Genomic DNA, 224936 nt, shown 5'->3' on the forward strand with positions numbered 1-224936 from the left:
CCGGCACGGCCACCGGCTCCAACCTCGGCGCGACCACGACCGAGCTGAAGAAGCGGCTGGACGACGTGGACGTGCCGGGGGCGACGATCGCGGTGGGTGGCGCGAGCGCCCAGCAGGAGGACGCCTTCGGCGATCTGGGCCTGGCCGTGCTGGCGGCGATCGCGATCGTCTTCCTGATCATGGTGGCCACGTTCCGGAGCATCACCCAGGCGCTGATCCTGCTGATCTCCATCCCGTTCGCGGCGACCGGCGCGATCGGCCTGCTGCTGGTCACCGGGACCCCGCTGGGCGTGCCCGCGCTGATCGGCGTGCTCATGCTCGTCGGCATCGTGGTGACCAACGCGATCGTGCTGCTGGATCTGATCAACCAGTACCGGGCGCAGGGGATGGGCATCACCGAGGCGGTGGTCGAGGGCGGCCGGCGTCGGCTGCGGCCGATCCTGATGACGGCGGTGGCGACGATCTTCGCGCTGCTGCCGATGGCCTTCGGGCTGACCGGCGAGGGCGGCTTCATCTCCCAGCCGCTCGCGGTGGTGGTGATCGGTGGCCTGCTCAGCTCGACCCTGCTCACCCTGGTCCTGGTGCCGACCCTCTACACGATGGTGGAACGCACCAAGGAGTCGCTGCGCGAGCGGCGGGCCGGCCGGCGGGGACGGACCTCCGACGCGGACACCGCCACCGCGTCGCCCACCGAGCCGGACGCCGAGGTGCCCGCGACGGTGGGTGCCCCGGTGGCCGGGGCGTCGGACGAACCACCGGCCCGTCCGGCTCCGTCGGCCGCGCTGGTGGACGGCACCGACCAGTTCGAGGTGCTGCGGCTGCCCAAGAGCCGCCGGTCGCCGCTGCCGCCGAGCGAGTAGGCCCTCCCGGTCGCGTACGCAGCGGCCACCCCGACCCGCCGCGACCGGGTCGGGGCAGGGCCGCCGTCGCGCCACGACGCGCCCCCGGTCCGGGGTCACCGGGCCGGGGGCGCATCGCGTCGCACCCGGGACAGCGGGCCGACCACCGGGTACGGTCACCCCGTGGTCCTCTACCGTCGGTCATCGTCGACCGACCCTGGGTGATGGGCGTCGACCGGGCAGACCCGGCCGAACCGGGTGGCGGGCGGTGGGACCGGCGGCGGGTGCTCGGTGGTGGGGCACTGCTGGCCGGCGGCGTCGCGCTGGGGGCCGCCGGCATGTCCCAGGGGGCCTCGCTGGCCGACCGGCACCTGCCGTTGTCCGGCGGCCCGGCCAGCGCCACCGTCGGCAACCGGCGGCAGGACGTCGGCTCCGGCGGGCTCCAGGTGGTGTGGCACGCCCCGACCACGCGACCGCTGGTGGCGCTGACCTTCGACGACGGTCCGCTGCCGCGGTGGACGCCGAGCGTACTGGACACCCTGGACACCCACGCGGTGCCGGCGACCTTCTTCCTGGTCGGGGAGCGGGTGCGCCGGCACGCCGGGCTGCTCCGGGGGCGGCTGGCCCGGCACGAGGTGGGCAACCACAGTTGGCGGCACCGGGACCTGGCCCGGCTGGCCGCCGCCGACGTGCACGACGACCTGCGCCGGTCGCACGAGGCCATCGCCGAGGTCACCGGGACGCCGCCCCGGCTGCTCCGGCCCCCGTACGGGCACCTGGGCGGCGGGGTGCTGCACGCCGCCGTACGCCTCGACTACCGGGTCGTGCTCTGGTCGTTGCAGATGGTGGAGGGGGAGTACCCGGACGACCCGGCGGGGCACGCCCGGCGGATCGTGTCCGACGTCGTGCCGGGCACCATCCTGCTCGCCCACGACGCGGGCCCGGAGAACCGTCAGGTGGCGTTGCGCGGCCTGGACTCGATGATCACCGGCCTGCGGGCCCGGGGGTACACCTTCGTCACGGTCTCCGAGCTGCTGGCCCACCCGACCGGCTCCCGAACCGGGGGGTAGGGTCCGGGCACGTGTCCTCTCCGCTCTCCGTTCTCGCCCGCAACCGGGACTTCCGCAATCTCTTCCTCGCCGAGCTGGTGGTCTTCGGCGCCGACTGGTTCGTCATGGTGCCGCTGCTGGTGCTGCTGCCGGAGCTGACCGGCAGCGGGGTGTGGGGCGCCCTGGTGCTGGCGCTGGACACCGGGGTGCTGGCGCTGCTGCTGCCGTACACCGGGACCATCGCCGACCGGTTCGACCGCCGGAAGGTCATGATGGCCGCGAACGGCGTGACTCTGCTCGGGGTGCTGCTGCTGCTCGGCGTCCGCGACGCCGGTACGGCCTGGCTGGCCATGGTGGCGATCACGGCGGTGGCGGTCGGCAAGGCGTTCTACTCGCCGGCCGCGCAGGCCGCCCTGCCCAACGTGCTCGATCCGGCCGACCTGGCCGTCGGCAACGCCGTTGCCGGCTCCGCCTGGGGGACGATGACCGTGGTCGGGGCGTCCCTCGGTGGCGTGCTGACGGCGGCCGTCGGACCGTACGCCTGCTTCTGGGTGGGGGTGGTCGGCCTGGTGGCGGCGGCGGGCCTGGCGGCGCTGATCCGCCGGCCGTTGCAGGCGGCCCGGGAGGCCGACCGGTCGACGCCGCGCACCTGGACGGCGATCCGCGAGGCGCTGGGCCACATCCGGCACCGGCCCCGGGTGCTGGCGCTGGTGACGGTGAAGTCGGCGGTGGGGTTGGGCAACGGCGTGCTCACCGTCTTCCCCCTGTTGGCCGCCGTGTACGGGGCGGGGCCGGTCGGCACCGGCCTGCTGTTCGCCGCGCGCGGGGCGGGGGCGCTGGTGGGGCCGATCCTGATGAGCCGGGTGCTGACCAACCGGGCCTGGCTGCTGCCCGGCCTGGCCCTGTCGATGTCGCTGTACGGGCTGGCCTACCTGGGCGCGGCGGTGGCGAGCTGGTTCCCGCTGGTGCTGCTGCTGGTCTTCGTGGCGCACTTCGGCGGCGGCAGCAACTGGGTGCTGTCGAACTACGCCCTCCAGGGCGAGGTGCCCGACCGGCTGCGTGGCCGAGTGTTCGCCACCGACATGATGCTGGCGACCCTGGCCATCTCGGTCAGTCAGCTGGTGGTGGCCGGTGTGGTCGACCTGGTCGACGAGCGGGTGGTGCTGGCTGGCTGCGGCCTGGTCACCGTCGTGTACGCGGTGGGCTGGCGGATCGCCACCCGCCGGCTCTCGCTCACCGACCCGGCCACCGGGGGCGACCCGCTGGCCGCCCGCTGACGACGGCGGGCAGGGCGGTTCAGTCGGGGCGGTCGCCCTGCGGCGGAGCGGCCGGTGGGGGGCCGGCCTGCGGCGGGGCGGCCGGCGGGTGCTCGCTCCCGCCCCACGCGCCCCGCCCCGGGTGCTCGGCGGCCTGACCGGCGGCGTAGCCGGGTGGCGGGCCACCGGGGTATCCGGTCGGGGGGCCACCGGTCGGCGGCGTCCAGGTGCCCCACGGCTGACCCGGCACGGGGGACGCGGCGCGGCGGCCGACGAAGACGGCGGCGACGACGAGGCCCAGACCGACCGGGTAGCCGATCCAGCCGACGATGCTGACGGCGAGGTTCAACGTCTGGTACTGGCGTATCCCGCCGGAGCGGATCAGCTCCGGCAGGGCCGCCACCCAGGCGGTGGTGAGCAGCTCCAGCAGCAGCAGGACGACGGCCCCGACGAGCAGGAACGAGCGGGACCGGCCGGGCAGCCGGCGGCCGGCGGTGGCGCCGAGCACCAGGATGGTCAGCAGGGTCAGCAGGATGGGCAGGTGCCCCAGCACCTGGGTGAGCCGGTAACCGAGCATTGCCACGTCGCCTCCCGACCGGTCGATGGATCGGCGTCAGGCTAGCCGAGCTGATCCAGTTCCACCGTCCGGGCGAGGCGGTGCACCGTCGGTCCCGGGCCCTAGCATGATCCTGTGCCGACGACTTTCACCTCCGGGCCGGTGCGGGTGCGGGTGCCCGCCACCAGCGCCAACCTGGGCCCCGGATTCGACGCCCTCGGGCTCGCCCTCGCCCTGCACGACGACGTGGCCGCCGAGGTGACCCAGGGCGGCGTCCGGGTGACGGTGACCGGCGAGGGCGCCGGCGACCTGCCGCCGGACGACCGGCACCTGGTGGTCGTCGCGATGCGGGCCGCCTTCGACCTGCTCGGCGCGCAGCCGCCGGGGCTGGCCCTGGAGTGCGTGAACCGGATTCCGCAGGCCCGGGGGCTGGGTTCCTCCTCGGCGGCGATCGTGGCCGGGGTGCTGCTGGCCCGGGGGCTGGTCACCGACGGCGCGCAGCGGCTCGACGACGACGCGGTGCTGCGGCTGGCCGCCGAGATCGAGGGCCACCCCGACAACGTCGCGCCGTGCCTGCTCGGCGGGTTCACCGTCGCCTGGACGGAGCCGACCGGCGGTCGGGCGGTCTCGCTGCCGGTCGCGGCCGGGGTCTCGCCCACCGTCTTCGTGCCGGCCGAACGGGGACTGACGGCCACCGCGCGGGCGGCGTTGCCGGCGACGGTGCCGCACGGGGACGCGGCGTTGAACGCGGGCCGGTCGGCGTTGCTGGTGCACGCGTTGACCGCCGCCCCGCAGCTGCTGCTGCCGGCGACGGTCGACCGGCTGCACCAGGACTACCGCGCGGCGGGGATGCCGTCGACCGCCGCGCTGGTCAGCGAGTTGCGTGCGGCCGGTGTGGCGGCCGTGGTCAGTGGGGCGGGGCCGACGGTGCTGGCGTTCACCGCGCCGCCCGACGGGTTCGACCCGGGAACAGAATGGGAAGTCTGGCGGTTGCCGGTAGAGGCGCGCGGAGCGACGCTCGCACAGGGTAGACTTGGACACGCCGAGCGGGACCCTGTTGCCGCAGGTCGGAAGAGTTGATTACGCTCTAGACTCAGCACAGCCGCGAAGCACGCGATCTCTCTGCGGGTCGGCGCACCCCGAAGCTCTCGGCGGTCAGCCCGTCACCCCTGCCAAGGCCCACGCCGCACCGCAGTTTCCGCAGGTCGCCGCAGACGGCGAGACCTGCTCACCGACGTTGGTGAGTTGGGAAACCGCCCGGCTGCTGTGCCACAGACTCCCGCGACGCGTCATGCGAGGCGGGTGCACCGAGGCCGCCCGGCCACCTTGCTTGTCGATCCCGGGCAGTCCCGGCCTATCGAGGGAAGGAATCCATTGAGCGACACCACCGACGTGACGTCGGATGTTTCCAACGTCGCTGGCGATGCCACCACCGCCGCCCCCGCCCGCCGTCGGCGCAGCGGTACCGGTCTGTCGGCGATGCTGCTGCCGGAGCTGCAGAGCCTGGCCGCGTCGCTCGGCATCTCCGGGACCGCTCGCATGCGCAAGGGCGAGCTGATCAGCGCGATCTCCGAGCGGCAGCAGGGCGGCGCCGCGACCGGCACCCCTCGACCGCGGGCCGAGGTGGCGGCTGCGGCCGCTCCCGTCCGGGAGGAGGTTCACGCCGAGGTGACCCCGGAGCGTGCCGCCGAGTCGGCACCGACCACCCCTGCCGCCACCACCGAGCCCGAGACCCGGACCCGGACCCGGCGCAGCCGGGCCAGCACCGCCGAGGCGCGGCCGGCCGTCGAGGCACGGGCCGTCGAGCCCCGCACCGAGGAGCCGCCGGCCGAGGCCGTCGAGCGTCCCGAGCGGGCCGAGGGTCGTACCGGCCGGGACCGCGGCGAGCGGGCCGGCAACGAGCGGACCGGCGGTGACCGGGCCGAGCGGGCCGGTAACGACCGGGCCGAGCGGACGGACAACGACCGGGCCGGCCGCAACGACCGGGCCGAGCGGGCGGGCAACGACCGGACCGAGCGGGCCGACCGGGGCGGTAACGACCGGGCGGAGCGGGCCGACCGCAACGACCGGGGCGACCGCAACGACCGGGGCGAGCGGGCCGACCGCAACGACCGGGGTGGCGACCGCGGTCAGCGCGACAACCGCGACAACCGGGACGACTCCGACGATGACGAGGGCGGCGGCCGGCGGGGCCGGCGCAGCCGGTTCCGGGACCGTCGGCGGGGCCGGGGCGACCGGGCCGAGGGCGGCAACGACACCGGCGGTGGCCGGGAGCCGCAGGTCGGCGAGGACGAGGTGCTGGTCCCGGTGGCCGGCATCATCGACGTGCTCGACAACTACGCCTTCGTGCGGACCACCGGCTACCTGGCCGGCCCGAACGACGTCTACGTCTCCATGTCGCAGATCAAGAAGTACGGCCTGCGCCGGGGCGACGCGATCACCGGCGCGGTCCGGGCCGCCCGGGACAGTGGCGGTGGCGACCAGCGGCGGGACAAGTACAACCCGCTGGTGCGGCTGGACACCATCAACGGCATGGAGCCGGACGAGGCCCGTCGTCGTCCCGAGTTCTACAAGCTCACCCCGCTGTACCCGCAGGAGCGGTTGCGGCTGGAGACCGAGCCGCACATCCTGACCACCCGGGTGATCGACCTGGTGATGCCGTTGGGTAAGGGGCAGCGGGCACTGATCGTGTCGCCGCCCAAGGCCGGTAAGACCATGGTGCTCCAGGCGATCGCGAACGCGATCACGCACAACAACCCGGAGTGCCACCTGATGGTGGTGCTGGTCGACGAGCGGCCCGAAGAGGTCACCGACATGCAGCGGTCGGTCAAGGGCGAGGTCATCGCGGCCACGTTCGACCGTCCGCCGCAGGACCACACCACGGTCGCCGAGCTGGCGATCGAGCGGGCCAAGCGCCTGGTCGAGCTGGGGCACGACGTGGTCGTGCTGCTCGACTCGGTGACCCGGCTCGGCCGGTCGTACAACCTCGCGGCGCCGGCCTCCGGCCGGATCATGTCCGGTGGTATCGACTCGACGGCGCTCTACCCGCCGAAGCGGTTCCTGGGTGCGGCCCGCAACATCGAGAACGGTGGCTCGCTGACCATCCTCGCCACCGCGCTGGTGGAGACCGGCTCGATGGCGGACACGGTCATCTTCGAGGAGTTCAAGGGCACCGGCAACGCGGAGCTGAAGCTCGACCGGAAGATCGCCGACAAGCGCACCTTCCCGGCCGTGGACGTCAGCGCCTCGGGCACCCGCAAGGAGGAGATCCTGCTCGCGCCGGAGGAGCTGGCCATCATCCACAAGCTCCGCAAGGTGCTGCACTCGCTGGACTCGCAGGCGGCGCTGGACCTGCTGCTCGACCGGCTCAAGCAGTCCCGCACCAACATCGAGTTCCTGATGCAGATCGCCAAGTCGACACCGGGGGAGTGACCCGCTCCGGGTGAGACCGGCACGAAGGGCACGGCCGCAGCGGCCGTGCCCTTCGTCGTACCCGGGAATTGCGGTTGTGGACTTTTCTTTCGACGGGCCTGGCAGCTCTTGAAAATTCTGTGCGTGGCCGGGTTGACTGGAGGTGGGTGGTTCCCGGCCGAGCGGGCCGGGGTCCAGCCACCGACGGGCGGTGGAGGAAACCTGGGGAGGCGTCCGCCGTCCGCCGGCCCGGTCGGGTGGGCTTTTTGAACCTGGGGGAGGAGCCCACCCGGTCCGGCGGCCGGGCGAGGAATGCGGGGCCGCAGCGGCGGGAATGCGGGTGGCGGGCGGGGCGTTACCACTGCCGGACCGATCGTGCGGCCCGCCCGTCGGGTCGGCTCACGCCCATGGCACACTGGTCAATCGGCCACCGGTTCCGGTTCACGCCCGAGTCCGTCGCGCACCAGGCGGCGGGGGATCAGCGGCGACCCGGCGACCATCTGACGAAAGGACCGAGGCGACATGAAGCCCAACATCCACCCGGAGTACACGACGACCGAGGTCAAGTGCTCCTGCGGCAACTCCTTCACGACCCGCAGCACCGCCAAGGGCGGCTCGATCAGCGTCGAGACCTGCAGCGCCTGCCACCCGTTCTACACCGGCAAGCAGCGCGTCCTCGACACCGCGGGCCGGGTCGCCAAGTTCCAGCAGAAGTACGCCAAGGTCCAGGCGAAGAAGGCCAAGTAGCTCCACCGACGACGCCCGTGTCCGGCCCCGTGCCGGACGCGGGCGTCGTCCGTTGCGCCCCCCGGTGACCTCCGTGTCCCGTTCCACCGCCGCCGGACCCGTCGAAGGAGCATCCCCCGCATGAGCAGCGAGCGCCTGGCCGCCCTCCTCGACGAGTACGCCGAGCTGGAGAAGCGGCTGGCCGACCCGGCCATCCACGCCGACCAGAACACCGCCCGCCGGGTCGGTCGCCGCTACGCCGAACTGGTGCCGCTGCACAAGGCCGCCGGTGAGCTGGAGCAGGCCCGCGCCGATCTGGTCGCGGCCCGGGAACTGGCCGCCGAGGACCCGGCGTTCGGCGAGGAGGCCGACTCGATCGCGGCGACCCTGCCGGCGCTGGAGGAGCGGCTGGCCGAGCTGCTGATCCCCCGCGACCCGCACGACGCCAAGGACGTGATCATCGAGATCAAGGCCGGTGAGGGCGGCGAGGAGTCCGCGCTGTTCGCCGGGGACCTGCTGCGGATGTACACCAGGTACGCCGAGCGGCACGGTTGGCTGACCGAGGTGATCGACGCGCAGGACTCCGACCTCGGCGGGGTCAAGGACGTCTCGCTGGCCATCAAGACCAGGGGGGCCCCGGACGGCGGCAACGGCGTCTGGTCCCGGTTGAAGTGGGAGGGCGGGGTGCACCGGGTGCAGCGGGTCCCGGTCACCGAGTCGCAGGGCCGCATCCACACCAGCGCGGCCGGTGTCCTGGTGCTTCCCGAGGCCGAGGACGTCGACGTCACCATCGACCCGAACGAGCTGCGGATCGACGTGTTCCGCTCGTCGGGGCCGGGCGGCCAGTCGGTGAACACCACCGACTCGGCGGTGCGCATCACCCACCTGCCCACCGGTGTGGTGGTCTCCTGCCAGAACGAGAAGTCCCAGTTGCAGAACCGGGAGCAGGCGATGCGCATCCTGCGGGCCCGGCTGCTGGCGGTCGCCCAGGAGCAGGCCGACGCCGCCGCCTCGGACGCCCGCAAGGCGCAGGTGCGCACCGTGGACCGTTCGGAGCGCATCCGCACCTACAACTTCCCGCAGAACCGGATCACCGACCACCGGATCGGCTACACCGCGTACAACCTCGACCTGGCGCTCGCCGGGGAGCTGGACGGCGTCCTGGACGCCCTCGCCGAGGCGGACCGGGCCGCCCGGCTCGCCGGCGACACCGAGCTGACCCGCCGCTGACCCGGTCCCCGGGGTCGGGTCGGCGCACGGTGGCCCGCTGCGGCCCGCCACAGCGCGCCTGACGGCGTCGTGGTGGGCCGGTGGGAAACCCCAGGGGTACTGGTCAGGAGGCGCGGGAGCGGGCCTTGGCGCGCAGCATCTCCCGGTCGGCGATCTCGAACGCGATCCCGAGGGCGTCGCGCAGCGCGGTGCCGCTGCCGTTGCCGGCGACCTCGGCGAAACCGATGCTCACCCCCACCGGGGTGCCGGGCACCAGCGACTCCCAGTCCTCGGTGCGCACCGCCGCGTCGATCCGGCGGGCCACCTCGGCCGCCTCGGCCATGCCGGCGCCGGAGAGCACCACCACGAACTCGTCGCCGCCGTAGCGGGCCACGAAGTCGCCCCGCCGCATCACCCGGTTGATCACCCCGGCGATGCGTTGCAGCACCAGGTCGCCGGAGTGGTGGCCGTGGTGGGTGTTGACCGCCTTGAAACCGTCGAGGTCGCAGACCCCGATCACCACCCGCTCGCCCCGGGACACCACCGAGCCGATGTAGCGCTCCAGCCGCCGCCGGTTGGGTAGCCCGGTCAACGGGTCGGTGAGCGCCTCACCCTCGTAGCGGGCGGCCTCCCGGCGCATCTCCTCGTGGTCGATTCGGGCCGCGATGCCGTCGATGTAGACGTCGCGCAGCCGGTCGTTGCGCTGGGCGGCCAGCCGGAACGCCATCCGGTCGGCGCGGTGTGCGGCGGCGTGGTCGCCGGCCCGGGAGAACGCGATGCTGCGCAGCCGGGACAGTTCCGCCGCGCCGAGCGTCTCGGCCGACACCCGGGCCGAGTCCAGGCGGGTGATCGCCTCGATCGGACGGCCGTCGGCGACCGCCAGGCAGACGTGGCCGAGCTGGCGCATGTCCCGGGCGCGGGCGCTGTCCCCACCGTGGTCGAGCAGCCGGGCCGGCTCCGGGCCGACCGGGGTCGCGTCGCCGAGCGCCGCCCGGCGGACCGCCGCGTAGCCGTACGCGGCGAGGCTGCTCGGCCGCAGCCGGTCGGCCCGCCCGTCGTCGACGAACCGGGCCAGGTCGGCCGCGATGTCGCGGAGCACCCGCAGGCAGCCGTCGCTGTCGCCGTTGTGGTCCAGCGCGACGGCGTTGCGCAGCCGGATGCCGGGGGCGGCGAAGGTCTCCTCGGGGATGCCGGCGGCGGCGCCGTGCTGGCGGGCCCGCTCGATCGCGCCCAGCGCGTAGCCGTGGAAGCTGAGGTAGGAGTAGGCCATCGCCAGGTCGTGCCAGCCCCAGGCGGTGTCCCGGTCGCGGTCCTCCGCCGCGCCCAGCGCCCGCGCCGCCCGGACCAGGTGGGTGACGCAGCGGTCCAGCGCGCCCTGGTGGTGCGCGGCGAGCGCGGCCAGCGCGTTGAGGTGCCCGTGCAGGTAGGGCTCGGGCAGGTCGCGTACCGCCCCGGAGGCCTCCTCGATGGCCCGGGTGAACTCGGCCGTCCGGCCCAGGTTGATCAACGCGCAGAGCCGCTGCACCAGCGCGTCCGCCCGGGTGTACGGGTCGGCGGTGGTGCGCAGCACCCGGTCGAGGACGCCCACCGCCTCGGCCGAGCGGCTCGACTCCTGGAGGCTGCGGGCATGCGTCAGGGCGTCAACCTGGTCATCGACCCGGTCGAGCCACCCCACCTGGCGAACCTCCCGTCGGTGTGCGCCCGGCCGCACCCACTCGTGGCGGGACCGACGACGCCTCATGATTATGGCGTGACCTCACTGCCACGCCACCCGTCCGAAGGGACAGAACACGAGCGGACCTCGCCCGTGGTGGCCCGCGCCACCCGTACCCTCGCCGCCGCCGGGGTGGCCTCGGCCCGGTCCGAGGCGGAGCAGCTCGCCGCGTACGTGCTGGACGTGCCCCGGGGCCGGCTCGCCCTGACCGACGGCTTCACCCCCGCCCAGCGGGCCCGGTACGACGCGCTGGTGGCGAGGCGGGCCGACCGGGAGCCGTTGCAGCACCTGACCGGCCGGGCCGGCTTCCGGCACCTGGAGCTGGCGGTCGGGCCGGGGGTCTTCGTGCCCCGCCCGGAGACGGAGCTGCTGGCCGGCTGGGGCGTCGACCGGGCGCTGACCCGGCCGGACCCGGTGGTGGTCGACCTGTGCAGCGGTTCCGGGGCGATCGCGCTGGCGGTGGCGCAGGAGGTGCCGGCGGCCCGGGTGGTGGCGGTGGAACGGTCCCCGGCCGCGTTGACCTGGCTGCGCCGCAACGCCGCCGGGCGGGCCGCCGCCGGGGACCGGCCGGTCGAGGTGGTGGCCGCCGACGTCACCGACCCGGGGCTGCTGGCCGACCTGGTCGGCGCGGTGGACGTGCTGCTGTGCAACCCGCCGTACGTGCCACGGTCGGTGCCGGTCCCGCCGGAGGTGGCCGGGCACGACCCCGACGAGGCGGTGTTCGGCGGGGCGGACGGGCTGGCGGTGCTGCGGCCGGTGCTGCGCCGGGCGGCCGAGCTGCTGCGACCCGACGGCGAGCTGGGTGTCGAGCACGACGACACGCACGGCGCGGCGGTGCCGGCGCTGCTGGCCGCCGACGGCCGGTACACGGCGGTGCGGGCGCACCGGGACCTGGCCGGCCGGCCCCGGTTCGCCACCGCGTCCCGCCGGTCGGACGGCCCGCACGCCGTCCGGGCGTCGGCGTGGCAGACTGGCTCCTCGTGATGCTCTACGACTGTCGGTCACCCGCCGACCGGGACCGCGGCATCGCCGCGGCGATCGAGGCGGTCAAGAACGGCGAGCTGGTCGTTCTCCCCACCGACACGGTCTACGGGATCGGCGCGGACGCGTTCACCCCGTACGCGGTCAAGGCCCTCTCCGACGCCCGGGGCGGCAGCCAGGCGGCGCCGCCGGTGCTGATCGGTTCCCGGCACACCCTCGACGGCCTGGTCTTCTCGTTGCCCCGCGCGGCCCGTGACCTGGTCGAGGCGTTCTGGCCCGGTGCGTTGACCATCGTGGTGGAGCACTCGCCGAGCCTCGCCTGGGATCTGGGCGGCGACGCCGACGGCACGGTGGCGGTCCGGATGCCGCTGCACCCGGTGGCGCTGGAGGTGCTGCGGGAGACCGGCCCGATGGCGGTGGCCGCGGCCAACAAGGTGGGCCAGCCGCCGGCGTTGACCGCGGAGGAGGCCCGCGACCAGCTCAGCTACTCGGTGCGGGTCTACCTGGAGGCCGGGGCCTGCCCCGACCCGGTGCCGAGCACCATCGTCGACCTGACCGGGGAGACGCCCCGGCTGCTGCGGGCCGGCGCGATCACCCTCGACCAGCTCCGCGACGTCGCGCCGGACATCCTCGACGAGCGGGGAGCCTGAGTGCCGCCGTTCACCGTCCTGCACGTCTGCATGGGCAACATCTGCCGGTCCCCGATGGCCGAACGGCTGCTGGTGCTCGCCGTCCGCGAGCGACTGGAGCGGCTCGGCGTCGACCCGGCCGACGCGGACGCCCTGCTGCACAGCCACAGTGCCGGCACCGGCGGGTGGCACGCGGGGGAGGAGATGAACCCGCCGGCCGCCCGGCAGGTGCTGGGGCGCGGTGGTGACGTCGAGGGGTTCGCCGCCCGCAAGCTGCGCTCCGACCTGATCGACGCCGCCGACCTGGTCCTCACCGCCACCGCCGACCAGCAGGAGTACGTGGTGGCGCTGCGCCCGGACGCGGCGTCGCGCACCTTCGTGCTGGGCGAGTTCGGCAGGTTGCTCGGCGCGCTGGACACCGCCGCCCTGCCGCCGGCCGACGCCACCCCGGACGCCGTGTACGCCCGGGGGGTGGCCCTGGTGGCGGCGGTCGACGCGGCCCGGCAGGGGGCGACCGCGCTGCACTCCGACGACCTGGACGACCCGTGGGGCCGGGGCGACCAGTGCTTCAGCCGGGTGGCCGACGAGATCGAGGAGACGGTGCACCCGCTCACCTCGGCCCTGCTGCCGTGACCGCCGCCGGCCGGGCGGCGGCCCCGTCGGGGTGAGCGGAGACCCGTCCGGGTGACCGGGGCGGCGTGTCCCGTCCCGCGCGCCGTGTCCGTCCCGCGAAGTTCCTCCGGTTTCGGGGAAAGATGAGAGTTCAGGTGGTTTTGCGGGTCATGCTGAACGGGTCCTGACGACTCCTGCGGGGAGTACTGATGATCCGGGCCCTCCACAAGGCGTTCACCGTGCTGCTCGCCGGCGTCCTCGCCGGCCTGGTGCTGGCCGCGGCGGCCCTGCCGCTCGCCCTGGTGTTCGGCCTCGGCTTCGGCGGCATCGCCTCGTCCTACGCCGAGCTGCCCAACACCCTGCGCACCCCACCCACCGCCCAGCGGTCCACCCTGTACGCCGCCGACGGCGTCACCCTGGTCACGTCCTTCTACACCGAGGACCGGGTGGACGTGCCGCTGGACAAGGTGGCCCCGGTGATGCGCCAGGCCATCGTGGCCGCCGAGGACGCCCGGTTCTACCAGCACCGGGGCGTCGACCTGCGGGGCGTGGTGCGGGCGTTCACCGTCAACCAGCGCGACGGCCGGGCCCGGCAGGGCGCGTCCACGCTGACCATGCAGTACGTCCGCAACGTGCTCAGCAACGACCCCAGGCTGACCAGGGAACAGCGCAAGAAGGCCACCGAGATCAGCACCGCCCGCAAGCTCCAGGAGATGCGGTACGCCCTGGCCCTGGAGCGCGAGCTGACCAAGGACGAGATCCTCACCCGCTACCTGAACATCGCCTACTTCGGCGCCGGGGCGTACGGGATCGCCGCCGCGACCAAGCGCTACTTCTCCACCACCCCGGCCCGGCTGACCCTGGCGCAGGCGTCGCTGCTGGCCGGGCTGGTCCGCTCCCCGGACACCGACGACCCGATCAACGGCGACGCCGACGCGGCGCTGACCCGCCGTTCGTACGTGCTGGACCGGATGGTGGCGCTGGCCCAGATCGGCCCGGTCGACGCGGCGCAGGCCCGCGAGGAACCGCTCGATCTGCGGCCCAGCCGGACGCCCAACGACTGCACCGCCGTGCCCGAGCAGCGCAACGACTGGGGCTTCTTCTGCGACTGGTTCACCCAGTGGTGGAGCGACCAGCCCGCCTTCGGCGCGACCGCCGCCGAACGGCAGGACACCCTGCGCCGGGGCGGCTTCCGGATCGTCTCCTCGCTCGATCCGGCGGTGCAGCGGGCCGCCGTCCGCCAGGTGACCGGCATCTACGACGTGGACGACAGGCGGGCGGCACCGGTGGCGGTGGTCCAGCCCGGCACCGGGCGGGTGCTGGCCCTGGCGGTGAACCGGAACTACAGCGTCGCACCCAACCCGGCCGGGCAGCGGAACTACCCGAACACGGTCAACCAGCTCGTCGCCGGTGGCAACGGCATCGAGGGCTACCAGGCCGGCTCGACGTTCAAACTGTTCACCCTGCTGGCCGCCCTGGAGTCCGGGCTGCCGCTGGAGACCGCCTTCGTCGCGCCGAGCCGGATCGTGACCCGGTTCCCGACCGACGATCCCCGGTCGAGCTGCGGCGGCCGGTGGTGCCCGGTCAACGCCACCCCCGAGTGGATGGACGGCTACCGCACCATGTGGACCGCGTTCGGCCGCTCGGTGAACACCTACTTCGCCTGGCTCACCGAGAAGGTCGGCGCGGACCGGGTGGTCGAGATGGCCGAGCGGCTGGGCATCCGGTTCCGCGCCCCCGACGACGCCGAGCTGGCCCGGTCCGGGGCGCGCGACTGGGGGGCGTTCACCCTCGGGGTCTCCTCCACCACCCCGCTCGACCTGGCCAACGCGTACGCCACGGTGGCCGCCGAGGGGACCTGGTGCGCGCCGTCGCCGGTCGTGTCGATCACCGACAGCGCCGGTAACGAGGTGGCCGCCGGCCGGCCCGACTGCCGGCAGGTGATCGACACCGAGGTGGCCCGGGCCGCCGCCGACGCGGCCCGCTGCCCGGTCGGCGACCAGTCGATGTACCGCCGCTGCGACGGTGGCACGGCCGAGCAGCTCCGCCCGGGGCTGGGCCGCCCGGTGGCCGGCAAGACCGGCAGTTCGGAACGGAACGAGACCGAGTCGGTGGTGGCGTTCACCCCACAGCTCGCGGTCGCCCAGATCGCCGCCAACCCCGACGATCCACGGGACGCCGTCGGGGCCGCCGTCCAGTCCCGGATGGTCGAGGCGGTGGGTCGCATCCTCGCCGCCGCTCTGGCCGACAGCCCGGTCCGCGACTTCGTCCCACCCAACGAGTCGATCACCTACCGCCTCGCCCCCACCCCCCGCGACGGCAACTGACCCGCGCCGCGCCCCGCCCCCGCCCACCCGGGGCGGGGGAGATCAGGGGGTGGGGGCGTGGTTGGCGATGTTGCGGGCCATGCCGCCGAAGATGATCGTGTGGAACGGGGCGACCGAGAGCCAGTAGAGGTGGCCGGGTAGGCCGCGGGGCAGGAAGACGGCGCGTTGCACGTACCGGCTGCGGCCCTCGCCGGCCGGCTCGGCGCGCAGCTCCAGCCAGGCCCGGCCGGGCAGCCGCATCTCGGCGCGCAGCCGCAGCAACTCCCCGGGCACGATCTCCTCCACCCGCCAGAAGTCCAGCGCCTCGCCGACCTGGAGGCGGTGCGGATCGCGCCGGCCCCGGCGCAGCCCCACCCCGCCGACCAGCCGGTCCAGCCAGCCGCGCACCGACCAGGCGAGCGGGAACGAGTACCAGCCGTGCTCGCCGCCGACGCCCTCGATGACCCGCCAGAGCGCGGCCTGCGGCGCGGCCACCTCCTGCTCCCGGACGTCGGTGTAGGCGGTCCCGCCGGACCAGTCCGGGTCCGACGGCAGGGGCTCGGCCGGGGCGTCCGGGCCGCTCGCGTTCGACCACCGGGTCTCCACCTGGGCGTCGCGCACCTTGGTCAGGGCCAGCGCCACGGCGTCGTCGAAGCCGGTCAGCCCGCCCGGTGGGTCGGGCAGCCACCTGGCGATGTCGTGCTCGTGCGCGACCGCCTCGTGGATCAGGCTCTCCACCAGCGGCCGGGCGATGGCGTTCGGCACCGGGGTGATCAGCCCCACCCAGTGCGAGGACAGCGCCGGGGTCAGCGGGCGGACCGGCACGATGATCCGGCGGCGCAGCCCGGCGACCCGCGCGTAGCGCTGCATCATCTCCCGGAAGGTGAGCACGTCCGGGCCGCCGATGTCGAAGGCCCGGTCCACCTCGGGCGGCAGGGTGGCGCAGCCGACCAGGTAGCGCAGCACGTCCCGGACGGCGATCGGCTGGATCCGGTTGCGGACCCAGCGGGGGGTGACCATGGCCGGCAGCCGCTCGGTGAGGTAGCGCAGCATCTCGAACGAGGCCGACCCGGAACCGATGATCACGGCGGCCCGCAGCACCACCGTGGGCACCTCGCCGGCGAGCAGGATCCGGGCCACCTCGGCCCGGGACCGCAGGTGCGGCGAGGTCGAGCCGCCGGCCGCCGGCTCCGGCCCGCCCAGGTAGACGATCCGGCGTACGCCGGCCGCGGCGGCGGCCTCGGCGAAGTTGGTGGCGGCCTCCCGGTCGGCCGCCTCGAAGTCGGCCCGCCCGAGCGAGTGCACCAGGTAGTACGCGACGTCGACGTCGGCGAAGGCGGCCGGGAGCGTCTCCGGCCGACGCAGGTCCCCCTCGGCGATCTCGGCCTGCGCCGCCCAGGGCACGTCGCGCAGCCGACCGGCCTTGCGGGCCAGGCAGCGCACCTGGTGCCCCTCGGCCAGCAGGCGGGGCGCGAGCCGTCCGCCGATGTATCCGGTCGCGCCGGTGACGAGGCATCTCACGGACACCAGTGTGCGGCTCCGTACACTCTTTCGCTGTGGAGAACGTGAAGCGCACCTGGTGGGGGCCGGACCGGGGGCGGCCCGTCGTGGCCGCGCCGCACCGCGGCGGCCCGGACGACCCGCGTGGCTGAGCCCGGGGCGCGCGGGCCGGCGGTGGCCGACGACCAGGGGTGGCGGCTGCGCCACCTGCCGGTACTGCTGGCCGCCTCGGCGGTGCTGGGGGTGGTCGCCGCGCTGGTCGGTGCGGTGACCGGGGGTGGCGTGGCGGCTCTCGGCGCGGCGGCCGGGGTGGCGGTGACCGTGGTCAGCTACAGCCTGACCACGGTGGTGCTGGCCCGGGCCGACGCGGTCAACCCGCAGCTGGTGCTGCCGCTCGGGTTGGGCCTCTACATCGCCAAGTTCACCCTGCTGGGGGTGGTCATGGTGGCGGTGGCATCGACCGGCTGGGGTGGCCTGGTTCCACTCTGTGTCGGCATCGCCGCCGGAGTCGTGGTCTGGACCGGGGTGCACATCTGGTGGCTGACCAGGGTGTATTCCCGTCGACCCGGCTCCTGACTGTCCCACATGGTGGGCGGGCGGGCGACTGTCCGCATCCGGTCGTTCTCTCCCTTGCGGAAGGGGAGTAGCGTGCCCCCAGACGATGGAGCCCGCCCGATGCCCACACAACGACGGTTGTGCGGGGGGTGAGGCACAGCCTCGTCTCCCCGGCTGATATCGTTCGCCCCGTCATGGCTGGTGACCAGAACCCCCGACCCACCGGTGGCCCGGACGACGTTCCGACCGGCGCCGGTCAGGGTTGGACCGCGCTCTCGTACCTCATCGGGGGCATGCTCGTCTGGGGTTTCATCGGCTGGCTGGTCGACCAGTGGCTCGACTCCGGCGGCATCGCCACCGGGATCGGTGTCGTGCTCGGCATGGCCGGGGGGATCATCCTGGTCGTCCGCCGGCTCGGCACGCCTACTTAGGAAGGGACGCGGTGTTCGGACAGGCGAACGTCCTGGCAGCGGGCCAGGCGGCATTCCCACCCAGTGTGGAGGACTTCTACCTGCCCAGCATCCTGCCCTGGGGTGCGCACGACTCGTACTGGTTCACCAAGATCACGGCGATGGTGTGGGTGGCCGTCGGCATCCTGATCATCTTCTTCCTGGCGACCTACCGGAAGCCGCAGCTGGTCCCGACCAAGAAGCAGTGGCTCGCCGAGTCGATCTACGGCTTCGTGCGGAACAACATCGCGGTCGACATGATCGGGCACCGGGGGGTGCGGTTCGCGCCGTACTTCACCACGCTGTTCTGCTTCGTGTTGCTGACCAACTTCTTCGCGATCGTGCCGTTCTTCCAGATCTCGCCGAACTCGCACATCGCCTTCCCGGCGATCCTCGCCGTGATCAGCTACCTGATGTTCAACTACGTCGGCATCCGGCACCACGGCTTCGTGAAGTACTTCAAGAACTCCCTGATCCCGCCGGCGCCCTGGTACATCCTGCCGCTGCTGATCCCGATCGAGTTCTTCTCGACCTTCCTCGTGCGGCCGTTCTCGCTGGCCGTCCGTCTGTTCGCCAACATGTTCGCCGGGCACATGCTGCTGCTGGTCTTCACCCTCGGCGGCTTCGCGATGCTCAGCGCCAACGCCTGGCTCGCGCCGGTCTCGGTGCTGTCCTGGGTGATGACCATCGCGCTCACCTTCCTCGAATTCCTGGTCATCTGCCTGCAGGCCTACGTCTTCACCGTCCTCACCGCAAGCTACGTGCAGGGCGCGCTCGCCGACGAGCACTGATCCAACCGGGCGGGGGCTCGAAAGCGAGCACTGGTCCACGGGCGGGGGCTCGCGAGCGAGCACTGGTCCACCGCATCAACCCGTTGTCGTCCCGCGTGAGAGTCACGCGAGATACCCAGGAGGAACCACACCCATGGACGCTAGCGTTCTCGCCGAGGTCACCGGCAGCACCGCCGCCATCGGCTACGGCCTCGCCGCCATCGGCCCGGGCATCGGCGTCGGCCTGGTCTTCGCCGCCTACATCCAGTCGACCGCCCGCCAGCCGGAGTCGTCCCGGATGACCCTGCCGTACGTCTGGATCGGCTTCGCCGTCATCGAGGCGCTCGCGCTGCTGGGCATCGCCTTCGGCTTCATCTGGGCCGGCTGACCCAGTCCCCGCAGACCAGGAGGTCATCCATGTACTTCCTCGCCGCTGAGGGTGGTGAGTCGACCCACAACCCGATCATCCCGCTCTGGCAGGAGATCGTGGTCGGCAGCGTCGCCTTCGCCGTGCTCTGCTTCGTGCTGATGAAGTTCGTCTTCCCCCGCATGGAACAGACGTTCCAGGCCCGGGTCGACGCGATCGAGGGCGGGATCAAGCGCGCCGAGGCCGCCCAGGCCGAGGCCAACCAGCTCCTCGAGCAGTACCGCGCGCAGCTCGCCGAGGCGCGTACCGACGCCGCCAAGATCCGGGACGACGCCCGGGCCGACGCGGAGGGCATCCGGCAGGACATCCTCGGCAAGGCGCGGGAGGAGTCCGACCGGATCATCGCGGCCGGCAAGGAGCAGCTCGCCGCCGAGCGGGCCACCATCGTGCGTGAGCTGCGGGCCGAGGTCGGCACCATCGCGGTGGACCTGGCCAGCAAGATCGTCGGTGAGTCGTTGGCCGACGAGGCCCGCCGCAAGGGCACCGTCGACCGGTTCCTGAGCAACCTCGAGAGCACGGGGGCCCGCTGATGCAGGCCGCCAGCCGGGAGTCGTACGCGGTCGCGGCCGAGCGCCTCGACGCGTACGTCCGCGGGGCGGAGCCGTCGGCGGTGGCGACCACCGCCGACGACATCCTCTCCGTCGCCGCCCTGTTGCGGGGCGAGCCGCGGCTGCGCCGGGCGCTGTCCGACCCGGCCCGCAGCGGTGACGACCGTGCCGCGCTGCTCACCGGCATCCTGTCCGGCAAGATCGGCGCGGATGCGCTCGACCTGCTGTCCGGTCTGGTCGGCGGCCGCTGGTCGACGCCGTCGGAGCTGCTCGACGGCACCGAGCGGCTCGGGGTGGAGGCGCTGCTGGCCAGCGCCGACGCTGCGGGCGACCTCGGTGAGGTCGAGGACGAGCTGTTCCGCTTCGGTCAGGTGGTCGCCGGCCAGTCCGCGCTCTCCGCGGCGCTGGCCGACCCGATCGCCCCGGCCGGGCAGCGGGCCGCACTGGCCCGGGAACTGCTCGCCGGCAAGGCCCGGCCGGTCACCGTCCGCCTCGTCGAGGTGGCTCTCGGCGGGTTCGGGGGACGCTCCTTCACCGGGGCGCTCACCCGGCTGGTCGAGCTGGCCGCCGACCGGCGGGACCGTCAGGTCGCGTACGTGACCGTGGCGGCTCCGTTGAGTGAGTCCGACGAGCGACGGCTCGGTGCCCGTCTCTCCGCGATGTACGGTCGAGAGGTTTCCGTCAAGCAGACGGTCGACCCGGAGGTGCTCGGTGGGGTGAGCGTGCGGGTCGGTTCCGACCTGTACGACGGCACCGTCCTGCGCCGCCTCAACGAGACCCGCAACGCGCTCGTGCAGCGCTGACCAGCGGCCTCGCCGCCCTTTGATCGACGCCATTCGGACCGGTCGGTACTAGGTATCCCGGGCCCCTGATACTTAAGGAAGCAGAGGATGGCCGAGCTGACCATCTCGACGGAGGAGATCCGCGGCGCCCTGGAGCGCTACGTCTCCTCCTACTCGACCGACGTCTCCCGCGAGGAGGTCGGCACCGTCGCCGACACCGGTGACGGCATCGCCCACGTCGAGGGCCTGCCCTCGACCATGACCAACGAACTCCTGGAGTTCGAGGACGGCACGCTCGGCGTGGCGTTGAACCTCGACGTGCGGGAGATCGGTGTCGTCGTTCTCGGTGACTCCGCCAAGCTGGAGGAGGGGCAGCGCGTCAAGCGCACCGGCCGGGTGCTCTCCGTACCGGTCGGCGACGCCTTCCTCGGCCGCGTGGTCAACGCGCTCGGCCAGCCGATCGACGGCCTCGGCGACATCGCCGACGAGGGCTACCGCGAGCTGGAGCTCCAGGCCCCCAACGTGATGTCCCGGCAGTCGGTCGACGAGCCGCTGCAGACCGGTATCAAGGCGATCGACGCGATGACCCCGATCGGTCGGGGCCAGCGGCAGCTGATCATCGGCGACCGGAAGACCGGCAAGACCACCGTCGCGCTGGACACCATCCTCAACCAGCGGGACAACTGGCGCTCCGGCGACCCGAAGAAGCAGGTCCGCTGCATCTACGTCGCCATCGGCCAGAAGGCCTCCACGATCGCCTCGATCAAGGGCATCCTGGAGGACGCGGGCGCGCTGGAGTACACCACCATCGTGGCCTCCCCGGCGTCCGACCCGGCCGGCTTCAAGTACCTCGCCCCGTACACCGGCTCCTCCATCGGGCAGCACTGGATGTACGGCGGCAAGCACGTCCTGATCGTCTTCGACGACCTGAGCAAGCAGGCCGAGGCGTACCGGGCCGTGTCGCTGCTGCTGCGTCGCCCGCCGGGCCGTGAGGCGTACCCGGGTGACGTCTTCTACCTGCACTCCCGCCTGCTGGAGCGTTGCGCGAAGCTCTCCGACGAGCTGGGTGGCGGCTCGATGACCGGCCTGCCGATCATCGAGACGAAGGCCAACGACATCTCGGCCTTCATCCCGACCAACGTCATCTCCATCACCGACGGCCAGATCTTCCTGGAGTCCGACCTGTTCAACCAGGGCGTCCGGCCGGCCATCAACGTGGGCACCTCGGTCTCCCGGGTCGGTGGCGCCGCGCAGATGAAGCCGATGAAGAAGGTCTCCGGCTCGCTGCGGCTCAACCTGGCCCAGTTCCGTGAGCTGGAGGCCTTCGCCGCCTTCGCCTCCGACCTGGACAAGGCCTCGCAGGCCCAGCTGAACCGGGGTTCCCGGCTGGTCGAGCTGCTCAAGCAGCCGAACTACTCGCCGTACCCGGTGCAGGAGCAGGTCGTCTCGGTCTGGGCCGGCGTCGAGGGCAAGCTGGACGACGTCCCGGTCGGCGAGATCCGTCGCTTCGAGTCCGAGTTCCTCCAGTACCTGCGGCACAAGCACGAGGGTGTGCTGGCCTCGATCGCGGACGGCAAGTGGGGCGACGACATCGCCGCCTCGCTCGACTCGGCCATCGGCGAGTTCAAGCAGGTCTTCCTCGGCCAGGCCGACGAGCGCCGGGTCAACGACGCGCCGGCCAAGCCGCTGGAGGGCGAGTCCGACCGGGAGACGGTCACCCGCTACGCCGACGACGCCGAGAAGCAGTAGGGCTGACTCATGGCGGCCCAGGTACGCGTTCTTCGCCAGCGGATCCGTTCGGCGAAGGGGATGAAGAAGATCACCAAGGCGATGGAGCTCGTGGCGACGAGCCGCATCGCCAAGGCCCAGGCCCGGGTGACGGCGTCCCTGCCGTACGCCCAGGCGATCACCGGCGTGCTCACCGCGCTGGCCTCGAACGCCCGGATCGACCACCCGCTGCTCACCCCGCGCGAGCGGGTGCGGCGGGCGGGCGTCCTGCTGGTCACCTCCGACCGGGGTCTGGCCGGCGGGTACAGCTCCAACGCGATCAGGACCGCCGAGTCGCTGATCGCCCGGCTCACCGCCGACGGCAAGGAGCCGGTGCTCTACGTCATCGGACGCAAGGGCCTGACGTTCTACCGGTTCCGCAACCGGCAGATCGCGGCGAACTGGACCGGCTTCTCGGAGCAGCCCACCTTCGCCGACGCCCGTGAGGTCGGCGAGACGCTGATCGCGGCGTTCACCGCCGGTGCCGACGACACCGACGGCGACGCCGGGCCGGACGGCGTGCTCGGCATCGACGAGTTGCACATCGTCTACACCGAGTTCCACAGCCTGATGACCCAGAACCCGGTCACGAAGATCATCGGTCCGATGCAGGTCGAGGACCGGCCGCGCTCCGAGGGACTGCTGCCGGCGTACGAGTTCGAGCCGGAGGCGGAGTCGCTGCTCGACGCGCTGTTGCCGAAATACATCAACACGCGGATCTACGCGGCGTTGCTGGAGTCGGCGGCGAGCGAGTCGGCGGCCCGGCGGCGGGCGATGAAGAGCGCCACCGACAACGCCGAAGAGATGATCGAGAAGTACACGCGTGAGATGAACTCGGCCCGCCAGGCCGGGATCACCCAGGAGATCAGTGAGATCGTCGGCGGCGCGAACGCGCTGGCCGCGTCGGGAAGTGAAGTGTGATGACTGTATCCGCAGTTGCCGGGGGACCGGCAGAGACCAGTACGGCCACCGGTCGCGTGGTTCGGGTCATCGGCCCGGTCGTCGACGCCGAGTTCCCGCGCGACGCCATGCCGACCCTGTTCAACGCCCTGCACGTGGAGGTGAACCTCTCCGGCGGCGCGAAGACGCTCACCCTGGAGGTCGCCCAGCACCTGGGTGACAACCTGGTCCGGGCCATCTCGATGCAGCCGACCGACGGTCTGGTCCGCGGCGCCGAGGTGACCGACTCCGGCTCGCCGATCACCGTCCCGGTGGGCGACGCGGTCAAGGGCCACGTCTTCAACGCCATCGGCGAGTGCCTCAACCTCACCGAGGGCGAGACGCTCGACGCGGACGACCGGTGGGGCATCCACCGCAAGGCCCCGGCCTTCGCGGACCTGGAGCCGAAGACCGAGATGCTGGAGACCGGCATCAAGGTCATCGACCTGCTCGCCCCGTACGTCAAGGGCGGCAAGATCGGCCTGTTCGGCGGCGCGGGCGTGGGCAAGACGGTGCTCATCCAGGAGATGATCACCCGGGTGGCCCGGAACTTCGGTGGTACGTCGGTCTTCGCCGGCGTGGGTGAGCGCACCCGTGAGGGCAACGACCTCATCGCCGAGATGACCGAGTCCGGCGTCATCGACAAGACCGCGCTGGTCTACGGCCAGATGGACGAGCCGCCGGGCACCCGGCTGCGGGTGGCGCTGTCGGCGCTGACCATGGCCGAGTACTTCCGGGACGTCAAGAAGCAGGAGGTGCTGCTCTTCATCGACAACATCTTCCGCTTCACCCAGGCCGGTTCCGAGGTCTCCACCCTGCTCGGCCGGATGCCGAGCGCGGTGGGTTACCAGCCGACCCTGGCCGACGAGATGGGCGAACTCCAGGAGCGGATCACCTCCGTCCGGGGCCAGGCCATCACCTCGCTCCAGGCGATCTACGTGCCCGCCGACGACTACACCGACCCGGCGCCGGCGACCACCTTCGCCCACCTGGACGCGACCACCAACCTGGAGCGGTCGATCTCCGACAAGGGCATCTACCCGGCCGTGGACCCGCTGGCGTCCTCGTCCCGGATCCTCGCCCCGGAGTTCGTCGGCGAGGCGCACTTCGCGGTGGCGACCGAGGTCAAGCGCATCCTCCAGCGCTACAAGGACCTCCAGGACATCATCGCCATCCTCGGTATCGAGGAGCTCTCGGAGGAGGACAAGCTCACCGTCGGCCGGGCCCGCCGGATCGAGCGCTTCCTCTCCCAGAACACCTACGCCGCCGAGCAGTTCACCGGCGTGCCGGGCTCGACGGTCCCGATCGAGGAGACCATCGACGCGTTCCGGAAGATCAGCGAGGGGGAGTACGACCACTTCCCCGAGCAGGCCTTCTTCATGTGCGGCGGTCTGGAGGACCTGGAGCGCAAGGCGAAGGAGCTGATGTCGGAGGGCTGATCCTCCCGACAGCTGAGCCCCCGGACAGTCGTTCGGCGAAGGCCACCCCGGTCGACCGGGGTGGCCTTCGGCCTTTCCTGCCTGGTGGGGGCCGGTGTCCGGTTGCCGGGCGAGCGGTCGCCACGGGAGCGCGGTACCGTTTCGAGAACGACTCTCGGATCCGGGGGTCGGTGTGGTGCAACTTTTCGACCGGGTACGCCCGTCTCCTCTTCGTGGGCGTGACGAATCCTCGTGACGAGTCCCCGTGCGCGACGAATGGAGCTGCTGGTGGGCAAGGCCGGCAAGGGCGACAGGGACGGCGGGATCGGTAGGGCTGGTAAGACCGGCAAGGTCGGCAGGGCCGGGAAGCGGTCGATCTGGTCCGGCGTGCCCCGCTGGGCACGCGCGTGCACCATCTTCGGGGTCGTGCTGCTGATGCTCAGCGGCGCGGTCCTGGTGGGCTACGAGACGCTGCTGTCGCGCTACGAGGGTTCGGTGGGCAAGGCCGACCTGTTCGGCGACAAGGCGGCCGGGGCGCAGGAGCGCAAGAGCAACGTCAAGGGCCCGCTGAACATCCTGCTGGTGGGCATCGACCCGCGGGACGCGAAAACCCCGCCGCTGGCCGACTCGATCATGGTGCTGCACGTGCCCGAGTCGTTGGACCGGGCGTACATCTTCTCGATTCCGCGTGATCTCTACGTCGACATCCCCAAGTTCGACAAGGCCGGCTACCGGGGCGGCTCCGGCAAGATCAACGGTGCGATGTCGCACGGCAGCATCGTCGAGGGCAAGAACCCCAGCGCGGCGCAGGGCTTCGAACTGCTCGCCAAGACCGTGCAGAAGGCGACCGGGATCACCCGGTTCGACGCCGGGGCGATCATCAACTTCACCGGTTTCCAGAAGATCGTCGACGCGATGGGCGGCGTCGACATGTACATCGAGCGCGAGGTCCGCTCCGAGCACCGTGAGCCGAACGGCAAGCACCGCAAGGGCAACCCGTACGGCGAGGGGTACATCGGCCCGCAGGCGGTCTACAAGAAGGGCAACCAGCACCTCAGCGGCTGGCAGGCGCTGGACTACGTCCGGCAGCGCTACCCGAGGAACGGCGTCCCGGACGCCGACTACGGCCGGCAGCGGCACCAGCAGCAGTTCATCAAGGCGATGGTCAGCCAGGCGTTCAGCGCCGACGTGGTGACCAACCCGATCAAGCTGGACCGGGTGATCCGGGCCGCCGGCCAGTCGCTGACCTTCAACGGCCGGGGCAACAGCGTGGTCGACTTCGCCATCGCGCTCAAGGGCATCCGCTCGGAGAACGTCGAGCTGATCAAGCTGCCCGGGGAGGGGATCGGCACCGGCAACGGCTACCGCGGGGAACGGTTGCTGCCCGCCGCCGACGATTTCTTCGCCGCCCTCAAGAACGAGCAGTTGGACGCCTTCCTGCTGGAGCACCCGGAGTTCCGCAACAAGGTCAAGTGACCCCGCGGGGTGCCGACACCGCCGCCCGGCCAGCCGACACGCCGGACGGTGGTGCAGGTCTCGGCACCCGCGTTGGGTCGGCGACGGCGGTCCGACTAGACTTTCGACAATCCGTCGCCGCAGCAAGGAGACAGCGTGGCACAGCAGCTTCACGTCGACCTCGTAGCCGTCGAGGAGAAGGTCTGGTCCGGCGAGGCCGAGATGGTCGTCGCCCGTACGACCGAAGGTGAGCTGGGTGTGCTGCCGGGGCACGCGCCGCTGCTCGGCCAGCTCGCCGAGCCCAGCCAGGTCCGGATCAAGCAGGCCGGCGGCCAGCAGGTCGCCTACGACATCACCGGCGGGTTCCTGTCGGTCGGTGCCGAGAGCGTCACGGTGCTCGCCGAGAGCGCCACCCCGGCCACTCCGGCCCGCTGAGCCCACCCGCCGATGGAGATCGTCGAAGGGATCGGAATCGGCATCGCGGTGATCCTCGCCGCGCTCCTGATCCTCTTCGTCCGGCGGGCCCTGGTCACCCGTAGCGGCGGCATCATCCGGCTGAGCGTGCGGGTCACCACCGTGCTGGACGGCCGGGGCTGGTCACCGGGCTTCGCGCGGTTCGTCGGCGACCAGCTCCGCTGGTACCGGATGTTCAGCTTCGCCCTGCGGCCCAAGCGGGTGCTCTCCCGCAAGGAGCTGGTGGTGGAGCGGCGGCGGCTGCCCGAGGGCCAGGAACGGCTCTCCATGCCGTCCGACTGGGTGATCCTCCGCTGTACCAGTCAACACGCGCCGGTCGAGATCGCCATGGCCCGCTCCACGGTGACCGGTTTCTCCTCCTGGCTCGAGGCCGCCCCGCCCGGGGCGGCCTCGCCGCGTATGGCCTCCCAGGACTGGCCCGCCGCCTGACCCGGTGCCGGCCCGGTCGCGGTCACGGTGTCGCGACGGCGGCCACCAGCTCGACCTCGTAGCCCTGCCGGTCGGTGAGGTAGGCGGCGTAGCTGTCCGGGCCACCAGCGTGCGGGTGACGGTCGGCGAACAGCAGCTCCCAGCCATGGGCCCCGGCGGCGGCCACCAGCCGGTCCACCGCCTGCGGCGGACCGGCATGGAAGGCCAGGTGGTTGAGGCCCGGGGCGAGCCGGTCGTGGACCCGTCCGGTCAGGGCCGGGGACTGCTCGACGACCAGGTACGTCGGGCCGTGCCGCCAGGAGCAGCCGGCCGGCCAGTCCTGGTACGGCGTCCAGCCCAGTTCACCGAGCAGCCAGCCCCAGCTCCGCTTCGCGGCGGCCAGGTCGGGCACCCAGACCTCGACGTGGTGCAGCCCACCCGTGCTCAGCGCTTGCCGCCCGGCACCCATAGCACATCGCCGCCCGGATTGGCCGTTCTTGACAGGATGAACAGCAGGTCGGAGAGGCGGTTGAGATACTTTGCCGGAAGGGAGCTGGTGCGATCCGGATCGTGGGCGACCAGGGCCCAGGCCGCCCGTTCGGCGCGCCGGGCGATCGTCCGAGCCACGTGCAGCAGCGCCGCGCCAGCGGTGCCGCCGGGGAGGATGAAGGAGTCGAGCTTGCCCAGTCGCCCGTTGTACTCGTCGCACCACCCTTCGAGGCGTTCGACGTACTCCTCGGTGACCCGCAGCGGTGGGTACGCCGGGTCCGGCTCGACGGGGGTGGCCAGGTCGGCGCCGACGTCGAACATGTCGTTCTGGATCGACTCCAGCACGGCCCGCAGCTCGTCGTCGAGCTGCCCCAGGGCGAGCGCCACGCCGAGCGCGGCGTTGCACTCGTCGACATCCGCGTACGCGGCGATCCGGGGATCGGTCTTCGGCACCTGCTCGTTGTTGCTCAGCCTGGTCATGCCGGCGTCGCCGGCCTTGGTGTAGATGCGCGTGAGGTGGACGGCCATGACGCACAGCCTACGGATACCGGACCTGACGATTCCGGCACGGCCCGCTGCGGCCGGTTGGCCGGTGGAGGCGGGGCCGGGTGACCCTGCCGTCGACGAGGTCGACGTCATCCGGGTCGGCGGCGACGCCCGGCTGGCCGGCACGGTGCACGTCGTCGGGGCGAAGAACTCGGCGCTCAAGCTGATGGCGGCGGCGCTGCTGGCCCCGGGCCGTACGGTGATCACGAACGTGCCCCGGATCACCGACATCGCCATCATGGGCGAGGTGCTGCGCCGGCTCGGCTGCGGGGTGCACTTCGCGGCGGACGACCCGGTGGACCCGATGGTCGCCTACGGCGGGCAGGCCCGCTCCCGGTCGGTCGTCATCGACGTGCCCGAGCAACCCGGCGCGGACGCCGACTACGACCTGGTGCGTCGGCTGCGGGCGTCGATCTGCGTGTTGGGCCCGCTCCTGGCCCGCCGGGGGTACGTGCGGGTGGCCCACCCGGGCGGGGACGCGATCGGCTCCCGGGGCCTGGACATGCACATCGCCGGGCTGGCCCGGATGGGCGCGGAGGTCTCCGGTGAGCACGGCTTCGTCATCGCCGCCGCCCCGGACGGGCTGCGGGGGGCCGAGATCGTGCTGGACTTCCCCAGCGTGGGCGCCACCGAGAACCTGGTGATGGCGGCGGTGCTGGCCCGGGGCGTGACGACGATCGACAACGCGGCCCGGGAACCGGAGATCGTCGACCTCTGCACGATGCTCAACCGGATGGGTGCCCGGATCTCCGGCTGCGGCAGCTCCACCCTGCGGATCGCCGGGGTGCCCGCGCTGCGCCCGGTGCGGCACGCCACGGTGGGGGACCGGATCGTCGCCGGGACGTGGGCGTTCGGCGCGGCGATGACCCGGGGGGACGTGACGGTCACCGGGATCGATCCGGCCTACCTGGAGGTCGCGCTGGACAAGCTGGTGTCGGCCGGTGCGTTGGTGGAGACCCGGGGGGACGCCTTCCGGGTCCGCGCCGACGACCGGCCCGCCGCCGTGGACGTGGTGACGCTGCCGTACCCGGGGTTCGCCACCGACCTGCTGCCGATGGCGATCGGCCTGGCGGCGGTCAGCGAGGGGGCGTCACTGATCACCGAGAACATCTTCGACGGCCGGTTCATGTTCGCCAACGAGATGGTGCGTCTCGGCGCCGACATCAAGACCGACGGTCACCACGCCGTGGTCCGGGGCCGGGACCGGCTCTCCGGCGCCCCGGTCCGGGCCACCGACATCAGGGCCGGCGCCGGGCTGATCATCGCGGGGCTCTGCGCGGACGGCGTCACCGAGGTCTCCCACGTGCACCATGTGGACCGGGGCTACCCGGACTTCGTGGCCGACCTGCGGGCGCTCGGCGTGGAGGTGGAACGGGGCACCGCCGCCCAGACCCCCGAGCTGACCATCTGACCCGCCCGCCGCCTCCCGTCGCTGGTCCGACCGCCCGGGGCTTAGCGGTCGTTCAGGCTCGCCGACTAGGGTGCTGGCAGACACTCAAACGCAGGCGAGGGAGAAGCAGATGGCGGGTCGACTCGCGGTCGTCGGGGCCGGGCTGATGGGTTCCGGCATCGCCCAGGTGGCGGCGCAGGCGGGCTGGCAGGTGACGTTGCGCGACATCGACGACGCGGCCACGGGGCGCGGTGTGGACGGCATCCGGAAGTCGCTGACGAAGTTCGCCGAGAAGGGCAGGATCGAGGCGTCCGACGTCGAGGCCACCCTGGGTCGGATCACGCCGACCACCGAGCTGGAGGCCGCTGCCGACGCGGACATCGTGGTCGAGGCGGTCTTTGAGAAGATCGAGATCAAGCACGAGGTGTTCCGCGCGCTGGACAAGATCTGCAAGGCGGACGCGGTGCTGGCGACCAACACGTCGGCCATCCCGGTGACCCAGATCGCCACCGCCACGCAGCGCCCGGAGTCGGTCGTGGGCACCCACTTCTTCTCCCCGGTGCCGATGATGAAGCTGTGCGAGCTGGTGCGCGGCTACAAGACCAGCGACGCGACCCTGGCCACCGCGAAGGCGTTCGCCGAGGAGATCGGCAAGACCGTGGTGGTGGTCAACCGGGACATCGCCGGTTTCGTCACCACCCGGCTGATCTGCGCGCTGGCCATGGAAGCGGTCAAGCTGGTCGAGTCGGGGGTGATGTCGGCCGAGGACCTGGACACCGCCTGCAAGCTCGGCTTCGGCCACGCCATGGGCCCGCTGGCCACGGTCGACCTGACCGGCGTGGACGTCCTGCTGAACGCCACGAGGAACATCTACATCGACACGGCCGACGAGAAGTTCTTCCCGCCGGAGCTGCTCCAGCGGATGGCTACCGCCGGTGACCTGGGCCGCAAGACCGGCCAGGGCTTCTACTCCTACTGAGCCCGGTGCCGGCCAGGCCGGATCGCCAGCTCGCCGATATTGCGGTATCCCGCCAAGCGGACACCGCAATATCGGCGCAACTGAGTCGATCAAGGCCCGCCCCGGCCCGGCCGGGGGCTCAGGCGGGATGGCGGCGGGTGGCCGTGGGGGCGTGGCGGGTCAGCCGTCGCGCTTGGTGGTCCAGCGGAAGGTGGTCAGGCAGAGCGCCAGGCCGATCAGGCACCACAGGGCGAGGACCAGGGCGACCCGGCCCAGCTCGAAGGAGCCGCCGGGTTCCTGCGCGCCGAAACTCTCCGGCAGGAACACCGCGCGCAGGCCCTGGCACATCCACTTGAGCGGGAAGAACGCCGCCACCTGCTGCATCCAGGTGGGCAGGTCGGTGAAGACGAAGAACACCCCGGAGATGAACTGGAGCACCAGGGAGACCGGGGTGACCACGGCGGAGCCGCTGCGCGCGGTGCGGGCCAGTGACGAGATGGCGATCCCGCACAGGGTGCAGGCGGTCACCCCGAGCACGGCGACCCAGCCGAAGGTGAACCACTTCCCGGCGGTGGCCGGCAGGTCGAGGTCGAACAGCGCCACGGCGACCGCCAGCAGCAGCGCGGTCTCGGCGACACCGATCACCACCACCATGATCACCTTGCCGGCGAACCAGACCCACTTCGGCATCGGGGTGCCCCGGTAGCGCTTGAGCACGCCCCGGTCCCGCTCGATCGGGATCCAGATGCCGAGGTTCTGGAAGCTCACCGTCATCAGCCCGGTCGCGATCATGCCGGTGATGAAGTACTGGGTGAACTTCACCCCGCCGCCGATCGTCCCGTCGAAGATCGATGCGAAGATCAGGATCATGATGATCGGGAAGCCCATCGTGAACACGACGGATTCCCGGCTGCGCAGGAACTGGGTGATCTCCAGCCGGCCCTGACGCAGGGCGAGCGCGCCCGGCCCGACCCGTCGGCGGCCGGTGGTGGCGGACGGGGTCGCCGGCTTCGTGGTGGTGGTCATCAGTGTCCGATCATGCTCAGGTAGACGTCTTCCAGGGTCGGCCGGGTCACCGTGAGACCGGGCACCTCACCGCCGAAGCGCGCGGCCAACTCCGCCACCAGCGCCGTCGGCGTCGCGCTCTGCTCGGTGTGCGGCGTCCCGTCCGGGGTACGCCAGGAGACCGTCGCCAGGGCGTCCTGGCGGTTGCCGAGCAGGTCCGGCGGGGCCACCTCGATCACCCGGCCGGCGGCGATCACCCCGACCCGGTCGGCGAGCGACTCGGCCTCGTCCAGGTAGTGGGTGGTGAGCACGATGGTGGTGCCGGCGGCGGCGAGGTCGCGGATCAGCTCCCAGAACTCGCGCCGCGCCTCCGGGTCGAAACCGGTGGTGGGCTCGTCGAGGAAGAGCAGCTCGGGGCGGCCGATGATGCCCAGCGCCACGTCGAGCCGGCGCTTCTGCCCGCCGGAGAGGGTGTGCGTACGGGCGTTGGCCTTGGCGCCCAGCCCGACCCGCTCGACGACCCTGTCCGGGTCGTCCGCCTCGGGATAGAACCCGGAGAAGTGCCGGACCACCTCGGCGACGGTCAGCTCGTCGAACTCGCCGGTGCCCTGGAGCACGATGCCGACCCGGGACCGCCAGTCGGCCACCTGACCCCGGGAGGTGCGCGGTGCGCCCGTCCGTGGGCCGCGCGGGCGGGAGCCGAGGACGAGACCGGGGTCGGTGCCGAGCACGCTCACCTGGCCGGCGTCGCGCTGCCGGTAGCCCTCCAGGATCTCCACCGTGGTCGTCTTGCCCGCGCCGTTCGGTCCGAGCAGGGCGAACACCTCGCCCCGGCGGACGTCGAGGTCCACCCCCGCCACCGCGACGTTGTCGCCGTACGCCTTGCGCAGTCCCCGTACGGAGATCGCGAGCTCGTCATCCATGCCGTCCAGTGTGCGACCAGGCCGTGGGGCGCGGCGGTCCGGGGTGTGCCGGTGTCGGCCGGGCCGCGTCGAGGCGGCCTGCTCGTCCCCGACGGCGGCCTTGTGAGGTGCTGCACAGCCGGGGACGGCCGGGCTGCGCCGAGCCTGTCCGGCGTGTCCGTGCCTGTCCGGGCGTGTCCGGCGTGGCCAGGTAGATCCGGCGTGGCCGGCCGGTGCCCGGCGTGGCCGCGCATGTCCGACGGGGCCGGGGCGTCTCGGCCCCGGCCCCGTGGTGGTCGGTCGGTCAGCGGCTCTGGTAGGTCATGCAGTCGGCCAGGTCGTTGTCGGGGCCGACGGTGATCGCCGGGGCGCGGCACTCCAGTTCGGCGTTGTGCCGGCAGTCGGCCCGGCTGCACGCGCCGACCTGGGCGATGAGCCGGTCGAGGCCACCGCGTACCGGCAGTTCCACGAAGGTGTGGCAGTGCGCGTGGTCGGTGCTGCCGATGGTGATGGCGAAGGCGTGGCAGTCGTTGGTGTGGTTGTAGGCGCAGGACGAGGCCGCGCACTCCTGAACCCGGGGCATTTCCATCGCTGCGGTCATGACAACCTCACTTTCGGTAGATATGCCACAAATCATAGGTGTCGGTCGGGTGGGCGCGGGCCGTTCCGCCGCTGATCACCCCGTAGGAAGCCCGCCGTCACGGGTGACCGCGCCCGAACGCCCCCACCCCCACCCCCACCCCCACCCACCCCCACCCCCACCCACCCCCGCCCTCGGCCCCACCCCCACCCTTCCGCCTCGGTGATCAAGAGGTTTGCGGCATCGGAGAGCGCTCTCGACGACGCAAACCTCTTGATCAACGAGGCGGGCCGAGGTCGGCCGAGGCGGGCTGGGACGCACCGAGGCGGGCTGGGGCGCATCGAGGCGGGCTGGGGCGCATCGAGGCGGGCTGGGGCGGGGCGAGTGGGTCGGGGCGGCACCGGTGTCCGGGATGGGGTCGACCGGGCGGGGCGTCCCGTGACCGGCGGCACCCCGACGGCGGAATCCCGGCCGGCCCGCAGTCGTTACACCCTCTGAACGACCGCAGCAGCACCCCCGCCCGGCCAGCCCGGAGACGGGCGGCGCCCCGGAATGACGCGGGGCCCCCGGTCGTTACATCTGGTTCCGGCGCGAGCGGCAGGGCCCGCCGGAGACCGATCGACTTCCCCTCATGAGCGCCTCGTCGTGGTGCTTACGCCCCCACCGCCGGCTCCGCCGGTGGCCCCGGTCCCCCGACCGGTCGGGTGGCCGACCCCCTCGAAGGAGCATCCCCCATGAAGACCACCATTCTGCGTAAGAGTGTTCTCGGTATCGCCGGTCTGGCCGTCGCCGGTGGTCTGGCCGCCGGCCCGCTGAACCACGGCACCGCCGGGTCGACCCCCACCGACCACACCGTGGCCGTGGTGCAGGCCGACAAGCCCGCCGTGGACAAGGCCAAGCTGATCCCGCACGGTGTGCAGGGCGAGCAGTCCCGCATCGACCTCGACGACGAGCAGACCGGCAACGTCATGGCGATCATCGCCGCGACGAAGAAGGCCGGCATGGACGAACGGGCCGCGGTCGTGTCGATCGCCACCGCCCTACAGGAGTCGAAGCTGGAGAACCTCGGCCACCTCGGCGACCGCAACGACCACGACTCGCAGGGCCTGTTCCAGCAGCGTCCGTCGAGTGGCTGGGGCACGGTGGAGCAGATCACCGACCCCGAGTACGCCACCCTCGCCTTCCTCAAGGGCCTCAAGCAGGTCGACGGCTGGCAGGACATGCCCCTGACCAAGGCCGCCCAGACCGTCCAGGTATCGGCCTACCCCGACCACTACGCCCAGTGGGAACAGCAGGCCGCCGACCTCGTCGCCGAGCACTGGAACAGCTGACCCGCGTACGACACGATGGCCGGCACCCCGCCCGGGGTGCCGGCCATCGGCGTGTGCTGCGGCGGGTCAGACCCGGTAGCCGGCGGCGCGGGCCGCCTCGCGGTCCCGGCGGCGCTCCCGGCGTCGGCGCAGGAACCAGACCACGAACGCCACCATGCCTAGCAGGAACGCCAGCACCAGCACCGGCAGGATGATCGCCACCAGGGACATCAGCACGCTCGTCGCGTCCTCGGCGGTGCTGGCCACCGGTGCGCCGAAACCCGCGGTGGTCGCGTTGACCACCGGTCGGGCCGCCGCCTTGAACAGGTGCACCCCGAGCGCGATGGCGACACCGGCGGCCACCGGCACCCACTGGTGGGACGAGAAGAACCCGCCCGGGTCGCTCACCGTCACCGTCTCCGAGCCCGACCCGGCGCCGAACGCGAGGCCACCGGCGGTGGGACGGACCACCGTCTGCACGACGTCGTTGACGTGGTCGACCACGGGCACCTTGTCGGCGACGACCTCGACCGCGAGCAGCGCCGCGAGGATCGCCAGCACCCAGCCGTTGGCCAGCCACTGCCAGCCGCTGGGCAGGTCGATCAGGCTGGTGTAGCGGGCGAGCAGGCCCATGGTGAGCAGGGGGATGTAGGCGTTCAGGCCCGCCGAGGCGGCGAGCCCGGTACCGGTGAGGACTTCGAACACCATCTCAGCATCGCACCGGCGCGCCAGTGCCGCGCGACGGTGACCGGCCGGTCCTCCGCTACCCTCGTCGGGTGCGTCTGGTGATTGCGAAGTGCTCGGTGGACTACGTCGGACGGCTCTCGGCGCACCTGCCGCCGGCCACCCGCCTGCTCATGGTGAAGGCGGACGGGTCGGTGTCGATCCACGCCGACGACCGCGCGTACAAGCCGTTGAACTGGATGAGCCCGCCCTGTCGGCTGGAGGAGGCCCCGGGCGTGTGGCGGGTGGTCAACAAGGCCGGCGAGGAGCTGCGGATCACCCTGGAGGAGGTCTTCCAGGACACCTCGTACGAGCTGGGTGTCGACCCGGGGCTGCGCAAGGACGGCGTCGAGGCGCATCTGCAGGAGCTGCTCGCCGCCAACCCGGAGACGCTGGGGGAGGGCTTCACCCTGGTCCGGCGGGAGTACATGACCGCGATCGGCCCGGTCGACCTGCTCTGCCGGGACGCCAACGCCGGCGCGGTCGCCGTCGAGGTGAAACGGCGCGGCGAGATCGACGGCGTCGAGCAGCTCACCCGCTACCTCGAACTGATGAACCGGGACCCGTTGCTCGCCCCGGTGACCGGCGTCTTCGCCGCCCAGGAGATCAAGCCGCAGGCCCGGGTCCTCGCCACGGACCGGGGCATCCGCTGTGTGGTGGTCGACTACGACCGGCTGCGCGGCATCGTGCGCGACGAGCTGACCCTGTTCTGACCGCCGGTCGGCCGGCCGTCCAGCGGGCGGGGTCAGCGCCTGCCGTACAGGGCCTTGGCGACCTTGACGATCCGGGCCACGTCGGTCGGGGTCCGCTCGAAGGTCATCGCGGGCAGCAGTGACCGGGCCCGCCGCCGGGTGATCGACTTGGCCCGGCCGAACTCGCGCAGCCCGTCCTCGCCGTGGATGCGGCCGAAGCCTGAGTCGCCCACCCCGCCGAACGGCAGCGTGGACATCCCGGCGAAGGCGAGCGCCGAGTTGACCGACGCCATCCCCGAGCGCAGCCGGCGGGCGATCGCCACCGCGTCGCGCCGGCCGAACACCGAACCCCCCAGGCCGTACGGCAGGGCGTTGGCCCGGCGTACGGCCTCGTCGGCGTCGGCGACCCGGGTGATGGTCACGGTCGGGCCGAAGGTCTCCTCGCGGATCGCCGACGCCGAGTCGGGGACGTCCACCAGCACGGTCGGGTGCACGTACGGCGGCTGCACGGCGGCGGGACCGCCCAGCACCGCACGCCCACCGGCGGCGATGGCCTCGTCGATGTGCCGGCGGATCACGTCGAGCTGGCTCGGCATGGTGATCGGGCCGAGATCGGCCCCATCCGCGCCGACGGTCAGCCGTTCGGCGCGGGCGACCACCTTGCCGACGAACGCGTCGTGCACGGCCGCCACCGCGTAGACCCGTTCGATGCCGATGCAGGTCTGCCCGGCGTTGGTCAGCGCGCCCCAGACACACGCCTCGGCGGCGGCGTCCAGGTCGGCGTCGGCGTCCACGATCATCGCGTCCTTGCCGCCGGCCTCCAGCAGCACCGGGGTCAGCGACTCGGCGCAGGCGGCCATCACCCGACGGGCGGTCGCGGTGGAACCGGTGAAGGCCACCTTGTCGACGCCCGAACGGCACAGCGCCGCGCCGACGTCGCCCAGGCCGTGCACCGCCGTGAACACCGGCTGTTCCGGCACCACCTCGGCGAACGTGTCGACCAGCCACTGCCCGACGACCGGGGTGTACTCGCTGGGCTTGAGGACGACCGCGTTGCCGGCGGCCAGCGCGTAGGCGGCGGAACCGACCGGGGTGAAGACCGGGTAGTTCCACGGGCCGATCACCCCGACCACGCCGTGCGGCTGGTATTCGAGGTGACCTGCGAACTCGGCGAGGATCAGCCGGGAGCGGACCCGGCGCGGCCCCAGCACCCGGCGGGCGTTTCGGGCCGCCCAGTCGATGTGTTCGATGGCGGTGAGCACCTCGACGACGGCGTCCCCGACCGGCTTGCCGCCCTCGACGTGGATCAGCTCGGCCAACTCCTCGATCCGCTGGGCGAGCAGGGCCCGCCAGCGCAGCAGGCGGGTGCGGCGGCCGGTGAAGCCGAGCCCGGCCCACCACTGCCCGGCCGTGCGGGCGCGGGCGACCGCGCGGTCCACCTCCCCGGCGGTGGCGACCGGCACGCTGCCGGCCTCGTCACCGGTGGCCGGGCTCGTCGAGACCAGCCGACCGTCGGAGATGACCGGGGCACCCGGGACCTGCACAGCCGTCATGACGGAAGTCTAGACCCGGAAGCTACCCGCTGGTAGTTGTGAACACGGCTCAGCTATCGCTCCGTCGCCGCCTGTTCGGTGGACACCGGATGTCCGCCAGGGGTCGTGGAGATGACCGGGCGGGTGGTGAGCTGGTCACGCGGAGCTGGCAGGCTGACCGCGGGGCGACGCTGGGTGGGGAGCTGACTGTCCATGCAGGATCATCCGGAACTGATGCCACTGCTGACGGTGGCCGCTGGCCCGATGCGCGGGGCGAGCTTCCGCGTCCGTCCCCGGCCGCAGGTGATCGGCCGGGCGCCGACCGCCGACATCGCGGTCGCCGACGCGCACCTGAGCCGGCGGCACGCCGAGGTGCGGCTGACCGACGACGGGGTGGTCCTGGTCGACCTGGGGTCGACCAACGGGACCTGGCTCAACGACCGGCGGATCACCGACGCCGAACCGCTCACCGACGGCGACGTGATCCGGCTCGGCCGTACCGAACTGCGCTACTTCGACCCCGGACTGGCCACCACCGACCCGGTCGGCCTGCGTTTCGCCGGGGGATCCGTCAGCCGTCGGGACCACCGGCCCACGCTGCCGCTGCCGCCGCGCCCTTCCGGCCCCACCGACGCCCTGCCGGCCGCCCCGGTCCCCGCGCCCAGCGCCGTCGACGCCTGAGCCGGACGGGGACCGACCTCCCCCGCCCCCGTCCCGACGGATAGCCTTAGCGTTCGTTCAAGTAGGCAGCGGCGGAATCAACCAGGGAGGCCGGTCGTGGCGCGGGAGTTCACCAGGGTGGGCGTGGTGGGTCTGGGCACCATGGGTGCCGGCATCGTCGAGGTGTTCGCCCGCAACGGTGTCGACGTCGTCGCGGTGGAGATCTCCGCGGACGCCCTGGCCCGGGGCCGGGCCACCCTCACCCGGTCGACCGACCGGGCGGTGGCGCGGGGCAAGCTGGCCGGGGCCGACCGGGACGCCCTGCACGCCCGGGTCGACTTCCAGATCGGGCTGGACGCGCTGCACGCGGTGGACCTGGTGGTCGAGGCGGTCCCCGAGCGTCTCGACCTCAAGCGGCGGATCTTCGCCGAGCTGGACCGGATCTGCCGGCCCGACACCATCCTCGCCACCAACACCTCCTCGCTGGGCGTCACCGACATCGCCGTCGCCACCGGTCGCCCCCAGCAGGTCGTCGGCCTGCACTTCTTCAACCCCGCGCCGGTGATGAAACTGGTCGAGGTCGTCCGCACCGTGGTCACCGCCGCCGACGTGGTCGCCGACGTCGAGGCGCTCTGCGCCCGGCTCGGCAAGGTCGGCGTGACGATCGGTGACCGGGCCGGATTCATCGCCAACGCCCTGCTGTTCGGCTACCTCAACCAGGCGGTGAACCTGTTCGAGGCCCGCTACGTGACCCGCGAGGACCTCGACGCGGCGATGACGCTGGGCTGCGGCCTGCCGCTGGGCCCGCTCGCCCTGCTGGACCTGATCGGCCTCGACACGGCGTACGAGATCCTGAACACCATGTACCGGCACGGCGGGCGCAACCGCCGGCACGCCCCGGCACCGCTGATCCGGCAGATGGTCACGGCGGGGCTGCTCGGCCGCAAGACCGGGCGCGGCTTCTACACCTACGACAAGCCGGGCTCGGCGAAGGTCGTACCCGACGGGTCGACCCCGACCGCCGTCGACGACGCGCCGGGTACCACGGCCGTGACCAGGGTCGGTGTCGTCGGCTCGGGGGCGACGGCAGCCGATCTCGCCGCGGTGTTCGCCGCCGCCGGCTTCCCGGTGGTCGCCGTCGGCGCGGACGGGCCCGCCGGGACCGCCGAAGCGGTCCGGGCCGCGCTCGATGAGGGCCCCACCCGGGACGATCCCGACCCGGCCGGCCCCGACGCCGCGCTGGCCCGGATCACCTGGGCGGACGCGCCGGAGCAACTCGCCGACGTCGACCTGGTGGTCGAGGCGACAGCGGGGGAACTGGACGCCACGCAGGCGCTGTTCGCCCGCCTCGACGAGGTCTGCAAGCCGGGCGTGCTGCTCGCCACCACCACCGCCACGCTGCCGGTGATCGAGCTGGCGATGGCGACCCGCCGTCCCGCCGACGTGCTCGGCCTGCACTTCTGCACCCCGGTGCGGGAGCGCCCGCTGGTCGAGGTGGTGACCACCGTCCGGACCTCGACGGAGGCCACCGGCACCGCCCGCGCGGTCTGCGCCGCCCTCGGCCGGACCACGCTGGTCTGCGCCGACCGGGCCGGGTTCGTGGTCGACGCGCTGCTCTTCCCGTACCTCAACGACGCGGTGCAGATGCTGGAGGCCGGTTACGCCGGTGTCGACGACATCGACCACGCCATGACGCTCGGCTGCGGCTACCCGACGGGCCCGTTCGCGCTGCTCGACGCGATCGGCCCCGACGTGGCGCTGACCGTGCAGCGGGCGCTGTACCGCCAGTCGCGCGAACCGGGCCTGGCCCCCGCGCCGCTGCTGCACCACCTGGTCACCGCCGGCCGGGGGTTCCGCGACCACGACCGGGACTGACCAAACTGCGGCGACCGACCTCACCCCGCCGGAACGCGGACCTGACCGTAACCTTGGCGAGGTGAGCCCCCGTCGCAACCGTCCCCGCCGCGAGGACACCGGCCAGTTGGACGCCGAACGGGCCCGGCACGGCGTGGAGTCGGTGCAGCAGTGGCGCGACGGCGAGTGGCAGGTACGCGGGATCAGCGGCGGGGCGTCGGTCAAGACGTACCGCTGCCCCGGATGTGACCAGGAGATCCGACCCGGGGTGGCGCATCTGGTGGCCTGGCCGGCCGACGGCGCGGGTGACCTCACCGACCGGCGGCACTGGCACAACGGCTGCTGGCGGGCCCGGGACCGGCGGGGACCGAACCTGCTGCGCGGCCGGGGCGCCCCCCGCTACGGCTGACCCGGTTTCCGGCCGGGTGGGCGATCCGGATCACCCCGGTTGCGCCCCGGGCGAGCGACCGCGGCGGGTTCGGGTCAGACTGGGGTGGTGAGCACACCGATCCGCGCGTCATCGATCCTGCCCGGCCACCGGGAGGACATCGAGCTGCACACCGCCGACGGCCTGCGCCTCGTCGGCGAGCTGGCCCGCCCGGTCGACCGGACGCCCGCGGGCACCCTGGTCTGCCTGCACCCGCTGCCCACCCACGGCGGGATGATGGACAGCCACGTCTTCCGCAAGGCGGCCTGGCGGCTGCCCGCCCTGGCCGACCTGGCGGTGCTCCGGTTCAACACCCGGGGCACCGCCAGCGTGCGGGGCACCAGCGAGGGCGCGTTCGACAACGCGGTGGGCGAACGGTTCGACGTCGCCGCCGCCATCGAGTACGCCGAGTTCCACGAACTGCCGAACATCTGGCTGGTGGGCTGGTCGTTCGGCACCGACCTGACCCTGAAGTACGGCTGCGACCCGGCGGTGGCCGGGGCGATCCTGCTCTCCCCGCCGTTGCGTTTCTCGCAGCCCGACGACCTGGCCGTGTGGGCGGAGTCGGGCCGGCCGCTGACCGCCCTGGTGCCCGAGTTCGACGACTACCTGCGCCCCGACGAGGCCCGGCGGCGCTTCGCGGCGGTGCCGCAGGCCGAGGTGGTCGGCGTGCCCGGGGCCAAGCACCTCTGGGTGGGCGACGCCGAGCGGGTGCTCGACGAGATCGTCAGGCGGGTGAACCCGGCGGTGCCGCTGCCGCTGCCGACGAGCTGGGACGGCCCGATGGAGACCGGCGACGTCAGCGCGTACACCGACCGGACGGTGGCCGCCTTCGCCGACACCCCGGTACCCGGGCCCGCCGCCGGCTGACCGTCATCGAGGCGCGGAGGGTGAGGGGATCGTCGCGCACGGCACGTCGCCACTCACCCAGACGCACCAGCCCGGCGAGATCGGCAGATAGGTCTTCACCCTGCCGTGGTCCTTCGATCCTCCGTGGCAGGGCTGCGTGGTGCGCAGCCGACCGGACGTGACCTGCATCTTCACCCCGTAGACTCCGTGCGCCGTCTTGCCCGCGGCCAGCTCCAGCGTGAAGGTGTTGCCGACGGCGGCGGTGACCGACTCGGTGACCGACCGGTCCACCCCCGCCTGCACACCGGCCAGGACCACCGGGGAGACGACCCGCGCGTCGACCTTCAGTTCCGCACTCCACTCGATCGACACCTCACTCGACGAGGACGACACGAAGCTCACGGTCACCGGCCCGCTGGTGGTGTTCTCACTCTGTTGCCGGCCCACCACCCGCCAGGCTTCCCCCTCGTCGACCAGGTCGTCGTAGCTGGCGGTCTGCTCACAGCTGACCGGCGGATCGACATTCTCGGTTTCTCGGCAGGTGTCGTGACGGCGGCACAGGTAGGTGCTGTTGCGCACCGAGGAGTAACTGTAGTAGTCGCCTTTCGTGTTCGAGCACAAGTCCTTTTTCACATCGATCTCGCAGGCAACCGCGGTGTTCCCGCTGACGAAATAGAAGCAGCTGACATTGTTGTAGTGGGTGCAGGCCAGGCCGGTAGGTGTGGCGGACGGGCCGGTGCAGCCGCTGACCACAACCGCCACCAGTGCTGCCAGTACGGCGACAGTGAACATCTTCCGCCTGGGCGTGTCCACCCGGCCCCGCTGTGTCGTCAGTTCAGTTCGATGCACGAGTTCACCTTGATCTGGCTGGCCGTCGGTTTCACCTGGGTGAGGTAGTCCGGGTGGGCGCTGGCATAGTCGGGGAGGTTGTCTCGGAACATGGAGGCCCAGGGGCCGCCCGCACCGACGATCTTCACAAGTTCGTCGCGCGCTTTTTCGCAGCGCGCCTGGTCGTCCTTGCGGAAGGCGATCCCGTACATAATCTCCGGACCGATCACCAGGTCTGGCACGACGGTCAGTTCCGAGTTCTTCGGTGCGTATCCGTAGAGGATCGCCTGATCCGTCGAGAAGGCGTCGTATTTGCGGTCCTTGAGTTTTCGGAGGCACTCCGAATATGAGGTGAGGGCAGTGGCGTGGGCGCCTGACACATTTTTCTCGAAGAGCTTCTCGGACAGTGAGCCGCCACCGACGACGCATACGTTCTTGCCGGCCAGGTCCCGCAAGCTGGAGATGGATTTCTGATCCTTGCGCACCATCACGCCCTGCCGCGTGACGAGATAGGGGCCGGCCAGCTTGAAGCGGAGGCTGCGTTCGTGGTTCATCGTGTATGTCGCCGCGAAGAACGCTACCGCGCCCTGCTCCAACGTCGATTCACGGGTGTCCGAGGATACCGGCAGGAAGAACGGATCGTTGACCTGGAAGATCCGAGTTGCCAACTCCCTGGACATGTCGACGTCCAGGCCGCTGTAGCCGTAGGTGGCGACATCCAGATAGCCGGTGCCCTCCTGGTCGACCTTCACGCCGATGATCAACGGCCCGCCTCCCTGCTGGGCGGGTGTGCTGGTTGTCGCCCACGGCGTCGGCGCAGGATATTGCGAAGGCTGCGGATCGGGCCGGCCGGACTGCACGCACGAGGCGAGGGCGATTACGGTGCAGAACGACGCGCCCAGTCGAACGACTGTCGAGTATTTTCCCATGCAGATCTGTCTCTATTCAAGCGTGGCGGATTCGATGCTGATGTCTTCCGAGCATTTCCTGACCGACTCTGGTGTTGTGTACGACACGGAAAGCTGCATGTCCTTGGGTGACTTCAGCAGGTCGAAGGTGAACCGGTGGAGGAGCCCGTCCTTCTTGGGTGGCTCGTGCATGGTTCCTGCGTCGAGCGAGGCGACGAGCGCGATCTGGTTCTCGCAGAACTCACTCGTGCTCGCGCTCGGGTCGCGATCTTTCGCCCGGATCTTGACGGTCAGGCGGTCAGCGCCGGGCAGGCCATTGAGATTGAAAATAACGGTTTCGCCGGGAAGTACGCCCTCGTGCCGCGTGACGTCGAAGTACTGACGCGCCGAGGTCCGGTAGCCGGTCTGCGTCGCCGCCGACAGGAGTACCACGAGGACGATGACGAGCACGATCACCCGCCCCTGGATTCTGGCGAACCAGTCCCCTCTCAGCGACTCGGGAAGCACCGCAATTATTGCCACCGTCAGCAGGACGGCCGGCTGCCATGTACGCCAGAGATCCTCGGTGGAGTGGATCCGGGTGAAGAGCAGGTACAGGGAGGCGGCGACCGCAATGAGGAGAACGGCCGGAAAAAGAACGCCCCGCCAGATTCTTCCGAGCGGGTTTCCGTCGGTTTCCGGGCGTGCGGTCATTGCGCTTTTCCCTGTCTGGCAGGCCGACCATCCGATCGGCCGCATGCGTTGCGCTGGACAACGTCAGCCCCCAAATATGGCCGCACGGGACCTTGCCAACTGGATTATCCGATTTCCGGGTTGGGCTGTACACAACGGCGTTCGAATTGTCGCTTATCCGACATCGGCAATGATCGCCGCCTGTCGATATCATCCGTCGCCCGATTGGCCCAGATTCCTGTGATGGCTGTTGATTCGCCCAACGAAATTGCCCGCGACCTGGTGCGGTGTCCCGGTCGGTCGCTGTCTTCATGCGGCCGGATTGACTGTCGACCCCGTCGACCCGCACAGTTTTCCCCACCGGCGTCCGGACGTGAACCTGGCAGGTTCCCCGGACGAAGTGACGCCCTGTCGTCAGAGCGCGCAGGGCGGGGTCGCGCCAGCCGTCCGGTGTCGGCTCAGCGGCGGTCCTGGCGGGGGAGTACCACCTCGCGCAGGATGAGCTGGAAGGCGGCGACCACCGGGATGGCGATCAGCGCGCCGACCACCCCCATCAGCGCCACCCCGAGCAGGGCGGCGAGCAGCGCGGCCACCTCGTTGACCTCCACCGACCGCCGCATGATCTTCGGGTAGATGAGGTAGTTCTCCACCTGCTGGTAGAGCACGAAGAAGACCGCGCAGGCGATGCCGATCGGCAGCGCGGTGGCGAAGCCGACCAGACTGACGACCACCGCGCCGAGGGTGGCCCCGATCTGCGGGATCAGGTCGGTCACCGCCACCACCACGGCCAGCGCGAACGGGTAGGGCAGCCCGACGACCAGGGCGAAGACGAAGCTGGTCGCGCCGGCCAGCACCGCGATGCTCAACGCCCCCACCATGTACGCCCCGACCTTGGTGAGGATCTCGTCCCCGATCAGGCTCACCCGCTGCCGGCGCGACCTGGGCACCAACGCGTACCCGAGGTCACGCAGCCGGTCGAAGTAGGCCAGGAAGTAGATCGTCAGCACCAGCACGGTGAGCACCCGGAAGATGGTGCCGAAGATGATCTGGGCGCCGCCGAGGACCCCGCCGAGCGCCCGGCCGACGGTGTCCGCGTTCGCCAGCTCCTGCACCCGCCGCATCACGTCGTACCGGACCACCAGGTCGTTGACCGTGCGGTTGCGGCGCAGCTCCTCGACGTAACTGGGGAGCTGCTCGATGAACTGCCCGGTCTGCGTCACCACCGGCGGCACCAGCGCCACCAGGCCGGCGACGATCAGCAGCACCAGGGTCAGCGCCACCACCGTCACCGCCAGCCCGTGCGGCAACCCCCACCGGCGCAGCCGGACCACCGCCGGGTTGAGCCCCACCGCCAGGAAGAGCGCGATCACCACCAGGACCAGGATGCCGCCGGCGTTGCGGATGCCCAGGAACACGGTGTACGCCAGCAGCACGCCGAGCGCCCCGGTGAAACCGACCAGGAAACTGCTGCGGCGCAGTGGCCGCCCGGGTCGACCGAACCGCCCCGATCCGGAGGCGACCGACCCGGTGGCGTCGTCCCCGGGTGCGTCCCGCCCCGGCCCGCCCCGCGTCGCCGCATCCTGGGCTGGCACGTTCTGCTCCGAAGCGTCGGGTGCCGGTTCGTCCCGTGCCGTGGCGCGGGCGGTGGGGGCGTCGGTGTCCGTCGCTACGGCTTCAGGGGCGCTGTCCCGGGTCGCGTCGTCGCGTGCCGGGCCGTGCTGTGCCACCGGACCTCCCCAGTTCCGCCCCCGCGTGGCACACCGGGGCGGATCAGCCGACCCACCGGCGGCCACCTACCGTACGGGCTCCTGCCCGCAGGGTAGTGGTGCGGATGCCCGGTCTGCCACCCCGGGGTCGCCCCGCCGTGGTCACTCGGACTCGACGGTCACCGTGCTCGGCTTGGCGCTGCGCTCGTCCGTGGTCGGCTTGCTGGGCCGCTTGCCGTTCTCCCCGGTACTGGTGATCTTCGTCGGGGTGGCACCCCGGCCGGCGGTGCCCGGAACCGCGGCGACTGTCGGTTCACCGTCCACTCCGGCGCTTGCCGTTCCACCGTCCACCGTGGTCACCGGCTCGGCCTTCGGCTTCGCGGCACCGTCCGTACCGCCGGTCGGCTTCGCGCCGTTGGTGCCCGGACCGCCGGCCGGCCTGGTGACGGCCACGACCGAGTCCGCACCGGCGACGACCGGCTTCTTCCCGGCGTCGCCGTCGGCGGAGGGTTCTGCGCTGTCGACCGGGCCGGAGCCCACCGGCTGCGGTGCCGGGATGTCGGTGGTGCGCGTCGGCTTCGGTTTCCTGCCGTTGGCGAGCGGACCCGACGCCGGACGGTCGCCGTCCGGGGACGGCACCACCGCGTCGCTGCCCACCGGCGTCGCGGCGCGGGTCCGCAGGGCGGTGGTCTCCCTCAGCAGATCGTCGTGCTCCTGCCGCGCCTGCCAGGTCTCCTGACGCAGGTCGGCGAGCTGCTGCTGGGCCTGGGCGATCTCCAGCATCACCCGGGCGAGCTGCTGCCGGCCGGCCGCCGCCTCCTGCTGGGTCGCGGCGAGATGCTGCTGGGTGGTCGCCAGGTGCTGCTGGGTCGTGGCCGCGTACTCGTCGAACTGCCGGCGGGAGGCGGCGACGTGCTCGTCGGCCTGGCGACGCTTCTCGGCGGTCTCCCGCTCGACCCGGTCGAGCAGTTCGGTGGTCTCCTGCTCCACCCGCCGACGCAGTTCGGTGGTCTCCTGTTCGGCCGTGCGACGCAGTGTCGCCGCGTCCGCCTCGGCGGCCCGGCGGATCTCGGCCGCACCCTGCTCGATCTCGTCCCGCCGGGCGGCCCACTCCCGCTCCAGCTCGGCCTGCCGCGTGCCGTGCTGCTGTTCCAGCTCGTCGTGCCGGGCCCGGTGCTTGCGGTCCAGTTCGTCGCGGCGCTTGGCGAACTCCTGCTCGGCGGCGGCCCGGCGCTGGGCCAGCTCCCGGTCGGCGGCCTCCCGCCGGCCGTTGACCTCCTGCTCCACCCCCGCGCGCCAGGCACCCAGCTCCTGCTGCGTCTGGGCGCGGGACTGCTGCACGTACGCCTCGGTCTCGGTGCGCATCCGCTGCACGTACGCCTCGGACTCGGCCCGGCTGCGCTGGGCCGCCTCGGTCGCCTCGGTGGTCAGCCGCTGCGCCTCCTGCCGGGCCCGCTCCCGGGTCGCCTTGGCCGCGCCGTCGGCGTCGTCGGTGACCTGCTTGGCCTGCTGGAGCGCCTTGGCGTGGGTGGCGCGGCTGGTCTCCGTCGCCGTATCGACGAGCCGCCGGGCCTCCTGCTGCGCCTTGAGGTGCACCTCCTTGGCGGCCTCGCGCAGGTCGGTGGCCTCCTTCTGGGCCTTGGCCAGCGCCGCCTTCGCCGTCTCGCGGAGCTTGGTGGCCTCCTGCTGGGCCCGGGCGTGGATCTCCTTGGCGGTGTCGCGGAGCTTGGTGGCCTCCTGCTGGGCCCGGTTCAGGGCCTCCTGGGCGGCGGTCCGCAACCGGTTGGACTCGTCCTCGGCGGTGGCGCGCAGCAGGGTCGCCTCGTCCTTGGCGGTGCTGCGCAGCCGCGCGGCCTCCTGCTTGGCGGTACGCACGGCGGCGTCCGCCTCGGCCTTGCGGGCCGTGGTGTGCCGCTCCTCCTCGGCACGCCGGGCGGCGAGCGCGATCTCGAAGTCCTTCAGCGCCCGGGCGGCCTGCTCGCGGGCCTCGTCGATGATGTGCTCGGCGGCGGCCCGACGGGCCTCGATCTCCTCGTTGGCGGCGACCAGGATGGCGTCCGCCTGCTCCTCGGCGAGGGCGAGGATCTGCTCGACCCGGGGGCCGAGATGCTTGAAGGAGGCCCGGTCCACCACCCCGACCTGCTTGCGCACCTGGGCGAGATCCCGCTGCAGGTGCTCGACCTGACCGGCCAACTTGTGGATCTGGGTGTACGCCTGCTCCCGCTCACCCGTCAGCGTGGCGATCTCGTGCTCCGCACGAGCGACGTACCGGTCGACCTGTCGTTTGTCATATCCCCGCAGAGCGGACTCGAAGCTGGGCTCCGTCGTCACATCCCCGCCGAGTGCGAACAGTTCCTCGCCGTGCGACATGCCCCCATCCTCACACGCATCCGGCCCTCCGGGGGCGATACGGACGCCGCTGTGGGGAGCTGTTTCAGTGCTGTCCCGCGACAGGGTGTCACAGGGCGGGAACGGGCGCGGCGCGGGGGTGCACCGGTCATCCGGTGTCCCTCCGCGCCGCGACTCATGCCCCGTCGATGCGTTCGGTCAGCTGGCGGTCTCCGCGGTCGCCCGGGACTCGGCGTCGGCCTTGGCCGGCTCCGCCTTGGCCGGCGCGGCGGCCGGCTGCTGGGCCGGCACGCCCGGCACGATCCCGGCCAGGCCGGAGAGCATCTGGCCGAGCTGCGAGGTGACCGCGTCCTTCTGGCGGGTGAGGTCCTCGACCTCGCGGCGGGCCGCCTGGGTGGTCAGGTCGGCTTCGGTGCGCGCCTCGGTGAGCAGCCGCTTCGCCTCGGCCTTGGCCTCGTTGAGGGTCTTCTCGGCCAGCGCCTTGGCTTTGTCGACGGTGTCGTTGGCGGTGCGCTCGGACTCGACCCGGCGGGCCTCGGCGCGCTGCTCGATCTCCTTGGCCCGCTCCTGGGCGGCCCGCGCCCGCTGCTCGGCCTCGCCGACCAGCTTCTGGGTCTGCGCCACCTGGGCGGCGTGCCGCTCCGACTCCTCGCGCTCGGCCTTCTCCCGCCGCTCGGCGAGCTGGAGCTCCAGCGCCTGGAGGTCCTTGTCCCGCTTGTCGCGGGCGTCGGTGAGCAGCTTGGTCGCCTCGGCGCGCTTCTCCTCGGCCTCCCGCGCGGCCTTCGCCCGCTGCTGGGTGATCTCCCGCTCGGCGGTGGCGCGCAGGGTGGCGACCTCCCGTTCGACGGTGGACTTCAGCTCGGCCACCTCGTGCGCGGTGACCGTACGCAGCTGCTTGGTCTCCCGGTCGGCGTCGGCACGCAGCGTGTCGGCCTCTCTACGGGCCTGCACCCGGGCCTCGGCGGCCTCCCGCTCGGCAGCGGTGCGGACGGTGCCGGCCTCCCGCTCGGCGGTGGCCTTCATCGCGGCGGCCTCGGCGCGCGCCTTGTCGGTGATCTCCCGCGCCTCCAGCCGGGCTGCGGAGAGGATCCCTTCCGACTCGCGCTTGGCCTCGTTGCGGTGGTCGTTGGCCTGCTCCTCGGCCAGCCGCAGGATCTGCTCGACCCGGGTGCCGAGACCCGAGAGGGTCGGCCGGCTGTTCTCCTCGAGCTGCTTGTTGGTGTCGGTGAGCTTCTGCTCGAGCGCGGCCTGCCGCTGCTCGGCCTGACGGAGCCGACGCTGGGCGTCGTTCATCCGCTGCTCGGCCTCGGCGCGGGCCTGCTCCGACTGGGTCAGCGCGGCCGTCATCCGGCCGAGGAAGTCGTCGACCTGGTGGGTGTTGTATCCACGCAGGCCCACCGTGAAGTCGGGCTGCGAGTTCGCGTTATCGAAGAACGCGAGAGGGGAGGACTGCTGCTGGGGCATTGGGACATACTTGCAGACCCCCCGGGGTCGTTCGCAAGAGCGGTGCCGAGCTTTCGTGTCCTCTTTACATGGTCCACCGGGTCGTACCGGCGGCCGGCACCAAACGGCGATCTTGGCAGGTCCGGGCGGCCCCGACACCGCCACCGCCCGCTATCCCGGCAGTGCCCGACCGCTTTCCCCCGCCACCCCGGAATGGCATCCCCGCACAATGCCCGCCCCGCTCTGCCCCGCCCCGGTCTGCCCCGCCCCGCTCTGTCCCGCCCCGGTGATCAAGAGGTTTGCGTCAGGTCGGGAGATCGAGATGACGCAAACCTCTTGATCAACACGGAAGGGTGGGGTTGGGACGCGGAGAGGGGAGGGTGTCAGTGGGGGGTGTCGGCGGGTTGGACGAGCTCGATGAGGACCCCGCCGGCGGCCTTGGGGTGGACGAAGTTGACCCGCGAGTTGGCGGTGCCGCGCTTCGGGGTGTCGTAGAGCAGCCGTACGCCCCGGTCACGCAGGGTCGCGCAGGCCGCGTCGATGTCGGCGACCGTGTACGCCACCTGCTGCACCCCGGGGCCGTTGCGGTCGAGGAACTTGGCGATGGTCGACTCCGGTGACAACGGGGCGAGCAACTGCACGCAGCCGCCCTCGGCGGTCGGGCCGACGGCCATCATCGCCTCGCGTACGCCCTGTTCGGTGTTGGTCTCCTCGTGTATGCAGCGCATCCCGAAGGTGCGCTGATAGAAGTCGATCGCGGCGTCCAGGTCGGCGACCGCGACCCCGACATGATCGATACGGCGCAGCCCGATGTCTGTGACGTAGTCGGCAGCGGGCTCGACGGGGGAGTTCTCAGCCATGCCGCTAGTCTGGCCGAACAGCCGTTAAGGCGTACAGCTCGGTACCCCCCTCGGAGGCAGACAGTGGCATCGGTCATCGTCAGCGGCGCGCGGACCCCGATGGGCCGGCTGCTGGGCAACCTGAAGGACCTGCCGGCGACGAAGCTCGGCGGCATCGCGATCAAGGCGGCGCTGGAGCGCGCCGGGGTCGCCCCGGACCAGGTGCAGTACGTGATCATGGGCCAGGTGCTCCAGGCCGGCGCCGGGCAGATCCCGGCCCGGCAGGCGGCGGTGGAGGCCGGCGTCCCGATGTCGGTGCCGGCGCTGACCATCAACAAGGTGTGCCTCTCCGGCCTGGACGCGATCGCCCTGGCCGACCAGCTCATCCGGGCCGGCGAGTTCGACATCGTGGTGGCCGGTGGCATGGAGTCGATGACCAACGCCCCGCACCTGCTGCTCGGCCAGCGCGCCGGCTACAAGTACGGCGACGTGACGGTCAAGGACCACATGGCCCACGACGGGCTCAGCGACGCCTGGGACTGCTGCTCGATGGGCGAGTCCACCGAGCGGCTCGGCGTACGGCACGGCATCACCCGCGAGGAGCAGGACGCGTTCGCGGCGGCCAGCCACCAGCGGGCCGCCGCCGCCCAGAAGAACGGCCACTTCGCCGACGAGATCACCCCGGTGGTCATCCCGCAGCGCAAGGGCGACCCGCTGGTGATCAGCGAGGACGAGGGCATCCGGCCGGACACCACCGCCGAGTCGCTGGCCAAGCTGCGTCCCGCGTTCACCAGGGACGGCACGATCACCGCCGGCTCCTCGTCGCCGATCTCGGACGGCGCGGCGGCCGTGGTCGTGATGAGCAAGGCCAAGGCGAACGAGCTGGGCCTGGCCTGGCTGGCCGAGGTCGGCGCGCACGGCAACGTGGCGGGCCCGGACAACTCCCTGCACTCGCAGCCGTCCAACGCCATCCAGCACGCCCTGAAGAAGGGCGGCCTGAGCATCGACGACCTCGACCTCATCGAGATCAACGAGGCGTTCGCCCAGGTCGGCATCCAGTCCGCGCGGGACCTCGGGGTCAGCGCCGACAAGATCAACGTCAACGGCGGGGCCATCGCGCTCGGCCACCCGATCGGCATGTCCGGTGCCCGGCTGGTGCTCACCCTCGCGCTGGAGCTGAAGCGGCGCGGCGGCGGCACCGGCGCGGCGGCGCTCTGCGGCGGTGGCGGCCAGGGCGACGCCCTGATCATCCACGTACCGGCCGACGCCGGGAACTGACCGGCTGCCGGGCCGGGTGGCGCCCAGCGTGGACGCGGGCGCGGGTCGATGCGGCGAAGACGGCGGTCGGGGGCGGAACGTCCCAGCTCACGGTCGTCGGGCGAGGGCGGGCGTGTGAGTACGAGGAGTGAGTGGGGTTGGCGAGCACCGCAGTCGTGGGCGATGGTGACCCGGTGAGTGTCGAGAGCGTCCCCACCCCCGCCGCCGTCCCGGTTCGTCGCAGTCGGGACGTACCGATGCTGGTGCGCCGCGCGCGCGAGGGTGACCCCCGGGCGGTGGCCCGGCTGATCACGCTGGTGGAGTCCGGTGACGAGGTGCTGCCGCAGGTGGCGGCGGCGCTCGCGCCGTACGCCGGGCAGGCCCAGGTGGTCGGGCTGACCGGCTCCCCGGGGGTGGGCAAGTCGACCACCACCAACGAGCTGGTGCGGGCGCTGCGGGCGGGCGGGCACCGGGTCGGGGTGCTGGCCATCGACCCGTCCAGCCCGTTCACCGGTGGGGCGATCCTCGGCGACCGGGTGCGGATGCAGGACCACGCCACCGACCCGGGCGTCTACATCCGGTCGATGTCCAGCCGGGGTCACCTCGGCGGGCTCTCCGCGGCCACCCCGCAGGCGGTCCGGGTGCTGGAGGGCGCCGGCTGCGACGTGGTGCTGGTGGAGACCGTCGGGGTCGGCCAGGCCGAGGTGGAGGTGGCCTCGCTCGCCGACACCACGCTGGTGCTGCTCGCCCCGGGCATGGGCGACGCGATCCAGGCGGTCAAGGCCGGCATCCTGGAGATCGCCGACGTCTTCGTGGTCAACAAGGCCGACCGGGACGGCGCGGACAACACCGTCCGCGACATCCAGGGCATGATCGCGCTGGGCGAGCGCGGGCCGGGGCAGTGGCGGCCGCAGGTGGTCCGGTCGATCGCCGCGCGCGGCGAGGGGATCGACGACATCGCCGCCGCGATCGACAAGCACCGGGCCTGGCTGGAGCAGCACGACGAGCTGCGCCGCCGCCGGGAGAAGCGGGCCGCCGCCGAGATCGAGGCGATCGCGCTCGGCACCCTGCGGGCCCGGATCGGTTCCCTGCGCGACGGTACGGAGTTGCCGGCGCTCGCCGCGAAGGTGGCCGAGGGGGCACTGGACCCGTACGCGGCGGCGGACGAACTCCTCGCCCAGATCGGCACCTGAGCCGTCCAGTAGCCGCAGGGCGTTTACGGTGGTGGCTCGGTGTCGCTTGCCGGGTAGAGTCCTCTTCGGATCAGGCGGGATGCATCCATTGGTCCGTCTGTCGCGGTCTGGGAAGGAAGGCTGGACATGAGTGCAGGTCTCGATACTCGGCCGAAGGCTACGACTCTCGATCTGGAGGAGCTGACCCAGCTCGCCTGGACCGGACGTATTCGGGTACCGCATTTTCAGCGCCCGCTTCGTTGGCAAAGGTCCGACGTCATGCGGCTCTTCGAGAGCATCGTGCTCGGATATCCGGTAGGCTCTTTCCTGCTTTGGCGGCGGCCTGCTGCTGCGGAGACGCTTCAGTTGGGTGCGTTACGGATCGCAGCGCCGGAGACCGGTGATGCACTCTGGGTGGTAGACGGCCAGCAGCGCATCATCAGTTTGGCGAATGCACTGCATCCAGACGGAATGGCTGATCCCCGCTTTGCGCTCGCCTACGATCTTCGCAACGAGCAATTTGTGCCGTTGCCGCAGGTCGAGGAGCCCGCGATCGTGCCCCTGCCCGTGCTCTTCGACCTGACCCGGGTGCTTAGGTGGTTCACCAGCCACCCGGAGGCTGCCCAGTTCGTGGAGCAGGCCAACGAGGTTACTCGCACCCTGCGTCAGTTTAGAATTCCGGCTTACGAGGTGGTGCAGGACGATCCGCGAGTGCTGCAAGACATTTTCGACCGGATGAACAACTTCGGTAAGAGGTTGAGTCGTGCCGAGATCTTCTCCGGACTCTTTCCAGGAGAGGAGGCGGCCAAGGATACGACCTCCACGCTCGACCGGATCGCTCAGAACATCGACGACGAACTCGGCTTCGGGTTGATCGACAACGATACGGTGCTACAGGCGGTGCTGGCTCGTCGCGGTCCCGACGTCAAGCGTGAGATCCGCAACGAATTCGGGGCTGAGCAGAAGATCAGCCCATCGCATCGGGCACACCAGCCTAACCGGGCCACCATCGACTTCCCCGATGAGGACCGGGATACGGCCTACGCGCTCGGTGAGGAAGCCATGCGGCGGGCGGTGGCGTTCTTGCAGAACGAAGCCGGTGTCCCGCATTTCAGCATGCTTCCTTATAGCTATCTCATCGTTGTGCTGACGCGATTCTTCGCTCACCATCCGGACCCTGGTCAGCGTGTTTGTCTGCTGTTAAAGAGGTGGTTCTGGCGGGCTGCGCTCGTGGGACCGGGAGTTTTTCGGGGAAGCACGACCGGAGCTATACGATTCCTGAACTATGCGGTGCAGCCGGATAACTTGAATGCAACGATCGCGGAATTGCATCGCTGGGTCGAGCATCCCAACGCACCGCTTCCGAACCTCCAGCGGTTTCGCAGCAACGAAGCGGCCACGAAGATCATCCTGTGCTCTTGGTGGAGCCTCGCGCCGAGGTCTCTGAGCACGGCTGATCCATTCGTGCGTGAAGACCTCTCGCTCTGCCTCCAGGATCGGCCAACGGCGCTGGACGCCACGCGTTACGTGGTGTCTCGCTACTCAGTTCCACCGCCTTTCCGGCTATGGGCTGCCGACCGTGTCCTTCTGCCTACGGTGGAGGGTGAGGTGGGTGTGGTGGACACACTGCTCACCCGCCAGCCCGCTGGATTATCTGAGATTTTGTGGCGAGATGTCCTGGCCTCGCACTGTCTCGATGCTGAGATCATTAGTATGATCCGGCGAGGAGATGTGCAAGCATTTCTCCTAGCTCGTCAGGAGAAATTAGGCAAGCAGCTCGCCGACTTCCTGGCGCGTAGTTGTGAGTGGAGCTTCGAAAACACGCCACCGCTGGCGGATCTTGTCGTCGAAGACGAGGAGTTGACTGAGGAGAAGGAGTCGAATGCCCTCTTCTGACTCCTGGTTCGGCGTCTGGTTGGGCGATCAACGGGCTGGAACCCTGCGACAGGTTGGTGACAGGACCTGGTTCAGTCTTGATAGAAGTTATCGGGAAAACCCTGAGCGGCCAGTGCTCGGACTGGTTTTCGAGGATCGGCCGACTGCGGTCCATGCGGCGGCTGTGCGCCTCCCGCCCTGGTTCTCCAATCTTCTGCCAGAAGGCAGGCTGCGTGCCTGGATAGCTGACGAGCGTGGCGTCAACGGCCAACGAGAAATGGAACTGTTGACCCAGGTGGGGCACGATCTGCCAGGTGCGGTGCGGGTGCTTCCCGAGGGCGAAGAGCCTGACGATGCCGTGGTGTCCGTCGGCGACGAGGTCTACCCGCATGACGATGGTGGCAGCTTCTACGAGCCTGGCCTGAGATTCTCGTTGGCCGGCGTTGCCATGAAGTTCTCCATGCTGAGGGTTCAGGACAGGCTGACGCTACCGGCGAGTGGAATGGGTGGCGACTGGATTGTAAAGCTGCCGGATAGTCGGTTTCGGGATGTGCCGCGCAACGAATATGCCATGATGTCACTCGCACGGGCTGTCGGCATCGAGGTTCCGGAGATCGAACTGGTCCACCGTTCGGTGATTGACGAACGCCTTCCACTGTCGGTCTGGCCGGCAGGTGAAGAATATGCCTACGCGATCAAGCGTTTCGACCGGGGCGTCGATCGGAAGCTTGTGCACATAGAAGACCTGGCGCAGGTGCGAAATATTTATCCCGATCGTAAGTATCTTGGGAACTTCGAAACGGTCGCCAGTTTGGTATATCGCCGTCGGGACGTCGACTCGCTGAGGGAGTTTGTAAGGCGGCTGGCATTCTCCGTGTTGATATCGAACGGCGATGCTCATCTGAAGAACTGGACGTTGATCTATCTGGACCCCCGCGTCCCCACTCTTGCTCCGGCATACGACATGGTTTCCACTGGGCACTATGAACTGGATGACCGACCCGAGGACCTAGGGCTCAAGTTTGGCGGTTCCCGAGAATTTCACAAGGTGTCTCTCGGCACGTTCCTTCGCCTCGAACAGAGGCTGGGCGCAACCGGTGCGGGCCTTGTCGACTGCGTAGTGGAAACAGTCGAGAGGACACTCCGAGAGTGGCCAAATCGTGCTGATGTTCTCCAGGGAAACCAAGGCTTGCAGGATGCAGTCGACCGGAGCATCCGGGCTCGCAGTAAAACCTTGTTGAATGGCCCGGGTCGGGTTGGGGCTAACCGTAAATGAACGGAGTGTGACCGCAACCATGGACCACGAGGCGACGCAGGAGTTGTCGGTGACGCCGGACGCGGTGGCGGGCGGGACCACCCAGGTCTCCGACGAGGTGGTGGAGAAGATCGCGGTGGCCGCCGCGAAGTCCGTGCCCGGGGTGGCCGAACTGGGCGGTGACGTGGCCCGGTTCTTCAACGCAGTCCTCGACCGGGTCGGGCTGGACCGGGTGGGCGACGCGCGGCGGGGCTGCTCGGCGCACGTCACCAACGGCGCGGCCGTGGTCAACCTGGTGCTGGTGATCTCCAGCGGCCACCCGGTGCCCCAGGTCACCGCCGCGGTGCGGGCCGCCGTGACGGCGGCCGTCGAGTCGTACGGCCTGCGCGCCGACGAGATCAACATCCGGGTCGACGACGTCGCCATGGACACCCCCGACACCCCGGTCGCCTGACCCCACCCGTCCCGGTGCCCGCGCCTTTGCCGGGTGATCAGGTGGCGTGCGTCAATGTCTGGGCTGCTGGGTGACACAGCCTCCCGCCCGCTGCCCGGGGTGTGAAGGTGCGGTTAGGTCGGTGCCTGCTGGCGACGCAACTCTCAGGCCCGCTGCCGGGGGTTGTGGTGTGGTGAAGTCGGTATGCCTGTGCGGCATGGATATGACTGGTAGGCATGCCGGCTTGGGCGATAAGTGCTCCGGCATTCCGCTCGCCCGGCGATCCTGGATGGGCCCGCGCGGCCCCGGCGATCCTGAGCCTGCCGGGACCGGGGTTCCCGGCCGGCTCGGTTCGGCGGCTCAGTCGTGTTTCGGTCGGATCAGTTCGACCTCGTCGCCCGGTAGCAGTTCCACGTCGCCCTGCGGGCCGTAAATTTCGAGGATCGGTACGCCCTCGTCGAGCTGCATGCTGCGCCGCTCCGCACCACTCGGCATCCGCGCGATCACCCTCGCGCCTCCCGGCAACTCCACCCTCCTGCGCTGTGGTAGATCGCGAACCCGTGTTCCGAAGGGTCGGCTGGTGGTGACCAGTCCCTCCGATCGCAGCAGCGCGATGGCCATCCGGACGGCGTCACGGCCGATCCCGTGCTCCTGGCTCAACCGGGTCTCGCTGCCGACGCTCGACCCAGCCGGCAGGTCACCGGATTCGATCTGCCCCCGAAGTAGCTCGGCGAGCTGCACGTAGACCGGCGTGTGTGAGCGCGGATCGATGGTCATCCCGCAAGCCTTATGCCCCCGTTGCTGTCTTCGAACAAGGCTTCATTGCAATGATGGATTGTGGCCATGTTGAATCGTTGCTATTGTCTCCTATGGCAATGCGTCCTCGTGGGGTTACGAAGGGTGCTCACTCTTTCGGGTTCGCTGGCCGGTCGAGCTGCCCCGCCGCCGTACCGCCGATCAGGGCTGCGGTCGCGGGGTGGGGTGGGTCCGCCCGTGGGCGGCGGGCGGGTGGACCCACCCCTTCCAACCCCACCGACACCGAATCCCCGCGACAGAGAGGCAGGTCGTCATGCGTCTGACCCTCCGGTTACTCGGTCGACCCGGGTGGACCCGGCACCCCCGCCGGCCGCGCTGCTACCGCTCGGCTGCCTACCGCCCGCTGCGGCCGTGGCAGGTGCGGGAGCAGCGGTTCCGCTGGACCCGATTCGGTCGGCGTGGGCTCGACCCGGCGGAGGTGCAGGAGTTCCTCGACCGGGTCGCCGCCGACCTGGCCGACGCCTACCAGGCGCTCGGCGACAGCCGGCACGAGGCCGCCCGGGTCCGGGACGCGCTGCGCCGCTGGCAGTCCGCGCAGTTCCGGCAGCGGGTGAACGAGGGGTGGTACCGGTGACCGCCGGCCGGGAGCGGTTCGTCGTCCACCTGCCCGTGGTCGCCGTGGACCTGCCCGGTGCCGTCCGGCTGGCCCGGGTGCTGGCCCGCTGGGCGGGGGTGCTCGCCCAGGCCGACCCCGGCGAGACCACCGTGTCGGCCGAGGACGAGCAGGGCGTACGCCATCGGGTCTTCTGTGACCTGCGGCTGGACGCCGGCCGGCGCTGCCTGCTGCGCGCCGACCACGACGGCCCCTGCTCCCGCCGACCGGCTACCGTCCGGTACGACTTCCCTTAGCGATCGTTCAGGTTTTCGTTCTACACTCGGGGTTCGGTCGAGGACTCGAGGAGGAGCCCCGCGGATGAACGCCGACGAGATCGCCGCCGGACGGGCACGCTGGCAGGCCCGGTACGACGCCGCGCGCAAGCGGGACGCGGACTTCACCACCCTGTCCGGCGCCACCGTGCAACCCGTGTACGGCCCTCCCGAGGGCACCGCGTACCCGGGGTTCGAACGGATCGGCTGGCCGGGCGAGTTCCCGTACACCCGGGGGTTGCACCCCACCGGTTACCGGGGTCGGGCCTGGACGATCCGGCAGTTCGCCGGCTTCGGCAACGCCCAGCAGACCAACGAGCGGTACAAGATGATCCTCGGCGCGGGCGGCGGCGGGCTCTCCGTCGCGTTCGACATGCCGACGCTGATGGGGCGCGACTCCGACGACCCGCAGGCGCTGGGCGAGGTCGGGCACTGTGGGGTCGCGGTGGACTCCGCCGCCGACATGGAGGTGCTCTTCGACGGCATCGACCTGGCCGGCGTCACCACCTCGATGACCATCTCCGGCCCGGCGGTGCCGGTGTTCTGCATGTACCTGGTCGCCGCCGAGCGGCAGGGCGTCGACCTGTCCCGGCTCGACGGCACCTTGCAGACCGACATCTTCAAGGAGTACATCGCGCAGAAGGAGTGGCTGTTCGACCCCGAGCCGCACCTGCGCCTGATCGGCGACCTGATGGAGTACTGCGCCGCCGAGATCCCCCGCTACAAGCCGCTGTCGGTCTCCGGCTACCACATCCGCGAGGCCGGCTCCACCGCCGCGCAGGAGTTGGCGTACACCCTGGCCGACGGGTTCGGCTACGTCGAACTGGGGCTCTCACGCGGCCTGGACGTCAACGTCTTCGCCCCGGGGCTGAGCTTCTTCTTCGACGCGCACCTGGACTTCTTCGAGGAGATCGCCAAGTTCCGTGCCGCCCGCCGGATCTGGGCCCGCTGGCTGCGCGACGTCTACGGCGCGACCAGCGAGAAGGCCCTCTGGCTGCGGTTCCACACCCAGACCGCCGGGGTGTCGCTGACCGCGCAACAGCCGGTCAACAACGTGGTACGCACCGCAGTGGAGGCGCTCGCCGCCGTGCTCGGCGGCACCAACTCGCTGCACACCAACGCCCTGGACGAGACCCTCGCCCTGCCCACCGACGAATCCGCCGAGATCGCCCTGCGCACCCAGCAGGTGCTGATGGAGGAGATCGGGGTGACCAACGTGGCCGACCCGCTCGGCGGCTCCTGGTACGTCGAGGCGCTCACCGACGCCATCGAGGCTGAGGCGGAGGAGATCTTCGCCCGGATCCGGCAGCTCGGCGGCGACGGCCCGCACCGGATCGGCCCGATGACCTCCGGCATCCTGCGCGGCATCGAGGACGGCTGGTTCACCGGCCACATCGCCGAGTCGGCCTTCGCCTACCAGCAGGCCCTGGAAAAGGGCGACAAGAAGATCGTCGGGGTCAACTGCCACACCGGCACGGTCGCCAAGGAGTTGGAGATCCTGCGCATCTCGCACGAGGTGGAGCTGGAACAGCGCCGGGTGCTCGCCGAACGCAAGGCCGCCCGCGACGACGCGGCGGTGACGGCGGCGGTGCAGCGCATGATCGAGGTCAGCCGCACCGGCGGCAACATGATCCCGCCCATGCTCGACGCCGTCCGGGCCGAAGCCACCCTGGGCGAGATCTGCGACGCCCTACGCACGGAATGGGGCACCTACCGCGAACCCGCCCGCTTCTGATGATCCGCACCGGCCGACCGGGCAAAGAGTGGGAGGTGAGAGTGGCAACTGTGGGCGTTGTGGCTGAGCCGGGGACGGTGGGGATCGTGCGAGACTAGGTAACCATGAGCGACCCACGGATCACCTCGTCGATCTTCACCCGCGGCGCGGTCGACCTCAGCGCGCTGCGCGGCACCGCCCCGGCCAGTTCCCGTCCCGCCACACCGAGCCAGACCGGCGCACCGGGCGGTCCCGCCACAGGTGGCGGTGCCGCCGTGCTCGACGTGACCGAGGCGAACATCCAGTCCGGAGTGCTCGAACGGTCGATGACCACACCCGTGGTGGTCTTCTTCGGCGCGGCCGGCTATCCGGACAGCGACCAGTTCGCCCCGGTGCTGGAGCGGCTGGCGGCCGAGGGTGCCGGCCAGTGGGTCCTGGCCCGGGTCGACGTCCAGGAGAATCCGCGGATCGCGCAGATGTTCCAGATCCAGGCGATCCCCACCGTCTACGCGGTGGTCGGCGGGCGGCCGATCGACGCCTTCCCCGGGGTGATCCCCGAGCCGCAGTTGCGCCAGTGGCTCGCCGCCGTGCTCAAGGCCGGTGGCGTCACCGTCGCCGAACCGGAGGACCCGCGCCTCGACGAGGCCGACGACGCGTTGATGAGCGGCGACCTCGACGCCGCCGAGCAGGCGTACCGCAAGATCCTCGCCGAATCCCCGGCGGACGCCGCCGCCGAGGCCGGCCTGGCCCAGGTCGGGGTGGCCCGGCGGGTCGCCGGCGCCGACCCGCAGGCCGCCCTCGCCGCCGCGCAGGCCAACCCCGACGACGTCGAGGCCCAGCTCCTCGCCGCCGACATCGAGGTGCTCAGCGGAATGGCCGAGCAGGCGTACGAACGACTGGTCGGGCTGGTCCGGCGGACCGCCGGTGACGACCGGGACCGGGCCCGCCAACACCTCGTCTCGCTGTTCAGCATCGCAGGCCCGGACGACCCCGCCGTGGCCTCCGCCCGCCGCGCCCTGGCCAGCGCCCTGTTCTGATCCCCTGACACCCCGCGCGGGCCGGCCACCCGGCCGGCCCGCCGACCATCGAGGACGGGAGCCCGTGATGCGCCGAATCGCCGTCCTCGACGCGCCGACCAACCTGGGTCTGCGCCCACCCACCTCCACCTCCGTTCCCGGCTGCGGCAAGGCCCCCGGGGCACTGCGCGACCACGATCTGCTCGCCCGGCTCGGGGCGCGCGACGCCGGTTGCCTCACCGCCCCCCGCTACGACCCGGGCGACTGGCGGCCCGGTGACGGGGTCTGCCACGCCCGGGAGATCTCCGGCTACTCGACGGCGCTGGCCGACCGGATCGGCGCGATCATCGACCGGGGTGAGTTCCCGCTGGTCCTCGGCGGGGACTGCTCGGTGCTGCTCGGCTCGGCGCTGGCCATGCACCGGCTCGGCGAGGCGGTCGGCGGGCGGATCGGGCTGGTCTTCGTCGACGGCCACTCCGACTTCCGGCACCCCGGCAACGCCTCCTACGTCGGCGCGGCGGCCGGCGAGGACCTGGCCCTGGTGACCGGGCGCGGGCAGGCCGACCTGGCCGCCATCGAGGGGCGTCGACCGTACTTCCGGGACATCGACGTGGTGGTGCTCGGCATCCGGGCACAGGACGAATACCGGCTCGACCTCCAGGCCGCCGGGATCATCACCCGACCGGTGCCGGCCCTGCGCGCCGAGGGGGCCGCCCGCAGCGCGCAGTGGGCGCACGAGCAACTGGCCGACTGCGCCGGCTACTGGGTGCACATCGACGTGGACGTGCTCGACCCGGCGGTGATGCCGGCCGTGGACGCCCCCGACCCGGGCGGGATCGCCTTCGCCGAGCTGGAGATCCTGCTCGCCGGGCTGGTGGACACCCCGCACTGCCTCGGCGTCGAGCTGACCGTCTTCGACCCCGACTACGACCCGGACGGCGCGTACGCCGCCGAGATCGTCAACACGGTCGTCGCCGGGCTGGCCCCGGTGGTCGCCCCGGACGCCGTCGCGCCCCGACTGCTGCCACCCCAGCCGCAATCCACCGACTCCGGATCGTCCACGTCAGGGCGGTCCGTCCCCGGGCCGGCTGACGCACCCGGCCGCGCCGAAGAGCCGGTCTCCTGAGCACGATCCCCTCAACGGCGTCACATGATCAACTCAGTTGGGCCGATGTTGCGCTATCCGCTCGCCGGGATACCGCAACATCGGCCCAACTGAGCACCTGGACCGGGCGTGGGGCGGGGCGGCGTCAGCGGAGGGCGCGGAGGAAGCGTTCGGCGATCGGGACGGCGCTGGCCGTACTCGATCCGCCCTGCTCGACGAAGACGGCGAACGCGACGTCGCCCCGCCACCCGACGAACCAGGCGTGGGTGTGCGCCGGGTCGTCGTCGTACTCGGCGGTGCCGGTCTTGCCGTACACCGGTCCACCCGGCACGTCGGCCAGCGCCCTGGCGGTGCCGGCGGTGACCACCTCGCGCATCATCGTCCTCAGCGCCGCCACCGACTCGGCCCGCAGTGGCGGGCCGGCCGCGGCGGGCGCGGCGGGGGCCGGGTCGAGCACCAGTTTCGGCTGCTCGAAGCGGCCCCGGGCGACGGCGGCGGTCACCCCCGCCATGGCCAGCGGGCTGACCACGGTGGTGCCCTGACCGATCGCGGCGGCGGCCTGCTCGGTCGGCCCGCCGCCGGTGGAGACCTTGCCGGTGAAGACGTCCGCGCCGAGGTCCCACGAGCCCTCCAACCCGAGGGTACGACCGGTGGCGGCCAGCCCGTCCGGGCCGAGCTGCGGGGCCAGCGCCACGAACGCGGTGTTGCAGGACTTCGCGAAGTCGGTACGGAACGGCACCTTGCCCAGCACGAAGTCGTCGGAGTTCTTGAACGGGCGGCCGTCCACCACGCGGGTCTTCGGGCAGTCGACGGTGGTCTGCGGGGTCACCGCGCCCTTGTCCAGCAGGGCCAGGGCGCTGACCGTCTTGAACGTGGAGCCCGGCGGCACCTGGGCGGTGAAGGCCAGGTTCTCCCCGGCCGCTCCGGGGCCGTTGGCGGCGGCGAGCACCGCGCCGTCACTGACCCGTACCGCCACCAGGGCGGAGCGTCGCTTCTCACCCCGCAACGCGCCGTCGGCGGCGTTCTGGGTGGCCACGTCGAGGCCGGTGCGGACCGGCTGGCCGGGGCCAGGCTCCTGCCGGAACGCCTCGGTGACGACGGTGCTGCCGCCCTCGGGGGTGGGCCGGCGGATCTCCACGGTGGTGCCGGGGGCGCCGCGCAGCCGCTCGTCGTAACGGCCCTGGAGACCGCCGTGGCCGACCAGGTCGCCCTTGGCGTACCGGTCGGGGTGGGCGGCGAGGTCGTCGGCCTGCGCCGGGTCGACCGTGCCGAGCAGGGCACGGGCGAACTCCCGGGTCGGTGCCAGGTCGAGCTTCTCGGCCCGGAACTTCGTCCCCGGCAGGTCGTAGATCCGGGAACGGATCTGCCGGTACGCCTCGTCCCGCAACGTCACCACCTCGACGAACGCGTCCGGGTCGGCGTCGCGGAGCCGCTGCGGCAGGTCGGCGAGGTCGACCGGGGGGCTGATCGGCGGTCGGACCGCCCGGAACGCCGCGTCGAGCCGCCCCACCAGTGCCGCGACGTCCGGGATCTCGCCGGGTTGCAGTCCGATCCGGACCACCGGCCGGGGTGTCACGATCGGTTGTCCCGCGCCGTCGAGCAGCCCGGCCCGGGGCGCGGCGGTCCGCCGCAGCGTCAACCGGTCGCCCTTGGCCAGCTGCTCGTGCAGCACCTGCGGTTCCCAGATCACCTGCCACCTGTCGTCGCCGGAGTTCTGCCGCAACCGCAGCGGCCGCTGGTAGGCCCAGGCAGCCCCGCCCGGCAGCGTCCACCGGATGTCGACGGTGGTGGTGGCGAGGTTCTTGGTGACCTCGGCCTCCCCGACCCGCCGCAGGGCGGGCGGGGTGGCGGCGAGGTCGCCGGAGAGGGCCTTGATCTCCTCGACGACGGTGCCGGCGGGCACTCGCGCCCCGGTCGGCTCGACGAAGCCCACGGAGTCCAGATTGCCGGAGCGCCAGCCGGCGAGGAACGCGTCCACGCTGCCCGTCAGCCCGTCGTCGCCGGAGCAGCCGACGAGGGCGCCGGCCGCCAGCACGGTGGCGGCCAGGGCCGCGAGCCCTCGTCGCAGGGGCGTGCCGGGGCGGCGGTGGGGGTACGACAGGGGCATGGAGCTGCACCTTCCGGACGGCGGGCTGCCCTGCACGCTAGTACGCCGTCGCCGTCCGTACCGCCCCGCGCGGTCACCGGGGCCGTCCGGCCGGGCCGTACGCCGGCCCGCCCCGGGCCCCGGCGGGCCGGACGAAGTGGTGGACCCGAAGGTGTGATGAACATCCCGAGGCGGGGTACTCGGCACCCGGCCGATCGGGCATCTGCCACGGATGCCAGGCCAGAGTCCCGAACCGGGACGTCCCACCCCTGGTCCACCGACCGAGGCACGAAGCGGTAGGGCCTATGGTGGGGCGGCAGAGTGACCCACAACGCGGTGGGTCGTCGAGGGGAGTGGCACCGATGGACCGGCGTCCGGCGATCAAACCGGTACCCGACCTCCGGCAGAGCGACACCGGCCGGGACGACAGCTTCGATTCGGCGACCGACGGGGACAGCCCGCCGATCGACGGGGACGGCTACGGCCGACTCGACACCGGCGTGACCGGGATGACCGGTTCGAGCATCGACACCCTCTACGACCTGGGCCTTCCGGTGGAGGCGCTCGGCGAGGACGTGGAGGACGCCGAACTCGACGAGCCGGTGCCCAACGCGGAACGCCTGGTGGCGCAGGCGGTGGCGCTGGCCGGTGACGACCACGACGCGGCGACCCTGGTGGGCCGGTTCTGGCGGTTCGCGCCGGACGAGGAGCTGATCGGGTTCACCGCCGAGGAGATGCTCGACGCGGCGCGTGCCCACCGGGACCTGGCCCAGCAGCGGGTGCCGGGCGAGCTGAAGCTGCGCATCCTGCCCCCCGACGCCGACCAGCACCACACCGTCGTCGAGATCGTCACCGACGACATGCCGTTCCTGGTCGACTCGGTGACCGCCCTGCTCAACGCCCACCACCTCGACGTGCACCTGCTGGTGCACCCGCTGGTGGTGGTCCGGCGGGAGCCGCTGGGCCGGCTGACCGAGGTCTCCGCCGACGTGGAGCCGGACGACGCGATCGCCGGTGACCTGGTGGAGAGCTGGATGCGGATCGAGATCGATCCGGTCCGCGACGCCGACCAGCGGGACCAGTTGCGCCGCGAGTTGCAGCGGGTGCTCACCGACGTACGGGAGGCCGTCGAGGACTGGCCGAAGATGCGCCAGCGGGCGCTGGCGCTCGCCGACGAGCTGGCCTCGGCCCGGACGGCGGACGACCGCCCGCCGGTGCCGGAGAAGGACATCACCGACTCGGTGGAGCTGCTGCGCTGGCTCGCCCACGACCACTTCACCTTCCTCGGCTACCGGGAGTACCGGCTGGTCGACTCCGGTGGGCAGGGCGGCCCGGCGTTGGAGGCGGTGCTCGGCACCGGGCTGGGCATCCTGCGGTCGGACTCGCCGGAGGCGCGGGCGCTGTCGTCGATGACGCCCGAGGCGCACGAGAAGGTGATGGAGAAGCGGCTGCTGATCATCACCAAGGCCAACTCGCGGGCCACCGTGCACCGCTCGGCCTACCTGGACTACATCGGCTTCAAGATCTTCGACTCGGCCGGTGCGGTGGTCGGCGAACGGCGGTTCCTCGGCCTGTTCTCCACCGCGGCGTACCGGACCAGCGTGCGGGAGCTGCCGGTGGTGCGCCGCAAGGTGGCCGAGGTGCTGGACCGCTCCGGGCTGAGCCAGCGCAGCCACTCCGGCAAGGACCTGCTCCAGATCCTGGAGACCTACCCGCGCGACGAGCTGTTCCAGATCAAGACCGACGACCTGTACCACGCGGTGGTCGGCGTGCTGCGGATGGCCGGCCGCCGGCAGCTGCGGGTGTTCCTGCGCCGCGACGCGTACGGGCGGTTCATCTCCTGCCTGATCTACCTGCCCCGGGACCGGTTCACCACCCAGAACCGGCTGCGCATGCAGGACATCCTGCTGCGGGAGCTGAACGGGGTCGGGGTGGACTACACCACCCGGGTCACCGAGTCGATGCTGGCCCGGGTGCACTTCATCGTCCGCACCGACCCGAACAACCCGCCCGGTGACATCGACGCCGACCTGCTCGCCGAGGAGTTGGCCGACGCCACCCGGCTCTGGGACGACGACTACCGGCTGGTGCTCGAACGCAAGCTCGGCGACGAGCAGTCCAAGCGCCTGTTCACCAGGTACGCCGACGCGTTCCCGGAGGGCTACAAGGACACCCACACGCCGTACGAGGCGATGAAGGACCTCGCCAAGCTGGAACTGCTGGAGGAACCCGGCCAGCTGGAGATGCACCTGTTCCGCAAGCAGTGGGCGCCCCGGGCCGGGCAGCGGGCCGACGAGGCGATGGACGTGCGGTTCAAGGTCTACCGCTACGGCGAGCCGATGATGCTCTCCGCCGTGCTGCCGGTGCTGCACTCGCTGGGCGTCCGGGTGGTCGACGAGCACCCGTACGAGGTGGACCGGATCGACGGCCGGGTCTTCCTGTACGACTTCGGGCTGCGCCTGCCCGAGGGGCACCAGGAGCTGGCCGAGGTGCGTCCGCACGTGGAGAACGCCTTCGCCGCCGCCTGGCGGGGCGAGGCCGAGGTGGACGGCTTCAACGAGCTGGTCCTGCGGGGCGGCCTCACCTGGCGGCAGGTGGTGGTGCTGCGGGCGTACGCGAAGTACCTGCGGCAGACCGGGGCGGTCTTCTCCCAGGAGTACATGGAGCAGACCTTCATCGCGTACCCGCGGATCGCGGCGCTGCTGGTGGAACTGTTCGAGGTGCGGTTCGCGCCGGACGGGCGCGCGGCGGAGCAGCGCCGGGAACGCAGCGGCGAGCTGGTCGACGCGATCGGGGTCGCCCTGGACGACGTGGCCAGCCTCGACCAGGACCGCATCCTGCGCGCCTACCTGACGCTGATCCAGGCCACCCTGCGGACCAGCTTCTACCAGAAGCGCGCCGACGGGCGACCCAAGCCGTACGTGGCGTTCAAGCTGGACCCGCAGGCCATCCCGGACCTGCCGGCGCCCCGGCCCAGGTTCGAGATCTTCGTGTACTCGCCCCGGTTCGAGGGCGTGCACCTGCGCTACGGGCCGGTGGCCCGGGGCGGGCTGCGCTGGTCCGACCGGCGGGAGGACTTCCGGACCGAGGTGCTCGGCCTGGTCAAGGCGCAGATGGTGAAGAACGCGGTGATCGTGCCGGTCGGCGCCAAGGGCGGCTTCGTGCTCAAGCAGAAGCCGGGGGACCGGGACGAGGCCGTCGCCTGCTACCAGGAGTTCGTCGGCGCGATGCTCGACGTCACCGACAACATCGTCTCCGGTGAGATCGTGCCGCCGGTGGACGTGGTGCGGCACGACCCCGACGACCCGTATCTGGTGGTGGCGGCGGACAAGGGCACCGCGACGTTCTCCGACATCGCCAACCAGATCTCGGCGGCGCACGGCTTCTGGCTGGGCGACGCGTTCGCCTCCGGCGGTTCCGCCGGCTACGACCACAAGAAGATGGGCATCACCGCCCGGGGCGCCTGGGAGTCGGTCAAGCGGCACTTCCGCGAGTTGGGCCACGACACCCAGACCCAGGACTTCACGGTGGTCGGCGTCGGCGACATGTCCGGTGACGTGTTCGGCAACGGGATGCTGCTGTCGGAGCACATCCGGCTGGTGGCCGCGTTCGACCACCGGCACATCTTCCTCGACCCGGATCCGGACGCCGCCACCTCGTTCCGGGAACGTCAGCGGCTGTTCGAGCTGCCCCGGTCGTCCTGGGAGGACTACGACCCGGAGTTGATTTCCGAAGGCGGCGGGATCTTCCCGCGCGGGGCCAAGTCGATCCCGGTCACCCCGCAGGTGCGGGCGGCCATCGGCCTGGCCGACGACGTCACCCAGCTCAGCCCGGCCGAGCTGATGAAGGCGATCCTCACCGCGCCGGTGGACCTGTTCTGGAACGGCGGCATCGGCACCTACGTGAAGGCGTCCAGCCAGACCAACGCCGAGGTGGGCGACAAGTCCAACGACGCGATCCGGGTGGACGGCAAGAACCTGCGCTGCCGGGTCGTCGGCGAGGGCGGCAACCTGGGTTGCACCCAGCTCGGCCGGATCGAGTACGCGGCTACCGGCGGCCGGATCTACACCGACTTCATCGACAACGCGGCCGGGGTGGACTGCTCCGACCACGAGGTGAACATCAAGATCCTGCTCAACACCGCGGTCGCCGACGGCGCGCTGGACGTGCCCGCCCGCGACGAACTGCTCGCCCAGATGACCGACGAGGTCGCCGAACTGGTGCTGCGGGACAACTACGACCAGGCGCGGGCGATCAACAACTCGCAGGCCCAGGCCGCCTCGCTGCTGCCGGTGCACCGCCGGATGATCAGCGAGCTGGAGCGGGCCGGCCAGCTCGACCGGGCGCTGGAGGCGCTGCCCCCGGACGAGGAACTGGCGGTACGCACCGAGTCCGGGCTCACCGCGCCGGAGTTCGCGGTGCTCCTCGCGTACGTCAAGATCGTGCTGGAGCGGGAGATCCTGGCCGAGGGCCTCGCGGACGAGGAGTGGACGACCGACGTCCTGGTCAACTACTTCCCGACGCCGATGCGCGAGCGGTTCGCCGACCGGATGGCCCAGCACCGGCTGCGCCGGGACATCGTCACCACGGTCCTGGTCAACGAGGCGATCAACCGGGGCGGCATCTCGTTCGTCTTCCGGGTCGTCGAGGAGACCGCCGCGTCGGCGGCCGACGTGATCCGGGCGTACGTGGTGGTCCGGGAGGTCTTCGGGCTGCGCGAGCTGTGGGACGCGGTCGAGGCGCTGGACAACCAGGTCCCGCCGGATTTGCAGACCAGCGTCTACCTGGACACCCGCCGGCTGCTCGACCGGGCCGTGCGGTGGCTGGTGACCAACCGGCGGTCGCCGATCGACGTGCCGGCCGAGATCGAGCGGCTCCGCGACGGGGTGGCCCGGCTGCTGCCCGACCTTCAGGACCGGTTCCACGGCAGCGAGCGGGAGTCGTTGCAGGCGCACATCGACGCGATGACCGCCCGGGGGCTGCCGGCCGAGCTGGCCGGACGGGCGACCCGGCTGATGTACAGCTTCGGTCTGCTGGACGTGGTGGAGACGGCGCGGACCAGTGGCCGCGACGTCGGCGAGGTGGCCTCGGTCTACTTCGTGCTCTCCGACCGGTTCCGGGTGGACTCGCTGCTGTCGAAGATCTCCCTGCTGCCGCGCGAGGACCGCTGGCAGACGCTGGCCCGGATGGCGCTGCGCTACGACCTGTACGCCGCGCTGGCCGCGCTGACCGGGGAGGTGCTCGACTCCACCCCGGGTGACCTGCCGCCGCAGGAACGGGTGCTCCAGTGGGAGCAGTCGAACGCCACCTCGATCCACCGGGCGCACCGGGCGATGGGGGAGTTCGACGAGTCGCGGGCGGATCTCGCCTCGCTCTCGGTGCTGCTGCGGCAGATCCGCACCCTGGTGCGGACGTCCGCCGCCGCCTGACCGTACGCCGACCGCGCCCGGGGCGGGACTTCCGCCACGGGCGCGGTCGTGCGGTGACCGGGCCGGATCAGGACGTCAGCGTGGCGAAGACGACCACGTTGTCCTGGTAGCTGCCGGTGGCCTGGTCGAACTGACCGCCGCAGGTCACCACCCGTAGTCCGGGACGGTCGTTCGGGCCGTACACCAGGTCGGTGGGGAACTGCGCCTTCGGGTACGACCGCACCTCGTCGACGGTGAACGTGGCGGTGCTGCCGTCGGCCCGCGCCACCGCGACGGTGTCACCCGGCAGGAGCGCACCGAGCTGGAAGAAGACCGCCGGCCCGAGCTGCGCCGAGTCGACGTGCCCGACGATCACCGCGTTGCCGGTCTCGCCGGGGCTGACGCCCGGCTCGTACCAGCCGGCCCGCTGGGCCTGGTCCAGCGGGGGCACCTGGACCGTGCCGTCCGGGTTGGTGCCCAGCGGCATGATCTCCGCGTCGACCCCGATCCTGGGGATCGCGATCGTGGTGGGGGCGGAGCGGGGCAGCGGGGCGGGGCCCGGCGGCACGCTCGCGTCGGCGGGAACCTGCGCGTCCGGGTCGTCGACCGGCCCGGTGTCTACGGCCGGGGTGTCCGCGGGGACGGTGTGCGGCGCGGCCTGGGCCGCCGGCTGCGGCGGACGGGGCGGGGGAGTGGTCCGGATCGACGCGCCGATCATGCCGGAGCCGGCCATGGCGAGGAGGACGACGACGGCCGCGCCGGCGGCGCGCCACGGTCTCCCGTGACGGCCGCCGGCCCGTGTCGCCGTCGGGTCAGCCGAGCTCATCGGCCCGACGCCGGCGCATCAGCACGATGCCGCCGAGGGCGGCCGCGCCGATCATGCCGGCCCCGCCGGCGACCATGCCCCGGTCGGCGCCGGTGGTGGTCATCCCACCGTCACCGCCGTCGACGTGCCCCCTCGGCAGGACGATCAGGTCGCCCTCACCGCACGAGCCGTTCAGCTCGTACCGGCCCGGACGGGCGTCCCGGGAGACCTCGGCCTCGCCGTAGTAGACGAAGTCCTTCTGGTGCTCCCAGCCCCCCTCGTCCTTGCCGTAGCCGTACTCGTCGTCCTTGCCGTAGCCCTCGTGGCCCTGCCAGTCGCCCTCGTCGGACTCCTCGTCCCAGCCGGGCTTGCCGTGCTCGTCGGACTCCTCGTCCCAGCCGGGCTTGCCGTGCTCGTCGGACTCCTCGCCGGCCCCCGGCTTGCCGTGCTCGTCGCCCTTGCCTTCCTCGGGCTTGCCGTGGCCTTCGCCCTTGCCCTCTTCGGGCTTGCCGTGGCCTTCGCCCTTGCCTTCCTCGGGCTTGCCGTGGCCTTCGCCCTTGCCCTCTTCGGGCTTGCCGTGATCTTCGCCCTTGCCCTCTTCGGGCTTGCCGCCGTGGTCCGGGCCCTGGTCGGCGGCCATGAAGCCACCGCCCCGGCCGCCCGCCGGCGGCTGACCGCCGTCCGCCGGGGGCTGTCCACCCTCGGCCGGGGGCTGCGGCTTGGGGCCGTTGTCGTCGGGGGCCTGGCCGTCGGGACCCTTGCCGTGGTCCTCGCCCTTGCCCTCCTCGCCCTTGCCGTGCTCGTCGCCCCTGCCCTCGTCGTCCTTCCAGCCGCCGTGTTCCTCGCCGCGGCCCTCGGCGGGCTTGAGTTTGACCTTGCCGGTGACCTTGGACCAGACGAAGGCGTGTTCCTGCGCCTCCGGGCAGATCTCGATGAGCTTGACCTTGTCGCCGGGCTTGACGACATGCGGCTTGGCGATGACCTTGCCGTCCCGGCTCTCGCCGTCGTGGTGACCGTCCGCGAACGCGATCCCCGGCGTGAACACCAGAAGGGACGCGCCACCGAGAGCGGCACCCGCGACAACCTTCCCGAGCATCTTGTTAGCCATGACCTGCGTCACTCCATCCCCTGTTGTCCTGAGCCCGACGACAGTCGAGCTATGACCGACGTTAGACGGTTTCATGACTTATTCGGGGAAAGATTCGTGTTTTCGGCTTTACCGATGATGCGACCCTTAAGCCCCGTGAGCCGCTTGTGTAGGCGTTACCGCCCGGCTGCGCGGTCGGGGCGCTCCCGGCCGAGCTGGGCGGAGATAGGCTCGTAGTGGCCCGGATGCCGGACCGGGCGTTGCGGCCAGGTTGCCGCAAAGTATCGAGCCATTGCCATGGAAGCGCTCCCATGCAAGAATCGCTGCACGCGGTTCGGGGAGCCACACCGCGCACGGCAGAGGTCGAGGGCAACCGGTGCACCGGACGACATCGCCGCCGACCGGTCCGTGCGGGCCGGTGAAGCTCACCACCACCATGCCCGTCCTCAGGGTCGGGCACCCCCCGAGATGTCCCGTTGGCGCCGGGCTCGTCCGTACCCCAGGACGCTCACGCGCCACTTGCCGGTCCCCTCGTGGTGCCGGTCTCGCCCAAGGAGTGCAAAAGGCATGAATCTGTGGAGAAGTCTGTCCGCCCGACGCCGGGCGTTCGCCCTCACCGGGGCGAGCGTGCTGGTCGCGGGCGGGCTGGTGACCCTCCCGGTCACCGCGGCGCAGGCCGCCACCCAGTGCAGCATCGACTACACCACCAACGACTGGTCCGGTGGCTTCACCGCGAACGTCACCATCCGCAACGTGGGTGACCCGATCAGCAACTGGACCCTCGGCTTCACCTTCCCCAACAGCAGCCAGCGGGTGACCCAGGGCTGGTCGGCCAAGTGGTCGCAGAGCGGCCAGAACGTGACCGCCACCAACGAGTCCTACAACGGCTCGCTGGGTCGCGGCGGCAGCACCACCCTCGGCTTCAACGGCTCGTGGAGCGGCAGCAACCCCAAGCCGACCTCGTTCACGCTGAACGGGGTGGTCTGCAACGGCGGCACCACGCCCACCACCCCGCCGCCCACCACCACGCCTCCGCCCACCACGCCTCCGCCGACCACGCCTCCGCCGACCACCCCGCCGCCCACGACGCCCCCGCCCACCACGCCCCCGCCGGGGCAGAAGGTGGACAACCCCTACGCCGGAGTCAAGGGCTACGTGAACCCGGAGTGGAAGGCCAAGGCGGACGCCGAGGCCGGTGGCAGCCGGGTCTCCAACAACCCGACCGCCGTGTGGCTGGACCGGATCGCCGCGATCAACGGCACCACCGACAGCAGCTCCAACGGCGCGATGGGTGTCAAGGACCACCTGGACGCCGCCCTCGCCCAGGGTGCCGGCTACATCCAGTTCGTGATCTACAACCTGCCCGGCCGGGACTGCTCGGCGCTCGCCTCCAACGGTGAGCTGGCCGCCGACGAACTGCCGCGCTACAAGGCGGAGTACATCGACCCGATCGCCGCGATCCAGAGCCAGGCCAAGTACGCCAGCCTGCGGATCATCAACATCATCGAGATCGACTCGCTGCCGAACCTGATCACCAACACCTCCGGCAACGCCGGTGGCACGGTGCAGTGTGACGTGGTGAAGGCCAACGGCGCGTACGTCAACGGTGTCGGCTACGCCCTGTCCAAGCTGGGCTCGATCGGCAACGTCTACAACTACATCGACGCCGGTCACCACGGCTGGCTGGGCTGGGACACCAACTTCGGCCCGACCGCCGACATCCTGAAGACCGCGGCCACCGCGTCCGGCAGCAACGTGAACTACGTGCACGGCTTCATCACCAACACGGCGAACTACTCCGCCCTGAAGGAGCCGTACGTCAAGATCACTGACACGGTGAACGGCCAGACCGTCCGCCAGGCCAAGTGGATCGACTGGAACCAGTACGTCGACGAGCTGTCGTTCGCCCAGGCGTTCCGGCAGAAGCTGGTCTCGGTCGGCTTCAACAGCAACATCGGCATGCTGATCGACACCTCCCGTAACGGCTGGGGCGGCACCGCCCGGCCCACCGGCCCGGGCGCGACGACCAGCGTCGACACCTACGTCAACGGTGGTCGCATCGACCGTCGTCTGCACGCCGGCAACTGGTGCAACCAGGCCGGTGCGGGTCTCGGCGAGCGGCCGAAGGCCAACCCCGAGCCGGGCATCGACGCCTACGTCTGGGTGAAGCCCCCGGGTGAGTCCGACGGCTCCAGCTCCCTCATCCCGAACAACGAGGGCAAGGGCTTCGACCGGATGTGCGACCCGACCTACACCGGTAACGCCCGCAACGGCAACAGCATGAGCGGCGCGCTGCCCAACGCTCCGATCTCCGGCGCCTGGTTCTCCGCCCAGTTCCAGGAGCTCATGAAGAACGCCTACCCGGCGCTCTGACGAACCAGCCCGTCGCGGCTGGAGTGAGGCACTGACGCGGCGGGCGCACCCGGGCCCCCGGTCCGACCGAGAGGTCGGGCCGGGGGCCCACCCGTGTGCCGGGCCGCTGTCGCGCCGGCCTCAGGGGACGGTACGTTCCACCGCCGCCCGGCCCATCTCGGCCAGGTCGCGCCGGGCCCGTTCCAGGTTCGCCGGGGTCAGGTCCTGCCCACGCGCCATGACCAGGTCCTCCGGCTCCCAGGGCTGCTCCGCCCCGGTGCGGATGTTGTCCCCACCGGCCCCGGTGCCGGTACCGGTGGCCCCGGTGCCGGCGGCGTACGGGTCGCCGATCAGCTCATCGGTCGCACCACCGGGCTGGTCACCCGGCGCGACGAACGACGGATCGCCCGGACCGGCGCCGCCCTGGGCCAACTGCGGCACGGTGGAGTCGTCGTCCACCGCGGCGGCCACCTCCGGGCGCTCCTCCAACGGTCGGTTCGGGTCATGGTCGGTCATGGTGCCGCCCTCCTGTCCCAGACGCTTCCCGCGTCCCGGGTACCCCCTCCGGGCGACCCCATGCCGGGCGGATCAGACCTCCCGGGCCTCCTCGGTGGTGGGCGGCACCACCGGGCGCAGCCACTGCCAGGCCAGCATGAACAGCCCGAAGGCCAGCATCGCCAGCCCGGCCCAGAGGTTGATCCGGACGCCCTGCGCCTTGTCGATCTCGGCAGCCGAGTCGAAGAGGCCGACCAGGCCGACGATCACGCCGTACACCACGAAGAGGCCACCGATGACCCGGCGGATGTCGAACAGCCGGGCGGCGGCGGACCGCTTGCGTTCGTTCTCGGTCTCGGCGACCTGCGGGTCGTTCGCGCGTTCGCTGTGCTGGTCCACGCCTGCGCCTCCCTCTCGTGACGGACCGGGCTCAGAAGACCGGGATGACTCAGAAGACCGGGATGTAGAAGAGCACGGCCAGCACCAGCGCGATCGCGCCGAGCAGCACCGGCGACCGCCACCAGACCTGGTCACCGGCGAGCACGTCGCCCTTCAGGTCGATCCCACCCATCCCGTAGACCAGACCCTGCAACTCCTCGGCCCGCTTGGGGCGGGTCAGCGGGGTGACCACCGCCGCCACCACGGCGACCGTGACGAAGGCGATGCCCGCGCCCCAGAAGCTCTCCTCCAGGTCGGAGTTGAAGTGCACCACGCCGGCCTTGTAGAGCAGGTAGGTCGCCAACGCGGCCAGGGTGCCCGCCAGCAGCGACCAGAAACCGGCAAGCGCGCTCATCCGCCGCCAGAACATGCCGATGATGAAGGTGGCGAACAGCGGGGCGTTGAACAGGGAGAACAGCGCCTGGATGTAGTTCATGATGTTGCTGAACCCGGCGGCGATGAACGCGGTGCCGATGCCCACCACGACCCCGCCCACGGTGGCGATCCGCCCGATCCGGATGTAGTACTCGTCGGACCGTTCCTTGCGGACGTACGCCTGCCAGATGTCGTAGGTGAAGACGGTGTTGAAGCCGCTGACGTTGGCCGCCATGCCGGCCATGAACGAGGCGACCAGGCCGGTGACCGCGATCCCGAGCACCCCGTTGGGCAGCAGGTCGCGCATCAGCAACGGAATCGCGTTGTTGTAGACCAGGTCACCGGACTCGGCCCCCAGCCCCTTGACGGTGACCAGCGCGATCAGACCCGGGATCACGGTCACCACCGGGATGACCAGCTTCGGGTACGCGGCGATGATCGGCGTACGCCGGGCGGCGCTCATGTTCTTGGCCGACAGGGCCCGCTGCACCTCGGCGAAGTTGGTGGTCCAGTAGCCGAAGGAGAGCACGAAACCGAGCCCGAACACGATGCCCAGCCAGTGCGCGCCGAGCGGGTTCGCGGTGCTGCCGGTGCCCTCCCAGGCGTGCAGCCCGGCCTCACCCAGCTTCGAGTCGCGTACCGAGTCCATCAGGCCGGACCAGCCGCCCACCTTCACCAGGCCGATGACGGTGATCGGCACCAGCCCGGCGATGATGACGAAGAACTGGAGCACCTCGTTGTAGATCGCGCCGGAGAGCCCGCCGACGGTGATGTACGCCAGCACGATCACCGCGCCGACGATGATCGCCAGCCAGAGCGGCCAGCCGAGCAGCGCCTGCATGATCAGCGCCAGCGCGTACAGGTTGACCCCGGCGATCAGCACCTGGGCGACCGCGAAGCTGATCGCGTTCAGCAGGTGGGTCGGGCGGTTGAACCGCAGCCGCAGGTACTCCGGGACGCTGCGCACCCGGGAGCCGTAGTAGAACGGCATCATCACGATGCCCAGGAAGATCATCGCCGGTACGGCGCCGATCCAGTAGTAGTGGACGGTCATGATGCCGTACTGCGCGCCGTTGGCGGCCATTCCGATGATCTCCAGGGCGCCCAGGTTGGCCGACACGAAGGCCAGGCCGGTCACCCAGGCGGGCAGCGAGCGCCCGGAGAGGAAGAAGTCGACGCTGGTGCGGATCGCCCGGCGGGCGGCGAAACCGACCCCGAGCACGGTGACGAAGTAGAGCGCGAGGATTCCGTAATCCAGCACGTTCATGTTCAGTCTGAGCCCGGCACCGTCCATCGTCCGCCACCCTTCGATGCGCCGTCCACGCTCGCCGGGCGCGCTATTACCCCTCCTGCGGGCTTTCATGCCCGGCGTCCGGGTCGATTCGGCGGGCGGACCGGCGACGCCCCGGCCGGGAGTGTCCCGGTCGGGGCGTCGACGAGGTGGAGCACCGGCGGTGGGTCATCCGGTGCGGTGCCGGCGGGCCGCCCGCGCGCCGGTTCAGCGCCGGCTCGGCGGCGGTTCAGCGGCCCAGCACGCGGTCCAGGAAGTCGCGGTACCGCCGGACGGCCACCCGGAGCTGCTCGGTGTCGGCCTCGTCGGCGCCCTGCCAGCCGCCCAGCTTCTCCTTCTGCGCGGCGAGCGCCTCGGCGAGGGCCGCGATCGCCTCCTCGACGAGCGACTGCGCCTCGCCGGCCGCGCCCCGGGGGTCGTCGACGAACCGGAGCTGCACGTCGCGCCACCGGTCCCGGAAGCCCTGCGCGGCGTCCGCCTCGAACAGGGTCGCGGCGTCGCTGGGCACGTTCGCGCCCGTCGACCGGTCGGCGTCGGCACCGGCCGCCGCACCGGCGGCACCGGCCGCGACGACGCCGGCCGCCGTCGACCCGACGCCGCCGGGCGTCGCGTCCGGGTCGACCGTCGCCGGGGTGGCGCTGCCGTAGCCGGCGGCGTCGGTCACCGGGGCCGGCCGGTCGGTGTCCGGGTCCGGATCGGTGTCGTTGACGGCACCGGCGTCGATGTCGTCGGTGCCGGTGCGGTCGTCGGCGGTGCGGTCGGCCGACCAGCGGTCCCGGTCGTGGATCCGGTCCGCCCCGGTCGGGTCGGCCCGCTCGTCGTCGAACGGTCCGGTCCGCCCCGGCGTCCCGTCACCGGGCACGGCGAGGTCCTCGTCCCGGGCGTCCCGCTCGTCCTGCGGCCGTCCACCGGCCAGCGCCGACGCGGCCACCGCGTCGCCCACGCTGGTCGCCCCGAAGGCGGTGGGCAGCGGCGCGGGCTCGTGGAACTCCGGCCGCCGGTCCCCGTCCGGGCCGGTGCCGGCCGCCGTCTCCGGGTCGGTCGCCAGGTCGGCGTCGTCGCGGGGGTGCGGGTGGGTGAGGGGAGACCCGTCGTCGGCCCGCGGGCCGTGGTAGCCGTCGTGGTTGTCGAAGCCGTCCCGGTCGTCGATGCCGTCGCCGTCGTGGTCGAAGCCGTCCCGGTCGTCGACGCCGTCGCGGTCCCGGTGGTCGTGGGCCGTGGCGTGCCGGCCGACGGGCTCGGCGTCCACCGCGTCCGGCGGCGGCACCGCCACCGGGGTGGACCGGACGACCTCGGGGTGGTCGGTGGTCGACTGCTGCTCGTCCTGGCGCATGGTGGTGTTCTCCTCAGCGGGTGGTGGCGTCCTGCGGGCTGTCCGGGTGCTGCTGCTCCGGGAGGCGGTGCCCGACCGGCTCCTCGCCGAGCAGGTCGGCGACGAGGGTGCGGTAGTGGACGACGGCCTGCCGGAGATCCTCGGTGCCGGCCTCGCCACGCTCGTTGCGCAGCCGGATCTCGTGCGCCTCCCGGTAGTGGGTCAGGGTGCGGGCGTGCTCCACCGACAGGTGCGCGGCCTGCTCGGCGAACTCCCCGGTCGGGTAGCCCCGGTCGGCGATCAGGCGGCTGACCAGCTCGTCGGCGTCACCGACGGCCTCGGCCGGCGCGTCGACGAAGCGGACCTGGAGTTCCTCCCAGGCGGCGGCGTACCGGGCGCGGTCGGCCGGGCTGAGCGGGGTGAGCGTCAACTCCGCGTGGCGGCGCTCCCGCTCGCGCAGTTCCCGCTCGGCGGCGCTGCGGCTGTCCTGCTCCGCGACCACCCGGTCGTACTCGGGGCCGAACCGGGACCTCAGGGCGCGTCGGCGGCTGGCCACCACGGCCACGGCGACCAGCGCCGCCACCACCAGTACGGCGAGAACCAGTAGGACTATCTGCGTGGGCGACATGGCTCCTCCTTCGCCCTGCGGTATTCCCTCCCCGCACTGATCACCAATCCCGATCCGGCGAATTTCCTCCGCACATGCCGATCCCGACCGGGACGAAGCGGCCACGGCGTGCGTCCGGGCCCGATCGGGGAGAAATCCGATCACATTTTTCCATCGGTCCCGCCGGCCGGCGGGGAGTCGGCGCGGGCGCCAGCCGGCCGGAGCCGATGCCTGATCAACCCGGTTACGGCCTGGTCGGATGCCGGTCGGCCGGCGCGGCCCGGCGGGTGGCGGGGCGGCGACGCAGCGGTGACGCCGCAGGACGCACGGTAGTGCTGAGCGTCAGGATTACGTATCCTGCCCAAGGTGCCGCGCCGGTGCCCGGCATCGATGCCGGAACCGCCCGGTCGGTGCCGGCGCCACCGCCGACACTCCCGCCCGGGCGAGGAATCATGGACACCCGCGACTGGCCGATCCGCGCCAAGCTGACCGCCCTGGTCGTCACCCCGGTGGCCGCCCTCCTGGCGCTCTGGATCTTCGCCACGACGTTGACCTTCGGACCGGCGCTCGACCTGCTCGCCGCCCGCACCCTGCTCGCGGACTTCGGCCGTCCCGGCGAACGGGTGGTGGCCGAACTGCAACGGGAGCGGCGGGCCTCGGTGATCCAACTGGCCGGCACCGGCACCCTGCCCGCCCTCGCCGACCAGCGGCGACGCACCGACGAGGCGATCGTCGAGCTGCGCCGCAGGATGGACGGCGACGCGTTGCGGGACGCCGCCGGTGACCTGCTCGACGCCCGGCTCGACGCGCTCGGCGCCGCCCTGGAGGCGTTGCCTGCCGGGCGGGGGTTCATCGACCGCCGGCAGGTCGACCGGGCCGGCGCCATCGGCCTGTACAGCGGCATGATCTCCTCGGCCTTCCAGGCGTTCGCCGCGACGGCGGCGCTGCCCGACGCCGAGTTGAACCGGCAGGCGCTCGCCCTGACCGCGATCGGCCGCTCCCGCGAGCTGCTCGGCCAGACCGACGCGATGCTCGCCGGGGCTTTCGTCGCCGGCCGGTTCACCGAGGGCGAGCACCTGCGGCTGGTGCAGACCATCGCCAACGAACGGTTCCTCGCCGAGTCGGCGGTGGCCGACCTGCCGGCCGCCGACCGGGCCGCCTACCAGCGGCTGGTGGAGGGGGAGGTGTTCGTCCGGCTCCGCACCATGCAGGAGCAGCTGCTCAGCGCCGGACCGTCCGGCCTCCCGCCGATCGACCCGCGTACCTGGCAGGCCAGCCAGGAGGCCGTCCAGCAGGAGCTGCGCGACTTCGAACTCAGCCAGGCCGACGGGTTGGCCGAACGGTCCGTGCCGGTCGCCGTCACGATCCTGCTGCGCCTCGGCGTCGCCGGGGTGCTGGGCCTCGTCGCCATCGGGGTGTCGCTGCTGGTCGCCTTCCGGGTCGGCCGGACGCTGGCCCGCCGGTTGTCCGCCGTGCGCAACGCGGCGCTGGAACTGGCCGGGCACCGGTTGCCCGACGTGGTGGCCCGGCTGCGCCGGGGCGAGCAGGTCGACGTGGCCCGGGAGGCCCCGCCGCTGTCCTACGGTGCCGACGAGATCGGCGACGTCGGCCGGGCGTTCACCGAGGTCAGCCGGGTGGCGGTGCGGTCGGCGATCGACGAGGTGACGCTGCGTCGGGGGTTGAACGAGGTCTTCCTCAACCTCGCCCGGCGCAGCCAGGGCCTGGTGCACCGGCAGCTCGCGGTGCTCGACCGGATGGAGCGCCGCGCCGAGGACCCGGACGAGCTGGCCGAGCTGTTCCGCGTCGACCACCTGGCGACCCGGCTGCGTCGGCACGCCGAGGACCTGGTCATCCTGGCCGGGGCGGCGCCGGGCCGGGGTTGGCGGCAGCCGGTCGCCCTGCTGGACGTGCTGCGCGGCGCGATCTCCGAGGTCGAGGCGTACGACCGGGTGGACATCGGTCGGGTCGAGCCGGCCGGGTTGCTCGGCCGGGCCGTCGCCGACGTCATCCACCTGCTCGCCGAGCTGATCGAGAACGCGACCGCCTTCTCCCCGCCCGAGCGTCGGGTCGAGGTCACCGGAGCACCGGTCGTCGACGGCTACCTCGTCGAGATCACCGACCACGGGCTCGGGATGACGCCGCAGGCGGTCGAGGACGCCAACAGGCGGCTGGCCACCCCGCCCGAGTTCGACCCGGCTGACAGCGCCCGGCTCGGCCTGTTCGTGGTCTCCCGGCTGGCCGCCCGGCACGGCGTCCGGGTCACCCTGCGGGCCGGGACGCCGGTCGGGCTCACCGCGCTGGTGAGCATCCCGGCCGACCTGGTCACCGAGGAGCCACCGATCGCCCCGCCGACCCGGGACCGCCCGGCGGCGTCGGTGACCCGGCTGACCACCCTGCCCCGACCGCGGACCACCCGGACCAGCCGGGAGCGGCCGGACCAGACGGTGCTGCCGTTCGCGCCGGCCCGTACCTCGTCCGTGGAGGCCGCCGCCGACGGCGACGGTCTGCCCCGCCGGGTCCGTCGCCGGGGCCCGGTGGCCCGCCCCCCGCGCCCGCCGGCCGGCCCCGACCCGACCACCACCCGCTCTCCCGAGGAGGTGCGGCGGCAGATGTCGGCCCTGCAGGCCGGCACCGCCCGGGGGCGGCTGGACAGCAGCGGCGTGCACCCGGTCCCGCCGGCCGGGCCCGCTCCGACCGCGGGCGGCGACCCGGGGCGGTCCGACGCCGGGGCATCCCCGTCGTCGGCCGGGCCGGGGGCGACGCCCGATTCGACCGCGACTGAGAGGGACGCCTAGTGGTGCACACGACACGGCAGAACGCCGATCTCGGCTGGTTGCTCGACGAACTGGTGGAGCGGGTGCCGGCGGCCCAGCAGGCCGTGGTCCTCTCCGCCGACGGCCTGCTGCTCGGTGCCTCCGCCGGGCTGGAGCGGTCCGACGCCGAACACCTCTGCGCGCTGGCCTCGGGCTTCTCCAGCCTGGCCAAGGGGGCCAGCCGACAGTTGGCCGCCGGTGGCGTCCGGCAGACGGTGGTGGAGATGGAGGAGGCGTACCTCTTCGTCACCGCGGCCGGGCAGGGTGCCTGCCTGGCGGTGGCCTGCGCGGCGGACGCCGACATCGGCCTGGTGGCCTACGAGATGGCGATGCTGGTCGTCCGGGTCGGCGAGAACCTGACCGCGCCGGCCAGGGCGGCGGCGGGGATCGCCGATGCGGGCTGAGCAGCCGGGTCACCAGCACGAGTGGCTGGACGGCGCGGCCGGTCCGGTGGTGCGCCCGTACACCCTCACCGGTGGCCGGGTACGGCCCGCCGTCGGTGGCTTCGACCTGGTGGCGTACGTGCTGGCCGCCGCGGGCGTCGACCCGTACGGCCAGCCGGGGCTGCAACCCGAGCACCGTCGGCTGGTGGAGTACGCCCGGCAGCCGGTGGCGGTGGTGGATCTCGCCGCCGACCTGGATCTCGCCCTCGGGGTGGTCCAGGTGCTCCTCGGTGACCTGCTCGCCCGTGGGCTGGTCACCGTGCACGAACCGCCGGCCGCCGCCGGCCTTCCCGACGACGACATCCTCAAGGCGGTGGTCAGTGGACTACGTGCGCTCTGATCGCGACTCCTCAGCGGGCCGGCTGCCGCTGGCTCTCAAGATCCTCATTGCCGGTGGCTTCGGCGCCGGCAAGACGACGCTGGTGAGCGCGCTCAGCGAGGTCCGGCCGTTGCAGACCGAGGAGGTGCTGACCGACGCCGGTATCGGCACCGACGACCTGTCCGGGGTGGAGGGCAAGTCGACCACCACCGTGGCGATGGACTTCGGCCGGATCACCATCACCGACGATCTCCAGGTCTACCTGTTCGGCACCCCCGGGCAGGACCGGTTCTGGTTCCTCTGGGACGAGTTGGCCTTCGGCGCGCTCGGCGCGGTGGTGCTGGCCGACACCCGCCGGCTGGCCGACTGTTTCCCGTCGATCGACTACTTCGAGCAGCGCGGCATCCCGTTCGTGGTGGGGGTCAACTGTTTCGAGGACACCCGCCGGTTCGGCGTCGACGCGGTGCGGCAGGCGTTGGACATCGAACCGGAGGTGCCGGTGATGCTCTGCGACGCCCGGGACCGGCAGTCCGGCAAGCTGGTGTTGATCTCGCTGGTCGAGCACGTGGCCCGGCAGCGCGGCGAACCGGTCCCGGTGGGCTGACCGGCCCCGGGCCCCTGCCGGGGTGGAAACCCCGGAAACCGGGGTTGCCGGCGGGTGAACGGGGGAAGCCTGGGAGCGACGGCGGGATTCGGCGGAGGGGTGGTCCGGTGACGGGGACGATCGTCCACATCGGCGGTTACACGGCGGAGACGGGTGGGCGCGGGGAGGGCATCGTCGCCGCCCGGCGGGACCCGGAGTCGGGGAAGCTGACCCCGCTCGGCACGGTCGCGGTGACCCCGGCGCCGTCCTTCCTCGTCCGGCACCCGTCCCTGCCGGTGCTCTACGCGGTCAACGAGCTGCCCGAGGGGCAGGTGAGCGCGTTCGCGGTCGGTCCCGACGGCGGGCTGACCCCGCTGGGGGTCCGGTCCACCGGCGGTGCCGAGCCGGCGCACCTGGCGGTCGCCCCGGACGGCGGGCACCTCTTCGTCGCCAACTACGGCGGGGGCAGCGTCGCCGTCCTGCCGCTGGACGGGCAGGGGGTGCCCGGGGACCGCACCGACCTGGTGGTCCACCAGGGGCACGGTCCGGACCCGCAGCGGCAGGAGCAGGCGCACTGCCACATGGTGTCGCCCGATCCCGGTACCGGTCCGCTGCTCGTCGTCGACCTGGGCACCGACTCGGTCTACCGGTACGACCTGGACGCCGCCACCGGCCGGTTGACCCCGCGCGCGCCCCGGGTGCACACGGTCGCGGGCACCGGCCCCCGGCACCTGGCCCGGCATCCCGACGGGCGGCGCTGCTGGCTCTCCGGTGAGCTGGATGCGACGGTGACCGCCTACGAGCTGACCGTCGACGGTGCGCTGCACCAGCTCGGCCGGGTGGACGCCAGCGGCCGGTCCGGTCACGTCCAGCCGTCGGAGATCACGGTCGGTCCGGACGGCCGGTTCCTCTACCTGGGCAACCGGGGGGTCGGCACGGTGGCGGTCTTCGCCCTCGACGGGGAGCTGCCCCGGCTGGTCGACGAGGTCGACACCGGCGGGGAGTGGCCCCGGCACTTCGCGTTCTCCGGCCGGCACCTGTACGTCGCCGACGAGCGGGCGGACATGGTCCGGGTGTTTCGGGTCGACCCGGAGTCGGGCGTGCCGTCGCCGGTGGGCGAGCCGGTGCCCACCGGGAGTCCGACCTGCGTACTGCCCTGACGTCCGGCCGTCCGGGGTGGACCGGTGCCACGTCACGAGACGATATAGTTACTCACGGTGTCGAAATAGTGATCAACTGTTTCTCCTGCGTAACTTTCGTCCGAACGGTCATGGCAGAAAGCGAACGAGATACGCAAGATGGTCAGCGTGTCTGGCCGCCATCGCATGCGTTCAAGTATCCGTGGAGCGGGCGCCGCCGCGGCGGCGACCGCACTCGTCGTCGTGGTCGGCGGCTCATGGGTCGGTTACCAGCAGTTGGCCGGACCGTCCTGCTCGGGGGAGATCCAGCTCGCCGTGGCCGCCGCGCCCGAGGTCGCGCCGGCCGTCGAGGGGGCCGCGGCCCAGTGGACGACGGACGGGGCCGCGGTCGGTGGCACCTGCATCAAGGTGAACGTCACCGCCTCCGAACCGGTGGAGGTGGCCGCTGCGGTGGCCAGCAAGCACGGGGCCAGCCTCGCCGGGGTGGGGCAGGCCAGCGGCACCGCGGTCACCCCCGACGTGTGGATTCCGGACTCGTCGACGTGGCTGCTGCGCCTCAAGAGCGGCGGCGCCACCGCGTTCGCCCCCGGCAACGGCGCCTCGATCGCCCGCAGCCCCGTCGTGGTGGCCATGCCGCAGCCGGTGGCCAGCACCAAGTTCGGCTGGCCGGAGAAGAAGCTCACCTGGAACGACATGCTGCGGGCCGTACGCAGCGACAAGCCGCTGCGGGCCGGCATCGTCGAGCCGACCCAGGACGCCGCCGGGCTCTCCGGCCTGCTCTCCCTGACCGCCGCGGCCAGCGGCGGGGGCGGCGACGCCCAGCAGGCGACCACGGCCGCCCTGCGGGCGCTGGCCACCGGCCGCTCGGCGCTGCGGCAGGATCTGCTGGCCCGGTTCCCGCGCTCCAACGACCCGACCTCCATCGCCAGCGCGCTCGGTGCCGCCGCGCTGTCGGAGGAGGACGTCATCGCCTACAACAACACCAAGCCGCCGATCCCGCTGGCCGCGCTCTACCTGGAGCCGTCCCCGATGCCGCTGGACTACCCGTACGCGGTGCTGCCCGGGATCGACCAGGCCAAGGCGTCGGCGGCGAAGGTGCTCTTCGAACTGCTCACCACGCAGAGCTTCAAGAACCGGCTGGCCGTGCAGTCGCTGCGGGCCCCGGACGGCAACTGGGGCGAGGGCTTCCAGGCGCCGCAGGGCGCGCCGAGTCCGGCCGGCGGTGGTACGGCCGTGCCCCCGTCCGGCGGGACCGCCGCCGGTGGCCTGGACCCGGTGGCCATAGACCGTGCGGTCTCCGGCTGGTCGATCGCCACCCAGTCCGGGCGGATGCTCTGCGTCATCGACGTCTCCGGCTCGATGAAGGCCCCCGTCCCGTCGGCCAACAACGCCAGCCGGGAACAGGTGACGGTGGCGGCGGCCAGCCGGGGCCTGAACCTGTTCGACGACTCCTGGTCGATCGGGTTGTGGACCTTCTCCACCGAGTTGGTCGGTTCGCGGGACTGGCGGGAGATCGAGCCGATCAACCCGCTGTCCGGCAACCGGGGCAAGCTGGAGCAGGGGCTCGCCGGTATCCGTCCGTCCAGCGGCGACACCGGCCTGTACGACACGATGCTGGCGGCGTACAAGAACGTCCAGGACGGTTGGGAGCCCGGCCGGGTCAATTCGGTGGTGCTGTTCACCGACGGCAAGAACGAGGACAAGAACGGCATTTCGCAGAGCGCGCTGATCAGCCGGCTCAAGCAGCTCAACGACCCGGAGCGTCCGGTGCAGGTGGTCATCATCGGCATCGGTAGCGAGGTCTCCAAGGCCGAACTCCAGTCGATCACCAACGTCACCGGTGGCGGCGCCTTCGTCACCGAGGACCCGTCCAAGATCGGTGACATCTTCCTGAAGGCCATCGCGTTGCGCCCGAACGCACCGCGCTGATCGATCGCACAGTGCACATGGGTCACTGCATTCGGTGAGAATCGGTTGCGGTGGTGGGATTTCTCCGTCTCGGCGGCGAAAGAAAACTGACAGTAATGCGTCCGAAGCAATAGGTGAGCATCATTGTGGGGCAGGATGTCGGGAGCGCTCCGGCCGGACACCCCCTCCAGAGGTGAGCACCAGGCTCGGAGCCGACCAGTGTGATGTGGGGGAGGTTGGGTGACCTCGGCGACGCTGTCCACGCCCGTCCGTACCCCGCCGTCGGCGCCCGGTGGCCGATCGGCGGGTACTCGATCCCGGACCAACCAGCGGGGCTACGTCCGGACGCTCGTGGTGCTGGACACCGCCGTGCTGTCGCTGGCGGTCCTCGCCGGCTACGCCACCCGCTTCGGTGATGCGGTGCCGCGCGGCTCGGAGATTCCGTACGTGCTGGTCGCGCCGGCCCTGGTGCTGGTCTGGCTGGTCTCGCTCAAGGCGCTGCGCTGCTACGACGACCGGGTGCTCGGCTACGGGGCGGACGAGTACCGGCGGGTCAGCGGGGCGAGCCTGCGACTGGCCGGTGGGGTCGCGATCGCCGGCTACATCTTCGACGCCGGGGTCTCCCGGGGCTTCCTCGGCATCTCCTTCGCCGTGGGCACCGTCGGGCTGGTGGCCACCCGGTTCGCCGCCCGCAAGGCACTGCACCGGGCCCGCTGCCGGGGCGACGGCTGGTCCCGCCGGGTTCTCGTCGTCGGGGACACCGCACACGTGCTGGAACTGGTGCACACCCTGCGCCGGGAGCCGTACGCCGGCTACCACGTGGTCGGCGCGTGCATCCCCGACGCGCTGCTCGCCCCGGTGCCGCAGCGGCTCAGCGACGTGCCGGTGGTGGGTTCCCTGCGGGGCATCCCCGAGGCCGCCGCCGCGATCGGCGCGGACACCGTCGCGGTCACCGCGTCCGGCGAGCTGACCGCGACCCGGTTGCGCCGGTTGGGCTGGCAGCTGGAGGGCACCGGGATCGACCTGGTCGTCGCGCCCGCCCTCACCGACGTCGCCGGCCCGCGCATCCACACCCGCCCGGTGGCCGGCCTGCCGCTGATCCACGTCGAGGCACCGGAGTTCCGGGGAGCCCGCAAGCTGGTCAAGGAGTTCGTCGACCGGTCCGCCGCCGCGGTGGCGCTGGCGCTGCTGCTGCCCCTGGTGGCGCTGATCGCGCTGGCCGTCCGGCTGGACAGCCGGGGGCCGGTGCTGTTCCGGCAGACCCGGGTCGGGCAGGGCGGCCGGGAGTTCGGGGTGCTGAAGTTCCGCACCATGGTGGTCAACGCCGACGCGCTGCTGGCCGAGCTGGTCGCCCGCAACGAGACCAACGGGCTGATGTTCAAGATGCGCGACGACCCGCGGGTCACCCGGATCGGGCGGCTGCTGCGCAAGTGGTCGCTCGACGAACTACCCCAGCTGGTCAACGTGCTGCTCGGCCAGATGAGCCTGGTCGGCCCCCGCCCGCCGTTGCCGTCCGAGGTGGCCCGCTACGACGGTGACGTGGCCCGCCGGCTGCTGGTCAAGCCGGGCATGACCGGCCTCTGGCAGGTCAGCGGCCGGTCCGACCTGAGCTGGGAGGACGGCATCCGGCTGGACCTCTACTACGTGGAGAACTGGTCGCTCGCCGCCGACCTGACCATCCTGTGGAAGACCTTCGGCGCGGTGCTGCGCGGGCGCGGAGCGTACTGACCGGCGGGCCCGGTGCCGCACGCGCCGGGCCCGCCGGTCTCACTCCTGTGGGCCGGTCCAGTCCAGGCAGACCACCACCGCATCGTCGACCAGGTCACCGGCGACGAAGGCACGCAGGTCACCGATGAGCGAGCGGACCGCGTCCAGCGGCGTCATCGGTCCGGTCCGCCGCAGGAAGCGGTCCAGCGCCGTCTCGCCGTACCTGACGTGCTGCCCGGTGGCGTCGATCACACCGTCGCTGAGCACGAACAGCCGGTCGCCACGGCGCAGCTCGAAGCTCTGGTGCCGGTAGTCGGTGCCCTCGAACATGCCCAGCGGGAACTGCTTGTCGAGCACCTGCTCGCTGACCTCCCCGTCGCGCAGCAGCACCAGCCGGGGCGACCCGGCGTCCACCGCCGTCAGCACCCCGGAGGCCAGGTCCAGCTCCATCACCAGGGCGGACAGGTGCTGCTCGCCCCGGTGCAGGGCGTAGACCGCCTGGTCGGCGAGGGCGACCTGATCGGCGAGGGCCAGCCCGCCCCGGCGCGCGTTGCGCAGCGCGTGGGTGGCCAGCGCGGTGAGCATCGAGGCGGCCACCCCCTCACCGGTGCCGTTGATGGCCGACAGCCACAGCCGGCTGCCGTCGTCGGACCAGTCGAAACTGTCCCCGCGCACCGCGTACGCCGGTTCGAGCTGGCCGGCGAGGCGGAACGACGGCCGGTCCCGGCTGCGTCCCGGCAGCAGTTCCCACTGCATCTCGGCGGCGAGGGTGAGCCGGCGGGCCCGGCGGGAGGACCGGTAGACGTCGGTGCCGGCGGTGACCGCTGCCAACTCGTGCCCCAGGGCGGTGGCGATGCGGGTCAGCTCCCCGACCGCCGTCCGGTCGTCGGGCACCGGGGTCAACCGCAGCACCCCGCGCCGTTCACCCCGCATGCCGACAGGGAACCAGCCGACCCCGTCGGCGAGCACCGGCTGCTGGTGGTCGTAGCAGCGCCAGGCCGGGTGGCCGGGCCCGGTCAGCGGGTCGCCGTCACCCAGCGGCAGCAGCACCGACAGCCGGTAGTCGACCTGGAACAGCTCCACGTCGGTGATCCGGTAGGACCGCCCCAGCTCGTCGGCGAGCCGTGCCAGCAGCAGGTCCGCGGGTGACTCGGTCAGCACCCGCCGGGCCCGGCACTCGGGTCCGCTGGTCATGCACGCCTCCTGACAGGGCAGATCCCCTGGTACGGGGGGTAGTCTCGGCCCCACCATGGCCGAAGAAAGTGGTCCTGACGGACCAGACGTGAGTATGGCCGCCGAGCTGGACGCCGCGACAGGGGCCCTGCTCTCCGTGTGGGAGGCGGCCCGGGAGAGCACGACCAGCCGGCTGTCCAGCGCGCAGTTGCGTGCCGTCATGGTGGTCGAACGGCACGACGGGATCAACCTGCGCCGGCTCGCCACCCTGCTCAACATGCTGCTCTCCTCGGCGAGTCGGCTCTGCGACCGGCTGGTCGCCGCCGGCATGCTGGAGCGGGAGCCGGGCCGGTCGGACCGGCGGGAGATCGCCCTGCACCTGACCCCGGAGGCGACCCGCCTCCTGGCCGAGCTGCGCCGGGACCGCCGGCAGCGGCTCGCCGCCGTGCTGGCCGGGATGAGCGGCGAGGGCCGGGGGGCGTTGCTGCGGGGGCTGGTGGAGTTCGACCGGGTGGCACGGGCCCTGGAGGGGGAGGGCGGTCCGGTGGTCGAGTTACCGTCCGCGCCGCCCGCGCCGAGGGCCCGCCCAGGCGACGGCACCCCGGCGGCCCGTTCGGCCTGATCCGGCGGTCACGGGGTGGTGGTCAACAGGGTGCGGGCCCGACGCAGGTAGTCCCCGGCACGAGGGTGCTCGGTCAGCGCGGTGGCGCACACCCGGAGCATGCTGTCCAGCAGTGGGGAGCCGTCCCGGGCGTCGGGGACCTCCGTCTGCCAGCGGACGAACCCGACCAGCAGCCCCGGGTCACCGACCCGGATCGCCGCGGCCAACGCGTCGACAAACTGGCCGACCGCGCCGGCGACGTCTTCCACCCGGTCGGGCGTCGGAGCCACCTCGCGGAGCACGAGTTGCACGAGGTCGCGGCGGCGGCGCAGCACCGCGACGTACTCGTCGGTGCCGGCCGCCGGCCCGGAACCGGCGAGCGGTGCCGGGCACAGCGGGCCGGCCAGCAGCCGGGCGGCGTCCCGGGCGGTCGCCCCCCAGGCGGCGGCACCGACGGCAGCGGCCCAGCGGCCGTCCGGGCCGAAACCCGGGCCACCGGCCACCACCGGCACCCCGGCCGCCCGGCACGCCTCGATCATCCGCCCGGCCCGGATCAACCGGCTCGGCTGCACGCAGCTCAGCAGCACCGCGTCCGGGCCGGTCTGGTGCAGGTAGGAGACCAGGTGCCGGACCGGCACGCTGGCGCCGAGGAAGGTCACCCGCCAGCCGGCGGCGCGGACCACCTCGACGACGATCCGGGCGGCCAACGCGTGCCACTCGCCCTCGACGCAGGCCATCACCACGTGCCCCCGGTCGCCCGTGGAGCCGCTGCGGGCGGCGACCGCCTCGACCACCTGCTCGCTGACGTGGGTGGCGGCGTGCTCCCGGGCGACGCTCCACCGGCCGGTCAGCCAGCGCAGCCCCACCTCGCGCTGGGTCACGGCGACCAGGTCCACCAGGACGTCGGCCACCGACGAGCCGGCGTCCAGCAACCCGGTCGCGATCCGGGTGGCGGCTGGCAGGTCGGCCCGGTCCAGACAGTCGAGGTACGCCGCGACGATCTCCGGGCCCACCACGGCCGGCGGGCCCGGAGCCGCAGCGGCCGGCCCGTCCGGTCGGTTCACGCCGGGTCCGCCGCGCGGACGGCCAGCATCGCGATGTCGTCGTGGCTCTCCCCGTCCAGCCACTCGTCGACGAGTTGGAGCAGCCAGTCGATCACGGCGGCGGGCGGCAGGCCGGCCACCGCGGCGAGCGCCTGCCGCAGCCGCTGCTCACCGAACATCTCGACGGCCGCCGCGCCGCCGCGTGCCTCGGTCACCCCGTCGGTGTACGCCAGCAGCAGCTCACCCGGGGCGAGGTGCACCTCAACCTCGACGAAGGTCGCCGAGGCGAACGCACCGATCGGCATCCCGCCCACCCGGGCCTCGACGATGCTGCCGTCGGCGCGTACCACCAGTGGGGACGGGTGCCCGCCGCCGGCGATGCGGACCCGCAGGCCGCCGTCGGCCTCCGGTTCGGTGGTGCCCAGCAGCAGGGTGGTGAACTGGCTGCGCCGGGCGGCATCGGGGGAGTCGAACAGCGCCCGGTTGAGCAGGGTGACGAGTTCCCGGGGACGCTGCTCGACCAGCCGCAGGGTCTGCAACGACTGACGTACCCGGCCGGTGAGCACGGCCGCGCCGACCCCCTTGCCGCAGACGTCGCCGAGGGCGAACAGGGCCCCGGTGGCGGTGCGGAAGACCTCGTAGAAGTCGCCGCCGATGCGCAGGGTGTCCCCGGCGGAGCGGTAACCGCCGGCCAGGGTGACGCCGGGCACCTGGGGCAGTTCCGGGGGGAGCAGGCTGTGCTGGAGCACCCGGGCCAGGTGGGCCTGCTCGCCGTAGAGTTCGGCGGCGGCGACCGCGGAGCCGGCGCGGGCGGCGAACTCCCGGGCCAGCTCGATGTCGCGCTGGTCGAATCCGGGCCGGCCGATCCGGCGGACCAGGACCAGCGCGCCGGCCGGCCCGCCGGCGCTGGGCATCGGGCTGATCAGCACGGTGCCGGGGCGGCCGAAGTCCGGCGGCAGCACGGCGCCCAGGTCGGCCAGTTCGGCGTCGAGCCAGGGGCTGGGGTCGGTGGTCGCGCCGCTGAGCGCCTCGACGAGCCCGGGGACGGCGCCGGTCAGCTCCGGGTCGGCTACCCCGCCGACCGGGGCGGGGTCGCCGTCGGCGTACCGCAGCCAGTGCGGGACGTCCTCGCCGGGCTGCGGCGGCCGGTGCACGACCAGTGCCGCGTCGGCCAGGTAGGGCACGGGCAGGGTGACGGTGCTGCGCAGGGTCTGCTCGCGGTGCAACGAGAGCCCGAGCCGGCTGCCGGCCCGGGCCAGGAACGCGGTGCGGGACCGCTCGGCGAGCAACGCGTCGGTGCGGGCGTGTTCGTCGGTGACGTCGCGCACGTACCAGGCGCAGCCCCCGCCGGCCAGGGGGCGGCAGACCCCACGCAGCCGGCGTCCCCGGTGCTCGGCGTCGAACGTCGCGGCGTCCCCGGTGACCGCCCGGGCCAGCGCCGGCACGGTGCCCGAGGTCAGGTCGGTGCCGGGGGCCAGCTCGGGCAGGAGCTGCCCGGCCATCGCGTTGACCAGGGTGACCCGCCCGGCCCGGTCGGTGGTGACCACCGCCTCGGCGAGCCCGTCGAGCAGTTCCCGGGCGAGCTGCGGGTCGGCCGGCAGCGGGCCGTCCGGCGACGGGTGGGCCGGCGCGCGGGACACCTGTCCGCCTCCGCTCACCGGGCCGGCGTGCCCGTCCCGGTGGGTCTTCGTCACCGCCGGTCGCCGGGCGCGTCGGTCTGTCGACCTCTGCGCATGCTGGGAGTGCTCTCCTCGGTAGGGGATCGTTGCCTGAGGGAAAGCGTACCGAGGTGGGCCGACGATCGGCCAGCGAGGAAGCCGGGTCAGCCCGGGCGGGAGAGCCAGCCGGACGGTCGGGCGATGATCCGCCGGACCACCGCGCCGGCCCCGCCGACGGCGGCGGACTCGGCCCCGAGCGCCGCCGGGCGGACCGTCACCGGGGACCATCCGCTGGTGAGCACCCGGGCGTCGAGTTCGGCCAGCACCGGCGGGCACAGCCACTGCGCCAGGGTCGCGTATCCGCCGCCGAGCACGACGGTGTCCAGGTCGAGCAGGTTCACCACCCCGGAGACGGCCACCCCGAGCGCGGTGCCGGCGGCGTGCAGCGCGTCGAGCGCGGCCGGGTCGCCGGAGCCGGCCAGGTCGGCCAGCCGGCGGGCGGCGGTGTCGGCCGGCAGGTCCACCCCGGCCAGCCCCGCCGCGGCCAGCACGGCCTCCTGCCCGGCGTACGTCTCCAGGCAGCCGCGCGCCCCGCAGCGGCAGGTGGGGCCGCCCGGATCGACGGGCACGTGACCGAGTTCGCCGCTCCACCCCCGGGAGCCCCGGAACAGCGCCCCGTCGAGCACGATCCCCGCGCCGATGCCGATCTCGCCGGAGACGTGCAGGAAGCTCTGCGGGCCGCCGGGGCGGGCGTGCAGCTCGCCCAGCGCGGCGAGGTTCGCCTCGTTCTCCACCACCAGCGGCGGCACCCCGTCGACCGGGTCGGTGAGGGCGGGGTGGTCGGCGAGCAGGGCCGGCACGTCGACGTCCCGCCAGCCGAGGTTGGGGGCGAGCCGGACCAGGCCGCGCGCGTCGACCAGCCCCGGTACGGCCAGGGCGGCCCCGGCCAGGCCGAGCCCGGCGGCGTCGGCGGCGGTACGCGCCCGGCGGGCCAGGGCGACCAGGTCGGTGAGCGCGTCGGCGGGGGAGAGCGGGCGCAGGTCGACCCGGCGTACCTCGTGGTGCCGGACGGCGCCGGTGAGGTCGACCACGCAGGCGGCGAGGTAGTCGACGTTGACCTCCAGGCCGAGCCCCGCCGGCCCGGTGTCGCCGAGCAGCAGTCCCCGGGCGGGTCGGCCGGCGCCGGTGCGGGGCGCGGGGTCGGCCTCGGTGACCAGCCGGCCGGCGATCAGGTCGTCGACGACGGCCGACACGGTGGCCCGGGTCAGGCCGGTGTCGGCGGCGATCTCGGCCCGCGACGGCGGCCGGTCGGTCGTGGCGATCCGCCGCAGCACCACGGCGAGGTTGAGTTCGCGCAGGCTTCCCTGGCGGACCGCGCCGGCGGTCCGGGTGTCGGTCACCCCTTGACAGTGCCACAGCACGGCCATTTAATTCAACCACTGAACAAATTGCGGGTGACCCACCCACCGCCACCATCATCATCCCCACCGGAGGTCTGCCATGGCACCCCGTCCCACCCCCGCCGACAAGTTCTCCTTCGGGCTCTGGACGGTGGGCTGGCAGGCCCGTGACCCGTTCGGTGACGCCACCCGCCCCGAGCTGGACGCCGTCGAGGCCGTGCACCGGCTCGCCGAGCTGGGCGCGTACGGGATCACGTTCCACGACGACGACCTGATCCCGTTCGGTGCCGACAACGCCGCCCGGGAGGCCCAGCTCGCCCGGTTCCGCAAGGCCCTCGACGAGACCGGTCTGGTCGTGCCGATGGTGACCACCAACCTCTTCACCCACCCGGTGTTCAAGGACGGCGGCTTCACCAGCAACGACCGCGACGTGCGCCGCTACGCGCTGCGCAAGGTGCTGCGCAACGTCGACCTCGCCGCCGACCTGGGCGCCAAGACCTTCGTCATGTGGGGTGGCCGGGAGGGCTCCGAGTACGACGTCGCCAAGGACATCCGGGCGGCGCTGGACCGCTACCGTGAGGCCGTCGACGTGCTCTGCCAGTACGTCGTCGACCAGGGCTACGACCTGCGGTTCGCCATCGAGCCCAAGCCGAACGAGCCGCGCGGCGACATCCTGCTCCCCACCGTCGGGCACGCGCTGGCGTTCATCTCCCAGCTGGAGCGTCCCGAGATGGTCGGCCTCAACCCCGAGGTCGGGCACGAGCAGATGGCCGGCCTCAACTACGCCCACGGCATCGCCCAGGCGCTCTGGCAGGGCAAGCTGTTCCACCTCGACCTCAACGGCCAGCGCGGTATCAAGTACGACCAGGACCTGGTCTTCGGCCACGGCGACCTGATGAACGCGTTCGCCCTGGTCGACCTGCTGGAGAACGGCGGCCCCAACGGTGGCCCGGCGTACGACGGCCCGCGCCACTTCGACTACAAGCCCTCCCGCACCGAGGACATCGCCGGGGTGTGGGCGTCGGCCGAGGCCAACATGGCGACCTACCTGCTGCTCAAGGAGCGCGCGGCGGCGTTCCGGGCCGACCCGGAGGTGGTCGAGGCACTCGCCGCCAGCAAGGTCGGCGAGCTGGCCAGCCCGACGCTGGGCGACGGCGAGGGTTACGCCGGGCTGCTCGCCGACCGGTCCGCGTTCGAGGAGTTCGACGTGGACGCGACCGCCGCGAAGGGCTTCGCCTTCGTGCGGCTCAACCAGCTCGCCGTCGAGCACCTGCTCGGCGCGCGCTGAGGCGGCCCGGCATGCCGCTCGTCGCCGGGGTGGACTCGTCCACCCAGTCCTGCAAGGTGGTCGTCCGGGACGCGGAGACCGGCGCGCTGGTCCGTGAGGGCCGCGCGCCGCACCCGGACGGCACCGAGGTCGACCCACGGGCCTGGTGGGATGCCCTGCTGGCCGCCGTCGAGGCGGCCGGCGGGCTGGCCGACGTGGCGGCCGTGTCGGTCGCCGGTCAGCAGCACGGCATGGTCTGCCTCGACGAGGCGGGCGAGGTCGTCCGGCCGGCGCTGCTGTGGAACGACACCCGGTCCGCCGACGCGGCCCGGGACCTGATCGCCGAGGCCGGCGGCGGGGAGACCGGCCGCCGCTTCTGGGCCGACGCGGTGGGGCTGGTCCCGGTGGCCAGCTTCACCGCCACCAAGCTGCGCTGGCTGGCCCGGCACGAGCCGGAGCACGCCGCCCGGGTCGCCGCCGTCTGCCTGCCGCACGACTGGCTGACCTGGCGGTTGGCGGGCGCCCCCGGCCTGGCGGCGCTGCGCACCGACCGGGGTGACGCCAGCGGCACCGGCTACTGGTCGCCGGTGACCGGGCAGTACCGCCCCGACCTGCTGGAGAAGGCGTTCGGTCGGGTCGTCGAGGTGCCCACGGTGCTCGGCCCGGCCGCGCAGGCCGGCGTGCTCGACCCGGCCGTGCTCGGCGACGGCCGGGCGGTGCCGGGCGGGGACGTCCTGCTCGGCCCCGGCACCGGGGACAATGCCGCCGCCGCGCTGGGGGTCGGTGCCGGTCCGGGCGACGTGGTCGTCTCGATCGGCACCTCGGGCACGGTCTTCGCGGTGGCGGACACGCCGGCCGCCGATGCCGGTGGCGCGGTGGCCGGGTTCGCCGACGCGACCGGCCGGTTCCTGCCGCTGGTCTGCACGCTCAACGCGGCCCGGGTGCTCGACTCGGCGGCGACGCTGCTCGGTGTCGACCTCGACACCCTGTCCGAGCTGGCGTTGAGCGCCCCGCCGGGGGCCGACGGCCTGGTCATGGTGCCCTACCTGGAGGGGGAGCGGACCCCGGACCGCCCCACCGCCACGGGCTCGGTGCACGGCCTCACCCTGCGTACCGCCACCCCGGCGCACCTGGCCCGGGCGGCGGTGGAGGGGATGCTCTGCGCGCTGGCCGACGGCCTCGACGCGCTGGTCGCCCAGGGGGCGACGGTCGAGCGGGTGATCCTGGTCGGCGGCGGGGCCCGCTCGGCGGCGGTCCGCCGGATCGCGCCGCAGGTCTTCGGCCGTCCCGTGGTGGTGCCCCCGCCCGGGGAGTACGTCGCCGACGGCGCGGCCCGCCAGGCCGCCTGGGTAGCCCTGGGTGGCGCGACGCCACCGGACTGGGCACCGAAGGACACCGAGGAGTACGCGGCGGAGCCCGTCCCCGCCATCCGCCAGCGGTACGCCGAGGCCCGCGACCACACCCTCGACCGGGTGGCCGTGCCCGGGGAGTGACCCACCCGACCGACGACGTCGGCCGGTGACCGGCGCACGGGGGCCGGTCACCGGCCGACGACCGGTTCCGCCCCGGGTGGGCCGGTCCGGTGGGGGTGCCCGTCGGGCCGGGCGGCGTACCTGGTTGGCTGCCGGACATGACCGGCAGCAGGACCTCCCGGCGCGGGAACGCGGCGCACCGCCTCTACAGCGTCGTGGTGTTCGTGTTGCTCGCCTCCCTGGACAACGTGGCGATCGGCCTGGTGCCCCCGCTGTACGGGCCGATCTCCGGGGCGCTGGGTGTGCCGCAGCGGATGCTCGGCCTGGTCACGGCGGTGAGCTTCCTGGTCAGCGCGGTCGCGGCGGTGGCCTGGGCGTACGTCGGCGACCGGACCAACCGCAAGCCGCTGCTGATGGTCGGCACGCTGGTCTGGGCGGCCGGCACCGGTGGCAGCGCGTTCGCCACCGGCCTCCCGACGTTCCTCGCCGCGCAGCTGGTGGCCGCGGTCGGGTTGGGCGCGGTCGGCTCGGTCGGGTTCTCCGTGGTCACCGACCTGATCTCCCCGCGCCGCCGGGGGCTGGTGATGAGCTTCTGGGGGCTGTCCCAGGGGGTCGGCACCCTGGCCGGCACGCTCACCGGCGGCCTGCTCGGCGCGACCGACTGGCGACGCCCGTTCCTGCTGCTCACCGTGGTCGGCCTGGCCGCCACGGTGGCCTACCTGCTGACCTACGACATCCGGCGTGGGCAGAGCGAACCGGAGCTGGCTGCGGCGATCGAGGCCGGCGTCGAGTACGACTACCGGATCACCCGCTCCGACCTGCCGCGCATCCTGGGCCGGCGGACCAACCGGTGGCTGATCCTGCAGGGTCTCACCGCGCAGGCGGCGTTCGGGTCGCTGGTGTGGCTGCCGGTGCTGTTCGCCGAGCGGGCGCAGGAACAGGGCTACTCGACGGCGACGGCGGTCGTGGTGGGCAGCGTCTTCGCCACCCTGTTCCAGCTCGGTGGGGTGTTCTCCATCGTCGGCGGGCTGGCCGGGGACGCGCTGCAACGGCGTACCCCCCGGGGCAGGGCGCTGGTCGCGGCGGTCGGCGTGCTCGCGGCGCTGCCGTTCTACCTGGTGTTGTTCTTCGTGCCGATCCGGATCGACGTGCCCGACGGCGGCGGCACCGGCGCGGTGGTGGGTGCCGTGCTGGCCAGCGTGGTGACCGAGCCGACGGTCGGGCTGAGCCTGCTCACCGCCGTCGTCGCGCTGGCGTTGACCTCGGCCAACTCGCCGAACTGGTTCGCCCTGATCGCCGACGTCAACCCGCCGGAGCACCGGGGCACCGTCTACAGCCTGGGCAACCTGGTCAACGGGGTCGGCCGGGCCGCCGGCAACGGGTTGGTCGGCGCGGCCTTCCACGCACTGCGGGCGGCCTTTCCGCCGCCGCTCAACTACGCCGTCGGGCTGGCCGCGTTCCAGCTCTTCTTCATCCCCACCGGGCTGATGTACTGGCTGGCCTCCCGCACGTCGCCAGGCGACATCGCCGCCGTGGGTGACCTGCTGCACGACCGCGCCGACCGCCACTGACCTGCCCGCCGGGCGCGGACCGGGCGGCGGCGGGGCGACGCCCGGCCGTGCCCGGGGTCGCCGGGGTGCCCGGGTGGTCGGGGTGCCGGGGTCGCCGGGGTCGCCGGGGTGGCGGTGGCCCGGTGGCTCCCGCGTGGTCGTGCCCGGTCGTGCTGCTCGCGTGTGGGTCGTGCCGCCCCCGGCGTGGTCGGGGACGGGTCGCGCCGCTCCCACGCGGTCGGGAACGGGTCGCGCCACTCCCACGCGGTCGGGGACGGGTCGCGCCACTCCCGCGCGGTCGGGCCGGGCCAGGTACACCCCGTCGGGTCCTTTCGAGCTGATGACGTCAACGGATCACCAGCCAACCCGAACGCGTCGCCGTTCGGCCGTCCCGCTGTTTGCCGGCCCTGCGTCCCGGCTGGGACGGTGCCGGTGCGGGCGGGGGCGGGACGTTTCCGGCGGATCGGTGGGGGCGAGTCTTCCGGCCACTGAACCGCTGCCGTCACGTCGGTGGGGGGCGCATCCTGCGGGCCGGTGAGTCGCTGACGTCATCAGCTCGAAAGGACGCGACCGGGTGTACCGGGGGCCGGTCCCGTCCCTCACCACCGGGTGCCACCGGGAGCCGGAGCGCCGGCATCGTCGGGCGCTGCGCCAGCCGGGTGTAGGCACCGCCGGGCGCTGCACCCGGCGTGGGTGCAGCGCCCGACGTGGGTGTAGCGCCCGACGTGGGTGTAGCGCCCGACGTGGGTGTAGCGCCCGACGGTGCCGGGACGGGTCAGGAGTGCCGGACCCAGACCGTCACGTCGGTGGGGACGCGGCCGTCGGCGTCCAACGGCGCGCTGCTGTGCAGCAGATCCCCGTCCGGCGGTGGCACCGCGGCCGTGCCGAAGTTGGTCAGCACGGTCAGCCCGCCGTTGCGGAAGCTCAGCACCTCGTCGCCGGAGGAGAGCCACTCCAGCGTCCCCCGGCCCAGGGCGTGCTCGCGGCGCAGCCGCAACGCGGTCCGGTACGTCTCGTACGTCGAGCCGGGCACCCCCCGCTGCCGGTCCAGGGCGTACTCGGCCCACAGCGGCGGTTGCGGCAGCCAACTGGCGTCGGCCGGGCCGAAGCCGTACGACGGGGCGTCGGCCTCCCACGGGATCGGCACCCGGCAGCCGTCCCGACCGCGCTGGGTGTGGCCGCTGCGCTCCCAGGTCGGATCCTGCCGGGACTCGTCGGGCAGCGTGGTGTGCTCCGGCAGCCCCAACTCCTCGCCCTGGTAGAGGTAGGCCGAGCCGGGCAGGGCCAGCATCAGCAGGGTGGCCGCCCGGCCCCGGCGCAGGCCCAGCGCGGCGTCCGGCTGGGGGTCGCCGATGCCGATGCCGTTGGGCCGGCCACCCTTGGCGGACAGCCCCAGCCGGGAGGCGTGCCGGATGACGTCGTGGTTGGACAGCACCCAGGTGGTGGGGGCCCCGACCGCGTCGGTGGCCTCCAGCGAACGGGTGATCACCGCGTACTGGGCGGGAGCCGTCCAGGCGGCGAGCAGGTACTCGAAGTTGAACGCCTGGTGCATCTCGTCGGGGCGGACGTAGCGGGCGATCCGTTCGGCCGGCTCCACCCACGCCTCGGCGACGAGGATCCGGTCGCCGTCGTAGGAGTCCAGCACCCGCCGCCACTCGCGGTAGACCTCGTGGACGCCGTCCTGGTCCCACATCGGCGGACGCGGCTTGTCCGCCTCGTTGCCGGAGAGGATCTCCTGCGGCTCCTCCCAGTTGGCCAGGTCGGCCTGCTTGATCAGGCCGTGCGCCACGTCCACCCGGAAGCCGTCGACGCCCCGGTCCAGCCAGAACCGGAGCACGTCGAGGAACTCGGCGCGGATCTCCGGGTTGTCCCAGTTGAGGTCCGGCTGGGCGGTGTCGAACAGGTGCAGGTACCACTGGCCGGGCCGGCCGTCGGGCTCGACGAGCCGGGTCCAGGCGGGGCCGCCGAAGACGCTCTGCCAGTCGTTGGGCGGCTCGGCACCGTCCGGGCCGAGGCCGTCGCGGAAGATGTACCGGGCCCGTTCGGGGCTGCCGGGAGCGGCGGCGACGGCGGCCCGGAACCACCGGTGCGCCGACGAGGTGTGGTTGGGGACCAGGTCGACGATGACCTTGAGACCCTTCGCGCGGGCTTCGGCGATCAACCTGTCGGCGTCGGCCAGGCTGCCGAACAGCGGGTCGACGTCGCGGTAGTCGGCGACGTCGTAGCCCGCGTCGGCCTGCGGCGACGGGTAGAACGGCGACAGCCAGACGGCGTCGACCCCCAGCTCGGCCAGGTGCCCGAGCCGGGCGGTGATGCCGGGCAGGTCACCGATGCCGTCACCGTCGGAGTCGGCGAAGGAACGCGGATAGATCTGGTAGATGACAGCCTCGGTCCACCATCCGGGTGCCACGCCCACGGACTGTTCCTGCTGCCTCGCGTCGGTGTTCAGAGCCTTCTCCCTGTGTCGAGCCGGTCGGGCCGTGCGGTCGAATCCGTTCAGTTTGCCCGGGGCGGGCCGGTCGATTCCCGTACCACCAGGCGAGTGGGGAGGATCACCGGTGGGGCCGGCGCGGGGCCGTGCGCACCGGGCCCGCGTGGGGCCGGCACCCGGTCGGCCGCCGGCTCGACGGTGCCGGCGCCCAGCGGGTCGAGCAGCAGCCGGGCGGCGAGCCGGCCCTGCTCGGCGGCGGGTTGGGCGATGGTGCTCAACCCGAGCACGGCGGACAGGTCGTGGTCGTCCACGCCGATCACGCTGACGTCCTGCGGGACGCGCAGCCCGGCGTCGCGCAGCGCGGTCATCGCGCCCATCGCGATCTCGTCGCAGGCGGCGAAGATCGCCGTCGGTGGTTCGCCCCGGGCCAGCAGTTCGACGGTGGCCCGGTTGCCGCCGTCGATGGTGAACTGCGACTCCATGTCCAGGCGGGGGTCGGGGCGTAGCCCGGCGCGGCGCAGCGCCTCCCGGTAGCCCCGGCGACGGTCGGTGTGGGTGGTGAAGGCCAGCTCGTCGTCGGGGTCGCCGGAGATGTGGGCGATCCGCCGGTGGCCCAGGTCGAGCAGGTGCCGGGTGGCCGTCCGCGCCGCGGCCACGTCGTCGATCCGCACGCAGGGCCAGCCGGGGACGGTGCTGCCGGAGCTGATCGTGATGCCGGGCAGGTCCAGCTCGGCCAGGGCGGTCAGGTCGGCCGGGCGCAGCGGGGTGGCGACCAGCATGATCGCGTCCACCCGCTTGTGCAGGTTGGCGGTGCGCAGCACCCGCTGCCGTACCTGCTCGCGCCCGCCGAGGTTGTAGAGCAGCAGGTCGTAGCCGGACTGGTGGAGGAAGTCCTCGACCGCCTCGACGACGGTGCCGAAGAACCACCTGGTGATCCGGGGCACCACCACGGCGACCGTGCCGGTGCGGCCACCGGCCAGCCGGGAGGCGCTCGGCGAGACCGCGTACTGGAGCTGTTCGGCGGCGGCGAGCACCCGGCGGCGGGTCGCGGCCGACACCGTCGGCAGGCCGCGCAACGCCCGGGAGACCGTGGCCGTGGAGACCCCGGCCAGCCGGGCCACGTCGTCGATTCTCGTCACGCTGTCGTTCCCCCGCTCCGCGCCCGTCCCCGTCGCCGCCCGGCAGCACCGGGCGGCGACGGACGGCCGTCAACCCTTGACGCTCCCGGCGAGCAGGCCGCGCACGAAGAAGCGCTGCAACGACAGGAACACCACCAGCGGTACGACGATCGAGACGAACGCGCCGGCTGTGAGCCGCTGCCACTCGTTGCCCCGGGTGCCGGCCATCTCGGCCAGGCGCACGGTGAGCGGGGCGGTCTCGTTGCCGCCACCGGCGAAGATCAGCGCGACCAGCAGGTCGTTCCAGACCCAGAGGAACTGGAAGATGCCGAACGCCGCCAGCGCCGGGGTGATCAGCGGCAGCACGATGGTGCGGAAGATCTTGGGGTGGGTGGCCCCGTCGACCCGGGCCGCCTCCATCAGGTCCCGGGGGAGCTGGGAGATGAAGTTGTGCAGCAGGAACACCGCGAAGGGCAGGGCGAAGCAGGTGTGGGCGAACCACACCTGGGCGAACTTCTGCTCGTCCACCAGGTTCCAGGCCGGCATCAGCTGGACGCCGGCGAGGGTGACCCCGGTGGAGAAGAACTTCAGCAGCGGCACCAGGGCCATCTGCAACGGCACGATCTGCATCGCGAAGATCGCGATGTAGAGCCAGTCCCGTCCCCGGAAGTTGATCCAGGCCAACGCGTACGCGGCGAGTGAGGCGAACGCCAGCGGGAAGAGCACCGACGGGATGGTGATGGCCAGCGAGTTGATGAAGTAGCTGGCGAGTTGACCCGACGACGAGGAGGAGCCGAACAGGACGTCCTGGTAGTTCTCCAGGGTGAACTGCGGGTCGGTGAAGAAGGTCCACCACCCGGTGGACTTGATCTCGGCCTCGGGCCGGAACGAGGAGACGAACAGGCCGAACGTCGGGATCGTCCAGAGCAGCGCGATGACGATCGAGACCAGGGTGGCCGTACGGCTGTTGAGCCGGCTACGGACCCGGCCGGCGGCGCTTGTCGGCTTCCCGGTGGCCTGGGCCCCGGCTCCGACGGTGGGCGTGGCGGTGGTCATCTCAGCCCTCCCGCTGTTGACGCAGGTTGCGGATCTGGTAGATCACGATCGGGACCACCAGGATGAAGAGGAAGACCGCCAGGGCGGAGCCCTGCCCGTTCTCGCCGTACCGGAACGCCTGGTTGTACATCTCGTTGGCGATCACGCTGGTGTCGTAGTTGCCGTTGGTGGCGGTCCGGACGATGTCGAAGACCTTCAGCGTGGCGATCGACAGGGTCACCACGACCACGATCAGCGCGGGCCGGATGCTCGGCATGGTGATCTGCCAGAACATCTGCCACGGGCTGACCCCGTCGAGGCGGGCCGCCTCGACGATGTCCGCCGGGATCGCCTTGATCGCTGCGGAGAGCACGACCATGGCGAAACCGGCCTGGATCCACACCATGATCACGATGAGCAGGAAGGTGTTCAGCGGTGAGTCGAGCAGCCACTGCCGTGGTTCGCCGCCGAGGCTGACCACGATCTGGTTGAGCAGGCCGATCTGGTCCTGCTCCTCGCTGCGGTAGGCGTAGACGAACTTCCAGATGATGCTGGCCCCGACGAACGAGATCGCCATCGGCAGGAAGATCAGTGACTTGGCGATGGACTCGAACCGGGCCTTGTCCACCATCACGGCGTAGAGCAGGCCGAACGTGGTGGCGACCAGCGGCACCAGCAGCACCCAGATCAGGGTGTTGAGCAGTACCCGGACGATCGAGTCCTCGGAGAACATCCAACCGTAGTTGCGCAGCCCCACCCAGTTGTCGCTGCCGGCGTCCATGAAGGAGAGCAGCACGGTGCGCAGCGCCGGCACCACCAGCCCGACGGAGAGCAGCAGCAGCGTCGGCAGCAGGAAGAAGAGCGCGAACAGGCCCTCCCTCGGCTTGCGTCGGCGGGGCAGGGGACCACCACCGGTCGAGGCGGCGACCAGCTGCGCCTCCCGACGGCGGGCGAACCAGGCCGGCACCACGTCGAGGAGCAGGAGCAGACCGCCCACCACCGCGACGAAAGCGATCAGCCCGTACATCAGCATGAGGAACTTCGGCTGTTCCTCAGCGAAGTCGAACTCCATCGACCCTCCCTCTCAAGGGTTCGTATCCGACGGGTGGCCCGGTCCGCACCGTGCGGACCGGGCCACCCGTCTCAGATCACTTCCAGCTGGTCTCGATGCCGTTCAGCACCGTGGTGGTGTCCTTGCCGTTGATCCAGTCGACCATGCCCTTCCAGAAGGTGCCGTTGCCGACCGCGGCCGGCATCAGGTCGGAGCCGTCGAAGCGGAAGACGGTCTTCGGGTCCTGGAGGATGCCCACGGAGAGCTTGTCCACCGGGTTCGGGACGTTGGCCAGGTCGAGCTTCTTGTTCGCCGACACCCAGTCACCGATCTTGGCGCGGCTGTTGGCGTACTCGCCGGAGGCGAGGTAGGTCTGCACCGCCTGGACCTCGGGACGGTCGGTGAAGGCCGCGACGAACTCGCCGCCACCCAGCACCGGCTTGCCCTTGGCCGCGTCGATCGACGGGAAGTAGAACGCGAAGACGTCGCCGTCCTCGGCCACCTTGGTGCCCTCGGGCCACTGGTTGGCGTAGAAGGACGCCTGCCGGTGCAGGGCGCACTTGCCGGTGGTGATCGGCACGCCGGCCTCCTGGAAGGAGGTGGTGGCGATGCTCTTCACGCCGCCGAAGCCGCCGTTGACGTACTTGTCGTTCTTGAGGATGGTGCCGGCCCGGTTGAGGGCGTCGGCGACCTGCGGGCTGTTGAACGGGATGCCGTGGGTGGTCCACTGGTCGTAGACCTCGGGCCCGGCCGTACGCAGCAGCACGTCCTCGATCCAGTCGGTGGCCGGCCAGCCGGTGGCGTCACCGGACTCGATGCCGGCGCACCACGGCTTGGTGCCGCTGGCCGCGATCGTGTCGGAGAGCTTGATCAGCTCGTCCCAGGTGGTGGGGACCGCCCAGCCCTTCTCCTTGAAGGTCTTCGGCGAGTACCAGACGAACGACTTGACGTTCGAGCCCAGCGGGGCGCCGTAGAACTGGCCGTTGATGGTGGTGTACTTCAGCCAGTCGGGGGAGAAGTTCGCCTCGGCCTCGGTCTTGGTGGCGGCGGCGACGGGCTTGAGGTTGCCGCCGTCGACGAACCGCTTGACCAGACCCGGCTGCGGGATGAAGGCCAGGTCGGGCGCGTTGCCGCCCTGCACCCGGACGGGGAGCTGGGCCTCGAACTCGCCGGAGCCCTCGTGGTCGATCTCGATGCCGGTGCAGTCCTCGAACTGCTTCCAGGACTGGGCCAGCCGGTCGGCCTCGATGTCCCGGATCGACGAGTAGATCGTGACCTTCTTGCCGTCGTTGTCACCGTACTTCTCGTATGCGGCGCATTCGGCCGAACCCGCGTTGCTGCTCTTCTTGTCGTTGCCGGTGCCACAGGCGGTGGCGCCGAGCGCCAGCCCCAGCACGCCGGCGATCGCGAGAGCCTGGCGTGATCTGGCAAACGCCATGCCGTTCTCCTTCCTTGCCGGCGCGCCCACAGGTGGGGGAACCCGACGCCGGTCCGATGAGTCGTCCTCACATGTAAGCGCTTGCATCCCCATCGGTCCACCCCCTGGCGGACACGGCCCGGTAACAATCCCGAAATCCGCTACCGCAGGTGGATGCGCTCCCACCTGTGCTCACCGGGTAGGGGTCGACAGGGGTCGGCGCGGGTTGGCATCGATGGCGATATCTGCCACCCTCAACGCAGGACATTGAAGGATCTCGACATCGGAGGTGTGCGGTGCGCAGACGGTGGAGCCTGCTGGCGGCGGCCCTGCTGGTTACCGGGACCCTGGTCCCGGCCGGTCCGGCCTGGGCCGCGCCCACGTTCAAGGTGCCCTTCCCCTGCAACCAGTCCTGGTCCGGCCAGACCCGGTCGGACCACAGCCCGGCGAACGCGATCGACTTCAACCGCACCGACGACCTCGGCGACCCGGTGGTCGCCAGCGCCCCGGGGACCGTCGACCGGGTCACCGACCTCGGCGGCACGAGCTACGGCAAGTACGTCCGGATCGACCACGGCGGCGGCTACACGACCTACTACGCCCACCTCAACGGCTTCAACGTCTCGGTCGGCCAGCAGGTCGGCTACGGCAAGGTGATCGGCTGGGTCGGCAGCACCGGCGGCTCCACCGGCCCGCACCTGCACTACGAGCAGCGCCTCAACGGCGACGACATCAAGGTCAAGTTCAACGGCACGCTCGCCCTGTACTGGGGCACTAAGACGTACACCAGCGGGAACGGTTGCTCCAGCGGCACCGGGTCGGGCACGGTCGACACCGCCGGCTCGCCACTGACCGTGCGCTCCGGGCCGGGCACCGGCTACGCGTCGGTCGGCACGGTCGCCGACGGCACCAAGGTCACCATCGGCTGCCAGACCAGCGGCACCACGGTCACCGGCACCTACGGCACCAGCGCGATCTGGGACCGGATCGGCTCCGGCCGGTTCATCGCCGACGCCTACGTCTACACCGGCCACGACGGCTACATCCCCAACGTGCCCCGCTGCTGAGCCCGCCGGGCACCGGGCCGCCGGGCCCGGTGCCCGGTCAGCCGTTGAGCTGCCAGATCGCGAAGTTGAGCGCGGCGGCGAAGGTGACCCAGGCCCAGTAGGGCAGCAGCAGGGCCGCCGCCGGCCGGGAGACCCGCCGGAAGGCGGCCACCGTCACCGCGATCGCCAGCCACATCAGCACGATCTCGGCGAAGGCCAGGCCGTAGCGTCCCGCGCCGAAGAACAGCGGGGTCCAGATCGCGTTGAGCACCAGCTGGACCGTCCACGCCCACAGCGCCGGGCCGAAGCCGACCCGCCGCCAGACCAGCCAGCCGGCGACCGCGATCAGCGCGTACAATACGGTCCAGACCGGGCCGAACAGCCAACCCGGCGGGGCCCACGCCGGCTGCTGGAGCGAGGCGTACTCGTCGCGGGTGCCGGACACCCCCAACCCGCCGATCGCGGCGGCGGCCGCGACGGCCGCGCCGAAGCCGAGCAGCACCCACCAGGTCCGCGCCGTGCCGGTCCGCCGGTCGCTCCGGGTTATCTCCATGGTCGAGATATTTCCCGGGTACGCCCTCCCAAACCCCCGTTTGTGGCCCCCGGACAGCACGGCGCCGGGGTCGTCGGTGCCGGACGCTCCTGTCTGGGAGGACGGAGCTTCCGGGGGCGACGACCCCGGCGGGTCTTGTGCGGGTACCGGCGTCAATTGAAGATGCTGACACCACCCGGGCCGACCAACAGGCCGACGACGATGAGGACGATGCCCCACAGGATCTGCCGGCGGAACAGCGCGAGGATGCCGGCGACCACGAGTACGACTGCGAGAATCCAGAGAATCAGCTCCATGGCTGCTGAATACCCGGCGTCCCGATTCCGAAAACCTGGTTCTCAGTCGATCTGATCACCGCCCAGATGGAAGACGCTGTACGCCTGTTTGATCACCGGATGGGCGACGTTGCGTACGCGTACCCCGCCCGGGGTGACACCGCGCTCGCTGCCCGCGTGCGCGTGCCCGTGCAGGGCGAGCGCGGTCGGCGCCGAGTCGATCGCCTGACCGAGCTGGTACGACCCGAGGAACGGATAGATCTCCAGCGGCTCGCCGGCCAGGGTGTCCGGCACCGGGGCGTAGTGGGTCAGCGCGACGAGCAGGTCGCAGTCCAGCCCGCGCAGCGCCTCGCCCAACGCCGCCGCGCTCTCGTTGCTGGTCCGGACGAAGGACTTCATCTCCGGCTCGCCGAAGTCGCTGGCGCACCGCCCGGCGAACCCGCCGCCGAAGCCCTTGACGCCGGCCACCCCGAGCCGGCCGCCGGGGCACTCCAGCACCGTGCCGGTTCCCTCCAGCACGGTGATCCCGGCATCCTGGAGCACCTTGACCACCTGCGGCACCTGGTCGCACTGGTGGTCGTGGTTGCCCAGCACGGTGACCACCGGCACCCCGAGGCCGCCGAACTCCTCGGCGACGCAGCGTGCCTCGGCCTCGGTGCCGTGCCGGGTCAGGTCGCCGGCGAGCAGCAGCACGTCGGCGCAGTCGGGCAACTCCTCCAGGGCCGGGCGGAACCGACCCAGCACGTCGGCGTCCAGGTGCACGTCGCCGACCGCGGCGATCCGGATCATCGGGTCCTCCTCACGGCAACTCCTCGACCTGCACCGGCGCCTGGGTGCGGATCACCCCGATGTCGCTGGTGATCGCCTCGTCGGGGAACCGCTCGGCCACCCGGCGCAGGATCTCCGCCCGGCGCTGCGGGCTCTCCACCTCGCCGGTAAGGACCAGCCCTGTCTCCCGGTGGACCACGGTGATGCCCTGCTCGGCGACGTCCGGGTCCTCGGTCAGCAGCCGTTGGATCTCCGCCTCCACGTAGGCGTCCGGCGGGCCGGCGCTGTGCTCTGTCACGGGGTCTCCCTTCCCTCGGGGATGCGGGCGTACGGCACCGGCGTGCCCCCGTACGGGACGACGTCGAGCCGGTCCAGCAGCATCAGGAACGCCTCGGCGTACGGCGAGTGCTGGGTCTCCCTGCGTACCCGCTCCCAGTCGATCTGTTCGCGCAACGAACGGGCCAGTGGCAGCCCCCTCGCGAAGTCGCAGTAGTGCTGGGAGAAGCTGAGCAGCTTGTGCACCATCAGCCGGGTCGCCGAGAGCACCGGCATGCGGATGGCGTCCACCGGCCGGACCACCGTGTCGGCGAGGGTCTCGTGGGTCACCGGGGTCTCCACCGGTCGGTGGATCAGGTCCACCATCCGCCCGTCGTCGTAGACCTTGACCAGCCAGTCCTCCGGCGGGCGCTCGGCGGTGAAGCCCTCGTCGGTCAACGCCTGCAGGGCCCGTTCGACGTCCGCCTCCTGGAGCAGGAAGTCCACGTCGTGCTCGCTGGAGTGCCCGCCGTGGGCGTAGACGGCGAAGCTGCCGCCGAGGGCGAAGGGGATCTCGTTCTGCTTGAGCACGGCGGCGACCCGCTTGAGGGTGTGCAGGAGGCTGACGTCCCCGCGCTCGGCCATCTGGTCTCTCCCGTCGTGGATGGTCGGTGGGAAATGACGTTGCGTACCCGGCCGTCCGCCCGCCCACACCTGCCCGGTGTGCCCGTCCCGGTCGTCTCGTCCCGTCCGGGCATCGACCGGACAGGGGGATGCGCCGGTCGGATATCCTGTGCAGGGTGGCCAGATCGCGGCGCGCTACCGACGGTGGGACCCGACTGCGGCGCGTCGCACTGATCGGCATCGACGGTTCCGGCAAGACCACCCAGGCGCACCGGCTCGCCGCCGCGCTCACCTCGGCCGGGCGACCCGCCACCTACCACCGCAACGCGGGCGGCCGGCGCTGGCTGGGCCGGCTCGCCCACCGGTTCGGTCGCAGCGATGCACAACTGCTGGTGGGCCGGGACGGCGTGCTCGCGGTGGAGTCCGTGCTGCGCTGGCTGGCGATCGCCGCCGCGCTGCTCAGTTGCCTGGTGACCGGCCGTACCGCCGTGATGGACCGCTACTCCGCCTGCCAGTACGCCAGCATCCGGGCGCACGGTGGGCAGCGGTGGGAGCGGCTGGCCCGGGCCGGCTACCGGGTCTTCCCCGCACCCCAGGTCACCTTCCTGCTCGCCGTCGACCCGGCCGAGGCGTACCGGCGGATCGAGCGGCGGGGCGAGGACCACGAGACGATGGGTTGGCTGACCGCCGCCGACGCGGCCTACCGGTCGCTGCCCGAGTACCCGGGTTTCGTGGTGGTCGATGCCGGCGGCGGGCCCGACGAGGTGTCCCGGCGGATCCGCGCGCACCTGGCGCGCTGGTTGCCGCCGGAGGAGGCCGGGCCGGTCGTCGATGATCCGCCGGACGACACCGGGCCGTCCGCGCCGCAGGCGGTCGGCGGGCCCCGGGAGCCGGTCGCCGCGCAGACCCGCCCGTAGACCGAGCCGATTCCACCGGACCGGCCGAGGCGCGTCAGGCTGCGCAAATGGGAGTCTGGACCGGCACGCCCCCGGACCGGGGGACAGTTCCTGTCGGATACGCGCGGTCGTGGTTGACGCTCGCGGCTCATGAAAGTAAGTTTCATCCGTGGCGAAAAGTCCGAAGATTTCCGCGAGTCACGAGCCGGGTGGACTGATCGTCCACATCAGTGGCCTGCTCCCGTCGCTGTCCCCCGCCGAGCAGCGGGTCGCCCGACTGGTCGTCGCCGACCCGGCCGATGCCGCCCGACGGACCATCACCGACCTCGCCACCGCCGCCGAGACCTCCGAGGCCACCGTCATCCGGTTCTGCCGGTCCGTCGGCATGGACGGCTACCCGCAGTTGCGGATCCGGCTCGCCGCCGAGGCCGCGCGTCGGATCGAGCCGCCGGACGCCCGGGTGGTCGGCGGGGACATCCCGCCCGGCGCCGATCTGGCCCAGATCATCGCCACGATCTCCTTCAACGACGCGCGGGCCGTCGAGGAGACCGCCGAGCAGCTCGACCCGGCCGTCTGCGAGCAGGTCGTCGAGGCGATCGTCAGCGCCGGCCGGATCGAGGTCTACGGTGCGGGCGCGAGCGGGTTCGTCGCCTCGGACTTCCAGCAGAAGCTGCACCGCATCGGTCGGGTCGCGTTCTCCTTCCCCGACGTGCACACCGCGCTGACCTCCGCCGCCCTGCTCGGCCGGGGTGACGTGGCGATCGGCATCTCGCACAGCGGCACCACCTCCGACGTGATCGAGGTGCTCGAACAGGCCCGCTCCCGGGGGGCGGTCACCGTCGCGCTGACCAACTTCCCCCGCTCACCGATCACCGAACGGGCCGACTTCGTCCTCACCACCGCCGCCCGCGAGACGACCTACCGGTCCGGGGCGATGGCCAGCCGGCTCGCCCAGCTCACCGTGGTGGACTGCCTCTTCGTCGGGGTGGCCGCCCGGAACCGGACCCGGACCCGGCGGGCGCTGGAGGTCACCGCAGAGGCGGTGCGAACACGCCGGGTCGGCGGCGGTCGGAGGCGTTCGTGACCGCCGGTCGGGTCGGGCCGGACGACGTGGTGGGGCAGCGGGGCGGCGAGGGCGTGGTCGACCTGCGGCCGGTGGTCCGCGTCGGTGCCCCGACCGAACGGCGCAACCCGCACAGCACCGACCTCGACCTGATGTCGACCCGGGACGTGCTCACCGTGATCAACGACGCCGACCGGCGGGTGCCGGCGGCGGTGGCCGCCGTCCTGGACGAGATCGCGGTGACCGTCGACCTCGCGGTGACGGCGCTGCGCGGCGGGCACCGGGTGCACTACTTCGGGGCCGGCACCTCCGGCCGCCTCGGGGTGATCGACGCCGCCGAGCTGGCCCCCACCTTCAACTCCCCGCGCGGCTGGTTCTGCGCCCACCTGGCCGGCGGGCCGGACGCGATGTGGCAGGCCGTGGAGGACGCCGAGGACGACCTGGCCGGCGGGGCCGGCGAGGCCGCCGGGTGCGTCAGCGCCGGGGACCTGGTGGTGGGACTGGCGGCGAGCGGACGCACCCCGTACGTGCTGGGCGCACTCGACGCGGCCCGGCAGCGGGGGGCCGCGACCGTGCTGCTGTGCGCCAATCCCGAGGTCCGGGCGGCGGCCGGGGTCGACGTGGTCATCGGGGTCGACACCGGCCCCGAGGTGGTGACCGGTTCGACCCGGATGAAGGCGGGCACCGCGCAGAAGCTGGTGCTGAACACCTTCTCCACGGCGGTGATGGTGCGGCTGGGCCGGGTCTACTCCAACCTCATGATCGATATGGTGGCCACCAACGCCAAGCTGCGGGGCCGGATGATCTCCATCCTGATCGAGGCGACCGGCTGCTCCGAGGAGGTCTCCCGGCGGGCCCTGCACGAGGCCGACGGCGACCTGAAGACGGCCCTGGTCTCGCTGCTGTCCGGGGCCGGGATCGACGCGGCCCGCGCCGCGCTGGCCCGGACCGCGCACCAGGTCCGGGGTGCCATCGCCCTGCTCGCCTCCTGAGCGCCGCCGGCTGCCACTGCCGGGGTGCGCCGGGGTGTCACCCTGCGGGGGTGACACAGAACACCGTGTCGCCGGGACGTCGGCCACGCCACGGATTGTTGTTCCGGGCGTGGGGTAATCCAGGACCGCCGGGTGAACCGACCGGTCCACCGGCCCGTATCTGGCAGTGACTCCGGTCGCAGCCGGGCGGTGACGAGGGTCGCGGTTTACCGGGGCGCCGCAATGACGCGGGGCCCGGCGTACGGCCGCCGACACCCGTGCCGACCAGCGGCGATCGCGCAGCCGGCAGCCGGCCCCACGGGGCCGCTGACAGCAAACGTGGACCGGGCTTTCAGCTGGTACTCAGGCATTCGTGACACTTTCGACTCACGACATGGAATCCCCGACCCGTCTCGACTGTTGTGCAGGTGTCAGCACCGGCGGGCAGCAGGGGCGTTGCACGGGGGAGGGCTGATGGACGTGGGGATGGCAAGGAACCGGGCAACCGGCGCGAGCGAGGGGACCGTGGACACCGTGGACAAGAACATCGGCATGCGAACCGACGAGGTCGCCGAGGAGCGTGACCTGGTCGGCGTCTACCTTCACGAGATCTCCCGGACGCCACTGCTGGACGCCGCCAAGGAGGTCGACCTCTCCAAGGCGATCGAGGCCGGCCTCTACGCCGAGCACCTGCTCGGCGAGGACCGCGTCCCCGCCGGGGTCGACCGGGACGACCTGGAGCGGCTGGTCGTCGAGGGGGAGCGGGCGAAGGACCTCTTCATCCGGGCCAACCTGCGGCTGGTCGTGTCGATCGCCCGCCGGTACGTGCGCTCCGGGATGCCCATGCTGGACCTGATCCAGGAGGGCAACACCGGTCTGGTGCGTGCGGTCGAGAAGTTCGACTACGAGCGGGGCTACAAGTTCTCCACCTACGCCACCTGGTGGATCCGGCAGGCGATCAGCCGGGCCATCGCGCAGCAGGAACGCACCGTCCGGCTGCCCGTGCACCTGGTCGAGGACGTCAACCGGATGCGTAACGTGGCCCGGCAGCTCACCCGTGAGCTGGGTGGCGACCCGGAGCCGGAGCAGATCGCGGCCGCCCTCGGTGTCACCGTCGAGCGGGTCAACGAGCTGGTCCGCTGGTCGCAGGACACGGTGTCGCTGGACACCCCGGTCGGCGACGACGGCGACACCAACCTCGGTGACCTGGTCGCCGACAGCGACGCCCCGTCCCCGGAGGACATCGTCCTCACCGGGTTGGAGCGGCAGCGCATCGAGGGCCTGCTCAACCACCTCGACGACCGGTCCGCCGGCATCATGCGGGCCCGGTACGGCCTGGAGGACGGGCGGGAGCACTCGCTGACCGAGGTCGCGTCCCGGTTCTCGCTGTCCCGGGAGCGCATCCGCCAGCTGGAGATCCAGGCGCTCGGCCGGCTGCGTGAGCTGGCCCGCGCGGAGGGCCTCCAGGCGGCCTGAGCTGGTAGTAATGACGGCGAACGGCCGGCGTCCGATAGGGGGACGCCGGCCGTTCGCCGTTGCCGTGCCGGTCAGCGGACCCGGCCGTAGCCGGCGATGCTCATCATGTTCATCTTCCGCTTGAGCACGTTGCGCCCGGCACTCGGCGCGTCGATCACCTGACCGCTGCCGACGTAGAGCGCGACGTGCCCCAGCCCCGAGTAGAAGACCAGGTCACCGGGGCGCAGCTCGCTACGGCTGACCCGGGAGGTGGCGTTCCACTGCATCGCCGCGTTGTGCGGCAGCCGCTTGCCGGCGGCACGCCAGGCGGCGAGCGTCAGGCCGGAGCAGTCGTACCCGCCGGGCCCCTCGGCCCCCCAGACGTACGGCTTGCCGATCGCGCCGTAGGCGTACCGGACGGCAGCCCCGGCGCCGCCGGAGACGGCCGGCGTGTCGGAGGTGTCGGGTGGCGCGGCGCTCTTCGGCTTCTTCACCGGCGCCTCGGTCGCCCGACCGTACGCCGCCCGCCGCATCTCGTAGAGCTCCGCCAGATCCTGCTCGATCCGCTTCTTGGTCCTGGTGAGCGCCTTCGACTGGGCGGCCTGCCTGGCGAGCGTCGCGTCCAGCTTGGCCTTCTGGTCGAGCAGCGCCCGCTGGTCGGCGGTGTACCCGTCGATCTGCTGTTGCCGGTGCCGGGTGAGCTGGTCGAGGGTGCCGAGCCGGTCGACAAGCGAGCCGCCGGCCGGGTCGAGGATCGCCTCGGCCGTCCGCAACCCACCGGTCTTGTACGCGGTGGCCGCGATCTCGCCCACCGCCGCCCGGCTCTGGGCGGCCTGGACCTCCAGCGGGCCGATCCGCGCTTGCAGTCCGGCCGCGGTGGCCTGGTTCGTCTTTATCTCCTCGTTGAGCTTGTTGTACGACTCGACGATCCGTTCCAGCTCGGCCGAGGACCGCTCGATCCGGGCGGTGAGGTCGGCGACCGAGGGCTCGGCCCGGACCGGGGCCGACGGGGCGGTCAACGCGGCCGACAGGCCGGCGACCACCAGGGTGCGCAGCAGCATCCGTAAGGACGACAAGAGCGGAAGACTCCTCTCCCACCGGTCACCGGAGGATGCTGAGCCCCCGGCGACACCGGCCCGGGCCCGTCCGGGTGGACGGCCGTGTACCGAGCCGGCCCGATCAACCTAACCTGTGGCGGGAGTGACGCGCAGACAAAGCAGCGGCGAATGTTGGGCGAGCGCTCCGGCGGGTCGTTGTGGCAGGTGACACCGCTGATCCGGGGTGGACGGCCGGCGACCGGGTTCTGCGAGGTAGGCGAGGAAGGTCTGATTCGTCGTTCCAGACGGATACCGGCGTGGAACGCGCGCTAATAGTCGGATAAAACCGGAATGGTGGTCAGATGCCGGCGACGTAGGGACGTCGCGCTCGCCGGATGTGTCGGAAATCGGAGAGCGGCCGGGGTGGGCCGGCACCAGAATGGAGCCCCGGCCGGGAATCCCGCCGTACGCAGGTGGCGTGGTGGTGGGCGACCGGCTCCGTCGGCCCCCGGGAGGACGCCGTGCAGGCAGACCGCGCCAGCACCCGACCGCCACACTGGTCCCGACCGACCACCCTGCTCTACGCCCGGCCCGGCATCGTGGTGACCACCGTGCGGTTCACCGCCGGGCGCAGCAGCTACGCCGTCGCCGACCTCACCCACCTGCGGACCGGCCGCGGGCCGCACGACCGGCTCGCCGTCCGGGTCGTCACCTGCGCCGCCGTCGGGGCGGGCACCGTCGGCGTCCTGCTCGGCTTCACCGGCGGGCTGGAACGACTCACCGCCGGGGCGTACCTGGCGCTGGGCGTGGTGTGCCTACTGCCCGTGCTGCTGGTGCTGCTCGGCGACCGCTGGCGGCCCCCGGCGTACGAGCTGTACGGCCACTGCCACGGCACGGAGCTGCTGCTGTTCAGCAGCGACGACCGGGAGCAGTTCGAGCAGGTGGTCGACGCCCTGCACCGGGCCCGGGAGCAGCACCGCTACCCCGACGCGGACGACGCGTCACCCACCGCCACCTACTGGCGACCGGCCCGCTGAGGCCGCAGCCCGCGCCGCCCCCGGATGCGGCCGGGCCGGACACCCGGCCCCAGCGCGGCCCGGTCGGCGGCCGGTTCCGGCTCAGCGACCCACCGGCTCCGGCGTACGGGTCGGCGCGGTGGCGGCCAGTTCGCGGGTCACCTTGCGCTCCGCGACGAACGACACGAAGGGCACCGTACCGGCGAGCATCACCAGCAGCATCCGCTTGAGCGGCCAGTCCAGCCGCCGGCCCAGGTCGAAGGTGGCGGCCAGGTAGAGCAGGTAGAGCCAGCCGTGCGCGGTGCCGACGACGGCCACCACGATCGGCTCGTCGAACACGTACTTCAGTGGCATGCCGATCAGCACCAGCACGGCCAGCGCCACGCCCACGATCCAGGCGATCACGCGGTACCGGGTAAGGGCTCCGCCCACCGTCGTCCGTCCTTCCGACCGGCCTCAGCCGGGATAGTCGCCGGGCCTCGCGCCCGGGTTGTCGTTCAACCAGGTCAGGTAGCGGTTGTACGCGGCCAGGTCGGCGTCGTCCGCGCCGTCGACCTGGGTCGCCGGCACCCGGGCGACCCGCACCGGACGCCGTACCACCGGGGTGCCCGGATCGGGGGCGGCCGGCCCGGTCGGTGCCGCCCCGGCCGGCGGGGGAACGGCGTCGGGGGCGCGCAGCGCGTGCCGGACCTCCCGCCACCAGACGAAGACCACGAAACCGGCGAAGATCGGCCACTCCACCGCGTACGCCCAGCTCAGCGTGTTACCGGAAGCGGCCCGGCTGATCTGCCACCAACCCAGTGCCAGGAATCCCGTGACCAGGACGACCAGGGCCACGTGGCGGACGATCCACGCCGGTGTCCAGAGCCGCTTCATGCCGTCGAGGGTACCGGCAGGACCCGGCGTCTCCGACGCGACGTCGTAGTCGCCGCGCCGCCGGGGTCCGCCGCCGCCGCGCCGCTGGTTTGGTGCCAGCCCGACGGGGCAACCGTCTAGACAGCCAGACCAGTCGAACCCGAGGGGGCGACATGACCGAATCAGTACACCGCTCCGACGACTCCAGCACCGAACAGCGGCTGCCGCAATGGGATGGTGACCACGCCCACCGCGCCGCCACCGTGGTCACCGAGACCGACGGCGAGCTGCTCGGGGTGGACCCGGCGGACCTCGCCGACGACGACCTGATCCGCGAGTTGCGCAGCCTGCACCGCACCCGGCTCGACACGCTGCGGCACGCCGCCGACTCGGCGCTCGCCAACCACCTGCGCCGTACCGCGGAGCTGGAGACCGAGTACCTGGCCCGGCACCCCGGCCGCGAGGTGGATCCGCACCGCCTCCGGGACGCCTGATGGGCACCCGCGCCGAGCGCGGCATGTCCGCGCCGCCGGAGGTGGTGTTCAGCACCGCCACCGACCCCGAGCGGATCGACGCCTGGCTGCCCGGGGCGCTGCGGACCGACGGCCCGACCCCGAGCAGCCGCTCCGACGACGAACTGCGCGCCCGCTGGGACGGCCCGGACGGCGCGGCCGAGCTGCGGGTCGCCCCGGCCGACGCCGGTGGGGCCCGGGTCCGGCTGGACCTGCCCGCCGGCGCGGACGCCGGACTGGCCGACGAATCGCTGGCCAACCTGGAACGTGAGGTCGCCGAGAACCTGACCGCGGGTTGACCCCACCCGCCCACCCCGACGCGCCGTACCCGACGGTGCGGCCCACGAACGAGGAGACCCGGTGACCGACGGTGGTCTGAAGCAGAAGGTGGCGCGGTTGCGCCAGGCGTACGCGCCGCACGAGCACCGGCCGCTGGGCGGCTACCTGGCCGCGATGGGCACCTACGCCGGGGTGACGGCCTCCATCGCGGCGCTGGTGAAGGCCACCGGCCGGCCGGTGCCCGAACGCCCTGCCCCGGCCGACGTGGTGCTGCTCGCCGTCGCCACCCACAAGCTGAGCCGGCTGCTGTCCAAGGACGCGGTGACCAGCCCGCTGCGGGCCCCGTTCACCCGCTACGACCGGCCGATCGGCAGCGGCGAGGTGATGGAACAGGTCCGCGACCAGGGCAGCTCCACCCGGCACGCGATCGGTGAGCTGCTCAGCTGCCCGTTCTGCCTGGCCGTCTGGGTGGCCACCGGGCTCACCGGCGGCCTGGTGCTGGCCCCCCGGCTGACCCGGCTGGTGGCGACCGCGCTGACCGCCGTCGCCGCGTCCGACTTCCTCCAGATGGGGTACGCGGTGGCGCAGCAGGCCGCCGAGGGCGGGCGGCACGACGAGCGGTGACCACGCGGAAGGGGCCGGCGGATCGTGTCCGCCGGCCCCTTTCCGTCATCCGTCGCCGCCCGCTCAGGTGGGGGTGGTGCCGTGGTCCTCGCCGGCCCAGCCGCGCGACGCCTCCGGTTCCCGCTCGTCGGCGTCCGCGCCGGTGATCACGTCGCGGTCGACCGCGGTCCGGTCGTGCTCGTTGGCGAAGTCCGGTTCGGGCAGGGTGTCCCGCCCCTCGGGGGGTTGGCCGAGGGCGGGCATCCGCTCGTGGTGTTCGGTCTGGTCGGACATCTCGATCTCCTCTCGCCGGCGTCGCCGGTCAGCCCACCGACCCGCCCAGCAGGTCGGCCACCTCGTCCACCGCGTACTCCCCCTCGGGGAGGGCGGCGACCCGGGTGAGCAGCTCCGCCGGCAGGTCCGCGCTGACCGCCGAGCGGTAGATGTCGGCCTGGCTGAGCCGTTCCTGGCCGTGGTAGATCTCGTCCAGCAGCTCGTCGAGCTGCCGGAGGTCCGGCTGGGCGGTCCCGGGCAGGTCGTCGGGCACGGCGGCGTCGTCGGTCACCCCGCCCTGCTACCCGGGGTCGAAACGGTCAAACCCGTCAGGCCGGGGTGGGCAGGGTGGCCCGGCGGGCCCGCACCGCGACGGCGAGCCGCTCCAGCACCTCGGCCGTGGTGTCCCAGCCGATGCAGGCGTCGGTGACCGACCGGCCGTAGGTCAGCTCGCGGGTCGGGTCCAGGTCCTGGCGGCCCTCCAGCAGGAAACTCTCCAGCATGATGCCGACGATGCCGCGCTGCCCGGCGGCGAGTTGGGCGGCCACGTCGTCGGCCACCTTCGGCTGGTTGCGGTGGTCCTTGCCGCTGTTGGCGTGGCTGGCGTCGACGACCAGCCGCTCCGGCAGCCCGGCCGCCCGCAGCAGGTCCAACGCCCCGGCCACCGATTCGGCGTCGTAGTTGGGTCGGCCCCCGCCGCCGCGCAGCACCAGGTGCCCGTCGGCGTTGCCCCGGGTGTGCATGATCGCCGGGGTGCCCGAAACGTCGATGCCGGGGAAGACGTGCGGCACCCCGGCGGCCCGGATCGCGTCCACGGCGGTGCCGATGCTGCCGTCGGGGCGGTTCTTCATGCCGATCGGCATGGACAGGCCGGAGGCGAGCTGCCGGTGCACCTGGCTCTCCACCGTCCGGGCCCCGATCGCGCCCCAGGCCACCGTGTCGGCGATGTACTGCGGGGTGATCGGGTCGAGGAACTCGCAGCCCACCGGGAGCCCCAGCCGGACCACGTCGCGCAGCAGCGCCCGCGCGGTACGCAGGCCGGTGTTCACGTCACCGGAGCCGTCGAGCGCCGGATCGTTGATCAGGCCCTTCCAGCCGACCGTGGAGCGCGGCTTCTCGAAGTAGACCCGCATCACCACCAACAGGTCCTCGGCGTGCCGGTCGGCGGCCTCGCGCAGCAGGTGCGCGTACTCCAGCGCCGCCGCCGGGTCGTGCACCGAGCACGGGCCGACCACCACCAGCAGCCGGTCGTCGGCGCGGTCGAGCACCCGGCCGACGTCGCGCCGGCCGGCCAGCACGGCTGAGGCCAGCGGCGGGTCCAGGGGCAGCTCGTGCAGGAGCAGGGCGGGGGTGGTCAGCGGCACGACACGGTCGATCCGTTGGTCGATGACCGCGCCGTTGTCCGGGGTCGGCCCGTTGTCCGGGGTCGTCACGGTGGGATTCCTTCCGCCGACCGTGCCCGGGGCCGGTGCCCGGGTCGAGCCGGCTGCTCGTAAACAGAAGGGCAGGTAGCTCGAAGGCTCCTGCCCGGCCGGCTCGAAACGCGGTGACGTCAGCTCATGGTGAGGTCACCGGCTCCGCAGCCGGCTGCCTAAACCATGGATACGTACGCGTCACGCCGACAAGCGTACCCGAGGCGGAGGCAAGGACTCATCCACCCGTCGGCTGACCCTCGCCTGACGTTCACCTCCGTCACTGCCACCGTCGGTAACTTCGGCGGCACCGCTCGCATCCCCCGGAGGTTCCCCATGGACCGTCGTACCGTCCTGCGCGCCACCGTCGCCGGTGGGGCCGCCGCCTTCGCCGGCAGCCTCTGGTCCGGCGCGGCGTCGGCCGCACCGGCCCAGCCGGGCACCGGTCCCTACGGGCCGCCCGGCACCGCCGACGGCAACGGCATCCAGCTCCCCGCCGGCTTCACCAGCCGGGTGATCGCCCGCTCCCGGCAGGTGGTGCCGGGCACCTCGTACACCTGGCATCCCGCGCCCGACGGCGGGGCCTGCTTCGCCGCCGGCACCGGCTGGATCTACGTCTCCAACTCGGAGGTCACCCCCAGCGGCGGCGCGTCGGCGGTGCGGTTCGCCGCCGACGGCACGGTCATTTCGGCGTACCGCATCCTGTCCGGGACCAACCAGAACTGCGCCGGTGGCGCGACGCCGTGGGGCACCTGGTTGTCCTGCGAGGAGATCAGCCGGGGCTTCGTCTACGAGACCTATCCGCAGGGCGGCACCGCCGCGGTACAGCGCCCGGCGCTGGGCCGGTTCAAGCACGAGGCGGCGGCGGCCGACCCGGTCCGTCAGGTGGTCTACCTGACCGAGGACGAGAGCGACGGCTGCTTCTACCGCTTCCGCCCCACCGTCTGGGGCGACCTGTCGGCCGGCACCCTGGAGGTGCTGGTCGCCGGCACCGCCACCAGCGGCGCGGTGAGCTGGGCCCGGGTGCCCGACCCGGACGGCTCGCCGACGGCGACCCGCAACCAGGTCGCCGGGGCGAAGCGGTTCACCGGCGGCGAGGGTTGCTGGTACGCCGACGGCACCTGTTGGTTCACCACCAAGGGCGACAACCGGGTCTGGGCGTACGACGCGGTCGGCCAGCGCATCGACCTGGCGTACGACGACTCGCTGGTGACCGGCGGCACCGCCCCGCTGACCGGGGTGGACAACATCACCGGCACCCGCTCCGGTGACCTCTACGTCGCCGAGGACGGCGGCAACATGGAGATCAACCTGATCACCCCGACCGGGGTGGTGACGCCGTTCCTGCGGATCACCGGGCAGTCCTCGTCGGAGATCACCGGCCCGGCGTTCTCCCCGGACGGCAGCCGGCTCTACTTCTCCTCCCAGCGCGGCACGGCCGGGATCTCCGCCGGCGGGATCACCTACGAGGTGCGCGGCCCGTTCCGCTGACCGGCGGGTCGGCGTGGCGGGCGGGCCGACGGGGTAACAGGGTGCCCATGACCCACGAGCAGAGCGATCAGGACCGGGTGGAGTCCCGGGCCCACCTGCTGCCCGAGGAGGCAGCGGTCGGCAGCGACGACCCGCAGGCCCAGGCCGAGGCGATCCTCGCCGAGTCGGACCTCCGCGAGGCCGACCAGGGGGCCGCCCCCGACACGGTGCTGGAGCACCGGACCTCCGAAGAGACCGTCCCCCCGGTCGAACCCCCCGACTGACCCGTCCCGACCGCTGACCCGCAGGCCCCGGTGGCGACACGTCGCCACCGGGGCGTGGAGATCGGATAGCGTCGGGTCATGCCCGACAGCGGTTACCCCTGGCCCATCGAGACGACCCGACTGGACAACGGCCTGCGCGTGGTGGTGAGCGAGGACCGCACCGCCCCGGCGGTCGCGGTCAACCTCTGGTACGACGTGGGCTCCCGGCACGAGCCGACGGGACAGACCGGCTTCGCCCACCTCTTCGAGCACCTGATGTTCGAGGGCTCGGTCAACGTCGCCAAGACCGAACACATGAAACTGATCCAGGGTGCCGGTGGCTCGCTCAACGCCACCACCAACCCGGACCGGACCAACTACTTCGAGACCGTCCCGGCCGAACACCTGGAACTGGCCCTGTGGCTGGAGGCCGACCGGATGGGCGGGCTGGTCCCCGCGCTCACCCAGGAGACGCTGGACAACCAGCGGGACGTGGTCAAGAACGAGCGGCGGCAACGCTACGAGAACGTCCCGTACGGCGACGCCTGGCTGCGGCTGCTCCCGCTGCTCTACCCGCCGGGGCACCCGTACCACCACGCGACGATCGGGTCGATGGCCGACCTGAACGCCGCCGACCTGGCCACCTTCCAGGCGTTCCACCAGACCTACTACGCGCCCGACAACGCCGTGCTGACCGTGGTCGGCGACGCCACCGCCGCCGAGGTGTTCACGCTGGCGCAGCGGTACTTCGGGGCGATCCCGGCCCGCGGTGACATCCCCGCCGCACCGGACGGGCACACCGTCGCCGGCACCGGCCGACCCGTCGTCGAGACGGTCACCGCCGACGTGCCGGCCGCCCGGGTCTACGTCGCGCACCGCACCCACCCGTTCGGCAGTCCCGGCTACGACGTGGCCACGGTGGCCGCCACCGTGCTCGGCAGCGGCCGGGGCAGCCGGCTCTACCAGCGCCTCGCCGACGGCGAACGGCTCGCCCAGCCCGACCTGGTCGGGGCGTACGGGGTGGACCTGGCGCACGCCCCGGCGCCGGTGATCGCCACCGCCACCGCCCGCCCCGGGGTGAGCGCGCAACAGCTCGCCGCCGGGGTCGCCGAGGTGGTCGACGAACTCGCCACCGTGCCGGTCACCGCCGCCGAACTGGACCGGGCCAAGGCGCTGCTCAGCACCGCCTGGTGGCGGCAGATGTCCACCGTGGACGGCCGGGCCGACGCGCTCGGCCGGTACGCCACCCAGTTCGGCGACCCGGCGAGGACCGCCGACCGGCTGCCCGGCTGGCTGTCGGTGACCGCCGGGCAGATCGCCGAGTTGGCCGCCGACGTGCTCACCCCGGCCGACCGGGTGACCCTGACCTACCTGCCGGAGGAGACCCGATGACGCTGATCACCACCCGGCCGGGTCCGGGCACCGCCCGCCCGTACCGGTTCCCGACCGTGGTCCGGCGGGACGTCGCCGGTGGCCGGGTGGTCGCCGCGCACCTGCCCGGCCAGAACCTCGCCGTCGCGCTGCTGCTGCTCGACGCGGGCGCCGGCCGGGAACCGGTCGGCAAGGAGGGCCTCGGCGCGGTGCTGGCCAAGGCGCTGGAGGAGGGCACCGCGCAGCGGGACGCCACCGGGTACGCGCTCGCCGTCGAGGGCCTCGGCACCGAACTGGTCACCGGGCTGGACTGGGACAGCTTCCAGGTCAGCGTCCAGGTGCCGGTGGACCGGCTCGGCGCGGCGGTCGAGCTGCTCGCCGAGGCGGTGCGGACGCCCCGGCTCGACCCCGACGACGTGCGCCGGGTCCGCGACGACGAGGCGACCGCGCTGCGGATGGACTGGGCCAACCCCGGCCCCCGCGCCGACGCGGTGCTGCGCGCCGACCTGTTCGGCGCGGACAACCGGTGGGGCCGTCCGCTCTACGGCGACCCCGCCTCGGTGGCCGCGCTGGACGTGGAGGACGTCACGGTCTTCCACTCCGAGTGGTTCCTGCGCCCCGGCACCCTGATCGTCGCCGGTGACCTGGACCGCCTCGACCTCGACGCGCTGGGCGCGGCGGCGTTCGCCGGCACCGGCGGCGGCCCCGCCGAACAGGGCGGCCCGATCGAGGTGCCGCTGCCCGCCGGGCGGCGGATCATCCTGGTGGACCGGCCCGGGTCGGTGCAGTCCACGCTGCGGCTGGGCCACCCGGCGCCGCACCGCGCCCACCCCGACCACGTGCCTATGACGCTCGCCGGCACCGTGCTGGGCGGGGCGTTCACCTCCCGGCTCAACCACCTGATCCGCGAGGTACGCGGCTACACCTACGGGATCCGGGGCGACTTCGCCTCGTCCCGCCGGTTCGGCCGGTTCGCGGTCAGCTCCGGGGTGCAGACGGCGGTGACCGCGCCGGCCCTGGTCGAGGCGGTCGGCGAGATCAGCCGTACCCGGGCCGGCGGGGTGACCGAGGACGAGCTGGCGGTGGCCCGGTCCTGGCGGGCCGGGCAGCTCTCGGTCGAGTTGCAGAGCCCCCGGGCGATCGCCTCGGCGTTGACCACCCTGGTCGTGCACGACCTGCCCGACGACTACCACGCCCGGTTGCGGGAGGCGCTGCTGGCCGCCGACGTCGAGCAGGTCTCCGCGGCCGCCGCCACCCACCTGCATCCGGAGGCGTTGACCCTGGTCATCGAGGGCGACGCGGCGGCGATCCGGGACGAACTGGTCGCCTCCGGGCTCGGCGAGGTGACCGACCACGTCGGCTGACCGGCGTCGGCGCGACCGGGGCGGTGTGATTCCGGTCGCGCCGCCCCGTCAGCGCCGGGTCGGACCGGCGGCGCGGATGCTGCGGCCGGACGGCCCGGCCACGGCCGATCTTCCGGGGCGTCGGGGCGTACCGTCGGGTGGTTTCCGGTACGGCGACCGGCACGGGCGGTGACCGGACGGGCGGGCCGCGACCCGGGCGGTGGGAAAGGCTTCCCGGTCCGGGCCTGCGGCTGGGTAGCCTCGCGGGCATGAGGATCGGCATTGTGGGAGCCACCGGCCAGGTCGGTGGGGTCATGCGGCAGGTGCTGGCGGAACGCGGGTTCCCGGCGGAGCAGGTGCGGTTGTTCGCCTCGGCCCGGTCGGCCGGGCGTGCCCTGCCCTGGCGGGACGGCGAGGTCACCGTGGAGGACGCGGCCACGGCCGACTACTCCGGGCTGGACATCGTGCTGTTCTCCGCCGGCAAGGGCACCGCGAAGGAGCTGGCCCCCCGGGTCGCCGCGACCGGCGCGGTGGTGATCGACAACTCGTCCGCGTTCCGGACCGACCCGCAGGTGCCGCTGGTCGTCGCCGAGGTCAACCCGCACGCCCTGGCCGACCGGCCGAAGGGCATCGTCGCCAACCCGAACTGCACCACGATGGCCGCGATGCCGGTGCTGCGCCCGCTGCACGACGAGGCCGGCCTGGTCAGCCTGGTCGTCGCCACCTACCAGGCGGTCTCCGGGGCCGGCCTGGCCGGTGTCGCCGAGCTGGACGAGCAGGTCCGCAAGGTCGTCGAGGGGGCCACCGCGCTGACCCACGACGGGTCGGCCGTCGAGTTCCCCGCGCCGCGCTCGTTCGCCCGGCCGATCGCCTTCAACGTGCTCCCGCTGGCCGGTTCGATCGTCGACGACGGCTCGTTCGAGACCGACGAGGAGCAGAAGCTGCGCAACGAGAGCCGCAGGATCCTGGAGATCCCCGAGCTGAAGGTCTCCGGCACCTGCGTCCGGGTGCCCGTGTTCACCGGCCACTCGTTGCAGATCAATGCCCGGTTCGCCAGGCCGATCACCCCGCAGCGGGCCCGGGAACTGCTCGACGGCGCGCCGGGGGTGGCGCTGTCGGACGTCCCGACGCCGTTGCAGGCGGCCGGTCAGGACCCGACGTACGTGGGCCGGCTGCGCGCCGACGAGACCGTCGAGCACGGCCTCGCGCTGTTCTGCTCCAACGACAACCTGCGCAAGGGCGCGGCACTGAACGCGGTGCAGCTCGCCGAGCTGGTCGCCGCCGAACTGCGCTGAGCAGCGTGTTACCTGCTCGGGGCCGGCGGGTAGACCGCCGTGCCGACACCGAGAGGGGAGCACCATGACAACGGTCGGAGAGTTCATGACGACCCGGTTGGTGACGATGGACGGCAACGACACCCTCGCCGCCGCCGCGCAGGAGATGCGGGACAGCGCGATCGGCGACGTGGTGGTGACCAGCGGCGACGACGTCGTCGGAATCGTGACGGACCGGGACATCACCGTCCGGGGCGTCGCCGAGGACCTCGACCCGAACCGCACCCGGCTCCAGGAGATCACCAGCCGGGACGTGATCACGGTCAGCCAGTACGACGACGCGGTCGCCGCCGCCGACCTGATGCGCACCTACGCCGTACGCCGGCTGCCGGTGGTCGACGACGGTCGGCTGGTAGGCCTGGTGTCGATGGGTGACCTCGCGGTGGAGCGGGAACCCCAGTCGGTGCTCGCCGACATCAGCGCCGACGAACCCAACAACTGACGTCCGCCCCACCGACGCCGGCCCCCGGAACTCATCCGGGGGCCGGCGTCGTCGTGCGCGCCGGTCGGGCTCACCCGATCCGGGCGAGGTTGACGCCGGGCGGGGCGGGGACCCCGTGCGGGTACCGGCAGGTCGATGCCGGGCACCGGCAGGTCGAGGCGACGACGGGGGAGAGGGCCCGATGGTGGACGCGACCACGAGGTTCTTCGAGAGCCTGAACCGGCGGGATCACGAGCCGCTGCTGGACAAGGCGGCCGGGACACTGCGTTTCGATCTGCACGAGGGGGCGCAGACCACCCACTGGCTGCTGCGGGTGGACCGGGGGAAGCTCACGGTCAACCAGGAGGACCGGGAGGCCGACACGGTCATCGGCACCACGCCGGCGCTGTTCGAGGAGATGGCCGCGGGGCGGGAGAACGGCCTGGCGGCGTTGCTGCGCGGCGACATGACGGTCACCGGTGACGCCCGGTTGGTGGTGCAGATCGAACGGATCTTCCCGGGTTCCCCGGACGCACAGGGGCCGCGCCGGCTCCAGCATCGGGAGGTGCGGTGATGGGACAGACCAACACGATCCGGATCCTGGACGGCAACACGTTCGTCGTCTCCGAGGAGACCGGTGACATCGAGGCCACGCCGACCGAGCCGACCGGGCTGTTCTCCCTGGACATGCGGTTCCTGTCCCGCTGGGTGCTGACCGTCAACGGGGAACGGCTCAACGCGCTGTCCTACGACGACCTCCAGTACTTCGAGGCGCGGTTCTTCCTGGTGCCCGGGATGGCCACCCACTACGTCGACGCCAAGCTGTCGATCATCCGGGAGCGCGCGGTCGGCGGCAGCTTCCGCGAGAAACTGACCATCCTCAACCACGACGAGAAGGCGGTCGACCTGGAGATCCGGATGGACGCCGGGGCCGACTTCGCCGACCTCTTCCAGGTCAAGGACGAGATCCTCAACAAGAAGGGCGAGTTGTACGCCGAGGCCGGGTCCGACCGGCTGCGGCTGGGCTACCGGCGGGGCAACTTCGTACGGGAGACGGTCATCTCGTCGTCCCGACCGGCCCGCTACGACCGCAACGGGTTCGCCTACTCGGTGCACCTGGAGCCCAACGAGCAGTGGACCGCCGATATCGACGTGCAGACCTTCGCGATCGGCCCCGGCGGGCGTGACCTGCGGCTCGGGGTGACCGCGCACGGCCACGAACGGCTCGCCCTCCAGCAGGATCTGGAAGAGTGGATCGCCAAGGCCCCGAAGGTCAACAGCGAGCACGACCGGGTGGCCGCCACCTACCGGCGCAGCCTGATCGACCTGGCGGCGCTGCGGTTCGCGCCGCTGTCACTCGGCGGCCAGACCCTGCCCGCCGCCGGCCTGCCCTGGTTCATGACCATGTTCGGCCGGGACAGCATCCTGACCTGCCTGCAGGTGCTGCCGTTCGCCCCGGAACTGTCCAAGACCACGCTGCGCATCCTGGCGTCGCTACAGGGCAGCCGGTTCGACGACTTCCGCGACGAGGACCCGGGCCGCATCCTGCACGAGATGCGCTACGGCGAGACGGCCGCGTTCGAGGAGCAGCCGCACTCGCCGTACTACGGTTCGGTGGACGCCACCCCGCTGTTCGTCGTCCTGCTCGACGAGTACGAGCGGTGGAGTGGTGACGTCGCCCTGGTCAAGGAGCTGGAACGGGAGTGCCGGGCCGCGCTGAAGTGGATCGACGACTACGCCGACCTCGCCGGCAACGGCTACATCTGGTACGAGCGGCGTAACACCGAGACCGGCCTGGAGAACCAGTGCTGGAAGGACTCCTGGGACTCCATCTCGTACGCCGACGGCAGCCTGCCGCCGTTCCCCCGGGCCACCTGCGAGGTGCAGGGGTACGCGTACGACGCCAAGCTGCGGGCGGCCCGGATGGCGCGGGAGTTCTGGGGCGACCCGGCGTTCGCCGACCGGCTGGAACAGGAGGCCGCGGCGCTCAAGGAGCGCTTCAACCGGGACTGGTGGGTGGCCGACGGGGAGTTCTACGCCCTGGCCCTGGACCCGGACGGCCGGCAGTGCGACGTGCTCAGTTCCAACATCGGGCACCTGCTGTGGAGCGGGATCGTCGACCACGACCGGGCCGAGAAGATCGCCCGGCACATGGTCGGGCCCCGGCTGTTCACCGGCTGGGGCGTGCGCACCCTCGCCGAGGGTGAGGTGCGGTACAACCCGATCGGCTACCACAACGGCACGATCTGGCCGTTCGACAATTCGTTCATCGCCTGGGGGCTGCGCCGGTACGGCTTCGCCGAGGAGGCCGCCACGATCGCCAGCGGCATCCTCGACGCGGCGACGTACTTCGACGGGCGGCTGCCGGAGGCGTTCGGCGGCTATCCCCGGGAGCAGACCAAGTTCCCGGTCGAGTACCCGACGGCGTGCAGCCCGCAGGCCTGGTCGACGGGGGCGCCGCTGCTGCTGCTGCGCACCATGCTCGGCCTGGAGCCGCACGAGGGGCACCTGGCGGTGGAGCCGGTGCTGCCGGTCGGGATGGGACGCATCGAGGTGTTGGACATCCCGGGCCGCTGGGGACGGGTGGACGCCTTCGCCCGCGGCCGCCTCGATCTGCACCAACTGGCCGACTGACGGTGCGGGGTAAAGTACGCGGATGCCGGAACTCGTGTACCCGCCCGTGATCGCCACCGCCAAGACGCTGTTCCGGGTCCTCGACCTGCGCCTGACCGTCGACGGTGACCACCACGTCCCGCGTACCGGCGGGGCGGTGCTGGCCAGCAACCACGTCAGCTACCTCGATTTCATCTTCTGCGGGTACGGCGCGCACCCGTCCCGGCGGCTGGTGCGGTTCATGGCCAAGCACGACGTCTTCGCGCACAAGGTGTCCGGGCCGCTGATGCGCGGCATGAAGCACATCCCGGTGAACCGCGCGGCGGGGGTCGGCTCGTACAACACGGCGGTGGAGGCGCTGCGGCGCGGCGAGGTGGTGGGCGTCTTCCCCGAGGCGACGATCAGCCGATCGTTCACGGTGAAGGAGCTGAAGAGCGGGGCGGCCCGGATGGCGCAGGCGGCTGAGGTGCCGCTGGTGCCGGTGGCACTGTGGGGGACGCAGCGGCTCTGGACGAAGGGCCGGCCGAAGACGCTGACCCGGCGGCACACCCCGATCACCATCCTGCTGGGCGAGCCGATGGACCCGGCGGCGTACCCGGACGCCAACACGATGACGGCGGAGCTGAAGACCCGGCTGACCGCGCTGGTCGACCGGGCCCAGCAGGAGTACCCCGACAAGCCGGCCGGCCCGGACGACTCCTGGTGGCAGCCGGCGCACCTGGGCGGCACCGCGCCCACCCCGCAGGAGGCCGCCGAACTGGACCGCCGCCCCCGCCGCTCGACGGCGTCCTGACCGTCGGTCCCCTTCCCCGCCCGGCCGTCCCGCCTTTCCTGCCCGGCCGTCCCGCCTTTCCTGCCCGGCCGTCCCGCCTTTCCTGCCCGGCCGTCCCGCCTTTCCTGCCCGGCCGTCCCGCCTTTCCTGCCCGGCCGCCCTGGCGCCCGGCCGCCCTTCGAACTGTGGTCCTGGCTCCCTCGGCTGGGCGCTGACCGTCGTCCTGGCTGCCCTTCCGGCCGTCCGTCCGGTGGGCCTCGTGACCACCGTCTCCTGTCGCTGTCGCTGTCGCTGTCGCTGGCGCGGGGGCGGGGGCGGGGGCGGTGCGGACATTTCGGGTGGACGGAGGTCGGAGGGCCGGGGGAGAGGGTAGTGGGTTCGCGTCCTTTCGAGCTGATGACGTCAGCGAGTCAGACGCATCCGGTCCGATAGGCCGACCGATAGGCCGACCGATCGGCGTGGCCGGCTGGTCCCGACCCGGCCGGGTCGGAGGGCTCTCGGCCGGCTCTCAGGGCTCGGCCGGGTTGCCCGGGGGGCGACCATCGTCGGCGATTCGTGAACGTCATCAGGTCTAAAGGACGCTGAGAGGTATACCTACCGGCCGTCCCATCCCGGCCGGGCAGGTGGGCCGGACCAGGGCCCAGACCGGGCCGAGACCCAGACCGGGCCGAGACCCAGACCGGGCCGAGACCCAGACCGGGCCGAGACCCAGACCGGGCCCAGACCGGGCCACGCCTGAACAGACCATGCCGAGGCCAGGGCACACCGGGTCAGATCAGCCGGGGTCGGTCGGGGTGGGTCAGCTGCCGACCGCGTCCTGGCCGGCGGGCTCGGGAACCCGGTAGTAGTCGTCGCGGGAGAGGAACTCCACCGGCAGCGACCCCGGCAGGGTCACCCGCGCCTCACCGGTCAACGGCGGGGCGGTCGCCCGGCGGATGAGCACGTCCCGCTCCGGAGGTGCCAGCTCGACCAGTTCGGGGTGGGTGACCCGGAAGCAGGCCACCGTCCGGCGGATCAGCCGGGCCAGCTCGGTCACCGGGCCCACCGCGCCGCCCAGCGCCAGGGCCGGCTGCTGGATCGTCCGCAGCGCGTCGCAGACCACCAGCAGTTCCGCCTCGGCGGTGCCCTGTGCCGTGGGCCGGCCGGTGGTACGCAGCTCCAACCGGGACGGCCACTGCCAGCGGACCTGCCCGCTGACCAGGCGCGGCAGCCGGACGTTGCGCCGGTGCCGGACCCCCGTCGCGTCGATCTTCCCGGCGACCAGGGCCAGGTCACCGGCGAGGCAGACGTAGGCGAGTCGCCGGTCGGTGACGGTGATCGAGGCGGGGCCGGGCAGCACCCAGTGCCGCCGTGCCCCGGTCGGGCTGATCAGGCAACCGGCCACCGACGTCGGATACCGGCCGAGCACCCGTTCGCCGGGCTCCGGGACGAGTTCGTAACGCCTGTCGAGCACGGGAGCGGAATCGTTCTCCGGCGCATCGAACCGGTGCGGTGCGATGAAGAACGGGGACATGTTCTCGCGCATCGTCACGACCTCCCCCGCGCAGTGGTCTCGTGGCGTCCAGCCTCGCCGAGCCGTGACGGGCTGTCATGACACCCGTTAGGGGGTCGGCCGGTCGTACGACGCCTGCGACCGGTAGATGCCGATCTCCTCCGGCCGGATGAGACCGTCCTCGATCGCCCGGGCCAGTAACGCCGCCTTCGTGGCGGCCGGCCTACCCGCCCGGGTGTACTTGATCCGGGCCCGGTCCACATATTGTTTGACGGTGTGCTCGCTGATCTGCATCCGGCGGGCCACCGACGCCTTCGACATCGACTGGAACCACAGCAGCAGCGCTTCCCGCTCCTTGTCCGACAGGGCCGGACGGTCGGGGCGCGGATCGCCCACCATGGCCCCGGCCAGGGCCGGCGGCACGTACGGGCGGTCGCTGGCGGCGGCCAGCACCGTGGCCACGCAGTGTTCCCGCCCCTCGTGCTTGGCCAGGAACGCGGTCGCCCCCGCATCGAGCGCGGTGAGCATGGTCGCCGGGTCGGTGTGCTCGGAGTAGACCACCACCCGCCGGCCGTCGGCGCTCAGCTCGGCCAGCTTGTCCAGCACCATCCGCCCGCGCAGCCGCAGATCCAGCAGGATCACGTCGGCCTCCGGGGCGGCCCGCAGCACCAGATCCGGGTCGTCGCCGGTGGCGAGCACCCGCAGCCGGGGCTCGGTGGACAGCCAGGCCCGCACTCCGTCGATCACCACCGGATGGTCGTCGACGATCGACACACCGACCGGGCGCTCCCCACTCATGGCCTGCGCCATCGGGTCTGCGTCCACCTGATCTCCCCGTCCCGCTCATGTACGTGTTCCACCCGGTCGTCGTCGCCGGCCCGGTTGGTGGGCGGATCGGCCGCCTCCGGGCCCGGCCCGTCCGGGGTGACCAGACTTACCGCCACCTCGTCGGGGCCGGCCACCACCGTCAGCCGGGCCCAACCGGTGGCATCGGCCAGGGCGGCGGCCAGCGGGTCGGCCAGCCGTCGACGGACCTCCACGGGCAGGGGCGGCGGCGTACCGATGGCGACCAGCTCGATCGGCAGCCCGTTGCGTTCGGCCAGGTCGGCGGCGGCCCGCAACTCGTGCAACAACGGGTCCGGCACGTCGTCGGACTCGGCGATCAGGCGACGCAGCCGGGCCGCGGCGAGCACGCACCGCCGTTGCACGAACGGGTCGCCCGGGTCGGCGCGACCGTCGGCCAGTTCCGCCAACACCTGCTCGGCGGCACCGCCGACCAGCGCCAGCCGGGCCCGCCGGTCCGCCCAGGCCCGTTCGGCGGCGTCCCGTTCGGCGCGGACGGCGAGGGTCGCCGTGGCGGTGTCGGCGCGTTCCCGGGCGAGGGTGGCGATCACCGCCGCACCGGTGAAGACCGCCACCGGCAGCGACGAGGTGCCGTAGACGTACATCGCGTAGCGGGTCAGGTCGGCGGGGGCGGTGGCCCCGTGACCGACCAGCGCGGCGAGCGCGATCACCGCGTGCCCGGCCAACAGGACGATCATCCAACGGAGCCGGCGACCCCACAGCACCACCACGAAGAACCAGGCCAGCCCCGTCCACGCCCAGTTCGCGGCGGCGAAGAGCTGCTCCCGTCCGGCCGCCGCGAAGACCGCCGCGTCGACCCCCAGCAGGGCCGCCGCCAGTGGCAGCGCCGGTGGCGACGAACCGTGCAGCAGCCGGTGCGCGGCGTACCCGCCGAGGGCGCAGGCGGCCAGCCAGCCGGCCGCGACCACCGTGGGGGCGGCCAGCGTCGACCAGGCACCGAGCACCGCCGGCAGTCCGATCGCGAGGTGCCACACCAGGGCGATGGCCACCGCCGCGATCCGGGCCCCCCGGTCCGAGGCCCGGCCCACGTCCACCGCCGGGCCGTAGGCCACCGCCGGGTCCGCCGTCCGCTGCGCCGGCCGGGGTACGCGGACCGACGCGGTCGCGCCGGCACCGGTCGCGTCGAGGTCAGTCGACATGCGGCCACTCCAGCCTGATCCGGGTGCCCACGCCAGGGGCGGAAGTCACCACCGCCCGGCCACCGATCTCGGCCATCCGGCCCCGGATCGACTCGCGTACCCCGTACCGGTGCAGCGGGATCGTGGCCGGGTCGAAACCGGGGCCGTCGTCGACCACCTCGACCACGATGCCGCCGTGGTCGCGGCCGAGTCGCACGGTCACGGCGGCGTCCGGCGCGTGCCGGGCCACGTTGGCCAGCGCGGCGGCGGTGGCGTCGACCAGGGCGGCGGTCACCCCCGCCGGTGCCGCGCAGGGCGGCAGCGTGGCGGTCAGCCGCAACTGCGGGTGGGTGGCGAGCAGCGCGCGCAGGCCGGCGTCGACGTCGACCGGGCCGGTGTCGGCCGGCTCGCCCGCCGGGGCGGACCGGGCGTGCGCGAGGCGGACCAGGGTACGCAGGTCGGCGGCGGCCCGGTCCCGCAACGCCGCCGAGCCGGCCGGCAGGGCACCCAGCCCGACCATGGTGAGGGTGGCCAGGACGGTGTCGTGCAGGTCCCGGTTCTGCCGCCGTTCCACCTCGCGGGCCGTGCGGGCCAGCACCGCGTCCCGGCGCAGGCGCTGGAAGTCGGCGAAGGAGGTGTCGGCCCGGCCGATCCAGCGGCGCATCACCGCCGCCATCATCGCCGCGCAGGCCGTCTGCATGAGCAGGGTGGCCGCGTGCGCGCCGGCCTCGACGGTGTTGCCGGCGGCCGAGGTGCCGACCGCGTAGCCGGCGGTGACCAGCAGGCCCGCCGGCACCGACCAGCGGGCCGGCGCGGTGGCCTGTGCGTTGATCACGGTGGTGCTGGCCAGCACGGCGAGCCAACTACCCTCGCCGGGCAGCACCTCCGGGGCGACCAGCACCGGGGCCAGCAGGCTCGCCGCGACGGTGACCGTGACGTCCCCGGCGACGAGCCCCGGGCCGATGCCGACCCGCAGGGCGCGCGCCGTGTACCACAGCGACCAGCCGGTGAGTGCGGCCACGGCGGCCAGCAGCAGCGGCTCCCGCACCGGTGGGGTACGCACCGCGAGCGCGGTCACCGCACCGAACAGCCCGCAGGTCAGCCGCAGCAGCGCCGGCAGGGTGGTGAAGATGAGCTGGAGCGCGCCACCGGCCGGCCGCTCCAGTAACGACGGTGACGAGGTCGGAGCGGGTAGGGCCGACATCGGGGGGAGTGCGTCCTTCGGGCGGTGACCCGTCCGGGTCTGCTCGGCGGTGCATCGAAGCCGGAGAATAGCATGAGCTGCCCTAACTGTTCACCTTTGGTGTGCGGCGTGTCGCGTTGCGTTCGGTGAACGTGTAGGGCACGGTCCGGCGTCGGTCAGCGGCGGAGCCACTCCAGGGCGGCAGGTGCGCCGCCGAGCACCGAGATGTGCCCGTCGTCGGCGGTGATCCGCAGCTCGGCGGCCGGGCAGACCCCGGCCAGCCAACGGCTGTGGGAGGCAGGCACCACCCGGTCCCGCCCGCCGTGCAGCAGCAGCACCGGGACGGTCACCCGGGCCGGGTCGAAGCCCCACGGGGTGACGTAGGCGAGGTCGTCGTCGACCAGGCCGTCCGGGCCGCCCCGCACCGCCGGACCCACCACCTCGTCGAGCCAGGCCCACGGCCCGGCCAGGGTGGCCAGGTCGGCCGGGGTGAACTCCGGGTCGTAGTCGGTGTCGGACGCGGCGTGCCGCTCCTTGGCCGCCCGGCCCTGCGTGGCGGCCCGCAGCGACGCCTGCCCGGACGGCGTCATCCCGGCGAACCAGTCGAGGCCCGCCGCGCCGTAGGGGGCGAGCCCGGCGACGGCGAGGACGGCTACCACCCGGTCGGGGTGCAACGCGCCGCTGGCCAGCGCGTGCGGCGCGCCGCCGGAGTGGCCCACCGTGGCGTACCGGTCCAGGCCCAGCGCGTCGGCGACCCGGGCGACGTCACCGGCGGCCGAGGCCACGTCCCGCCCGGGGCGTCGGGTCGAACCGCCGTACCCGGGCCGGTCGTAGGACACCCAGCGCAGGCCGAGCCGGTCGGCCGTGGCGAACAGCGGGGCCGGCGGGGCACCGATGTTGGGGGTGCCGTGGTGCCAGACCACCGGCAACCGGCCGGTGCCGTCGTCGCCGGTGTCGTAGACGTGCAGGGTGCCGCCGTCCGGCAGCGGCACGTCGCGCTCGCTCGGTACGGCCGGGCGGCTCACTGGCCGACCCAGCCCGCCGGGTTGCTGAACGACTCGCGGGAGATGCCGGAGCCGGTGCGGGGCCAGTCGCCGAACCGCTTGTCGTGCAGGTGGGCGAAGAAGTAGCAGATGCCCTGGAGGTGGGCGTCGGGCACCGCCCGGGTCGGGTCGGCCCGGACCGCGGCGTAGAACTCCCGACCCAGCGCCACCACGTGACCCCGGGCGTAGAGGAAACCGTCGTCGGAGCCGTCGACCACCGCGTGCACGTCGGCGCGGTCGATGTCGTACAGCTTGCGTTCGACGACCCGGTCGAGGGCGGTCAGTTCGGGGCTGGACAGGTCGGCGCAGAGCTGGCCCAACTGGTCGAGGAAAGCGTCCCGCCAGCCGTCGAACGCGAACGCGTCGTCGTCGGAGGCGGACCGGTCGCGGGTGAGCAGCGCCCGGCGCAGCGCGGCCGGCTCGGGGCCGAGCCGCTCCCAGGCGGCCTCCACCAGGGCCCAGAACCGGGCCTCCTCCTCGGCTGTGGGCAGGCGGTTCGCGGTTTCGGTGTCGCTCATGGCAGCACCGTAGCGGGACGCCCCGACGTTCTCCGAGCGACGCCGTGCCGCCGACGTGGGACATCGGGGCCGCCCACCCGGGCGGGCGGCCCCGACGGGGTTCAACGGGGCCGGCGGGGTACCGCGCGGACGAAGGTGGACCAGGCGGCCGGGGCGAACCGTAACGCCGGGCCGGACTGGTCCTTGCTGTCCCGTACGCCGATCAGGCCGGGCAGGTTGTCGGCCACCTCGACGCAGTCGCCGCCGCTCCCGCCGCTGCGGGTGCTCTTGCGCCAGACGGCCCCGGCCAGGTCAGTCATGCCCACTCCTCGATGATCGCAGTGATCAGCTTCTCGGTTGCCGCCTCGTCCGCCGCGAGCGTCTCCAGGTCGGCCCAGACGCGGTCGTAGGCGGCGACCTCCGCCGGCTTGTCCAGATAGAGCGCGCCGGTGATGTTCTCCAGGTAGACGGTAGTCGGCTCCGTCGATGCCCGCCCGAACGCCTGGGGGAAGTCCAACAGGACGAAGGTGCCCGTCTCGCTGGCCAGCGGCGGGCCGGCGGTGAACGGCAGGACGCGCAGGCTCACGTTGGGCAGGGTGGCCAGGTCGAGCAGGTGCCGCAGCTGCCCGGCCATCGCCCGCCGGTCGGGCAGGGTGCGCCGCAGCACCGCCTCGCTCAGCACCACCCTGAGGGTGGGCGCGCTGGGCAGCCGGCGGGTCAGGACGTGCTGGCGCTGCATGCGGACCTCGACGAGCTTTTCGCGCTCCGCCGGGCTCATGGTGGGATTCTTGCGGAGAAACAATTCCGCCGCGTACTCGCGGGTCTGGAGCAGGCCCGGGATCAGTTCCGAATCGTATCGGCGCATGAGAGTGGCCGACGATTCCAGGCCGACGTAGAGCGAGAACCAGGACGGGACCACGTCGCCGTAGGAATGCCACCAGCCCTTGGCGCGGGTCTCCCGGGCGAGCCCGGTGACGATGGACGTCATCTCCTCGGGCACCCGGTACATCGCGCACATGGCGCGGGCGTCCACCACCCGCACCGGCACCAGGCCCTTCTCGATGCGCCACACCTTCTGCCGGGAGCAGTCCAGCCCCTCGGCCGCGCGGTCCAGCGAGACGGAGGCGTCCTCGCGGAGCTGGGTGAGCAGCCGGCCGAGCTGCCGCCGGGGGACGGTGGAACCGCTTGTTTCCTCCGTCATGCAACATCACCGCACCCCTGGTGCAACGACAATTGTTTCCCCTGCGCCATTTCTGTCCTCCGTCCCTCGTGCGTCAATTCGACCCGAGATTAGGGGGGAGGGGAGTTGTTGCGCAAGGTGTCGGTCGTGTCGCAGGGTGTGAATCGCCGGACGGTGATCCGGGGCGTCAGAAATGGCGTCGACAATAGCCCGCTGTCCCGCTCGTAGCGAATAGCGCGCGGGCGGGGCGGCGCTATTTCCGGAAAGGACATCCGATGTGGGTCAGCGACGAGCGCCACGCCCGGCCCGGGGTGGCGTCGTGACCGCCCGCCGCGAGGTGCCGCTGCTGGTCCGGCTGGCCTGGGACTGCCTGGACCGGCACCGGCGCGGGCGGTGCCCGAGGTGCGCCGAGGCCGGGTTCTGCCCGGTGGTGGAGGCCGCCCGGCACCGGATCAGGCAGTGGCGCAGGTTCCGGCACGTCTGGGGGTGGCGGTGAGCGCGTCGCCGCCGAAGGCGGGCGACCTGGTGGAGGTGGGTCGGGCGGCCAGCGTGCAGTTCGTCAGGCCGATCCGGTGCCGGGTGATCCGGGTGCTCGACTGGATCACCTACGACGGGTGGTGCTGGCTCGACGTCTACCAGCTCGACGCGAGGGGAGACGCGGTGGCCCGGCGCTCGATCTTCGTACGGCCGGCGGGGTTGGTGACGGTGCGGCCCGCGCCGGTGCCGCGTGCACCGGGCCGGGCGGGGGTGACGCCGAACATGCGGCGGGTGCCCCGGCCGGTCGGGGTGCCGCCGGCGGTCGGTGGGCGGGGTGCGGCCGGTGCGTCGCCCGCCCGCCGACCGGCTGGCGGTGAGCGGGGTGCGTCGCCGGAGCGCCGGCCGGCGGACGGACGGGGTGTGGCGGGTGGAGGGTGACGGGAGTCAGGGGGTCGTCGTGGCGGCGAAGTAGGGCTCGGCCGCCTCCAGCCGGGGGACCGGGATGCCCCGACTGCGGGCCTCGGCCAGGGTGTCGCGGCAGACCGCGCGCAGCTCCTCGGGGTTGGCGTGCGCCCGCATCACCCGTCGCATCGGCGGGAAGCGGTTGAGCAGCAGGGACATCGCCGGTGCCGCCAGCCAGACGGGTGCGGTGAAGGGCAGCAGCTCGGCGCGGTGCCGCCGCAGGTCGACCCCCCGTGCCTCGACCAGCGGCAGCAGCTCGCGGGTGGCGAGGATCGCCTCGCGGACGTCGCGGGTGGTCATGGCGGACAGTGCGCCCCGTCGCAGGCTCTGGGTGTGCAGGCCGGCGTTCTGGGCGAAGTGGACCGACAGCCAGCCACGGAAGTCGGCGTTCTCCCGGACCCGGAACCCGGCCGCCCGGAACACCTGGCGCACGGTCCGCTCGCGCCCGGTCGGCGGCCGGTCGAGCGTGCCGAGGAAGACCACGGGCAGCAGGGACGCGCGCAGCACGCCGTCGTCGCCGAAACCGCCGCCGGCCCCGGGGAAGCCCCAGGCCACCTGGTCGGCGGGCAGGTGCGCGGTCGCGGTCAGCGGCTCCACCCACAGGTTGTTGAAGACGAGCACCGTGGCCGCGCCCACCCGGGGCCCGAGGAAGGCCGCCGCCTCGGCGAAGTTGTAGTGCTGCACGCTCAGCACGATCAGGTCGAAGTCGTGGTCGGGCTCCAGCGATTCGCGGTAGCGCACCGGCCACGTCCCGGCGACCCGCCGGCCCCACGGCCGCCGCCGGGCGTCGAGCAGGTCGAGGTCGATCGCCTCCCCGTACGCCGCCGCCCGCCCCGGGCGGACGTAGAACTCCACCTGGTGCCCGGCCCGTTCCAGGGCCCACCCGTACGTCGCGCTGATCACGCCACGGCCGAACATCAGGATCTTCACGCGCACCCCGGGAGCTACAATTGGAGGCCATCTCCACTTCCAAAATATGGAGACAGTCTCCACTTGTCAACGCGAGGCCCCCACATGACCGACCCCAAGCCGCTGCGCGCCGACGCCCGCCGCAACCGCGACGCCCTGCTCGCCAAGGCCCGCGAACTGTTCGCCGAGGGTCGCTACGACCTGCGCTTCGACGACTTCGCCACGCTGGCCGGCGTCGGCACCGGCACGCTCTACCGGCACTTCCCCACCCGGGAAGCCCTGGCCGAGGCGGTCTACCGGGAAGAACTCGCCGCGATGTGCGACCGGGCCCGCGCGGCGCAGGCCACCCTGCCCGCCGACGAGGCGTTGGAGTCCTTCCTGCGGGGATTCGTGGCCCACCTGCACGACCACGAGGGGCTCGCCCGGACCCTGTCCACGCTGATGGCCGCCCGCTCCGGCGCGCTGGCGGAAGGTGCCGAGGCCCTCGGCCGGGCCGTCACCGACCTGCTGGCCGCCGCCGTTCGGGCCGGGAAGATCCGCGACGACGTGGGAGCCGGCGCGGTCATGATGGCCCTCCAGGGCATCTGCGCGGCGTACGGCCACCCGGCCTACCGGCCCGACGCCGACGGGGTGATCACCCTCGTCCTCGCCGGCCTGCGCCGACCGGCACGATGAGCGCGACCCGCGCCCCCACCGCAGGTGGCGGGGGAACACGGGCCGCGCAGGAGGCCGGGGCGGGGTACGGACCGCTCGTGGCCGCCCGTACCCGGCCGGTGGCTCAGGTGTCGTAGCGGCAGGTGCCGCCGGTGTTCGCCGTACAGTCGTTGAGCTGGAGGCTGTCCAGGTTGATGGCCTGGTTGCCGGTGGTGGACTGCGGCGGCACGTTCACGGTGATCCGCACGCTGGCCGCGTTCGCCGGGGCGGTGGCGGTCGTCCGGTACTCCAGCCAGTTGCTGGCGAGCGTGTCGGTCGCTCCGGTGCTGGTCGACAGCAGGGTGCCACCCGAGTTGTACCAGGCGAGCTGGAGTTGGGTGTTCACCGCCGTGCCGCTGCGCAACCGGGTGAACAGCTTGTACGTCCGGCCGGCGGTGACCGTTGCCCGGTTCGTCAACGAGATCGACGACGTGTTGGACGGCCCGGTGTAGGTGTTGAGCTGGACCGACCGACGACCGTCGAAGTAGGTGCAGGAGTTCGTCGAGATGCCGCAGGCGGGCGTCACCTGGTGCCAGCCGCCCGACGTGGTGAACGTCGACGTGCTGCTGCTCGGGGTGGCCGCCTCGACCGTCCGCTGCTCGGCGGTGAGCAGGTCGTTGTTCGCGCCCACGTCGCAGCAGACCGGGGCGGTCAGCATCGGGTGGTTCGCCACGTTCACCTTCGCCGTCGACGGGCTCGGGTCGATGTAGAAGCTGGCCGACAGCTCACTCGGGTCGTAGTAGCTGCGGAACCCCGGGTCGGTGTTCCAGTTGTCCCACCAGCCGTACATGATGTCGGGGACGTAGGAGGCCCCCGTCTCGGCCATCCAGGCGTGCCCCGCGCCGAGCACGTGCAGCAACTCGTGCCCGGCCACACCGGTCGTCCACGACTCGGTCACCGCCGAGCAGTGCACGCCGCTGGAGTTGCCGCCGGACGGGCACTGGTAGGCGTCCGAGTTCGACGCGAAATCGGTGAACACCAGGTAGATCCGGTTGCTGTCCTGGTATCCGGCGGAGATCAGGTCACTGCGGACCGTGCTGGCGGGGGTGTTCGGGTTCGCCCCGGCGTCGATCTTCTCCGGCACGACCAGGGCGCGGGCGTAGCCGGCGTACGTGCTGGTGTCGTAACCCGTACGGCAGCTGAAGTTGTAGTGCTGGTCGTAGTTGGTCGACTCGTCGAGCGCCCAGTCGATCCGGTCCACCACCTTGGCGATGTACTCGACGTTGGCCTCGTAGTTGTTGCCGACACCGTCGTGCCAGGCGTAGATCACCTGGACGGCGGGGGTCGCGCCGGTCGGTGCGGCCGGATTGGCGACGGTGGACTGGCAGCCGCGCTTGGGCACCGTGGGCATGCTCGGCTGCGCGTACGGCTGGGCCGGCTCGGTGCCTGGCCCCCAGGCCAGGGCGGCGGTCGGGGCGGAGAGCACCGCGAGGGCGGTGGCCAGGGCGGCGGCGACGGCGGCGAGGGTGCGCGGCCGTCGGGTCCGGAACGGGGACCGGGGCAAGGATGCTCCTCGGTTGGTGGTGGACACCGTCGGTTGACGGTGCGTGTCCATCCAAACGAGCTGCGTGACATGGATCAATGTTGATGGATGGTGAAGAAGGTCATTCCCAGGTCATGGATATGCGCTTGCCCACTGGCAAGTAACCTGTCGTGACCGATACATCACGATTGGTGGCGCGGGCTGGCGGGTGCTTGTCGAGCAGGCCGGACCCCCGCCGTGGTCATCGCCTCCAGAACAGCAGGTGGGTGACCCCACTGGAACTCGGCACCGACTCGAGGTGGAAGCGGTCCAGCAGATCCGTAGGGCTGTCCCACAGCCGTTCGCCCCGGCCGAGGTCGACGGGCGCGACGGCGATGTGCATCGTGTCGACCAGGTCGGCCTCGATGAACTCACGGATGGTGGCGACTCCGCCGCCGAGGCGTACGTCCCGACCGGCGGCGGCCTGCCTCGCGCGCTCCAGCGCCTCGGCCGGGCTGGCGTCGAGGAAATGGAACGTGGTGTCGGCCAGGGTGAACGACGGGCGTTCGTAGTGGGTGAGGACGAAGACCGGCGTGTGGAACGGGGGGTTGTCCCCCCACCAGCCCTGCCACTCGTGGTCCTGCCACGGGCCGCGCTGGGGGCCGAACTTGTTGCGGCCCATGATCTCCGCGCCGATGTTGTGGTCGTAGTCGCGGGTCAGGTAGTCGTCCAGCCCGCGGGTGCCGCCGGGTTCGGTGCGGTACATGAAGCTGGCGGTGGCGGTGCGCCAGGAGAACAGGGGAGCGGGGTCGGCGTGGCCGAAGGGTCGCTCCAGGCTCTGCCCCTCGCCGGTGCCGAACCCGTCACGCGACATGCAGAAGCTCTGCACCCTCAACAGTTGTGGCACGAATCCTCCTCGACGGCCGATGGGCCGCTTCTGATAGCAACTTGCAACCGGTGGCACCGTACTACACTGATGGCATGTCGCAACCAGTAGGGACGGGTCGACTGCCCGTACCTGAGGGAAAATCGGGGTGCCCGATCAACCTGACGGTCGAGTTGCTGGGCGACCGGTGGAGCCTGGTAGTGCTGCGGGACGTCATGTTCGGCGGATACCGGCACTTCCGCGAACTCCTCACGAACTCGGTCGAGGGCATCGCGTCGAACATCCTCGCCAGCCGCCTGTCGAAGCTCGTGAACTCGGGCCTGCTCAGCCGCCACGACGACCCGACTCACCGACAGAAGATCGACTATCGCCTGACCGAGGCGGCGATCGAACTCGTCCCGGTCATGGCACAACTGGGCGCCTGGGGCTCCCGGTGGCTCCCGACCTCACCCGAGCTGTCGATCCGCGCCCAACTCCTCGCCGACGGCGGCCCCGAGATGTGGCAGAGATTCATGGACGAACTTCGCGCCATACACCTCGAAGGCCAGCCACAACGCGCCGACGGCGTCCTCGCCGAACTCACCCTGGCCTACGAACGCGCTGCGGCTGCCGCTGACCGGCACCGGTGCTCGTCCAGTTCCCAGTAGGGCGAAGTACCTGTGCGCCCGGCAGGATTCGAACCTGCGGCCTTGGGATTAGAAGTGGTAACTACTTCATCGGCCCTGGTTTCAGCAGGCGCTCTAGCTGCAAGAGCTTCTTCCCTGTTGCGCCTGACTTTCCGTGGTGACCTACATTTCGCACCACGACTAGCTCCACGGTTGATCGAGCTGACGGAGGTGGACGCCTTCGAGGTGTAGTGACACTCTGTGAGTCGCCACCACGTAAGGCAGGCTGCCTGCCAAAGTGTCTGTGATGTCGCACGTATATGCGAGGTGTCTCAGACCTTTTTTACGCGTCCTTCCCGGCTTCGGGAAGGACGAGTCTCCGCCGTTCGCGGTCAGTGGTTGCGTAGCCACCTTGTCTGCCATGGGTCTGGGTGAGCCAAGCAGGCCGCGGCCCGCCCGACCTGCGAACGTCCGAACGGACGTCAAGGTCCGCTTGGCGTGGCGGGACCAGCGGTGGCCACTCTCCGGTGGGCAGGCCGACGGCACGGGGATGGTTATCGGCCTAATCTATGCCGAGTTCGCGCAAGGTTTCATCGATTACCTTGTCCACATTCAAGGCGCGGCGGCGTGCGAGATCATGAAGTTCTTCAAGAGTCTTGTTCCAGGGTGAGGGATTGTAAGTGTCATCACCGCGAGGCTCGAATCCACATTGCAGGAGTTCGACAACCTCGCCCTCGCTGTTCAGTAGGGTCAATGTTCCATTCCAGTCGCCGTCGCTGTCGAACTTCCCCTCAATCCAAACCGACGAGCTGCGGCCGGAGTGAGAGAAGCGATTGCCCCGATCGGTCGTTGACCACTCCACTTTTGCTTCCCGCGTCCTCGTTAGAAGCACTTCTGCCAGAGTGATCATGCGGCGTTCGATATAGCTAAGCTCGGTCGTCATGACGCCACACCTTCATCCTGCACCTGTGTCGAATTCTCCCCTAGCCATATGTGCAAATTGTCGCACACGTCCCTTATTGCCACTCGCGCCTTTGTGCATGCTTTTGCCAAAGGTGTAGTGCTGTTCTTGGTGAAGAGGGATGTGTCTGCGCTCGCCGCAAGACTAATGCTCTGAGCCAGTTTCACCAGAAGGTCGCCCCTGTCCGGATCTGCTTTCATGAGTAATCCCTGAACATGGCCTGCGTGAATTCGCCAATTATCAAGAAATCGCCGGGCAAGTGGTGCACTCTGGGCTTCGATGGCGGCGTCCAACTCTGAGGCAATCCATCTCAGTTGCGGTATGAGGACCATTAGCTGATTTGTTCTCAGTTGGCTCTGAGTTCGCCTGACTGCCTCTTGGGCGGCCTTCGCTGCCGTTGTTGCCTCGGCTGCTTGACGCCAAGTCAACCGCAGTCCCCACAAGGTTAGCGGTACGCCCGCCACTGTAAGGAACAGTCCAACCCACTCGAACCACTCCAAATGGTACCAAGCGTGCGTCTCGGCCAGAGCAAATGACACCTGGGAATGATAAAGCTTGCGGCTCAGCGACGCGGGCAAGGGGTGACCCTCGACGAGGGTATCTGGGGTAAGGTGGGACAAGATACCTAAATCCTCATCAACGGTGCGAGGCTATATAATTCGATGCCAAGTTGCCGCCTCATGCCTGCCACGAGCCGACGGCAGCTTGATGGCCCCACGAGCAGCTCTACGCGAGCCGATCGGGTGGGAGAAGTGCCTGTGTGCCCGGTATGAGTGGAACCTGCTCCGCGCTCTCGTTGGTCGGCTAGGTGGGAAAGGCCCTTGTCTCGGCGGCTGGCCCGCGGCCGACCCTACCGCTGCCTCCCTCCTTGTAGGCGCATGCGGCAGCCGGATGGGTTTCAGGCTTCGTGTTGGGAACGCACTATCTGTGCCGCCCCAGCGTGGGCAGGCCGCCGCTAACTGTGCGGACAGACGAGCCCCGCTGCCGGACTCGATCGTGCCGGTCTGAATCCGCGAGGGTGGTGGCGCCCGAGCGTCGTTGAACCGGCGCTCGTAACTCGCGACGTCGCTGATCCATGCTCATGCGCTCCTTCACCTCCTCGCGCAGGCGAGCGCACTCATCGCATTGTTTTGTGCGTCGCTTCAACTTGTTCTTGACCCGCCAGGCAGTGCTGACGTCTGCGCCGCACAAAGCGAGGGAGGCGGACTGTGTTGGCACCAAGGTGCGGTGCGCGATCATCCCGCGACGTCCGACGTCCTTGGAGGGCACCACGGCCCAGCCTGATCGAAGCGATTCCATGGAGCGACTCTATGTGCCCGCAACGTAGCTTGTGGTAAGACTTCCGGTCACTTTTGAGGCTGCGACCGGAGGTGTTGTGGCGTGCCGTTGGTCCGACGTGAAGGTGCTAAAGGGGGGCGTCGGATGCCCCGTGAGGGCAGCATGGTGGCGGAGAGACGCGACCTAAACGGTGCCTCGAAATATGTGGCCCCTGTGCCACGCGAAGTAGGGCTCTCGTTCGGGGGACCACCAGTCGGTTGTCCTCTGGGTCAATACAGTGCCGCAGTGCGCTGCGACCGCGGGGGTAAGCGCTACCTGTGGGCTGATGTCGATGGCGCCTCCTGGCTGTACCGTGATGAAACCGTGTTCGTAAAGGCTGTCGCATCCGAGGACGCAGGCGAACATTGCTACGTTGTCGTAGTCGAGCTTCTCGGCCTCTGTGCACTCGGAGCGCTTCTTGATGTGGGCGGCGACGAGGAACTGTGGTGGTAGTTCACGACCGCAGAGCGCGCACGCCGTTCCGCCGATGTCACGGAGGCGTCGCTTGAGCTGGGCCTGCTCCCGGCGGTATGCGGCGAGGCGGCGGCCGTCGGGATCGCCTGGGAAGTCCTTGATCGCCTTTCGCAACTCGTCCGGGCTGGCTGGGAGGCTATCGGGACCGCTGGCCGCCGTGGCCGACGATCCTGCGGCGAGATCGACCGCCAGCCGAGCCGAGCTAGAGGAGTCGTAGCCGGGGACGCTGAGACGGAGCCGAATCCGCTTGGTGCTGTTGCCGGGGCGTTGGGCGGTGGGCGCTTGCCCGATCGTGGTTTGAGCGTTGGTCAGCCTTCGTCGGAGCCTGTGAGGGTCGGGAACATCGACCAGACGAACAGGCTCGCTGATCAGGCTACGGCTCGACTCGGGAAGTAGTTGGGTGCGCTGCGAGTCGACGATTGCTGTCTCGATGACAGCTCGGTGGTCCTTGAGACGCTGCAAGATCAGTTCTAGCGCGGCCCGATAGTCAGTGTTTCGGGCCGCTCTACCCGTGGCGCGGCCGCTCATGCTTTCGAGGATCACGGCGAGGTGATTGCCATCGGGCTCTACGGAGAACTCAGCATCGAGTACCTGGCCACGGTCGTCGGTCATTCGCACAAGGGGCACTGTGGCACAGGCGTGCGACGAGCTGCTCCGGTTACCTCTGGTCGGGGAGGGGCTGAACCATCTCCGCATCTCCGCATCTCCGCAAACATGGCTGTGAGCTGGGCGAATGCTTGCGGAGATGCGGAGTGTTGTTGACCGGCCATCTCCGCAATCGGGATTCATCTCCGCACGAGGTTGCGGAGATGCGGAGATCGAGGATCTCTGATCCTCTGATCTCCGCAGCCTGTTTCCGCAGGTGGTGGCGGGTTGGTGCGGCGTTGCGGAGATGCGGAGATGGTTCAGCGGGTTTTCATCCCTCGTGTCGTTCGACCCGGAAGACGGAGCGGTCTCCGCGGTCGTTCTTGCCGGCTCGGATGACGTGCTCGCCCCGCCATCGTCCGGCTTGGCCGGTGAGAAGCCGGCCGAGTTGCAGCGGGTTGGGTAGGCGACCGTTGTGGGTGGTGATGAATTGGCCGTCCCACGGGTCGTGGGCGTCGGTGCCGAGGTGCATGGGTTCGGCGTCTTGGCGGAGTTCGGCGGCGGTCATGGGCCTGCCGCCGTGGCGGTCGTGCCAGCAGGTGAGAAACGCGCGCCAGCGCGTTTCGTCTTCATCGATCTCGCGGATGTCGGCGGCGTTGGTGAGGAACCCGTCGATGCCGTGGTGGTGGAGGAACCCACCAAGGGCTTGCGCCCAGGGGGTGAACTGCCGCATCGACAACCCGCCCACGCGCGGTGCTCCTCGGCGGGTCCAGTCGAGAACAAGCACCAGGAGGTGCCACAGGACGGCGAGTTGGTTGGCGGGGTCGGTGATCCATTGGTCGAGGTGGGGGATGCCGAACCCGCGTTGGTCGCGTAGTTCGGGGCGGGGCATGTTCGGGTCAAGGTGCACCCGCACGGTGCGGCTCGCCATGTCGCCGCCGACCTGGAGGTTGTTGCCGGTGGCCATCCAGAGCCGGTCGTTGACGGTGGCGACGTTGCGCGACGCGCCGAGCTGCCGGTCGGACCAGACACCGGAGGTGACGAGTTGGGCGAGCACCGGGGAGTCGATGACGGTTCCCTCGGCGAGGTTATCCCAGATCACCACCCCGATTTGCTCGGCCAGGACGGCGGTGATGGACTTGCGGAGTTCTTCATCGGAGTATGCCCAGGTCATGATGCGTTGGCCGTAGAGCATTCCGGGGCCGGCGGTGAGGATCGTCTTACCGCTCGACGGCATGGTCGCGTCGATAAGCGCGAACGGGGTAAGGGAGCGGGTGAAGTGCCGCAGGATCGGCGTCGCCAGCAGCGCGACGTAGTTGGCGCGGTCGGCGGCGGACGCCCAAGGAAAATCGCGCAGGAACCGGCCGAGCAGGAACGTACGTGCCTCGTCCACCTGTTCCAGGGTCGGCCGGTCGGGCACGGGCGGTAGGGCGACTTTGGAGGCGAGGTAGAGGCCGGTGGCGGGGTCGTAGCCGGGCTGCTGCAACAGGGTGCCGTCGCGACGCAGCACGGGGGCGCCGATGATTCCGCGCAGTGGTGGCACGCCGGGCCAAGTCTTGCCGGCCAGGACGGAGGAGAGGATGTCGCGGGGCGGGGTCACTTCGTCTTCGAACATCTCGGGGTTGCCGGTGTCACTCTTGCGGGTCTTGACCCGGTAGACGTAGGCGTGCTCGGCGAGGAGTCCGGCCAGGGCGGCGGGGTTGAGCATGCTTGCCGACACCGGGAGGGGGGAGTCTTCGTCAGCGGCGGTGGCCAGGCCGCCGGAGACGGCTTCCATGTGCACCAGCGACCCGGCCGCCACGTAGGTGTCGGGTAACAGGCCATCAACGAGCGCGGCTTTGAGCACGCGGATGGTTTCGGGGCCGGAGCCGATCTGTAGGCGGGTATTCATGCGGCAGCCCTTCCCGTGTTGGCCAGGTGGCGGGGGTTGCGCGCTCCGGCGCGCAGGCCGGAGGCGATCGTGCGGGCGACCTCACCGGCCGGTAGACCGAGCGACAGCGCAGCCGGCTCTAGCACGGCGGTCACGTCGTCGTCGGTGAGCGCGCCCCCGGCGGCGAGTTGGCCGAGGGCGATGGCAGAGGCGAACAAGGCGTGGTTGCGTTGCCCGTCGGGGGCGGCGGTCAGGTGCGCGACCTGGCTGCGGATCGCGGCGGCCAGGTAGGGACCGCGTCGGTTGGCCGGCAGCGCCAAGGCCACCGATCGGTGAGCGGGTCGCTCGGCGGGGGCGAGGAGCCCGGCGAGCCATTCGGGCAGCGGGGCGGGGTCGGTGTCAAAGTCGACGGTGTAGGGGCGGCCAGCGGCGGTGGAGCCGGCGGCGACTACATAGCCGCCGTGGGCGCGGGTGTCGACTTTCCATCCGAGGCCACCCCGGTCGCCGATCGTGTTGCGCAACTCGGGGCCGCTGGGCGGGTGGCGGTAGTAGAGGTGGCTTCCGCCCCGGCCGGTGGTCACGGTGTACGTCGCGTCGATGGTGCCGCCGTGGCGGTCGGCGAGGGTGGTGAGCACACCCAGGCCGTCACGCGTACCGGCCCATGCGGGGGGTGGGGTGTCGTCGGCGTTCTTCGGCACGTCGAGGTCGACCACCAGCAGTCCAGAGGGGCCGCAGGCGATACCGACGCCGTAGGGACGGGCGGACCACGCCCGGCGGATGCGGTCCGGGTCGCAGGTGGCGCGGGGTTCCCACCCGAGGTGCCGGCCAGCGGTGGCGCAGCGCGGGTCGCGTGCGGTGCAGTGCTCAGCGGTGTGGTCGGGGAAGGCGGGTCGCTTGTCGTCGGGGCGCAGCGGGAAGACGTGCCATCCGCGTGCGGCGTGGCGGAGGGCGGCGGCCAACAGGTCAGGGTCGGGCACGAGGTGACTTCCTTCCAAGGAACGAGTGGGGGCGGGTTGCCGGCAGAACATCGGCGTCGAGTCGGGTTCGGGTTGGCCGGTGATCGAGGCCGGGGTGTGCGCAGGGCAGCGCGGGCCTTGCAGATACGGGCGCACATCCCCGGCTTGGCCGCAGTGGCGGGCCGCGGTGCCGATCCAGTACCGGCAGGTTGGCGGCGCCATTAGCTGTGCGGGTAGCGGACGCTGATCAGGCGACCGATGTGTTCGGCGGCTGCGGGGACGACTGCGTTGCCGAGGGCTCGACGTCGGTCCACCCCGGAGGGAACCCCATAAGCCACTCGACCCACTCGGGGTTCGGTGGGCCACCCAGTGCGTCGCCGAGGTCCACCGAGGTGTGTGAGGTCGTCATCCGGCGCTGCAGGGCCTTCTCGCTGAGTCCGCCCCGGGCACCGTCCTTCGCCTTTGGTGTGGGCCAGGACGAACAGGCGCTTACGTGGGTGTGGCGCGCCCATCTCGCAAGCTGAGATGTAGCCGGCGCGGGCTCTGTATCCGAGCCGATCGAGGTCGCGGAGAACATCGGTAAGGCCTCGTGTTCGCAGACCGGGCACGTTCTCGCCGACGACCCAGGTAGGGCGGACTGCGGCGATGACTTCGGCCATCTCGGGCCAGAGCCATCGCGCGTCTTTCTGCGCCAGTTTGCGGCCCGCGTCGCTGACCGGCTGACAGGGAAATCCGCCAGCGACCACATGAACAGCGGGGCGGGGACGGGATCGCCACCACCTGGTAGCGGTACGGACGTCGTCATGGCGGGGCACCTCCGGCCAGTGGCGAGCCAACACGGAACGGCAGAACGGGTCGATCTCCACCTGACCTACGACTCGCATCCCGGCCCGTTCTAGGCCGAGGTCGAGGCCGCCGATGCCAGCGAACAGCGACAGCACATTGAGTCCAGTCATGGCGTTGCCCGCCTCGAACGGGGCTTGGCCGCGATGGCGGCGCGGGCGATGGTGTGTCTCAGGTCGTCGAGCAGTCCGACCAATTGGCGGCGGGCGGCAAGCTCCGTCGGGGCGAGTGCGATGCGGACGCGCACTTCGGCGTGCTCTCGCCCTGCGGCGGTCCGCACGCGCACGAGGACGGCGCGGGCGCGACCGGGCAGGTCGACCAGGATCTCTGCCGATCGGTGTTCGCCGAGGTTGCAGCGGTGGCCACGGGCGCACCATCCCGTGTGACCAGGGCGGATCACGGGGTCACCTCGTTGGCGATGCGGAGTAGTTCGTCGGCGTGGCAGGGCTGGTCGAGTGGGCACCAGCAGGCCAGGGTTTTGCCGGCCAGTTCGGCGCGAACAGCGGCGGCGTACTCGGGGTGCTCGGCGACCCATCGCCGGAACAGGGCGACCGCGCCGGCCCGGCTGGCGCGGGTGTTGTCGGTGCCGAAGCGGTTGCCCCAGCGGGAGGGGCGGCCGACGTAGACGGCACCGGTGGGCATGCGCCATCCGGCGGTGCGGCGGCGCTGGATACGGCGGGCGGTCACTGGTTGCCTGCCCGGTACTCGGTGCGGATGTGGTCGATGAGTCGGCGGCCGGTGCGGACGCGGATGCCGGTGCCGTCGCAGCGGGGGCAGTCGCGTCGGGTGCCGATGGTGGTGCGGTGGGAGCGCCGTCCGTGGCAGCGGCGGCAGCGTCCCCATGGGGACACGGCACACACGGCCAGGTATGACGCTGCGTATACGAGGGCGGCAAGGCTAGCGAGCAGGGCGATGGGGACCACGAAATGCCTCCACAGGCCGGATCAGGGGCGCAGAGGGCCGTCGCCGCTAGTTGTTAGGGCGCTGGCCAGGTTTGGGGTGGGCTGCTAGCGGGGGTGCTAGGTCTAGCGGGGTGTGCCGCTAGACCTAGCACCCGATCGCTGTCCGGGTTAGGCGGCTTTGTCGCCTCGCCGCTTGCGACGCTCCGCAGCCGCATCGGCGATGTCGGTCCGGTCGATGCCGCGTCGGTTCGCGCCCTTGCCGGTGGCCGGGTCGGTGCCCCACACCTGCCCGGTGGTGATCCCGTAGGGCTTGAGGGCGGCGGTCAACTGGTCGCGGGTGAGGTCGCCGTAGGCGTCGGGGTTGAGGTCGGCGAGGCGTTCGGTCAGCGTCTCGGCCCATACCTTCGGCTCCGTCGCGGGAACGACGGTGAGGATGTCGTCCAACAGCGTGTCCCGCCGTGCCGCCGGGGTAGCCGGGGTCTGCCCGATCGCGTGGCCGGTGAGCGTCCCGGCGGCTTCCCGCAGGGTGCGTGCCCGGTCGGTGATCTTCTCGGCGGTGGGGCCGTCGACGTAGAAGGTGCGGACGATCTGGGCGTCGTCTGCTGCGCCGACGAGGTAGCCGACGCCCTTGTCTTTCTTGGCGAACATGGTCGCCCGGATGCCGTTCTTGTACGCCGACGTGCCCAGGATCATGTCGTTCTCGATCTGGCCCATGACCCGCAGGCAGAACCGGGTACCCGCGTTCGCGGACACCCCGGTCGGCAGGCTCTTGGCGTCCGGCCGCTGGGTGGCGACGACGAGGATGACGCCCAGGGCGCGACCGAGCTTGATGATCTTCTCGGCCAGTTCGCCGGCTTCCTTGCCGAACTCCGGGTGGGAGAACAGTTCCTGCACTTCGTCGAGGGCGACCACGAGCCAGTGAAGGCCGAGCTTGCGCCGTCGGGCCAGTTCGGGGGTGACCTTGTTGTCCGGGCACACCGCTTTGGGTAGGCCCTTGATGACGGCGGCGCGGCGCTGGCATTCCTTGCGCAGCTCCCGCAACGCCAACAAGCCCTCTTCGGCGGTGTCGTCGTCCTGCCCCGACGCGTACCGGGCGGACACCTTCTCCAAGGGGTCGAGGCCGCCGGTGCCCTTGAAGTCGAAGCACCACAGTTCCGCGTACGGGTCCAGCGCGGCGGCCAGCAGGGGTACCTGGGTGGCGGCGGTCTTGCCGTAACCCGGGATCGACCCGATCAGTAGGTTGGTGTAGGGCAGCTCGAAGGAGATGACCCGCCCGCGTGGGTCGGTGCCGAACGGCACCGGCCTGCCCAGGTCGAACCCGCCGGACGCCTTGAGCAGCGGCCAGGGCTTCGGCGGGGTCGCGGCCATGTCCTGATCCCCGACCCAGAGCAGCAGCCGGCCCGGGTGCACCTCCGGTTGTCCTTCCGGCCAGACGCAGCCGAGGGGGCGGGTGAGGCCGGCGGCGAGCCGGTCACGCCGCTCGATCACATCTCCGGCGGTGACGCCGGGCGGTAGGTCGATGTCGGCTCGCCAGCCGGGGCCGTCGCGGGTGATCGGGGCGGTGAACGCGATGGCCCGGTGGCCTTGCTTGGCGATGGCCTGGGTGATGCCGGCGATGCCGAGCACGGCCAGGGCGCGCACGACCACGTCGGAGGTGAGCCGGGCGACGCGGGGGATGACCACGGCGGTGTCGAGCAGCGGCTTGTCGGCCGGCTGACCCAGCAACCCGCACAGGGTGACCAGCATGGCCAGTACCGCCCACCGGGCCCACAACGGGGCCAGGGCGACGGCGACGCCACCGGCCAGGGTGACGGCGAGGGTGAAGGTGGCGATGATGCCGCGCCAGCGGACGCGCCGGTCACGTTGCTTGGACAGCTTGAGGTACAGCTCGCCGTCGCGGGTCTGCGAGGTCGACTGCCGCAGGTGCTCGCCTTCCCAGTCGAACAACCACCGGGTACCCCTGGACACCAACCGGGCCGCGCCGGCCGGGGCGCGCAGGGCGAGTTTCCCGACGTACTTCGGCAACCGGAGGGCGTGGTAGCCGGTGGTGTGCAGCAGATGCCCCACCGCCCACCGCATCACGTCGGCCAGCTCGGCGCGGGAGCGCAGCCAGGCGGGGAGGATCGGGCGACGCTGCCCGGCGCGGGCGGCGTCGAGGGTGAACCGCGGGGACCGCTGGACGTCTGGGGAGTCGACCAGCACCGGCCCGCCGTCGTCGGGGTCGGGGGTGGTGGTGCGGGCGGTGCGGGCGGCGTCGAGGTCGACCACGTTGGTGTCGGGGGTGTTGTCGGTCAGGTCGCGTTCGGCGGCTCGCCAGTCGAATCGGTCGTCATCGTGGGGGGACGTCATGGTGGGTGTTCCTCCGTGTGAGGTTGTGGCAGTGGTGAGGGCCGGCGGCGCGGCGCGGGTTGGTAGCCAGGTGGCCGCGCCGCCGGGCGGGCAGGTCAGTTCTTGACGGAGATGCGGTTGCCGCAGTCGCCGCAGGTGGCCTGGGTGCGCTGGTTGGTGGCGGTGATGTCGCGCCAGTTGGTCTCGTTGCCGCAGGCCGGGCACCACAACTGTCTGCCGCCGCTGGTGATGCGTCCGGCGCTGCCGATCGAGATGCTTGCCATCAGTGGGTCTCCTTCCGGCTGAGGGTGATCAGGCGGCGAACAGGGCGGCGATGAACAGCCAGGCGATGTGCCAGGACTGATCGAGGGCGTAGGCCCCGGTGCCCAGTGACGGGTTGTCGTCCCGGCCGGGCCGGGGAGCCCCCAGGGCGTAGAAGCGGGCCGAGCCGAGAGCGGCGGCGATGCGCTGCAAGGGGGTACGTCGGTCGGCGATGTAGTGGGTGACCGCCGAGATGGTCAGCCCGACCGCCACACCGGCCGGGTCGAGGCGTAGGCCGGTGCCGGCGATCAGGAACACCAGGGCCAGGCCGGCGGTGAGGGTGTAGGTGGTGACGTGGGTGGCGCAGGCGATGCGGCCTGCCCAGCCGGGGCGGCCCTTGCAGTCGGCCTGGTGCTGGGTCTGCACCCAGTGGTCGGCGACCTGGTGGGCGACGTAGAGGGCGACGAACACGGCCGCGAACGTGGCAGCGCGGGTGCCGGTGGGATCTGCGAACATGGGTGGTCTCTCCCGAGGTCGATTGGCTGAGGGGTCGAGGGCCGGCGGCGCGGCGCAGGTTGGTAGCCAGGTGGCCGCGCCGCCGGGCGAAATCAGTCGTGCGTACGCACCAGGTGCGCCAGTGCCGCGCCCATGCCGAGGACGGCGACCGGGAGGCAGGCCACGGCGGTGGTGATCCACCACGGGGCCGACGTCACGCCGGCCGCTTCGAGCAGGTGGTAGGCGACCTGGCCGAGTGCGCCGACGGCGAGGGAGCCGAGGGCAGACCACTTGGCGAACCGGCGGGCCGGCTCGGGCACCCGCCCGGACAGCCAGATGTAGAGGGCGTACGCGCCGTAGGTCTCCACCCCGATCGGGAGGGTGATCGCGGAGTTGATGGAGAACCCGTCGGCGATGCCGGGCAACGGGTGCACCACCCCGAACCCGGTGAGTCCGCCGAGTCCGACCCACCCGGACCAGATCGCGACGAACGCGGGCAGAGCGAGCAGGATCACCGGCCACGCGACGGCGCGGCGGGTCGGACGGATCGTGATGTTGGTGCCCGGGTCTGCGACGGGTGCAGGCTGCGCGGTAACCGGCGGCGGGGTGTCGTCGGCGGCCGGCGGCGGGTCCGCCACCGGGGCGGGGCCGACCGGATCGGGCTCGGTGGGTTCGGCCGGGTCCGTCGTCGGGCCGGCGGGATAGGCGTCCGTCGGCGGCGCGGACACCGGGGGCCGGGTCAACTCGGCGAGGATCGCGTCAGCCTTCGGCCCGCCCACCCGCAACTCCTTCTTGATGCGATTGCGGGACGGGATCGTGCCGAGTTGGGCGGCCAGGTCCCGCGCAGCGGGAACCAGTTCCTCCACCGGCTTCGGGAAAGCGGACAAGGTCGGGGCAGTCACGGGGGTGTCCTCCTTGGTCAGTGGTCGAGGGCAGCGGTGAGCAGGCCACGGTGAGCAGGGAACACGTCCCCGCCGTGGTGATGGCGCAGGTGCTCGGCGAGGTGTTGGTAGGAGCGGGCGGGGAGCCAGGTGGCCTGGCGGGCGTCGTCGCGGCCGGTCACCTCGGGCAGAGCGGTCCATCCGTGTCCGAGGTCGATACGGACCGGGACGGTCACCATCCACGCCTCATCCGACGCGCGCGGGTCCGGCACGTACCGGGCCGGCAGAGTCTTGACCCACGGGTCGGTGGGGTCGGGGGTCAGCCCGGTTTCTTCGGCCAGCTCGCGGAACGCGGCGGCGGTGGGGTTTTCTCCGGGGTCGACGTGTCCGCCGGGCAGTGCCCATCCGTGTCCGTCGCCGCGTTCGATGAGCAGTAGCCACCGCTGCCCGTGAACGTCGGTGGCGGTGACGATGGCGTCGGCGGCCAGGGCCTCACCCCAGTGACCGAGTTCGTTACGGCCGTACCGGATGCCGGTCGGCGCGTACGGGTTGACCGGGCGGCCGTCCACGAGGGGGAACGGGAGGGCGGCGGCGGCTCGCCGGGTCGTCCAGTCGATGCGGGTCGGGTCCATCTCCGGATCGGCCCACGACGCCCCGGCGGTGATGCCGGCCAGGACGGACGGGTGGGTGAAGGTGCGTGCGGCCATCAGGCCACCGCCGGCAGGAACTCGGCCGGGGTGTCGGTGGTCGGCTCGCAGCAGTGCAGCCGTACCCGGACGCCGCGCCAGTGGCCGTGCACGTTGGTCAGTACCTTCGGCACGTCGTCACGCTGGTAGGGCTGGCTGTGCCACTGCTCGACCGGCAGGCGCATGTACCGCGCCCACCGGCGCAAGTCGACGTGGGTCGGGAAGTCCAGTTCCAGCCCGAACGAGTCCGATACCTCTACCTTGGCCGGTAGCGGCAGCGCGTTGCGGGCCATCGCGTCAGCGACGGTGAACAGGACAACGGGAAGGCTCGGCGGGTTCTTCACCGTGGGCCCCCCTACGCGGCCTGGCTCGACGCGGCACGCGCGGCCAGCAGCGCGCGGGCCTCCCGCAGCACCCGCTTACGCGCACGCCGTACCCGCTGCCAGTCCAAGTCGGACGGGGACGGGTCGGCGCACAGGATCGTGATCTGCGCGTCGAGAAACAGCACCTCGGCCTCGATCAGCGGCAACTCCTGCTCGATCTCGGCCAGCTCGGCGGCGCTCGGCCCGAACTCGGGGGAGTGGTTCGACTCAGTCACTTCGTGTCCCTTCTGACTGATCCGGCGCTCTTAGATGTGCGCCTCTGTTGCGCAACAAGGTAGCGATACGCGGGTCTGTTGCGCAAGGGGGTAGCGGTATGTTGGTCCGATGAGTGATGCGCGAGACGAGCTGTCAGCAGCTACGAGGCGGTACCGGCGTACCGAAGCTGCTCATGAAGCGGCACGCGAAGCGGTGGTTGCGGCGGTGGTTGCGGCGCTCCGTGACGGCGTCGGCCCGGCTGAGGTTGAGCGGCTGTCGCCGTTCAGCGGTGCCTACGTTCGGAAGCTTGCTCGGGAGCACAGCGTCCCGCCTGCTCCTCCGGGGCCGAAGCGGGCGGCCCGATAGCGGTCACCCGGCGGGCCGCAGCGTGTGGTTGCTGGCGTCCACCAGGCCGTACGTCAGCGCGGACGCCTCCATGTCGTCGATGGCGCGTGCCGGGATCACGAAGCGTCCCCGGACCTTGATCGCGGGGAACTGGCCGGCGTGAATCGCCCGGTAGAGGGTTACCTCCGACATGCCGAGGATTGCTGCGGTGTCCGCGACGGACCGGAACCGGGGGCGATCGTTCTTGGCGGCGAGGGGTTCAGCCACGGGAGTCTCCTCAGTAGTCTGTGGTCGGTGTTCCGTTCGGCTTGCTGAGGCCAAGTGAAGTCGAAAAGGAGGGGAACGCCCATGCAAACCCAGTGCAACGCGCGGCAATCCGATGCAATCCGCAAGCTCGGGAGACCACGGTGGCGACGGTAGACCGGTGGACAGGAAATCTTGCCTGCTCGCTGCAAGCTGCCGCCGGAATGACGAACGAGCGGTTCGCGGGGTGGCTCGGGATCGCAACAAGGACTGTCGCGTACTGGCATAGTCGACCCGAAACCGTTCCTGGGAATGCCAATCAAGACGTGCTGAATGCCGCCTTGGATCGTGTATCGGATTCGGTTCGTTCCCGGTTCCTCGAAACGCTCAGCGGAGTGCGTCGGGAGGGAAATGCAGGTGGCGGTGGCAGCGTTGTTGCTGTTGTGAGTGATGCTGCCGAATCGGTCGCCAATGATTCCCTGCTGATGAGCCTTGCACTGCCGAACGACTCTATCGACTCCTTGCAGGAAGACGTGACGTTGCTCGCCCGATCGGGAGGCATGGCAGCCTTCGACGTGTTCAGCAGCGCTCGCCGGTTGCGGGACGAGGCAAGGGCTTTGGTCGAGCGCACCCGTCGACCTGTCGAGTTGGCCGACCTCTACGTGGTCATCGGCCAGAGTGCTGCCCTGATGGCCTCCACCGCCTTTGACCTTGGGCACTGGAACGAGTCGGCGGCCCTGGCCAGGGCATCAACGCAGTACGCCGACCTGGCCGGGCACGCGTCGTTGAAGGCATGGACCTACGGCCTGCAAATGACCCTCGCCAACTGGCGCAATGAGCCTGATTCCGCCCTGACTTACTTCGCTCGCGCCATGCGGACGGCACCGGAAGGCGAGCCGAGACTGAGGCTCCGCTATGTCGCTGCCCGCTCTCACGCCCTGCTCGCGGACTCCGATTCAGTCGCGGCTGTCCTGGAAGCGGCCCAGCGAGACAGGGACGCGGCAGCGGACCGACCCGACGAACTTGCCACCGTTACCGGCGGGGAGTTCGCATTCGGCGACGCGCGGGCGGCGGCATGCGCGGCGGCGGCATGGCTCGACCTCCGCAACGGCGAGCAGGCCGCGAGGTACGCCCGAGAGGCGTTGCAGGTGTACGAGGCGTTGCCGTCGCCCAGGCGGCCGTACTCGCAGATCAACGGAACGCAGATCGACGTTGCCGCTGCGCACCTCCACATGCGAGACAAGGACGGTGCGGCCGACGCGCTGCGTACCGTCCTGGACCTGCCGCCGCAGAAGCGCAATGTCTCGCTGACCGGTCGGCTGTCGCGGATCGAGCACATGCTGAGCCAGTCGCCGTGGGACCGCGACGCCGACGCGCGCCAGCTCGCCGAGCGCATCGCGGCGTGGCTGTCGGAGACCTCAGCCCGCCCGCTCACCTGACCGGTGCCAGGCGGCCAACACCTGCGCTTCCTTCTCCGGGCTGATGCCGATCTCGGCGGCCCGATCGTGGTTGCTGACCTCGCCGCTCTCCACCATCCACCGCCAGGTATCGCGGACGGTCAGGGAGAGCGGCCGGCAGCGTAGGCCGGCTGTCTGCGCCTTGGCGGTGTCGACGCGCCAGACGCCGTCGAACGTGCGCCAGAGCGGCAGCTCGGACCACTGCCGGACGCCTTGGCTGAGCAACACCTCATCGGGCACCCAGTCGAAGGAGGCGTCCGCCTGGGTCGTGTGGGCGCAGTCCGCCAGTAGCCCCCCGAAGGTGGCACCGTCCTGCGGTGCGCAGACGTTGAACGCGCCCGAGAAACCTTCGGTGATTGTGTGGAGTGCGAACGCGGCCAGGTCGCGCACGTCGACCGGCTGAATGGTGCGGTCGGGGGAGCCGGGGGCGAGAACGTTCCCACCGGCAGCCACGCGGCGCAGCCACCACGGCAGGCGGCCGACATACTCACGCGGGCCGAGTACGACACCGGGGCGCAGGATCGTGGTCCGGTCCGCTCCGAACGCGGTGACGGCTGCTGCCTCGCAGCCGGCTTTCTGGTAGCCGTACCGGGTCGGCCCGTCCTCGGTGTCGGTGCCGTAGTCGGGGCCGGCGTCGGGCGGGCAGTAGAGCAGTTCGGACTGCTCGCTGAGGGGCTTCAGCGGCCAGTCTCGGTAGACGCTGAGCGTGGAGATGAAGACGTAGCGACTGGCGACGGGAGCGAGCGCTTGGGCCACGTCGAGGGTGTTCCTCGGTACGTATCCCGAGGTGTCGACCACGGCATCCCAAGTGCCGACAGCGGCCAGGGCGGCGACGTCCTCTGGTCGGGTTCGGTCGCCCCGAATGGGTCGTACGGCCTCTAGGAAGGGGTCGGAGGTGCCTCGGTTGAACGTGGTGACCTCCCAGCCAGCATCGATGGCAGCCATGACGATCGCATGGCCTACGAACCAGGTTCCGCCGAGCACCAGCAAACGCATGGGCCCATCATGCCGAGTCGGAGTGGGGCCTGAGCGGCAGAGGACGTCGACAGTTAGTCTACAAGTGCTCATAAATACGGATAAAATGACTTAAAGCGGCGCTCGCCCGCCTGCTCTCCTCAGAGACCAGTGGGGGTCGATCATGTCGCCCGATAAGAAGGCCCGCAATGCCCCAGGCCGGCCGGAATCACCCACAGTTTTGCCTCCTGGGTGGTGCGAGTACTGTGCTTTCGTGGCAATCAGGCGGGTGCGGTCCGAAGTTGATCGCAGGCAATTCGGTCATGTTCGTGTCTGGCGCGAAGACTTGGCTGCCATAGTCAGTACCGTTTCCGAAGTGGCGACAGACATTAAGCTCGCCACTGGCGACTTCATGTTCGACTCCGTAGAAGACCTCGCGGAGGTGAAGTCAGGTAAGGTTGATGTCTTTGTGTTGACTGCCGCAGCCGGCAATATCAAGTTGAAGCTGGGTCTGAAGGTGGCCAATCTCGCAATAACCGATCCTGATCTGAGAACTCGCGGGATGGCAACCGAGATCGAGAGAATTCTTCGAATGAGAAAGCGCCGAATTCGCCACTTGCTGCCCTATGTGGTCTTCGTGGGGTTGGGAATTTTGTCGGGCTGCGCTGCGATTTTGGGGGGAATCCATCCGACGATATTCTTCGATGAGGAAAAGAGTGTCAGCGCACTTGGTTCTTCGGTTTTTGGGGGATTGTTGGGCGTAGGCTTTTCTCTAATGGTGGGATTGGGTATGTCTTCCATGCCGAAAAACTCCGCGATTGTCCATACTCAAACCCATGAGCAGGCACCCCCATGGGGAAAGCGTAACAAGGATGCCTTGGTGACTAACGCAATCGTCAGCCTGGTGTTCCTCGTCATTGGCGTCCTCGTTGGCTACCTCTTGCCGAAGTAAGTGGCGCTTAGCTTTCAAGTCGTATCTGGTCCTTAGGAGGTCGACGGCGCGGCGGGGCGTGTGAAAAGTCGAGAGGTGTTTCCTGTCGCTAGGTCGCAGGGTATATAGGATGAGGGCACCGCTTGATCTTTAAATGCTGGAGTCGCCGTTATAGATGAGGGCCCGAGACGGTCGCCCGACGACCTTGGGTGACGTTTACCAAGCCCTCCTCCGTTAGCAGCGCCATGGCTCGATGGGCAGTTCCGACCGAAACGCCATGCGCCGAAGCCATCTCGGAAACTGCCGGGAGTTGGTCGCCGGCCCGCAGCCGACCGGCGGTGATCTGCTCGCGCAGCTCGGCGGCAATCCTCTGATACGGACTGTTCGCCACCGTGCGCTGCGTGGGCGCGACCGGGCGCGGTGGCATCCGAGCGGCCAGCGTCCCGGCCGCACGTTGGTCCGATTCCGATAGCCAGGCTGCGTAGACCCTGAGCGTGGTTGTCCCGCCGCCGCCATGACCAAGCCGGCCGGCGACGGTCCGCACGTCAACGCCCGCGTTGATCAGCTCAGTTGCCGAGTAGTGGCGCAGGGCATGAATGTGGCTGGTGATGCCGAGTCGGGCGGCGAGCCGCCCGTACCGCTGGGTGATGGTGTCGGGCCGGTAGCCACGGCTGTTGTCCGGCTCGGGGGAGAAGACGTAGTCGGCGGGATCGGCGTCCGCGTCGAGCTGGGCCAGGCGCTCGACATACCGGCCCCGCAGCTCGCGCAGCACCTCGATCGTTTCCGGGTCGAGCGCTACCCGCCGCTGCTGATGCGTCTTGGTGTCCTTCTCTTGCAGCGCGCCGTGTTCGTCCAGGTAGGCGCTGCGCCGCAGCGTCAGCACACCGGCAGCGAGGTCGAGATGCTGCCAGCGCAACGCGCACAGCTCGCCCCGCCGGGCACCCGTCGTCATGGCGAGCCACACCAGCGCGCCCCAGTCCGGATCGCGCCACGACTCGTTGATGATGCGCGCGGCATCGGCCGGGTTCGGCGGCTGCGGGTCGGGGTGCGGCGGTGCGGGTGGTTCGGCCTGCCCGGCGGGGTTGACGGCGATCCAACGCCACCGGACGGCGCGACTGAGGGCACCACTGAGAATCCAGTGGATCTGGCGCACTGACGACGCGCTGAGCGGCTTGCAGACGTGCGGTCGGCACTTCGCCGTGCAGGTGTGCTCGCCGTCGATGCGGTGCTTTACATACGCCTTGCCGCCGCACCAGTCGCGGCAGCGGCGCAGGCTCGCGTAGAACGACTCCAACGTCTCGGCGTCGAGTCGGCCAACGGGCAACTTGCCGAGCACCGGCCGTACGTGCTTGTTGAGCTTGTTGACGTACCCCATGCGGGTGGTGGCCTCGATGTCGGCCACCTCTAGCCACCGGTCTAGGAGTTGGTCGAGCGTGGCGCGGGTGCGCGGGTTGCGTCGCTCGTCCACCTGGGCCAGCAACCGGGTACGCGCCTTCTCGGCTTCCTTGGCTGCGGTGCGGCCGGCGGGGATGACCTCGGTCAGGTAGTGCCGTTTGCCGCTGATCGGGTCGACGCCCGCATAGACCTTCACGCGCAGTGACCCGCTGGGGAGGGTTTCGATCTCGCCGCGCTGGCGCTTGCTGCGTCCGTTCGAGGCTGCCACGGGGCCACCGTAGCGCGCTCGCACCACGAATAGCCCCACGCGAGCTGGTGAGAGGAGGAAAGTACCTGTGCGCCCGGCAGGATTCGAACCTGCGGCCTTGGGATTAGAAGTCCCCTGCTCTATCCGCTGAGCTACGGGCGCGCGGCGTACGTGTCGCGCCAAGAGGGTACCGCCGACCCCCCGTCGTACGGCGGAACGGGTCGCATCCGGACACGCGTGATCAGCGTCCCACGGCACCCCCGATCCGGGCACCCCTCTTCCGGCCGGCGCGGCGGGCCGTACCCTCGGGTCCGTGCTGCTGGAACCCGACGCCGAAGACGAGGTCGCCTACGAGCTGTGCCAGCTCCTGGGCCGGGCCATCCTGCCGGTCGACACGGCCGGTGACCCGGGCACCGCCTTCTTCCTCGGCCATCCGGCCGGCGAGTTCCTGCTCACCGCGGACGTGGTCGCCGGGCGGGCGCAGCGGCTCGGCCTGCGGCCCAGTATCACCGAGCCGGCCGGCGTGGCCGACGTATCGCTGCCGCTGGCGGATCTTCCGGCCGGCTGGAGCCGGGACGCTCGGCTCGGCGTGGCGGCCCTGCCCACCGGTGAGCTGCACGGGTACGCCGCCGGGCGGGGCTGGCGGTGGCGGGTGCAGCCGGTGCCCGCCGCTGTCGCCGTGACGGCGGACGATCTCGACGCGTTGGGTGCCGGGCCGGTCACCGCGATCGTGCTGGCCCTCGGCGTCGGCGACGACGGCAGCCGACCGTTGGAGGTCGCCGTCGAGCGGGCCGTCCGCGACGGCGATCGGCTGCGGATCACCGCCGCGCTCCCCGCCGGCTACGTCGGCGCTCCCGTCTTCGGGGTACGGCCCGACGCCGCCGGGGAGATCGGCCTGCGCTGCCTCGGCGTGCTCCTGCCCGCCGACGACGCGCCCAGCGACGAAGTGTCCAGCGACGACGCGCCCAGCGACGACGCGTCCGGAGGCGGACACCCGGTGGCGACCCTCGACCGCGTGCTCGCCGCCCTGCCCGCCTCCTGACCGTCCCTCCCTCTGGACGGTTACCGCTACATCGGCTCAGATGGGTCGAGCCCGGAGCCGAATGCCGCTATGTCGGCTCAGGTGAGTCGATCATGGGGAGTGGGCGGGGCTGGGGCACGGTCCCGGCCGTCGGAGCGGAGGAGGCGGGAGGGGCCGGAGTGGAGGAGGCGGAAGGGGGCGGCCCGGACGAGGCGGGCGGGGTCGGGCCGGCACCGAGGAACGCGTCGGCCCACCGGCCCACCTCGGTGAAGACCCGTTCGCGTACGGCGGGGCCGGAGAGGACCAGGTCGTGCTTGCCGCCGTCGAAGCGGGCCACGGTCACGTGCCGGCCGAGCCGGGGCGCCCAGCGGACCATGTGCTCCACGTCCAGCACCGCGTCGGCCAGGGCCGCCGAGTCGTGCCAGCGGGTGCCCCGGAAACTCCGGGTCGAGCAGGCCACCAGCACGGGGACGGGAATGTCCAGCCCGGCGCGGAGTTGCCGCTGGGCGCTACGGATCGCGGCCAGCCAGCCGGCCCGGACGGGGAACCCGGCGAGCGGCTTCCAGGCCAGGTCGTACGTCCACTCGCCGCGATGGTCGGCGTGCAGGCTCTCGCCGTACACGGTGCCCAGGCCGAAGGGGAGGATGCGATGCGGCGCGCGACGGCCCAGCCGGGAGACGGCGGCCGCGAGGGGTCGACGGACCAGCCAGGGGGCGTTGAGGTCGAAGAAGGGGCTGTTCAGGACGAGCCCGTCGACCGCTGCGGCGTCCCGGCGGGCGTGTGCCCAGAGCGAGATGATCAGGCCACCGGTGGAGTGGCCCATGGCGAGCAGCGTGTCGTGCCCGGCCTCGTCCCGGATGATCTTCGCGGCGGCGTCCAGTTCGGGGAAGTAGTCGCTGAGGTCGCGGCAGAAGTTCGGGGTCTGGTGGGGTAGCAGGCTGCGGCCGTACTTGCGCAGGTCGAGGGCGTAGAAGTCCCAGCGGCGCTCGGCGTAGAAGTCGGCCAGGTGGGTCTGGAAGAAGTAGTCGACGAAGCCGTGCACGTAGAGCACCGCCCGGCCGGTCGGGCGCTCGGCGCGCCGCCGGACCAGCGTCGCGACCACCGGACCCTCGTCGTCGGTGCCCAGGTCGATCGTCTGCCGCTCGTACGGCGGCCCCAGCACGTCCTGTTCCACGACCGCGACGCTACGCCCGCAGGCTACCCGGCGGTAGCCCCCTGGGTCGGCCGGTCGTGGTGGACGGCGTCGGCGCGGGCCGCGCGGTGCCGGCGCCGGGCCGTTCCCCTCCGGAGGGGAACGGCCCGGTGGTCGGTCAGACGGCTTCGGCGTCCACCCGGCCGGCGGAGTCGTCGGCGTCGAGATCCGGCGCGGGGGTGGGCTGGGCCATCTCCCGGATGTGCTTGTTGTGCCGGGGCTCCTGCTTGGTCTTGGCGTCGTTGAGCTTGCGGCGCAGGTCGTCCCGGGCGTCGTTGAGGGCGGCCCGCAGGTCCTCCTCGCTCGACGTGGTGACGATCTTCTGCCGGCCGGCGATCCAGCACTCCAGGGTGACCTTCTGCCCACGCGCTTCCCGGTCCTTGACCGACACCTCCAGCTCGGTGGCGTCGGCGTGGAAGGCGGCCAGCCGGGCGTCCAGGGTGCCGAACTGCTCGACGATCCAGTTGCGGTCGCCCTGGGAGAAGCCCGCGCCCATCCGCAGGCACTCGGCCACGGTCGCCGGGTTCGCCACCGCGCTCATCGCCGCACCTCCCGCTCGGTGCGGACGGAGCCGGTCGTACGCAACGGGGTCCGAATCATCAGCGTTGCCTTTCTCGTCGGACGTCGTGCCTGGTGGTGCCTGGGTGATCAACTCTTTACCCAGCCGGGGTCGACCTCACTCCGGGTGACGCCACGTTCGGCGGTGTCGTCATGACCCGAGGGGTGGGGTCGGCCCTGCCACCTGATCTTCGCGCCGGCCGGTCGGGCCACCCAGGGCCTGATGGCCTAGCACACCGGGACCTTGATCAGGTGGTCGTCCACAGGCGCTCCGGTTGTCCACAGGACGGGGGTCGGGGCCTCGCCCCGCCGTGCCGTACCGGCCAGGCTCGGTCCCGAGTCGACTCGCCACCGCATCCACAGGCCCCTGGGAGGGGACGATGTTCGATACCTACGTCACGATCGTCGGCAACGTGCTGACCGCGCCGGAATGGCGTCGTACGGCACAGAGCAACACCCTGGTCGCCAACTTCAAGGTGGCCTCGACCGCCCGCCGCCTCAACCGGGACAGCGGCCGGTGGGTGGACGGCAACAGTCTGCGCGTCCGGGTCAACTGCTGGCGCAAGCTGGCCGAGGGGGTGGCCGCCTCGGTCATGGTCGGCGATCCGGTCGTGGTCGCGGGACGGCTCTACACCCGCGACTGGACCGACGACGCCGGCAACCACCGGGTGCTCTACGAGTTGGAGGCGGTCGCGGTCGGGCACGACCTGTCCCGGGGCCGGTCCCGCTTCCTGCGCAACCGGCCGAGCATGGCCACCAGCACGGTGGAGGACGCGGCGGCGGCCCAGCGGGTGCACGGCGAGCCGACCGAGCCGGTGCCGGCCGACCAGGTCCCCGCCGTGCCCGACGACCGCCCGCTCGACGACGACTTCGACCTGTCCGGCTTCGGTCTCCCGCGCGCCGGCCACGAGCTGTCCGGCAGCGGGTACGTCCCGCCGGCCGACCCGTTCGACGACGAACCCGACGAGGAGCCGGTCCCACTGCCCGACGCCGAACCGGCGATGCCGTCGGGCGGCGGGGGCCGGCCGGGCGGTGAGGGCGGTCCGGGTGGTGGGGACCGGCCGGAGGGGGAGAACGATCCCGGTGACGGGGGGTCGGCCGGTGCGGAGGGCACTGTCGTGCCGACCCCGGGCGAGGTGGCGCTCGGTCCGGCGGGCCGGGCCCGGCGTGGCCGGGGGCGGGTACCGGTGCCGGCCTGAGATCGCCCCACGGGTGCCCGCACCGGGTGGGGGCGCGCTCCGGAACCCGTGCCGGGGAAGGGACACGGGAGCCGGTTCGTACGGACGGGGGCGGGGTGGCGACGGCGACGTGGTCACCCCGCCGTACGACTAGGCTGGCCGGCCGGAGGTGGTGACGGGTGGGGCGACGCACAGCGACGGCGGACACGGTCGGGCTGCTGGCCGGGTATGCGCTGGACAGCCTGCTCGGCGATCCTCGGCGTTGGCATCCGGTGGCCGGCTTCGGCCGGGCCGCCGGTGCCCTGGAACGGCGGGTCTACCGCGCCGACCGCCGGGCGGGAGCGTTGTTCACCGCCGTCGCGGTGGGCGGGCCGGTGCTGCTCGGGGCAGCGGTCAGCCGGGTCACCCGGCGACACCCGGTGGCCCGCGCCCTGGCCGTGGCCGCCGGCACCTGGACGGTGCTCGGCGGACGGACCCTGCGTCACGAGGCGACGGTGATGGGCACGGCCCTGCGCGCCGGTGACCTGCCGGCCGCCCGGCACCGGCTCGGGCACCTCTGCGGCCGGGACCCGTCCCGGCTCGACGAGGGCGAGCTGGCCCGCGCCACCGTCGAGTCGGTGGCCGAGAACACCTCCGACGCCGTCGTCGCGCCGCTGGTCTGGGGCGCCCTCGCCGGGCTGCCCGGCCTGCTCGGCTACCGGGCGGCCAACACCCTCGACGCGATGGTGGGGCACCGCTCACCGCGCTACGCCCGGTTCGGCACCCCGGCCGCCCGGCTCGACGACCTGCTCAACCTGGTGCCGGCCCGACTGACCGGGCTGCTCACCGTGGCCGCCGCGCCCACCGTGCACGGCGACCGGGAGCGGGCCTGGCAGGTCTGGCGTCGGGACCGCAACGACCACCCCAGCCCCAACGCCGGGCAGTGCGAGGCGGCCATGGCCGGCGCGCTGGGCGTCCGGCTCGGCGGCCGCAACGTCTACTTCGGGCGGTCCGAGGTGCGGCCGTTCCTCGGCGACGGCCCACGCCCCGAGGCGCGGCACCTCAAGCGGGCCGCCCGGCTCTCCGGCACGGTCGGCCTGGCCGCCCTCGCGCTGGCTGCCGCCTGGCCGACGACCGGGGGCCGGCTGGTCGCCGCCGCCGGTTCCGCGCTGTGGGGCGGGGGGCGGGGTCGGTGAGCGGCGGGCTGCTCGTCGCGGGCACCACCTCCGACGCGGGCAAGAGCGTGCTCACCGCCGGCATCTGCCGGTGGCTGCACCGGGCCGGCGTCGCCGTGGCCCCGTTCAAGGCGCAGAACATGTCCAACAACTCCGCCGTCGTGGTCGGCCCGGACGGGCGGGGCGGCGAGATCGGGCGGGCCCAGGCGATGCAGGCCGCCGCCTGCGGTCTCGTCCCCGACCTGCGGTTCAACCCGGTGCTGCTCAAGCCCGGCAGCGACCTGGCCAGTCAGGTGGTGCTGCTCGGCGAGGCCGTCGACACGGTCACCGCCGGCAACTTCCGCACCCTGCGTCCGAAGCTCGCCGAGACGGCGTACGCGGCCCTGGCCGAGCTGCGGACGACCTACGACGTGGTGATCTGCGAGGGCGCGGGCAGCCCCGCCGAGATCAACCTGCGGGCCGGCGACTACGTCAACATGGGGCTCGCCCGGCACGCCGGTCTCCCCACGATCGTGGTCGGCGACATCGACCGGGGTGGCGTGTTCGCCTCGATGTTCGGCACGGTGGCCCTGCTCGACCCCGCCGACCAGGCGCTGATCGCCGGCTTCGTGATCAACAAGTTCCGGGGTGACCTCGGGCTGCTCCGCCCCGGGCTCGACATGCTGCACCGGGTGACCGGCCGGCCCACCTACGGGGTGCTGCCCTGGCACCTCGACCTGTGGCTCGACGCCGAGGACTCGCTCGCCTACGGCCGGGTGCTCGGCCGGCCCGCCGCCCCGCACGGCACCGACTGGCTCGACGTGGCCGTGGTCCGGCTGCCCCGGATCAGCAACGCCACCGACGTGGAGGCCCTCGCCACCGAACCGGGCGTGCGGGTCCGGCTCACCGTCGAGCCCGCCGAACTGGCCGCCGCCGACCTGGTCGTCCTGCCCGGCTCCAAGTCGACCGTCGCCGACCTGGCCTGGCTGCGGGAGACCGGGCTCGCCGAGGCCGTCACCGCGCACGCCGCCGCCGGCCGGCCGCTGCTGGGCATCTGCGGCGGCTTCCAGATGCTGGCCACCGCCATCCACGATGAGGTGGAGAGCCGCCGGGGCAGCGTCCCAGGCCTGGGCCTGCTCCCCATCGAGATCACCTTCGACCCGGTCAAGACCGTCCGCCCCGCCGTCGGCACCGCCGCCCCCGCCGTCCCGGTACGCGGCTACGAGATCCACCACGGGTACGTCTCCACCGCCGACGCGGACCTGCCGCCGCTGCTGCACCACGCCGACGGCCGGCCCGAGGGCGCGCGGCTCGGCGCGGTGCACGGCACCCACTGGCACGGCGCGTTCGAGTCCGACGAGTTCCGCCGCCGGTTCCTGACCGAGGTGGCCCGGTCGGCCGGTCGGCACGGCTTCACCGTCGCGCCGGGCACCAGTTTCGCCGCCGCCCGCGAACGCTCCCTCGACCTGCTCGGCGACCTGGTCGAGGAGCACCTCGACACCGCCGCGCTGTGGCGGCTCATCGAGAGCGGCGCTCCCACCGACCTGCCGTTCATCCCACCCGGCGCCCCACCGACGACCTGACCATCCGGTCCGCGTCGGCGGGGCACCCGGTCCGCGCCAGCGCCGGCCGGAAACCGGTCCGCGCCCGCACCGGGCCGGGCCGGCCACGCTGAGCGCGCCCGCCGTCCGCGTCGGGTCGGGCCGTCCGTCGCGCCGGTCGTCAGCGGCGCACGTCGGCGGGCTGGTCGGACAGCGGCAACCCGGCCTCCAGCCACGCCTGCACGCCGCCGGTCATGTCGGTGGCGTTGCGCAGGCCCAACGCCTGCAGGCTCGCCGCCGCCAGACTGGAGCTGAAACCGTGCCGGCAGGCCACCACGATCTCTCGGTCGTAGCCGGTCGCCTCGGGGATGCGCCACTCGCTGGCCGGGTCCAGCCGCCACTCCAGCACCGTCCGGTCGATGACGATCGCGCCGGGCAACTCCCCCTGCTCCCGGCGTTGCCACCCGGTACGCGTGTCGACCAGCAGCGCACCCGCCCGTACCGCCTCGACCGTCTGCTGAGGACTCAACCGGCGCAGCCCGGCCCGGGCCTGTTCCAGCAGGGCGTCCACGCCGGGACTCATCACGTCATTGAGCACGTCCAGATCATGCCCCCGCACCCACCGTGTCGCCCGACGAACCTCACTCCCGACGGCGGAACCAGGCTCACGGGGGACACCCACTAGCGTCACCGGTGTGACGGTGGCCCTGGTCGAGGCGTACGCGACGCTGGCCCGCCGGGTGCTCGCCGGACCGGCGCGGTTGGGGCGTACCCGACTGGTGGCCGTCGACGGACCCAGCGGCGCGGGCAAGAGCGTCTTCACCGCGCGCCTCGCGGACGCCCTGGCCGACCTGCCCGGCGGTGGGCGGCCACCGGTGGTGCACACCGACGACCTGCTCGACGGCTGGGACGACCAGTTCACCTTCTGGACCCGGCTGGAGGAACGGGTGCTCACCCCGCTGCGGGACGGGCGACCGGGCTCCTACCGGCGGTACAGCTGGGTGCGCCGGGCGTTCCTGCCCCGCGACGTGCCGGTGCCGGTCGCGCCGGTGCTGCTGCTGGAGGGGGTGAGCGCCGCGCGGGCGGCGATCCGTCCGGAGCTGACGCTGTCGGTGCAGGTCACCGCGCCGGGTCCGGTGCGGCTGCGGCGCGCGCTGGACCGCGACGGCGCGCACCTGCTGGCGGAACTGCGGCGCTGGCACGCGGGGGAGGAGGCCCACTTCGCCGTCGACCGGACCGCCGACGCGGTCGACCTGCTGGTCGACGGCGCACCGACCCTGCCGCACGACCGGGACCACTACTACGTCCGTCGTCCGGCACCCGCCGGTGCTCCCGGGCCGGCGGCCGCGGTCGGTCGCCGGTCCGGCCCGACCGCGGGTTCCGGCTCGCCGGGTGGCCCGCGGTAATGCCGGCATACGATGCCGGTCATGACCTCACCGATCATGTCCGAGTCCGAGGTACGGGCCGCCGTCGAGCGGGAACTGCCCGGGGTCCGTGCCGACCTGGAACGTCTCGTCCGCATCCCCGGCATCGCGTTCGAGGGGTTCGACCACTCGCACGTCGAGCGCTCCGCCGAGGCGGTCGCCGAGCTGCTGCGCGGCTGCGGTCTCGACGTGCGGATCGTGCGGTCGGGCGGTCAGCCCGCCGTGATCGGAACGAGGGCCGCACCGCCCGGCGCCCCCACCGTGCTCATGTACGCCCACCACGACGTGCAGCCCGTCGGCGACCTGTCGCTGTGGGAGTCCGAGCCGTTCGAGCCGGTCGAGCGGGACGGCCGCCTCTACGGGCGCGGCGCGGCCGACGACAAGGCCGGCATCATGGCGCACGTCGCCGCCCTGCGCGCCTTCGGCGACCGGCTCCCGGTCGGCGTGGTGCTGTTCATCGAGGGCGAGGAGGAGTACGGCTCCGACTCGCTGGAGCGGCTGCTCACCGAGCACCGCGACGAGATCGCCTCGGACGTCATCGTGATCGCCGACTCCACCAACTGGGACGTGGGCGTGCCGGCCCTGACCACCTCGCTGCGCGGCGTGGTCAACCTGTTCGTCGAGCTGCGCACCCTGGACCACGCGGTGCACAGCGGCATGTTCGGCGGGGCCGTGCCGGACGCGTTGACCGCGCTGGTCCGCCTGCTGGCGACCCTGCACGACGACGCCGGGGACGTGGCCGTCGAGGGCCTGACCGGCCGGGCGGGGGCCGCCGTCGACTACCCGGAGGACCGGTTCCGGGCCGAGGCCGGACTGGTCGAGGGGGTGTCGTTGATCGGCACCGGCCGGATCACCGAGCGGCTCTGGACCCGACCGGCGGTGGCGGTGCTCGGCATCGACGCCCCGGCCACCGGCGAGGCGCCCAACGCGCTGGTCCCGGCCGCGAAGGCCAAGCTGAGCGTACGGCTGGCGCCGGGCGACGACCCCAAGCGGGCGTACGACGCGGTCCGTACCCACCTGGAGCGGCACGCGCCGTGGGGTGCCCGGGTGACGGTGACCCTGGAGCACGACGGCGACCCGTGTGTCATCGACGCGTCGGGGCCGATGTTCGACGCCGCCCGCGCCGCCTTCCGGGCCGCCTGGGACGGCACCGAGCCGGTGGACATCGGCGTCGGGGGTTCGATCCCGTTCATCGCCACCTTCCAGGAGATGTTCCCGCAGGCGGCGATCCTGGTGACCGGGGTGGAGGACCCGCACGCGCGGGCGCACGGCCCCAACGAGAGCCTGCACCTCGGTGAGTTCGCCCGGGTCTGCCTGGCCGAGGCGTTGCTGCTGGCGAACGTGGCCACGCAGGGGCGACAGGCCGGTTAGGTCGCGGAACCATAACGGCGGCGTCGATGTCGCGGTTTGCGGCGTGTCGGACGGGTTCCTGGTATAGCCTTTCGAACATGCGTACGAACGACGTGATGACGCGGCTGGAAGCCGCCGTGAGCGCTCTGGGGGACGTCGACGTCTCCGCGTGGCCCGAGGACACGCTCAAGGAACAGCTCGGCGAGCTCTCGGCCGTGCTGGTCGCCCTGGACGGCGTGCTGTCCCGGGTCGCCGACGGCGTCCGCGCCCGTGGGCTGCGCATCGAGGAACCCGTCTCGGTCTGAGCCGTGGCACCGGGGGTCCACACCCGGTGCCACTGGGGAGGACGGCCGGATCGGGACGGCCCGGGTACGGCAATACCCGGGCGATGTCGGGGGTGGCTGGCAGGATGAGGTGCGTGCGGTTCCTCGACCTGGCAGCCACCTCCGCGGCCGTCGCGGCCACCACCGGCCGGCGGGCCAAGGTGGAGCTGCTGGCCGAGGCGCTGCGGGCGCTCGACCTGTCCGAGGTGTCGGTCGGCTCCGGCTACCTCGCCGGTGAGCTGCGCCAGCGGCAGACCGGCGTGGGCTGGGCCAGTCTGCGTGACCTGCCGCCTCCGGCCGCCGAGCCGACCCTGACCGTGACCGCCGTCGACGCGGCGATCGACGAGATCGCCGCCGTGCACGGGCCGGGCTCCCAGGCCCGTCGCCGGCACCTGCTCGCCGCCCTCCTCGGTGCCGCCACTGCCGACGAGCAGCGGCTACTGGTCGCACTCTTCCGTGGCGAGCTGCGTCAGGGCGCCCAGGCGGGACTGCTCGCCGACGCCGTCGCCAGGGCCGCCGAGGTCCCCGTGACGGCGGTCCGCCGCGCTCTGCTGCTCGCCGGTGACCTGCGGGCCGTCGCACTGGCCGCCCGCACCGGCGGGGCCGCCGCGCTGGCCGGGTTCGGGCTCCAGGTGGGTCGCCCGCTCGCGCCGATGCTGGCCCAGAGCGCCCCCTCGGTCGACGCCGCGCTCCAGGCCACCGGGGTGCCGGCCGTGGTCGACGTCAAACTCGACGGCATCCGCATCCAGGTGCACCGCTGCGGCGACGACGTCGCGGTCTTCACCCGAAGCCTCGACGAGATCACCGCCCGGCTGCCCGGGGTGGTCGCCGCCGTACGTGCCCTGCCGGTTCGTGACGTGGTGCTCGACGGCGAGGCGATCGGGCTGGACACCGCCGGTCGTCCGCTGCCGTTCCCGCAGACCTCCAGCCGGGCGGCCCGGCGGGCCACCGGCACCGGGGTCACCTCCGCCAGCGGCGCGGCCGACGTGGCCCCGCTGGCCGAGGCGACCGCGCTCACCCCGTACTTCTTCGACCTGCTGCACCTCGACGGCGACGACCTGATCGAGCTGCCGGGCCGGCAGCGGTGGGCCCGGCTCGCCGACGTGGTCGACGGGTCGTTGCTGGTCGGCCGGGCCGAGGTGGCCGACGCCGAGCAGGCCGGTGCGGTGTTCGCCGCCGCCATCGACGCCGGCCAGGAGGGGGTGGTGATCAAGTCGCCGGACGCGCCCTACGACGCCGGTCGACGGGGCACCGCCTGGGTCAAGGTCAAGCCCCGGCACACCCTCGACCTGGTCGTGCTGGCGGTCGAGTGGGGCAGCGGCCGGCGGGAGGGGTGGCTGTCCAACCTCCACCTCGGTGCCCGGGACCCGCACACCGGCGGGTTCGTCATGCTCGGCAAGACCTTCAAGGGCCTCACCGACGACCTGCTGCGCTGGCAGACCGAACGCTTCCTCGGGCTGGCCGTGGAGCGCGGCGACTGGGTGGTGCGGGTCCGCCCCGAGCAGGTGGTCGAGATCGCCTTCGACGGGGTGCTCGCCAGCACCCGCTACCCGGGCGGGGTGGCGCTCCGGTTCGCCCGGGTGCTGCGCTACCGCGACGACAAGTCGGCCGCCGAGGCCGACACCATCGACACGGTCCGGGCGCTGCACGCCGGGCGACCCACCGACTGAGCCGCCCCGGCGGGACGGCCGGTCAGACCGTGGACAGCGAACGGGCGTAGTTGACCTGGTTGTTGATCTGCTGCACCTGCCCCTGGTCGACCACCGGGATGCGGGCCACGTACTGGTGGCCGCCGCTGGTCACCGTGACCTGCACCATGCCGTGGTACCGGGTCTCCTTGATCAGCAGGAAGAGCAGGCTGAAGATGGTGAGGCAGAAGAAGCCGAGGATGGCGCAGACGATCGCCCAACTGGCGATCTTCTCCTCCCGCTGCCAGTGGTCGGTGACGTACCAGGTGGCACCGGCCAGGGGCAGCACCCCCGTCGGGGTATGGATGGCGGGCGGACTCACCATGATCTCGCCGATCTGCACCGCCGCCGGCTGCTGACCACCCGCCACCCCCGGAGGCGGCGGGGTGAACTGCGGCGGGTACGGCCCCGGCTGACCCACCGGCGCGGCGTACGGGTCGACCCCGGTCGGTGCCGGGAACCCCGTCGGCGGCGTCGAGAACTGCGCGGGTGGTGCGGAGAACTGCGCGGGTGGTGCGGAGAACTGCGCGGGTGGTGCGGAGAACTGTGCCGGTGGTCCCGGGTACGGCTCGGCCGCCGACGGGGTGGAGGGGTCGACCGGCACCGCCGGGGGAGGCGTGGTCGGGAACGGGGCCGTGGGGGGCGTCTGCTGCGCCGGGGCCGGGGGGAACGCCGCCGGGGTCGCCGGGAACGCCGCCGGGGACGCGGGGAACGCCGTCGGCGCCGGTGGCACGTCCGGCGACGGGGCCCAGGGATCGTAGGCGGGACTCGCCTGCGTGGGCGGACCGGAGGGGGTGGGCGGACCGGACGGGTACGACGGGGCGGGGTCGGAGGTCACCGCGACACCTCACGCGCGTTGGACATCCTGCGGACCATACAGCGTCGGTCGTCGGCCCGCGTCCCGGCGTGGTTCCGAGCCGGGGTCACGGCGGCCCGCCGAGGGCCCGGTGCGGTCACCGCCAGCCGGTCGCCCGGGCGGGCGGGTGACTCTCGTGGGTCCTGTCGAGGTGACGACGAGAACGAGTCACGACCGCCCGGGAGCGGCCGCCCGGGAGCGGTGGCCCGAATCGCGCGGCTGCGGCACCCGACCGGTTGATGTCGTGACGTCATCAGCTCGAAAGGACGCGCACCCATGGTGGGACGCCGCCCGGCTGGTGCCGGGTCGGCCGGCGGCGGGGGCGGCGCGCGTCGGCCGGGAGTCGCATCGTCTGTCCGGCGGGCACCCGACCGGGTCCGCACCGCCCGACCGGCCGGCAGGGGCACCGGGCGGTGCGGGAGCGACCGGTCAGCCGGCCCCGGGCAGTCCGGCGGGACCGGGCAGTCAGTCAGGACCGGGCAGTCCGGCGGGACCGGGCGGCGTGGACGGGCAGCTGGGCGGTCAGCCGGAGGCTGCCGGTTCGGCGGCCCGGTCCACGGGAGGCTTCGGCCCGTCCAGGCCGGCGGCCCGTCGGGCCTCCCTTCGGGCCACCCAGCCGTAGCCGAAGAGCGTCATCGCGGCGAACAACCACCACTGGACGACGTAGCCGAAGTTCTGCCAGTTGTTCGTGTGCCCGATCGGCACCGTCCGGAATGCCGGGTCGTTCGCCGGGGTCTGCTCGTCGAGCAGCAGGTACGCCCCGTGCAGCGGGTACGGCAGTTCCCGGGCCAGCTTGCCCACGGTCACCCGACGGGTCTCCAACCGGCCGTCGCGGCGGTCCACACCGTTGCCGCCGCTCTCGGTGGGGTGCACCCGGCCGACGACGGTCACCTGACCGGTCGGCAGCGCCGGCACCTCGGGCATGGCCAGCGCGCCGCCGGGCGCCGGGGGGACCCAGCCCCGGTCGACCAGCACGGCCGTGCCGTCGTCGAGCACCAGCGGGACGAGCACCTCGAAACCGACCCGGCTCTCGACCGTCCGGCCCCGGACCAGGATGACGTTCGTGGCGTCGTACCGGCCGGTGGCGGTGACCCGGCTCCACTCGGCCTGCGGGGCGGGGGCCGCGCCGACGGTGCCCGCGCCGCCGGTGGGGGCCGGCAGCGTCGACCGCAGCGGCGCGGGGGTGCCGGCGGTACCGGCATCGATCCGCTCGTTGACGGCGGTTCGTTCCCGGTAACGGTCCAGCTGCCAGTTGCCGAGCAGCACCATGACGGCGGCGGCGACCAGGGTCAGCGCCAGGATGCCCAGCCAGCGTGGGGTCAGCAGGAACCGGTACACAGCACGAGGCTACCCGTATGACCGACGCCACCCTGCGCGACGGCCCGGCACCGGCCCGTAGGGCGTCGGATCGGCTGTCTCCACCTGTCGCCGGGGGCGGGTATGGTCACGCCTGCGGATCGCCGCCGGTGCCTCCCGGCCGTCCGCGAGCCACCGCCCGTCGCCACCGAGGAGTCGATGATGACCGCCGTGCCGCGCCTCGTGTTCAGCGCGCCGTCCTCCGGTCACGGCACCAACGCGCTGTCCGTCGGTCTGCTCGCCGCGCTCGCCGACCGGGGGCTCGACGTCGCCGGTTTCAAGGTCGGCCCGGACCACGTCGACGCCGCCTACCTCGGCCTGGCCGCCGGCCGCCCCGGCCGTACCCTCGACCCCCGGCTGATCGGCGGCGACCGGCTCGGGCCCCTCTTCGCGTACGGCGCGCAGGGTGCCGCGTTGGCCCTGGTCCAGGGCACCATGGGGCTGTACGACTCGGTCGCGGGCCGCCCCGAGGCGGAATCCACGGCCGCCGTGGCGACCGCGCTGCGCAGCCCCGTCGTGCTGGTGATCGACGTGGCGGCGATGGGTCAGTCGGTGGCCGCCCTGGTGCACGGCTTCCGTTCGTACGACGAGCAGCTCTGGTTGGGTGGGGTGATCCTCACCCAGGTCGCCTCCGGCCGGCACGAGGCGATGCTCCGGGAGGCCCTCGACGACGTTGGGATGCCCGTCTACGGCGCGCTGCGCCGGCACGAACTCCCTCCGGTGCTGCCCGCCCGACGGCACGGCGTGGCGCCGGTCCTCGGCCGCGACGCCGAGGCGTCCCGGGCGGTACGCCGGCTCGGCGAGGCGGTCGCCGGGACGGTCGACCTGGAACGTCTGCTCGGGTTGGCCCGTTCCGCCCCGGCGCTGTCCGTCCCGGCCTGGTCGCCGGTGTCCGACTCCCCGGTGGCGGACGCGCCGGTGGTGGCGCTCGCCGGTGGGCCCGGCGGCAGTTACAGCCACCCGGAGACAGCCGAGCTGCTGCGGGCTGCCGGGGCCCAGGTGGTCACCGTCGATCCGCTGCGCGACGAGGCGCTGCCCGCCGGCACCCGCGCGCTGGTCGTCGGGGGAGCGCTGCCCGAGTCGTACGCGCGGGACCTGTCGGCCAACCGGCGGCTGTGCATCGCGGTGGCCGAGCTGGCCCGCACCGGCCGTCCGGTGATCGCCGAGGGCACCGGCCTGCTGTGGCTGGCCCGGGAGCTGGACGGGCTGCCGATGTGCGGGGTGCTGGACGCGATCGGCGTGAGCCGGGACGGCCTGGTGGTCGGCTACCGGGAGGCGACCGCACTGTCCGACAGCACGGTCGCCCGTACCGGTGCGACGGTGGTGGGCTACAAGCAGCACGGGGCGGTGCTCACCCCCCGGGCCGGGCAGCGGGCCGCCTGGGGTTGGGAGGGCGGCACGCCCGAGGGCTTCGTCTGGCGGGGTGTGCACGCCTCCCAGCTCGGCCTGCACTGGGCGGCGTACCCCGAGATCGCGACCCGGTTGGTGACGGCGGCGGCGCTGCCCTCGCCGGTCGAGGGCGTCGCCGCGCCGGCCTGACCGGCCCCGGTGACCGGCCCGGCGCCCCACCGGCCCCGTCTCAGCCGACGATGGCGTCCGACGGTGGGATGAACTGGCGGGTCGGTGTTCCCTTGAGGCCGTCGCGCAGGGTCTGGGCGACCGCGTTGACCGGCACCTGGGACTGCCCGTCACCGACGGCGTTGAACGGGTTGTCCGGGTCGGCGATGAAGCTCGCCGCCGCCAGTTCCGGGGTGTAGCCGACGAACCAGGCCGACCGGGTGCTGTCCGTGGTACCGGTCTTGCCGGCGACCGGGCGGCCCACCGTGCGGCGCACGCTGTCCGCCGTCGACCAGCCGCCGCAGCTTCCCTTGGCCGGGGTGTCGCCGGTGGGGCAGCGGGCGGCGTCGGTGGCGGCGCGGGCCGCGTCGGCGTTGACCACCTGCCGGCAGCGGGGCTTGGCGACCTCCCGTTCGATGCCACCGGCGGTCTTGTACGTGGCCGGGGTCCCGTCCCGGTTGGTGATCGAGTTGACCGGCATCGCCTCGCAGTACCGCCCGTCGGCGGCGATCGCGGCGTACGCGTTGGCCATCTCCAGCGGGGTGGCGTCGGAGACGCCCAGGGTGAACGCGCCCCACTTCTTCGCCTTCGCGGGTGACGCCTGCTCCTTGTCGACGTCGGTACGCCAGCGCAGGCCCAACTGCTCCGCGAGGTGCACCCCCCGGTCCGCGCCGATCTTCTCCTCCAACTGGACGAAGTAGGTGTTCACCGACTTGCCGAACCCGGACCACATGGTCTGCCGGCCGGTCATCGCCCCGCTGGCGTTGGACGGGGCCCACCCGTCGTAGACGGCGGACCTGTACCGGTACGGCGAGTCGAACGCGGTGGACAGCGGCATCCCGGCGTCCAGGGCGGCCAGCATCGGGAACATCTTGAACGTCGAGCCCGCCTGGTAACCCGGGAGGGTGCCGCCGCCGAGCAGCGGGGCGACCGTGTTCGGGTAGTTCGCCTTGGTCTTCGGATCGGCCTCGGGGTTCGAGCTGGGGCCGTTCTCGCCGACGTCGAGGGAGTAGGTGCGGTTCACCGCCATCGCCTTGATCCGTCCGGTGCCCGGTTCGGCGACCACGATCCCGTTGGCGAAGGGACTGTCGACCCGGTCCTTCGCGCCGACGTTCTTCTCGGCGGCGGCCTGGACCTTCGGGTCGAGGCTCAGCACGATCCGGTAGCCGCCCCGGCGCAGCTTGTCCATCCGTTCCAGCCGGTTCTCCCCGAACGCGGGCTGCGCGCTCCACCAGTTCTTCACGTAGTCGCAGGCGAAGCCCCAGGCGTTGTACGCGCTGGAGATCGCGGCGCAGTCGTTGGCGGGGGTGGTGGGCCGGGTCCGGATCGGTTCGCTCTTGGCCACCGCCGCGGCGTCCGGGGACAGGTAGCCGAGCTGGGTCATCTTGTCGAGCACGTAGTTGCGCCGGCCGGTGGCCTCCTTCTGGTCCGAGCTGAGCGGGTCGTACTCGGAGGGGGACTTGACCAGGCCGGCGAGGGTGGCCGCCTCGACCGGGGTGAGGGTGGCCGGGGTCTTGGAGAAGAAGATCTGCGATGCGGCGTAGATGCCGTACGCCCGGTGGCCGAAGTACGCCGAGTTGAGGTAGCGCTCCAGGATCTGGTCCTTGGTCAGCTCCTTCTCGATGTCCAGCGCCATCCGCATCTCCTTGACCTTGCGCAGGCTGGTCTGCTGGATCGCCTCCTGGACCTCCTGCGGCGTCTGCGCGCTGTCCCGCAGCGCCATCCGGACGTACTGCATGGTCAGGGTGGAGGCGCCCTGGGAGACGCCGCTGGAGCGGGTGTTGGCCACGAAGGCGCGGGCGACGCCCTTCGGGTCGACGCCCCGGTGCTGGTAGAAGCGGTTGTCTTCGGCGGCGACGATGGCCTGCTGGATGTTCGGCGACATGTCCGACAACTTGGTGTACTGCCGGTACTCCTCGTAGAACATCGTCAGGATCGTCTTGCCGTCTGGCGCGTAGAGGTAGGACGTCTCGGCGGGCATGGCGGTGCGCAGGATGTTCGTCTTGTGCTCCACGGCGTGCGCGGTGGCCTTGGCGCCCAGGCCGGTCACGGCGGCCAGTGGGTACGCCACGGCGGCGAGCACGATGCCGGCGATCAGCCCGGCACGGAGTAGCGGAACGGAACGACCGGCGGCAGCAGCAAGGGGTCGATTGCTCACGTGGTCAAGTTATGACATTTCCGATTCGTCCATGAGAAGAATTCATGAACGCCCGGGCGTTCGCCGACCGGGACCGACGGCCGTGGGTGAAGCGTCCGGTGTGCCGTGATGTGGACCACCCCGGGATCGGCTGTCCCCTGCGCCGGCTTCCCGGCAGGATCGCGGACATGCATGGGCAACTGACCGGCGTCGAGCCGTCGACCGGCCCGGGAGCCGCCGCCGGGCCGGCGACCGCACCCGGGGCGACCGTCGACGCCGAACCGGATCTCGCCCACCACGGGGACGCCGAGGCCACCCCCGGCCTGGTCGACCTGGCCGTCAACGTCCGTCGCGACCCGATGCCGGACTGGCTGGCCGACCCGCTCACCGCCGCCCTCGCCGACCTGGCGGGCTACCCCGACCCCCGGCCGGCCCGCGCCGCCGTCGCCGCCCGGCACGGCCGCCCGGAGGCGGAGGTGCTGCTCACCGCCGGTGCCGCCGAGGGCTTCGTGCTGCTCGCCCGCGCCCTGGTCGGGGTACGCCGCCCGGTGGTGGTGCACCCGCAGTTCACCGAACCGGAGGCCGCGCTGCGGGCCGCCGGCCACCGGGTCGAACGGCTCCTGCTCGATCCGGACGACGACTTCCGGCTCGACCCCGCGCGGGTGCCGGCCGACGCCGACCTGGTCATGATCGGCAACCCGACCAACCCGACCTCGGTGCTGCACCCCGCCGCCGACCTGGCCGCCCTGGCCCGGCCCGGCCGGGTGCTCGTCGTCGACGAGGCGTTCGCCGACACCACACGCATCGACGGCGTCGACGGCGAACCCGAGTCGCTCGCCGCCCGCCGGGACCTGCCCGGCCTGGTGGTGGTGCGCAGCCTCACCAAGACCTGGGGACTGGCCGGGCTGCGGATCGGCTACCTGCTCGGCGAGGCAGCCCTGCTGGAGCGGCTGGCCGCCGCCCAACCGCTGTGGGCCGTGTCCACCCCGGCGCTGGCCGCCGCCACCGCCGTCGCGTCACCGACCGGCGTCGCCGCCGAACGCGCCATCGCCGCCCGGCTCGCCGGCGACCGCGACCACCTGGTGCGCCGCCTGTCGGCCCTGCCCGGGGTACGCGTCGCGGGCCGCCCGGCCAGCGCCTTCGTCCTGGTCCACTGGCCCGGCGCCGACCGGGTACGCCGGACGTTGCGCGACCGGGGCTGGGCCGTACGACGTGGCGACACCTTCCCCGGGCTCGGGCCGGACTGGCTGCGGATCGCCGTCCGCGACCCGGCCACCACGGACGCGTTCATCGAGGTACTGGCGGAGATCCTGGAGGCATGATGCTGGAGACGACGATCGCGGAGATCGGCCCGCCCGATCCGGTGGCGATGACGGCCGCCCGGGACCTCCAGGCCCGGCTGACCAAGCCGGCCGGCTCGCTCGGCGCGCTGGAGGAGCTGTCCGTACGCCTGGCCGGCCTGGCCGGGGTCTGCCCGCCGCCGCTGCCCGAACCGGCGGCGGTGGCGATCTTCGCCGGTGACCACGGCGTGCACGCCCAGCGGGTCACCCCGTGGCCGCAGGAGGTCACCGCCCAGATGATCGGGAACTTCCTGGCCGGCGGGGCGGTGGTCAACGCGTTCGCCCGGCAGGCCGGCGCCTCGGTCACCGTGGTCGACATCGGCGTGGCCACGCCGCTGCCGTTCCCGCCCGCCGAGGCTGTGTCCGCCGACGCCCTGCCCGCCGAGGCCGTGTCCGCCGACGCCACGTCCGGCGACGCCGTGTCCAGCGACGCCGTGCCCACGCCGACCGGCACCAGCCCGGCACCGCCGCGCCTGCTCGACGCGAACGTGCGGCGCGGCACCCGGGACATGACGGTCACCGCCGCACTCACCCGGGACGAGGCGCGGGCGGCGGTCGAGACCGGCATCCGGGTCGTCGGCGAGCTGATCGACGCCGGGGCGGGCGTGCTGCTCACCGGCGACATGGGGATCGCCAACACCACGCCGGCCGCCGCGCTGGTCGCCGCGTTCACCGGGGTCGATGCGGAGGCGGCGACCGGCCGGGGCACCGGGGTGGACGACGGGACGTACCGGCACAAGGTCGACGTGGTGCGCACGGCGCTTCAGCGGCACCGGCCCGACCCGGCCGATCCGGTGGGGGTGCTGGCCGCCGTCGGGGGCCTGGAGCACGCGGCGCTGGCCGGCCTGATCCTCGGCGCGGCGGCCCGCCGGGTGCCGGTGCTGCTCGACGGGGTGATCGCGGTCAGCGCCGCGCTGGCCGCCGCCGCCCTCGCCCCCGACGCGGTCGGTGCGATGGTCGCCGGGCACCGCTCCGCCGAGCCGGGCGCCACCGTGGCGCTGCGGCACCTCGGCCTCGACCCGCTCGTCGACCTCGGCCTGCGCCTCGGCGAGGGCACCGGGGCGCTGCTGGCCCTGCCGGTGGTCGTCGGCGCGGTCCGGGTGCTGCACGAGGTGGCCACCTTCGACGCGGCGGGGGTCTCCGAGAAGTGAGCACCAGCCCCTACCCTCTCGGACTGCGGCTCGCCGGGCGGCGGGTGGTCGTGGTGGGCGGCGGTGCCGTGGCCAGCCGCCGGGTGCCCGCCCTGCTGGACGCCGGGGCCGACGTGCTGCTCGTCGCCCCCGAGGTCACTCCCGCGCTACAGGCGCACGTCGACGCCGGGCGGCTGCACTGGCGACCCCGCCGGTTCACCCCCGACGACCTCGACGGGGCGTGGCTGGTCCAGGTCGCGGTGGACGATCCGCTCGCCGCCGCCTCGGTCAGCGCCGTCGCCGCCGAACGGCGGATCTTCTGCGTCCGGGCCGACGACCGGACGGCGGCCACCGCGTGGACCCCGGCGGTGACCCGGCACGGGCCGGTGACCGTGGCCGTGCTGGGTGGGGGGGACCCGCACCGGGCGATGGGTGTCCGGGATGCCGTCCGGGAGCTGCTCGCCGCCCGGACGGGCCCCCTCGTCGACCCCGGGGAAGTCGACTCAGGCGAAGTCGACCCGGGCGAACCGGTGGCGGACGCGCCCCTCGCCGGCCCGCCGGAGCCGATGCCGGCCGGGTCCGGCGACGCCGCGACCCGACCGGGTGGCCCGGTCGGCCGGGTGTCGCTGGTCGGCGCGGGACCGGGCGACCCGGAGCTGATCACCGTCAAGGGGTGGCGGCTGCTCACCGAGGCGGAGGTGGTGGTCGCCGACCGGCTGGTGCCCGGGTTGCTCCTGGACGAGTTGCGCCCCGACGTCGAGCTGGTCGACGCCGCGAAGATCCCCTACGGGCCGTCCCGCGCCCAGGAGGAGATCAACCGGATCCTGGTCGACCGGGCGCTCGCCGGCAAGGTCGTGGTACGCCTCAAGGGTGGCGACCCGTACGTCTTCGGGCGTGGCGGGGAGGAGTTGCTGGCCTGCGCGGCGGCCGGCGTACCGGTGACCGTGGTGCCCGGGGTGACCAGCGCCGTGGCCGTGCCGGCGGCGGCCGGTGTCCCGGTCACCCACCGGGCGGTGGCGCACGAGTTCACGGTGGTCTCCGGGCACGTCGCCCCGGACTCGCCGGTCTCCCTGGTGCGCTGGGAGGCCCTCGCCGGCCTGCGGGGCACCCTGGTGGTGCTGATGGGGCTCAAGAACCTGGCCGCCATCGCCGACACCCTGACCCGGCACGGCCGGGACGCGGCCACCCCGGTCGCGGTGATCCAGGAGGGCACCACGGGCGGTCAGCGCAGCCTGCGGTCGACGCTCGGCGCGGTGGCGGCCGACGTGGTCGCGGCGGGGCTGCGCCCTCCGGCCATCGTGGTGATCGGCGACGTGGTCGACGCCCTGACGCCCTGACCTGTCGGGCCGGCCGGCCGGACCCGCGTCTTGATCCACCCCTTGTGGGCCGATGTAGCGGCATCCGGGACACGGGATGCCGCTACATCGGCCCAACTGGGGTCGATCTTGCGAGGGATGCCGCCACCTCGGCCCGGGCGGGTCGAGGTGGCGGCGGGTGTGGCTGGCGCTACTGCTTGAGCATGTTGTCCAGCAGCAGGGCGCAGCGGATCAGGCCGAGGTGGCTGTACGCCTGCGGGTGGTTGCCCAGCCCGCGCTCGGCCAGCGGGTCGTACTGCTCGGGGAGCAGCCCGGTCGGGCCGGCCGTGTCGACCATCTGGGCGAACAGCTCCTCGGCGTCGGTACGCCGACCGGTGCGCAGGTACGCCTCGATCAGCCACGCCGTGCAGATGTGGAAGCCACCCTCCCGGCCCGGCAGCCCGTCGTCCCAGTGGTAGCGGTAGACGACCGGGCCGCTGCGCAGATCAGCCTCGATCTTGAGCACGGTGGAGAGGAAGCGCGGGTCGTCGCCCGGGAGCAGGCCGGACAGCCCGATCCAGAGCGAGGAGGCGTCCATGTCCTCGTCGCCGTACGCGACGCTGTACGCCTCGACCTCCTCGTGCCAGCCGTTCTCCAGCACGTTGGCGCCGATCCGGTCGCGCAGCTCGACCCACTCCGGCCGGTCCTCGCCACCGTGCTGGCGCACCACGTGCAGGGCCCGGTCGACGGTCATCCAGCACATCACCTTGGAGAAGATGTGGTGCCGGGGCGGGAGGCGGGCCTCCCAGATGCCGTGGTCGGGCTCGTGCCAGCGGCGGCGGACCGCCTCGACCATGTTGTCCAGCACCCGCCACTCGTCGTCGCGGACCGAACCCCGGGCGTCGGCGACGGCCGCGATCAGGTCGGCGATCGGGCCGAAGACGTCCAGTTGGAGCTGGTGGTTGGCGAGGTTACCGACCCGGACCGGCCGGGAGCCGGCGTATCCGGGCAGGGTGTCGATGACCGCCTCGGCACCCAGCTCGTAGCCGTCGACCGTGTAGAGCGGGTGCAGCCGCTCGGGGTGCCCGCCGGTGCGCTCGATGCAGCCGTCCACCCAGCGCAGCAGCGCCTCGGCCTCCTCGATCGAGCCGAGGTCGACCAGGGCCCGCGCGGTCATCGCCGCGTCCCGCAGCCAGCAGTACCGGTAGTCCCAGTTGCGGACGCCGCCCAGCTCCTCCGGCAGCGAGGTGGTCGCCGCCGCCAGGATCGAGCCGGTCGCCTCGTGGCAGAGCCCACGCAGGGTGAGCGCGCTGCGGGCGACCAGGTCCCGGGCGGTGGCGGGCAGCCGCAGCGAGGCCACCCAGTCCTTCCAGGGCTGCTCGGCCCTGGCCTGCCGCTCGTGGATGCCGACCGAGTGGTGCTCCAGGCTGTGCGTGCCGAAGCGCAACTCCAGCACCACCTGGCCGCCGGTGGCGGACAGGTCGACCACGGCGTGCGCGGTCTCGTACCCGCCGTCGTTGCGGACCTGCCAGCTGACCCCGGGGGAGTAGAGCGCGACGGGCTCGTTGGAGCCGAGCACCAGCAGGCCGTCGTCCATCGGCTGGAGCTGGGTGGCGACCTGCCCGAACTCGGGGCGCGGGGCGAACTCGACCCGGGCCCGCCCGGAGCCGGTGAGCACCCGGACCAGGGTGGAGTCACCGGTGACGACGGCCGGGCCGTCCGGGGTGGTCTCCCGGGCCGGCAGGTCCAGCCAGTCGGTGACGGTGAGCCCCGACCAGCGGGTCTCCACGGTCATCGTGCCGTTGCGGTAGCGCTGGCCCAGCGGGATGCCGCCGCGCTCCGGCCCGACCGTGAAGTGCCCGGCCGGGCTGCCGCCGACCAGGTCGGCGAAGATCGCCGCCGAGTCGGGCTTGGGGTGGCAGAGCCAGCTCACCTTGGCCTCGGGCGTGAGCAGCGCGACGGTACGGCCGTTGGCCAGCATCGAGTGCCGTTCGATCGGCACCGCCCGCTCGCCGAACAGCCAGTGCCGGCGGGTCTCCAGCAGCAGGCCGAGCGCGCGGGCCGCCTCGACCGGCTCGGCCACCCGGTAGTGCGCCTGGGTGTCCCCGGGGCCGATCTTGATGCCCAGGTCGGGGCCGCGCAGGGTGCCGAAGGCGTTCTCGTCGGTGACGTCGTCGCCGATGAACAGCACCGCGCTGGCCGAGAGCTGGGTGCGGAGCTGGTCGACCGCGGTGCCCTTGTGGGTGGCGACCACCGACAGCTCGATGACCTCCTTGCCCTGGGTGACGGTGACGTCGTCCCAGGTCGCGGGGCCGTTGCGGACGGCCTCGACGGCGGCGGCGGCGACCTGCGGGTCGACCCCGCGGGTGTGCACCGCGACGCTGGCCGGCTTGCGTTCCAGCCGTACCCCCGGGTGGGCCTGGGCGATCTCGCGCAGCGCGTCGCGCAGCCGGGTGCGCACGGCGACCAGCTCGGGGGAGAGCCGCTCGACGAAGCCGATGTCGAACTCGGAGCCGTGGCTGCCGACGAGGTGGATCTCGTTGGGCAGCCGGGACAGCGCGGCCAGGTCGCGCAGCGCCCGTCCGGAGACCACCGCGACGGTGGTCTGCGGCAGCGAGGCCAGCGCCCGGACGGCGGCGACCGACTCGGGCAGCGGCACGGCCTTGCTCGGGTCCTCCACGATCGGCGCGAGGGTGCCGTCGTAGTCGCAGGCGACCAGGAGCTGTGGTACGCGGGCGATGCGTCCGATCGCGGCGAGCAGTTCCGGGTCCATCGTCCCGGCGGCGGGGGTGATGATCTCGGCGGTGGGGGCGTTCACTCGGCCTCCGTCCCCGGTGCGCCCAACTCGGTCAGAAAGGACTTCGCCCAGTGCCCCACATCGTGGGTGCGCAGATGACGTTGCATGATCCGCATGCGTCGACGGGCCTCCGGCTTCTCTACGTGTACAGCCCGCAGGAGGGCGTCCTTGACGGCGTCGGGGTCGTGCGGATTGCACAGGAACGCCTGGCGCAGCTCGGTGGCGGCGCCGGCGAACTCACTGAGCACGAGCGCACCGCCCTGGTCGGCGCGCGATGCGACGTACTCCTTGGCCACCAGGTTCATTCCGTCTCGCAGCGGGGTCACCATCATCACGTCGGCCGCGACGTACATCGCGGCCAGTTCGCTGCGACTGTACGACTGATGCAGATAATGCACCGCCGGCACGCCGACCCTGCCGAATTCGCCGTTAATCCGACCAACCTCGCGTTCCACCTTGACCCGAAGTGCCTGGTAGTGCTCCACGCGCTCCCGACTGGGCGTGGCCACCTGCACCATAACCGCGTCCGGAACTGTCAACTTTCCGTCAGCAAGGAGTTCCCGGAAGGCCTTGAGTCGAAGTTCGATGCCCTTCGTGTAGTCCAGCCGGTCGACGCCCAGGATGATCGTCTTCGGGTTGCCCAGCTCCTCGCGGATCTGCTTGGCGCGGGCCTGGATCGCCGGGTCCTCGGCCAGCCGTTCCATCTCCCTGGTCTCGATCGAGATCGGGAACGCGCCGGCCTTCACCTGCCGCCCGTCGACCTGGATCATCTGGCCCTCGTAGCGCAGCCCGAGCAGGTGCCGGGCCAGCCGGACGAAGTTCTGCGCCGCCAGTCGCTGCTGGAAGCCGACCAGGTCGCTGCCGAGCAGACCGCGCAGGATCTCGGTGCGGAACGGCATCTGCATGAACAGCTCGATCGGCGGGAACGGGATGTGCAGGAAGAAGCCGATCTTCAGATCCGGCCGCAGCTCGCGCAGCATCGCCGGGACGAGCTGGAGCTGGTAGTCCTGCACCCAGACCGTCGCGCCCTCGGCCGCGACGTCCGCCGCCGCCTCCGCGAACCGGGCGTTGACCAGCCGGTACGCCTCCCGCCAGCGGCGCTTGTAGGCGGGGGTCTCGACCGCGTCGTGGTAGAGCGGCCAGATGGTCGCGTTGGACTGGCCCTCGTAGTAACGTTCCAACTCCTCGGCGCTCAACGGCACCGGGTGCAGGCGGATGCCCTCCAGGTCGAACGGCTCCGGGGCGGCGCCGGTGCCACCGGCCCAACCGACCCAGGTGCCCCGGTGCTCGGCGAGTACGGGGTGCAGCGCGGTGACCAGCCCACCGGGGCTGCGCCGCCACTGTCGTCCCTCGGGTGTGCTCACCTCGTCGACCGGCAGTCGGTTGGCCACAACGACAAAGGAGCTACGGACGGTCACGATCGGCCACCTCCGGGTGCTGACGGGTCCACCGCGATGAGCGTACTGAGCGTAGCTGCGGCGTCTGGGACCCCGTGCCGGACTTACCTACCCGTCCCACGGCCGCTGAACCCGTACCGTGATCTTGTCAACATCACCAGCTCAGCGGTGGCGGACCCGGCGCGGACCGGACCGGGCGGGGTGATGTGGGCGCGGCCGGCCGTACCTGTCAGGATTGACGACGGCGTGCGCGTGGCCGGCTCCCGGCCGGCGGCGGGTGGAGGTCGGAGCCCGCGCCGACGCACCCGTGAGCCCGCGACAGCAACCGACGCGCGACAGTAACCGACGGAGGTACCCCGCACCGTGGCCCAGTTCATCTACGTCCTGGAAAAGGCGCGCAAGGCGCACGGCGACAAGGTCGTGCTCGACAACGTGACGCTGAACTTCCTGCCGGGGGCCAAGATCGGTGTGGTCGGCCCGAACGGCGCCGGTAAGTCCAGCCTCCTCAAGATCATGGCAGGGCTGGACAAGCCGAGCAACGGCGAGGCCCGGCTGATGCCCGGCTACACCGTCGGGATGCTCGCCCAGGAGCCCCCGCTCAACGACAGCAAGACCGTGCTCGGCAACGTCGAGGAGGCGGTCGCCGAGACCAAGGCCAAGCTGGACCGGTTCAACGCCATCGCCGAACAGATGGCCACCGACTACTCCGACGAGCTGATGGAGGAGATGGGCCGGCTCCAGGAGGAGCTGGACCACCTCGACGCCTGGGACATCGACTCCAAGCTCGAACTGGCCATGGACGCGCTGCGCTGCCCGCCGCCGGACGCCGACGTCACCCAGCTCTCCGGTGGGGAGCGCCGCCGGGTCGCCCTGTGCAAGCTGCTGCTGGAGGCGCCCGACCTGCTGCTGCTCGACGAGCCCACCAACCACCTCGACGCGGAGAGCGTGTCCTGGCTGGAGCAGCACCTGGCCAAGTACGCGGGCACCGTCATGGCGATCACCCACGACCGGTACTTCCTCGACAACGTGGCCAACTGGATCCTGGAGCTGGACCGCGGCCGGACGTACCCGTACGAGGGCAACTACTCCACCTACCTGGAGAAGAAGGCCGCCCGGCTGGCCGTCGAGGGCCGCCGCGACGCCAAGATGAAGAAGCGGCTCACCGAGGAACTGGAGTGGGTCCGCTCCAACGCCAAGGCCCGCCAGACCAAGTCCAAGGCCCGGCTGGACCGCTACGACGAGATGGCCGCCGAGGCGGAGAAGACCCGCAAGCTGGACTTCGAGGAGATCCAGATCCCGCCGGGTCCGCGCCTGGGCAACACCGTCATCGAGGCCAACCACCTCAGCAAGGGCTTCGGCGACCGGCTGCTCATCGACGACCTGTCGTTCTCGCTGCCGCGCAACGGCATCGTCGGCATCATCGGCCCGAACGGCGTCGGCAAGACCACCCTGTTCAAGACCATCGTCGGGCTGGAGAAGCCGACCGACGGCTCCGTCCGGGTCGGCGAGACGGTCTCCCTGTCCTACGTCGACCAGAACCGGGAGGGCCTCAACGGCGACAAGACGGTCTGGGAGGTCGTCTCCGACGGGCTGGACCACCTCATGGTCGGCAAGGTCGAGATGCCGTCGCGGGCGTACATCGCCGCGTTCGGCTTCAAGGGGCCGGACCAGCAGAAGCCGACCAAGGTGCTCTCCGGTGGCGAGCGCAACCGGCTCAACCTGGCGCTGACCCTCAAGATCGGCGGCAACGTGATCCTGCTCGACGAACCGACGAACGACCTGGACGTCGAGACGCTGTCCAGCCTGGAGAACGCGCTGCTGGAGTTCCCCGGCTGCGCCGTGGTCATCTCCCACGACCGGATGTTCCTCGACCGGGTCGCCACCCACATCCTGGCCTGGGAGGGCGACGAGGAGAACCCGGCGAAGTGGTTCTGGTTCGAGGGCAACTTCGAAGCGTACGAGAAGAACAAGATCGACCGGCTCGGGGCGGAGGCGGCCCGGCCGCACCGGGTGACCTACCGCAAGCTGACCCGCGACTGAGCATGGCGGACCGCTTCGTCTACCACTGCACCCTGCGCTGGTCCGACCTGGACGCGTACGGCCACGTCAACAACTCGCGCTTCCTCACCCTGTACGAGGAGGCGCGGGTGGCGTTGATGTTCGCCGGTGGCAAGGCGTGGGGGGTCGGCTCGTTCGCCGACGGGGTCGTCATCCGCCGGCACGAGGTCGACTACCTGCGCCCGGTCGACTACGCGCTCGGCCGGGCCACCGCCCAGGCCGCGCCGACCGTCCGGATCGAACTGTGGGTGGAGCGCATCCGGGCCGCCTCGTTCACCGTCGCCTACGAGCTGTACGACGGTGACGTGCTGGCCAGCACCGCCCGCTCGGTGCTGGTCCCGTTCGACCTGGTGGAGAAGCGGCCCCGGCGGATCAGCGACGACGAACGGGCCTTCCTGGAGTCGTGGGCCCCGACCGACGGGGCGGCGTGAACGGCGGCGCCACCGTCCGGCCGGAGCACGGGTTGGTCGGGGCGGACGACGCGGGGGCCTTCCTGGCCCGGCTGGTCCGCCTCGACCCGGCCACGGTGGTCCGGCTGCGCCCGCTGCCCGGCGTCGGCCGTACCGCGCTCTGGGCCCGGTTGCCGTGGGACGTGCTGGTGGTCCGGACGGTGGCCGGGAGCGCCCCGGCGGACGTCACCGTGGACGCGGCCGAGTTGCTGGCCCGGTTGGCCGACGCCGACACCGCGCTGCCGCCCGGCCGCGACGAGCGGTGGCGGTGGCCGCTGCCCCCGGTGGTGAGCCGCCCAGTCGAGGTGCTGCCCGCCGCCGAGCTGCGGCGCATCGCCGAGGCCGCGGCGGGCACCCTGCGCACCGCCGCCACCGAGGGGGTACGCGGGCGCGCGGTGGGGCAGCGGATGCTGCGGGAGGCGCTGCTCGACCACGTGGCGGTGACCGTCACTCCCGACGCCGACCCGGCCGACCCGGTGGAGATCACCCAACGGCTGGTGCAGGGGCTGGTCCGGATGGGGTTCCTCGGCCCGGCCGAGATCACCGCGGCGGGGGAGGTCCAGGTCCGGGTGGCCGGCCGGTGGGTCGGTCTGGTGGGACCATACGGAGCCGCCTGGTCGCGGAAAGTTTCCGATCTCGCAATTCGTCCGGCGCGGGATCAGCCGAAAGTATGACCCCGGCTCATTCTTCCGGGCTGGGGCTGCCGTTGGGGGGGTGTCTCAACCCGGCTGTCCGGGTACCGTCCATCCTCGGATCCAACGCACCGTAGGCGATTGGATCCGCTGGGGAGTGAGGTGCGCGAGCGATGCCGTGGTGGTCATGGCGCCCTGGTCCCGCCGCTGGCGGCGAACCGGAAACTCGAAGCGGAGTCTCGGTGGACAGCATCCGGGTGGGGCCACCGTCGCCCCGGCAGCCGGCGGAGGACTGCCCCGGCACCGATCGGCCCGTCGTGACCGACCGGCCGGCCTCCGTGGCACCTGTCACCCTGGCCCGGGTGTGCGACGCGCTCGACCTGCTCGACGTGCGCTACCTGGCCGACGGTGACGGCAACCTGCTGGCCATGTGGGAACGGCACGCGGTGCTGGTGACCCTCGAAGGCCCCGAGGACGAGATCCTGGTGATGCGGGCCCGCCCGCACGCCACCGTCCCACCGGACTGGGCCGACCGGGCCTACCGGGTGGTCAACGAGTGGAACCACACCCGACGGTTCTGCAAGGCGTACATCGGCGACCCGACCGAGCGCGGCCAGCTGCCCATCTACGCCGAGTTGCAGGTGCCGCTCGGTGCCGGGGCGCACGACGCGCTGCTGGTGGAGATGCTCGACTGCGGCGCGGCCGTGGCGACCACCTTCGTCGACTGGCTGCACGACGAGGGTGCCCTGCTCTGAGCCGACCGGCGCCCCGCCGACGCCGTCGCGGCGGCCGGGTCAGCCGGCGGCCGGGTCCTCCATCACGTTGACCATGAAGTAGGCCGACCGCTCCAGGTAGTCCCAGAGGGTGGCCGCGAGCTCCGGCGGCAGGTCCAGGTCGTCCACCGCCCGGCGCATGTGGCGCAGCCAGGCGTCCCGCTCGGCCGCGCCGATCCGGAACGGCGCGTGCCGCATCCGCAGCCGGGGATGCCCCCGCTGGGCCGAATAGGTGTTCGGGCCGCCCCAGTACTGCATCAGGAACAGCGTCATCCGCTCGGTGGCCGGCCCGAGGTCGTCCTCCGGGTACATCGGGCGCAGCAGCGGATCGTCGGCGATGCCGGCGTAGAACCGGTCGACCAGCCGCCGGAAGGTGGGCTCACCACCGACCGCGTCGAAGAAGGTCGTCGACGGAACGGGCCGGAGGTCGCCTGCGGAATCCACCGTTCCATCCTGCCAGGTACGGCGACGCCACGACCGCCGCCCACCGGCCGATCACATCACAGCGTGCCGCCGAGGGGTCCGCTGTCCGGGCCGGGGCGACGCCGAACCGGGCCGGTCGCCAGGCGGTGACCCGGTGCCGGCGTTGGCCAGGTCGGCGGCCTTCACCGCGGCGTCGACGGTGGCCCGGTCCGGCCAGCGCAGCGCGGTGACCAGCATCAGCAGCACCCCCGCGGCGCTCCACACCCCGACCACCACCGGCACCGAGAAACGGTCGGCGAGCATGCCGGTGACCAGCACGGCACCGCCCTGGATCACCTGGATGCCGGTGGCCATCACGCCGAAGGCGCGGGCCCGGTAGCCGTTGGGCAGGGCCCGCACGAACAGACCGTTCGCCGTCGGGATCAGGCCGGCGACCGCGAAGCCGCAGGCCGCCGCGAGCAGGGCGACCACCACGGGGGGCGGGTTCAGCAGCGCCGGCACCAGGGCCAGCGGGGCGAGCACCGCCAGCGGTCGCATCAGGGTGAGCCGGCCGGCGGGCGACACCAGCCGGCCGACCAGCAGGCCGCCGACGATGTACCCGACCGGGTTGGCCGCCATGATGACGGCCTGGGCGGCACCCGAGTCCAGGCCGTTGCCGGAGCGTTCACCGGCCCACGCGGCGGCCAGTCCCTCCGGGACGATCGAGAAGAGCATGGCGCTGAACACCAGCAGGCTGATCGCCCGCAGCACGGGGGTGCCGAAGACGATCCGGAAGCCCTCGCCGGTCTCCCGCAGCAGGTGGGTCCGGTGCGCCGCGCTCAGCGTCGGCTCCCGGTCGTGCACGCCCAGCTGGACGAGCAGCGCGGACAGCCCGAAGGTGGCCGCGTTGAGCAGCAGCGCCGCCGTCGGGCTGACCGCGGCGACCGCCGCACCGGCCAGGTAGCCGACCACCTGCGCGGCCTGGCTGGCGCTGGCGTTGAGCGACAGCCCGAGCACCAGCCGGTCGCCGGTGAGGATCGCCGGCAGCAACGCCGAGCGGGCCGCCTGGCTCGGCGGGTTGGCCAGGGTGGCGGCGAAGAGCAACGCGAGGATCGCCCAGACCGGCAGGCCGGGCAGCACGATCAGGACGGTCAGCAGCATCCGGATGACGTCGCAGGTCACCATCACCCGCCGGTGCCGGTACCGCTCGGCGAGCGCGGCGAGCAGCGGACCGCCGACCAGCCACGGCAGGTAGCTGACCGCGAACGCCGCAGCGGACAGGGCGACGGAGCGGCTCTCCTGGTAGACCAGCACGGTGACGGCGGCCTTGGCGACGTAGTCGCCGACCCAGGACAGGACGCTGGCGGCGAAGACCGCCCGGAACTCCCCCTGCCCGAACACCTCGCGGAAGGTGGCCGGCCGGTCCGGGGCGGGTCGCTGGTCGGACACCGTCGCCTCCATCGTGCCCCGGCACCGGCCACTTGTGATGGCCCGGCGGGGCCCCGTCGTCAGATTCGCGGATCAGCGATGACGTGATCACGCTCCCGGGAACGCGTGCACCGGATTCTGCCCGATCGTCTGACAACTGACTAGGGCGAACGGATTGATCGTCGCATCCCCGACTGAACGAACGGACGATACCCGAGGGGCCGCCCGGCGCGCGAGCCCCGACCATCGGGCCGCATCGGACGGGTGGTGAGCTGCGGTTTCAGCTACCCCCGGCCCGCCCGGCGTCCGTGCCGCCGGTGCCCGCCGGGTTCCCCGGGGCCGCCGGATCTTTCGTGCCCGTCGGGGCGGCCGGACCCGTCGTAGCTGCCGGACCGGGGGCGGCGGAGGTGCCGGCGGTCGGGCCCGACAGGGCGGAGGCGGCGGGGACGCCGGCAGCCGGTGCGGCGGTGCCGGTGGTCGTGCCGACCGGAGGCAGCCCCGGATAGAGCCGGGCCGCCGCGATCCGCGCGGTGATGCCCGAGTTCTCCAACGCCTCGGCGAGCCGGCGGCGCAGCTCCCGGCCGACCGCGAACTGGCCGTCGGCCGTGGTCTTGACCACCGTCCGGATCACCGCGCCGTCGACGGTCATCTGCTCCACCCCGAGCACCTCGGGCGGCTCGACGATGTCGGAGGACAGCTCCGGGTCCACCGCCACCGAGGCGGCGGCCGTCCGCAGCACCGCGTTGGCCTCCTCGGTGCCGGCGAACCCGATCGGCAGGTCCACCACGACCAGGGCCCAGCCCTGGCTCTTGTTGCCCACCCGGATGATCTCGCCGTTGCGGATGTACCAGAGCACCCCGCGACCGTCGCGGACCGTGGTGACCCGCAGCCCCACCGACTCGACCACCCCGGTCGCCTCGCCCAGGTCGACCGTGTCGCCGACGCCGTACTGGTCCTCGATCAGCATGAACAGCCCGGCGATCAGGTCCTTCACCAGACTCTGCGCGCCGAAGCCGAGCGCCACCCCGGCGATGCCGGCGCTGGCCAGCAGCGGGGCCAGGTCGAAGCTGAACTCGCGCAGGATCATCAGCAGCGCGATGCCGAAGACGAACGCGGTGACCATGCTGCGCAGCACCGAGCCGATCGCCTCGGCGCGCTGGCGACGCCGCTCGGGGACGAACTCGGTCGGGTCGGGCGTGGCGGTGGGCACCCGCTCACGCAGCGGACGCAGCAGGGTGGGCACCGCCCCGTCGGTGGTGGTACGGACCAGCCGGTTGATCGTCCGGTGCAGCGCCCAGCGGGCCACGAACGCCAGCAGCAGGATCAGCACCACCCGCAGCGGCTTGAGCAGGATCCAGTAGCTGCCCTCGGCGAACCAGGCCGACCCGGTGACCCGGTACAGGTACTCGCAGGAGGTGCTGCCCAGACAGTCGGCACCCGAGCCGCCCCCGGCACCCGGGCTGCCGCTCGGGGCCGGGCTCGGTGCGGCGGACAGGACGACGGTCGACAGGCTGAGGGCACTCACCCTGTCTTAGTACCGCAGCGGGTACGGCGGCCGGCGGCCGGCCCACCGGGGAGTTGCGGCCCATGATCGTACGGCGCCGAACCGGACATCTTCCTACATCGTGCGTGGGGTTCCGCGGGTACCCCGGATTAGTACGTGCATTACGGGGTCCGATCAGGGACGATTGGCGTCAACGGACGACGGTGATCCCGCCGGAGTCGGTCGTGGCCCTCGGCTGCCCGGGGGTCGGCCGGCGCTGCCAGCGGTGGGAGCGGCTGGACCGGGAGGGTGAGCACGATGCCTGACATACGACCCACGGTGGGCTCCGGCGCGCTGGTCCTCAACGCCACCTACGAGCCGCTGTGTGTCGTGTCCGTGCGTCGCGCCGCGATCCTGGTGCTCTCCGCCAAGGCCGTCTGCGTCGCCGACGGCGACGGCATCCTGCACAGCGCCCACGACGCGCTCCCCGTCCCCTCGGTGGTGCGGCTGACCCGGTTCGTCCGCGTGCCCTACCGCACCCACGTCGGGCTCTCCCGTCGGGCGATCTTCGCCCGCGACGGCAACCGCTGCGCCTACTGCCGGGGTCCGGCCGAGACCATCGACCACGTCTTCCCGCGCAGCCGTGGCGGCCGGCACGCCTGGGAGAACGTGGTCGCGGCGTGTGCCAGGTGCAACCACACCAAGGGCGACAAGACCCCGGCCGAGTTGGGTTGGCGGCTGCACTGCCTGCCGGCGGCCCCGAAGGGCACCGCCTGGCGGGTGCTCGGCCACCGCGCGCCCGACCCGCGCTGGGCGGACTGGCTCGACCTGCGGGAGCCGCTACGCGAGGCCGAGGCCGCCTGACCGCTACGCGAGGCCGAGGCCGCCTGACTGCCGCGTGAAGTCGAGGCCGCCTGACTCCCTCGTCGCCGTCGGGTCCGCCCCGGCCGGAACGACCGGACGGCTCAGCGGGCCCGGACCAGGGTGGCGTACACCACGACGTTGTCGGCGTAGCCGGTCCCGCCGCCGACCCAGCGCCCGCCGCAGGTGATCAGCCGCAGGTTGGGGCGGCTGAAGTCGCCGAAGATCTCGTCGACCGGCAACCGTTCCTTGCCGTACCGCTGCACCTGGTCGACCTCGAAGACGGCCACCCGGTGATCGGCGCGGGTCACCTCGATCTCGTCGCCGTCGCGCAGTTCCCGCAGCCCGTGGAAGACCGCCGGGCCGGTGGTGGTGTCCACGTGCCCGACGATCACCGCCGGGCCGTACTGGCCGGGGGTGGGGCCCTGGTCGTACCAGCCGGCCTCCTGGGCGCGGGCGGCGGCCGGGACGTCGATGCTGCCGTCCGGGGCGATGCCGACCTGGTGCACCGGGGCCCGCACGTCGATCCGGGAGATGGCGATCTGGGTCGGCGGACTGCCCGGCAGCACCGGGAACCGCTTCGGCGGCGGGCGCAGGCCGGCGACGAACCGGTCCGGCAGGACGCTGAGCCCGGTGATCCGCTCCACCCCGAGCATCGCCACGATCAGCAGCATCACCGCGGCGATCACCAGCACCGGCAGGCCCGGCCCGGACCCGGCGAACCGGCCGCCGAACGCCGGCACCCGGGGCGCCGGGCGTACCGGACGGGCCTGGGTGACCGGGTCGGCGGTGGTAACGCTGGCGGAGAACGCCTGGCCGGCGACCCGGCGGAAACGCCAGGCGGCGCGGCGGGTGCGGGCGGCGACCCGGCGGGCGGCGCGCCGGCTGCCGGCGGCGACCCGGACCGTACGCCGGGCCGCCGCCCGCAACCGGTGGCCGGCCGGCCGGGAACGGGTGCGGGCCATGACGACAGGTGGTCAGGCACCGGGCCGGGTCCGTCGGCGGTTGCCGCCGAAGACGCCGAGCCCGGCCGCCACGGCCACCACGGCCAGGCCGCCGACCAGCAGCAGCGAACCGCTGCCCCGGTCACCCGCCGTTCCGCCGCCGCCGGTCGCCGGGCCCTTGCTCGGCTGGGCCATGTTCAGCACGGTCAGCATGGTCGAGGCGGTGTTGCCGTTGGCGCACTTCAGGTCTACCGGATAGTCCCCGGGCTGCTTGTTGCCCGGGACGGTGACCGCGCCGTTGAGGAAGCCGTTGTCGGGCCGCAGCACCACCCGCCCGAAGGCGTCCGAGTGCACGGTGGCCTGCTGGTTGTTGGCGTTGTCGCAACTCGCCCGGACGGTGACCCGGGTGCCGGCCTGCGCGGTGTTCGGCGTGACCTCGACGAAGGTGTTCTCCCCGGCGTGCGCCGGGGTGGCCGCGGCCAGGACGAACACCCCGACCAGGGTGAGCATCGCCAGTACGGCGTGGACGGCACGACGGTGCAGAGTGAGCCCCCGCATGATTCCCCCCTCCCGGCGACGGTTCGCCGGAATCCTGCGACGGGTGTGCGGGGCTGCATTCCCGCTGGCCCGGGGGCAAACCCGGACTCGGGCCCGCCCGGGGTCAGGCGGGCGGCAGCGGGGTGACCGGATGCCACTGCAACGGGCTGGAGAGCACCATCGTGCTGGACGGCTGCCCGTACGGGGCCAGTCGGTCGATCACCGCCTCGAACTGCCCGATCGACCCGGCGGCGACCTTGAGCATGCTGCACGCGTCCCCGGTGATCCGGTGGATCTCCTGGATCTCGGGCCAGTCGACGACGTCCGGGTCGTGCAGGATGCACCGGGGGCCGTAACAGGACATCCGGATCAGCGCCACCATCGGACGACCGGCGCGGGCCAGGTCGACGTGCGCGTGGTAGCCGGTGATCACCCCGGACTCCTCCAGCCGGCGGACCCGTTCGGCGACCGCCGGCGGGGACAGGTGCACCCGCCGGGACAGCTCGCTGTACGACAGCCGTGCGTCGGCCTGCAACTCACGCAGCAGGGCCCAGTCCATCTCGTCCACGTAACGACCTTATCTGCGGCAGGTCGAACCGCCGAAGTGCCTTTCATTCGTGAAGTGAGACCGGCTCAGGTCCATTGAAGCGGCATTCCACCACGGGTACCTGACGGGAGATCATGTTCGGACAGCCGAACCGGAGGAGGCGAGACGGTGGAACAGACGGACCTGCGGGCGCACGCCCCGAACCCGGTGGTGCGCCCGTCCACCCCGCAGCAGCGTCGGGCCCGCGCCGCCCGCAACGGCGGTGAGCCCACCCTGGAGTTCGCCGACCGGACGCCCTACGACGCGTACGTGCACGCCAGCACCCTGCACACCCTCCAACAGCCACTGAGCAGCGACCCGGGCGAGATGTCCTTCCTGATGGTCAGCCAGATCATGGAGCTGTACTTCGGGCTGACCTGCCACGAGCTGCGCCAGGCCCAGCGTGACCTGCGGGCCGACCGGGTGTGGGCGGCGCTCGCCCCGCTGCGCCGGGCCGCCCTGCACCTGGAGGGGCTCAACGCCGCCTGGCGCGGGCTGCGCTGGATGACCCCGGCCGACTTCAACCGGTTCCGCAACCTGCTCGGCGAGGGTTCCGGCTTCCAGTCCGCGATGTACCGCCAGTTGGAGTTCCTGCTCGGGCTGCGAGACCCGGCGCTGATCCGCCCCTTCCGCCGCCAACCCGAGGTGTACGACGACCTGCGCGCCGCGCTGGCCACGCCGAGCCTCTGGGACGACGTGGTCGCCCTGCTCGGCCGGCACGGGCACGAACTGCCCGCCGAACTGCGGGACCGGGACGTCGCCGTCGAGCACCTGCCGCACCCCCGGGTCGAGGCGGCCTGGGTGGCGGTCTACGACGACGACGGCCCGGACAACCACCTGCGGCAGCTCGGCGACGCGCTGGCCGACGTGGCCGAGCAGTTCGGCGACTGGCGGTGGAACCACGTCAAGGCCGTGCAGCGCACCATGGGCGCGAAGGTGGGCAGCGGCGGCTCGGCCGGGCTGGCCTGGTTGCAGCGCAGCATGTCCCGGGTGGTCTTCCCCGAACTGTGGTCGGCCCGCACCGCGATGTGACCCGCCGATCACCGACAGTTCTTATATAAGATCCGCTCTGCGGTATATCATCTGCCGATGAGAACTGTCATCGATCTCGACGACGAACTGCTCGAACGGGCCCGCCTCGAACTCGGCACCAAGAGCAAGAAGGACACCATCCACGCTGCGCTCCGGCTGGTGGCGGAGCGCAGCGAGCGGCTGGAGGCCGTCCGTGAACTCCTCGCGATCGACCGCGACTGGACGGGTCTGCTCGAAGACGACAAGACACCCCGGGGCGCCCGGGACGCGGCGTGACCACACCGGTCGGGCTGTACCTGATCGACACGTCCGCCTGGGGACGCCTGCGCCAGCCGCCCGTCGGCAAGCGCATCGCGGCACTCCTGGTGGAGCGGCTGGCGGCGACCTGTCTGCCGCTCGACCTCGAAGACGGACGGAGCGCCCGCGATTTCCGGGACGCGATGGTGATGCGGGCCCGCCGGACGGAACTGATGATCGATCTGCCGATCACTCCGGCGGTCGCCACCCGGGCACGTGATCTGCAACTGGCGTTGACCGCCCGTGGGCACCACCGGGCGGCCAGCCCGGTGGACGTCGTGGTGGCGGCTGCCGCCGCCGAGTACTCCGCCACCGTGCTCCACTACGACCGTGACTTCGACCTGCTCGCCGAGGTCGGCGGTCCGCGCTCGGAGTGGGTGGCGCCCCCGGGCACGCTGTCCTGATCCGCCGTACCCACGGGTGGCCGGCCCCGCCGCCGGGCGGGGCGACGGGACCGGCCGGTACGCGGTCAGGAGTGCGGGCAGGTGTCCCGGTACTCCTGGATCGCGCTGCCCCGGGGAGCCGGGCAGAGGAACTGCTCGTAGCGGGTGTCGTCGTCGACGAACCGCTTCAGCCAGGAGATGCTGTACTTCGCGACGGTGACGTTCGGCGAGGTCGGCGCGGAGTGACCGGCCGCGTTCAACTCCAGGTACGCCTTGTCCAGGCTCGCCGGCAGGCTGGTGTAGAACGGCTCCGAGTGCGACGCCACCGGGGCGGTCGAGTCGTTCTCCGCACCGATCACGAGCGTCGGTACCCGTACCGACGACCAGTTCTTGACGGTGTGCCAGCCGGTCAGCGGAATGGCGGCCTGCAACGCGGGCCGGGTGTTCGCCGCCGACAGGCTGCCGCCGCCGCCCATCGAGTGCCCCATCACCGCGAGCCGGGTGCGGTCGATGCGGGTCCGCACCGCGCTGCTGCCGGTCAGGTAGTCCAGGGCGGCCAGCAGTTGGGTGCCCCGGGAGGCCGGCTGGTCGTACACGGAGAGGGTGTCGATGGTGATCACCACGAAGCCCTGCGAGGCCAGCCGGGGGCCGAGCCAGGCGACGCTGGACTGGCTGGCGGTGTAGCCGGGGGAGATCGCCACCGCGCCGAAGGTCCCCTCGGCGGTGCTGGTCGGGTAGTAGATCGTGCCACCCCGGAACCCGCTCACGGCGGACGCCGCGACGGTGCTCTGGGCGATGGCGAACGGGCCCCGGGTGGCCTCGATGCTGGCCGTCGTCGGGGCGGGACCCCGCTCGTACGGGTTGGCGGCGACCGCCACCGTCCGGCCGTCGACGGGCGCGGCGGTCGCCGCTGGTGCGGCGAGCGCGCTGCCGCCGACCAGGGCCAGCGCGAGCAACGGACGGGTGACCAGCCGGGGCCAGGGCCGGCGGGACCGGGTGGGGTGGGGGTGGAGGGCGGGCACGGGTTGCACGGGGGCTCCCTGCGGGTGGGTGGACCGGAATCGATCGAGAACGTCCGATCGGTACGGGTCATCCTCCGGGTCCCGGCACCGAGACCGGCAATCCCGGCCGGGTCATGTCAGCGGAATATGGGGCGGACGCCACACCTGCGCCGGTCGTGTCGTCCCGGCGCGATCGGGTGCCGAACCGGCAGGATGGGGCCGGGTGACCCGACTCGTCGCCACCGTGGGGCCGCTGGAAGACTGGAGTGACAGGTGGGATCGGCACCCCGCAGGCTCGCGGGGCGTCGGCTCCGCTAACGTGAATGGCAGCGGAGTCGGGAGCCGGTGTCACGATCGTCCACCCGACCCGGAAGCTCTGGTCTCTCTTACCGCCTGGGGGCGTTGGGATTGTCTGTCACTGACACGTTGCTGATCTTCGTCGGCATCCCGGCGGCGGTGGTGCTGGTGATCGTCGGGCTGGTCTTCGCCGCCAACCACGGCAGCGGCGGCGGCGCCAAGCGCTACCGGCCGGGCCGACGCTTCGACTTCACGCCGGTCTGGTTCCTGGGCCGCCCGGAGCAGTTGGCCGACTCGGCCGGCACCGCCCTGGCCGCCGGTGCCCAGGCACCGGCGCTGACCAGCCACAAGCAGCAGCAGGCCGGCATCGAGGCGCCGGCCGGTGGAACCGGAGGCGCAAGTGACCGTTGGTGAGCAGGTCGACCAGGCCGGTACGGGCACCCCGCCCGAGGTGCTGGACGGGCCGTTCTCGACCCGGCAACTGCTGCGCATCGACGAGGCGCTGCGCCTGGCCGACCAGGGCAGCGGCCTGGTCTTCTCGGTCTACGTCGGCGGCCTCGACGAGCCGGTCCGGGAGCACGCCGAGCGGCTGCACCGCCAGCTCGCCGAGCCGGACAGGTCGGTGCTGATCGCCGTGTCGCCCAACCAGCGCCAGCTGGAGGTCGTCACCGGCCGGTACGCCCGCAAGCGCATCCCCGACACGTACGTCAAGCTGGCCGCGCTGTCCATGGTGGCGTCCTTCGGCGGCGGTGACCTGGCCGGCGGCATCATCCAGGGCCTCGACCAGCTCGCCAGCCACGCCGGCCGGGCCTGAGCCCCACCCGCACGTTCCCGAACAGCCCGGAGCCCGGCCCGCACCACGCGGACCGGGCTCCGTCGCCTCCACCGGTTCCCGTCCCCGGATCTTGCACAGACGCTGCTGGCGCCGGCCGTTATCCGGAATCACGGCCCGGGGCCGGCGTGGGCTCGCACCCGCGCCGGCCCCGGGCCGTACCACCTCTGCTGTCAGTTGCTGCGGGCGTCCCGCTCGCGGGCCTTCAGCGCCCGGACCACCCCGTCGCGTCCCTCGGCCACCAGCCGGCGCAGCGGCGCCGGGTGGCCGTCGCCGGCCAGCCACGCGTCGGTCGCCGCCACGGTCTCCTCCTCGACCAGGTACGCCGGGTACGCCAGCTGCACGAACTCCTGCGCCGGCTCGCTGTCACGCTGCGCCCACACCTGCGCCACCGTGGCGAAGTACCGCTCCCGGTACGGCGCGGTCAGCGCGACCTGCGTCGGGTGGGTCAGGCCCTGCAACAACGCCCGGTTACGCCAGTTCGGCAGCGCGTCCGGGCCGGTCAGCAGCGACCACACCGTCTCCTTGTTCTCCGCCGTCGGCACCAGCGCGTGCGCGTAGGCGGCCTCCCGCTCCCCGGAGGCCGTCCGGTCGCCGGCCAGTTCCGCCTCGATCTCGGCGGTGCCGGCCGCCCCCTTGGCCACCAGCGACTGCAGCACCGTCCACCGCAGTTCGGTGTCGATGGTCAGGCCCGCCGGCACGTCGGTGCCGGCCAGCCACCCGCGCAGCGTCGCCAGGTCCTCGTCGGCGCGGGCCGCCGAGGCGTACGCGCGGGCCCAGGCGAGCTGGAAGCCGCTGCCCGGCTCGGCCGCCGCCAGCGTGTCCCGGGCGGTGCGGGACAGTTCGGCCCAGCCGGTCGGCGCCCACGCCGGGTCGGCGTAGAAGATCAGCGCGGTGCTGGCCTGCCGCAGGGTGGCGGTGACCAGGTTGATGTCGGTCTCGGCGGGTAGCCCGGCCAGCACCAGCGCGACGTAGTCGCGGGTGGACAGTTCCGCGTCGCGGACCATGTCCCAGGCGGCCGTCCAGCACAGCGCGCGGGCCAGCGACGAGTCGAAGCCGGCGATGTGCTGCACCACGGTCGCCATGGACCGCTCGTCGAGCCGCAGCTTGGTGTAGGTCAGGTCGTCGTCGTTGAGCAGCAGCACGTCGGCGGCCGGCCGTCCGTGCAGCACCGACAGTTCGGTCACCTCGCCGGTGACGTCCACCTCGACGCGTTCGCGGCGGACCAGCCGGCCGTCGGTCAGGTCGTACAGGCCGACGCCGATGCGGTGGGTACGCAGCGTCGGGTGTCCGGCCGGGGCCTCCTGCCGGACCAGCACCCGCTCGTAGCCGCCGTCGGCACCGATGGCCACCTCGGGGCGCAGGGTGTTGACCTGGGCGGTCTCCAGCCACTGGGCGGCGAACTTGCGCAGCTCCCGGCCGGAGGCCGTCTCCAGCTCCGACAGCAGGTCATCGAAGGTGGCGTTGCCCCACGCGTGCTTGGCGAAGTACGCCCGCAGCCCGGCCAGGAACGGCTCCTCACCGACATACGCCACGAGCTGCTTGAGCACGCTGGCGCCCTTGGCGTACGTGATGCCGTCGAAGTTGACCTCGACCGCCTCCAGGTCCGGCATCTCGCAGTAGACCGGGTGGGTGGAGGAGAGCTGGTCCTGCCGGTAGCCCCAGTTCTTGCGGATCGACAGGAAGGTCGTCCACGCCTCGGAGAACCGGGTGGCGTGGGTGTTGCACCAGTGGCTCGCCCACTCGGCGAACGACTCGTTGAGCCACAGGTCGTTCCACCAGCGCATGGTGACCAGGTCGCCGAACCACATGTGGGCCAACTCGTGCAGGATCGTGTTGGCCCGCTGCTCGTACTCGAAGTCGGTGACCTGAGAGCGGAACAGGTAGTGCGACTCGGCGTGGGTGACGCAGCCGAAGTTCTCCATCGCGCCGGCGTTGAAGTCGGGCACCCACAGCTGGTCGTACTTCGGCAGCGGGTACCGCACCCCGAACTGCTCGTGGAAGAAGTCGAAGCCCTGCTTGGTGATCAGGAACAGGTCGTCGGCGTCCAGGTGGGGGGCCATCGAGGCCCGGCAGAAGACGCCCAGGTCGATGCCGTCGTGACTGTCCCGCACCTCGTGGTACGGCCCGGCGCACAGCGCGGTGATGTAGGTGCTCATCCGCGCCGAGGTGGTGAAGTGGACGGTCTTGAGCCCCTCGCCGGCCGGTTCCTCCCGCTCGATGGGCATGTTGGACACCACCCGCCAGTGCGCGGGGACGGTCGCGTGCCAGGTGTAGACACTCTTCAGGTCGGGCTGGTCGAAGCAGGCGAAGACCTTCTGCGCGTCGGCCGTCTCGAACTGGCTGTAGAGGTACGTCTCACCGTCGACCGGGTCGACGGTGCGGTGCAGGCCCTGACCGCTGTTGGAGTAGCCGAAGTCGGCGTCCACCACGAGCACGTTCTCGGCGGCCAGCCCGGTCAGCGCCAGGCCCTTCTCGGCCGACCAGCCGGCGAGGTCCACCGGCTCGCCGTTGAGCGTGGCCGCGCGCACCGACTCGGCGGCCGTCTCGATGAAGGTGCCGGCACCGGGTTCGGCACAGCGGAACCTGACCTCGGTCACCGACCGGAACGTGCGGCCCTCGGCCTGCACCGCGGTTGACAGGTCGAGGTTGATGTCGTACCCGGTGACCTCCAGCAGGCGGGCCCGCTCGGTGGCCTCGACCTGGGTCAGGTTGCGCACTCCTGGCACTTTCGTCTCCATCCCACTCTCGCCGCCTTCCGGCTGCGCCAGCCCCTGCCGGCCGCTCGTGGCGGCGACCCGAGCCGAGTCTTCCATGCACCGACCCTGCGGTGGTCGACGTCACGCTCTCATTCCGCTACCGATCGATGCCGTGGGGGGTGAGGATCGAGGGAAACCGCGCCGGGTCCGCCGGCGTGCCTGACGTCACGAAGGGACTCCACCGTGACCGAACGTGTCGCCGTCGACATGTGGTTCGACCCGCTGTGCCCGTGGGCCTGGATCACCTCCCGTTGGCTCCTGGAGGTCGAGCAGGTCCGGGATGTGGACATCAGTTACCACGTGATGAGCCTCTCCGTCCTCAACGAGGGCCGGGAGCTGCCCGAGCAGTACCAGGAGATGATGAAGCTGGGCTGGGGGCCGGTACGGGTCTGCATCGCCGTGGAGCAGGCGCACGGCGGTGCGACGCTGGCGAAGCTCTACACCGCCATGGGCACCCGCATCCACCTGGGCAAGGAGCCGCTGGGTCGGGAGATGATCACCGCGGCGCTGGCCGACGTCGGGCTGGACCCGTCGTTCGCCGACGCCGCCGACTCCACCGAGTACGACGAGGCGCTGCGGGCCAGCCACGAGGCCGGGATGCGCCCGGTCGGCACCGACGTCGGCACCCCCGTGGTGCACGCCCCCGGTCCGGACGGCGAGAAGATCGCGTTCTTCGGCCCGGTGATCACCCCGTCGCCCAAGGGTGAGGCCGCCGGCCGGCTCTGGGACGGCGTCCTGCTGGTCGCCGGCACCCCCGGCTTCTACGAGCTGAAGCGGTCCCGCGAGCTGGGCCCGATCTTCGACTGAGTGTCACCCCGGCGGGGCCCGGCCCGGTCGGGCCCCGCCGGGGACGGTTCATCTGGTGGACCCGGCGCGGGGTCGGCGTCGCGCGGGCCGTCGTCGCCGGTAGCGTCAACCCCCATGACGGTCGTGCATCCGATCGCCCGGGCCTGGATCACCACTGGCGGCACCGGCGCGCAGAACTACGACGAGTTCGCCGACGACGCGGAGATCACCGCGATCATCGAGGCGAACCCGCACAGTGCCCTCGGCATCGAGATGCCCCACCGGGCGCCGGAGAGCCTCGGGAAGTCCTTCTCCGACGCGCTCGGCGACGCGGTGGCCCGGCTCACCGAGGCCAAGGCCGACGGCAGCTACACCCCCGCCGAGCAGGTGGTGGTCCTCTACCGGATCAGCGCGCCGGGGGAGGAGCCGGCGTACGGGCTGTTCGCCATGGTCGACACCGACCAGATCTCCACCAGCGCCGACGAGCCCGGCCTGGTCATCCGCAACGAGGACGTCTTCATCGCCAAGGTGCGGGAGCGGGTCGCCCTGGCCGAGGCGCTGGGTCACCTGCTCTCGCCCGTCCTGCTGCTCCAGACCGGGCGGGGTGACGAGCTGCACGCCGCGCTCGCCACGGCGACCGACGCGGCGGGCGCGCCGGCCGCCACCGACACCGACCAGGCCGGCCGCACGCACGCCATCTGGCTGCTCGGCCCCGGCCCCGAGCAGGACGCGCTGACCGCGCTGGCCGGCGGCGGCGAGCTGGTGGTGGCCGACGGCAACCACCGCAGCCTGGCCGCACAGACCGGTGGCTTCCCGCGCTTCCTCGCGGTGGTCACCACCCCGGCGTCGGTCGCCATCCAGCCCTACAACCGGCTGGTCAGCGAGCTGCCCTGCACCCCCGACGAGCTGCTCGACCGGCTGCGCGCCGCCGGCGCGCGGATCAACCCCCTCGACGGCCCGGTCGAGGTCCCGGCGGCCGGCGGCACCGTGCACCTGCGGCTCGCCGGCCAGGGGTACGCGGTGACCCTGCCGCACGACGCGGCCGCCGCCCGGCTGGAGAACCTCGACCACGCCCTGGTGGAACGGCTGCTGCTGCGCGACGCGCTCGGCCTCGACCCGGGCGACAAGCGGATCACCTACGTCGGCGGCGACTACCCGGCGAGCTGGCTCACCGGCGAGGTCGACGCCGGCCGGGCCGAGCTCGCCGTCCTGATCGCCCCGGTGACCGTGGACGACTTCGTCGCGGTGAACCTGGCCCGGGAGAAGATGCCCCGCAAGAGCACCTGGTTCACCCCGAAGGCACGCGGCGGCCTGGTCGTCGCCGAGCTGCCCCGCTGAATCCTGTGACGAATCCGCCCCGGCACGCCGCCCCCACGGCGGGCCGGGGCGCGGCCCTGACACACTGCCCGGTATGCGCGTCTACCTGGGATCCGATCACGCCGGTTTCGAGTTGAAGGTGCACCTGGCCAATCACCTGGCCAAGCAGGGCTACGAGCTGGTCGACGTGGGCCCGCACGCCTTCGACCCCGACGACGACTACCCGACCTTCTGCCTGCACACCGGCGACCGGGTGGTGGCCGACCCGGGCAGCCTGGGCGTGGTCATCGGCGGCTCCGGCAACGGCGAGCAGATCGCCGCCAACAAGGTCGCCGGCGTCCGGGCGGCACTGGCCTGGAGCATCGAGACCGCCCAGCTCGGCCGGCAGCACAACGACGCCAACGTGGTGGCCGTCGGTGCCCGCCAGCACACCCTCGACGAGGCCGCCGCCATCGTCGAGGCGTTCCTCACCACCCCGTTCTCGGGTAACGAGCGGCACGCCCGCCGGATCGCCCAGGTGGCCGAGTACGAGCGCACCCGCGAGCTGCCCGAGCTGCCCGCCCCCGCCGACCTGTCCTGACCGCCGCCCGCCCCGGGCTGCTGCCGGCGATCCGTCGACCGGGCCGGTCACCGGCCGGCCCGGTCACCGACCCGAGCGGGGCAGGTCCTCCCGGGGCACCCAGTTCCGCCGGATGATCACCAGGCGTTCCTCGGCCTCGGCCAGGTCCTGCTCGGTGGGGCGGGCCGCGTCCCGGGCCCGTAGCGCGGCCAGCACGCTGACCTGCGACGAGCCGGAGCCGACCAGTCCGCGTAGCCCCCGCTCGCCGTCCTCGCCGCCCGGGGCCCGGCGGGCCCGTGGCGGTGGGGTCCCGTCGTGCACCTCGGCCGTGGCCGCCGTCGGCGGCTCACCGCCGCCGGCCGTGGGCTCCGGCTGGTGCCGTAGCCGGCGTCGCCGCCGCTCCGCATCCACCATGTCCCGACCGTACCGTCCGGTGGCCCCCGCCGGGCCGGGCCGGGCGCGGCAGTTTGCCCGCTCGCTACCCTCGAAGACGGTGGACCGGTCGACGGCCGGCACCGGTCATGGGGAGGAAACAAGATGGCAGACCAGACACAGCCGTGGGCCGAGCGGACCGTCGAGGTGCCACCCCAGCCCGGTGTCGGGGTGCCCCCGCAGCGGGAACCGTTCCGCCGGGGCGTCGCCTCGGTGGGGCAGCCCCGGGCTCCGCGCACCGAGCCGTTCCCGGTGGTCGAGCACGACCAGTCCGGCTGGTCCGAGCCCGCCGCGCCGCGCCGGCCGATGAGCTGGCACGTGGAGCAGTTGCGCCGGGGCGGCGAGTGGAGCGCGGCCGGTGCCCTCTTCGCCTTCGTCTGCTGGGGCATCTGGGCCATCTCCGGCCGGGGCGACCTGGGTGCTCCGCTGCTGACCTTCCTGCTCAGCCTGCTGGTGGCGGCCGGCCTGTTCGCGTTGTCCCGGCTGCTCGGCCGGGTGATCCTGGAACGCCAGCTCGGCCGGGTACGCCGCAGCGCCCGGGGCGCGCACCTGGTGACCGGGATCTTCCTGGCCGGGGTGGGCATCGCCTACCTGCAGCAGACCCAGTGGGTGATGGACGCCTGGAACTTCGTCACCGGCAACTGAGCCACCCCGACGTCGGTACGGCGGGCGGGCCGGGTGGTGACCCGGTCCGCCCGCCTCCGGTCGCGGGTTTGTCCGCGACACCGGTCGACACTCCTCCAGGCCGGGCGCTGGCATACCCCGCCGCTCCGGCTTCATCCCCGCCCGGCCGGGTGATCCCGCGCGCCGCACCGCTGTGCCGCGATCGTATGACCCCAACAGGATGTTGATGCACGTCAATTGACCGATCTAGGCTCCCGCCATCGAACCGGCGCCCCCACCAGGCGCGCCGCCGAGGGTTGGAGGCCCTGTGAACCGTTGGCGCAGTCTCATCGGCCGGATGGCCGCCACGATGGTGGCGATCACCGCCGGGTCGCTCGTCCTGACCGCCCCGGCCACCGCCGCGCCCACCCCCGACGCGGCCCCGTCGGTCGTCGGCGGTACCCGGGCCGCGCAGGGCGAGTTCCCGTTCATGGTCCGGCTCTCCATGGGCTGCGGCGGCGCGCTCTACAGCCCCCGGCTGGTGCTCACCGCCGCCCACTGCGTGAACCGCACCGGCACGAACACCAGCATCACCGCGACCCTCGGCGCGGTCGACCTCCAGTCGAGCAGCCGCATCCAGGTCAAGTCCAACTACGTCTACCGGGCCCCCGGCTACAACGGCAGCGGCAAGGACTGGGCGCTCATCCGGCTCGCCACCCCGGTCACCTCGCAGGCCACCCTGCCCATCGCCACCACCACCGCGTACGACAGCGGCACCTTCACCGTCGCCGGCTGGGGTGCCGCCCGGGAGGGTGGAGCGCAGCAGCGGTACCTGCTCAAGGCCACCGTGCCGTTCGTCAGCGACGCCAGCTGCTCGTCCTCCTACCCCGGCGAGCTGATCCCCGCCGAGGAGATCTGCGCCGGCTACGCCAGCGGCGGCACCGACACCTGCCAGGGTGACTCCGGCGGCCCGATGTTCCGCCGCGACGCCGCCAACGCCTGGATCCAGGTCGGCATCGTCAGCTGGGGTGACGGCTGCGCCCGGCCCAACGCCCCCGGTGTCTACACCCAGGTCAGCACGTTCGCCGCGTCGATCGCCTCGGCCGCGGCCAGCCTCGGCGGCTGACCAACCGACCGCCCCCCGGGCCGCTGCGCCACCGACCGCCCCCGTGGCAGCCGGTGGCGCAGTGGTGTCCGGCCGCCCAGCCCGGCCGCTCAGCCGTCCCCGGCGAACCGGTACACCACGAAGTCCCGCTCCGCCCCGCAGACGATCACCGACGTGTTCCACGCACACGACTCGCTGCGGACGCCCTGGAGCTGGCCCATCTCGGTCAGCCCGCCGGACTTCGACACCCCGGCCAGGCTCCGGTCGTCCTCGACGCTGCTCGGCGTCTCGGCGAAGACCAGCAGGTTACCGGCGTCGACCCGGGCCGCCGTGCCCTTGCGGTCGGTCAGCACCGCCTTCCCGGCCGGGTCGAACAGGCTCACCGCGGTCTTCGGCAGCTCCCGCCGTACGAGCAGGTGCTCGCCGACCGGCACCAGGCCCTGCCCGCCGGGCGCCCGCCAGCGGCGAGCGCCCTTGCCCTCGGTGGCGGCGACCACCTCCGTGCGGTCGGCGTCGCCCTCCGGCACCTCCAACAGGCAGGCCCGGTGCTCGCCGCAGGCCACCAGCGCGGTGACCCGGCGCTGCTCACCGGCGCTGTAGAGCACCGTCGGCTCGGCGAAGCTGCCCAGGTCGTAACCGAGCAGCTTGTATCCCCGGTCCTCCGCCACCACGTACAACCGGTCGCCGTACGCGACCATCCAGTCGCTGACGTCGGCGACCCCGTCGCGGCGGCGCACCACCTCGCCGCTGTCCATGTCGAGTACCCGCACCGACCGGTCGGCACCCACCTGCACCAGCCGGTCGGCGTCACCGAGCCAGGGAGTGCCGGACGCGCCGTCGAAACCGGTGGGACCGACCACGCTCTGCGCGGTGCCCACCCGCAGCACCGCGCTGCGGGTGTCGCCGTACTCGCTGCGGGGGTTGTCCAGGGTCCACTCCTGCCGCCCGTCGCGCAGCCGCAACCCGACCAGCCGGCTGCCGGCGCGGTCCACCCAGACCAGCCGCTCCGGGGTGACGTGCACCGCATCGTCGCCCTGCACCGGCAACCGCCACCGTTCCCTGCCGTCGCCGGCGTCGAGCACCACCACGTCGCGGGGGGTGCTGTCGCCGGCCGCGTCCGCGACGACCAGCACCGCCCCCGGCACGGCCCGGAGCCCCTTCCACCGCTCGCTACCCGCCGCGACCGTGTTCCGCCATTTCTGCTTCCCGGTACCGGCGTCGACCGCCACCACGGTCAGCCGGTCGTCGGAAAGCTCGTAGGCCAGGTAGGCGCGGTCACCGAGCACGGCGGTGAACATCGCCGTCGGCCGGTCCCCACCGGCGGCGGGCCGGGCCACCTCGGTGAGGGTGTGGAACTCCAACGCCGGGTAGCGGTCCCGGGTGAACCAGAGCGCCGCCGCGCCGAGCACGCCGAGCAGCGCCAGCCCCGCACCGAGCCCGATCCACAGCCGGCGACGCCCGCGCCGCACCGGCATCGCGGGGCCGGCACCGGTGCCCGGTGGTGGCAGCACCCCCGGTGGTACGCCTGGCCAGCCCGCCGGATACCCGCCCTGGACCGGTACGCCGCCCGGCACGGGCCCACCCGGCGGCAGCCCACCCGGCGGCAGCCCACCCGGCGGCAGCCCACCCGGGGGCGGCACCGCCGGCGCGCCCGATCCGGCCACCGGTGTCCCACCGAACGGCGTGCCCGCCCCGGTCACCGGCGTCACGCCGGGTCCCGCCGGCCCGGTGGCGGCTGGTCCGGTCAGGGGGGTGTGGCCCGTTCCGGCGGCCCGCGCTGCGCCCCCCGGCAGGGTGGCGGCCGTGCCTGCACCGGACCCGACCGGGGTGGACGCGGCGTCGGATGCCCCCGGCGCGCCGTCATACGTCGCAGCGGCCGACGCCTGCGCCGGGGCGGGCGGGGTCCGTACCGCAGCGGCCGGCGGCTGCGCCGGGGCGGCCCCGGCCGCGTCGGCCGACCCGGGACGCCGGCCCGGCCGGGGCAGCGGCAGGTCGGTGAGCGCCCCCTCGGCCACCGGCAGTTCGGGCTGCTCCAGCACGGTCGGCGCGACACCCAACTCGGCGTGCAGCAGCCGGGCCACCAGCGGCACCCGGGACGAGCCGCCGACGAGGAACAACCCGGCCAGCCGGTCCGGGGTGAGGCCCGCCTCGGCGACCACCTCCCGGGTCCGGGCGACCGCCCGGATCAGCAGGGGAGTGGCGAGCTGCTCCAGCTCGGCCCGGCTGAGCGGGACGGCGGTCTCCAGGCCGGGAACCGCGACCGGGGCCACGGCGACCCGGGACAGCATCTCCTTCGCCCCGCGCACGTTGTCCCAGAGCTGCTGCCGGTCCCGCCACTGCCCGGTCGTCTCCGGTCGGGTCAGCCGGGCCCAGAGCGCCGCCTGCCCGTCACCGACCAGCTCACCGACCCGGGCGAGCAGGGCCGCGTCGAGGTCCAACCCGCCGAGATCGGCCATCCCACCGGTGGCGATCACCGTGAAACCCGAGTCGCCCCACGGGTCCGCGCCCTCGTTACGGACGACCGCCACGTCCAGGGTGCCGCCGCCGAAGTCGAACACCGCCACCGACTCGCCCACCGGCACCGGCCGCCGCAGCACCTCCGTGTAGTAGCGGGCCGCCGCCACCGGTTCCCGCAGCAGCCGGGTGCCCACCGGCACCGGACCGGACATGGTGTGCTCGGCGGCCGACGGCCAACCGGCCAGCGCCAACGCGTCGTGCAGCACCTGCCGCCGGGGGGCCTCCCAGGCGGCGGGACAGGTGAGCACCGCCGGGGGCAGGAACCCCACCGTCGCCACCGCCTGCTCGGCGACCGCCCACAGGGTCGCGGCGAGCAACTCCGCCGGGGCGTACGACCGGTCGCCGAGGAGGACCGTCGGCTCTTCCACCCGGCGTTTCGGGTTCGGCTCGTACCGGGTCGGGTCCGCCTGGGCCAGCCGCTGGGCGTCCCGGCCGACGTGCAACCGGCCCTCGGTGTCGGCGTAGACCCCGGAGGGGAGGATCGGCTGCCCGTCGAACAGCAGCGGTCGGGTCCGCCCGTCCGGCCAGCGCAGCACGGCCACCGTGTTGGACGTGCCCAGGTCGACGCCGAGGGCGTATCCGTCCTGCTGGCCTGCCATCCGTCGCTACCTCCACCGGACGAGGGGATGCCCGGTCCCGCATGGTACGCAGCCCCCGCCGCCCCCGGCCGGTCCGGCCGCTCGGCCCGGACCCGACGCGGCCCCTCGGCCAGACCCCGGTCCGGTGGCCGTCAGCCCCGGCGGCCCGGCTCGGGTGGGGGGATCCGGTCGGCGTACGCGCCGGGCGGCCCCGCGTAGCGCCTGCCGTCCCGGTACGGCGATGCGTTGGCGGTGCACCCGTGCAGGCCCAGCGTCTGCTGCTGCATCACCGGGGCCGGCCGACCCCGCCCCGGGCACCGCTCGTGGCCGTGGCCGAGCCGGTGCCCGACCTCGTGGTTGACCACATACCGCCGGTAGACGGCCAGCTCCGCGCCGTACCCCGGTGCCCCCTTCACCCAGCGCGCCACGTTGATCACCACCCGGTTGCCGTTGCGGCACGAGGTGTAGCCGTCCGCCGCGTCCCCGCACAGCTCGTCGCGGGTGCCCGGGGTGGCCAGGTGGACGGTGAAGTCGGCCGGCCCGCCGGGGCCGACCCGCCACAGCCGCAGCGTCCCGCCCGTGGTCCACCCCTGCGGGGCGGTCAACGTCGCGCTGACCTCGGCGGCGAACTCCGCCACCGGCAACCCCCGGATGTCACGCTCCACCGCCACCCGGTACCGCAGCAACCGGCCGGTGCCCCGGGGTGCCGCCGGTTCGCCGGCCGCGACCTGCCAGCGGTTGGTCCCGTCCGCCGGGTAGCCGACCGGGGCGGGCCCGGACCGGGCGGGTGTCACGGCGGCCGTTCCGACCGGCCGGGCGGACCCGTCGGCCCGGCCGGACCCCGCCGGGGCGGGTGTCGCCGTCGGACCGGCCGGAGAGGACGGTGCCGCCGCAGGCCGCCCCGCCGCCGGCATCCCGCAGCCGGTCAGCCAGGCCGCCATCAGCAGCGCCGCCACCGGCCGTCCGCACCGGGGGCTACCCTTCGTCGCCATGGTGCCTCCTCCGCCCGCCGCCGGGCGGCGTCGGGCAGCGGGAAGGACGGGCGGCCCGCCGGAACAGTTGATCCCGTCGGGACTCAACCTTTCGGTGCCCCCGCCCGTCCTGTCCGGCGTGGCAAACGGGAAGAGCGGGCATGGCCCGGGGTGACGCCGAGTTCGTCGAGTTCGCCCGGTCCGCCTCCGGGCGGCTCCGACACGCCGCGTTCCTGATGACCGGCAACCACCACCAGGCCGAGGACGCCGCGCAGACCGCCCTGGTCCGCACGTACGCGTCCTGGTCCCGGATCCGCGACGAGGACGCCTACGGGTACGCCCGCACGGTGCTGGTCAACCACCTCGTCGACGGGTGGCGGCGGCCGATCCGGGAGTACCCCACCGACGACCTGCCCGAGCAGCGGCGCGGCGACGTCGCCGACGACGTGGCCACCCGCCGCTGGCTGCTCGACATCCTCGGCGCGCTCAGTGCCCGCGAGCGGGCCATCGTGGTGCTCCGCCACTACTTCGACCTTCCGGAGGCACAGGTGGCCCGCGAACTGGGCGTATCGCTCGGCACGGTGAAGAGCACCGGTTCCCGCGCGTTGCAGAAGCTACGCGCCACCGGGACCCCGGCGACCCAGGGGACCGGACGATGACCGAGTTGGAGCAGCTCCGCCGGGCGATGCGGGCGACCGAACGGCCGTACCCCGAGGATCTCGATCTCACCGTGATCATGCGGGACGGCCGGCGGCTGCGCCGACGCCGCCGGCTCGTCGGCGTGGGCGCGACGGCGCTGGTCACCGTGCTGGTGGCCGGCGGCGTCGGGCTCGGCGTGCGGTGGGCCCGGCCGCCGGCGGCGGACCGCCCACCCGCCCGCGCGGCCACCGTGCCCGGCGCGACGCCCCCGGCGGCGACGTCGCCGCCGACACCCGGCCCCACCCGGTGGAGGCCCCCCCGGGAGCCGATCGGCGAGGTGGTCGACACCGGCATCTGGTACGGCCCCGACCAGCGGGTCTACTACCTGGTGGCGGTCGACGTGCCCGAGGCGCCCAGGGTGCGGGTCGGGTTGATGGCCGGCCGCCGCACCCCCGCCGGTGAGTTGACCGACGACATCGTCCTCAACGACGTGCAGGGCAGCGACCGGCGACCGGGCTTCCACGAGATCGGGTACGACGACACGACCCCCTCGGACGCCCGCCCGCCGGTGCCGACCTTCGGCTACTTCGTCGGGCCGGCGACCCGGATCGTCGGCACCGTCGGGGGCCGGCAGGTCGACGCCCGCCTGGTCCGCTGGAGCACCGACCCGGAACTGGTGGTCTTCTGGTTCGATCCGGTCGACCTCGCCCCCGGCGTACGACTCGACGGCATCGTCGCCCGCGACCGCTCCGGCCGCCTGCTCTGAGCCCCGTCGCCCCATCAGGCGCTGCTTGTATCGTGCCGGGCGTGACGCGCTCCGACTGGTCGGACATCCGTGGACGGCTCGCCCGGCTGGCCGCGACGCCCGGCTCCGATGCCGTGTTCGGTGCCGGCGACCACGGGTGGGAGCTCGAACCACCCCTGACCGCCGCCGAGGTGACCGAGGTGCAGGAGCAGCTGCGGGTGGAGTTGCCCGCCGAGTACCTGTCGTTCCTGCGGGAGGCGGGTCGGGGCGGCGCGGGACCGGCCTACGGGCTGTTCCCGATGCGTCGGCGCGACGGACGCTGGCAGTGGGAGGGCGACGGTGCCGACCTCACCACGCTGGCGGCGCTCGGGCGTCCCTTCGCCCACGTCGAGGCGTTCAACCCGGCCGACGGCCTACCCCCCGAACCCGAGGAGGGCGACTACGACTCGGAGGAGGCGTTCACCGCCGCCCAGGACGCCCACTGGGAGCGGTACGAGAAGGTCGTCTACACGTCGGAGAACTCGGTCGGCCTGCTGTACCTGTGCCATCTCGGCTGCGCGCTGCGGGAGGCGCTCGTCGTCAGTGGTCCCGCCCGGGGACAGATGTGGGCGGACGACATCGCCGAGGGTGGTGGGTTCCGGCCGCTGTACGACGACGACGGGACGCCGCTCGGCTTCGCCCGCTGGTACCGCCGCTGGCTGGAGGCGGCCGAGCGCCAGGCCGCACCCGGCTAGCCGTCCCGGTCGACGGTGAACGGGCTGAACCCCGGGGGCAGTTCGCTGACCTGAAGGTCGGAGAAGACCAGGGTGAGCACGTGGGCGTTGGTTTCGATCACCACCTCGTGGAAGTCGAGCCCGGTCGCCTCGGCCCAGCTCCGCGCGGTGGCCGAGTCCGCCACGACGCGGGCGCCCGGGTAGAGCGCGTGCCACTTCACCCCCCAGACGTAACCGTCCAGGTCGATGCCGGTCCGGTGGTCGATCAGACGATCGTCCAGGGAGGCCCGCCAGGTGACCGGCGGGACCGATGTCCGGCAGCGGGCCTCGACGCAGTACCGGAACAGGTAGCGCAGGGTCGTCGGCGCGATCCCGGTACGGGGGTCGGCGGTCAGGTGGACGATGACCTCGTAGTCCCGCATGTAGTCGGTGAACGCGTGGTACACCAGCGCGTGGTCGAACACGTCGTCGAGGGCACGGCCGAGCGTCGCAGGGTCCACGGCCCAGTTCTACACCCCGGTCGACCCGCCGCCGCTCCGGTCTGACCGGCTGATCAGTCCGGTCTGCCCCGGACGGCTCAGGACGCGCGGCCCGGGTCGCTGGGCGGGTGCTCCTCGGGCCGGGGTGGCCGGACGTGCCGCAGGTCCTTCGGATCGGCCGCGCCGTGGGCAGCGAAGTTGCGGCGGGCGTCGAGCAGGCTCAGGCCCCGGTTCGGCCCGCCGCGCACCCGGCCGGCGTCGTGTTCGTCCTGACCGTCGTCCTCCCAGAAGCAGACGTCGCAGATCTCGTAGCCGCCCCGCTCACCGAGGGTCAGAAAGCCACAGCAGGGGCACGGGTACGGTCCGTCCTCCGGTCCCCGGTGCACGGAGACGAACCGCCCCGCGTCGTCGCTCATCACGACGTCGAGCCTGCCATGCCCCGACAGCGAGCGCCCGCCGGAAGCCGCCACGCCGTGGCGGCCACGAGCACCAGTACCCGGTACGGGGTAGGCGGGAGCGGAATCGAGCCGTGACCTGGCTCGGGGAGGTGTGGAGCGGGCGACGGGAATCGAACCCGCACCGTCAGTTTGGAAGATCGTTCTCGGTGGTCATGATCCGTCCGGATCGCCTGGTCAGCGGCCGGGTCGTCGTGCCCGATCATGACCGCTGGGGACCGTCTGGGACACCGGTTACTGGCACGTGGCTGGCACGGCTGCGCGGTGGGCGCGCGGCTGTCCGGCGGCGTACGGCTCACCGCCCCCGGCCTCTCGGGCCGGGGGCGGCTTGCCGTCTCGCCGGTTCTCCGCGCGCCTGGACCCCGGTACCCGGTGGCAAGCCGCGAAGCGGCGCGGCAGCGATCGCCCCGACCTCGACGGCGGTTGACCACCCCGCGATCGTCAAGGCCCTGTCGCTCTGCCGTTCGGACGCCGGCGGATCAGCCTGGCACTGGCTACCCCTGCAAGTCGGGCAGCACCTGCCTTGGAAGACGTCTGTCTTGGTAGCGTGCCGGCCGTGTCAGACGAGCGTGTGCGGATCTACCGGTTCGAGCCCTACGCCGACCACCTGGCCGTCGTGCTCTCGGACGCAGAGGCGACCGAGGGCGTGTTCGACGGGGACACCTGGGATAAGGCGGAAGAGGCGTGGCGGATTGCCGTGGAGCGTCACTGCGTCGTGATCGGCACAGCCCGGTATGACTACGTGCCGGTGCGGTTGGACATCTGGCCTGGCCTTCCGGTCTTCGATCCACTCGACGCCTACGACCATGTTGCGGACTGCGACGTCCAGTTGCCGTCGGGGAAGTTGGCGGTCACGGGTGCCACGCAGCTTCCGGAGGAGGTGGAACCAGTCCCTGTTCCGGCAGGGCGATACCGGGTCCGTGTGGGGTATCTCCCGACAGAGCAGCGGCCGTCAGAGTTCTCTGAGACTGACCCGGGCGATCATCTGGAGTACCGCGTCACCCTGTGGCCAACTGCCGAGGAACACGGCGTGCAAATCGTCAAGCAGGGTGCATGGTCGTGGGCCTACTGAGCGACTGAACGTAGCAGGCCGGGGCGCCGGCCGATGCCGGCCGGAGGCCGCCAGCAGGCCGAGCGCGACCGGCCGTGCCGCGCTTGCGCGGCGCCTTGATCCTGAAGAGAGTGATTCGGCAGTGGTGGGTTAAAGTCGGATGTCCCATCACTGGGCATGCTTTACAGCTCCGTCACCCAGTTAGTGACCCGGCGCACCTGCTCTTTCCATCCGTGGACGCTCGTCCGTACCCGTCCGCTAGCGCCCGACTGATCGTCGCTCAGATAGCTACCGGCGGAGATTCCTCCGAGGCTGGTCCTGTGGATTCGCCCTCCAAGATGGCTCGCGTGCGGAAGTCGCACTCCAAAGTGCGTTGAACCTCGTGAGCGATCTGGCGCATCCACGCTTTCACGAATGCTCGCCGAGGAATCGACATCTTCCGGTCATTTACCACCAGTCCGATGACTCCGTCGTGATCCACCAAGGCTCGATAGTGATCCGGCATCTGGGGGTCCACATGCGAACCGCCATCCTTGTTCGCCATCTGGAGCACCACGTTCCGTCGGCTGTAGGTGAAAGCGCTACGCCCACCGCGGAGAGGTGACTCGTTGGTCAGGAATCGGGTGACCCACCACTCCTCGAAGTTTTGAGGCGGGTGGATCCGATCGGGGCCGAGGTCGTCCAGCACTGGGGTCGGGGTGGCAGTGTCGGCGTCAAAATCAATCCGAATCGTACATAGCCCTGGGTTGATGGCGAAGGAACCCGGGGGAAGGTCCGGCATTTGAGGGGCTGTGTCCACGAATCTCAGTCTCTGCGGCAGCAGCCCGAGCTGGTGCAGCAGGGAATGGCTGTTCGCCGTCTGGTGGCAGAGCACGCGAACCGTCGTTGCGAGCCGAAACGCCTCGTCTGTGGCACCCTCGTCATACGCTGCGGCGGACCGCTTGATGTAGGCCACCTGGCGGCGCAGGTGCTCCTCTAGGTCGGCGAGGGCAAGTACATGCTGCCCACTCATGTTGAACGCTCCTCTCGGGGCCATTCCGATTCAATACCAGCGGTAAGAAAAAGATGAAGAGGTAGGGCTGTCACGGAGAGGTTGCCACTTCCCTGCCACCGGTTCACTTGGCCCCCAGGCAATCCACACGGGACACTGACCTGCGGCCCTGAAGCTGCTGAGCTGCTCGGACGGTCCCACAGCCTCCGTGACAGTCCGCCGTCTTTCGTCCCGATCGCGTCACCCAAGTAGTCACGCAGGCACTTGCCGCCCAGAGTTAACTGTGATGCTGGCGGCCAGCTTCGCCTGTGGGAGGTCAAGCCTTGCCGCGGCCAGGGAGAAAACGCTTGAGGACAGGCGGCTTGGGCGTCTGCCACTCGTTCGGTGCCGTCCGCCCAGGAACGCCTAGCTCGGCGCGTACGGCGTCAGAGAATACCACGATTGATTTACTCATCGCCTTCTCGTAATCCTCAATCACCTCCTCAAGGAAAGCGAAGGCTTCTTGGGGTCGATCTTCCGTTAGCTTTGTAAACTCTGTGCGCTCACTTTCGTCAAGTGCGTTCATGTGGGCCGAAAACTCCTTTAAAACATCAAGCAGGCAAGTAAAGCAAGATGCCCAAACGTCGGAGGCGGCATCGTGCACTTCTCTGGTCGAGATGAGTCGCGTCTTGTTTGTCAGATCGTACAGGGGCTTGGTGTGTTCAAGCCCTAAATCGACCTTGGAAAGGCCGAACTTAGTGAAATCGTCGAGATCTTTCCGATATTCCTCGAAGGAGCTCATGATCTCTAAGTAGAGTTTGAGTCGTTCATCGTGCCAGCGATGCAAGTCCTCGCGTCTTGCTTTCCACCGCTCGTTCCGAGTTATCGTGACCTGGCCAAGCAGGACACCGGCGAGGGCCATAGCACCGGATAGCGCCGGCACCGCCCACCAAGAAGACGTCATCACGCCCCACACTCGAAGGCCAAGCAATTCCCATGCTATTCAAACAGACCCTGATGCTGACACATCAAAGCAACTAACGCCATCCGTCTGCCGTCGGCCCGCCCTCCTGAGGAGCGGGCCGCCGCCCGGCCCGCCATGTCAAGCGAACCTTGACGTACGGTCGGACGCTGGCGGGTCGGACGACGGTCTGCTCGGCTTGCCCAGGTCGTCGGCTGGCGGGAGGGCTCGCGCAACCACCCACGGACCGCAACCCGCCGACGGAGTTTCCTCAGTCTCGGAGCCCGAGCGCCCCCGTCGGAAGCGCAATAACCGCAACCCCGCGACCGCTGCCAGCTCGCCGACGCGGCCGGCGTGCGCTTCCCTACGCCGCGCGGGCTCGTGGCCGCGCGGCCCGGCCGGCTGCCGGCCCACCACACCACGGCAACGGCCTGTCGTTCTGGGCGGGGGCGCCCCTTGGGCTTCCCGCTTCCGCGCCACCGCCGGGCGTGTTGCGTGGCCGGAGTCGGAGCGCCAGCGGAGCGACGGACGCGCGTCCTGGTGGCGGCGCGTGCGGCCCGTTCAGGGCCGCCTTGAAGACGTACGGAAGGTCTACGCCATCTCCCTTACCAGCCCATGGGGGCGGGGGCAGCATGATCTATCCGGCCTGGTGGTTAGGCTCTGTCTCATGAGGCGGGCAGATCCGGATTGGGCCTACGCGGATGGCACGGCGATCGAGCTGGTGCTAGGAGACTTCATCGAGGCGGTGCAGGCGGGGAACTCGGTACCCCTGATGAAGGACGGTGAGGTCGTGGCTGTCGTGGTGTCACCTGAGGTGGCGGAGGCTGGTCGGCGAGCGCTGGGCCAGTAGCTCGGCTCCTCTACACGAGTCGGCTCGTATACCCGGCGTCGACCAGGCGGCTGTAGGCGGCGCGGACGTCGTCGGGGACGTGCTGGGGGATGGCGAAGCCGAGTTCGGCGTACTTGTCGATGCGTTGGGTGTCGCCGACGAGCATGTCCATGACCTTCTTGGTGTCGCCGATGCTGGTCACGTAGTCGTCGAGTGAGAGCGGGTGCGACGCGCAGATCACGTCGACCTCGGGCCAGAGCTTCTTGCAGGTGGCGTACGCGCGGCGTTGTTGGTAAGGGCGAGACATCAGGATCACCGATCGGGCCTGGATCTGGTGGTCGGCGAGGAGCGCGCGGGTGTGCTCGATGTTCTGGCCGGTGTTCTTGGCCTGCGTGTCGATGAGGATCGCGTCGGCCGGCACGCCGTGGGCTATGGCGTACTCGCGGTAGTGAACGGCTTCGCCTCGGGGAAAGGTGCCGATGGTGGTCGGGGCGTTGGCACCGGTAAAGACCAGCGTCGGATACATCCCTCGGTGGTAGAGGTCGGTGGCGATCTTGGCGACTCCGAGGTCGTGGCTGCCGAGTCCGATGCCCACGTCGACCGGCCGGATCTCGTGGTGCATGTGGTGGTAGTTCCACAGGCGTTCGACGTCCGCGCGGTGTTCGGCGGGGATAGTCAAGGGAGTCGTGGGCATCAGTTCGATCTCTCAGTCGGGGATCTTGAAGGTGTACGACCAGGTGAAGCGGGATGCGGCGTGGACCCCTCGGGCGAACTCGACCGGTCGGCCGTCGTGGGTGAACGTCGTGCGGTGCAGAACCATGACGGGTTCGCCGGCTGGAAGCTGGAGGAGTTGGGTCTCCTCGGGAGTGGGCATCCGTGCCCGTACGGTTTCGGTAATCGTGTCCGGTTCCAGTCCTCGGCCGGTGAGGATGGCGAAGCCTCCACCTCGTCCGGCTGGCCCGGGTGTCGGGTCGACCAGCGAGGTTCCTTCCACGTCTTCCGGCCGGTAGTAGCTGGTCAGGGTATGGGTGGGCACGTCGGCTTCCTTGACCAGGCGGGCGCGTTCGTAGACGGGTGCTCCGGGCTTGAGTCCGAGCGCTTCGGCGGTCTCGGCGTCGGCCTTCGTCAGGCGTACCTCGTTGGTCTGGTCGCCTGGTGCCCAGGTGCGGCCGGTGGCCTCGCGGTCGGCGGCGAACGCGACGAGCCCTGACTTCCATTTGCTCTTGGCATAACGGTCGATGCCGAGCCGCTTCATCGCCACCCGTGGCCGCACGACGGTGCCGCGTCTGCGGACGGGCGTGACGAGTCCTTCGGCTTCGAGCAGTCGTACCGCCTGCCGGACGGTGTTGATGTTGACGCCGTGCTCGGCGGCGATCTCGTCCTGCTTCGGCAGGGTGCTGCCTTCGGTGTAGTCGCCGCGTTGGATGGCTTCGCGCAGGAGCGTCGCCAGATCCCGGTACCCGATGCCCACTCGCTCCTCCTGGCCGTGCGCTGCGTAGAGCTATCTCTACCAGCAAGTGTGTCCCACTGGCGAACATTAGAGCTAGTTCTATTGACAACGCGGTCGACGATCCGGTCACATAGAACTAGTTCTAATGCCGGTTGGTGGGAGATCATGATGCGCGGTGCGGTGGAAACTTCTAACTCGTCCGGATCATCCCTGATCCGTACTCCCGGCACCCCGCACCACGTCGCCCCCGGCGTCGTCCAGGTGGGCGGGGCCTGCTCGTCCTGCGGTGGTAGGGCATGGAAGTTCGTCCGCCAGTGGGCGGACCTGCGCGCCATCGGGCAGGGGGCTGCCACCGTTCGGCGGCTGGTACGCCGTCCATGCCTGGACTGTTCGGGTTCCGGTCGTATGGCGTCGTGCTGAGGCTGGCCCGGGGTGGGTGATGGTGTGGGGCGGCGACCCGAACGCCGTGCCGTGAATGGCCCGCCTACCCCGGTGCCTCGCACCCTGTCACCGCATCGTCCGGGTGTGCCCGCGCCGGGTGACCTGGTGTTGATCGACCGTCGGGCGTCGGTGCAGTTCATCGGCGAACGGGCGTTGTGGTTGCGGGTGACGTCGGTGGACGACAGACCCACGTATGACGGGTGGGTGTGGCTCACCGGCTACTCGATCAACCGGGTCACCGGCGAGGCGTTGGCACGTCGTGAGGTGTTTGTGCGGATTGCCGGCCTTCAACTTCTGCCACGAACGACAGCGAGCACGCCGCCGCGCAGGAACGCGGGGCCGGTAAGGGGGGGGGACACGGTGTTTGATGTTCGGGTTCGGCTCGGTGCGGTGTTGGAGATCAGTGCGGCGGAGCGGTTGATGCCGTCGGACGGGCCGGTCACGTTGTGGGTGACCGGGGTCCGGCTGGTGGCGCACCGCCCTCCCCATGACGAGTGGATCTGGGTGGAGGGGCTCAGGCTTGGCCGGACCGGTCGGCGGGGTCCACAGGCGCAGATCCTGATCCGCGCGAGCAAGCTCCTGCCGGAGGACGCGCCCCGGTGAGCACCTACCTGTCCGGCGCGGCGCGTGATCGGCTTCGGGAGGCTCAGGCGCAGCTCGACCGGCACACGCCGTCGAGCGGGGATGGCCGTTGCGGGGGCTGCGGCGAGGAGGGTCCGTGTCCGCCGCGTCGGGCGGCGTTGCGGGTGTTCGGCCAGTACGGCTGCCTGCCGCGTCGGTGGCCGGGCGCGTCTCGGCCGGAGGCGGTGGGAGCGTCGTCGTCGTGGTCGGGGTGGTTGGCCGCTGCGGTGGAGGGTGTGACGCCGAACGGCTGAGGCGACTTGTTCTGTCATGCAAACAACTCATAAGCTGCTGTGATTCATGCAGTATTCACAGGTGGGGTGGCCCGCGATGGCGTACGAGATTCCGACGCCGAAGTACCTGCGCGTGTTGAACACGCTGCGGAAGCGCATCGAGGACGGCGACTACGTCCCCGGTGCGGCGCTGCCGTCGGAGAACCAGCTCTCCACGGAGTTCGGGGTGTCCCGTCCGACAGTGCTCAAGGCGCTCGGCATCCTCAAGCAGGATGGCTGGATCGAGTCGCAGCAGGGCAAGGGCAGCTTCGTGCGCGGTCGTCCCGCCTCCGGCCGTACCTCCCCGGACTACGCCCGGGACGCCGTCGAGCTGGACGAGACGGGAGAAACGGAGATCCTGCACGTCGGCCCGGTCCTGGCCTCGCCGCGTATCGCGGCGGAGTTGCAGATCCCCGACGGCACACCGGTCTACGAGCGGCGTCGTCGGACCGTGTCCGAGGCGGGACCGGTGGACCTGGTGTCCACCTTCGTGCCGGTGGACATCGCGGTGGGTACGGACATCACCAAGCCGGACCCGATCCCGGGCGGCCTGCTCGACCTCATCGCCCGACACAAGGGCCTCCGCGCCGACTACGCCACCGAACGCATGACCGCCCGCCGGGTCAACGAAGCCGAAGCGGCGGCCCTGGACGTCCCGGCCGACGAGTCGGTGATGAGCGTCGTCATCACCGTCCACCAGGCGTCCGGCGACCCGATCATGGCATCAGTGCTGGTCATGCCCGGCAGCCGCCACGAGATCGAGGACACCTACGCACTTTCCTGACCTGGTCAGGACCACACATCACCGTAGAAGTCCTCATCATCGTCGGCCGGCGGCAGCGGGGTCCGCCACCACAGCTCGATGAGGAACTCCTGCGTGTCGGCCTGCCTGCGGTGAACGCGGACGCCGTAGACGCCGGCTCCCTGCGGAGGAGTGACCTCCATTGCCGCTCCGGAGGTGATCACCTCAACGATTAGCTCTCCGGTCGGGCAGTGCAGCTCAAGCTGTCGAGATCCGTCCCATAGGCCGCTGTCCGGCGCGGGCTCACTGGCCCACGTCCGGAGTTCAAGGCCCACCTTCAATGCGTTCGAGAGAACTCGAACACAGATCCCGTACGTGGACGCGCCGGCTACCTTGTCCTCCGCGTCTCGGTATGACTCGCCCTCGTCGCCGGCATCACACCACACGTCCCGCAGGACGAAGTGGCCATAGTGGGGACTGAAGGTGGTGCGGCGCACCATGAGCGGCTTCATGGGACCAGAGATTGGCACCACCGTCCGACACTCCCGGATACCCGCCAGTCGTGCAGTTCGAGGGCCTGAACCTCGCCCGTACGCGACTACGCAGCGTTGTAAACCGGGTGGATCGTCGGATGACTGCCGGATCGCCAAGCAGGCGAAGCGGGCGGCGGCCACGGCCAGGCCGAGCAAGGGCAAGGGAGCGACGTCCAAGGTCAAGGCGAGCGATGCCCCGCCCAAGGCGTTCAAGGGCAAGCCGGCGAAGCGGAACGTGGCTGAAGCGAAGCGGGCGGCCCGTAAGGCGGCCAAGGGCACGAAGGCGGCCCGTCCGGCACGCGGACCCGCCTCGGGCGGCACGGCCGGCGCTACTGGCACGCCAATGGCACGCAAGATCAAAGACAGCTAGTACGAGAACGGCCCAGGCTCGGCGAGTATGCCGCTGACCTGGGCCGGAAGGTGTGGAGCGGGCGACGGGAATCGAACCCGCACCGTCAGTTTGGAAGACTGAAGCTCTGCCATTGAGCTACGCCCGCGTACGCCCGGCAACCGGGACGCGCCGCAAGCCTACTCCCACCCTCGTACCCCGGCATTCCCTCCCCCCGGCCCCCGTCTTCCCGGTGATCAAGAGGTTTGCGTCACCCTCGACGCCTTCCCCTGACGCAAACCTCTTGATCATCGAGGCCACGCCGGGGGCGGCATCGAGGCCACGCCGGGGGCGGCACCGGGGCCATGCCGAGCGCGAGCCGGGCGCGGGTGGGGGACAGGCCGGTGGGGACGCCCCGGCATCCCCGGCGGGGCGCGACGGCATACACTTCTTTCGCCACGGGGTGTGGCGCAGCTTGGTAGCGCACTCGCTTTGGGAGCGAGGGGCCGTGGGTTCAAATCCCGCCACCCCGACTGCGTGCGCATCCCGGGATCACCCCCGGGAGGCGACGCCGATCCGTGCGGTTCGCCGGGCGCTGCCGGAGCAGCGTCCCGGCTCGCCTACACTCGATGCGCGCAATCACGCCCAGACCCAGACCCACCACTGAGATCCGTCAAGGAGTACGCCTGTGAAGAGCACCGTCGAGACTCTGAGCCCGACGCGCGTGCGGCTCGCCATCGAGGTGCCGTTCGTCGAGCTCGAGCCGAGCCTCAAGAAGGCGTACCGGGAGATCGGCCAGCAGGTCCAGGTTCCCGGCTTCCGTCGGGGCAAGATCCCGGCCGCCGTGATCGACCAGCGGGTGGGCCGGGGCACCGTGCTCAACGAGGCGGTGCAGGAGGCCATCCCGCAGAACATCCTCGCCGCGGTGCGTGAGCACGACCTCAAGACGCTCGGCCGTCCCGAGGTCGAGATCACCGAGTTCAACGACGGTGACTCGCTCAACTTCACCGCCGAGGTCGACGTCCGGCCCGAGCTGACCCTGCCGGACCCGGCCACCGTCGAGGTGACCGTCGACGAGCTGCAGATCGACGAGAGCGAGATCGACGAGCAGGTCAAGAACCTGCGGGAGCGGTTCGCCACGCTCAAGACCGTCGAGCGGGCCGCCGCCGAGGGTGACTACGTGCAGATCGACCTGAACGCGACGGTCGACGGCGAGGACGTGCCGGGCGGCTCGGCGAGCAACATCTCGCACGAGGTCGGCAGCAAGCAGCTCCTGCCGGGTCTGGACGAGGCCCTGGTCGGTCTCGCCGCCGGCGACGAAACGACCTTCACCACGCAGCTCGTTGGCGGCGACTTCGCCGGCCGGGACGCCGAGGTGGCGGTGACCGTCCGCACGGTCAAGGAGAAGGAGCTGCCGGAGCTGGACGACGACTTCGCCCAGATGGCCAGCGAGTTCGACACCATCGAGGAGCTGCGCGCCGACCTGCGGGAGAAGGTCACCCGGGGCAAGCGGGTCGAGCAGATCTACGCCGCCCGGGACAAGGCCCTGGAGCAGTTGGTCGCCGCCGCCGAGGTGCCGGCGCCGGAGGGTGTCGTCCGCGAGGAGGTCGAGAGCCGCAAGCAGGCGATGGTCGACCAGCTGGAGCGGATCGGCGCCTCGATGGAGGAGTACCTCGCCGCCGAGGAGAAGACCGAGGAGCAGATCGACGCCGAGCTGACCGAGGCGGCGACCGAGGGCGTCAAGATCCAGCTGCTGCTGGACACCCTGGCCGACGCCGAGGACACCCAGGTCTCCGACGACGAGTTCGGCCACGAGATCGTCCACCGGGCGCAGCGCGCGGGGATGGCCCCGCAGCAGTACTACGACCAGCTGGTCCGCTCCGGTGCCGCCGCCGCCGTCTTCGGTGACGTGCGGCGCGGCAAGGCGCTCGCCTCCGTGATGGAGAAGATCAAGATCAAGGACTCGGCCGGCAACGAGGTCACCCTCGACGCCCTGCGGGCCGAGAGCGAGCAGGCGCACGACCACGACCACGAGCACTGATCCGACCCGGTAGGCCGCCGTGCGCCCGTTGCGGCGCGCGGCGGCCGAACCCCTTTTCCGGGTACGTCCCGAGCCTGCTGCGCTGAGAGCGAACAGTGCCGCGAGCGGGAGTCGATCACCCGGTGGAGCGGTTAATGTCGGGTACGACGGTACGGAGAGCGAAGGGCTGCCATGACCGACATGCACATCCCAGCGAAGCCGCTCCGGGCGATCGAAGCCCGAGGTGGCGACACCATTGGCAACCTCGACGACTCGGTCTACAACCGGTTGCTCAAGGAGCGCATCATCTTCCTCGGCAGCGAGGTGAACGACCAGGTCGCCAACCGCATCTGCGCCCAGCTGCTGCTGCTCGCGGCGGAGGACCCGGACCGCGACATCTTCCTGTGGATCAACTCGCCGGGTGGCTCGGTCTACTCCGGCATGGCGATCTACGACACCATGCAGTACATCGACAACGACGTGTCGACCGTGGCGATGGGCATGGCCGCCTCGATGGGTCAGCTGCTGCTCTGCGCGGGCACCAAGGGCAAGCGGTACGCCCTGCCGCACGCGCGGATCATGATGCACCAGCCGTCCGGTGGTCTCGGCGGCACCGCGTCGGACATCGCGATCCAGGCCGAGCAGATGCTCTACACCAAGCGGATGTTCCAGGAGCGGGTCGCCCACCACACGGGGCAGAGCCAGGCGCAGATCGAGGCCGACTCGGACCGCGACCGCTGGTTCACCGCCCAGGAGGCCATGGACTACGGCTTCATCGACAAGGTGATCATCGGAGCCACCCAGGTTCCGGATGGCGCCGGGACCCTGAGCTGAGGAGCTGACGATGACCGATCTGAGCCTGCCGCCCCAGTTCGCGGCCGTGCACAACCGTTACGTCCTGCCGTCGTTCGTCGAGCGCACCTCGTACGGGGTCAAGGAGTCCAACCCGTACAACAAGCTCTTCGAGGACCGGATCATCTTCCTCGGCGTCCAGGTCGACGACGCGTCGGCCAACGACGTGATGGCGCAGTTGCTGACGCTCGAGGGCACCGACCCGGACCGCGACATCATCATGTACATCAACTCCCCAGGTGGTTCGTTCACCGCCATGACGGCGATCTACGACACCATGCAGTACGTCCGGCCGGACATCTCCACCGTCTGCCTGGGCCAGGCGGCCAGCGCGGCGGCGGTGCTGCTGTCGGCGGGCACCCCGGGCAAGCGGATGGCGCTGCCGAACTCGCGGATCATCATCCACCAGCCGGCCACCGAGGGCGGCTACGGGCAGGGCTCGGACATCGAGATCCAGGCCCGGGAGATCCTGCGGATGCGCACCCAGCTGGAGGACATGCTCTCCCGGCACTGCAACCGGCCGATCGAGCAGGTCCGCAAGGACATCGACCGTGACAAAATCATGACGGCCGAGGAGTCCAAGGAGTACGGGCTGGTCGACACGATCCTGACCAGCCGCAAGAAGGGCCTGCTGGCCGCCAACTCGGCGCGCTGAGCACCATCGTTCGGAGGTCGGTCGGGGCGGGCAGTTCCCGGCCGACCTCTGACACACCCGTTTTGGGGGTCGGAGAAACCCTCGCCAGCGGGTAACGTCGGGGCCGTACGGCGTGGCCGGGTCGGACCGGCGGAACGGATTTCACCACGGACGGGCGCTCCGGCGCCCGCGGTTCAGGGCCGGTCTCCGGTCGACGAGTGCAGGGAGAACGTAGGTGGCACGGATCGGTGACGGCGGCGACCTACTGAAGTGCTCGTTCTGCGGCAAGTCGCAGAAGCAGGTCAAGAAGCTCATCGCGGGTCCAGGGGTCTACATCTGCGACGAGTGCATCGACCTCTGCAACGAGATCATCGAGGAGGAGCTGGCCGAGTCCGGCGAGGTGAAGTGGGAAGAGCTTCCCAAGCCGATGGAGATCTGCCAGTTCCTCGACAACTACGTCGTCGGTCAGGACCAGGCCAAGAAGGCGCTCGCGGTGGCGGTCTACAACCACTACAAGCGCATCCAGGCCGAGGCGGCCAACGCCCCCGGCTCCGGTAGTGACGCCGTCGAGCTGGCCAAGTCCAACATCCTGCTGCTCGGCCCGACCGGCTGCGGCAAGACGCACCTCGCGCAGACCCTGGCCCGGATGCTCAACGTGCCCTTCGCGATCGCGGACGCCACCGCGCTGACCGAGGCGGGCTACGTCGGCGAGGACGTGGAGAACATCCTCCTCAAGCTGATCCAGGCCGCCGACTACGACATCAAGCGCGCCGAGACGGGCATCATCTACATCGACGAGGTCGACAAGATCGCCCGTAAGTCGGAGAACCCGTCGATCACCCGGGACGTCTCCGGCGAGGGGGTGCAGCAGGCCCTGCTCAAGATGCTGGAGGGCACGGTGTCGAACGTG

Annotated in this window: 212 protein-coding genes, 3 tRNA genes and 3 pseudogenes (2 of these 218 only partly in view); 116 read left to right on the top strand and 102 right to left on the bottom strand. The window is 72.0% G+C overall.

What is annotated here, in order from left to right:
• The 3 genes from ACN260_RS04455 to ACN260_RS04465 form a co-directional block, all read left to right on the top strand.
• Positions 1-860 carry the 3' portion of an efflux RND transporter permease subunit gene (locus tag ACN260_RS04455; RefSeq protein ID WP_422754826.1) on the top strand. Its footprint begins 2413 nt before the window's first position, so only the last 860 of its 3273 coding nucleotides appear in the window; its start codon lies off the left edge, out of view; the stop codon is at positions 858-860.
• A 203-nt stretch (positions 861-1063) separates the two neighbouring features.
• Entirely contained in the window at positions 1064-1909 is an 846-nt protein-coding gene (locus tag ACN260_RS04460) for a polysaccharide deacetylase family protein (protein ID WP_422756615.1), read from the top strand.
• An 11-nt stretch (positions 1910-1920) separates the two neighbouring features.
• Positions 1921-3165, top strand: coding sequence for an MFS transporter (locus ACN260_RS04465; protein WP_422754827.1), 1245 nt, complete (start codon positions 1921-1923; stop codon positions 3163-3165).
• Positions 3166-3184: 19 nt separating this feature from the next.
• Here the strand turns inward: ACN260_RS04465 and ACN260_RS04470 are convergent, their stop codons facing one another.
• Positions 3185-3727: a hypothetical protein gene (locus ACN260_RS04470; RefSeq protein WP_422754828.1), complete on the bottom strand. Its 543-nt coding sequence runs from the start codon at positions 3725-3727 to the stop codon at positions 3185-3187.
• A 108-nt stretch (positions 3728-3835) separates the two neighbouring features.
• On the opposite strand from ACN260_RS04470, the gene thrB reads away from it, so the two are divergent.
• The 4 genes from thrB to prfA all read left to right on the top strand — a co-directional run bounded on the left by thrB (position 3836) and on the right by prfA (position 9067).
• A complete protein-coding gene (thrB, locus tag ACN260_RS04475) occupies positions 3836-4780 on the top strand; it encodes a homoserine kinase (protein ID WP_422754829.1) in 945 nt (314 codons plus the stop codon).
• A gap of 294 nt (positions 4781-5074) precedes the next feature.
• Complete coding sequence (rho, locus tag ACN260_RS04480) at positions 5075-7132, top strand: transcription termination factor Rho (RefSeq protein ID WP_422754830.1); 2058 nt, start codon at positions 5075-5077, stop codon at positions 7130-7132.
• 501 nt (positions 7133-7633) lie between these two features.
• The gene (rpmE, locus tag ACN260_RS04485) at positions 7634-7858 is read left to right on the top strand and encodes a 50S ribosomal protein L31 (RefSeq protein ID WP_088642795.1); all 225 of its coding nucleotides are present in this window, start codon (positions 7634-7636) and stop codon (positions 7856-7858) included.
• Between the two features lie 120 nt (positions 7859-7978).
• Positions 7979-9067 carry a peptide chain release factor 1 gene (prfA, locus tag ACN260_RS04490; protein WP_422754831.1) on the top strand — a complete coding sequence of 363 codons (1089 nt, stop codon included), beginning with the start codon at positions 7979-7981 and terminating at the stop codon, positions 9065-9067.
• Between the two features lie 103 nt (positions 9068-9170).
• On the opposite strand, the gene ACN260_RS04495 is transcribed toward prfA, so the two are convergent.
• A complete protein-coding gene (locus tag ACN260_RS04495; RefSeq protein WP_422754832.1) occupies positions 9171-10721 on the bottom strand; it encodes a GGDEF domain-containing protein in 1551 nt (516 codons plus the stop codon).
• A gap of 84 nt (positions 10722-10805) precedes the next feature.
• Here ACN260_RS04495 and prmC point away from each other — a divergent pair, with 84 nt between their 5' ends.
• From prmC to ACN260_RS04515, 4 genes are all read left to right on the top strand, one after another.
• The gene (prmC, locus tag ACN260_RS04500; protein WP_422756616.1) at positions 10806-11744 is read left to right on the top strand and encodes a peptide chain release factor N(5)-glutamine methyltransferase; all 939 of its coding nucleotides are present in this window, start codon (positions 10806-10808) and stop codon (positions 11742-11744) included.
• Positions 11744-12391, top strand: a complete 648-nt coding sequence (locus ACN260_RS04505; RefSeq protein ID WP_363656319.1) for an L-threonylcarbamoyladenylate synthase — start codon at positions 11744-11746, stop codon at positions 12389-12391. Before prmC ends, ACN260_RS04505 begins: the two co-directional genes overlap by 1 nt.
• Positions 12392-13003: a phosphotyrosine protein phosphatase gene (locus ACN260_RS04510; RefSeq protein ID WP_204926924.1), complete on the top strand. Its 612-nt coding sequence runs from the start codon at positions 12392-12394 to the stop codon at positions 13001-13003.
• A gap of 188 nt (positions 13004-13191) precedes the next feature.
• On the top strand, positions 13192-15309 hold the full coding sequence (locus ACN260_RS04515) for a transglycosylase domain-containing protein (RefSeq protein ID WP_422754833.1): 2118 nt from the start codon (positions 13192-13194) through the stop codon (positions 15307-15309).
• A 42-nt stretch (positions 15310-15351) separates the two neighbouring features.
• Here the strand turns inward: ACN260_RS04515 and ACN260_RS04520 are convergent, their stop codons facing one another.
• Positions 15352-16809, bottom strand: coding sequence for an SDR family oxidoreductase (locus ACN260_RS04520; protein ID WP_422754834.1), 1458 nt, complete (start codon positions 16807-16809; stop codon positions 15352-15354).
• Positions 16810-16932: 123 nt separating this feature from the next.
• On the opposite strand from ACN260_RS04520, the gene ACN260_RS04525 reads away from it, so the two are divergent.
• The 12 genes from ACN260_RS04525 to ACN260_RS04580 all read left to right on the top strand — a co-directional run bounded on the left by ACN260_RS04525 (position 16933) and on the right by ACN260_RS04580 (position 26801).
• A complete protein-coding gene (locus tag ACN260_RS04525) occupies positions 16933-17364 on the top strand; it encodes a hypothetical protein (RefSeq protein ID WP_281894687.1) in 432 nt (143 codons plus the stop codon).
• Positions 17365-17537: 173 nt separating this feature from the next.
• Positions 17538-17774 carry an AtpZ/AtpI family protein gene (locus ACN260_RS04530; RefSeq protein WP_088642787.1) on the top strand — a complete coding sequence of 79 codons (237 nt, stop codon included), beginning with the start codon at positions 17538-17540 and terminating at the stop codon, positions 17772-17774.
• Between the two features lie 11 nt (positions 17775-17785).
• Complete coding sequence (gene atpB, locus ACN260_RS04535) at positions 17786-18583, top strand: F0F1 ATP synthase subunit A (protein ID WP_145921458.1); 798 nt, start codon at positions 17786-17788, stop codon at positions 18581-18583.
• Between the two features lie 133 nt (positions 18584-18716).
• Positions 18717-18950, top strand: coding sequence for an ATP synthase subunit C (locus tag ACN260_RS04540; protein WP_067312849.1), 234 nt, complete (start codon positions 18717-18719; stop codon positions 18948-18950).
• A 29-nt stretch (positions 18951-18979) separates the two neighbouring features.
• The gene (locus tag ACN260_RS04545) at positions 18980-19519 is read left to right on the top strand and encodes a F0F1 ATP synthase subunit B (RefSeq protein WP_088642785.1); all 540 of its coding nucleotides are present in this window, start codon (positions 18980-18982) and stop codon (positions 19517-19519) included.
• On the top strand, positions 19519-20340 hold the full coding sequence (locus ACN260_RS04550; protein WP_422754835.1) for a F0F1 ATP synthase subunit delta: 822 nt from the start codon (positions 19519-19521) through the stop codon (positions 20338-20340). Before ACN260_RS04545 ends, ACN260_RS04550 begins: the two co-directional genes overlap by 1 nt.
• A gap of 87 nt (positions 20341-20427) precedes the next feature.
• Entirely contained in the window at positions 20428-22068 is a 1641-nt protein-coding gene (atpA, locus tag ACN260_RS04555; protein ID WP_422754836.1) for a F0F1 ATP synthase subunit alpha, read from the top strand.
• Positions 22069-22077: 9 nt separating this feature from the next.
• Positions 22078-23007, top strand: coding sequence for a F0F1 ATP synthase subunit gamma (locus tag ACN260_RS04560; protein ID WP_088642782.1), 930 nt, complete (start codon positions 22078-22080; stop codon positions 23005-23007).
• Positions 23007-24464, top strand: coding sequence for a F0F1 ATP synthase subunit beta (atpD, locus tag ACN260_RS04565; protein ID WP_088642781.1), 1458 nt, complete (start codon positions 23007-23009; stop codon positions 24462-24464). The genes ACN260_RS04560 and atpD overlap by 1 nt, the downstream gene beginning before the upstream one ends.
• Positions 24465-24719: 255 nt before the next feature.
• Positions 24720-25919 (top strand): LCP family protein, encoded by a 1200-nt coding sequence (locus ACN260_RS04570; RefSeq protein ID WP_422756617.1) that lies wholly within the window; start codon positions 24720-24722, stop codon positions 25917-25919.
• A 135-nt stretch (positions 25920-26054) separates the two neighbouring features.
• A complete protein-coding gene (locus ACN260_RS04575) occupies positions 26055-26333 on the top strand; it encodes a F0F1 ATP synthase subunit epsilon (RefSeq protein ID WP_067312863.1) in 279 nt (92 codons plus the stop codon).
• A 12-nt stretch (positions 26334-26345) separates the two neighbouring features.
• Positions 26346-26801, top strand: a complete 456-nt coding sequence (locus tag ACN260_RS04580; RefSeq protein ID WP_088642779.1) for a DUF2550 domain-containing protein — start codon at positions 26346-26348, stop codon at positions 26799-26801.
• A 22-nt stretch (positions 26802-26823) separates the two neighbouring features.
• Here the strand turns inward: ACN260_RS04580 and ACN260_RS04585 are convergent, their stop codons facing one another.
• On the bottom strand, positions 26824-27249 hold the full coding sequence (locus ACN260_RS04585) for a VOC family protein (RefSeq protein ID WP_422754837.1): 426 nt from the start codon (positions 27247-27249) through the stop codon (positions 26824-26826).
• Positions 27225-27797: a cob(I)yrinic acid a,c-diamide adenosyltransferase gene (locus ACN260_RS04590; protein ID WP_145921453.1), complete on the bottom strand. Its 573-nt coding sequence runs from the start codon at positions 27795-27797 to the stop codon at positions 27225-27227. Before ACN260_RS04590 ends, ACN260_RS04585 begins: the two co-directional genes overlap by 25 nt.
• Here ACN260_RS04590 and murA point away from each other — a divergent pair.
• Both murA and ACN260_RS04600 read left to right on the top strand, forming a co-directional pair.
• On the top strand, positions 27796-29226 hold the full coding sequence (gene murA, locus ACN260_RS04595) for a UDP-N-acetylglucosamine 1-carboxyvinyltransferase (protein WP_422754838.1): 1431 nt from the start codon (positions 27796-27798) through the stop codon (positions 29224-29226). The two genes, ACN260_RS04590 and murA, sit on opposite strands and share 2 nt — an antisense overlap.
• A 109-nt stretch (positions 29227-29335) precedes the next feature.
• Positions 29336-30184: a 3-hydroxyacyl-CoA dehydrogenase family protein gene (locus ACN260_RS04600; protein ID WP_422754839.1), complete on the top strand. Its 849-nt coding sequence runs from the start codon at positions 29336-29338 to the stop codon at positions 30182-30184.
• 159 nt (positions 30185-30343) lie between these two features.
• On the opposite strand, the gene ACN260_RS04605 is transcribed toward ACN260_RS04600, so the two are convergent.
• The 3 genes from ACN260_RS04605 to ACN260_RS04615 form a co-directional block, all read right to left on the bottom strand.
• Positions 30344-31189 carry an ABC transporter permease gene (locus ACN260_RS04605; protein WP_422754840.1) on the bottom strand — a complete coding sequence of 282 codons (846 nt, stop codon included), beginning with the start codon at positions 31187-31189 and terminating at the stop codon, positions 30344-30346.
• Positions 31189-32091, bottom strand: a complete 903-nt coding sequence (locus ACN260_RS04610) for an ABC transporter ATP-binding protein (protein ID WP_422754841.1) — start codon at positions 32089-32091, stop codon at positions 31189-31191. Before ACN260_RS04610 ends, ACN260_RS04605 begins: the two co-directional genes overlap by 1 nt.
• A 283-nt stretch (positions 32092-32374) precedes the next feature.
• A complete protein-coding gene (locus ACN260_RS04615) occupies positions 32375-32671 on the bottom strand; it encodes a DUF1540 domain-containing protein (RefSeq protein WP_067312880.1) in 297 nt (98 codons plus the stop codon).
• Between the two features lie 713 nt (positions 32672-33384).
• Here ACN260_RS04615 and ACN260_RS04620 point away from each other — a divergent pair.
• Positions 33385-33981: a hypothetical protein gene (locus tag ACN260_RS04620; RefSeq protein ID WP_422754842.1), complete on the top strand. Its 597-nt coding sequence runs from the start codon at positions 33385-33387 to the stop codon at positions 33979-33981.
• Positions 33982-34047: 66 nt separating this feature from the next.
• Here ACN260_RS04620 and ACN260_RS04625 read toward each other — a convergent pair whose 3' ends face one another.
• Entirely contained in the window at positions 34048-34665 is a 618-nt protein-coding gene (locus tag ACN260_RS04625) for a DUF4126 domain-containing protein (protein ID WP_422756618.1), read from the bottom strand.
• Positions 34666-34736: 71 nt separating this feature from the next.
• On the opposite strand from ACN260_RS04625, the gene nucS reads away from it, so the two are divergent.
• On the top strand, positions 34737-35396 hold the full coding sequence (nucS, locus tag ACN260_RS04630; RefSeq protein WP_422754843.1) for an endonuclease NucS: 660 nt from the start codon (positions 34737-34739) through the stop codon (positions 35394-35396).
• Positions 35397-35428: 32 nt separating this feature from the next.
• Here the strand turns inward: nucS and ACN260_RS04635 are convergent, their stop codons facing one another.
• Positions 35429-36928, bottom strand: coding sequence for an aldehyde dehydrogenase family protein (locus tag ACN260_RS04635; RefSeq protein ID WP_422754844.1), 1500 nt, complete (start codon positions 36926-36928; stop codon positions 35429-35431).
• A gap of 192 nt (positions 36929-37120) precedes the next feature.
• Between ACN260_RS04635 and ACN260_RS04640 the strand changes: the two genes are divergently transcribed.
• The 4 genes from ACN260_RS04640 to ACN260_RS04655 all read left to right on the top strand — a co-directional run bounded on the left by ACN260_RS04640 (position 37121) and on the right by ACN260_RS04655 (position 40718).
• Positions 37121-37588, top strand: a complete 468-nt coding sequence (locus ACN260_RS04640; RefSeq protein ID WP_422754845.1) for an FHA domain-containing protein — start codon at positions 37121-37123, stop codon at positions 37586-37588.
• Positions 37589-37684: 96 nt separating this feature from the next.
• Positions 37685-39442: a 3-hydroxyacyl-CoA dehydrogenase family protein gene (locus ACN260_RS04645; protein WP_422754846.1), complete on the top strand. Its 1758-nt coding sequence runs from the start codon at positions 37685-37687 to the stop codon at positions 39440-39442.
• A 61-nt stretch (positions 39443-39503) separates the two neighbouring features.
• Positions 39504-39830: a hypothetical protein gene (locus ACN260_RS04650; RefSeq protein ID WP_088642767.1), complete on the top strand. Its 327-nt coding sequence runs from the start codon at positions 39504-39506 to the stop codon at positions 39828-39830.
• An 87-nt stretch (positions 39831-39917) separates the two neighbouring features.
• Complete coding sequence (locus ACN260_RS04655) at positions 39918-40718, top strand: alpha/beta hydrolase (RefSeq protein WP_422754847.1); 801 nt, start codon at positions 39918-39920, stop codon at positions 40716-40718.
• A gap of 3 nt (positions 40719-40721) precedes the next feature.
• On the opposite strand, the gene ACN260_RS04660 is transcribed toward ACN260_RS04655, so the two are convergent.
• From ACN260_RS04660 to mce, 7 genes are all read right to left on the bottom strand, one after another.
• The gene (locus ACN260_RS04660) at positions 40722-41546 is read right to left on the bottom strand and encodes a hypothetical protein (protein ID WP_422754848.1); all 825 of its coding nucleotides are present in this window, start codon (positions 41544-41546) and stop codon (positions 40722-40724) included.
• Positions 41528-42289, bottom strand: a complete 762-nt coding sequence (locus ACN260_RS04665) for a transporter substrate-binding domain-containing protein (RefSeq protein ID WP_422754849.1) — start codon at positions 42287-42289, stop codon at positions 41528-41530. The genes ACN260_RS04660 and ACN260_RS04665 overlap by 19 nt, the downstream gene beginning before the upstream one ends.
• Positions 42290-42466: 177 nt before the next feature.
• A complete protein-coding gene (locus ACN260_RS04670; protein WP_422754850.1) occupies positions 42467-43126 on the bottom strand; it encodes a hypothetical protein in 660 nt (219 codons plus the stop codon).
• A gap of 437 nt (positions 43127-43563) precedes the next feature.
• The gene (locus ACN260_RS04675) at positions 43564-44832 is read right to left on the bottom strand and encodes an AI-2E family transporter (protein WP_422754851.1); all 1269 of its coding nucleotides are present in this window, start codon (positions 44830-44832) and stop codon (positions 43564-43566) included.
• A gap of 141 nt (positions 44833-44973) precedes the next feature.
• Positions 44974-47181 carry a hypothetical protein gene (locus ACN260_RS04680; RefSeq protein WP_422754852.1) on the bottom strand — a complete coding sequence of 736 codons (2208 nt, stop codon included), beginning with the start codon at positions 47179-47181 and terminating at the stop codon, positions 44974-44976.
• Between the two features lie 177 nt (positions 47182-47358).
• A complete protein-coding gene (locus tag ACN260_RS04685; RefSeq protein WP_422754853.1) occupies positions 47359-48624 on the bottom strand; it encodes a DivIVA domain-containing protein in 1266 nt (421 codons plus the stop codon).
• Between the two features lie 362 nt (positions 48625-48986).
• Positions 48987-49463, bottom strand: coding sequence for a methylmalonyl-CoA epimerase (gene mce, locus ACN260_RS04690; RefSeq protein WP_422754854.1), 477 nt, complete (start codon positions 49461-49463; stop codon positions 48987-48989).
• A 63-nt stretch (positions 49464-49526) separates the two neighbouring features.
• Between mce and ACN260_RS04695 the strand changes: the two genes are divergently transcribed.
• The 5 genes from ACN260_RS04695 to ACN260_RS04715 all read left to right on the top strand — a co-directional run bounded on the left by ACN260_RS04695 (position 49527) and on the right by ACN260_RS04715 (position 55455).
• Positions 49527-50720, top strand: coding sequence for an acetyl-CoA C-acetyltransferase (locus ACN260_RS04695; RefSeq protein WP_422754855.1), 1194 nt, complete (start codon positions 49527-49529; stop codon positions 50718-50720).
• 236 nt (positions 50721-50956) lie between these two features.
• Positions 50957-51892: a methylmalonyl Co-A mutase-associated GTPase MeaB gene (meaB, locus tag ACN260_RS04700; RefSeq protein WP_422756619.1), complete on the top strand. Its 936-nt coding sequence runs from the start codon at positions 50957-50959 to the stop codon at positions 51890-51892.
• A gap of 126 nt (positions 51893-52018) precedes the next feature.
• Positions 52019-53767, top strand: coding sequence for a DUF262 domain-containing protein (locus ACN260_RS04705; protein WP_422754856.1), 1749 nt, complete (start codon positions 52019-52021; stop codon positions 53765-53767).
• Positions 53754-55022: a type II toxin-antitoxin system HipA family toxin gene (locus tag ACN260_RS04710; protein ID WP_422754857.1), complete on the top strand. Its 1269-nt coding sequence runs from the start codon at positions 53754-53756 to the stop codon at positions 55020-55022. The genes ACN260_RS04705 and ACN260_RS04710 overlap by 14 nt, the downstream gene beginning before the upstream one ends.
• Before the next feature lie 19 nt (positions 55023-55041).
• The gene (locus ACN260_RS04715; RefSeq protein WP_422756620.1) at positions 55042-55455 is read left to right on the top strand and encodes an Asp23/Gls24 family envelope stress response protein; all 414 of its coding nucleotides are present in this window, start codon (positions 55042-55044) and stop codon (positions 55453-55455) included.
• Positions 55456-55794: 339 nt separating this feature from the next.
• Here the strand turns inward: ACN260_RS04715 and ACN260_RS04720 are convergent, their stop codons facing one another.
• Complete coding sequence (locus ACN260_RS04720; RefSeq protein ID WP_422754858.1) at positions 55795-56211, bottom strand: GntR family transcriptional regulator; 417 nt, start codon at positions 56209-56211, stop codon at positions 55795-55797.
• Positions 56212-56503: 292 nt separating this feature from the next.
• Here ACN260_RS04720 and ACN260_RS04725 point away from each other — a divergent pair, with 292 nt between their 5' ends.
• The 5 genes and pseudogenes from ACN260_RS04725 to ACN260_RS04745 form a co-directional block, all read left to right on the top strand.
• Entirely contained in the window at positions 56504-56824 is a 321-nt protein-coding gene (locus ACN260_RS04725; RefSeq protein WP_422754859.1) for a DivIVA domain-containing protein, read from the top strand.
• The gene (locus ACN260_RS04730) at positions 56821-57099 is read left to right on the top strand and encodes a hypothetical protein (protein WP_422754860.1); all 279 of its coding nucleotides are present in this window, start codon (positions 56821-56823) and stop codon (positions 57097-57099) included. Before ACN260_RS04725 ends, ACN260_RS04730 begins: the two co-directional genes overlap by 4 nt.
• Before the next feature lie 64 nt (positions 57100-57163).
• Positions 57164-58852, top strand: coding sequence for an acyl-CoA mutase large subunit family protein (locus ACN260_RS04735; protein ID WP_422754861.1), 1689 nt, complete (start codon positions 57164-57166; stop codon positions 58850-58852).
• A 104-nt stretch (positions 58853-58956) separates the two neighbouring features.
• Positions 58957-59868, top strand: coding sequence for a co-chaperone YbbN (locus tag ACN260_RS04740; RefSeq protein WP_422754862.1), 912 nt, complete (start codon positions 58957-58959; stop codon positions 59866-59868).
• Between the two features lie 64 nt (positions 59869-59932).
• Positions 59933-60949, top strand: a pseudogene (locus tag ACN260_RS04745) (arginase family protein); the annotation flags it as partial.
• Positions 60950-61097: 148 nt separating this feature from the next.
• Here the strand turns inward: ACN260_RS04745 and ACN260_RS04750 are convergent.
• On the bottom strand, positions 61098-63059 hold the full coding sequence (locus tag ACN260_RS04750) for a penicillin-binding transpeptidase domain-containing protein (protein WP_422754863.1): 1962 nt from the start codon (positions 63057-63059) through the stop codon (positions 61098-61100).
• 341 nt (positions 63060-63400) lie between these two features.
• On the opposite strand from ACN260_RS04750, the gene ACN260_RS04755 reads away from it, so the two are divergent.
• On the top strand, positions 63401-68467 hold the full coding sequence (locus tag ACN260_RS04755; RefSeq protein ID WP_422754864.1) for an NAD-glutamate dehydrogenase: 5067 nt from the start codon (positions 63401-63403) through the stop codon (positions 68465-68467).
• A 67-nt stretch (positions 68468-68534) separates the two neighbouring features.
• Here ACN260_RS04755 and ACN260_RS04760 read toward each other — a convergent pair whose 3' ends face one another.
• Together ACN260_RS04760 and ACN260_RS04765 are read right to left on the bottom strand one after the other, a co-directional pair.
• Entirely contained in the window at positions 68535-69272 is a 738-nt protein-coding gene (locus ACN260_RS04760; protein ID WP_422754865.1) for a class F sortase, read from the bottom strand.
• On the bottom strand, positions 69259-70359 hold the full coding sequence (locus ACN260_RS04765) for a hypothetical protein (protein ID WP_422754866.1): 1101 nt from the start codon (positions 70357-70359) through the stop codon (positions 69259-69261). The genes ACN260_RS04760 and ACN260_RS04765 overlap by 14 nt, the downstream gene beginning before the upstream one ends.
• Before the next feature lie 546 nt (positions 70360-70905).
• On the opposite strand from ACN260_RS04765, the gene ACN260_RS04770 reads away from it, so the two are divergent.
• On the top strand, positions 70906-72711 hold the full coding sequence (locus ACN260_RS04770; protein WP_422754867.1) for a glycoside hydrolase family 6 protein: 1806 nt from the start codon (positions 70906-70908) through the stop codon (positions 72709-72711).
• A 120-nt stretch (positions 72712-72831) separates the two neighbouring features.
• Here the strand turns inward: ACN260_RS04770 and ACN260_RS04775 are convergent, their stop codons facing one another.
• The 5 genes from ACN260_RS04775 to ACN260_RS04795 form a co-directional block, all read right to left on the bottom strand.
• On the bottom strand, positions 72832-73206 hold the full coding sequence (locus ACN260_RS04775) for a hypothetical protein (RefSeq protein ID WP_422754868.1): 375 nt from the start codon (positions 73204-73206) through the stop codon (positions 72832-72834).
• 72 nt (positions 73207-73278) lie between these two features.
• Positions 73279-73584 carry a hypothetical protein gene (locus tag ACN260_RS04780; protein ID WP_422754869.1) on the bottom strand — a complete coding sequence of 102 codons (306 nt, stop codon included), beginning with the start codon at positions 73582-73584 and terminating at the stop codon, positions 73279-73281.
• 49 nt (positions 73585-73633) lie between these two features.
• Positions 73634-75292 (bottom strand): sodium:solute symporter family protein, encoded by a 1659-nt coding sequence (locus tag ACN260_RS04785; protein WP_422754870.1) that lies wholly within the window; start codon positions 75290-75292, stop codon positions 73634-73636.
• Between the two features lie 226 nt (positions 75293-75518).
• The gene (locus ACN260_RS04790; protein ID WP_422754871.1) at positions 75519-76622 is read right to left on the bottom strand and encodes a hypothetical protein; all 1104 of its coding nucleotides are present in this window, start codon (positions 76620-76622) and stop codon (positions 75519-75521) included.
• 13 nt (positions 76623-76635) lie between these two features.
• The gene (locus ACN260_RS04795) at positions 76636-77229 is read right to left on the bottom strand and encodes a hypothetical protein (RefSeq protein ID WP_422754872.1); all 594 of its coding nucleotides are present in this window, start codon (positions 77227-77229) and stop codon (positions 76636-76638) included.
• Between the two features lie 431 nt (positions 77230-77660).
• Here ACN260_RS04795 and ACN260_RS04800 point away from each other — a divergent pair, with 431 nt between their 5' ends.
• The 7 genes from ACN260_RS04800 to ACN260_RS04830 all read left to right on the top strand — a co-directional run bounded on the left by ACN260_RS04800 (position 77661) and on the right by ACN260_RS04830 (position 86141).
• Positions 77661-80003 carry a nitrate- and nitrite sensing domain-containing protein gene (locus tag ACN260_RS04800; RefSeq protein ID WP_422754873.1) on the top strand — a complete coding sequence of 781 codons (2343 nt, stop codon included), beginning with the start codon at positions 77661-77663 and terminating at the stop codon, positions 80001-80003.
• Complete coding sequence (locus tag ACN260_RS04805) at positions 80003-80425, top strand: roadblock/LC7 domain-containing protein (RefSeq protein ID WP_204928110.1); 423 nt, start codon at positions 80003-80005, stop codon at positions 80423-80425. The genes ACN260_RS04800 and ACN260_RS04805 overlap by 1 nt, the downstream gene beginning before the upstream one ends.
• On the top strand, positions 80415-80804 hold the full coding sequence (locus ACN260_RS04810; RefSeq protein ID WP_204928109.1) for a DUF742 domain-containing protein: 390 nt from the start codon (positions 80415-80417) through the stop codon (positions 80802-80804). Before ACN260_RS04805 ends, ACN260_RS04810 begins: the two co-directional genes overlap by 11 nt.
• The gene (locus tag ACN260_RS04815) at positions 80785-81387 is read left to right on the top strand and encodes a GTP-binding protein (protein WP_145921422.1); all 603 of its coding nucleotides are present in this window, start codon (positions 80785-80787) and stop codon (positions 81385-81387) included. The genes ACN260_RS04810 and ACN260_RS04815 overlap by 20 nt, the downstream gene beginning before the upstream one ends.
• Positions 81388-81494: 107 nt before the next feature.
• On the top strand, positions 81495-82526 hold the full coding sequence (locus ACN260_RS04820; protein ID WP_422754874.1) for a lactonase family protein: 1032 nt from the start codon (positions 81495-81497) through the stop codon (positions 82524-82526).
• Positions 82527-82691: 165 nt separating this feature from the next.
• Positions 82692-84434 carry a substrate-binding domain-containing protein gene (locus ACN260_RS04825; protein WP_422754875.1) on the top strand — a complete coding sequence of 581 codons (1743 nt, stop codon included), beginning with the start codon at positions 82692-82694 and terminating at the stop codon, positions 84432-84434.
• Between the two features lie 219 nt (positions 84435-84653).
• Entirely contained in the window at positions 84654-86141 is a 1488-nt protein-coding gene (locus ACN260_RS04830; protein WP_422754876.1) for a sugar transferase, read from the top strand.
• 39 nt (positions 86142-86180) lie between these two features.
• On the opposite strand, the gene ACN260_RS04835 is transcribed toward ACN260_RS04830, so the two are convergent.
• Positions 86181-87314 (bottom strand): PP2C family protein-serine/threonine phosphatase, encoded by a 1134-nt coding sequence (locus ACN260_RS04835; protein ID WP_422754877.1) that lies wholly within the window; start codon positions 87312-87314, stop codon positions 86181-86183.
• A 94-nt stretch (positions 87315-87408) separates the two neighbouring features.
• Here ACN260_RS04835 and ACN260_RS04840 point away from each other — a divergent pair, with 94 nt between their 5' ends.
• Positions 87409-87915 carry a MarR family transcriptional regulator gene (locus ACN260_RS04840; RefSeq protein ID WP_422756621.1) on the top strand — a complete coding sequence of 169 codons (507 nt, stop codon included), beginning with the start codon at positions 87409-87411 and terminating at the stop codon, positions 87913-87915.
• 8 nt (positions 87916-87923) lie between these two features.
• On the opposite strand, the gene ACN260_RS04845 is transcribed toward ACN260_RS04840, so the two are convergent.
• From ACN260_RS04845 to ACN260_RS04855, 3 genes are all read right to left on the bottom strand, one after another.
• Complete coding sequence (locus tag ACN260_RS04845) at positions 87924-88958, bottom strand: cobalamin B12-binding domain-containing protein (RefSeq protein WP_422754878.1); 1035 nt, start codon at positions 88956-88958, stop codon at positions 87924-87926.
• A complete protein-coding gene (locus tag ACN260_RS04850) occupies positions 88955-90631 on the bottom strand; it encodes a SpoIIE family protein phosphatase (protein ID WP_422754879.1) in 1677 nt (558 codons plus the stop codon). Before ACN260_RS04850 ends, ACN260_RS04845 begins: the two co-directional genes overlap by 4 nt.
• 128 nt (positions 90632-90759) lie before the next feature.
• A complete protein-coding gene (locus ACN260_RS04855; protein WP_422754880.1) occupies positions 90760-92022 on the bottom strand; it encodes an ROK family protein in 1263 nt (420 codons plus the stop codon).
• Positions 92023-92095: 73 nt separating this feature from the next.
• Here ACN260_RS04855 and xylA point away from each other — a divergent pair, with 73 nt between their 5' ends.
• From xylA to ACN260_RS04870, 3 genes are all read left to right on the top strand, one after another.
• Positions 92096-93283: a xylose isomerase gene (gene xylA, locus ACN260_RS04860; protein ID WP_422754881.1), complete on the top strand. Its 1188-nt coding sequence runs from the start codon at positions 92096-92098 to the stop codon at positions 93281-93283.
• An 11-nt stretch (positions 93284-93294) separates the two neighbouring features.
• Positions 93295-94755 (top strand): xylulokinase, encoded by a 1461-nt coding sequence (xylB, locus tag ACN260_RS04865; RefSeq protein WP_422754882.1) that lies wholly within the window; start codon positions 93295-93297, stop codon positions 94753-94755.
• A 137-nt stretch (positions 94756-94892) separates the two neighbouring features.
• On the top strand, positions 94893-96305 hold the full coding sequence (locus tag ACN260_RS04870) for an MFS transporter (protein ID WP_422754883.1): 1413 nt from the start codon (positions 94893-94895) through the stop codon (positions 96303-96305).
• A 754-nt stretch (positions 96306-97059) separates the two neighbouring features.
• Here ACN260_RS04870 and ACN260_RS04875 read toward each other — a convergent pair.
• From ACN260_RS04875 to ACN260_RS04895, 5 genes are all read right to left on the bottom strand, one after another.
• Positions 97060-98733 carry a glycoside hydrolase family 13 protein gene (locus ACN260_RS04875; protein ID WP_422756622.1) on the bottom strand — a complete coding sequence of 558 codons (1674 nt, stop codon included), beginning with the start codon at positions 98731-98733 and terminating at the stop codon, positions 97060-97062.
• A gap of 47 nt (positions 98734-98780) precedes the next feature.
• Positions 98781-99854, bottom strand: coding sequence for a LacI family DNA-binding transcriptional regulator (locus ACN260_RS04880; RefSeq protein ID WP_422754884.1), 1074 nt, complete (start codon positions 99852-99854; stop codon positions 98781-98783).
• A gap of 69 nt (positions 99855-99923) precedes the next feature.
• Entirely contained in the window at positions 99924-100889 is a 966-nt protein-coding gene (locus tag ACN260_RS04885) for a carbohydrate ABC transporter permease (RefSeq protein ID WP_422754885.1), read from the bottom strand.
• A 1-nt stretch (position 100890) separates the two neighbouring features.
• Positions 100891-101940, bottom strand: a complete 1050-nt coding sequence (locus ACN260_RS04890) for a carbohydrate ABC transporter permease (protein ID WP_422754886.1) — start codon at positions 101938-101940, stop codon at positions 100891-100893.
• Positions 101941-102016: 76 nt separating this feature from the next.
• Positions 102017-103357, bottom strand: coding sequence for an ABC transporter substrate-binding protein (locus ACN260_RS04895; protein WP_422754887.1), 1341 nt, complete (start codon positions 103355-103357; stop codon positions 102017-102019).
• 275 nt (positions 103358-103632) lie between these two features.
• On the opposite strand from ACN260_RS04895, the gene ACN260_RS04900 reads away from it, so the two are divergent.
• Positions 103633-104403, top strand: coding sequence for a peptidoglycan DD-metalloendopeptidase family protein (locus tag ACN260_RS04900; protein WP_422754888.1), 771 nt, complete (start codon positions 103633-103635; stop codon positions 104401-104403).
• A 37-nt stretch (positions 104404-104440) separates the two neighbouring features.
• Here the strand turns inward: ACN260_RS04900 and ACN260_RS04905 are convergent, their stop codons facing one another.
• The 5 genes from ACN260_RS04905 to ACN260_RS04925 form a co-directional block, all read right to left on the bottom strand.
• A complete protein-coding gene (locus ACN260_RS04905) occupies positions 104441-104935 on the bottom strand; it encodes a TspO/MBR family protein (RefSeq protein ID WP_422754889.1) in 495 nt (164 codons plus the stop codon).
• 152 nt (positions 104936-105087) lie between these two features.
• Positions 105088-105231: a GPGG-motif small membrane protein gene (locus tag ACN260_RS04910; RefSeq protein ID WP_007464364.1), complete on the bottom strand. Its 144-nt coding sequence runs from the start codon at positions 105229-105231 to the stop codon at positions 105088-105090.
• A gap of 42 nt (positions 105232-105273) precedes the next feature.
• The gene (locus tag ACN260_RS04915; protein WP_422754890.1) at positions 105274-105999 is read right to left on the bottom strand and encodes a metallophosphoesterase family protein; all 726 of its coding nucleotides are present in this window, start codon (positions 105997-105999) and stop codon (positions 105274-105276) included.
• Positions 106000-106009: 10 nt separating this feature from the next.
• Positions 106010-106276 carry a hypothetical protein gene (locus ACN260_RS04920; protein ID WP_088642728.1) on the bottom strand — a complete coding sequence of 89 codons (267 nt, stop codon included), beginning with the start codon at positions 106274-106276 and terminating at the stop codon, positions 106010-106012.
• Complete coding sequence (locus ACN260_RS04925) at positions 106273-106878, bottom strand: nucleotidyltransferase (protein WP_422754891.1); 606 nt, start codon at positions 106876-106878, stop codon at positions 106273-106275. The genes ACN260_RS04920 and ACN260_RS04925 overlap by 4 nt, the downstream gene beginning before the upstream one ends.
• A 128-nt stretch (positions 106879-107006) precedes the next feature.
• On the opposite strand from ACN260_RS04925, the gene ACN260_RS04930 reads away from it, so the two are divergent.
• From ACN260_RS04930 to ACN260_RS04945, 4 genes are all read left to right on the top strand, one after another.
• On the top strand, positions 107007-107774 hold the full coding sequence (locus ACN260_RS04930; protein ID WP_422754892.1) for a thymidylate kinase: 768 nt from the start codon (positions 107007-107009) through the stop codon (positions 107772-107774).
• A 148-nt stretch (positions 107775-107922) separates the two neighbouring features.
• Positions 107923-108837, top strand: coding sequence for a MurR/RpiR family transcriptional regulator (locus ACN260_RS04935; protein ID WP_204928089.1), 915 nt, complete (start codon positions 107923-107925; stop codon positions 108835-108837).
• Positions 108834-109808, top strand: coding sequence for an N-acetylmuramic acid 6-phosphate etherase (gene murQ / locus ACN260_RS04940; protein ID WP_422754893.1), 975 nt, complete (start codon positions 108834-108836; stop codon positions 109806-109808). Before ACN260_RS04935 ends, murQ begins: the two co-directional genes overlap by 4 nt.
• Positions 109809-110273: 465 nt before the next feature.
• Positions 110274-111263: a sigma-70 family RNA polymerase sigma factor gene (locus ACN260_RS04945; RefSeq protein ID WP_211291410.1), complete on the top strand. Its 990-nt coding sequence runs from the start codon at positions 110274-110276 to the stop codon at positions 111261-111263.
• Positions 111264-111334: 71 nt separating this feature from the next.
• On the opposite strand, the gene ACN260_RS04950 is transcribed toward ACN260_RS04945, so the two are convergent.
• Positions 111335-112318 (bottom strand): NlpC/P60 family protein, encoded by a 984-nt coding sequence (locus tag ACN260_RS04950; RefSeq protein WP_422754894.1) that lies wholly within the window; start codon positions 112316-112318, stop codon positions 111335-111337.
• Positions 112319-112800: 482 nt separating this feature from the next.
• Here ACN260_RS04950 and ACN260_RS04955 point away from each other — a divergent pair, with 482 nt between their 5' ends.
• Positions 112801-113316, top strand: a complete 516-nt coding sequence (locus ACN260_RS04955) for a DUF6232 family protein (RefSeq protein ID WP_422754895.1) — start codon at positions 112801-112803, stop codon at positions 113314-113316.
• 81 nt (positions 113317-113397) lie between these two features.
• On the opposite strand, the gene ACN260_RS04960 is transcribed toward ACN260_RS04955, so the two are convergent.
• A complete protein-coding gene (locus ACN260_RS04960; protein WP_422754896.1) occupies positions 113398-113727 on the bottom strand; it encodes a DUF3817 domain-containing protein in 330 nt (109 codons plus the stop codon).
• Positions 113728-113751: 24 nt separating this feature from the next.
• Positions 113752-114171: a hypothetical protein gene (locus ACN260_RS04965; RefSeq protein ID WP_422754897.1), complete on the bottom strand. Its 420-nt coding sequence runs from the start codon at positions 114169-114171 to the stop codon at positions 113752-113754.
• A 152-nt stretch (positions 114172-114323) separates the two neighbouring features.
• On the opposite strand from ACN260_RS04965, the gene ACN260_RS04970 reads away from it, so the two are divergent.
• The 3 genes from ACN260_RS04970 to ACN260_RS04980 all read left to right on the top strand — a co-directional run bounded on the left by ACN260_RS04970 (position 114324) and on the right by ACN260_RS04980 (position 115565).
• Positions 114324-114644: a DUF6158 family protein gene (locus ACN260_RS04970; protein WP_422754898.1), complete on the top strand. Its 321-nt coding sequence runs from the start codon at positions 114324-114326 to the stop codon at positions 114642-114644.
• Positions 114644-114961, top strand: coding sequence for a hypothetical protein (locus tag ACN260_RS04975; protein ID WP_422754899.1), 318 nt, complete (start codon positions 114644-114646; stop codon positions 114959-114961). The genes ACN260_RS04970 and ACN260_RS04975 overlap by 1 nt, the downstream gene beginning before the upstream one ends.
• Positions 114962-115022: 61 nt before the next feature.
• Complete coding sequence (locus ACN260_RS04980; RefSeq protein ID WP_422754900.1) at positions 115023-115565, top strand: DUF1360 domain-containing protein; 543 nt, start codon at positions 115023-115025, stop codon at positions 115563-115565.
• Positions 115566-115628: 63 nt separating this feature from the next.
• Here the strand turns inward: ACN260_RS04980 and ACN260_RS04985 are convergent, their stop codons facing one another.
• From ACN260_RS04985 to ACN260_RS04995, 3 genes are read right to left on the bottom strand one after another with little or no spacing between them, the layout of a single operon-like run.
• Positions 115629-115838: a hypothetical protein gene (locus tag ACN260_RS04985; RefSeq protein ID WP_088642718.1), complete on the bottom strand. Its 210-nt coding sequence runs from the start codon at positions 115836-115838 to the stop codon at positions 115629-115631.
• Positions 115839-115866: 28 nt separating this feature from the next.
• Positions 115867-116109 carry a hypothetical protein gene (locus ACN260_RS04990; RefSeq protein ID WP_422754901.1) on the bottom strand — a complete coding sequence of 81 codons (243 nt, stop codon included), beginning with the start codon at positions 116107-116109 and terminating at the stop codon, positions 115867-115869.
• A gap of 37 nt (positions 116110-116146) precedes the next feature.
• Positions 116147-117250 carry a 3-deoxy-7-phosphoheptulonate synthase gene (locus ACN260_RS04995; RefSeq protein ID WP_422754902.1) on the bottom strand — a complete coding sequence of 368 codons (1104 nt, stop codon included), beginning with the start codon at positions 117248-117250 and terminating at the stop codon, positions 116147-116149.
• A gap of 315 nt (positions 117251-117565) precedes the next feature.
• On the opposite strand from ACN260_RS04995, the gene ACN260_RS05000 reads away from it, so the two are divergent.
• The 9 genes from ACN260_RS05000 (at position 117566) to ACN260_RS05040 (ending at position 126837) form a co-directional block, all read left to right on the top strand.
• The gene (locus ACN260_RS05000; protein WP_422754903.1) at positions 117566-118720 is read left to right on the top strand and encodes an alkaline phosphatase PhoX; all 1155 of its coding nucleotides are present in this window, start codon (positions 117566-117568) and stop codon (positions 118718-118720) included.
• Between the two features lie 47 nt (positions 118721-118767).
• Positions 118768-118983, top strand: coding sequence for a hypothetical protein (locus ACN260_RS05005; protein WP_422754904.1), 216 nt, complete (start codon positions 118768-118770; stop codon positions 118981-118983).
• 78 nt (positions 118984-119061) lie between these two features.
• Complete coding sequence (locus ACN260_RS05010; protein WP_422754905.1) at positions 119062-120354, top strand: M16 family metallopeptidase; 1293 nt, start codon at positions 119062-119064, stop codon at positions 120352-120354.
• Positions 120351-121697 carry a M16 family metallopeptidase gene (locus ACN260_RS05015; protein WP_422754906.1) on the top strand — a complete coding sequence of 449 codons (1347 nt, stop codon included), beginning with the start codon at positions 120351-120353 and terminating at the stop codon, positions 121695-121697. Before ACN260_RS05010 ends, ACN260_RS05015 begins: the two co-directional genes overlap by 4 nt.
• A 248-nt stretch (positions 121698-121945) precedes the next feature.
• Positions 121946-122971 (top strand): aspartate-semialdehyde dehydrogenase, encoded by a 1026-nt coding sequence (locus ACN260_RS05020; protein ID WP_422754907.1) that lies wholly within the window; start codon positions 121946-121948, stop codon positions 122969-122971.
• Positions 122972-123035: 64 nt separating this feature from the next.
• Positions 123036-123452, top strand: a complete 417-nt coding sequence (locus ACN260_RS05025; protein ID WP_422754908.1) for a CBS domain-containing protein — start codon at positions 123036-123038, stop codon at positions 123450-123452.
• Positions 123453-123633: 181 nt separating this feature from the next.
• Positions 123634-124005 carry an SCP2 sterol-binding domain-containing protein gene (locus ACN260_RS05030; protein WP_422754909.1) on the top strand — a complete coding sequence of 124 codons (372 nt, stop codon included), beginning with the start codon at positions 123634-123636 and terminating at the stop codon, positions 124003-124005.
• Positions 124005-126065: a glycogen debranching N-terminal domain-containing protein gene (locus ACN260_RS05035; RefSeq protein WP_422754910.1), complete on the top strand. Its 2061-nt coding sequence runs from the start codon at positions 124005-124007 to the stop codon at positions 126063-126065. Before ACN260_RS05030 ends, ACN260_RS05035 begins: the two co-directional genes overlap by 1 nt.
• A 22-nt stretch (positions 126066-126087) precedes the next feature.
• Entirely contained in the window at positions 126088-126837 is a 750-nt protein-coding gene (locus ACN260_RS05040) for a lysophospholipid acyltransferase family protein (RefSeq protein WP_422754911.1), read from the top strand.
• Positions 126838-127615: 778 nt separating this feature from the next.
• On the opposite strand, the gene ACN260_RS05045 is transcribed toward ACN260_RS05040, so the two are convergent.
• The 8 genes from ACN260_RS05045 to ACN260_RS05080 form a co-directional block, all read right to left on the bottom strand.
• Positions 127616-128341, bottom strand: a complete 726-nt coding sequence (locus ACN260_RS05045; protein WP_422754912.1) for a hypothetical protein — start codon at positions 128339-128341, stop codon at positions 127616-127618.
• A 75-nt stretch (positions 128342-128416) separates the two neighbouring features.
• Complete coding sequence (locus ACN260_RS05050; protein WP_421483807.1) at positions 128417-129133, bottom strand: response regulator; 717 nt, start codon at positions 129131-129133, stop codon at positions 128417-128419.
• Positions 129103-130311 (bottom strand): hypothetical protein, encoded by a 1209-nt coding sequence (locus ACN260_RS05055; protein ID WP_422754913.1) that lies wholly within the window; start codon positions 130309-130311, stop codon positions 129103-129105. Before ACN260_RS05055 ends, ACN260_RS05050 begins: the two co-directional genes overlap by 31 nt.
• The gene (locus ACN260_RS05060) at positions 130301-131494 is read right to left on the bottom strand and encodes a sensor histidine kinase (RefSeq protein ID WP_422754914.1); all 1194 of its coding nucleotides are present in this window, start codon (positions 131492-131494) and stop codon (positions 130301-130303) included. The genes ACN260_RS05055 and ACN260_RS05060 overlap by 11 nt, the downstream gene beginning before the upstream one ends.
• 155 nt (positions 131495-131649) lie before the next feature.
• Positions 131650-132498: an alpha/beta fold hydrolase gene (locus ACN260_RS05065; protein WP_422754915.1), complete on the bottom strand. Its 849-nt coding sequence runs from the start codon at positions 132496-132498 to the stop codon at positions 131650-131652.
• Positions 132495-133034, bottom strand: a complete 540-nt coding sequence (locus ACN260_RS05070) for a DUF4240 domain-containing protein (protein ID WP_422754916.1) — start codon at positions 133032-133034, stop codon at positions 132495-132497. The genes ACN260_RS05065 and ACN260_RS05070 overlap by 4 nt, the downstream gene beginning before the upstream one ends.
• 101 nt (positions 133035-133135) lie before the next feature.
• Entirely contained in the window at positions 133136-133333 is a 198-nt protein-coding gene (locus ACN260_RS05075; RefSeq protein ID WP_204958085.1) for a DUF397 domain-containing protein, read from the bottom strand.
• Complete coding sequence (locus tag ACN260_RS05080) at positions 133330-134214, bottom strand: helix-turn-helix domain-containing protein (protein ID WP_204958086.1); 885 nt, start codon at positions 134212-134214, stop codon at positions 133330-133332. The genes ACN260_RS05075 and ACN260_RS05080 overlap by 4 nt, the downstream gene beginning before the upstream one ends.
• A 298-nt stretch (positions 134215-134512) precedes the next feature.
• On the opposite strand from ACN260_RS05080, the gene ACN260_RS05085 reads away from it, so the two are divergent.
• A complete protein-coding gene (locus ACN260_RS05085) occupies positions 134513-134689 on the top strand; it encodes a hypothetical protein (RefSeq protein ID WP_422754917.1) in 177 nt (58 codons plus the stop codon).
• Positions 134686-134979, top strand: a pseudogene (locus tag ACN260_RS05090) (hypothetical protein); the annotation flags it as partial. The gene ACN260_RS05085 and the pseudogene ACN260_RS05090, both read left to right, overlap by 4 nt.
• A 135-nt stretch (positions 134980-135114) precedes the next feature.
• On the opposite strand, the gene ACN260_RS05095 reads toward ACN260_RS05090, so the two are convergent.
• On the bottom strand, positions 135115-136068 hold the full coding sequence (locus ACN260_RS05095) for a ketopantoate reductase family protein (RefSeq protein WP_422754918.1): 954 nt from the start codon (positions 136066-136068) through the stop codon (positions 135115-135117).
• 78 nt (positions 136069-136146) lie between these two features.
• Here ACN260_RS05095 and ACN260_RS05100 point away from each other — a divergent pair, with 78 nt between their 5' ends.
• A complete protein-coding gene (locus ACN260_RS05100) occupies positions 136147-136716 on the top strand; it encodes a TetR/AcrR family transcriptional regulator (RefSeq protein WP_422754919.1) in 570 nt (189 codons plus the stop codon).
• A 103-nt stretch (positions 136717-136819) separates the two neighbouring features.
• Here the strand turns inward: ACN260_RS05100 and ACN260_RS05105 are convergent, their stop codons facing one another.
• Positions 136820-138238, bottom strand: coding sequence for a hypothetical protein (locus ACN260_RS05105; RefSeq protein WP_422754920.1), 1419 nt, complete (start codon positions 138236-138238; stop codon positions 136820-136822).
• A gap of 220 nt (positions 138239-138458) precedes the next feature.
• Positions 138459-139103 carry a dihydrofolate reductase family protein gene (locus ACN260_RS05110; RefSeq protein WP_422754921.1) on the bottom strand — a complete coding sequence of 215 codons (645 nt, stop codon included), beginning with the start codon at positions 139101-139103 and terminating at the stop codon, positions 138459-138461.
• A 74-nt stretch (positions 139104-139177) separates the two neighbouring features.
• Between ACN260_RS05110 and ACN260_RS05115 the strand changes: the two genes are divergently transcribed.
• Entirely contained in the window at positions 139178-139729 is a 552-nt protein-coding gene (locus ACN260_RS05115) for a winged helix-turn-helix transcriptional regulator (protein WP_422754922.1), read from the top strand.
• A gap of 520 nt (positions 139730-140249) precedes the next feature.
• Here ACN260_RS05115 and ACN260_RS05120 read toward each other — a convergent pair.
• The 15 genes from ACN260_RS05120 to ACN260_RS05190 form a co-directional block, all read right to left on the bottom strand.
• Positions 140250-140630: a hypothetical protein gene (locus ACN260_RS05120; RefSeq protein ID WP_422754923.1), complete on the bottom strand. Its 381-nt coding sequence runs from the start codon at positions 140628-140630 to the stop codon at positions 140250-140252.
• Between the two features lie 1479 nt (positions 140631-142109).
• Entirely contained in the window at positions 142110-143051 is a 942-nt protein-coding gene (locus ACN260_RS05125; RefSeq protein ID WP_422754924.1) for a hypothetical protein, read from the bottom strand.
• Between the two features lie 304 nt (positions 143052-143355).
• Positions 143356-144915: a hypothetical protein gene (locus ACN260_RS05130; RefSeq protein WP_422754925.1), complete on the bottom strand. Its 1560-nt coding sequence runs from the start codon at positions 144913-144915 to the stop codon at positions 143356-143358.
• Positions 144912-145871 carry a bifunctional DNA primase/polymerase gene (locus ACN260_RS05135; protein ID WP_422754926.1) on the bottom strand — a complete coding sequence of 320 codons (960 nt, stop codon included), beginning with the start codon at positions 145869-145871 and terminating at the stop codon, positions 144912-144914. The genes ACN260_RS05130 and ACN260_RS05135 overlap by 4 nt, the downstream gene beginning before the upstream one ends.
• A gap of 200 nt (positions 145872-146071) precedes the next feature.
• The gene (locus tag ACN260_RS05140; RefSeq protein ID WP_422754927.1) at positions 146072-146806 is read right to left on the bottom strand and encodes a DNA cytosine methyltransferase; all 735 of its coding nucleotides are present in this window, start codon (positions 146804-146806) and stop codon (positions 146072-146074) included.
• The gene (locus ACN260_RS05145; protein ID WP_422754928.1) at positions 146803-147093 is read right to left on the bottom strand and encodes a hypothetical protein; all 291 of its coding nucleotides are present in this window, start codon (positions 147091-147093) and stop codon (positions 146803-146805) included. The genes ACN260_RS05140 and ACN260_RS05145 overlap by 4 nt, the downstream gene beginning before the upstream one ends.
• Positions 147090-147380, bottom strand: a complete 291-nt coding sequence (locus tag ACN260_RS05150; protein WP_422754929.1) for a DUF4326 domain-containing protein — start codon at positions 147378-147380, stop codon at positions 147090-147092. The genes ACN260_RS05145 and ACN260_RS05150 overlap by 4 nt, the downstream gene beginning before the upstream one ends.
• 383 nt (positions 147381-147763) lie before the next feature.
• Entirely contained in the window at positions 147764-149944 is a 2181-nt protein-coding gene (locus ACN260_RS05155) for a cell division protein FtsK (protein ID WP_422754930.1), read from the bottom strand.
• A gap of 95 nt (positions 149945-150039) precedes the next feature.
• A complete protein-coding gene (locus ACN260_RS05160) occupies positions 150040-150207 on the bottom strand; it encodes a hypothetical protein (RefSeq protein ID WP_422754931.1) in 168 nt (55 codons plus the stop codon).
• A gap of 28 nt (positions 150208-150235) precedes the next feature.
• Positions 150236-150700: a DUF3307 domain-containing protein gene (locus ACN260_RS05165; RefSeq protein ID WP_013735514.1), complete on the bottom strand. Its 465-nt coding sequence runs from the start codon at positions 150698-150700 to the stop codon at positions 150236-150238.
• 92 nt (positions 150701-150792) lie between these two features.
• Positions 150793-151581, bottom strand: coding sequence for an ABC transporter permease (locus tag ACN260_RS05170; protein ID WP_422754932.1), 789 nt, complete (start codon positions 151579-151581; stop codon positions 150793-150795).
• 17 nt (positions 151582-151598) lie between these two features.
• Positions 151599-152267 (bottom strand): NUDIX domain-containing protein, encoded by a 669-nt coding sequence (locus ACN260_RS05175; protein ID WP_422754933.1) that lies wholly within the window; start codon positions 152265-152267, stop codon positions 151599-151601.
• On the bottom strand, positions 152267-152590 hold the full coding sequence (locus tag ACN260_RS05180) for a hypothetical protein (protein ID WP_422754934.1): 324 nt from the start codon (positions 152588-152590) through the stop codon (positions 152267-152269). Before ACN260_RS05180 ends, ACN260_RS05175 begins: the two co-directional genes overlap by 1 nt.
• A gap of 11 nt (positions 152591-152601) precedes the next feature.
• Positions 152602-152844, bottom strand: a complete 243-nt coding sequence (locus ACN260_RS05185; RefSeq protein WP_422754935.1) for a DUF6284 family protein — start codon at positions 152842-152844, stop codon at positions 152602-152604.
• Between the two features lie 349 nt (positions 152845-153193).
• The gene (locus ACN260_RS05190; RefSeq protein WP_013735510.1) at positions 153194-153436 is read right to left on the bottom strand and encodes a helix-turn-helix domain-containing protein; all 243 of its coding nucleotides are present in this window, start codon (positions 153434-153436) and stop codon (positions 153194-153196) included.
• 140 nt (positions 153437-153576) lie between these two features.
• Here ACN260_RS05190 and ACN260_RS05195 point away from each other — a divergent pair, with 140 nt between their 5' ends.
• Positions 153577-154851 (top strand): hypothetical protein, encoded by a 1275-nt coding sequence (locus ACN260_RS05195; RefSeq protein ID WP_422754936.1) that lies wholly within the window; start codon positions 153577-153579, stop codon positions 154849-154851.
• On the opposite strand, the gene ACN260_RS05200 is transcribed toward ACN260_RS05195, so the two are convergent.
• The gene (locus tag ACN260_RS05200; protein WP_422754937.1) at positions 154831-155865 is read right to left on the bottom strand and encodes an NAD-dependent epimerase/dehydratase family protein; all 1035 of its coding nucleotides are present in this window, start codon (positions 155863-155865) and stop codon (positions 154831-154833) included. The two genes, ACN260_RS05195 and ACN260_RS05200, sit on opposite strands and share 21 nt — an antisense overlap.
• 232 nt (positions 155866-156097) lie before the next feature.
• Here ACN260_RS05200 and ACN260_RS05205 point away from each other — a divergent pair, with 232 nt between their 5' ends.
• A complete protein-coding gene (locus ACN260_RS05205) occupies positions 156098-156775 on the top strand; it encodes a hypothetical protein (RefSeq protein WP_422754938.1) in 678 nt (225 codons plus the stop codon).
• A gap of 148 nt (positions 156776-156923) precedes the next feature.
• Here the strand turns inward: ACN260_RS05205 and ACN260_RS05210 are convergent, their stop codons facing one another.
• Complete coding sequence (locus tag ACN260_RS05210; protein ID WP_422754939.1) at positions 156924-158417, bottom strand: tyrosine-type recombinase/integrase; 1494 nt, start codon at positions 158415-158417, stop codon at positions 156924-156926.
• A gap of 68 nt (positions 158418-158485) precedes the next feature.
• Positions 158486-158558: transfer RNA gene (locus ACN260_RS05215), tRNA-Arg, on the bottom strand.
• 151 nt (positions 158559-158709) lie between these two features.
• Here ACN260_RS05215 and ACN260_RS05220 point away from each other — a divergent pair.
• Complete coding sequence (locus tag ACN260_RS05220; protein ID WP_422754940.1) at positions 158710-159438, top strand: hypothetical protein; 729 nt, start codon at positions 158710-158712, stop codon at positions 159436-159438.
• Between the two features lie 67 nt (positions 159439-159505).
• On the opposite strand, the gene ACN260_RS05225 is transcribed toward ACN260_RS05220, so the two are convergent.
• Together ACN260_RS05225 and ACN260_RS05230 are read right to left on the bottom strand one after the other, a co-directional pair.
• Positions 159506-160591, bottom strand: coding sequence for an alpha/beta hydrolase (locus ACN260_RS05225; RefSeq protein WP_422754941.1), 1086 nt, complete (start codon positions 160589-160591; stop codon positions 159506-159508).
• Between the two features lie 136 nt (positions 160592-160727).
• Positions 160728-161150: an HPF/RaiA family ribosome-associated protein gene (locus tag ACN260_RS05230; RefSeq protein ID WP_422754942.1), complete on the bottom strand. Its 423-nt coding sequence runs from the start codon at positions 161148-161150 to the stop codon at positions 160728-160730.
• A 397-nt stretch (positions 161151-161547) separates the two neighbouring features.
• Here ACN260_RS05230 and ACN260_RS05235 point away from each other — a divergent pair, with 397 nt between their 5' ends.
• The 3 genes from ACN260_RS05235 (at position 161548) to ACN260_RS05245 (ending at position 165061) form a co-directional block, all read left to right on the top strand.
• A complete protein-coding gene (locus ACN260_RS05235; protein WP_422754943.1) occupies positions 161548-162366 on the top strand; it encodes a single-stranded DNA-binding protein in 819 nt (272 codons plus the stop codon).
• A gap of 158 nt (positions 162367-162524) precedes the next feature.
• Complete coding sequence (locus tag ACN260_RS05240) at positions 162525-163520, top strand: cobalamin biosynthesis protein (RefSeq protein ID WP_422754944.1); 996 nt, start codon at positions 162525-162527, stop codon at positions 163518-163520.
• Positions 163517-165061, top strand: a complete 1545-nt coding sequence (locus tag ACN260_RS05245; protein WP_422754945.1) for a cobyric acid synthase — start codon at positions 163517-163519, stop codon at positions 165059-165061. Before ACN260_RS05240 ends, ACN260_RS05245 begins: the two co-directional genes overlap by 4 nt.
• Before the next feature lie 139 nt (positions 165062-165200).
• On the opposite strand, the gene ACN260_RS05250 is transcribed toward ACN260_RS05245, so the two are convergent.
• A complete protein-coding gene (locus tag ACN260_RS05250; RefSeq protein ID WP_422756623.1) occupies positions 165201-165602 on the bottom strand; it encodes a rhodanese-like domain-containing protein in 402 nt (133 codons plus the stop codon).
• Positions 165603-165714: 112 nt separating this feature from the next.
• Between ACN260_RS05250 and ACN260_RS05255 the strand changes: the two genes are divergently transcribed.
• The 4 genes from ACN260_RS05255 (at position 165715) to ACN260_RS05270 (ending at position 169786) form a co-directional block, all read left to right on the top strand.
• A complete protein-coding gene (locus ACN260_RS05255; RefSeq protein WP_422754946.1) occupies positions 165715-166425 on the top strand; it encodes a uridine kinase family protein in 711 nt (236 codons plus the stop codon).
• Positions 166426-166461: 36 nt separating this feature from the next.
• Positions 166462-167814 carry a dipeptidase gene (locus ACN260_RS05260; protein ID WP_422756624.1) on the top strand — a complete coding sequence of 451 codons (1353 nt, stop codon included), beginning with the start codon at positions 166462-166464 and terminating at the stop codon, positions 167812-167814.
• A gap of 77 nt (positions 167815-167891) precedes the next feature.
• The gene (locus ACN260_RS05265) at positions 167892-168098 is read left to right on the top strand and encodes a hypothetical protein (protein WP_088646578.1); all 207 of its coding nucleotides are present in this window, start codon (positions 167892-167894) and stop codon (positions 168096-168098) included.
• A gap of 104 nt (positions 168099-168202) precedes the next feature.
• A complete protein-coding gene (locus ACN260_RS05270; RefSeq protein WP_422754947.1) occupies positions 168203-169786 on the top strand; it encodes an ATP-dependent DNA ligase in 1584 nt (527 codons plus the stop codon).
• Between the two features lie 22 nt (positions 169787-169808).
• Here the strand turns inward: ACN260_RS05270 and ACN260_RS05275 are convergent, their stop codons facing one another.
• The gene (locus ACN260_RS05275) at positions 169809-170642 is read right to left on the bottom strand and encodes a hypothetical protein (protein ID WP_422754948.1); all 834 of its coding nucleotides are present in this window, start codon (positions 170640-170642) and stop codon (positions 169809-169811) included.
• Between the two features lie 540 nt (positions 170643-171182).
• Positions 171183-171998: an SURF1 family protein gene (locus ACN260_RS05280; RefSeq protein ID WP_422754949.1), complete on the bottom strand. Its 816-nt coding sequence runs from the start codon at positions 171996-171998 to the stop codon at positions 171183-171185.
• 180 nt (positions 171999-172178) lie between these two features.
• Here ACN260_RS05280 and ACN260_RS05285 point away from each other — a divergent pair, with 180 nt between their 5' ends.
• A complete protein-coding gene (locus tag ACN260_RS05285) occupies positions 172179-173555 on the top strand; it encodes a cobyrinate a,c-diamide synthase (RefSeq protein WP_422754950.1) in 1377 nt (458 codons plus the stop codon).
• A gap of 40 nt (positions 173556-173595) precedes the next feature.
• On the opposite strand, the gene ACN260_RS05290 is transcribed toward ACN260_RS05285, so the two are convergent.
• Positions 173596-175731, bottom strand: coding sequence for a transglycosylase domain-containing protein (locus tag ACN260_RS05290; protein ID WP_422754951.1), 2136 nt, complete (start codon positions 175729-175731; stop codon positions 173596-173598).
• Positions 175732-175898: 167 nt separating this feature from the next.
• Here ACN260_RS05290 and cobC point away from each other — a divergent pair, with 167 nt between their 5' ends.
• From cobC to cobA, 3 genes are read left to right on the top strand one after another with little or no spacing between them, the layout of a single operon-like run.
• Positions 175899-177032, top strand: a complete 1134-nt coding sequence (gene cobC / locus ACN260_RS05295; protein WP_422754952.1) for an Rv2231c family pyridoxal phosphate-dependent protein CobC — start codon at positions 175899-175901, stop codon at positions 177030-177032.
• A complete protein-coding gene (locus ACN260_RS05300; protein WP_422756625.1) occupies positions 177032-178201 on the top strand; it encodes a nicotinate-nucleotide--dimethylbenzimidazole phosphoribosyltransferase in 1170 nt (389 codons plus the stop codon). Before cobC ends, ACN260_RS05300 begins: the two co-directional genes overlap by 1 nt.
• The gene (gene cobA, locus ACN260_RS05305; protein ID WP_422754953.1) at positions 178198-179517 is read left to right on the top strand and encodes a uroporphyrinogen-III C-methyltransferase; all 1320 of its coding nucleotides are present in this window, start codon (positions 178198-178200) and stop codon (positions 179515-179517) included. The genes ACN260_RS05300 and cobA overlap by 4 nt, the downstream gene beginning before the upstream one ends.
• Before the next feature lie 169 nt (positions 179518-179686).
• On the opposite strand, the gene otsB is transcribed toward cobA, so the two are convergent.
• Both otsB and ACN260_RS05315 read right to left on the bottom strand, forming a co-directional pair.
• On the bottom strand, positions 179687-182248 hold the full coding sequence (gene otsB / locus ACN260_RS05310) for a trehalose-phosphatase (protein ID WP_422756626.1): 2562 nt from the start codon (positions 182246-182248) through the stop codon (positions 179687-179689).
• A gap of 41 nt (positions 182249-182289) precedes the next feature.
• Entirely contained in the window at positions 182290-183690 is a 1401-nt protein-coding gene (locus ACN260_RS05315) for an alpha,alpha-trehalose-phosphate synthase (UDP-forming) (RefSeq protein WP_204958102.1), read from the bottom strand.
• 342 nt (positions 183691-184032) lie between these two features.
• Here ACN260_RS05315 and ettA point away from each other — a divergent pair, with 342 nt between their 5' ends.
• The 4 genes from ettA to ACN260_RS05335 all read left to right on the top strand — a co-directional run bounded on the left by ettA (position 184033) and on the right by ACN260_RS05335 (position 187563).
• Positions 184033-185709 carry an energy-dependent translational throttle protein EttA gene (gene ettA / locus ACN260_RS05320; protein ID WP_422754954.1) on the top strand — a complete coding sequence of 559 codons (1677 nt, stop codon included), beginning with the start codon at positions 184033-184035 and terminating at the stop codon, positions 185707-185709.
• A 2-nt stretch (positions 185710-185711) separates the two neighbouring features.
• Positions 185712-186158, top strand: a complete 447-nt coding sequence (locus tag ACN260_RS05325) for an acyl-CoA thioesterase (protein WP_422754955.1) — start codon at positions 185712-185714, stop codon at positions 186156-186158.
• On the top strand, positions 186131-186850 hold the full coding sequence (locus ACN260_RS05330) for a hypothetical protein (protein WP_422754956.1): 720 nt from the start codon (positions 186131-186133) through the stop codon (positions 186848-186850). The genes ACN260_RS05325 and ACN260_RS05330 overlap by 28 nt, the downstream gene beginning before the upstream one ends.
• Before the next feature lie 131 nt (positions 186851-186981).
• Positions 186982-187563, top strand: a complete 582-nt coding sequence (locus tag ACN260_RS05335; protein WP_422754957.1) for a YbjN domain-containing protein — start codon at positions 186982-186984, stop codon at positions 187561-187563.
• A 39-nt stretch (positions 187564-187602) separates the two neighbouring features.
• On the opposite strand, the gene ACN260_RS05340 is transcribed toward ACN260_RS05335, so the two are convergent.
• The 3 genes and pseudogenes from ACN260_RS05340 to ACN260_RS05350 form a co-directional block, all read right to left on the bottom strand.
• Positions 187603-188025 (bottom strand): globin, encoded by a 423-nt coding sequence (locus ACN260_RS05340; protein ID WP_204928046.1) that lies wholly within the window; start codon positions 188023-188025, stop codon positions 187603-187605.
• Positions 188026-188076: 51 nt separating this feature from the next.
• Positions 188077-189444 carry an MFS transporter gene (locus ACN260_RS05345; RefSeq protein ID WP_422754958.1) on the bottom strand — a complete coding sequence of 456 codons (1368 nt, stop codon included), beginning with the start codon at positions 189442-189444 and terminating at the stop codon, positions 188077-188079.
• A 424-nt stretch (positions 189445-189868) separates the two neighbouring features.
• Positions 189869-190936: pseudogene (locus ACN260_RS05350) on the bottom strand (mechanosensitive ion channel family protein); the annotation flags it as partial.
• Between the two features lie 276 nt (positions 190937-191212).
• Here ACN260_RS05350 and ACN260_RS05355 point away from each other — a divergent pair.
• Positions 191213-191758 carry an HNH endonuclease gene (locus ACN260_RS05355; protein WP_088646592.1) on the top strand — a complete coding sequence of 182 codons (546 nt, stop codon included), beginning with the start codon at positions 191213-191215 and terminating at the stop codon, positions 191756-191758.
• A gap of 101 nt (positions 191759-191859) precedes the next feature.
• On the opposite strand, the gene ACN260_RS05360 is transcribed toward ACN260_RS05355, so the two are convergent.
• The 3 genes from ACN260_RS05360 to ACN260_RS05370 form a co-directional block, all read right to left on the bottom strand.
• Positions 191860-192684: a class F sortase gene (locus ACN260_RS05360; protein WP_422756627.1), complete on the bottom strand. Its 825-nt coding sequence runs from the start codon at positions 192682-192684 to the stop codon at positions 191860-191862.
• A gap of 48 nt (positions 192685-192732) precedes the next feature.
• Positions 192733-193257 (bottom strand): hypothetical protein, encoded by a 525-nt coding sequence (locus tag ACN260_RS05365; RefSeq protein ID WP_422754959.1) that lies wholly within the window; start codon positions 193255-193257, stop codon positions 192733-192735.
• A 103-nt stretch (positions 193258-193360) separates the two neighbouring features.
• Positions 193361-193804: an Lrp/AsnC family transcriptional regulator gene (locus ACN260_RS05370; protein ID WP_422754960.1), complete on the bottom strand. Its 444-nt coding sequence runs from the start codon at positions 193802-193804 to the stop codon at positions 193361-193363.
• A 147-nt stretch (positions 193805-193951) separates the two neighbouring features.
• Between ACN260_RS05370 and ACN260_RS05375 the strand changes: the two genes are divergently transcribed.
• From ACN260_RS05375 to ACN260_RS05385, 3 genes are read left to right on the top strand one after another with little or no spacing between them, the layout of a single operon-like run.
• Positions 193952-194854, top strand: coding sequence for a tryptophan 2,3-dioxygenase (locus tag ACN260_RS05375; RefSeq protein ID WP_422754961.1), 903 nt, complete (start codon positions 193952-193954; stop codon positions 194852-194854).
• 57 nt (positions 194855-194911) lie between these two features.
• A complete protein-coding gene (locus ACN260_RS05380) occupies positions 194912-195130 on the top strand; it encodes a type II toxin-antitoxin system VapB family antitoxin (protein WP_422754962.1) in 219 nt (72 codons plus the stop codon).
• Positions 195127-195555 (top strand): PIN domain-containing protein, encoded by a 429-nt coding sequence (locus tag ACN260_RS05385; protein WP_422754963.1) that lies wholly within the window; start codon positions 195127-195129, stop codon positions 195553-195555. The genes ACN260_RS05380 and ACN260_RS05385 overlap by 4 nt, the downstream gene beginning before the upstream one ends.
• 65 nt (positions 195556-195620) lie before the next feature.
• On the opposite strand, the gene ACN260_RS05390 is transcribed toward ACN260_RS05385, so the two are convergent.
• Positions 195621-196556: an alpha/beta hydrolase gene (locus ACN260_RS05390; protein WP_422756628.1), complete on the bottom strand. Its 936-nt coding sequence runs from the start codon at positions 196554-196556 to the stop codon at positions 195621-195623.
• A gap of 405 nt (positions 196557-196961) precedes the next feature.
• On the opposite strand from ACN260_RS05390, the gene ACN260_RS05395 reads away from it, so the two are divergent.
• Both ACN260_RS05395 and ACN260_RS05400 read left to right on the top strand, forming a co-directional pair.
• Positions 196962-197246, top strand: a complete 285-nt coding sequence (locus ACN260_RS05395) for a hypothetical protein (RefSeq protein WP_088646597.1) — start codon at positions 196962-196964, stop codon at positions 197244-197246.
• Entirely contained in the window at positions 197233-197646 is a 414-nt protein-coding gene (locus ACN260_RS05400) for a DUF5130 family protein (RefSeq protein ID WP_145921345.1), read from the top strand. The genes ACN260_RS05395 and ACN260_RS05400 overlap by 14 nt, the downstream gene beginning before the upstream one ends.
• A gap of 191 nt (positions 197647-197837) precedes the next feature.
• Here ACN260_RS05400 and pepN read toward each other — a convergent pair whose 3' ends face one another.
• Entirely contained in the window at positions 197838-200384 is a 2547-nt protein-coding gene (gene pepN / locus ACN260_RS05405; protein ID WP_422754964.1) for an aminopeptidase N, read from the bottom strand.
• 222 nt (positions 200385-200606) lie between these two features.
• Here pepN and ACN260_RS05410 point away from each other — a divergent pair, with 222 nt between their 5' ends.
• From ACN260_RS05410 to ACN260_RS05420, 3 genes are all read left to right on the top strand, one after another.
• A complete protein-coding gene (locus tag ACN260_RS05410; protein ID WP_357928069.1) occupies positions 200607-201230 on the top strand; it encodes a DsbA family protein in 624 nt (207 codons plus the stop codon).
• Between the two features lie 114 nt (positions 201231-201344).
• Positions 201345-202547: a DUF1015 family protein gene (locus tag ACN260_RS05415; protein ID WP_422754965.1), complete on the top strand. Its 1203-nt coding sequence runs from the start codon at positions 201345-201347 to the stop codon at positions 202545-202547.
• Between the two features lie 73 nt (positions 202548-202620).
• On the top strand, positions 202621-203106 hold the full coding sequence (locus ACN260_RS05420) for a ribose-5-phosphate isomerase (protein ID WP_088647123.1): 486 nt from the start codon (positions 202621-202623) through the stop codon (positions 203104-203106).
• A 63-nt stretch (positions 203107-203169) separates the two neighbouring features.
• On the opposite strand, the gene ACN260_RS05425 is transcribed toward ACN260_RS05420, so the two are convergent.
• A complete protein-coding gene (locus ACN260_RS05425; RefSeq protein WP_422754966.1) occupies positions 203170-203499 on the bottom strand; it encodes a hypothetical protein in 330 nt (109 codons plus the stop codon).
• 123 nt (positions 203500-203622) lie between these two features.
• Here ACN260_RS05425 and ACN260_RS05430 point away from each other — a divergent pair, with 123 nt between their 5' ends.
• Both ACN260_RS05430 and ACN260_RS05435 read left to right on the top strand, forming a co-directional pair.
• Positions 203623-204162: a hypothetical protein gene (locus ACN260_RS05430; RefSeq protein ID WP_421483769.1), complete on the top strand. Its 540-nt coding sequence runs from the start codon at positions 203623-203625 to the stop codon at positions 204160-204162.
• A 286-nt stretch (positions 204163-204448) separates the two neighbouring features.
• Positions 204449-205246 (top strand): S1 family peptidase, encoded by a 798-nt coding sequence (locus ACN260_RS05435; RefSeq protein ID WP_422754967.1) that lies wholly within the window; start codon positions 204449-204451, stop codon positions 205244-205246.
• Positions 205247-205335: 89 nt separating this feature from the next.
• Here ACN260_RS05435 and ACN260_RS05440 read toward each other — a convergent pair whose 3' ends face one another.
• Both ACN260_RS05440 and ACN260_RS05445 read right to left on the bottom strand, forming a co-directional pair.
• Positions 205336-208341, bottom strand: a complete 3006-nt coding sequence (locus tag ACN260_RS05440; protein ID WP_422754968.1) for an Hsp70 family protein — start codon at positions 208339-208341, stop codon at positions 205336-205338.
• Positions 208342-208472: 131 nt separating this feature from the next.
• Positions 208473-209312: a DUF3152 domain-containing protein gene (locus ACN260_RS05445; protein WP_422754969.1), complete on the bottom strand. Its 840-nt coding sequence runs from the start codon at positions 209310-209312 to the stop codon at positions 208473-208475.
• Positions 209313-209452: 140 nt separating this feature from the next.
• Here ACN260_RS05445 and ACN260_RS05450 point away from each other — a divergent pair, with 140 nt between their 5' ends.
• The 3 genes from ACN260_RS05450 to ACN260_RS05460 are packed head-to-tail and all read left to right on the top strand — an operon-like array spanning position 209453 to position 211409.
• Positions 209453-209950 carry a SigE family RNA polymerase sigma factor gene (locus tag ACN260_RS05450; protein ID WP_422754970.1) on the top strand — a complete coding sequence of 166 codons (498 nt, stop codon included), beginning with the start codon at positions 209453-209455 and terminating at the stop codon, positions 209948-209950.
• The gene (locus tag ACN260_RS05455; protein ID WP_422754971.1) at positions 209947-210696 is read left to right on the top strand and encodes a hypothetical protein; all 750 of its coding nucleotides are present in this window, start codon (positions 209947-209949) and stop codon (positions 210694-210696) included. The genes ACN260_RS05450 and ACN260_RS05455 overlap by 4 nt, the downstream gene beginning before the upstream one ends.
• Before the next feature lie 41 nt (positions 210697-210737).
• Complete coding sequence (locus tag ACN260_RS05460; RefSeq protein ID WP_422754972.1) at positions 210738-211409, top strand: SMI1/KNR4 family protein; 672 nt, start codon at positions 210738-210740, stop codon at positions 211407-211409.
• Here the strand turns inward: ACN260_RS05460 and ACN260_RS05465 are convergent.
• On the bottom strand, positions 211406-211888 hold the full coding sequence (locus ACN260_RS05465) for a HalD/BesD family halogenase (protein ID WP_422754973.1): 483 nt from the start codon (positions 211886-211888) through the stop codon (positions 211406-211408). The genes ACN260_RS05460 and ACN260_RS05465 overlap by 4 nt on opposite strands.
• A 77-nt stretch (positions 211889-211965) precedes the next feature.
• The gene (locus tag ACN260_RS05470) at positions 211966-212283 is read right to left on the bottom strand and encodes a CPCC family cysteine-rich protein (RefSeq protein WP_422754974.1); all 318 of its coding nucleotides are present in this window, start codon (positions 212281-212283) and stop codon (positions 211966-211968) included.
• A gap of 595 nt (positions 212284-212878) precedes the next feature.
• On the opposite strand from ACN260_RS05470, the gene ACN260_RS05475 reads away from it, so the two are divergent.
• The gene (locus ACN260_RS05475) at positions 212879-213394 is read left to right on the top strand and encodes a hypothetical protein (RefSeq protein WP_422754975.1); all 516 of its coding nucleotides are present in this window, start codon (positions 212879-212881) and stop codon (positions 213392-213394) included.
• Positions 213395-213653: 259 nt separating this feature from the next.
• Here ACN260_RS05475 and ACN260_RS05480 read toward each other — a convergent pair whose 3' ends face one another.
• From ACN260_RS05480 to ACN260_RS05495, 4 genes are all read right to left on the bottom strand, one after another.
• Complete coding sequence (locus tag ACN260_RS05480; protein WP_422754976.1) at positions 213654-214385, bottom strand: hypothetical protein; 732 nt, start codon at positions 214383-214385, stop codon at positions 213654-213656.
• A 295-nt stretch (positions 214386-214680) separates the two neighbouring features.
• Positions 214681-215145 carry a hypothetical protein gene (locus tag ACN260_RS05485; protein WP_422754977.1) on the bottom strand — a complete coding sequence of 155 codons (465 nt, stop codon included), beginning with the start codon at positions 215143-215145 and terminating at the stop codon, positions 214681-214683.
• 1019 nt (positions 215146-216164) lie between these two features.
• Positions 216165-216827, bottom strand: coding sequence for a YdcF family protein (locus ACN260_RS05490; protein ID WP_422754978.1), 663 nt, complete (start codon positions 216825-216827; stop codon positions 216165-216167).
• 12 nt (positions 216828-216839) lie between these two features.
• Positions 216840-217604, bottom strand: coding sequence for a GntR family transcriptional regulator (locus ACN260_RS05495; protein ID WP_422754979.1), 765 nt, complete (start codon positions 217602-217604; stop codon positions 216840-216842).
• Between the two features lie 525 nt (positions 217605-218129).
• On the opposite strand from ACN260_RS05495, the gene ACN260_RS05500 reads away from it, so the two are divergent.
• Positions 218130-218627 (top strand): hypothetical protein, encoded by a 498-nt coding sequence (locus ACN260_RS05500; RefSeq protein ID WP_422754980.1) that lies wholly within the window; start codon positions 218130-218132, stop codon positions 218625-218627.
• A 348-nt stretch (positions 218628-218975) separates the two neighbouring features.
• Positions 218976-219701, top strand: a complete 726-nt coding sequence (locus ACN260_RS05505) for a GntR family transcriptional regulator (protein ID WP_422754981.1) — start codon at positions 218976-218978, stop codon at positions 219699-219701.
• Between the two features lie 5 nt (positions 219702-219706).
• On the opposite strand, the gene ACN260_RS05510 is transcribed toward ACN260_RS05505, so the two are convergent.
• Together ACN260_RS05510 and ACN260_RS05515 are read right to left on the bottom strand one after the other, a co-directional pair.
• Positions 219707-220171 carry a hypothetical protein gene (locus tag ACN260_RS05510; protein WP_422754982.1) on the bottom strand — a complete coding sequence of 155 codons (465 nt, stop codon included), beginning with the start codon at positions 220169-220171 and terminating at the stop codon, positions 219707-219709.
• Positions 220172-220615: 444 nt separating this feature from the next.
• Positions 220616-220689, bottom strand: a tRNA-Gly gene (locus ACN260_RS05515).
• Between the two features lie 290 nt (positions 220690-220979).
• On the opposite strand from ACN260_RS05515, the gene ACN260_RS05520 reads away from it, so the two are divergent.
• The 5 genes from ACN260_RS05520 to clpX form a co-directional block, all read left to right on the top strand.
• Positions 220980-221053, top strand: a tRNA-Pro gene (locus ACN260_RS05520).
• A 155-nt stretch (positions 221054-221208) separates the two neighbouring features.
• The gene (gene tig, locus ACN260_RS05525; protein WP_422754983.1) at positions 221209-222561 is read left to right on the top strand and encodes a trigger factor; all 1353 of its coding nucleotides are present in this window, start codon (positions 221209-221211) and stop codon (positions 222559-222561) included.
• Positions 222562-222732: 171 nt separating this feature from the next.
• Positions 222733-223374 (top strand): ATP-dependent Clp protease proteolytic subunit, encoded by a 642-nt coding sequence (locus tag ACN260_RS05530; protein ID WP_067310650.1) that lies wholly within the window; start codon positions 222733-222735, stop codon positions 223372-223374.
• 10 nt (positions 223375-223384) lie between these two features.
• Positions 223385-224047 carry an ATP-dependent Clp protease proteolytic subunit gene (locus ACN260_RS05535; protein WP_422754984.1) on the top strand — a complete coding sequence of 221 codons (663 nt, stop codon included), beginning with the start codon at positions 223385-223387 and terminating at the stop codon, positions 224045-224047.
• Positions 224048-224261: 214 nt separating this feature from the next.
• Positions 224262-224936 carry the 5' portion of an ATP-dependent Clp protease ATP-binding subunit ClpX gene (gene clpX, locus ACN260_RS05540; RefSeq protein WP_357928115.1) on the top strand. It continues 621 nt past the right edge of the window, so the window shows 675 of its 1296 coding nt (coding positions 1-675); the start codon lies at positions 224262-224264; its stop codon lies off the right edge, out of view.

The organism is Micromonospora sp. WMMD708, assembly GCF_049315245.1.
GTDB classification, from domain to species: Bacteria; Actinomycetota; Actinomycetes; order Mycobacteriales; family Micromonosporaceae; genus Micromonospora; species Micromonospora wenchangensis.

Excerpts from the sequence above, each read along its gene's own strand:
- ACN260_RS04890 (WP_422754886.1), bottom strand. The coding sequence starts at position 101,940 with ATGGAGTTCGACTTCGCTGAGGAACAGCCGAAGTTCCTCATGCTGATG.
- ACN260_RS04610 (WP_422754841.1), bottom strand. The coding sequence starts at position 32,091 with ATGGATGACGAGCTCGCGATCTCCGTACGGGGACTGCGCAAGGCGTAC.
- ACN260_RS04735 (WP_422754861.1), top strand. The coding sequence starts at position 57,164 with ATGAACGCCGACGAGATCGCCGCCGGACGGGCACGCTGGCAGGCCCGG.
- ACN260_RS05355 (WP_088646592.1), top strand. The coding sequence starts at position 191,213 with ATGCCTGACATACGACCCACGGTGGGCTCCGGCGCGCTGGTCCTCAAC.
- ACN260_RS04685 (WP_422754853.1), bottom strand. The coding sequence starts at position 48,624 with ATGCCCCAGCAGCAGTCCTCCCCTCTCGCGTTCTTCGATAACGCGAAC.
- xylA (WP_422754881.1), top strand. The coding sequence starts at position 92,096 with ATGGCACCCCGTCCCACCCCCGCCGACAAGTTCTCCTTCGGGCTCTGG.
- ACN260_RS05115 (WP_422754922.1), top strand. The coding sequence starts at position 139,178 with ATGTCGCAACCAGTAGGGACGGGTCGACTGCCCGTACCTGAGGGAAAA.
- ACN260_RS04765 (WP_422754866.1), bottom strand. The coding sequence starts at position 70,359 with ATGGCTAACAAGATGCTCGGGAAGGTTGTCGCGGGTGCCGCTCTCGGT.
- ACN260_RS04785 (WP_422754870.1), bottom strand. The coding sequence starts at position 75,292 with ATGGACGGTGCCGGGCTCAGACTGAACATGAACGTGCTGGATTACGGA.
- ACN260_RS05250 (WP_422756623.1), bottom strand. The coding sequence starts at position 165,602 with ATGAGTCCCGGCGTGGACGCCCTGCTGGAACAGGCCCGGGCCGGGCTG.
- ACN260_RS04975 (WP_422754899.1), top strand. The coding sequence starts at position 114,644 with ATGGGCACCCGCGCCGAGCGCGGCATGTCCGCGCCGCCGGAGGTGGTG.
- ACN260_RS05530 (WP_067310650.1), top strand. The coding sequence starts at position 222,733 with ATGACCGACATGCACATCCCAGCGAAGCCGCTCCGGGCGATCGAAGCC.
- ACN260_RS04620 (WP_422754842.1), top strand. The coding sequence starts at position 33,385 with ATGAAGACCACCATTCTGCGTAAGAGTGTTCTCGGTATCGCCGGTCTG.
- ACN260_RS05440 (WP_422754968.1), bottom strand. The coding sequence starts at position 208,341 with ATGGCAGGCCAGCAGGACGGATACGCCCTCGGCGTCGACCTGGGCACG.
- ACN260_RS05075 (WP_204958085.1), bottom strand. The coding sequence starts at position 133,333 with ATGACTGACCTGGCCGGGGCCGTCTGGCGCAAGAGCACCCGCAGCGGC.
- ACN260_RS05285 (WP_422754950.1), top strand. The coding sequence starts at position 172,179 with ATGACCGCCGTGCCGCGCCTCGTGTTCAGCGCGCCGTCCTCCGGTCAC.
- ACN260_RS04545 (WP_088642785.1), top strand. The coding sequence starts at position 18,980 with ATGTACTTCCTCGCCGCTGAGGGTGGTGAGTCGACCCACAACCCGATC.
- ACN260_RS04925 (WP_422754891.1), bottom strand. The coding sequence starts at position 106,878 with ATGGCCGAGCGCGGGGACGTCAGCCTCCTGCACACCCTCAAGCGGGTC.
- ACN260_RS05380 (WP_422754962.1), top strand. The coding sequence starts at position 194,912 with ATGAGAACTGTCATCGATCTCGACGACGAACTGCTCGAACGGGCCCGC.
- ACN260_RS04585 (WP_422754837.1), bottom strand. The coding sequence starts at position 27,249 with ATGGGTGCCGGGCGGCAAGCGCTGAGCACGGGTGGGCTGCACCACGTC.
- ACN260_RS04885 (WP_422754885.1), bottom strand. The coding sequence starts at position 100,889 with ATGACCACCGCCACGCCCACCGTCGGAGCCGGGGCCCAGGCCACCGGG.
- ACN260_RS05140 (WP_422754927.1), bottom strand. The coding sequence starts at position 146,806 with ATGACTGGACTCAATGTGCTGTCGCTGTTCGCTGGCATCGGCGGCCTC.
- ACN260_RS05020 (WP_422754907.1), top strand. The coding sequence starts at position 121,946 with ATGAGGATCGGCATTGTGGGAGCCACCGGCCAGGTCGGTGGGGTCATG.
- ACN260_RS05035 (WP_422754910.1), top strand. The coding sequence starts at position 124,005 with ATGGGACAGACCAACACGATCCGGATCCTGGACGGCAACACGTTCGTC.
- ACN260_RS04640 (WP_422754845.1), top strand. The coding sequence starts at position 37,121 with ATGCAGGATCATCCGGAACTGATGCCACTGCTGACGGTGGCCGCTGGC.
- ACN260_RS05125 (WP_422754924.1), bottom strand. The coding sequence starts at position 143,051 with ATGACCGACGACCGTGGCCAGGTACTCGATGCTGAGTTCTCCGTAGAG.
- ACN260_RS05325 (WP_422754955.1), top strand. The coding sequence starts at position 185,712 with ATGGCGGACCGCTTCGTCTACCACTGCACCCTGCGCTGGTCCGACCTG.
- ACN260_RS04770 (WP_422754867.1), top strand. The coding sequence starts at position 70,906 with ATGAATCTGTGGAGAAGTCTGTCCGCCCGACGCCGGGCGTTCGCCCTC.
- ACN260_RS05510 (WP_422754982.1), bottom strand. The coding sequence starts at position 220,171 with ATGAAGCCGCTCATGGTGCGCCGCACCACCTTCAGTCCCCACTATGGC.
- ACN260_RS05445 (WP_422754969.1), bottom strand. The coding sequence starts at position 209,312 with ATGGCGACGAAGGGTAGCCCCCGGTGCGGACGGCCGGTGGCGGCGCTG.
- atpA (WP_422754836.1), top strand. The coding sequence starts at position 20,428 with ATGGCCGAGCTGACCATCTCGACGGAGGAGATCCGCGGCGCCCTGGAG.
- ACN260_RS04895 (WP_422754887.1), bottom strand. The coding sequence starts at position 103,357 with ATGGCGTTTGCCAGATCACGCCAGGCTCTCGCGATCGCCGGCGTGCTG.
- ACN260_RS04750 (WP_422754863.1), bottom strand. The coding sequence starts at position 63,059 with ATGCCCCTGTCGTACCCCCACCGCCGCCCCGGCACGCCCCTGCGACGA.
- ACN260_RS04825 (WP_422754875.1), top strand. The coding sequence starts at position 82,692 with ATGCGTTCAAGTATCCGTGGAGCGGGCGCCGCCGCGGCGGCGACCGCA.
- ACN260_RS04460 (WP_422756615.1), top strand. The coding sequence starts at position 1,064 with ATGGGCGTCGACCGGGCAGACCCGGCCGAACCGGGTGGCGGGCGGTGG.
- ACN260_RS05080 (WP_204958086.1), bottom strand. The coding sequence starts at position 134,214 with ATGACGGAGGAAACAAGCGGTTCCACCGTCCCCCGGCGGCAGCTCGGC.
- ACN260_RS05430 (WP_421483769.1), top strand. The coding sequence starts at position 203,623 with ATGGCAGACCAGACACAGCCGTGGGCCGAGCGGACCGTCGAGGTGCCA.
- ACN260_RS05235 (WP_422754943.1), top strand. The coding sequence starts at position 161,548 with ATGTTCGATACCTACGTCACGATCGTCGGCAACGTGCTGACCGCGCCG.
- ACN260_RS05015 (WP_422754906.1), top strand. The coding sequence starts at position 120,351 with ATGACGCTGATCACCACCCGGCCGGGTCCGGGCACCGCCCGCCCGTAC.
- ACN260_RS05005 (WP_422754904.1), top strand. The coding sequence starts at position 118,768 with ATGACCCACGAGCAGAGCGATCAGGACCGGGTGGAGTCCCGGGCCCAC.
- ACN260_RS04590 (WP_145921453.1), bottom strand. The coding sequence starts at position 27,797 with ATGGCCGTCCACCTCACGCGCATCTACACCAAGGCCGGCGACGCCGGC.
- ACN260_RS04720 (WP_422754858.1), bottom strand. The coding sequence starts at position 56,211 with ATGACCATCGATCCGCGCTCACACACGCCGGTCTACGTGCAGCTCGCC.
- ACN260_RS05200 (WP_422754937.1), bottom strand. The coding sequence starts at position 155,865 with ATGCGTTTGCTGGTGCTCGGCGGAACCTGGTTCGTAGGCCATGCGATC.
- ACN260_RS05165 (WP_013735514.1), bottom strand. The coding sequence starts at position 150,700 with ATGTTCGCAGATCCCACCGGCACCCGCGCTGCCACGTTCGCGGCCGTG.
- ACN260_RS04760 (WP_422754865.1), bottom strand. The coding sequence starts at position 69,272 with ATGAGCTCGGCTGACCCGACGGCGACACGGGCCGGCGGCCGTCACGGG.
- ACN260_RS05490 (WP_422754978.1), bottom strand. The coding sequence starts at position 216,827 with ATGCCCACGACTCCCTTGACTATCCCCGCCGAACACCGCGCGGACGTC.
- ACN260_RS04635 (WP_422754844.1), bottom strand. The coding sequence starts at position 36,928 with ATGACGGCTGTGCAGGTCCCGGGTGCCCCGGTCATCTCCGACGGTCGG.
- ACN260_RS04605 (WP_422754840.1), bottom strand. The coding sequence starts at position 31,189 with ATGACCACCACCACGAAGCCGGCGACCCCGTCCGCCACCACCGGCCGC.
- ACN260_RS05070 (WP_422754916.1), bottom strand. The coding sequence starts at position 133,034 with ATGAGCGACACCGAAACCGCGAACCGCCTGCCCACAGCCGAGGAGGAG.
- ACN260_RS05130 (WP_422754925.1), bottom strand. The coding sequence starts at position 144,915 with ATGAATACCCGCCTACAGATCGGCTCCGGCCCCGAAACCATCCGCGTG.
- ACN260_RS05040 (WP_422754911.1), top strand. The coding sequence starts at position 126,088 with ATGCCGGAACTCGTGTACCCGCCCGTGATCGCCACCGCCAAGACGCTG.
- ACN260_RS05120 (WP_422754923.1), bottom strand. The coding sequence starts at position 140,630 with ATGACGACCGAGCTTAGCTATATCGAACGCCGCATGATCACTCTGGCA.
- ACN260_RS05055 (WP_422754913.1), bottom strand. The coding sequence starts at position 130,311 with ATGTCGACTGACCTCGACGCGACCGGTGCCGGCGCGACCGCGTCGGTC.
- atpD (WP_088642781.1), top strand. The coding sequence starts at position 23,007 with ATGACTGTATCCGCAGTTGCCGGGGGACCGGCAGAGACCAGTACGGCC.
- ACN260_RS04560 (WP_088642782.1), top strand. The coding sequence starts at position 22,078 with ATGGCGGCCCAGGTACGCGTTCTTCGCCAGCGGATCCGTTCGGCGAAG.
- ACN260_RS05345 (WP_422754958.1), bottom strand. The coding sequence starts at position 189,444 with ATGGAGGCGACGGTGTCCGACCAGCGACCCGCCCCGGACCGGCCGGCC.
- murA (WP_422754838.1), top strand. The coding sequence starts at position 27,796 with ATGACGCACAGCCTACGGATACCGGACCTGACGATTCCGGCACGGCCC.
- ACN260_RS05415 (WP_422754965.1), top strand. The coding sequence starts at position 201,345 with ATGACGGTCGTGCATCCGATCGCCCGGGCCTGGATCACCACTGGCGGC.
- ACN260_RS05060 (WP_422754914.1), bottom strand. The coding sequence starts at position 131,494 with ATGTCGGCCCTACCCGCTCCGACCTCGTCACCGTCGTTACTGGAGCGG.
- ACN260_RS04755 (WP_422754864.1), top strand. The coding sequence starts at position 63,401 with ATGGACCGGCGTCCGGCGATCAAACCGGTACCCGACCTCCGGCAGAGC.
- ACN260_RS04840 (WP_422756621.1), top strand. The coding sequence starts at position 87,409 with ATGGCCGCCGAGCTGGACGCCGCGACAGGGGCCCTGCTCTCCGTGTGG.
- ACN260_RS05000 (WP_422754903.1), top strand. The coding sequence starts at position 117,566 with ATGGACCGTCGTACCGTCCTGCGCGCCACCGTCGCCGGTGGGGCCGCC.
- ACN260_RS04705 (WP_422754856.1), top strand. The coding sequence starts at position 52,019 with ATGAGTGCAGGTCTCGATACTCGGCCGAAGGCTACGACTCTCGATCTG.
- ACN260_RS05535 (WP_422754984.1), top strand. The coding sequence starts at position 223,385 with ATGACCGATCTGAGCCTGCCGCCCCAGTTCGCGGCCGTGCACAACCGT.
- ACN260_RS05470 (WP_422754974.1), bottom strand. The coding sequence starts at position 212,283 with ATGAGCGACGACGCGGGGCGGTTCGTCTCCGTGCACCGGGGACCGGAG.
- ACN260_RS04505 (WP_363656319.1), top strand. The coding sequence starts at position 11,744 with ATGCTCTACGACTGTCGGTCACCCGCCGACCGGGACCGCGGCATCGCC.
- meaB (WP_422756619.1), top strand. The coding sequence starts at position 50,957 with ATGCTGGTGCGCCGCGCGCGCGAGGGTGACCCCCGGGCGGTGGCCCGG.
- ACN260_RS05270 (WP_422754947.1), top strand. The coding sequence starts at position 168,203 with ATGAGGTGCGTGCGGTTCCTCGACCTGGCAGCCACCTCCGCGGCCGTC.
- ACN260_RS05160 (WP_422754931.1), bottom strand. The coding sequence starts at position 150,207 with ATGGCAAGCATCTCGATCGGCAGCGCCGGACGCATCACCAGCGGCGGC.
- ACN260_RS05365 (WP_422754959.1), bottom strand. The coding sequence starts at position 193,257 with ATGCGGGGGCTCACTCTGCACCGTCGTGCCGTCCACGCCGTACTGGCG.
- ACN260_RS05480 (WP_422754976.1), bottom strand. The coding sequence starts at position 214,385 with ATGAGTGGGCAGCATGTACTTGCCCTCGCCGACCTAGAGGAGCACCTG.
- ACN260_RS04600 (WP_422754839.1), top strand. The coding sequence starts at position 29,336 with ATGGCGGGTCGACTCGCGGTCGTCGGGGCCGGGCTGATGGGTTCCGGC.
- ACN260_RS04515 (WP_422754833.1), top strand. The coding sequence starts at position 13,192 with ATGATCCGGGCCCTCCACAAGGCGTTCACCGTGCTGCTCGCCGGCGTC.
- ACN260_RS05455 (WP_422754971.1), top strand. The coding sequence starts at position 209,947 with ATGACCGAGTTGGAGCAGCTCCGCCGGGCGATGCGGGCGACCGAACGG.
- ACN260_RS04905 (WP_422754889.1), bottom strand. The coding sequence starts at position 104,935 with ATGGAGATAACCCGGAGCGACCGGCGGACCGGCACGGCGCGGACCTGG.
- ACN260_RS05505 (WP_422754981.1), top strand. The coding sequence starts at position 218,976 with ATGGCGTACGAGATTCCGACGCCGAAGTACCTGCGCGTGTTGAACACG.
- ACN260_RS04870 (WP_422754883.1), top strand. The coding sequence starts at position 94,893 with ATGACCGGCAGCAGGACCTCCCGGCGCGGGAACGCGGCGCACCGCCTC.
- cobC (WP_422754952.1), top strand. The coding sequence starts at position 175,899 with ATGCATGGGCAACTGACCGGCGTCGAGCCGTCGACCGGCCCGGGAGCC.
- ACN260_RS04790 (WP_422754871.1), bottom strand. The coding sequence starts at position 76,622 with ATGCGCCAGGACGAGCAGCAGTCGACCACCGACCACCCCGAGGTCGTC.
- ACN260_RS05335 (WP_422754957.1), top strand. The coding sequence starts at position 186,982 with ATGCCGTGGTGGTCATGGCGCCCTGGTCCCGCCGCTGGCGGCGAACCG.
- rpmE (WP_088642795.1), top strand. The coding sequence starts at position 7,634 with ATGAAGCCCAACATCCACCCGGAGTACACGACGACCGAGGTCAAGTGC.
- ACN260_RS04985 (WP_088642718.1), bottom strand. The coding sequence starts at position 115,838 with ATGTCCGACCAGACCGAACACCACGAGCGGATGCCCGCCCTCGGCCAA.
- ACN260_RS04910 (WP_007464364.1), bottom strand. The coding sequence starts at position 105,231 with ATGGAGCTGATTCTCTGGATTCTCGCAGTCGTACTCGTGGTCGCCGGC.
- ACN260_RS04800 (WP_422754873.1), top strand. The coding sequence starts at position 77,661 with ATGGACACCCGCGACTGGCCGATCCGCGCCAAGCTGACCGCCCTGGTC.
- ACN260_RS04570 (WP_422756617.1), top strand. The coding sequence starts at position 24,720 with ATGGAGCTGCTGGTGGGCAAGGCCGGCAAGGGCGACAGGGACGGCGGG.
- ACN260_RS04710 (WP_422754857.1), top strand. The coding sequence starts at position 53,754 with ATGCCCTCTTCTGACTCCTGGTTCGGCGTCTGGTTGGGCGATCAACGG.
- ACN260_RS05155 (WP_422754930.1), bottom strand. The coding sequence starts at position 149,944 with ATGACGTCCCCCCACGATGACGACCGATTCGACTGGCGAGCCGCCGAA.
- ACN260_RS04855 (WP_422754880.1), bottom strand. The coding sequence starts at position 92,022 with ATGGCCGTGCTGTGGCACTGTCAAGGGGTGACCGACACCCGGACCGCC.
- ACN260_RS04540 (WP_067312849.1), top strand. The coding sequence starts at position 18,717 with ATGGACGCTAGCGTTCTCGCCGAGGTCACCGGCAGCACCGCCGCCATC.
- ACN260_RS04795 (WP_422754872.1), bottom strand. The coding sequence starts at position 77,229 with ATGTCGCCCACGCAGATAGTCCTACTGGTTCTCGCCGTACTGGTGGTG.
- ACN260_RS04945 (WP_211291410.1), top strand. The coding sequence starts at position 110,274 with ATGGCAAGGAACCGGGCAACCGGCGCGAGCGAGGGGACCGTGGACACC.
- ACN260_RS04580 (WP_088642779.1), top strand. The coding sequence starts at position 26,346 with ATGGAGATCGTCGAAGGGATCGGAATCGGCATCGCGGTGATCCTCGCC.
- ACN260_RS05260 (WP_422756624.1), top strand. The coding sequence starts at position 166,462 with ATGTCCGAGTCCGAGGTACGGGCCGCCGTCGAGCGGGAACTGCCCGGG.
- ACN260_RS05030 (WP_422754909.1), top strand. The coding sequence starts at position 123,634 with ATGGTGGACGCGACCACGAGGTTCTTCGAGAGCCTGAACCGGCGGGAT.
- ACN260_RS05010 (WP_422754905.1), top strand. The coding sequence starts at position 119,062 with ATGCCCGACAGCGGTTACCCCTGGCCCATCGAGACGACCCGACTGGAC.
- ACN260_RS05485 (WP_422754977.1), bottom strand. The coding sequence starts at position 215,145 with ATGAGCTCCTTCGAGGAATATCGGAAAGATCTCGACGATTTCACTAAG.
- ACN260_RS05230 (WP_422754942.1), bottom strand. The coding sequence starts at position 161,150 with ATGAGCGCGGTGGCGAACCCGGCGACCGTGGCCGAGTGCCTGCGGATG.
- ACN260_RS04810 (WP_204928109.1), top strand. The coding sequence starts at position 80,415 with ATGCGGGCTGAGCAGCCGGGTCACCAGCACGAGTGGCTGGACGGCGCG.
- ACN260_RS04835 (WP_422754877.1), bottom strand. The coding sequence starts at position 87,314 with ATGACCAGCGGACCCGAGTGCCGGGCCCGGCGGGTGCTGACCGAGTCA.
- ACN260_RS05025 (WP_422754908.1), top strand. The coding sequence starts at position 123,036 with ATGACAACGGTCGGAGAGTTCATGACGACCCGGTTGGTGACGATGGAC.
- ACN260_RS04725 (WP_422754859.1), top strand. The coding sequence starts at position 56,504 with ATGCGTCTGACCCTCCGGTTACTCGGTCGACCCGGGTGGACCCGGCAC.
- otsB (WP_422756626.1), bottom strand. The coding sequence starts at position 182,248 with ATGGACCCGGAACTGCTCGCCGCGATCGGACGCATCGCCCGCGTACCA.
- ACN260_RS05045 (WP_422754912.1), bottom strand. The coding sequence starts at position 128,341 with ATGCGCGAGAACATGTCCCCGTTCTTCATCGCACCGCACCGGTTCGAT.
- ACN260_RS05300 (WP_422756625.1), top strand. The coding sequence starts at position 177,032 with ATGCTGGAGACGACGATCGCGGAGATCGGCCCGCCCGATCCGGTGGCG.
- ACN260_RS05100 (WP_422754919.1), top strand. The coding sequence starts at position 136,147 with ATGACCGACCCCAAGCCGCTGCGCGCCGACGCCCGCCGCAACCGCGAC.
- ACN260_RS05175 (WP_422754933.1), bottom strand. The coding sequence starts at position 152,267 with ATGGCCGCACGCACCTTCACCCACCCGTCCGTCCTGGCCGGCATCACC.
- prfA (WP_422754831.1), top strand. The coding sequence starts at position 7,979 with ATGAGCAGCGAGCGCCTGGCCGCCCTCCTCGACGAGTACGCCGAGCTG.
- xylB (WP_422754882.1), top strand. The coding sequence starts at position 93,295 with ATGCCGCTCGTCGCCGGGGTGGACTCGTCCACCCAGTCCTGCAAGGTG.
- ACN260_RS04930 (WP_422754892.1), top strand. The coding sequence starts at position 107,007 with ATGCGCCGGTCGGATATCCTGTGCAGGGTGGCCAGATCGCGGCGCGCT.
- mce (WP_422754854.1), bottom strand. The coding sequence starts at position 49,463 with ATGGCTGAGAACTCCCCCGTCGAGCCCGCTGCCGACTACGTCACAGAC.
- ACN260_RS04965 (WP_422754897.1), bottom strand. The coding sequence starts at position 114,171 with ATGAAGCGGCTCTGGACACCGGCGTGGATCGTCCGCCACGTGGCCCTG.
- ACN260_RS04680 (WP_422754852.1), bottom strand. The coding sequence starts at position 47,181 with ATGTCGCACGGCGAGGAACTGTTCGCACTCGGCGGGGATGTGACGACG.
- ACN260_RS04550 (WP_422754835.1), top strand. The coding sequence starts at position 19,519 with ATGCAGGCCGCCAGCCGGGAGTCGTACGCGGTCGCGGCCGAGCGCCTC.
- ACN260_RS04775 (WP_422754868.1), bottom strand. The coding sequence starts at position 73,206 with ATGACCGACCATGACCCGAACCGACCGTTGGAGGAGCGCCCGGAGGTG.
- ACN260_RS04740 (WP_422754862.1), top strand. The coding sequence starts at position 58,957 with ATGAGCGACCCACGGATCACCTCGTCGATCTTCACCCGCGGCGCGGTC.
- ACN260_RS05450 (WP_422754970.1), top strand. The coding sequence starts at position 209,453 with ATGGCCCGGGGTGACGCCGAGTTCGTCGAGTTCGCCCGGTCCGCCTCC.
- ACN260_RS05420 (WP_088647123.1), top strand. The coding sequence starts at position 202,621 with ATGCGCGTCTACCTGGGATCCGATCACGCCGGTTTCGAGTTGAAGGTG.
- ACN260_RS04670 (WP_422754850.1), bottom strand. The coding sequence starts at position 43,126 with ATGACCGCACGCCCGGAAACCGACGGAAACCCGCTCGGAAGAATCTGG.
- ACN260_RS04530 (WP_088642787.1), top strand. The coding sequence starts at position 17,538 with ATGGCTGGTGACCAGAACCCCCGACCCACCGGTGGCCCGGACGACGTT.
- ACN260_RS04715 (WP_422756620.1), top strand. The coding sequence starts at position 55,042 with ATGGACCACGAGGCGACGCAGGAGTTGTCGGTGACGCCGGACGCGGTG.
- ACN260_RS04615 (WP_067312880.1), bottom strand. The coding sequence starts at position 32,671 with ATGACCGCAGCGATGGAAATGCCCCGGGTTCAGGAGTGCGCGGCCTCG.
- ACN260_RS04970 (WP_422754898.1), top strand. The coding sequence starts at position 114,324 with ATGACCGAATCAGTACACCGCTCCGACGACTCCAGCACCGAACAGCGG.
- ACN260_RS05425 (WP_422754966.1), bottom strand. The coding sequence starts at position 203,499 with ATGGTGGATGCGGAGCGGCGGCGACGCCGGCTACGGCACCAGCCGGAG.
- ACN260_RS05265 (WP_088646578.1), top strand. The coding sequence starts at position 167,892 with ATGCGTACGAACGACGTGATGACGCGGCTGGAAGCCGCCGTGAGCGCT.
- ACN260_RS04915 (WP_422754890.1), bottom strand. The coding sequence starts at position 105,999 with ATGATCCGGATCGCCGCGGTCGGCGACGTGCACCTGGACGCCGACGTG.